This window comes from Caballeronia sp. LZ035 (genome assembly GCF_031451175.1).
Taxonomy (GTDB): domain Bacteria; phylum Pseudomonadota; class Gammaproteobacteria; order Burkholderiales; family Burkholderiaceae; genus Caballeronia.
In genome coordinates, this window is the sequence record NZ_JARUXS010000002.1 from 371265 (window position 1) to 601950 (window position 230686).

The window sequence follows — 230686 nt, forward strand, 5'->3', positions numbered from 1 at the left end:
CGGCATGACCTTCGGTGACCTGCTGCACGGCGAGGCGCAACGAATCGAGCATGAAGCGGCCGCTCGCCTCGCTGATGACACCCGGCTCGAACACCGTGTCGCTGCCGGCCCACGGCAGGATCGTGAGCCAGTCGCTGGCCTGGGGGACCGGCACATTCGCGGCGGCGGCGCCTCGGACGAGGGCGTCGCGATTGCCGATCAGCGTGACGTGGGCACGTTGGCGCGTGGCGGGATCCGCCAGCAGACGCGCGATGATCTCCGCGCCGATACCGGCGGGGTCGCCGATGCTGAGCGCGATGCGTACGGGAATGGAAGTCATGAAGCTCCGGCGATGACGGTGGGAACGCTCCGCTTCTTGCGAGCGGAAAGTCCTTACGTTAAGGACAAACACGCGCCCACGCCATCGCTCATTGGCTTACGCAGGTTTCGCCTTTTGCGAAACCGGCTGCGCCAGCAGGTCCAGCACGGCGAGGGTGGAGGAGGACAGTTCATCGGCCGGAAGATGGCACAGCAGCATCTGGCGCACGGGCCACGCGCCTTCTATCGGCAGGATGCGAAAGCGCTTGCCGCCGGCCAGCACGCGCGCCACGCCCAGCGGCATCACGCCAATGCCGACGCCCGCCGCGACCATCGCCGTCATGCTGTCGAAGCTGCCGACGCGAATGCGCATGTGCAAGCTGCGGTCCATCTGGCTCGCGAGACGGCTGAGCGCGATCGAGATGGCCGAGCCTGCTGTGAGGCCGATCACGTCGTAGTCGAGCAGTTCGGCGGCGCGGACTTCGGTGTGCGCGGCGAGCGCGTGGTCGGCGGTGGTCAGTACGACCAGCCGGTCCTCGCGATAGGGCCGGGTCGGCAGATCGAGCCGTCCGAGCGAAGCCTCGTAGATGCCGATATCGACGGTCCCGCGCGTGAGCGCCTGCATCACGCCGTGGCTGTTGGCTTCCTGCAAGTCGATGTCGATACCCGGATGCGCCGCGTGGCAGCGCTGCACGTCTTCAGCGAGGAACTGCAATACCGCCGAGGTACACGCCGCGATCTTCACGACGCCGCGCGCGCCTTGCCGGAACGCGGCGGCGTCCTCGTGCATGCGCTCGGCGGTGTGAATCATGCTGCGCGCATGAGCCAGCAACGCACGGCCCGCGTCGGTCAGGGTCATGCCATGCGGACGGCGCTCGAACAGCGCGACGCCGAGTTGCGTCTCCATCTCGCTGATGCGTCGCGATGCGGCGGCGGGCGCCAGCGCAAGGCGTTCGGCGGCCTTGGTGATCGCGCCCAGTTCCGCGGTGGCCTCGAACAGGCGCAGCGTCTTCAGGTCGAACTGGATGCGGTCGGAGCGGCGCGTCATGGCTTGCCTGATGAAAGGAACGTGCCGATTCTAGCGCGCGCACACCGCGACGCCGTCAGCCGATTATTCACACTTCGTGCAGAATCACTTCACCGTTATGCGGTCGAAGCGCGGACGCGCGGCGACTAGAATGGCCACCATCGACCTGTCAAGGAGACGAGCAGCATGAGCAAGTCCTATCGCATCGCCGTGATTCCGGGAGACGGCATCGGCGTGGAAGTGATGCCCGAAGCGCTGCGCGCCCTCGATGCCGTGAGCAAACGCTTCGGCATCGCGCTGGAATACGAGCACATCGAATGGGCCAGTTGCGATTACTACGAAGCCCACGGCCAGATGATGCCCGACGACTGGAAGCCGCAACTGCAAGCCTGCGACGCCATTCTCTTCGGCGCGGTGGGCTGGCCCGCGAAGGTGCCGGATCATATCTCGCTGTGGGGCTCGCTGCTCAAGTTCCGCCGCGAGTTCGACCAGTACATCAACCTGCGTCCCGCGCGCCTGTTCGAAGGCGTGCCCTCGCCACTGGCGAAGCGCAAGGCAGGCGACATCGACTTCATGATCGTGCGGGAAAACACCGAGGGCGAGTATTCGTCGGTGGGCGGCGTGATGTACGAAGGCACGGAACGCGAGTTCGTGTCGCAGACCTCCATCTTCACGCGCAAGGGCTCGGAACGCGTGCTCAAGTTCGCCTTCGATCTGGCGCAGAGCCGCGCGAAGAAGATCACGGTGGCCACCAAGAGCAACGGCATCTCGATCAGCATGCCATGGTGGGACGCGCGCGCCGCCGAAGTGGCCGCGCAGTATCCGTACGTGACGTGGGACAAGCAGCACATCGACATCCTGTGCGCGCGCTTCGTGCTCAGTCCGGACCGCTTCGACGTGGTCGTCGCCACGAATCTGTTCGGCGACATTCTCTCGGACCTGGGTCCGGCCTGTACGGGGACCATCGGCATCGCGCCTTCGGCGAACATGAATCCGGAACGCGATTTCCCGTCGCTGTTCGAACCGGTGCACGGCTCCGCGCCGGATATCGCGGGCAAGGGCATCGCCAATCCGATCGCGATGATCTGGTCCGCCGCGATGATGCTCGAGTTTCTCGGAGAACAGCAGGCGCACGACGCGATCCTCGCTGCCATCACCGACGTGCTGAAGGACGGCCCGCATACCGGCGATCTCGGCGGCCAGGCCAGCACGAGCGAAGTGGGCGGCGCGGTGCTTGCGCGCCTCGGCTGAAGCGGATCATCGACAACGGGGACACGGCATGACTCAGACCGATGCAAGCGGCGACGGCGAAGTCCGTCTCGTCATCGAGGGCGCGGCGGCGCACGTGGTGTTCGACCGCGTGACGGCGCACAACGCGATGACCTGGCACATGTACGAGCAGCTCGAAGCGATCTGCGAACGGCTTGCCGCATCACGCGAAGTGCGCGTGGTGACGTTTCGCGGCGCGGGCGGTAAGGCCTTCGTCGCGGGCACCGACATTCGCCAGTTCGGCGCGTTCGAAAGCGGCGAGGACGGCGTGAACTACGAGCATCGCATCGAGCGCATTCTCGGCGGCATCGATGCGTTGCCGATGCCGACGCTCGCCATCGTCGATGGCTGGTGCGTGGGCGGCGGGCTGGCGATTGCCGCGTGTTGCGACCTGCGCATCGCGACGCCCGGCGCGAAGTTCGGCGTGCCCATTGCGCGTACCTTGGGCAACTGCCTCGCGATCGGCAATACGGCGCGGCTCGTCGCGGAGTTCGGCATCGGGCGGGCCAAGCGCATGCTCGTGCTGGGCGACATGCTGAACGTGGAAGAGGCGCTGTCCGCAGGGTTTGTCTTTGAATGCTGCGAGCCGGATCAACTCGATGCGCGTGCCGCTGTGCATGTGGATCGACTGGCTCGCAACGCGCCGGTCACCATGCGCGTGACCAAGCAATCCATCTCGCGGATGCTCGCCGCACTGCCGTTGCAAGGCGACGATCTGGTGCGCGAGTGTTATGGCAGCCGCGACTTTCATGAAGGCGTTGCGGCATTCACGGAGAAGCGCCCGCCGGTCTGGGTCGGCGAGTGACGCTGCTTTGATTCACCCCTTCGTGCCGCGCGTCGGCTTTTCGATCACTGTATCGAGCCGCGCGCGCGACAGCCGCTGCGCGGCCGCGCCACGGTCGCCACTCCAGAAGCTGCGATCCACTTGCTGGATGCGCACGGCAGTGCGCTGCATGTGCGCGTGAGCCGCGTGGCGCGCGGCGTCGGGATCGCGCGCCTCGATAGCAGCGGCGATGGCTTCGTGTTCCGCGCGTACGTCGTCGGCGAGATCGGCGCGGCGCGCTTCGTTGGTTCGCGTGATGCGGATGGCGTCCTGGAGCGCGTGCGTCAGCATCGACAGGAGTTCAGTGAAATAGGGGTTGCCCGCCGCGCGCGAAATGGCCAGATGGAATTCGAGGTCCGCCTCGACGCCGTCGCCGCCTTCGGCCACGGCGCGGTCGATAGCCTTGAGCGCGCGCCGGATCACGCTCATCTGCGCCACGGTGCGTCGCTCGGCGGCCAGCGCCGCCATCTCCGCCTCGATGCCGCGCCGCAACTCGATGATGCGCACCACGCCCGCCGCCGGATTCACTTCGTCGCGCGCGAGGCGGAACACCTGCGCGGCCTTCGGATCGAGCACGATGGTGCCGCTGCCCTGGCGCGTGTCCACGAGGCCCTCGGACTTGAGTCGCGAGATGGCCTCGCGCACCACCGTACGGCTCACACCGTACTGCTCGGTCATGAATTTTTCGGTGGGCAGCCTTGCATTCACCGGGTAATAGCCGCTGCGGATCTGATCCACCAGCAGCCGCGTCACGCGGTCGGCGAGGGTGGACTCGTCGTTGTTCATCCTGGCGTCTTGCATGATCGGAAGCGATGAGTTCGGGTCATTCGATCATAGCATCGCCGAGAAATTCGCTTGACAAATGTGTCGTATAAATTTGTACTATGACTTGAGCGATGCGAGTCAGCCGCGTCGCATGCATCGGCAAACATAAATCAGGAGATGGCATGAAGCAGATTGGCGTGATCGGGGTGGGCATGATGGGACTCGGCATCGCGAGCAATATCCAGAAGCATGGTTATGCGCTGAGCGTGCTGGAGCATCCGGGCAACCAGCCGCTCGATGCGCTGTGCGCGGCCGGTGCGCGCTCCACGGCTGATCCGAAGGCACTGGCCGCATCCGTGGACGTGCTGATCCTGTGCGTCACCGGCACGCCGCAAGTGGAAGACGTGTTGTTCAATCATGGCGTGCTGGAAGCGTTGCGCTCGGGGACGGTGGTCATCGACTGTTCTACCGCGATTCCCGAATCGACCGTGCGCATTGCGGCGGCGGTGCAGGACGCCGGCGCGCGCTTCCTCGATGCGCCGATGACGCGCACGCCAAAGGAGGCCGCCGAAGGCCGCATCAATCTGATCGTCGGCGGCGAGCGTGCCGTGTTCGACGAATGCCTGCCTCTCTTGCAGACGTTTGCGGAGAACATCGTGTATGCGGGCGAGGCGTCGTCCGGGCATCGCCTCAAGCTGCTGCATAACTTCGTCTCGCTGGGCTTCTCGGCCGTGCTGGCCGAAGCCGCCGCCTGCGCGAACCGGGCGGGCGTGTCCCCTGATGTGCTCATCAGCGTGCTGGCGGCGGGCGGTGGCGACGGCGTCGTGTTCAAGCGGCTGCGGCCTTTCATCGAATCGGCGGACAGTTCCGGCTTCCGTTTCTCGATGTCGAATGCGCTGAAGGACATGAGCTATTACGTCGCGATGACGGGTGAAGTCGGCGCGGCGCATACGGCGGCAAGCGCGGTGCGCGAGGTCTATCAACAGGCCGTGACCGAAGGCGGCGAACACACGCCGGTGCCGGAACTGATCGCGCTGCTCGCGGGCCACGTCGAGCAGGCCGCGTGATGCAGGCAGCGGATGCGCCGCGCAATGCACTGGGCTTCGACTTGCCGATCCTCGACGCGCACCATCATTTCTTCGATCTCACCGACGGCCACTATCCGTGGCTGACCGACGCGTACAACCCGGACTTCTTCCTGGGCGATTACCGCGCGATCTGCCGTGACTTCCTGCCTGCGGACTATCGCGCGGCGACGGCGGGCTTCGACGTGATCGGCACGGTGCACATGGAAGCCGAGCGCGCCCGCAGCGAGCAGACCCGCGAGAACGATTTCCTCGCGCGGTTGAAGGCGCGTGAAGGCTTGCCGTGCGCGGCGGTCGCGCATGTGTACTTTATCCAGGACGATTGCGAAGCGGTGCTCGCGGCGCATGCCGCGCATCCGCTCGTGCGCGGCGTGCGTTCGAAGCCGGTGACGGCGCCGGATGCTGCTTCGAGCGTGCGCGGCCAGCCCGGCACGATGCAGGACGACGCCTGGCTGCGCGGCCTCGCATTGCTCGAACGCTTCGGTCTGTCGTGGGACTTGCGCGTGCCGTTCTGGCATCTGGAGGAAGCGGCTGAAGTGGTGCGCGGCATTCCGGGGACCACGGTCGTGCTGAATCATCTCGGCTTGCCGCTGGATCGATCGGACGCGGGGCTGACGGTATGGCGGCGCGGCATGCAGGCGCTCGCCGATTGCCCGAACGTTGTTCTCAAGGTTTCCGAACTCGGGCTGAAGGGCGGCGTATGGGACAGCGCCAGCAACCGGCGCGTGGTGCGCGAAGCCGTGGAGATGTTCGGCTATGGGCGCGCGATGTTCGCGAGCAACCTGCCGGTAGGCGGTCTCTCCGCAAGCTTCACGCAGATGATCGCCGATGTAACCGCCGCGCTGCCCGACGCCACCGACACGCAACTGCGCGCGCTGTTTGCAGGCACCTGCCAGCGCGTGTATCGAGTGGACGTGCCATGAAATAAGCCTTTCCCAACGCATGATCATAAAGAAAACCCAGGAGACGAACATGCAGGCAATCGATGAGAACCGGCTCTTCCGGAAGATATCCACGCGGATACTTCCGGTCCTGATGCTGGCGTTTTTCTTTTCCTATGTGAACCGCGTCAACGTGGGCTTCGCCAAGTTGCAGATGGCGAGCGACCTGCATTTCAGCGACGCGGTTTATGGCTTCGGCGCGGGCATTTTCTTCATCGGCTATTTCCTGCTGGAAGTGCCGAGCAACATCATCTTGCACAAGGTCGGCGCGCGCCGCTGGATCTCGCGCATCATGCTGACCTGGGGCCTGCTCTCGTGCGCGACCATCTTCGTCCGCACGCCGATGCAGTTCTACGTCATGCGCTTCCTGCTCGGTCTCGCCGAAGCGGGCTTCATTCCTGGCGCCATCTATTACATGAGCCAGTGGTATCCGGGTGCGCGGCGCAGCCGGGCGTGGGGCGTGTTCTATGTGGCGCTCGCATCGTCGGGGCTGTTCGGCAGTCTCGTGTCCGGCGCGATCCTGCATTACATGAGCGACCTCGGCGGCCTGCGGGGCTGGCAATGGCTGATCCTCTGCGAAGGCATTCCGACCGTGCTGCTCGGTGTCTATATCTGGTTCCGCATGAACGACAGCATCGCGAGCGCAACCTGGCTCTCGGACGATGAAAAGCGGCATCTGCAAACCGTGCTCGCGAGCGAGAACCGTCACAAGCTGGAGACCGGCTTCGGCGCGCTGCTGGCAAGCGGGCGCATGTGGGCGCTGATCGCCATTTACTTCGGCTTCACGATGGGCCTCTATGCCATCAGCTTCTGGATGCCGACACTCGTGCAGCGCATGGGCGTGAAGGATGCGTTGAGCATCGGTTTGCTGACGGCGATTCCGAGCGCCTGTGCGATCGTCGCAATGGTGCTGATGGGCCTCAGTTCGAGCCGCCGCAACGACTTGCGCTGGCACCTGACCATCGCCTATGTCACGGCTGCGGTGGGCTTTGCGCTGTGTGTCGTGTGGCAGCGTCAGCCGGCGCTCGGCGTGTTCGCGCTGTGCGTCGCCAACATGGGCGTGTACTCGATTCCCGCGCTATTCTGGGGCCTGCCCACCGCGCTGCTGACCGGTGTCACGGCCGCCGCGGGCATCGCGCTCATCAATGCCATCGCGAATCTGGCGGGCTTCGTCGCGCCTTATCTCATCGGCTATCTGAACACGGTGACGGGCCGCACCGACGTGGCGCTGATCGTCGTCGGCGCGTGCCTTGCGCTCGGCGCGGCGCTGGTGCTGATCGTCACGCGCGAACGCCGGCTCGCCGCAGGCGGCGTGGACCGGCGCGCAGCCTGAAGCAAACAAGTCAAGCGAATCGACCTGAAAGGAGACAGACATGGCAGGACCTCTGAGCGGAATGCGCGTGATCGAACTGGCGCACATCATGTCGGGACCGGTGTGCGGCATGATGCTCGCCGACATGGGCGCGGAAGTCATCAAGGTGGAAAAGATTCCGCATGGCGACGACTCGCGGCGCTTCTCGCCGATGCTCGATAACGGCGAATCCGCATCGTTCATGATCGTGAATCGCAACAAGCGGGGCATCGGCCTCAATCTCAAGACCGAAGGCGCGCGCGATGTGCTGCGCAAGCTGCTGGAAAGCGCGGATGTCGTGACGGAGAACTATCGCGAAGGCACGATGGAGAAGTTCGGTCTCGGCTACGACACGCTGAAGCAGATCAATCCGGGTCTCATCTATTGCTGCATCTCGGGCTTCGGACGCACCGGTCCTTGGGCGAGCAAGGGCGGCTTCGATCTGATCGCGCAAGGCATGAGCGGCATGATGAGCCTCACCGGCGAGGAAGGCCGGCCGCCGGTCAAGGCGGGCTCGCCGGTCGCGGACATCAACGCGGGCATCCTCGCCGCGCTCGGCATCTCGGCGGCCTACACGCACAAGCTGAAGACGGGCGAAGGACAGATCGTCGATACCTCGCTGTTCGAAGCGGCGTTGCAGCAGATGTACTGGCCTGCCGCAAGCTGGTTCGCGCAAGGCACCTTGCCGAAGAAGATGGGCTCGGCCAACACGACGAGCGCGCCGTATCAGGTGTTTGCATCGAAGGACGGCTGGATCAACATCGGTGCGGCGAACCAGAGCAACTATGAGCGTCTGCTGTCGGTGCTCGACATGCCGCAGCTCGCCGCCGACCCGCGCTTCGCCGACAACGCCGGGCGCATGGCCAATCGCGACGAACTGGTGCGCCTGTTGACCGAGCGTCTGATGACGCGCACGACCGACGAATGGATTCGCGCGTTCGATGAAGTGGGCCTGCCCGCCGGTCCGGTGCTCGATGTCTCGCAGGCGCTGGAACATCCGCAGGCGCAGGCGCGCGGCATGGTAGTGGAGTCGCACCATCCGCTCGCGGGCGACGTGAAAGGCATTGGCCTGCCGATCCGTTTCTCGAACGGCAATGCGTCGCAATCGGGACTGGCGGCGCCCTTGCTCGGCCAGCACACGCGTGAAGTGCTGCGCGAGATCGGTTATGCCGACGCACAGATCGACGCGATGCACGAATCCGGCACCGTGTTCGCGCGGGCCGAATGAAGTCGGCTGAAACTGAACACGGCACTTATCTCAAGGACATTCAATGTTTCTCGAACTGACGCGACCGGAGCTCGTGCGCACGGGCAATCTGATCGACGGTAAATGGAGCGGGGCGGCCGAAGGCGGACGCTATCCGGTCATCAATCCCGCGAATGGCGATCGCTTTGCAGAAGTCCCCGACAGCACCGCAGCCGATGCACACGCCGCCACCGATGCCGCCGCCCACGCGTTGCCCGCCTGGCGCGCGACCTTGCCGCGCGAGCGCGCGGCCATCCTGCGCCGCTGGCACGGGCTGATCCTCGCAAACCTGGAAGATCTCGCGCGCATCATGTCCACCGAGCAGGGCAAGCCGCTGGCTGAAGCGCGCGGCGAAGTGCGCTACGGGGCGTCGTATATCGAATGGTTCGCGGAGGAAGGCCCGCGCGTCTACGGCGACCTCATTCCGCAGCAGCAGCGCGGCAAGCGCATGAGCGCGGTGAAGGAACCCATCGGTATTGTCGCGGCGATCACGCCATGGAACTTTCCGCTCGCGATGATCGCCCGCAAGATCGCGCCCGCGCTCGCCGTGGGCTGCACGGTGGTTGCAAAGCCCGCCGAGGACACGCCGCTTACCGCATTGGCGCTCGCGCAACTGGCGCTCGAAGCCGGCGTGCCCAATGGCGTGCTCAACATGATCGCGGCTTCGCGCGAACACGGCGTTGCAGCGGTGGCCGACTGGCTCGCCGATGCACGCGTGCGCAAGATCACCTTTACCGGCTCGACGGCGGTGGGCAAGCATCTCGCGCGGGCGTCGGCGGATACGTTGAAGAAGCTGTCGCTGGAACTGGGCGGCAACGCACCGTTCATCGTGTTCGATGACGCCGATCTCGATGCCGCCATCGAAGGGCTCATGGCCTCGAAGTTCCGCAATGGTGGCCAGACCTGCGTGTGTCCGAATCGCGTGTACGTGCAGTCGGGAGTCTACGAAGCGTTTGCGCGCAAGCTGGGCGAGCGCGTGGCGGCGCTGAAAGTCGGCCCCGCTACCGACGATGCCGCGCAGATCGGCCCGATGATCAATGCGCGCGCGGTCGAGAAGATTGCGCGGCACGTGGACGACGCGCTCTCGCACGGCGCGCGCGTGCTGACCGGCGGTCGCAGGCTCGATGCGCTCGGTCCGAACTACTATGCGCCGACCGTGCTGCTCGATGCCCGCGACGGCATGGCGGTGTGCTGCGAGGAGACCTTCGGGCCGGTCGTGCCGCTGTTTCGCTTCGAGCGCGAGGAAGACGTGATCCGCGCGGCGAACGACACGCCTTATGGTCTCGCCGCTTACTTTTACACGCGCGATGCGCGGCGCATTCATCGCGTGGCCGGACAACTGGAAGCGGGCGTGGTCGGTGCGAACGAAGGCGCGGTGTCGAGCGAGGCGGCGCCGTTCGGCGGCGTGAAGGAATCGGGTTATGGCCGTGAAGGCTCGCGCTATGGGCTGGACGACTATCTCTCCGTGAAGTACGTGTGCGAGGGCGGGCTCGATTGAACCGTCATGTCGATCTGAACGATCTGCGGGTCTTCCATGTTGTCGCGCAGAAGGCGAGCTTTGCCGCTGCGGCCGACTTTCTGTCGGTGTCGCCTGCGTATGTCAGCAAGCGCATCCAGTTGCTCGAAAGCGCGCTGGATGTGCCCTTGCTGTTTCGCTCGACGCGGCGCGTCGCATTGACCGAAGCAGGCGAGCGTCTTTACCGGCGCGCGCAGCAACTGCTCGACGATGCGGATCAACTGATCGACGACGTCTCCGGCGTCAAGCACGCGCCGCGCGGCATGCTGCGCATTTCGAGCAGCTTCGGCTTCGGACGGCGCGTGGTCGCGCCGGTGCTGGCGCGCTTCATCGAGACGCATCCGCAACTCAACGTGCGGCTCGACCTGTTCGACCGCATCGTCGATGTGGCGGCCGAAGGGTATGACCTCGACATCCGCGTGGGCAACGACATCGCGCCGCATCTCATCGCGCGGCATCTCGCGATGAATCACCGCATCCTGTGCGCGTCACCGGACTATCTGCGCGCCCGTGGCACGCCGGACAGCATCGAAGCATTGCAGGCGCACGAATGCCTGTGCATCAAGGAGCGCGATCATCCGTTCGGCGTGTGGCGTTTCGCCGTGGACGGCGCGGACGTGCGCGTGAAGGTCAGCGGCGCGCTTGCATCGAACGATGGCGAAGCGGCCGTCCAATGGGCGCTGGCGGGTCGCGGCATCATGCTGCGCTCGATCTGGAACGTCCGTTCGTACCTCGACGATGGCCGGCTCATCCAGGTGCTGCCCGAGGTCACGCAGCCCGCCGATATCTTCGCCGTGTATCCGGCGCGGCTCGCGACGTCGGCGCGGGTGAAGGCGTGCGTCGAGTTTCTCGAGTCGGAGTTCGAGCGCGGCGCGTGGTCGCCGCGCGGGTGATGCACGCAGTATTTCTTCAGGCTTTCCTCTCTCGTCGATTGTTGCGCTCGCAACAACATCACGGTCCCCTCCGCGACGCTACTGGCGTCTGCCTCTCCTGACTACACTTCGTCGCACAGCTGATCGGCACGCAAGCGCAGCGTGCCAATAGTGTCGCTCCGTGCGGCCTTTCCCCATCGATAGAAGGAGTAGCGAACATGAGCCAGACCACCCGCAATGTGCAGCCGGTCATCACGAGTCCGGGCAAGCAGGCTTCGGGAGAACTCGTGCCGTCGCGTTACGCGGTCCGTATCGGCGACGTGGATGTGGTGCTCATCAGCGACGGCGTCCTGCCGCTGCCGACGTCCACCATGTCCACCAACGTGAGCGAGGCGGATCGCAACGCCTGGTTCGACAGCCGCTTCCTGCAGCGCGACCGCTTCGACTGGGCGCTGAACATCGCGCTCGTGCGCAGCGGCGAGCAACTGATCCTGATCGATTCGGGCGTCGGCGACGGCTTCGAATACTTCACGCGCGCCGGGCAGTCCGTGATGCGCCTCGAATCGGCCGGCATCGATCTCAAAGCGCTCACCGATATCGTGATTACGCACATGCACATGGATCACGTCGGCGGCCTGAACGTCGATGGCATCAAGGGAAAGCTGCGTCCCGACGTGCGCATTCACGTCGCGGCCGAGGAGGTCGAGTTCTGGAAGAACCCCGACTTCAGCAAGACGGTGATGCCGGAAACGGTGCCGCCGGCGCTGCGCGCGGCGGCGGAGAAATTCGTGAAGCTCTACAGCGAAAACCTGGTTCGCTTCGACCGAACCACGAACGTCGCGCCGGGCGTCTCGGCGCGCGTGACGGGCGGACATACGCCGGGTCATTGCGTCGTGGACATCGCATCGAAGGGCGAGAGGCTGACCTTCGTCGGCGATGCGATTTTCGAAGTCAACTTCGATCATCCGCATTGGCAGAATGGCTTCGAGCACGACCCGGAAAAGGCGGCGGAAGTGCGTGTGGCGCTGCTCGACGAAGCCGCCCAGACCGGCGCGCTGCTTGCCGCTGCGCACGTTGCCTTCCCGTCGATCGGTCACGTTGCGAGGCACAAGGAAGGCTTCCGCTTCGTGCCGGTGCTGTGGGATTACTGAGCCGAATGGGTCCTGATTTCGCACGTTGCTTCAGCCCATTCAGTCCTGTCGCATCCGCAACCTCACGCATTTTGATTTTTGATTGCGGTTGACAAGCAAAAATTCAGCGCCTTAGACTTGGGCTCATCCTCGCGGCCCGACAAAGATGTCCGCCCGGGGACCCGGCACAGAAGCCCCCTGACGAACCGACCGTTCGTCAGGGGGCTTTTTTTTGTCCGAATTTCCCTGTTCAAGCGCCTACTTCTGGAGAACCCGCATGTTGCTGAAGCCGTCGGGCTGGATGCGTCTCGCCCTTACCGCAGGACTTGCACTGACCTCGCTCGCATCGAGCGCCGCCGATCCCGTGAAGATCGGCTTGCTGGAAGACGCTTCGGGAAACTTCGCATTGGCCACCATCCCGAAGATCCACGCCACCCAACTCGCCGTTGAAGAGATCAACGCGAAGGGCGGCATCCTGGGTCGGCCGGTGACGCTGATCGCCTACGACACGCAGTCGGACAACACCAAGTTCCAGGAACTCGCGCGGCGTCTCGTGCAGACGGACAAGCCCGATGTGATCTTCGGCGCGTTCTCCAGCGCGTCGCGCGAAGCCATCCGTCCGATCATGGACCGCGCGCACCAGCTCTATTGGTACGACAACCAGTATGAAGGCGGCGTCTGCGATACCAACACCTTCGTGACCGGCGCGGTGCCCGAGCAGCAGTTCTCCACGCTCATTCCATGGATGATGCAGAAGTACGGCAAGAAGGTGTACACCATCGCCGCCGACTACAACTTCGGGCAGATCTCGGCGGAATGGGTGCGCAACATCGTGAAGGAGAACGGCGGCACGATGGTGGGCGAGGAATTCATCCCGCTGTCCGTGTCGCAGTTCGGCCAGACGATCCAGAACATCCAGAAGGCCAAGCCGGACTTCGTGGTGACGCTGCTGGTCGGCGCGAACCAGGCGTCGTATTACGAGCAGCAGGCGTCGGCGCATCTGAACCTGCCGATGGCCAGCTCGGTCAACGTCGGCCAGGCCTACGAGCACAAGCGCTTCAAACCGCCGGCACTGAAGGACATGTATGTGACGGCGAACTATGTCGAGGAAGTGGATTCGCCGGCAAGCAATGACTTCAAGAAGCGCTTCCACGCCAAGTTCCCGAACGAACCGTACATCAACCAGGAAGCCGCCAACGCCTACGACGCCATCTATCTCTACAAGGCGGCTGTAGAAAAGGCCAAGACGACGAACCAGGATGCGGTGCGCCATGCGCTCGAGAGCGGCGACATCTGCACGACAGGCGCGCAAGGCAAGGTCTGCATCGACCCGAAGAGCCATCACGCGAGCCATACCATCTATCTGGTGCATGTGAAGGAAGACCACAGCGTCGAGATTCCGAAGGTATGGGACGACGTGCAGCCGTACTGGCTCGGCAAGGTCGGCTGCGATCTGCCGAACAAGCCGGATCATCGCCAGTACACGCCGTCGAACCTGCCCAAGAAGTCCTGATCCGAAAGCCGGCGCGCGCTGCCTGGGGGCCGCGCGCGCGGGTCTTCCTGAACGTGGAGCATGCATGGCCACTTTGACAACGCTTTACTCGCTCGTCTACCAGTTCGGCGACAACTTCGCCTATCTGGTGCTCGCGGCGCTCGGTCTCGCAGTGATCTTCGGCATGATGGGCGTGATCAATCTCGCGCACGGCGAGTTCATCATGTGCGGCGCCTACGTCACCATCATCGCGGCGAAGCGCGGCCTGCCGCTGCCACTCGCGATGTTGCTCGGCGCGCTGGCGGCGGCGCTTGCCGGCGTGATCGTCGAGCGGCTCGTGATCCGTCATCTCTATGACCGCCTGTTCGATTCCGTCGTCGCCACCTGGGCCATCAGCCTCATCGTGCAGCAGACCATGCTGCTCGTCGCGGGGCCGTCGATGGAAGGCATCGCGACGCCGTTCGGTTCCTTTTCGCTCGGCGAATATTCGTTCTCGACGTATCGCGCCGTGCTGCCGCTCATCGCCCTCGCGATTCTCTTCGGGCTCTATCTGCTGTTCTTCAAGACCAACTACGGTGTGTGTGCCCGCGCGACCATTCAGAACGCGAGCATCGCGCAATGCCTCGGCCTGCGCACGGACCGGCTCTATACGCTGACCTTCGCGCTCGGCGCGGGGCTCGCGGGCCTGACCGGCGCGCTATACGCCCCGACCATGACGGCGGTGCCCACCATGGGCAGCAATTTCATCGTGCAGGCTTTCGTCTCGGTGGTCGTGGGCGGCGCGAACGTGATCGCCGGAACGACACCAGCGGCAGGCGTCCTCGCCATCATCCAGACGGCGCTCACGGCCTCTTATGGACAATTGTTCGGGCAGATCGGGCTGCTGTTAACGGTGATCGTCGTGATCCGGCTGATGCCGCAAGGCCTCGGCAATCTCTTTACCCGCCTGCGCTAGGAGGCCTGCATGAAGCAAACCGGAATGGCTTCCAACGGTGCGCCCGGCGCCTGCGCGCGGATCCTGCGCGTGCTTCCGTGGCTCGTTGCGCTGTGCCTGCCACTCGTTGTCGATGCAACGACCAGCGGCAATCTCGCGTATTGCCTGCTGTGGGCCTTCAGCGCCATGGGGCTGGCCGCGATGTGGGGCTACGGCGGCATCCTGTCGTTCGGGCAGACCGCGTTCTTCGGGCTGTCCGGCTATAGCTACGGCATCTTCACGCTGAACTACGGCGATTACTGGTTTCAGTCGTGGCTCGGTCTCGGCGCGGGCCTCGTGGTCAGCGTGCTGGCGGCCGCGCTGATCGGCTACATGATCTTCTATGGCCGCATCAAGGGCGTGTTCATCGGCATCGTCACGCTGTCGATCACGCTCGTGCTCGAAACCTTCATGGCGCAGACCGCGGGTCCACAATGGGCGATCGGCGAGGCGCGGCTCAATGGCTATAACGGCATGGGCGGCATGACGCCGTTGACGATTCCCTGGCCGGGCGGCCCGATGACGCTGGAGAACGCCAGCTTCTATTACCTCGTGCTGATCCTGCTGATCGTGGTGTACGCCGTCATGCGCAAGCTGCTCGACGGACCGTTCGGCCTTACGCTCATCGCCATTCGCGAGAACCCGCAGCGCGCGGAGATGCTGGGCGTCGACATCCGCCGCCATCAGTGGCTCGTGTTCGTGCTCGGCTGCACGATGGGCGGCCTGTCGGGCGCGTTATACACGATCTGGGGCTCCTACATCACCCCGTCGACGATGGGCCTGACCGCCGCCGCCATGCCGGTGATCTGGGTGGCGACGTCGGGACGCAAGACCATCGGCGGGACGATTCTCGGCACCGCGCTGCTGGTCTGGCTCTCGCAGAATCTCGCCGTGTACGGCAGCCAGTACGCGCTGATCCTGCTCGGCGCGATCCTGCTGATCGTCGTGCTGGCCGCGCCCGAAGGCCTGCTGCCCTTCGTCACGCGGCAACTCGGACGGCTCGCCGGCCGCGCGGGCGGCGGCGCGCGCCACGGCGGCCCCTGTCTCAAGCGCGAGGAGGGCAAGTCATGACCACGCTGCTGGAAACACGCGGACTCAAGAAGCATTTCGGCGGCGCGCACGTCATCAACGGTATCGACTTCAGCATCGACGCAGGCGAGATACGCTGCGTGATCGGGCCGAACGGCGCGGGCAAGAGTACCTTCTTCAAACTCATCACGGGGGAGCATCGGCCATCGGAAGGCAGCGTGATGTTTCTCGGCGAGGACATGAGCCATGTGCTGCCGCACGAACGCATCCGCCTGGGCATGAGCATCAAGTTCCAGATTCCCGGCGTGTTCCCCGATCTCAGCGTGCGCCAGCATCTGCAACTGTCGCTGCATCGTGCGCGCGACGACCGGCCTGAAAGCCTCGACGACCTGCTCCAGCGCTTCATGCTGGAGCACGAGGAACACGTGCTCGCGCGCAACCTGTCGCATGGCAAGAAGCAGTGGCTCGAAATTGCGATGGCTGTCTCGCTGCGGCCGAAGCTGCTGTTTCTCGATGAACCCGTGGCTGGCATGTCGGTCGAGGAAACCCATGCAACGGGTGAGCTCATCAAGCGGCTGTCGGCGGCCGGGCTCACGATGATGGTGGTCGAGCACGACATGACCTTCGTCAAGCAGATCGCGTCGCGCGTCACGGTGCTGCACGGCGGCAGCGTGCTGGCCGACGGCCCGCTCGACGAGATCCTTGCGCGCGACGATGTCGCCGAAGTGTATCTGGGGAAAAAGAAATGAGCGCGTTGCTCGAAGTGTCGGGCGTGGAAGCAGGATATGGCGGCGGACGCGTGCTCAACGGCGTGTCTTTCAGCATCGGGCGAGGCGAGGTGCTGGCGCTGATCGGCCGCAACGGCGTCGGCAAGACGACGCTGATGCGTGCGCTCATCGGGCTGGTTCCGCTCGATGCCGGAGAGATCACCCTCGACGGCACGGCAATCGGCCACGAGAAGCCCTACGTGAGGGCGCAGCAGGGCATGGGCTATGTGCCGCAGGGCCGCGAGATCTTCGGCGCGCTGACGGTCGCGGAGAACCTTCAGGTCGGCGCGCAGGCGAACCGGGCGAAGGCCGCGCAGATGCGCGAGCGGGTGGTCGACTATTTTCCGATCCTGAAGCAGCGCTACGCGCAGAAGGCGGGCACGATGAGCGGCGGCGAACAGCAGCAGCTCGCCATCGCCCGGGCGCTGATCAGCGCGCCGAAGGTGGTGTTGCTCGACGAGCCGTCCGAGGGCATCCAGCCTTCCATCGTCGATCTGATCGGCGAGACCTTGCAGCAGATCGCGCATGAAACAGGCATCGGCGTGGTGCTGGTCGAGCAGGACATGGGCATGGTCGAGCGCATCGCGACACGCTGCTGCGTGATGGACAAGGGCCGTATCGTCGAGACATTGAGTCCCGCGCAACTCGGGGACGAACAACTCATTCGCCAGTATCTGGCACTGTGACGGAGAGCGAGACATGAAATGGCTTGAGGACTCGATCATGATGAAGCGCGGCGCAGGCGCGGGCCGCGAACCGGTGGAGCATCATCTCACCGAGCAGATGCAGAAGACCTTTCACTACACCATCGGTCCGTACTCGGAGCCGGTGCTGCACGTGAAGCCGGGCGACCGCATCGTGGTGGAAACGCGCGATGCCTTCGAAGGCAAGATCAAGGAGGAGACGGACAAGCCGTCGCAGGTCTTGCAAGTGCCGTTCCTCAATCCGCAGAACGGGCCAATCATGATCGAGGGCGCGGAGAAGGGCGACGTCGTTGCGGTGTACATCGAGAAGATGGCGCCGCGCGGTCCGGACCCGCACGGCTTCTGCTGCATGATTCCGAACTTCGGCGGCCTGACGGGCACCGACTACACCGCGCTGCTCAACGAGCCGTTGCCGGAAGTGGTGCGCAAGATCAAGATCGACGAGGAGAACGTGTACTGGAGCAAGCGCAACACCTTGCCGTACAAACCGCATATCGGCACGCTGAGTCTTTCCCCGGAAATTGATTCGATCAACTCGCTCACGCCTGATAATCACGGCGGCAACATGGATGTGCCGGACATGGGGCCGGGCAGCATCACCTATCTGCCGGTGCGCTCGCCGGGCGGACGCCTGTTCATCGGCGATGCACATGCCTGTCAGGGCGATGGCGAAGTGTGCGGCACCGCCGTCGAGTATCAGAGCACGACCACCGTGCGCGTGGATCTCATCAAGGGCTGGCGGATCGACTGGCCGAGGCTCGAGAATGAAGATGCGCTGATGAGCATCGGCAGCGCGCGGCCGCTGGAGGATGCCACGCGCATTGCCTATCGCGAACTCGTGCTGTGGATGGCCGCAGACTACGGCTTCGACAAGTGGGATGCGTACATGATGCTGAGTCAGGTGGGCCGCGTGCGCCTGGGCAATTTTGTCGATCCAAAATACACGGTTGGCGCGATGGTCGCGAAGCACTATCTGAAGTAACGTATCAGTCGGAAGCAGCGGTACAAGACGGCACCAGACGACCCAGGCGCGAGGCCACGGCTTCGCGCAAACAAGAGAGCGTGTCAAGAAATGGCTTTGTCCGATCCCATTCGAGTGGGCCTGTTGTGCTCGACCAGCGGTTCGACCGCGCTGCTCGAGCAGTCCCAATGGCGAGGCGCCTGTCTCGCCGTCGACGAGATCAATGCGCGCGGCGGTATTGGCGGACGCGAACTCGTTGCGCTGCACTACGACCCCGGCTCCGACCCGGCCGCGTTTCGCGAACTGGCGGAGCGGCTGATTTTGAAGGACGGCGTCAACACCATCTTCGGCGGCTATACGTCCACGAGCCGCAAGGCCATGCTGCCGGTCGTCGAAAAGCACAATCGTCTGCTGATCTATGCGCAGATGTACGAGGGCTTCGAGTACTCGGACAACATCATCTATAGCGGCGCGTCGCCGAATCAGAACGGCGTGCAGCTCGCGGACTTCATGACCGAGACTTTTGGCGCGCGCGTGTATTTCGTCGGGTCGAGCTATGTCTATCCGTACGAATGCAATCGCACGATGCAGGAGCTGCTGCTCCAGCATCCCGAAGGCGCGATCCTCGGCGAACGCTATCTGCCGCTCGATGCCACGCGCGAGCAGTTCGAGCAGGTCATCGCCGACATCCGCCGCAAGTCGCCGGACTGGATCTTCTGCACGGTGATCGGCGAGACCGTGCCGTATCTGTACGACGCCTACGCGCACGCCGACTTCGACCCGGCCCGCATGCCCATCGGCAGCCTCAATACCTCGGAGACGGAAATCCGCGCGATGGAGCCCGGCAGCGCCGCCGGTCACATCACGGCCGCGCCTTACTTCCAGAGCATCGACACGGTGGAGAATCATCGTGCGGTCGCGCTGCATCAGTCGCGCTACGGCGCGCAGACGCCCACCGACATGAACTGGGAAGCCGCCTACTATCAGATGCACATGTTCGCGGAAGCATTCGCGCGCGCAGGCTCCGACAAGCTCGCGAGCATCATGCCGCAGTTGCTCGGTTCCGAGTTCAATGCGCCGCAAGGCCGTGTGCGCATCGATCCGGTGAATCATCACATGGCGCTGTATCCGCGCGTTGGCCGCGCGTCTGCTGACGGCCAGTTCACCATCCTGCGCGAATCGAAGTTCGCCGTCGGCCCCGATCCCTACATGACGCGTCAGACGCTCGGGGACTGGGTCACGAAGCTGAGCACACGGGACTCCTGACGTGAGCACGCGCCCGGACCGAGGCCAGCGGAGCCTCACCAGTTCGATCCTCGAGCGCCATGCGCGGGTGCTCGTCTTCCATCCGGACGACAACGACGGCCAGACGCTCGCGAATCACCTGCGGCGCATGGGCTTTCAGGTGGAGCGCTGCTGGCCGCCGCTCGACACCTTGCCCGAACGCGTCGATCTCGTGTTCCGCGCGCTGCTGCCGGAAGAACGCGCGCCATGCGGCGAGTGGTCCGGACCGGATGCGCCGCCCGTCATCTGCGTGGTGGCCTACGAGAATCCGACCTTCATCGACCAGGCCATCAAGCTCGGCGCGGACGGCATCGTCACGACGCCGGTGCGCGCGTCAGGGCTGCTCTCCACGGTGGTGATGGCGCTGTATCACTCGAAGCGCTCGCGTCAGCATGCGCAACGCATTGCGAAACTCGAACAGAAATTGCTCGACAGCCGGCATCTGCAGGAAGCCAAGAACATCTTGATGATCATGCATCGCGTGAGCGAACGCGAGGCCTACGACATGCTGCGCGCGCAGGCAATGGAGAAGCGCGTGACCATCGACGACATCTGCCACTCCGTCATCCAGGCGGGCGAAGTGTTGCAGATTGCGCGCGGCATGAGTTCCGGGGACGGTAGCGAGAAAGCGTGAGCGTGCCGTCGCCACGTCTGACCGACATGCACAGGAGCGGCGAACATGGACCTGCAACTGAAGGGCTTGAGGGCGATCGTGACCGGCGGCACCAAGGGCATCGGGCTGGCGATTGCGCGGACATTGGCGGCGGAAGGCGCGGACGTTGCCATTTGCGCGCGCGATGCGGCCGCTGTCGAAACCACCGCGCAGGCGCTGGCCGAACTGGGCGGCGCGCGTGCATCGGGCGCGGCTGTCGATGTGGCGGATGGCGCCGCGCTCAAGGCGTGGGTCGCGCGCGTTGGAGCGGACTGGGGCGGGCTGGATATCGTCGTGGCGAATGTGAGCGCGCTTGCTATTGGCAACGACATCGAATCGTGGCGCAAGGAGTTCGAGACGGATCTGCTGGGCACCGTGAATCTCGTCGATGCCGCGATGCCGTTTCTCGAAGCGAGCCAGGCGGCTTCCATTGTCGCGATATCGAGCGTGTCGGGGCGCGAGATCGACTTCGCGGCCGGACCCTACGGCGTCTTCAAGGCCGCGCTGATTCACTACATGCAAGGGCTGGCGAATCAGCTTGCGGCGAAGGGCATTCGCGCGAATACGGTATCGCCGGGCAATGTGTATTTCGAAGGCGGCGTGTGGGACTGGATCGAGCATAACGACGCCGCGCTGTTCGAACGCGCGCTCGCTTTGAATCCGACCGGACGCATGGCCCGGCCGCAGGAGATTGCCAACGCGGTGGCGTTCATTGCGAGTCCGGCGGCGAGCTTCGTGAGCGGGGCGAATTTCGTCGTCGATGGCGCGCTCACGCGTGGCGTGCAGCTTTGAGCGTCGAGTGTTTGAACACTACTTCAACAGGAGCCACGAATGCAACGAGGCAGTGCGATGGATATCGATCTGGACGCGCTCACGGTCGAAACCGTGCAGGCGGGTTTCAAGGCCGGCACGTTCACGGCGGAACAACTGGCGCAGGCCTGCTTCGCGCGGATCGAGCGCGATAACGGACGCTACAACGCGCTGATTTTCCTGAACCCCGCCGCACTCGACGATGCGCGAGAGATCGACCGGCGGCGCGCTGATGGAGAAGCGCTGGGGCCGCTCGCCGGTGTGCCGGTCGTCATCAAGGATCCGATGGACATGGTCGGCTTTCCGACCACGGCAGGCTGGACGAAGCTATACAGCAAGCACGGCGGCGTGGACCTGATGCCCGCACGCGATGCGCCGGTCGTCGCACGCATGCGCCGCGCGGGCGCGATCCTGCTCGGCAAGACCAACGTGCCCATCCTGAGCCACACAGGCACGCATGCCAACGATAGCTGGGCAGGCCCGACCCTCAACGTGCCGATGCCCGACCGCGCACCCGGCGGCAGCAGCGCGGGAACGGCATCGGCGGTGGCATCGGGCATGGCGGTGCTCGGGCTCGCCGAAGAGACTGGCGGCTCGATCCAGAACCCGGCGTCGGCGCAAGACCTCGTCGGCATCAAGCCGACCATCGGGCTGGTGCCGAATGCAGGCGTCGTGCCCCTGTCGGGCAATCGCGATGTGGTAGGGCCGATTGCCCGCACCGTGCGCGACGCGGCGCTGTGCCTCGATGCGCTCGCAGGCTATTCGAGCGAAGACCCGAAGACGTTGGCCAGTGTCGGCCATCAGCCTGAAGGAGGATATGCAGCGGCGCTTGCCACGGACGCGTTGAAGGGCAAGCGCATCGGCCTGTACGGACCGGGCTGGCGCACGCAAGCGCTCTCCGACGAAGCCGCCACGCTCTATGAACGCGTGCAGCGCGAACTGGTTGAACTGGGCGCGGTGCTGATCGATGATCCGTTCGCCGGTTCGGGCTTCGCGGATCTGCGCAAGCCGACGCCGCCGCTCGAACATTTCGATGCGCGTGGACTCGAATCCATTCCCTACGATCTGGAGAAGTATCTGCAACGCTTGGGCAAGGACGCGGCGCTCAAGACGTTCGCGGAATTCGCCGAAGCGACGCGGGATGACGATGCGTTCGGCCCAAATGGCGTGTTGCGCTATCTGCATAGTCTGGCGGATTTCCGCACTGCGCTGGCCGATCCGTCGCTGCCGCCCGAGATGCCGGAGTTCGTCGCACTGAAGGCGCGCTATCTGACGATCTTCGACAGCGTGATGAGCCAGCATCATCTCGATGCGCTCGTATTTCCGCAAATGCGCGGCGAGCTTCCGTCGCTGCACGGCAAGGAAGTGATTCAGGAAACGACCGTCGGCGAGATCAATATCGCGGGCTTGCCGGGCATTGCGGTGCCGGCTGGATACTACGAATCCGGCTCGCCGTTCGGTCTGATCTTCGTCGGACGCCAATGGGACGAGGGCGCGCTGCTCGGCTATGCCTACGCGTATGAATGCGGCACGCGGCACAGGAAGGCGCCGCGACTAATCTGACCTGATCCCGGACCGGCGCGCGGGCGCCGGTCGTTCAAAAACCGCCACTAGGTCGGCCTTCTTCGGGTAAACCGCAAGGCCCCGATAAATTCTTGGATATAGTTGGCATACGGAGTATATTTCGATCCAGAGAAATCGAGACTTTGTGGAGGCAGACATCATGCAATTTCATCTCAACGGTTTTCGCACGGATGACCCGAGCATCGAGCCCGCTGCCGAAGGCGCGCCGCATGTTGCGATGCCTGATGCGATGGATGTGCTCATCGTCGGCAGCGGTCCGGCTGGACTCGTGCTCGCAGCCCAGCTGGCGCAGTTTCCGTCGATCAATACGCGCATCGTCGAACGTCGTGCGGGACCGTTGCTGATGGGACAGGCGGACGGCGTCGCGTGCCGCACCGTGGAAATGTTCCATGCCTTCGGTCTCAGCGAGCGTCTGCTGCGCGAAGCGTACTGGGTCAATGAAACGGTTTTCTGGCGTCCGGATGCCGATGACCGGGGCGCCATTCGTCGTACCGGACGCGTTCAGGATACCGAAACCGGCATGTCCGAGTTTCCGCACGTGATCGTGAACCAGGCGCGCTTGCAGGCTTATCTGCTCGATCTGATGCATCGTTCCGCGCAACGCCTCGAACCGGATTACGCGCTCGAAGTCGTCGATGTCACGCGCGACGACACGCATGACCATCCCCTCACCGTCACGCTGAAGCGCACGGAAGGGGAGCATGCCGGTGCAGAGGTGAAGGTCCGCGCGCGCTACGTCGTGGGTTGCGATGGCGCGCGAAGCCGTGTGCGTGCGGCCATCGGCCAGACGCTCAACGGCGACGCTGCCAATCATGCATGGGGCGTGATGGACGCGCTGGCGGTGACCGACTTCCCCGACATTCGCCTCAAGGCCGCGATTCAATCGGCGAGCAAGGGCAATCTGTTGCTCATCCCGCGCGAGGGCGGCTATCTCGTGCGTTTCTATGTCGATCTCGGCGAGGTGACGCCGGAGAACCGCGACGGCATCCGGCAGATCAAGGTGGAGCGCATCATCGAGACGGCGCAGCGCATCCTGCATCCCTATACCCTCGATGTGAAGGAGGTCGCGTGGTTCTCGGTGTATGAAGTGGGCCAGCGTCTGACCGAGCGCTTCGACGATGCGTTGACACCCGATGGCTCAGTGCGCGAACCACGCGTGTTCATCGCGGGGGATGCCTGTCATACGCATAGCGCGAAGGCGGGGCAGGGCATGAACGTGTCGATGCAGGATGGTTTCAATCTCGGCTGGAAGCTGGGCGCAGTTCTTCAAGGCCGTAGCGATGCCAGCCTGCTGCGCACCTATTCCGACGAACGTCAACCGGTCGCGCAGGAGTTGATCGACTTCGACAAGGAATGGTCCGCGATGATGGCCGCGCCGCCGAAAGATCCGGCGCATCCGGAAGCGGGCGGCGTGGATCCGGCGGAGTTGCAGGCGTATTTCGTGCGTGCAGGCCGCTATACGGCGGGCGTTGCCACGCATTACCGGCCGGGGCCGCTGACGGGCGAGGCGACGCATCAAGCGCTGGCGCGCGGCTTCACGATCGGCACGCGCTTTCATTCGGCGCCGGTGATCCGCATCGCCGATGCCAGGCCGATGCAGCTCGGTCACGCGGCGCTCGCCGATGGCCGCTGGCGTCTGTACGCGTTCGCGGATGCGAGCGGCCAGGCGTTCGATGCGCTCTGTGAGCATCTGGCTGCATGGCTGCGTGACGTCACGCCACCGGATGCCGACATCGACAGCGTCATCGATCTGCGCGCGGTGTTGCAGACTCCGCATCGCGACGTGCGCTTGCAGGAACTGCATGCGGTGCTGTTGCCACGCAAGGGCCGCTACGGTCTGGTGGATTACGAAAAGGTATTTACGCGCGACGAGTCGGCTGATATCTTCGACGCGCGCGGCATCGATCGCGAACGGGGTGCGCTCATCGTGGTCCGTCCGGATCAATACGTCGCGCATGTGCTGCCGCTCGATGCGTTCGACGAACTGAACGCCTTCCTGCGCCCTCTCTTCCGAACCCGTTCCACTGCGTAACCCTGTCGAACCGTGCCTGCTCAAACTCATTTTCCCGCCGCACTTTCCCGATTCACCGGTAGTCTGGTGCGGCGCGCGCAGCAGCGGCATCTGGCGGTCTGGCAGAGCGAGGTGTCGGCGGAAATCACGAGCGTGCAGTATGCCGCGCTTGAAATCCTGCAACGGACGCCGGGTGTGAACCAGCGTCAGCTTGGCGATGAACTCGATGTGGACCGCTCGACCATCGCGGAACTGGTGGCGCGCATGGCGCGCAATGAGCTGATCGAGCGTTCCGACGATCCCGTCGACAAGCGCAGCTACGTGCTGTCGCTCACGCCTGCCGGGAAGAAGCAGCTTGCGACGCTGCGGCCTCGCGTGGAGCAGGTGGAGCGCATCCTGACCGCAAGGCTGACAGCAGCGGAGGGCCGCGAGTTGCGGCGCCTGCTGCTGGCCTTGCTGCCGGACGAGGCTTGACGCTTTAGTCCGCGCCCTCGAACGGCACGCGCACATTCCCTTCCATCAGCACGCGCGCGCTGCGGCTCATGATGGCCTTGGTGACTTGCCACGCGCCTTCCACCTGCACCGCCTCCGCGCCGACCCGCAGCGTGCCCGACGGATGCCCGAACCGCACTGACTGACGCTCCCCGCCGCCCGCCGCGAGATTGACGAGCGTGCCGGGAATCGCCGCCGCCGTGCCGATGGCCACCGCCGCCGTGCCCATCATCGCGTGATGCAGCTTGCCCATCGACATCGCGCGCACCAGCACGTCCACATCGTCCACACCCACTGGCTTGCCGCTCGATGCCGTATACGCCGCCGGCCGAGCGACGAACGCGACCTTCGGCGTGTGCTGGCGCGTGGCGATTTCATCGAGATTCTTGATGAGCCCCATGCGCAGCGCACCATGCGCACGGATGGTCTCGAAGCGCTTCAAGGCCGCTTCATCGCCGTTGATGGCGTCCTGCAACTCGGTGCCGCTGTAGCCGATGGCATCGGCGTTCAGGAAGATGGTCGGAATGCCCGCGTTGATCATCGTGGCCTTCAGGGTGCCGATGCCCGGCACATCGAGATTGTCCACCACGTTGCCGGTCGGGAACATCGCGCCGCCCGCGCCTTCTTCTTCCGCGGCCGGATCGAGGAATTCGAGCTGCACTTCCGCCGCCGGAAAGGTTACGCCATCGAGTTCGAAGTCGCCGGTTTCCTGCACGGCGCCGCTCGTCATCGGCACATGCGCGATGATGGTCTTGCCGATGTTCGCCTGCCAGATGCGCACGATGGCGATGCCATTGTCCGGCACGCGTTCCGGATCGACCAGCCCGCCGCCAATGGCAAACGGACCCACCGCCGCCGAAAGATTCCCGCAGTTGCCGCTCCAGTCGACGAAGGCTTTATCGATCGACACCTGACCGAACAGGTAATCGACATCGTGACCGGGCCGTGTGCTCTTCGACACGATCACCGTCTTGCTCGTGCTCGACGTCGCGCCGCCCATGCCGTCGATCTGCTTGCCGTACGGGTCGGGGCTGCCGATCACGCGCAAGAACAGCGTGTCGCGCGCCGCGCCGGGCACGCGTGCGGCCTCGGGCAGATCGTTCAGGCGAAAGAAGACGCCCTTGCTGGTGCCGCCGCGCATGTAGGTCGCGGGGATCCTGATTTGAGGTGCGTGTGCCATGTGAATCGAATCCTTTAGAAGAATTGACGGCGCGTCAGGCGGCAGCCTTCGACGATTCCAGGAAATCCTGTGCAAAGCGTTGCAGAACGCCGCCCGCTTCGTAGATGGACACCTCTTCGGCGGTATCGAGCCGGCACGTGACGGGCACTTCCACGCGTTCGCCGTTCCTGCGCTGGATCACGAGCATGAGGTCGGCGCGCGGCGTGCGTGCGCCGATCACGTCGTAGGTCTCGGTGCCGTCGAGCGCGAGCGTCACGCGGTTCACGCCCGGCTTGAATTCGAGCGGCAACACGCCCATGCCGATCAGGTTCGTGCGATGGATCCGCTCGAAGCCTTCCGCGACGATCGCCTCGACGCCCGCGAGCCGCACGCCTTTCGCAGCCCAGTCGCGCGACGAGCCTTGTCCGTAGTCCGCGCCCGCAACGATGATGAGCGGCTGCTTGCGCTCCATGTAGGTCTCGATGGCTTCCCACATGCGCGTGACCTTGCCTTCGGGTTCGATGCGCGCAAGCGAGCCTTTCTTGACCTGCCCATCGACCACGGCCATTTCGTTGATGAGCGTCGGATTGGCGAAGGTCGCGCGCTGGGCCGTCAGATGATCGCCGCGATGCGTCGCGTACGAATTGAAGTCTTCTTCGGGCAGGCCCATCTTCGTCAGATATTCACCGGCGGCGCTGTTCGCGAGAATGGCGTTGGACGGCGAGAGATGATCGGTCGTGATGTTGTCGCCGAGCACGGCGAGCGGCCGCATGCCGCGCAACGTGCGCTCGCCCGCGAGCGCGCCTTCCCAGTACGGCGGACGGCGGATATACGTGCTCTGGCCGCGCCAGTCGTACAGCGGGTTGATGGCGTCGCCGCTTGCCTGCGTCAAAGCGAACATCGGCTCGTACACGCGGCGGAAATGCTCGGGCTTCACGCTCTGCGCAACGATCGCATCGATCTCCGCATCGTCGGGCCAGATGTCCTTCAGATACACAGGCTGACCGTTCGCGCCAGTGCCGAGCGCATCCTTCTCGATGTCGAAGTGAATCGTGCCGGCAATCGCATACGCAACGACGAGCGGCGGCGAAGCCAGGAACGCCTGCTTCGCGTAAGGGTGAATGCGGCCGTCGAAGTTGCGATTGCCGGAGAGCACGGCGGTGGTGTACAGCTCGCGCTCGACGATCTCCTGCTGGATCACGGGGTCCAGCGCGCCCGACATGCCGTTGCAGGTCGTGCACGCAAACGCGACGATGCCGAAGCCGAGCTTTTCGAGTTCGGGCAGCAGCGCAGCATCCTGCAAGTAGAGTTCGACGGCCTTCGAGCCCGGCGCCAGCGACGACTTCACCCACGGCTTGCGCGTGAGGCCTTGCGCATTGGCGTTGCGTGCAAGCAGTGCCGCCGCGATCACGTTGCGCGGGTTGCTGGTATTCGTGCAACTGGTGATGGCCGCGATGATGACCGCGCCGTCCGGCATCTTGCCGGGCGTCTCTTCCCACTTGCCGGCGATGCCGCGCGCGGCGAGTTGCGACGTAGGCAGGCGCTTGTGCGGATTCGACGGCCCCGCCATGTTGCGTTCCACGCTCGACAGATCGAAGCGCAGGATGCGCTCGTAGCGCGCGTTCGTGAGCGTATCCGCCCACAGGCCAGCGGTCTTCGCGTAGGTCTCGACGAGGCGAATCTGTTCTTCTTCGCGGCCGGTGAGGCGCAGATAGTCGATGGTCTGCTGGTCGATGTAGAACATCGCGGCGGTCGCGCCGTACTCCGGCGCCATGTTCGAGATGGTCGCGCGGTCGCCTAGCGTCAGGCTCGCCGCGCCTGCGCCATAGAACTCCAGATACGCGCCGACAACCTTTTCCTTGCGCAGGAATTCGGTCAGCGCGAGCACGATGTCCGTCGCCGTGATGCCCGGCTGCCGCTTGCCGCTCAGTTCCACGCCGACGATATCCGGCAGACGCATCCACGAGGCGCGGCCCAGCATGACGTTCTCCGCTTCCAGACCGCCGACGCCAATCGCAACGACGCCCAACGCATCGACGTGCGGCGTGTGGCTGTCGGTGCCGACGAGCGTATCGGGGAACGCGACGCCGTTGATCGCATGAATGACCGGCGACATGCGCTCCAGATTGATCTGATGCATGATGCCGTTGCCCGGCGGAATCACCTCGACGTTCTCGAAGGCCTGCTTCGTCCAGTCGATGAAGTGGAAGCGGTCTTCATTCCTGCGGTCCTCGATCGCGCGGTTCTTCTGGAACGCATCGGGATCGAAGCCGCCGCATTCGACGGCCAGCGAATGATCGACGATCAGCTGCACCGGCACCACGGGATTCACCTTGGCGGGATCGCCGCCCTGTTCGGCGATGGCGTCGCGCAAACCGGCCAGATCGACCAGCGCCGTCTGGCCCAGGATGTCGTGACACACCACGCGCGCCGGATACCACGGGAAATCGCGCTCGGTCTTGCGCTCGATCAATTGCAGCAGCGAGGCGTCGAGCATGGCCGGATCGCAGCGCCGCACCAGATTCTCGGCCAGCACGCGCGATGTGTAGGGCAGGGTGTCGTAGGCGCCGGGCGAGAGGGCGTCGACGGCAGCGCGTGCATCGAAGAAATCGCACGGTGTGCCGGGAAGGGGTTTGCGGTTTGCAGTATTCATGGCCGTGTCTCGCTCATCGCATGGTCTGGTGTCAATCGCCATGCTGCAAGGGTATTGTCGGGGGTCGAACGTTGACTACGATATCAAAAAAGGCCTTGCTGCCGTGTAAGGCGGCAAGGCCTGCGCGTCACACGCGCTTCACTTGCGCTCGCGGAGCGGCGTGAACTTCAGGTTGTCCGGTCCCGTGTAATTTGCGCTCGGCCGGATGATCTTGTTGTCGATACGTTGTTCGATGATGTGCGCGCTCCATCCCGAGGTGCGCGAGATGACGAACAGCGGGGTGAACATGGCCGTGGGCACGCCCATCATGTGATAAGAAACGGCGCTGAACCAGTCGAGATTGGGGAACATCTTCTTCGCGTCCCACATCACCGTTTCGAGCCGCTCGGCGATGCTGAAAAGCTTCGTGTCGCCCGCTTCCTTCGAGAGCTTCTTCGCGACTTCCTTGATGACCTTGTTGCGCGGATCCGAGATCGTATAGACCGGATGCCCGAAGCCGATTACCACTTCCTTCTTCTCGACGCGTTGCTTGATGTCGGCTTCGGCTTCGTCGGCATCGAGATAGCGCGACTGGATCTCGAACGCCACTTCGTTGGCGCCGCCGTGCTTCGGGCCACGCAATGCGCCGATGCCGCCCGCAATCGCCGAATACATGTCCGAGCCCGTGCCCGCGATCACGCGCGCCGTGAAGGTCGACGCATTGAATTCATGCTCGGCGTAGAGATTGAGCGACACATGCATCGCATCGACCCATGACTTCGACGGCTCCACGCCATGCAGCAAATGCAGGAAGTGCCCGCCGATGGAATCGTCATCGGTTTCAACTTCGATGCGCTTGCCGTTGTGCGAGTAGTGATACCAGTAGAGCAGCATCGAGCCGAGCGAGGCCATCAGCTTGTCAGCGATGTCTTTTGCGCCCGGCACGTTGTGATCGTCCTTCTCGGGCAGGATGGTGCCGAGCACGGAGACGCCGGTGCGCATGACGTCCATCGGATGCGCTGAAGCGGGAATCCATTCGAGCGCGGCCTTCAGGTTAGCGGGCAGGCCGCGCATGGCCTTGAGCTTTGTCTTGTAGGCCTTCAGTTCAGCGGCGTTCGGCAGCTTGCCGTGCACCAGCAGATAAGCGATCTCTTCGAACTCGGACGTATTGGCGAGATCGAGAATGTCATAACCGCGATAGTGCAGATCGTTGCCGGTGCGGCCGACCGTGCACAACGCGGTATTGCCTGCCGTCACGCCGGACAGCGCAACGGACTTCTTCGGCTTGAAACCACCGGCTGCGGTGCTGTTGTCTGCTTCGCTCATTGTTCGTCTCCTGGGTGCGTTATTTCTGGGCGGAAAACAGCTGGTCGAGCTTGTCTTCGTAAGCGTGATAGCCAAGATACTGATACAGGTCCGCGCGCGACTGCATGGTGTCGACGGCGGCCTTTTGCGTGCCGTCGCGCCGCACGGTCTCGTAGAAGTTCAGCGCTGCCGCGTTCATCGCGCGATACGCACCGCAGCAGTACAGCGCGATATCGACATTCGCGTCCTTCAGTTCATCGACGGTGAAGAAGGGCGTCGAACCGAACTCGGTCAGGTTCGCGAGAATCGGCACCTTCACCGCCGCCTTGAAGCGCCGGTAGTCATCGAGCGTCTTCATCGCTTCCGGAAAGATCATGTCCGCGCCGGCTTCCACATAAGCGACCGCGCGCTCGATGGCGGCATCGATGCCTTCAACGGCGGCCGCATCCGTACGTGCCATGATGACGAAGGAGGCGTCGGTGCGGGCATCGACGGCCGCCTTGACGCGATCCACCATCTCGCCCTTCGAGACGACTTCCTTGCCCGGACGATGGCCGCAGCGCTTCTGTCCGACCTGATCCTCCATGTGCACGGCCGCCACGCCCGCCTTGATGAACGAGCGGACCGTGCGCGCGATGTTGAACGCGCCGCCCCAGCCCGTATCGATATCGACCATCAGCGGCAGCGATGATGCATCCGTGATGCGGCGCGCATCGGTCAGCACGTCTTCCATGGTGCTGATGCCCAGGTCCGGCATGCCGAGCGAGTTCGCGGCGACGCCGCCGCCCGACAGATACAGCGCCTTGAAGCCGACGGCCTCGGCCATCTTCGCCGCATAGGCGGTAATGGCGCCGACGACCTGCAAGGGGGATTCTTCCCGGACCGCCTGACGGAAGCGCGCGCCGGCGGTGTGTTCGAGTGGGGAGGTTGAATTCACGTTGATGTCTCCATAGAAGGCTCCGTTTGTTTGCAAAATCCCTGCCATGTGAGGTGAAACGTATAAGCCGTTGATTTGGCTGAAGTTGGCTCACCGCATCGCGCGTTTGTTGATTTCAAAAATGAAATTCAGATTTCGAAATGGGTATGCGTGCGTTAGGCTATGGGTTTCCGTCCATGCCGGTGACAGCAACACCATGAAACCCGAAACCGCCTCACGCCCTCGCATCTGGGCGGTCGGCATCAGCCGGCTGCGCGACCTGTTCATGGACGTCGGCGAGGAGTACGCCGACCGCGCCGATCTCGACGCCATCCCGCTCGGCTACGAAGACGCCGTCACGCGCATCGAGTCCGAAACCGGCGAGCGGCCCGATGTCGTCGTCGCGGGCGGCTCGAACGGCGCGTATCTGAAGACGCGCGTGTCCGTGCCGGTGGTGATCGTCAGCCCGACCGGCTTCGACGTGATGCAGGCGCTCGCCAAGGCGCGCCGCGAGGATGCCCGCATGGCGCTCGTCACGCACGGCGAGACGCCGCCCGAGATTCGCCGCTTTCTCGCCGCGTATGCCATCGACGTGGCGTGCGAGTCGTATCGCTCGGCGCAGGACGCCGAACATCTCGTGCTCGATCTGCGTGACCGTGGCATCGACGTTGTCGTGGGCCCGGGCCTCGTGACCGATCTCGCCGCCCGCGCCGGCATGCAGTCGGTGTTTCTGTACTCGCGCACGTCGGTTGCCTCGGCGCTGGAGACCGCGCTGGAAGTCGCGCAGGCCATGCGTCGCGAAGCAGGGCGGCGCGCGCGGCTCGACAACCTGCTGCAACATCTGCGCGATGGCGTCGTCGCGGTGGATGCCGAAGGTCGTATCGAAGCCATCAATCGCCGCCTGCTGGATGCGCTCGGCCTGCCCGATGCCGCCCGCGTCGCCGGCCGCGCGCTGCTTGAAGTCGCGCCCGCGCTCGACGGCATCCTGCCCGCGGACGGCGAGGACGTCGTCGGCCACGTGCGCGGCGTCAGCTACGCGATCCATCGCGGCCCGCTGGGCGCGGACGGCGCCACCGGCGGCACGCTCTTCACGTTCCAGGAATCGCGCGCCGTCGAGCGGCTGGACCGGACGCTGCGCGCGCGGCAAGGCGCGCAGGCGTTCGTCGCGCGCTACCGGCTGGACGCGATCGTCGGCGAGTCGGACGCAATGCAGCGCGTGAAGGCGCTGGTGCGCAAATACGCCACGTCCGACGCCACGCTGCTGATCCTCGGCGAAAGCGGCACCGGCAAGGAAATGGTCGCGCAGAGCATGCATCAGATGAGCCGCCGCAAGGACTTTCCTTTCGTCGCGATCAACTGCGGCGCGTTTCCGGAAGCCTTGCTCGAAAGCGAACTGTTCGGCTACGAGGAAGGCGCGTTCACCGGCGCGCGCAAGGGCGGCCGGGCGGGGCTGATCGAAGCGGCGCATCGCGGCACGCTGTTCCTCGATGAAATCGGCGAGATGCCGTCTTCGCTGCAAAGCCGGCTGCTGCGCGTGTTGCAGGAGCGGGAAGTCGTGCGGCTGGGCTCGACCGAACCGACGCGCGTGGATATCCGCGTGATCGCCGCGACGCATCGGCCGCTGGCGCAGGCCGTGCAGGACGGCGCGTTCCGTGCCGATCTGTTTTATCGCATCAACATCCTGAGCATCGCATTGCCGCCGCTGCGCGCGCGTCAGGGCGATATCGCGCCGCTCGCCGTCGAACTGCTCGCGCAGGCGGCGGACCGCGATGAAGCGCTCGGCAGGCGGCTGCCGGATCGCGAGGCGGTGGGGAAAGTGCTTGCGCCGTTGCAGGCGGCGCTGGGCGCCTACCGTTGGCCGGGCAACGTGCGGGAACTGCAGAACGTGATCGAACGCGTCGCGGTGGAGATGGCGCATCTGCCGGCCCGGAGCGGGCGCGAGCCGAAGCTGTCGCTGGACGATTTCGCGGCCCTCGCGCCCGAAGTCTTCGATACGGAGCAGGACGCCACCCCCGGTCTGCGCCAGATGAGCCGCACGGCGGAGGCGGATCAGGTCCGCGCGACGCTGAACGAATATGGCGGCGATCGCGATGCGGCGTGCCGGGCGCTCGGCATCAGCAAGACCACGCTGTGGCGCAAGCTGAATGACAAACGCTGACGGGCGCGGGCGTCGGGAAACTACGTAGAAATCGCCCGCCCGGCGGAAAGCTTTCAGAAGGGCATGGTTTTTTATACTTCCTGACATGGCAGGCGATTGTTTCGGCAAGCGCCTTGAAGCTGTTCAGGAGACTCTCTCGATGCCGTTCCGTGCAGGATCGCTTGTCCGTCTGGCTTGCCTGCTGCTCGCGCTGTGCGCAGCGCAGACGACGCGCGCCGAGCCCATCCGGCTGATGACGGGCGGCGTCGCCAAGCTGATCTATCTGCCGGTCATGCTCGCCGACCGGCTCGGCTATTTCCGTCGCGAAGGACTCGATGTGCGCGTGCTGTCGTCGCCTGCGGGCATCGACACGTCCACTGAACTCGTCGCGGGCGCCATTCAGGGCGCGGTCGGTTTCTACGACCATACGATCGGGCTGCAAAGCCGGGGCATGGACGTGCAATCGGTGATCGTGCTGGGGCGGTCGGCGGGGCTGATCGAACTGACGCGCACCGCGAGCACCATGCGGACGATGGCCGATGCCAAAGGCCGCAAGCTTGGCGTGACCGGTTTCGGCTCATCGACGGATTTTCTGACGCGCTATCTGGCGGCGCGCGCGGGCGTGCCGTCCGGCGCTTATACCGTGGTGCCGCTCGCGACCGAAGCGGCGTTCGAGCGGGCGCTCGTGTCGGGTGAAGTCGATGCCGCCATGACCGAGGAACCGACCGCCACGCGTCTCTTGTCGCGTGGCGTGGCGCGGCCGCTGGTGGACTTGCGCAGCGTCGCCGACTCGCGCGCGCAGTTGGGCGGCTCTTATGTGGGCGCGTGTCTCTATATGCGCCGCGAATGGATCGATGCTCATCCGGACGAGACAGCACGTCTGGTGCGCGCGATGCTGGCCGCGCTGCGCTTCATCCAGACGCACAGTGAGCAGGACATCGCGGCCGCGATGCCGGCGGCGCTGAAGGGCGACGACCCGGCCATCTACCGGCAGGCGCTGACGGTCATGAAACCGGCTTTCTCGCCCGACGGACGCATGCCCGCCGACGCCCCCGCGACCGTCCTCGCGATCCTGGCCGAAGCCGATGCCGAAGTGTCGGCGCGGCACGTCGATCTCGCGCGCACATGGACCGACCGGTTCGTCGCCGCCGCGCAGCAACGCGATTCCCAATAACAACGGAGACACGCTCATGCGAGCGATTCAGATTCACGAATACGGCGGCCCGGAGGTTCTGCGGCGCGTCGAGATCGAGGTGCCGAAGCCGGGGCCGGGTGAAGTGCTGGTGCGCGTCGTCGCGGCGGGCATCAACTTCATGGACGTCCATACGCGCCAGGGCAAGTATCGCGATTCACGCACGTATCCCGTGCGCCTGCCGTGTACGCTCGGCATGGAAGGCGCGGGCGAAGTGGTCGAATGCGGCGCGGGCGTCGCGTCGTGCTGTCCGGGCGACCGCGTGGCGTGGTGCATCGCGTGGGGCGCGTATGCGGACTACGCGGTGATTCCGGCAGCACGCCTCGCGCGCCTGCCGGACGGCATCGCCTACGACGTGGCCGCCGCCGCGATCTTCCAGGGTTCCACCGCGCACTATCTGCTCGACGATGTCGCGCAACTCGAAGCCGGCATGACCTGTCTCGTGCATGCGGCGTCCGGCGGCATCGGACAGTTGCTCGTGCAACTGGCGAAGCGGCGCGGCGTGCAGGTGTTCGCGACCACCAGCACCGCCGACAAGGCCGCCATCGCCCACGAACGCGGCGCCGATCACGTGCTGCTCTACGAGAACGGCGGCTTCGCGGACCGGGTGCGCAAACTGACCGATGGACGCGGCGTCGACGTAGTGTTCGATGCCGTCGGCAAGACGACCTTGCGCGACAGCTTCCGTGCGACGCGCGTGCGCGGTCTGGTCGTGAACTACGGCTCGGTGACGGGTCCGATGCGCGATCTCGATCCTTATGAACTCGGCGAGGCGGGTTCGCTGTTCCTGACGCGTCCGCGCCTGGCCGACCATCTCGCCGATGCCGCCACCGTGCAGCGCCGCGCCGACGATGTCTTCGCCGCCATCCAGCAGGGCGCGCTGCGTGTGGAGATCAATGGCCGCTACACGCTGGACGACGTCGAGCAGGCGCATGCGGCGCTCGAAGAACGGCGTCAGTCCGGCAAGGCCGTGATGGCCATCGCCTAGGCTTCAACACTTCCCAATTCTTCCGACGACGCCCAGGCGTCGCCGGTGCTCCAACTCGTCCTTTCGCTATCCGAGGATGCTGATGAAAACCGATATTCCGAATCGCTCCGAATCGCCGTTCCGCTCCGTGTTTCGCGTGGTCAGCGGCAACTTCCTGGAGATGTACGACTTCACCGTCTACGCCTATTACGCGAGCGCCATCGCGCATACCTTCTTTCCCGCCGAGAACGAATTCGTCTCGCTGCTGCTCGCGCTCTCGGTGTTCGGCGCGGGCTTCGTGATGCGGCCGATCGGTGCGCTCGTGCTCGGCGCCTACGTGGACCGGCACGGACGCCGCAAAGGCCTGATCCTGTCGCTCTGGCTGATGGCCGTCGGCACCGCGTGCGTGGCGCTCGTGCCGGGCTATGCGGCCATCGGCATCGCGGCGCCGGTGGTCGTCTTGTTCGGGCGCCTGCTGCAAGGCTTCTCGGCGGGCGTGGAACTGGGCGGCGTCTCGGTGTATCTCGCCGAGATCGCGACACCCGGACGGCGCGGCTTCTTCTGCTCGTGGCAGTCGGGCAGCCAGCAGGTCGCGGTGATCTTCGCGGCATCGCTCGGCGTGCTGCTCAACCAGACCCTGCCCCCCGCCGACGTCAACGCCTGGGGCTGGCGCATTCCGTTCCTGATCGGCTGCCTGATCGTGCCGTTCCTGTTCCTGATCCGCCGCACGCTGCGCGAGACCGATGAATTCGCGGCCCGCAAGCATCATCCGTCGATGCGCGAGATCATGAAGTCGATGGTGCAGAACGCCGGGCTGATTCTCGGCGGCATGGGGCTGGTGATCATGACCACGGCGTCGTTCTACCTGATCACCACCTACACGCCGACCTTCGGCAAGAACGTGCTGCATCTGTCGTCGATGGATTCGCTCATCGTCACCGTGTGCGTGGGCGTCTCGAACCTGATCTGGCTGCCGGTGTCGGGCGCAATGTCAGACCGTTTCGGGCGCCGTCCCATCCTGCTGCTCTTTACCGTGCTGACCATCCTCACGGCCTATCCGGCGATGCAATGGCTGGTCGCGGCGCCTTCGTTCGAGCGCCTGCTGGCGGTGGAACTGTGGCTCTCGGTGCTGTATGCGTGGTACAACGGTGCGATGGTGGTCGCGCTCACCGAGCTGATGCCCGCGCACGTGCGCACGACCGGTTTCTCGATGGCCTATAGCCTCGCCACGCTGGTGGGCGGTTTCACACCGGCCATCTCGACCTCGCTGATTCACTTCACCGGCGACAAGGCCGCACCCGGCGCGTGGATGGCCGTGGCGGCCGTGTGCGGCGCGGTGGCGACACTGGTGCTGTATCGCTCGCGCGAGGCCCGCAATGGCTACAGGTGGCATGGCGTGACCGAGCAATGAAACTGCTGCTGATCGAAGACAATCATCAACTGGCGCACTGGCTCGCGAGAACCCTGACCGACGAGGGCTTTCTCGTCGAGCATGCGCCGGACGGCGAAGCGGCCGAGGCGTCGCTCGCCGGCACGCGCTACGACGTCGTGCTGCTGGACCTCAATCTGCCGGGAATGTCGGGCAAGGCGGTGCTGCGGCGCATGCGCGACGGCGCCAACGACACGCCCGTGCTGGTGCTGACGGCGACCGGCGATATCGGCGAGAAGGTCATCTGCCTGAGCGACGGCGCGGATGACTACGTCGTCAAGCCCTTTGACGACCGCGAACTGGTTGCGCGCATCAAGGCGCTGGCGCGGCGTCACGCGCCGGTGCGTTCGAACCGCCTGCGCTGCGGCACGCTGCTGTACGACATGGACCGCCGCCAGTTCTTCGTGGACGACGACGCGCTCTCGCTCACGCCGCGCGAGCACGCGGTGCTCGAAGCGTTGATCCTGCAGGCGGGGCGCACGGTATCGAAGGCCGTGCTGGCGGAAGCGGTGGACGACCGCGATGCGCCGCCGAGCGGCGACGCCATCGAAATCTATATTTCGCGGCTCAGGAAGAAGATCGAGAAGAGCACGGCGGCGATCATCACGCTGCGCGGGCTCGGCTATCTGCTGGAACATGAAGAGCCGCACGCGTAGCCTGCGCACGCGGCTGCTGCTCTGGCTCATCGTGCCGATGACGGCCTTCGGCCTGATCGCGGCCTGGGTCACGCATGCGAACGCGCGCCGCACCGCCGACCTTCTGCAGGACGCGGCGCTGCTGGCCGCCGCCCGCGTGCTCGCCGCCGATGTGCGCTGGAGCGGCGACGACCTGGTGGCATCGGTGTCGCCGAGCACGATCCAGATCGTCGGCACGCCGCAGGGCGATCAGGTGTTCTATCGCGTGCAGATTGCGGGCGGCGCGGTGATCGCGGGCACGTCCGACTTTCCGGGCCTGCCGCGCGCCGGCCTGCCGCAGTGGTACGACGCGCGCGTGGCCGGACTGCCGGTGCGCGCCGTGTCGCTGACGCGGCCGATGTTCGACGCGGGCCGCACCGTCGACGTGCTCGTCTCCGTGGGACGCACGCAGGCGGCGCGCGACGCGCTCGTCGCCTCGCTGTGGAAGCCGCAGCTCGCCTATATCCTTGGCAGCATCGCCGTGGCGATGGCGCTGATCTGCGCCGGTCTCGCGCTGGAACTGCGGCCGCTCGAACGGCTCGCCGCCGCGCTCACCGCGCATCCCCGGCAGGGCCGCAACCGTATCGACGCCACCGATCTGCACGCCGAGTTGCAGCCGCTGGTCGCGGCCTTCAATACATCGCTCGACGTTATCGAACAGCAGAGCGCGACGCAGCGGCGCTTCATCGCCGACGCCGCGCATCAGATTCGCACGCCGCTCACGCTGCTCGGCTCGCAGCTTCAGTACGCGCGCCGTCAGCATAATCTCGACGAAGTGCGCGAGACGCTCGCGGCCATGCATCACAGCAATCGCGCGATGGTCGCGCTCATCAACCAGTTGCTGATGCTGGCGCAGGCCGAGTCGGCCGATTACACCCGTTTCGAGCGTGAATCCGTCGATCTGAAGGAAGTCATCGCGCGCGCGGTGGAGAAGCTGGCGCTGGCGGCGAGCCGCCGTGAAATAGAACTGGCCGTGTCCTTCGAGGACGCCGCGCTCGTCGTCAAAGGCAGCGAGCCGTTGCTGTCGGCGGCGCTGTCGAATCTCGTCGATAACGCGATCCGCTATTCGCCCGACGGCACGCGCGTCACGGTCGAGGCGCGGCGCGTGGACGAAGCGGTTCAGGTTTGCGTGCTCGATGAAGGCCCCGGCATTCCAGTGGCCTTGCGCGAGCGGGTGTTCGAGCCGTTTTTCCGGGCGTCGGAGGAAGAGGGCAGCGGACTCGGGCTTGCGATCGCGCGGGAAATCGTGCGCGCGCATGGCGGGACGATCGAGATCGGCGAGGCCTCGCCTGAGCGGGGCGCGAAGTTCACGGTCATCCTGCGGGGGTGACTAGCCGCGTCCGCCGCCGGAAACGCGCGAGCGCCGGGCCGAATGAACAAGATGACGGGCGGGCATGCGGCGGGACTCTATGTGGTGGCGGCGACGCTCGTGTTGTCCGCGATCATCACGCTCTTGCTGGCACGCAGGCAGGGCGGGCCTGACATGCATGCCGCGGGCACGGCGTCGGGTTCGACGCCGCGTTGATCGACTCGTCAGCCGATGTCCCGAAGCAGCGCCGCGAGGCGTTGTGTCTCGGCTTCGGACAAGGCCTTGAGCGGCGCGCGCGGAATGCCCGCATCGAAGCCCTGGGTTCTCAGACCCGCCTTGATCGTCGTCGGCAGGCCGCCCTTGAGAATGAACTCCAGCACCGGCAGTTGCTTGTAGAACACCTTGCGGGCCTTATCGAGTGCGCCGTTCGCAACCGCCTCGTACAAGTCGAGCGTGAGTTGCGGAATCAGGTTCGGCGCGGCCGTGCACCAGCCCGCCGCACCCGCGCACAAGGCTTCCAGCGCCAGTGGATTGCTGCCGTTGTAGAACGGCAGTTCACCGTTCGACGCGCGATACAACGCGTGCATGCGCTGAATGTCTCCGGTGCTTTCCTTCACCATCGTCACGTTGTCGATCTCGCGCACCAGCCGCATGATGATCTGCGGCGTCAGGTCGATGCCGCTCGTCGCCGGGTTGTTGTACACCATGATCGGCAGACTGATCGCACCGGCGATGGCCGCGTAGTGATCGAAGATCTCCTGCTCGTTGAGCTTCCAGTAGGAGATGGGCAGGACCATCACCGCATCCGCGCCCGCACGCTCGGCAAAGCGCGCGCGCCGCACGGCGTTCGCCGTGGTGAGATCCGAAATGCCCACGACCACCGGCACGCGCTTGTTCACCGCGCGCAGCGAGCTATCGGCGGCTGCGTCCCACTCGGCGTCGCTGAGATACGCACTTTCGCCGGTGCTGCCGAGCGGCGCGATCGCATGGACGCCGTCCTTGATGAGACGCTCGATGCCCTGTTCGAGCGCGGGGATATCGAGCGCGCCGTCCCGCTCGGAGAAGGGCGTGACCGGATAGGCAATGATGCCCTTGAACAACGTCGATGCCATGCTGATTTCCTCTTGAAGTGAATGTTGACGTGCCTGCCCGAGTGGAGGCGGCGTCAGTCGAGTGCGTCGCCGTGCGTGCGCAGCGCGCGGCGGGCGTAGTAGGCGAACGTGACGGCATCGCGTTTGGGCGTGCTGATCCAGTCATGCGCTTCGCGGCCGAGTTCGGCGGGAATGGGCTTGATCTCGCCCGCCGCCATGGCCGCGAGTTGCAGGCGTGCCGCGCGCTCCATCAACAGCGCGAGTCCGCAGGCTTCCTCGACGGTCTTGCCGGTCACGAGCATGCCGTGATGCGACAGCAGCACCGCGCGCTTCGCGCCCAGCGCAGCCGAGATGATTTCGCCTTCCTCGTTGCCCACGGGCACGCCGGGCCAGTCCTTGAGAAACGCGCAATCTTCGTAAAGCGGGCACATGTCCATGTGCGACACCTGCAAGGGCACTTCGAGCATCGACAGCGCGGCAACGTACAGCGGATGCGTATGGATGATGCAATTCACATCCGGCCGCGCACGATAGACCCACGTGTGAAAGCGATTGGCCGGATTCGGAATGCCGGCGCCGTCCAGGGTGTTGAGGTCCTGGTCGACGAGCAGCAGATTCGACGCGGTGATCTCGTCGAAACCCTGCCCCAGCGGCTGCGTGAAATAGGTTCCGGGAGCTTCGGCGCGCGCGGTGATCTGTCCGGCGAGGCCGGAGTCGTGGCCGCCGTCGAACAGGATGCGGCACGTCAGCGCCAGCTTTTCGCGAACGGACCAGGTGCCTTCGCTCAAGGTGTTCAGCCGCTCGTGCGAGCGGGACACCAGCTCGGCCTTCGAGAGGCCCAAGGTGTTGGGAGCAGTCATGGATTCCTCGGGTAGCATACGGACTTGAAGTCGCGACACGGTGTCGCGTATGACTCATGGTGTAGTATATGACACATCGTGTCATTTGCAACCCGTATTCCGAGGATTTTTTGCGTGTCCGTGTTTCGCTTGAAGATCCTGCGCAGACAGATGAACCTGAGTCTGCAAGACCTGGCCGACCAGACGGAGCTGACCAAGAGCTATCTGTCGAAGGTGGAGCGTGGGTTGAGCGTGCCGTCGGTGGCGGTGGCGCTGAAGCTCGCGAAGGCGCTGCATGTCGAAGTGGATCAATTGTTCGACGATGCACCCGCCGACGAAGCCATCACCGTCGTGCGTGTGTCGGACCGCGTGCCGATGGGCAAGGCCGATGCAAACGCCGGGTCCGCATATGAAGTGCTCGCCGCGCGCGCGGGTCACAAGCGGATGCTGCCGTTCGTGATCCGGCCGTCGAAGGACTTCGCCGTGACGGAGTTCAAGGAGCACGAAGGCGAGGAGTTCCTCTTCGTGCATCGCGGCAAGATAGAGATGGAGTTCGCCACGCACAAGGTCGAGCTCGCGACGGGCGACTCCATTTACTTCAATGCGCAGATTCCGCACCGGATTCGCTCGGTGGGTGCGGCGGTGGCCGAAGTGCTGCTGATCGTGGCCACCGATCTTTAAGGGTCCGCCTGCGACCTACACCCCGAAGATGAGCGATCGATGCGCGGCGACGCCCGCCGCCACGCCGGCCGCCGAGGCGAACGTCGCGTTGGCCCACTCCGTGGCTGCATCGCCTGCGGCGAAGACGCCCGGAACGCTCGTCTGCTTCGCATCGTCGACGGCAACAAACGGCCCCAGCGCGCCTTCCTTCAGCGCGCATCCGAGTTGCTGCGCGAGCGGGCTTGCCTGATGCGTTCGAGGGGCCGCGAAGAGCGCGTCGATCCCGACGACGCGGCCATCGGCGAGACGCAGTCCTGTCATGTCCGGCGCATTGCCCAGCACCTCGACCACGCGCGACCGTTCTATCCGCACATGGCGTGCGGCAAGCAATGCCGCCTCGTCAGACGTCGGTTCGACGATGCCTTGCGTGAACCATGTCGTAGGCCCCCAGTCGGGAATCAGCATCGCCTGGTGAATCGAAAGCGGATGCGTCGCGAGCACACCCAGCCGCTTGTCCGCGACTTCGTATCCGTGGCAATACGGGCAATGCAGCACCGATTTCCCCCAGCGTGCTTCGAGTCCCGGTAGGGCAGGCAGTTCGTCGCGAACACCCGTGGCCAGGATCAGACGGTCCGCGCTCGACACCGCGCCATCCGCTCGTGTCACCACGAAACGGCCGGCCTCGCGGTCGGCGGTGAGGGCTTCGCTCATCGCAAGCTGCGCAATCGGATAGGCCAGCAACTGTGCCGTTGCGTCGTGGATGATGTCGGCCGGCGTTCTGCCATCCTGTCCGAAGAAGCCATGCGAATGCGGCGCGAAGCGGTTACGCGGCCGTCCTCCGTCCAGCACGAGGACGCGCCGTCGCGCTCGCGCCAGCTGCATCGCCGCCGAGAGTCCCGCAAAGCTTCCACCGATCACGATCACGTCGAAGTGCGTTTCCATCTTCTGTCCTCTCAAGTAACTTGACGAGTTTCATGATAGCGGCATGCTACACTTTCACGCAACTCCTGAAGTTTCTTGAGATGATCTTTTCGACATGAGAACCGATAGCCGCCTGTCACGCGTCCTGCATGCATTGATTCACCTGAAACAGGCGGAGGGTCCGTTGACCTCCGAAGCACTCGGTGAAATGCTCGGCACGAATGCGGTGGTCGTCAGACGCCTGTTCGGCGGGCTGCGTGATAGCGGTCTGGTTGCATCGGAGAAGGGACACGGCGGAGGATGGGCGCTGGCGCAACCGCTCGAAAAGATCACGCTGCTGGACGTGTATCGGGCGGTGGGCGAGCCGCCTCTTTTCTCCGATCTGGTTTCCGAAGACCATCCGGAATGTCTGGTCGAGCAGGCCGTGAATGCGCATCTCTCGGCCACCTTGCGCGACGCGGAGGCGGTCATGCTCGCAAGATTCGAAAAGCTCACGCTTGCAATGCTGATGCGCGGCGTCAAGCTTCCTGTGTTGCGCGGGAAGGCTTCTCGCAAGCGGTCATAGCTTCCTGGTGTGCGTTCAAAGCGTCATCACCATTTCATGCCACGCCATGCCGCCGTGATCCGAACTCGACGGCCTGACATAGCGATAGCCCAGTCTTTCGTATAGCGCGACGTGACGGTCCTTGCACATGAGATGGATCGTCTTTTTTCCCATCGCGGTCATGTGTGCAACGAACGTGCGCATCATCAGCGAGGCATGGCCGTGTCCCTGGCATGCCGGGTCGATCACCACGGACATGATTACCACGTTCGGCGCGGCGGGATCGTGGCCGATCAGTTCCTTGAATGCCTCATCGGACATGACGACATCATGGGCACAGCCGCCATTGATGAAGCCGATGACGCGTCCATCCTGTTCCATGACGATGAACCCCTGTGGATACTGCCCGATGCGCGTGGCGATTTTCTCGCGCGTCGCGGCTTCGTCGCCTTCATAGGCGGAGGTTTCTATTTCATAACAGCGATCGATGTCGGTTGGCGTGGCCTGGCGGAAGGAAGGTGTGTTCATAGGCGAATGGGGATATAGGAAGAGCATTCGCAACGTATCACTTGTAACTCTTTCCTCCTTTAAAGCCCCAGGATCGAGTACCGGTAAATCACGATGAGAATGTAATAGTTCAGTAACCTCGCAGTAACAATCCGAACGTTTCTTTATAGTCATCAAACTGTCATCAGCGTGCAATTGAGGCGATCTTTTGTCATCTCATTGCTTTCAATAACAAGGACGGTTTGAATAATGATGCTGGAAATGTTACCGGACACACAGACCAAAGCGCGCAATCATCGATTGGCGGCAACAGCTACTTCAATGCTCTTGTCGGTTCTTCTCGCAGCGTGCGGGGGCGGAGGCGGCAGCGATGGTTCGTCCACACCCGCAACCAGCGCAAGCGGATCACCGACGACTTCAGCGAGCGAAACGCCCGAAGCATCGGTACCGGCTCAAGGCGGAAGCACTGCGCCGGATAACCAGCAGGCGAACGGCTCCGGATCATCGGCACCGCCCGCCGATAACGGCGCTTCGACGCCGGCAGCCGCCGATCCTGGCGCATCCGTCCCTGCCACCGCCGATAACGGCGCATCCGCTCCGGCCACCGCAGATAACGCCGCGTCCGCTCCGGCCGCTATCGGCAACACCTTGCTGCCTGCGAAAGTAAGCATCACGACGGACGGCGGCGCACCCATTACCGACAAGGTCAATTACGTAGGCGCGACGCTCAGCATCGCGCAGACCGACAGCAACATCACTTATTCGGGAAGGGCAACGATTCGCGGACGCGGACACAGCACATGGGACATGCCGAAGAAGCCGTACAAGATCAAGCTCGATGAGAAGGCTGGTTTGCTCGGCTTGCCCAAGGACAAGAACTGGGTGCTGCTGGCGAACTACTCCGACAAGACCTTGTTGCGCAATCGCGCCGCCTTCGAGCTGGGCAAGCGACTCGGCATGGACTGGACGCCGCGCGATCTGCCTGTCGAAGTGACGCTGAACGGCGAATACCTGGGTGTCTACGATCTGGTTGAATCGGTGCGCGTGGACAAGAACCGCGTCAACATCGCCGACACCGATGACACCGTAGCCCCCGAGAACACCGGCTTCATTCTGGAGATCAACGAGCGTCTGGATGGCGACTCGTGCTGGACCACGACGCATGGCGTGCCGCTTTGCATCGATACACCGTCGCCTGCGTCGGATGCACAGGCGGCGTACATCAGGCAGTACGTGCAGGCCGCGGAGGATGCGTTGTTCTCGGATTCCGCTTCCGGCTATGAAAAGTACTTCGACGTCGCCTCGGTGATCAACTGGTATCTCGTGAATGAGCTGTTCAAGAACCAGGATGCGCAAGGCTATGCGAGCATTTATCTCTACAAGGATGTGGGCGGCAAGTTGAAATATGGTCCGCTCTGGGATTTCGATATCGGCGCCGGCAACGTCAATTATTCGGGCGCGCAATATCCACTCGGCTGGTGGATCGCGGACAACAAGTGGATCTCGCGCATGAAGAGTGTGGATCCCACCTTCGAGACGCGCGTGCGGGCCAAATGGGTGGAAACGAAGGCCGCGCAGATCGATACCTTGCCCGCGTATTTCGACACGAGCGCGGCTGCGCTGGTATCGAGCGGAGGCGAGCCGCGCAACTTCCAGCGCTGGCCTATTCTCGACCAATCAGTGTGGCCGAATCCGGTCGTGACGGGTTCTTATCAAGGCGAGATCGACTACGTGAAGAACTGGCTCCAGCAACGCACGACCTGGCTGGACGAGAATCTTTGACATGGCATGCGGACCCGAGCGGCAGGCGCGCTCGGGTTTGCCCCTAGATCGCGATAAACAAATGGAATTGCTTCGCGAGGAATATTGATTGGATTTCTAACGGTCGCGGACCTATTGTGCGTCAGTCCAATGCCGCAATGCGCGCGTGCGGATCGATAAAACGGCCTCGCCGATTAGAACAAAACATCCAGGAGACTTTCCCATGGAGCAATCCTCCACGGCGCCGCGCGTGCCGGAGTCGGACGCCGGCGGCGTCCATCACCTCGCTTCCGGCGATCAGGCCTCACCCCGGATAAAGCGCATTCAACGTACCGCGCTGGCGCTGCTGCTGCTGAGCGGGGTCATCAATTACATCGATCGCGCCACGCTGTCCATCGCCAATCCGCTGATTCGCCAGGATTTGGGATTGTCCGTTGCTGAAATGGGCTTGCTGCTTTCAGCGTTTCTGTGGGCCTATGCGTTTGCACAATTGCCGGCAGGCGCACTGGTCGATCGCTTCGGCGCGCGCGTCATGCTGGCGGTCAGTCTGGCGACGTGGTCAGTGGCGCAGGCGTTCGGCGGGGTCGTGACCAGCTTCGGACAGTTCTTCGCTGCGCGCATGGTGCTCGGCGTCGGCGAGGCGCCGCAGTTTCCGACGAGCGCCAAGGTCGTGCGCGACTGGTTCGGCAAGAAGGAGCGCGGCGCCGCGACCGGCATCTGGAACAGCTCATCGACGCTCGGCACGGCGATCTCCGCGCCGCTCCTCACCGTGGTCATGCTGACCGTGGGATGGCGCTGGATGTTCGGCATCATGGGGATCGCCGGTCTCGTGGTGGCGCTGTGCTTCTATCTCGTGCACCGCGATCCGCGACAAGTGGACCTGACCCATAGCGAGCGCGCCTATCTGACCGACGTCGAAGGGGAATCCCAGACGCGTCCGACCTGGAGCGACTGGCGCCGCCTGTTCGAGTTCAGCACCACATGGGGCATGCTGCTCGGGTTCTTCGGCACCATCTACGTGCTGTGGCTGTACAACGCGTGGCTGCCGACTTACCTGCAAATGGAGTTTCACCTGACCATCTCCAAATCCGGATGGGTCGCGGCGGTGCCTTATCTGTTCGGCGTGGTGGGCAGTCTGTCCGGCGGGAAGATCTGCGACGTGCTCGCGCGCCGGGGCGTCTCCGCAATCAACAGCCGCAAGTACCCGATGGCGGCTTCGCTGGTCGGCGTCGCGGTGTTCACGGTCCTGACCGGTCTCACGCACAACGCGACGCTGGCGGTGGTCTACATCTCGATCTCGATGTTGCTGCTGTACGTGTCGAGCAGCGCGGCCTGGGCGACGGCATCGGTGGCGGCGCCCGCCAACTGCACCGCGTCCATCGGCGCCATGCAGAACTTCGGCGGCTACTTCGGCGGCGCGCTGGCGCCCGTGGTCACGGGCTTCATCGTGCAGCAGTCGCACTCGTTCCAGCCCGCGTTGTTCGTCGGCGCAGGCGTGGCGGCGGTTGCTGTCATCGGCTACTGGGTGCTGGTTCGCGGACCGATTCCTCCGGCCGCGCTCAGCCAGAACGCATAACGTGAGAGCAACAAGCGAGAGCCCTGGGCTCTCGCTTGGCCTTTACTCGGAAACGACTTCCGGAAGCCGAATGTCGTAGCGCTGCGCACAGGCTGAAAGCGCCGGTGCGATGGTCGGATGCAATGCCACCCCGCCGCGCAGTTGTTCGCGCTTGAGGGCAAGCCCACGATCGCCCGGCATGCGCACGCTCGCCGTGCCCGGGCGTGGCGGGTTATCCCGGCACGCTTCGCCAATCCAGTCCATCTGCCGCGCGAACGCGGCGGGGCCACCGAACGCCGCCGGATCATACAGCGACAGGAAGACGGTGGCGCCCCAGCCATCGGCGGGATCGGCCCGGCCGTGACCTGCCAGACCCCCCGTCATTGCCTCGATCAGCAGCGCGAGCCCAAAGCCCTTGTGTCCGTACGTCATGCCGCCGACCGGGAGGATGGAGCCGGGCGGATCGGCGGACAGTACGCCCGGATCGCCGCTCGGATGCCCTTCGGCATCGAGAAAACATGCCTCCTCGAAGACTTGCCCGGCCTTGTGCTGGCGCGCGGTCATGCCGTTCGTCACGGTCGATGCCGAGATGTCGATCAGGAACGGCGTGCCGGAAGTGGGAATGCCCGCCGCAATCGGATTGGGCGTGAAGACCGCGCGCGTGCCGCCGTGAGGGGCGACACTTTGCACGGCCGGATCGGAACTGCTGAGCACGATCAGGAAGCCTTCGGCCGTGGCCTTCTCCAGATAACTTGCCAGGCACGCGATGTGATGGCTGCGCCGGATCACCAGCGTCGCGCTGCCGTGTTCGCGCGCCTTCGGCACCAGTGCATCGATCCCGCTCAGCACCAGCCAGGGGCCGGGAAGACGCCGGCCATCCCATAGCAGGCTGGCGCCGCGTTCCGATATGACCTCGGGTTCGCCGGAGCAGGTCATCGTGCCGCGCTCGATTTCGCCGACATAGCCCGGCAGCAAGGCGAGACCATGCGTGTCGTGTCCCATCAGGTCGCCATCCAGCAGCGTATGCGCGACCGCTTGCGCCTTGACCTCGTCCATTCCGGCCTTGACGAGCAGACGCCGTGCGAAGTCCTGCAAGGCATCGGCGCGATATCGGACTCGTGCATTCATCTTGAGTGTGTCCGTGAGAGTGATTGAAGCGATTGTTCGGAGACTGCCGCTCGGATTGATTGCGGGAAGCCGGTCTGGATTGTCCTTTGGCCTTTCGATAAAGGTCCAATCGCGAATTGCGTAAAATCAATTCCATCTGGTTATGAGTCGGCGTTCCTCTCCCTAGGTTTTACCCTTATCTTATGCCGCAAGAATCCATGCTGTCCGCTGCGCAAGTGCTGCCCAAGCTGCGCTTCAGGCATCTCCAGTTGCTGGAACTGCTCGGACGCACGCGCAATCTGCGCATCGCGGCCGAGCAGATGCATATCACCCAGCCGGCCGCGACCAAGATCCTCGGTGATCTGGAGGCGCTGTTCGGCGCGCCGCTGTTCGACCGGCTGCCGCGCGAGATGCGTCCTACCGATCTTGGTTTGCTCTCGGTGCGCTATGCCACCACGACGCTGTCCAATCTCGGCAAGTTCTCGAACGAGTTTGCGACGCTGAAGAACGGCGGCTATGGTCATCTCACGGTGGGCTTCATTCCGGCGTCCGCCGCTCAACTCGTGACGGCTGCGATCAAGGAGATTCAGCGCAGGCGGCCGAGACTCATCATCAGGCTGGTCGAGCAGAGCAGCGATCAACTCGCGACATGGCTCGAGGAAAGGCGGCTCGACGTCATGATCGGGCGGCCGACCGAGCCGCGCCATCAGGCGCTTTTCCATGTAGTCGATCTGCTGGCCGAGCCGGCGCGCGTGGTGGTCGGGCGGCATCATCCGTTGCTGAAGCGGCGGCGTATGGAGATTGCCGATCTGGGCGAATGGCCGTGGATTCTCTACCCGCAAGGCACCGCCATGCGGCTGCTGTTCGAAGAGACATTCGCGGCAACGGGCTTGCTGCCGCCGGTGGGCATCGTGGAAACGCCGTCGATCTTCTCGACGCTGGAACTGCTGCAAGCCACCGACATGATCTCCCTTCAACCCCAGGCGGCGATGGACAAGTATGTGAAGCACGGGCTGCTGGGCTATCTCGACGTGCCGATACGACGCACGATGTCGAACTACAGCGTGTTGACGCGAAAGGAAGAAACCAGCTCTCAGGCGGCGGAGGAATTCGTGGCCATCGTGCTGGGCATCGCGGCGCAGTGCTAGTTCGCTCAATCCCGCACGCCTTCCTTCAGCAACTCGATGAGCCGCGCCGCAATCGGCGAAAGCACGCTGCCGCGCCGCGTGACAATGCCGAAGGTCTGCGACGGCGAACGCAGCGCAATCGGCAGGATGCTCAGCATCTTGTGGCGCGCGAACATCCCGGCGATATCGGTAGGCAGGAGTGACGCGAGATCGCGTCCCTGATTGAGCAGCGCGACCGTGACGAACGTGGAGGCGGTCGAGACCGTATTCGGCGGCATGTCGATGCCGGCCAGATCCATCTCGCGCTCCAGCAGTTCGCGCAGCGGCATCTTGCTCGGGTAGGTGACCCATCGGCAATGCGCGAGGTCGTGCATGTCGAGCGCCTTGCGCGAACGGGGCGCTGACCGGTAGCCCACCACGACCGACAAGGGCTCGTCGGCGAGCTTCACATAGCGGTATTTCGCCGGTTGCGCGCTGACCGCCGAGCGTCCGATGACCAGATCGAGCCGTCCTTCGTCGAGTTGCGTCAACATGCGCGCGCTCGTGTCCTCGACGATTTCAATTGTCACGTCCGGCCGTTCCGCGTGCAGCGCATCGAGTGCCGGCACGACGTGCGCCGGTATTGCACCCATGATCGCGCCGATGGAAAGCCGTCCGCCGCGCCCCGCCTTGATATCGGTAAGGTCGTGGCACAGCTGCGTCAGGTCCGTGGTCAGCAGCCTGGCATAGTCGATCACGCGCCGGCCGTACGCGTTCGGAATCATGCCGGAGGCGGAGCGTTCGAAGAGCGCCGCATCGAGCATGGTTTCGAGTTCATGCAGCGCCTTGCTTGCCGCCGATTGCGTGATGGACAGCACGACGGCCGCCTTGTGCAGCGACTTGTGATCGTCGAGCGCGATCAAGAGTTGCAGTTGCTTCATGCGCAACCTCGACAGCAGCATTTGGACGGTCTTCATCGGCGAGTAGAAAAAGTGATCGGGGGATGGAAACAATTCAATATACAGGTGCCGAACCGCGCCCGTATATTGAGCCCCGGAGACAATCACCAGAGACCCGCCAGACGGGCCAGCTCAATGCACGATACCCACGCATCTTCCAGCGGCGCGATCACTGAAGCCGCTGCACGCCCCCTTGCCATCCGCCTGCATCGTGATGACGACGTCGTCATCGCCCGGGAACAGCTCATTGGCGGCACCCGTCTTCCTGCCGAGAACATCGCCGTATCCGGACTGATTCCGCCGGGCCACAAGGTGGCAACGCGCAGCATCGCGGCGGGCGAGGCGGTAAAGCGCTATGGCCAGATCATCGGCTTTGCGAGCCGCGCAATCGAGGCGGGCGAACACGTTCATATCCATAACCTCGCGATGGGCGAATTCGATCGCGATTACGCTTTCTGCGCCGACGCCCGCCCGACGCCTCGCGCCGCTGCGCCTGCGACCTTCGACGGTATCGTGCGCGAAGATGGCCGCATCGCCACGCGCAACTACATCGGCATCTTGACCTCGGTGAACTGCTCCGCGACGGTAGCGCGGGCCATCGCCGATCACTTCCGCCGCGACACGCATCCTGATGCGCTCGCGGCCTTCCCGAACGTCGACGGCGTCGTGGCGCTCACGCACGGCGTGGGCTGCGCGGTGGACCCGGAAGGCGAAGGGCTCGCGCTCTTGCAGCGCACGCTCGGCGGTTACGCGGTGCATCCGAACTTCGCGGGCGTGCTCGTGATCGGGCTGGGCTGCGAGACGAACCAGATTGCGCGCCTCCTGGAGACGCAGGGGCTCGTTGAGGCGCCTTCGTTGCAGACCTTCAATATCCAGGAGACGGGCGGCACGGCGAAGACGATCGCGCACGGCATCGAGCGCGTGCAGGCGATGCTGGCGGTGGCGAATCGCGTAAAGCGTCAACCGGTGCCGGCGTCGCATCTCGTCGTCGGGCTGCAATGCGGCGGCTCGGATGGTTACTCGGGCATCTCGGGCAACCCGGCGCTGGGCGCGGCAGTCGATCTGCTGGTCGCGAACGGCGGCACGGCCATACTCTCGGAGACGCCCGAGATCTACGGCGCGGAACATCTGCTGACGCGCCGCGCGGTGAGTCGCGAAGTGGGCGAGAAGCTGGTCGCGCGCATTCACTGGTGGGAAGACTATTGCGCGCGCAACCGCGCGGCGATGAACAACAATCCTTCGGCGGGCAACAAGGCGGGCGGCCTGACGACGGTGCTCGAAAAGTCCCTCGGCGGCATTGCGAAAGCGGGCGAGTCGAATCTCGTCGAAGTGTATGAATACGCCGAACGCGTCGATGCGAAAGGCCTCGTATTCATGGATACGCCGGGCTACGACCCGATCTCCGCGACAGGACAGGTAGCGGGCGGCGCCAACCTGATCTGCTTCACGACGGGGCGCGGCTCGGCATACGGCTGCGCGCCGACGCCCTCGCTCAAGATCGCCACCAACGACGCGCTGTGGAACCGCCAGGCGGAAGACATCGACCTGAACTGCGGTCCGATTCTGAGCGGCGAGAAGAGCATCGAACAGATGGGCGCAGAACTGTTCCAGATGATGCTCGACGCTGCTTCCGGCAAGCGCACGCGCAGCGAGATTCACGGCTATGGGCAGAACGAATTCGTGCCCTGGCAAATCGGCGCGATCACGTAAGCGCTTTTCACTTCACTCTTACACGTCAACAGCATGTCAAACGATAGCCACTATCGCGGCGTCTTTCCGGTCGTCCCGACAATCTTCAACGACGCAGGCGCACTCGACCTCGAAGGCCAGAAGCGCTGCATCGACTTCATGATCGATGCGGGTTCGAACGGCCTGTGCATTCTCGCGAACTTCTCCGAGCAGTTCGCCCTGACCGACGCTGAACGCGACGCCGTCATGCACGCAGTGCTTGAACACGTTGCGGGCCGCGTGCCGGTCATCGTCACGACGACGCACTTCAGCAGCGAAGTCTGCGCGCAACGCAGCCGCGCCGCTGAAGACGCGGGCGCGTCGATGGTGATGATCATGCCGCCGTATCATGGCGCGACGATCCGCGTGACCGAGAAGGGCATCTACGACTTCTTCAGCAAGGTGTCGAGCGCCATTCGCATTCCGATCATGATCCAGGATGCGCCCGTCGCGGGCACGCCATTGTCCGCGCCGTTTCTTGCACGCATGGCGCGTGAAATCGAGCACGTGTCGTACTTCAAGATCGAGACCGCGCAGGCCGCGGCGAAGCTCCGCGAGCTTATCGAACTGGGCGGCGACAGCGTGATCGGTCCGTGGGACGGCGAGGAAGCCATCACGCTGATGCCCGATCTCGATGCCGGTGCGACCGGCTCCATGACCGGCGGCGGTTATCCGGACGGCATTCGCAAGATCGTCGATGCGCATTTCCGCGGCGATCGCGAAACGGCGGCCGCGCTCTATCAGCAATGGCTCCCGCTCATCAATTACGAAAACCGCCAATGCGGGCTGGCTGCCTGCAAGATCCTGATGAAGGAAGGCGGCGTCATCGGCTCGGATGCCGTGCGTCATCCGCTCGCACCCGTGCATCCGAAGATTCGTGAAGGCCTGCTCGAAGTCGCGCGCCGTCTGGATCCGATCGTGCTGCGCTGGGGCCGTTGACCGTCTCTCGCCCGTAGGGGCACACCACTACGCCTTACTTTACAAAAACAAACAGGAGACAGGACATGGACATGTCCGGTGTACAAACCGCCCGAATGACGAGCGTGCGATGGAAGATCTTTCTTCTTCTGCTGCTGCTCGTGTCGATCAACTATATCGATCGCGCGGCGCTGTCCGTCGCGATGCCGGCCATCGCCACGGAATTCGATCTCTCGCCCGAGCGGCAAGGCCTCATTCTCAGCTCGTTCTTCTGGACGTATCTGTTCATGCAGGTGCCTTCGGGCATGCTCGCCGACCGCCTCAAGCCGCGCGCGCTGATCGCAGCGGCGACCATCGGCTGGGGCGCGTTCCAGGCGCTCGGCGCCCTCTGCACGGGCTGGTTCCCGCTGCTGTTGACGCGTCTGGGTCTCGGCATCACGGAAGCCCCGATCTATCCGGGCGGCGGCAAGCTCAACGCGCTCTGGCTCACGCAGAACGAGAAGACGCGTGGCGCATCCATCGTCGATGCAGGCAGTGCGCTCGGCTCGGGCGTGGGCGCGGTGGTGGTCGCCGCGCTGATGACGTGGTTCGGTTCGTGGCGCGCGGCGTTCGTCGTGGCGGGTGTCGGTACGATTCTGTGCGGCATCTGGGCGTGGTGGTACATCCGCAATACGCCGCGCGAGCATCCGTCCATCAGTCAAGCGGAAATCGACTATATCGAACGCGCGCACGCTGAAGAGGACGCACGCGAGCCGAAGACCGCGGCAGGCGGCTCGATGCTGCGCTTCTTCACGTTCCGTTCGGTGTGGGGCATGTGCGCGAGCCATACGTGCACGAACCTGATCTTCTTCGGGCTGATGACCTGGCTGCCGACCTATCTCTACAAGGCGCACGGCTTCGACCTGAAGTCGCTTGGCGGCGCGACCTTCATCATCTTCTTCGCGGGCTTTGTCGGCGAAGTGATCGCCGGATCGCTCGCGGACAAGTGGAAAGCGGCAGGCGGCAGCTCCAATCTGGTGTATCGCAGCATGATGATGGTCGGCGCGTTCGCGGTGGCCGTGTCCATGCTCGGCGTCGCCAACGTGCGCTCACCGTTCGCCGTGGTCAGCCTGCTGAGCGTCGCGCTGTTCTTCCTGCGCTGGTGCGGCGGCTGCAACTGGGCGACGCCCGCGATGCTCGCGACCCGTGCGCGCACCGGTACGCTGAATGGCATTATGAATTTTGTCGGCAATATCGCGGGCATCTTCGTGCCGATCTTCATCGGCTATATCGTGCAGACGACGGGTTCGTACTTCCTCGCGTTGATGTTCTTCGTCGCCGTCGCGGTGTTCCAGATGCTCGTGGTGCTGGCGATCGACTATCAGAAGAAGCTGCCGGTGTGAGGACAGACGAGAACATGCAGCGTCGTCTTTATGCCGGAAACGACCCGCGCCGCGCGCACAGCATCGAGGATTTGCGCGCGATGGCGGCGCAGCGCGTGCCGAACTTCTGCTTCGAATATGTGGAAGGCGGCGCGGAAGAGGAAGCCACGTTGCGGCGCAATCGCGACGTGTTCGCGGAGATCGCGTTCAGGCCGCGCTCGCTCGTGGATGTCTCGAAGCGCGACATCGGCATCGACCTGTTCGGGAAGCGCAGCGCGGCGCCCTTCATGATCGCGCCGACGGGGTTCAGCGGCCTGTTGTCACACGAAGGCGATATCGCGCTTGCGAGCGCGGCGGCTGCGGCGGGCATTCCGTTCATCTTGAGCAATGCATCGACGGTGCCGCTCGAACGTGTGATCGAGCGCGCGGGCGGGCGCGTGTGGATGCAGGTCTACATGTATCGCACGCGTGACTTCGTGGCGAAGCTTGCGGAGCGCGCGCATCACGCGGGCGTCGAAGCGCTCGTGGTGACAACCGACAGCGCGATCTATGGCAAGCGCGAATGGGATCTGCGCAACTATGCGCGGCCGCTGAAGCTCGACCTGCGCAACACGCTCGATGTACTTGCGCATCCGCGCTGGATGATGGACGTGCTTTGGCCGCACGGCATGCCGCGCTTCGCCAATCTAGGCGATCTGCTGCCGCCGGGGCAGGACAGCGTGCGCGGTGCGGCTTCGGCGCTGGCGAAGGAACTGGACCCTTCGTTGTCGTGGGAGGACATTCGCTGGCTGCGTGATCGCTGGCCGGGGCGGCTCATCGTGAAAGGGCTGTTGCATCCGGACGATGCGGTGCGCGCGGCGTCGCTGGGCGCGGATGGCATCGTGCTGTCGAATCATGGCGGGCGCCAGCTCGACGGCGCTGTCTCCGCCATGGACGTGTTGCCCGACGTCGTCGATGCAGTGAAAGGGCGCCTCGCCGTGATGCTCGACGGCGGCTTCCGGCGCGGCGGCGATATCGTCAAGGCCATGGCGTACGGCGCGGACGCGGTGCTCGTTGGCCGCGCGACCACCTACGGACTGGCGGCTGGCGGCCGTGCGGGCGTGGATCGCGCCATCGAGATCCTGATGACGGAAGTCGATCGCGTTGTCGGGTTGCTGGGCTGCGGCAGCGTCGGCGCGCTGGATCGGCAGTATGTGAAATGGAGCCTGCGTGCAGCGGCGCTCGAACAGGCACATGAAATGGAGTTGCAATGAACCTGACCGGACAAGAAGCGACACCGGCCGCGCGTATCGAGCGCGTCGGCATGGTGGGATTGGGACTGATGGGCAGCGCCATTGCGGCCCAGGTGCTTGGCAAGGGGTTCATGCTGTCGGCGCTCGCGCATCGCAGCCGCACGGCGATCGATGCGCTCGTCGCTCAAGGCGCAACCGAAAGCGATAGCGCGGCCGAGCTTGCGCGCAATGCCGATGTCGTGATCATTTGCGTAACCGGCACGCCGCAAGTGCGCGACGTCGTATTTCGTGAGGACGGTCTGCTTGCGGGCGCGCATGAAGGGTTGATCGTCATCGACAGCAGCACGTGCGATCCCGAGTTCGCGAAGGAAGCGGCGGAGGCGTTCGCGAAGAAAGGCGCGCAGTTTCTGGATGCGCCGGTGAACCGCACGCCGAAGGAAGCGCGCGAAGGGCGGCTGAATGTTCTCGTCGGCGGGGAGGCGGATGTGCTCGACCGCGTGCGTCCGTTGATGGCCGCGTATGCGGAGACCGTGCATCATCTCGGCGCACATGGCGCGGGTTACTGCGCGAAGCTGGTTCATAACTTCATTGCGCAAGCCAATGGCGCGATTCTCGCGGAAGCGTTCGGCACGGCGGCAAAGGCCGGTCTCGACCTGCATGAATTTGCGGCCGTGTGCCGTCTGAGCGGGGCGCACAGCAAGACCTTCGATCGTATCGTGCCGTATCTGCTGGAAGGCGATGATAGTGGTCAGCAGTTCGCCATCCGCAATGCCGCGAAGGATATGCGCTCGTATGCGCAGCTTGCGTCGGCGCAATCGTCGACGGCGGTGATCGCCGAAGCGGTGCGGCAGATGTATGTGCTGGCGACCAATCTCGGGCATGGGGATGCTTACGTGCCGCGCATGTTCGATGTGTTGCGGGAGCTGAATGGGTTGCGGTAGGGCGTGATGAGCGCGTTGTACAGGTTGTCTCGCCATTTGTTTTGAGACAAGCTTTGAGGCATCATCCCGTCGTGGGCAGCTTAGCAATGCCCGACATGACCCCTCTTCGCATTACCCGATCCTGAATGCAGTAACGGACGGATCGGGCATTGGATGTGGCCTGGACAGGATGGGTACTGGCCTGCACGCCTCCTGTTCAAGCTCGGCTCCCGCGTTCGGCATGACCGAACAACAACGCTGCGCGTTCTCGACCTTGGCTTGGTCAAAGAAAATGCAGCGTGTTTTGTGAATGTCCAGGTATGAACAGACTTGTCGTCGTTTCCGGTTGTTCGGGTGGTGGTAAGTCCACTTTGCTGGCCGAACTGAAGCGGCGCGGCTATTCCGTTGTCGAAGAGCCTGGCAGACGGATCGTGAGCGCGGAGATATGCGCCAACGGCACAGCGCTACCCTGGACTGATCCCGTTGCCTTTTTGCGTCGCGCCGTTGCGATGGCGCTTGAAGACCGCGCCTCGATCGAATCAGGCGGCAAACCGGATCGCTGGGTCTTTTTCGATCGAGGTTTGATCGACGCCGTCGTAGGTCTGGAGTACCTGACCAGCGAGCCGCCGCTGGCAGATCTTGGGCAAATGCATCGCTATCATCAACGCGTGTTCCTGACGCCACCGTGGCCTGAGATTTATGTTCAGGACGCGGAGCGAAGGCACAGTCTGAACGATGCGACACAGGAATACTCTCGACTTCTCGACGCATACCCAGCGCTCGGCTATGAGGTTTGCGTGCTTCCGAAGGTCGGCGTGGCAGAGCGCGCGGACTTCCTGCTAGATGCACTCCTCATATAGCCGTTTCGAAGCGCGACATGGGTATAAGGATCAACGTGATTGAATCCCCGCGCTTACTTCTCACACCCTTTTCTCCTGCCAATGCCGACGAAGCGTATCAGTGCATCACGCCCTCATTGACGCGTTACATGGCATGGGAGCCACCGGAAAACCAGGATGAATTCGCTAAGGTCTGGCAAAGGTGGATACACGCTCGCACCAACGAGACGGATCTGGTCTTTGCGGTTCGAGAGAAAAAAGGCAGTCGCTTTCTGGGAATAGTTGGCCTGCACGATTTGCAGACATTGGTACCGGAACTCGGCATATGGATTCGTGAAGATTGCCACGGAAACGGATTCGGGCGGGAAGCGATGACTTGCCTTTATGTATGGGTAAGTGCGAATTACGATCATTCAAGTTTCAGCTATCCGGTCGCTGAGCAAAACCATGCGAGCCGTCGCATCGCTGAATCACTGGGTGGTGTCGTGACGGATACTTGCGCGACGCCGAAGTATCGATCCGTCTTGTATTCGATTCAACGCCATGATCCTGAGGTTCAGATCAGGCGCTCGGCTGGGCCGGTCTCTGACCGACGAGATTGACATGATGCACGAGAACAAGAAGCTACTGATCGAGACCAAGCGTTTGCGACTACGTTCATGGACACAGTCGGACAAACCGGCATTCAGGAAGATGAATGCGGATACGCGCGTGATGGAGCATTATCCCGCGCCCTTGAGTCATGCCGAGAGCGATGCGTTGTTTGACCGAATCTGCGCGCATCATGAGAAGCATGGGTTTGGCTTCCATGTTGTCGAGCTATCGGCTACGTCAACCTTCGTTGGTTTCACGGGCCTTGCGATTCCACAGTGGGACGCCGCCTTCTCACCATGCATTGAAGTAGGCTGGCGTCTCGCCCGCGAACACTGGGGATACGGTTATGCGACCGAGGCTGCGAGGGCCGAATTGGCTTTCGGCTTTGACGCACTGGGTATTGAAGAGATCGTAGCTTTTACTGCGGCCATCAACGTTCGCTCGCAACGGGTGATGCATCGATTGGGTATGCAGCATTGCAAGGATGAGAACTTCCATCATCCGGCCGTGCCCAGCCAGCATCCGTTGGCCCCGCATGTCCTGTACCGGCTCCCACGCGACACGTGGATAAGACAGTATCGCGACGCCGAATCGGTCTGACCGGCCAAGTCACGCGAAGCACCAGGCGCGGCGCCCCAACAAGGGTTGCGCATTGCATCGGTACGCCCTAAGCGAAATCGCTCCAATTCAGTCCAACACATTCGTTCGAACGGAAAAGAACAAGCCGAAGAAAAGGAGTGAAATCAAGACTCCGGACGACAAGAAAAGACAGTCGTTCATTTCATCGGAGCAAGCATGGCCAAGATCTTATGCGTTCTATATCCGGACCCCGTGACCGGATATCCACCCAAGTACGTTCGCGATCAGATTCCCCTCATCACCCACTATCCCAACGGACAACTTGCGCCCACGCCCGTCGGGCCGCTCGGCTTCAAACCGGGTGAACTGGTCGGATGCGTGTCTGGTGAACTGGGTCTGCGCGGATACCTCGAACAGAACGGCCATCAGCTGGTGGTAACGAGCGACAAGGATGGCGCGGACTCCACTTTCGACAAACATCTGGTCGACGCCGATATCGTGATCTCGCAACCGTTCTGGCCGGCCTATTTGACGGCCGAACGCATTGCCCGCGCAAAGAAGCTGAAACTGGCGCTGACGGCGGGCATCGGCTCGGATCATGTCGATCTGAAGGCCGCCGCAGCGCATAACATCACCGTGGCCGAAGAGACGTTCTCGAACAGCATCAGTGTGGCCGAGCATGTCGTGATGATGGTGCTGGCGCTGGTGCGCAACTACCTTCCTGCCCACCAGCTTGCGGTCAACGGCGGCTGGAACATTGCGGACTGCGTGAGCCGCAGTTACGACCTGGAGGGCATGCATTTCGGCACACTGGGCGCGGGGCGGATCGGACTGGCGGTATTGCGTCGCCTGAAGCCCTTCGACGTCAAGCTTCACTACTATCAGCGCCACCGTCTCTCGCCGGAAGTCGAACAGGAGCTCGGATTGACCTATCACGATGCGCCCGAAGACCTGGTCCGTGTGTGCGACATCGTCAATCTGCAAATGCCGCTGTATCCGTCTACCGAAGGCTTCTTCAACGAGAACATGTTGAAGCAGGCCAGGCGCGGGATGTATCTCATCAATACCGCACGGGGCGCGTTGTGTGACCGTGACGCGATTGTCAACGCGCTTCAGTCGGGGCACCTCGCCGGTTATGCGGGAGATGTCTGGTATCCGCAGCCCGCGCCGGTGGATCATCCCTGGCGCTCGATGCCCTACAACGGCATGACGCCTCATATGTCCGGCAGTTCGCTCGCAGGGCAGGCGCGCTATGCGGCCGGAACACTGGAAATCCTCCAGTGCTTCCTGGAAGGGAAGCCGATCCGGCCGGAGTATCTCATTGTCGATGGAGGCAACCTCGCCGGCACGGGTGCGCGCTCCTATGCGCTGAGCTAGCCCGACACGCCCTCGCAAGCCGAGCCTGACCTACCCTGAAGGAGCCTTCAGATGAACGACCGCGTTGGTACGACAACAAGTGCAGGAACCCGCTCCGCGAGCGATGTGAACACGCTCACCCTCGGCCCGAACGGTCCGATCATGCTGCATGACGTTCACTACATCGAGCAGACGGCGCACTTCAATCGTGAAAAGGTTCCGGAGCGTCAGCCGCACGCGAAGGGCGCGGGCGCATTCGGCGAGTTTCACACGACGAAAGACGTGAGCGCCTATACATCCGCTGCGCTCTTTCAACCGGGCGTACGCACCGAAATGCTCGCTCGCATTTCAACGGTAGCAGGCGAGGCGGGCAGCCCGGACACCTGGCGCGACGTGCGCGGCTTCGCGCTCAAGTTCTATACGAGCGAGGGAAACTACGACATCGTCGGGAATAACACGCCGGTCTTCTTCGTGCGCGACCCCTTCAAGTTTCCGCACTTCATCCGTAGCCAGAAGCGCTTGCCGGACTCCGGGCTGCGTGACAATCACATGCAATGGGACTTCTGGACTAGCAATCCGGAAAGCGCGCATCAGGTGGTCTATCTCATGGGCGATCGCGGCATCCCGCGCAGCTTGCGGGAATTGAACGGATACAGCTCGCATACTTACATGTGGATCAACTCATCCGGAGAGAAGTTTTGGGTGAAGTATCACTTCCTGTCCAATCAGGGCGTGGCCTGCTTCACGGGTGAGGAGGGCGCCAGAATGGCCGGGACTGATTCGGACCACCATCGCCGCGACCTGTTCGACGCCATCGCACGCGGCGACTTTCCCGTCTGGACGCTGCACGTTCAGGTGATGCCCTATGCCGATGCCAGACGCTACCGGTTCAACCCCTTCGACCTGACGAAGGTCTGGTCGCACGCTGACTATCCGTTGATCGAGGTCGGAACCATGACCTTGAATCGAAACCCCGCCAATTATTTCGCCGACATCGAGCAGGCCGCGTTTTCTCCGGGCGCCACGGTGCCCGGCATCGGGCTCTCTCCCGACAAGATGCTGCTGGGCCGCTCGTTTGCCTACAACGACGCACAGCGCAACCGCATTGGAACGAACTATTACCAGTTGCCGGTGAATCGCCCGAAGGTGCCGGTGCAAAGCTATCTCTTCGACGGGCAGATGGCTTTCGAGAACAGTGGCAATGCGCTGACGTACGCGCCCAACAACGGCGGGCGCGCCTGGTCCGATACGACAGGTCCGGTGCCTGACGGATGGGAGGCTGACGGAGAAATGGTGCGCAGCGCTTATTCCCTGCATGCCGAAGACGATGATCTCACCCAGGCCCGCCATCTTCTCCTCAAGGTCTTCGATGACGCACAACGTGAGCGGCTCGTGCAGACCGTGTCGGAAGCCTTGCTTGCAGGCGTCAGAAGTCCGGTTCTGGAGAAGGCGTTCGAGTTCTGGAAGAGGATCGATGAAACCACCGGGCGACGCATAGCCGAGCGGGTTCAGGCCAGCCGTTAGCCGCAGGACCCACGCCGTCGGACTCAGCATTCCGGCGGCGTCACACCCGCTCAGCCAATGATCGAAAAGTCGTCCAGATACCGGTCGGACAGCGTGAGCCCCAGACCGGGCGTCGTATCGGACAGTTGCAGGAAACCTTGCTCCGGTTGCGGCTCACCGTCGAAGATGTAGTAGAACAGTTCGTTGCCGACCTCGACATCATGGACCGGGAAGAACTCGGACATGGGGCTCGCCGTGCTGGACAGGGTCAGGTGGTAGTTATGCATCTGTCCCGCGTGGGGAATCACCGGAACGGACCACGCTTCCGCCATCGCATTGATTTTTTGAGCAGCCGTGATCCCGCCTACCCGATTGGTGTCGTACTGGATCACATCCACCGCGTGGCGTTCGAGCAAGTCCTTGAATCCATAGCTGGTGAATTCGTGTTCGCCTCCGGACACCGGCACGATGTTCATCTTCTTCAGTTCCCGATAGCCTTCGATATCGTCGCCAATCACAGGCTCCTCGATCCAGCGCGGATTGAAGGGCGCGAGACGCGGCAGCATGCGGCGCGCATATTCCAGCGTCCAGCCCATGTAGCACTCGACCATGATGTCGATGTCATCGCCCGCGAGTTCGCGCAGCAGCCGCAGCTGTTCGATGTTCTTCGCCATTCCCTTCGGCCCGTCCTTCGGTCCATAGCCGAAGCGCATCTTCATGGCGGTGAAGCCCTGGTCGAGATAACTCTGTGCCTCGCCGAGAAAGGCATCGCGGTCGTCGTTGTTGTACAGCTTCGAGGCATAACACCAGATCTTCTCCTTGGTGCGTCCGCCAAGCAATTTGAACACCGGCTTGCCCACGGCCTTTCCCATGATGTCCCAGATGGCGATGTCCATGGCGGAAATCGCGGCCATGCCGATGCCCTTGCGGCCCCATGCAAGCGTGCGCCGGTACATCTTCTGCCAGATATATTCGTTGTCGAACGGATCTTCGCCTATCGCGATAGGGGCGAGATATTCGTCGACGATCTGCTTGGCAATGCGCGGCGCCAGCGCGCAGTTGCCGATGCCGATGGTGCCGTCATCGCATTCGATCTCGACGACCAGCCAGCCGTGAAAGCGGAATGAGCCCATCGCGTCGCCGCGTTCGTACAGCGTGTCCACCGCATTGGTACAGAAATGGGCTTGCGGCGGAACGACCTTGCCTTTCCATTCGAAGACGCGTGCGCGAACGTGTTTGATTTTCATGAAGCTGTCCCCTTGAAGATGCCTTTGCTTGAAAGAATCGCACCAGGGTGCGACTGCGCGAAGCGTTCTGTGAAGATGTGATTCGCCGAACTATTGTGCGAAACTACGCGATAACCGACCACTGAATAAATCGTATCGGGCTATTCGTTGAGGTTATTGATCGATGATCGCGCTTTCCTCTGCTATCCGTAAGCGGCTTCGCCTGCGGCACCTGCAACTCATGCTCGCTCTTTCATCCACCGGTTCGCTGCGCCGTGCCGCGGACGAACTCGCGATGACCCAGCCCGCCGCGACCAAGGCGCTGCGGGAACTGGAAGACGCGGTGGGCGCGCAGCTCTTCGTGCGGCATGCGCGCGGCATGAATGCCACGGTGTATGGCGAAGCGGTCATGCGTTATGCGCGGGTCGTCTTCGAGGACCTCGACGAACTGCGCGAGGAACTCGCGGCCATCGAAGCAGGCGATGTCGGCAAGGTGCGGATCGGCGCGGTCATGGCGCCCGCGCCGGAACTGCTTACGCGTGCCATCGTGTCATTAAAGGAAGCGCATCCGCGCTTGCAGATCACCATTCAGATCGATACCAGCGACGTCCTCATTCAGGCATTGCAACAAGATCAGCTCGACGTGATGATCGGTCGCATTCCGGACGGCGTGCCCGCGCTGGACCTGAGCTTCGAAACCCTGTCCGAAGAAGCGCTCGCGCTCGTGGTGCGTCCCGGTCATCCGGCACGCAAGTCCGCACGGCCGAAGCTCGCTTCGCTGGCGACCTATCCCTGGATCGTCCAGCCGCATCCGAGTCCCATGCGGCAGATCATCGACCAGACGTTCCGCGAGTCGCGCGTCGGCATGCCGGTCAGCATGGTGGAAACCTCGTCGATCCTCACCACGCTCTCGCTGCTGCGCGACGCCGACATGCTCGCGGTGCTGCCCAGTTCGGTCGCGCTGTATTACGAAGCGCTCGGACTGCTCGCGCCGCTCTCCACGCCGTTGCGTGGCCGGCTCGCGCCATACGGCCTGATCCTGCGGAAGAACCGCCGGGTCAGGCCGGCCACGCAGCTTGCCATCGACGCGATCCGCGCCGTCGCATGACGTCTCGCGACGCCTTCAGAGCGAGACCGTCTGCTTGACCACGGCCATGTTCTCCTGCAGGTTGTCCTTCGTGATGACGATCACCGGGACCACGATGCTCTTCTCCGGGGTCTTGCCATTGACGGCTTGAACGAGCGCAGCGGCGGCTTTCTCGCCCATCAGATTGGGCTGCTGCATGCCGAATGCGGCAAGGCGCCCGTCGTTGAGCATGGCGATGAAGTCCTCGACGCCATCGAACGCGCCCAGCACGATGTCATCGCCTTTGCGTGCGGATTGAATCGCCTTCGCGCTGCCAAGAGCCGCGACGTCCACTTGCACGAACAGGCAGTGCATGCCGGGGTGCGCCGTGATCATGTCCTGCGTGTACTTGAACGATTCCTCGCTGGTATAGCGTTGCAACTGGTTGAGACCCAGCTCGGACACGCCTGCTTCCTTCATCGCGCGGCGGAAACCGGCGGAGCGCAACTGGCCGTTCTTTCTTGCCAGCGACACGGTGATCATGCCGTAGCCGCCCGAGGTCCAGCCCTTGGCCTTCAGCACGGCCGCGACTTTCTGCCCGGTTTCATAGGCGCCTTTCTCGTTGTCGGAGCTGATGAAGCTGGCATACGTGCCGCCGTTGGTGCCGATATCGGCGATCACGACCGGCACGTGAGCCCGCGCGGCGAGCGCGAGAACGCTGGGTGCCGTCGAGGAATCCGTCGGCGAAAGCACGATGCCGGCCACGCCCTTCGAGATCGCGTCCTGTGCGTTCTTCAACTGGGCGGACGCATCGTTACGCGAGTCGAGCGTGAGGACCGTGCCGCCCTCTTTGGTGATGCCGGTCTCCACGCCTTTCGCGATATGCCGCCAGAACGGCAGGTCGAGTCCGGGCGTGATGTACGCAAAGGTCTTGCCCTTGACGCTGGCATCCTGTGCATGAGCGGACAGGGCCGAGAGGCCGAACGCGGCCACGCACAGGACTCGCTTGATGAATGAGAGGGGCATCGTGTGTCTCCTGCTTTCGCATTGTTGTCGATGGAAAAGGGGTACAGCGGAAAGCGCGTTCAGCGTGTCTGCTTGCCGAAGCGGCTGCTCAAAAGCCTTTCGCCCAGCACCGCGACGATGATCACCGCCCCCACTGCGCTGCCTTGCCAGTAGGGGCCGACATTGAGCAGGTTCAGGCCGTTGTGGATCAGCACGAGAATGAGCACGCCGAAGAAGGTGCCGATCATCGAGCCGCGACCGCCGAACAGACTGGCGCCGCCGATCACGACGGCCGCGATCGAATCCAGTTCCAGGCCGGTGCCTCCCACCGGGTCGATGGACATGAGACGCGAGGCGAGCATGACCGCCGCGACCGACGCGAACACGCCGGCCAGCACATACACGAGCACGTTGTAGAAGTCGACGCGCAATCCCGCGGCACGCGCCGCCTCGCGATTGCTGCCGATGGCGTAGATGGTGCGGCCGCCTTTGGTGAAGGTGAGGTAATACCAGGCGACGGCGAACAGCACGATAAGCAGGATGAAGTTCACCGGCAGGCCGAACACCATCGCGGCAGATGGTGTCGCGAGCGCGTCGGGCAGCGTCGAGATGGAGTTGCCGTTGGTGAGCACGAACGCGACGGAGCGGCCAATCGACATCATGCCCAGCGTGACGATGAACGGCGCGATGCGGCCGCGCGTGACGAGCAGGCCGTTGATCAATCCAAGCAGTCCGCCGCCGGCGATGGCGAGCAAAATCGCGGGAATCACCGGCAGGCCGAGCGACGTAATGGCGAGGCCGAGAAAGATGCCGCCCACGCCGGTAATCGAACCGACCGACAGGTCGATACCGCCCACCAGCACCACGAAGGTCTGTCCGATCGCTGCGATGCCGGTCACGACCGCCTGATCCATCAGGTTGAGTACATTGCCAAGCGAGAGGAAGTGCGGCGAGACGATGCCGAGCACCACGCACAGCAGCACGAACAGCAGCATCATGCGCACTTCGAGCTGAAACTTGCCGAGCGTGCTGCGCCACGTGTGTGCTGCCTGAGTCACCATGACGTCTCCCTTGTCATCGGGCTTGATGATCGTCTTACTGTTCATGCGTTGCCTCCTCGCGGCCTGCGGAATCCGTCTTCAGCCGGATGTGAGCGATATCGTGCTTGCGCAGCGCTTCGGTGATCGCCGTTGCACAGTGGTCGAGTCTTGCATCGCCGGGCGAGGGCATGCTGATGCCGATCTCGCCGAACGCGTGGCCCGATGCATTCGTGAGCCGATGCTTGACCGAGGTGAAGGCCGCGTCGCGGACCACGACGCCGTCCGCCACATCGGGCGCGAGCAGCGCGCGTACGGCGGTTTCCTCGACCAATGGAAAGCGGTCAGGCGCAATGCCGAGTGCCAGCGGGCGCGGCTCGGCAAGATCCAGGCAGAACGCACGGCCGCCTTCCACCTGGACCCAGAACGCGCTGGCATCGACCGCTTTCGATACGTCTTCCAGCACGCGCTTCATCCGGCGCGCCGAAGAACGCGGCATCGAGAGCATGGTGAGGATAGTCGGGTCGAGCACGTTGGCCGGCACTTCGGCGACCGAGACGCCGTCGCTCATCACGACGATCCGGTCGCACAGGCCGAGCGCTTCCTCGAAGTCCGACGACACGACGATCACGCCCACGCCGCTCGCCGCTACCTTGCGAATGATCCGGTACAGCGTGCTGCGCGCGCCGATATCGACGCCGCGCGTAGGTTCGTCGAGCAGCAGCACCGAAGGATTCAGCATCAGCCAACGTGCAAGAAGCACCTTCTGTTGCTGGCCGCCGCTCAACGCGAGTATCGGAACGTCGCGCGTGTGCGCGGGCATGTCCAGTTCCTTCAACAATGCATCGACGCGAGCGCGTTGCTTGCCGTAGTCGGTGTGCACGGTCTTGCTGCGTCCGAGATGGGCGAGCAGCAAGTTCTCTTCCACGGTGAGATCGGGCACGATGCCCTGTCGGCGGCGATCTTCGCCGATCATGCCCAGCCCTGCGCGGATGGCATCGACCGGCGAATGCACCGTCAGCGGCTGGCCGTTCAGCAACACTTCGCCGCCCTGCATCTTGCTCAGGCCGAAGATGGCTTCGAGCGCTTCGGAGCGTCCTGCGCCCACGAGGCCCGCGAGACCCAGTATCTCCCCGCGATGCAGCGTGAACGACAGATCGTGCACGCGCGGCGCGGCCGCGAGATGGCGCACGGTCAGTATGGGCTGGAGGCTGCGGTCCGACGTGGCCGTGGCCAGCGCGCGGTCGTAGACGTTCTGGATGTCGCGCCCCACCATCAACTGCACGAGATCGCGCGAGGTGATCGAATGAGTGGGAATGCCGGCGGCAACGGTGCCGCCATCGCGCATCACGGTGATCAGGTCCGTGATCTCGAGAATCTCCTCCAGCCGGTGCGACACGAAGACCAGCGACTTGTCCCGTGCGCGCAGCAGGCGCATGACCGCGAACAACTGCTCGACTTCGAGCGGGGAGAACGAGGCAGTCGGCTCGTCGAAGATGATCAGCTCGGAGTCGTTGTACAGCGCCTTGCAAATTTCGATGATCTGCCGCTGCGCAATCGAGTGGTTGCCTGCGCGTGCGCCGAGCAGCGCGCGCGGTTGCTCGATGAAGTCGAGCGCGGCGGCGGCCTTGCGTTCCATTGCGCGCCAGTCGGCCCGGCCGCGTGCGCCAAACTCAGCCAGCGCAATGTTCTCCAGCACCGTCATGTCCGGCGCGATACTGGTCTCCTGCATCACGATCGAGATGCCGGCCGCGAGTGCCTGACGCGGCGATGTAAAGGCCGCTTCGCGGCCGTTGAAAAGATAGCGCCCGGAAGACTTGGCGATATGCCCCGCCACCACGCGCGACAGCGTGGACTTGCCCGCGCCGTTGACGCCGATCAGCGCATGCACTTCGCCGCGCCGCAGTGTGAGGCTGCAGCCGCTGAGCGCCTTGACGACGCCGAATTGCTTCGTGATGTCCGTGAGTTCGGCGAGCGTGGCGCGATCGGCTTCGGTCGATGGCATCACGCCGCCTCCAGCACGAGATGAGTGATGCCGTATCCGTCGATGTCGACTCGCGTGTCGCGGTGTGACTCGCTCCCGATGGTGCATGACAGAGGCTCGGCGCCGAGATTGGCGATCCACACGTGACGCTCGCCATTGTTCGAAAGCGCGAGCGCCGACACGCGTCCGGCAAGGCCGCCAAAGTCGATATCGAGCAGGGGGCAACGCGCGAACGCCGTAAGCCCGGCGAGCAAGTGTCCGAGCGGCGAGAGCCGGATGCCATCGGCGTCCGCGATTGTCACGCCGCGCGGACCCGTCAGTTCCGAGAGCGCGATGCGAGCCGCGCCATGCGTCGCGAACGCGGCGATATAGCCGAGCGCCCACGCGGCTGCGAAGGGTTCGAACTGGCGAACGTCGTCGTGGGTCAGGGCGATTCTGGCACGCGCGGGATTCGGCGCAGTGCCCGCACCATACGGATTCATGCGCGCGCCGATGCTCGATGGCCCGACCCAGAACGGTACGTCGGCGAACAAGGCTTGCGTGGTGCGCGCAATGTGCGGCAGGCAGGCGAGGGTCTGCATCACGGAGATGTCGTCGGCCGCGTGCACGATGGGGCACGTCGTGAAGCTGATGAAATCCAGTGCCGCCGTATCCGGCCGCTTGCGGTTGAGTTCTGTGAAGAACGCGAGCGTACCGCCGCCGATCAAGGCCGTCTCGAACAACGCCTGCGCGGCTGCATACAGTTCGCCGAGCGGTGGGCATGCCGGCCATTCGGAACCGGGCAGGACGCCTTTGAGATCCACCGCGGGCGTCAGCATGATGGCTTCGGGCACGAAGCGTGCAGCGTCCGCCGATGCCCGGACACGCGCGAGCTCCAGGCGCGGTTCATCGTCGCAGGGAAGGACGAGTTCGAGCACGACCGGGATGCCTTCAGCATCGTTCAATGCGGCCAGCCGGGAGAACGTGCGCTCGATCTCCGGATCGTCGGCGCGGACTTGTGCAACGACATAGGCGGGTTCGACGAGCTGCGTCTGATGGGCGGGCGCGGACGGGTCGATGCCCAGGCCGAGCAGCGGCAGGTGCGCGCCACTCACGCCGCCTACCGCAATACGTGTGGACGCATTCGCCGCCGCTGCGTTCCTGCCGATGCTTCGAGCGTCGAGCCTGAACGACTGCGTCAGCACTTCGCCCTTGGCCAGCGTATAAGGCCACGGAAGCCCGATGGGGCGACTGTAGGTCTTGAACGACGCGTCGGACCAGTTGCGCTGGTCTTCCATCTCGAACACGTCGCCCTCCAGCACGAGATCCACCGATACCGCATCCATCACGTCATGCCGCAAGCCATTGAACGACATGAACGGCTGATAGGGGTCGATCAACTCGGGGAACCTGCCTGCGCGCGTGCCGCCATCGGAAGCAGTGACGGTGACCGGACTGCCGGCAAGCGACAGCGGATGCAGGACCACGATGCCGGTGCGGTTCGTCGCGACGGTCTCCTGCACGGTGACATCGACCTTGAAGATGAGCTGACCGCTGGATCGGCCGTCGATCTGAAGCTTCACAGCCAGTTCGCCGCCATTGGGGCCGGCAGTGCCCTCTATCTCGACATGAAAGCACTCGTCGCTCGCGGCGACCTGATTCGAGTGCGCATGAAGTTCAAACGTCTGCCAGCTCTCGTCGCGCATGGCGAAGTACACGGCCCGGACGATCTCGTGGCCTTCGAAACGAATATCGCGCAGGCCGTTGGCTTCGAGGCGCATCGACAGCGCGCCTGCCTGTAATTCGCGTTGGAGCGGAGGAGTTTCGCGATCGGATATCACGGCCATGTCCCCTGGTCGTCCGTTCTGATGTCGGGCTTTCGCGGCTTGCCCGATGCTTTATGTTCACGAGTGCGGGATGCTGCTGGTGCGCCGGGAGCAATCCGTCTCCTCTGGATCCACGCCCGGTCACGCTGTAGAACCGCAGTGTGCAAAAAATGGCGATAACGCACCATTGAATAAATGGCATAGGGCGATCACCCAGAGTTATAGATCGCGTGACGCCCACGTGGCGGTGCCGGTGTCAATGGGTGGATATGCTCAAGGGCGTAGAATCCACCGACCCTGCTGACCTGGAGACATCATGCGTGCCGTGCTGAGTGTGCTATGCGCCTTCTGGCTTTTCTCTTCCTTCAACGGTGCGGCACAGGCCGACATCATCGCTTCATGGCAATCGACGCAGATGCCAGCGCCGCCGCCGTTGAAGCCATTCACCGTGACCGATCCTTCTCACACTGCCTTGTTGCTGCTGGATTTCGATACCAGCACCTGCAACAGCAAGGAGCGTCCGACCTGTGAGGCCTCGTTGCCCAATGTCGACGATCTGCTCAAGAAGGCACGCCGCGCGAATCTGATGATCGTCTATAGCCTGACGAGCACGGGCACGATGGCGGGGGTGCCGCCGGTCATCGCGGCTATCGGCGGCGAAACGGTGGTGCAGTCGGGCGTGGACAAGTTCTTCGGAACGGATCTGGAAGCGGCGCTGAAGGCCAAGGGAATACAGACCGTGATCGTGACCGGCACCATGGCGCACGGCGCGGTGCTGTACACCGCCAGCGAAGCCGCGCTGCGTGGATTCAAGGTCGTCGTGCCGACCGATGGCATGTCGAGCAAGGACCCGTTCGGCGAGTTGTCGGCAGCGTGGGTGCTCGCCAATGCGCCGGCCGGCGTGAGCAGGAACGTCACGCTCAGCCGGTCGGGCATGATCGGGTTCGGGCAGTAGGGCGTCTCGGCCCTTTCAGCGGTCCAATAGCTCCGCTAATGCAGTCAGGCTCGGAGCGAATGCGTCGAACCAGGCTTCATCGCGTGTATCCGTGTTGCTGGCAGGACCGAACTCCAGCGGCCGGGGAATGAAAGCCACACGAAAACCAAACGCCTTCGCCGCCTCGAGGTCGTACTTGTGGCAGGCCACCATCAGGATCTCGTCGGCGGCGAGACCGAGCGATTTCTGCGCGAGCGCGTACACCTTCGGATCGGGCTTGGAAGAGCGCACCAGCTCGGCGGTCAATACACAATCGAACGGCAGGTCGTGTTGCTTGACAATGTGGATCAGGGACGACATCGAACCGTTGGACAACGTCGAAAGCGTGTATCGATCGCGCAATTGCATCAGGCCCGGCCGCGTGTCCGGCCAGGGCTTCAGCCTGCTCCACGCCGCACTCAGTTCAGTGCGTTCCTGCGGCGTCAAGGCATCTTCCCACGATGAGGCTTGCAGAGCCGTGTCCAGGGTTTCCCGGTAGATCTGATCCGTCGAGCGCCAGCTCGCCGTTCCGTCGATAACCTGATCCAGTTGCACGCGATACGCGTGGCGCCAATGCTCCAGCAAGCCGGACCACCTGGCGGCCGTGGCGTGCTTCGCCGATGACTTCGTTCCAGCCTCGACGATCGTGCTGTAGAAATCCAGCAGCGTACCCTGCATGTCGAATGCGATGGCCTTGATGCTGCGTGGATCGAGCTTTGAATAAGCATGGGTCGCCTGGGATGATGCGCTGCTCGTGTTCATGCTTTCCTCTCTGCGGGTCGTCTGCTAGTTTCAATCAGTGTTCACAGCGTAGCGGCCATTATTTAAGCTGGATTTACGCAGACGATTCAGAGCACGGGATCCGAATAATTTTCAACTCATTCGTGCCAATCAGCATAGGGAGCGTTATCAGAAGCGGTTGGTATGCCATGGGTCATCGTGGTTGATCTGATCTTTTGAACCCCGAGGTGAATGATGAGCGTGACGAGCACGAATATCGAAGTAGGCGAAGAAATGGTCGCGGGATTTGCGAAGAAGGGCCTCAAGCAATTGAAGCCCGCGACGCAGCGAGACCGGGGCGACGGCCCCTTTCACCGGCTCGTGCTGCGCGGCGCGACCGTGATCGACGGGACCGGCGCACCGCCGTTCGGTCCGGCGGATATCGTGATCGAAGACGGCAGGATCAGTGAGATCGCCGTGGTCGGCGTCCCTCACAAGCCGCTGAAACAGGAAGGACGTCCGGCGCCCGGGGACAGGGAAATCGATTGCACCGGCAAATACGTGACGCCGGGCTTCATCGACAGTCATGCGCATATCGGTACGCCCTTTCACGCCGAGAACGGCGAGATGCTTCCCGCCGACTACATCTACAAGCTCTGGCTTGCGCATGGCGTCACGTCGGTGCGTGAGACCGGGTGCATGAACGGGCTCGCCTGGACACGCGAGCAAAAGGCGGCAGCCGAAGCAAACCGGATCGCCGCTCCGCATCTGTATCCCTATGTGTATTTTCCGGCCGTCAACGACTATCTGAAGACGATCTATAGCCCCGAGCAGGGCCGTGAATGGTTGCGGGCAGCGCGCGACAAGGGCGCGGAAGGCGTGAAGTTCTTCGGTGCACCGCCCGCGATCATGCAGGCGGCACTCGACGAATGCCGCAAGCTTGGCCTGCGAGCCTGTTGCCATCATGCGCAGTCATCGGTTGGCAGCATGAATGCGTTGAGAACGGCGCGCTGGGGCCTGACGAGCACCGAGCATTCCTACGGCATTCCTGAAGCCCTGTTCGATGGACGCTCGCTACAGGCTATCGCCGACGACTACAACTACAACGACGAGTATCTGCGCTTTTCCACGGCGGGCCAGACCTTCCTTCAGGCGGCGCAACCCGGCTCGCAGAAGTGGAACGATGTGCTCAACGCGTTTCTCGAGGCGGGGCATACGTTCGTGCCGACCCTGAACGTCTATGACGGCAATCGCGATGTCATGCGCGCACGCCGGGCGGACTGGCACGACGCTTACACGGACCAGACGACCTGGAAGTACTTCCAGCCCCAACGCGGCGGACACGGTGCGTACTTTTACCGCTGGTCCGTGAAGAACGAAGTGGAGTGGCGTGAGAGCTACCGCATCCTGATGCACTTCCTGAACGACTACAAGAACCGCGGCGGGCGTGTTTGTCCCGGAAGCGATTCGGGTTTCATGTACCAGATCTACGGATTCGGCTATATCCGCGAACTGGAGTTGCTTCAGGAAGCGGGTTTCCTGCCTTCCGAGGTATTGCGTGCAGGGACTTCGCATGCCGCGGACCTGCTGGGCATCGGCGAGGAGGCGGGCGTGCTCGAAGTAGGACGGCGCGGCGACGTGCTTGTGCATCGCGAGAATCCTCTAGCGGATTTCAAACTGCTTTACGGAACCGGTGCGATGCGCCTCAACGACGAACTCGGCACGGTGGAACAGAAGCGTGCGCTGGAACTGACCATCAAGTCCGGTGTGGTCTTCGATGTCGATGAACTGCTCCACGACGTTCGCGAGATGGTCGCGACGACCTGGCCCAACGGCACGACGCCGTTCCACACGGCGACGGAGCAAGCGAAATGAACGGACGCGGAACTCAATTCGTGGTGCTCGCCGGCATGCTCGGCAGCGGCAAGACGACCTTGCTCGAAGCGCTGCTCGCGGATGACGATGCGGCGGCCATGACTGCCGTGATCGTCAACGAAGTCGGGGCGATCAATATCGATGGTGCGGTGCTGTCGGAGTCGGCGCGCGGCATTCCCATGGCGACGCTCAGCAACGGTTGCGTGTGCTGCTCATTGACCGATGACCTCGTGACGACAATCGAAGACCTCGTCGAAACGCGTGCGAGAAATGGACACGCGTCGTTCGAACGTATCGTGCTGGAGTGCAGCGGCTTGTCGCGTCCCGGACAAGTGATGCGTTCGTTGAGTCCGCTTGCTTCGATGGGGCTGCGCATCCATATCGTCGCGACCTATGATTGCAGCCGCCCGCCGCTCGGCACCGACGATTTCGACAGCGTGTCAGCGCAGCTGGGCGCCGCGCATACGATCGTGCTGACGAAGACGGATTTGATCGGCACGGAACAACGGCGACTCGAACGGGACCATGCCCAACGGTTGAATCCGCTGGCGCGTGTCGTCGATGCCGATACCGCATCGATGCGAGCCCGGGAAGCCTTTCGCGAAGTACAGGGCGCCAGTGCGTTCGACTGGACCGCGCCGGGATTCCACAGCACCGCGCCGCGCGCCTTGCTGCATCCGCGCGTGCGGGTCTTTTGTGCGCGCTTTCGTCGCGCAACGGAATGGCAACAGACCCTGGACTGGATCGAGGACGTTTCGGGCGCGCTCGGGGAACGCCTGCTGAGGATGAAGGCCATCGTCCCCGGTCCTTCTGGCGAAGATCGCGTGCTGTTGCAAAGCGTGGGCACGACCTTCTCTCAGCCGCGTCGTCTCGAGGGGGCTTCCGATATGGCCGCCATCTTCATCGTCAGGGACTGCGGGATCGGCGAATTCGACGCATTCGGCATGAACGGATCGATTCGCTGGACTTCGCTGCAAAGCTGACAACGGACCTTCCACCATGTCGATGTTGAACGAATTTTCCAAGTCGGTGCTGCTGATCGTCACGACGCTCTTTCCGATCATCAATCCGCCCGCGGTTGCGTTGATCGTATTGAGCATGGTGCGGGGCGCCAGCGACCGGGATCTCGCGGAGCTTGCGCGCCGGATCGCCATCAACGGCTTCGTGATTCTGCTCGCTTCTCTGTCGGTGGGCGCGTACGTGCTGTCGTTCTTCGGTATCTCGGAGAACGTGTTGCGTGTCGCGGGGGGCGTCGTCATTGCCATGGCAGGCTGGGGCCTGTTGCAGGCGCCCACCGAGGACAGCACGGCGGAGGAGGTCGCGCCGGCCGCCGACCGGACGGCATCGCTGCGCACCAAGGCGTTCTATCCACTGACCTTGCCCATTACCGTCGGACCCGGATCCATTGCGGTGGCTATCGCACTGGGCACCGGATCGCCGCACGCGGGTCTGCAACCGATCCACCTGGCTGGGGTCGGCGTGGCCCTGGTACTGCTATGCGTGAGCATTTTCCTGTGCGTGCGCTATTGCGGGCGACTGGAAAAGCTGCTGGGAAAAGTGGGCACGCAGATCGCGATGCGGCTCTTCGCGTTTGTCCTGTTCTGCATTGGCGTGCAGCTATTGTGGATTGGCGCGTCCGGATTGATCGAAAGCCTGAAGCTGCATTGACGTCCTGCGCGCAAGCAGGCGAGAGGATCATTCCTGGCTAATTGTCGCTGCGTACAGTGAATCTACGTCATTCGACCAAGGAAAAGATCATGCTCGCGCCACTGAAACAAACGGGATCCGCGCTCTTTCAAACCGATAACTTTCGATGCATTCCGGCGTACCTGAAAGACGCGATTCTCGAGCCTTACAAGGCGGAATGCGTGTATATCGAACGGGCTTACCGGGATATCTCGTCCGATCATGAACTGGTCGCGTTTGCCGAAGTGTGCGTTCCAGAAACGTTCTATGGATCGCAGACGGGTCACTTCAACGCGGTGGAATCACTACTCTGTCTGAACCAGATCGCGTTTCTCACGATAGCCGACTTCGTTACCGATGATGCACCTCATGCTTTTCGCGAGGCGATCGGCACGGCGGATCTTCAGAGCTTCAAGGAGAATGTGCTGACGCGCACGTTTATCACGTCCGTGAAAACGCAGTTCAGACGCACGCTCGATGGAAGGAACGTCGTGATGCGCTTCTCGTTCACGAAAATGCGCAAGCATGCCGGGATGGTGTTCATGGCATCGGAGTTCGAATTCACCGATACGGAAAGCGCGCCGAACAAGCCGCCTGCCTTCTTCGGCCAGGCGACCTTCGCCATTCCGGTGATGTGACGATGAACCTGGCGCTATGCCTCGCCGAGGTCATGCGCCGTCAGCAGGACGCGGGAGCCGCGCAGCACGCGGCTCTTCTTGTCGGCGGCTTCCAGGATGCGCTTGAGTCCGCGCTCGAACACCGACAGCAAGGTTCGCTCGTCCGATGTCCTGCGCTGCAGGAAGTGTCGCTCCAATGCGTCGCGCGTGACCGCGCACGTAATGGCCTTGCCTCGCGACCGCAGCGTGAAAGTGATGAGGCGCCCCTCGGCAAAGAACCGCGGGCCACCTTCCAGTGCAAGCATTGCATCCTCGACGTTACATTCAACTGCGACGTGCTCAAACCGTGCGCAGAAGGATCGGTGTCATGCGCTCCAATGAGCTATTGACGATGGCGCAGGTTAGCAAGAACAAAAAGCCCGCGCCACGCAGAAAAAAATTAATCCACCGATACGCATCGGGAATGCAGTGACGCACTCAGGCCGCGCGCTCATCCAGCGTGAATGCAGCCGCGGCTTCCGCCAGCATCCGGGCCTGATGTTCAAGCGAACTCGCGGCAGCCGACGCCTGCTCCACCAGCGCGGCATTCTGTTGCGTCGCGCTGTCCATGTCGGTGACGGCGATGCTGACCTGGCTCAGCCCGTGGCTCTGCTCCTGCGTGGCGGCGGAAATCTCGGCCATGATCGCGTGGGTTCGCGACACGGCGTCGATCAGTTGACTCATCGTATCGCCGGCTTCCGAAACCAGCTTCGCCCCGCCGTCGATGCTGGCAGTCGAGTTGGCAATCAGCTCGCGAATTTCCTTCGCCGCGCCCGACGAGCGCTGCGCCAGCGTGCGAACTTCGCCCGCCACGACCGCGAAACCGCGGCCCTGATCGCCGGCCCGCGCGGCTTCCACGGCGGCGTTGAGCGCCAGGATATTGGTCTGGAACGCGATACCTTCGATGATGGACGTGATCTCGGCCACCGCCGTCGAATTGCGGCTGATTTCGCCCATGGTGGTCACCACGCGCGAAACGACGTCATGGCCTCGCCGGGCAATGTCGGAGGCCGACGCGGACAGTTCGCTTGCACGATCGACGCTGTCGGCGTTCTGGCGCACCGTGGTCGAGAGCTGCTCGGCGCTGGTCGCGGTTTCCTGAAGCGACGAAGCCTGCGATTCGGTGCGTGCGGAAAGGTCCGCATTGCCTGCCGCGATCTCCCGCGTGGCCGTGGCAATCGCGGCGCTGCCTGCGCGCAGCGTGCCGACCGTCTTGCGCAGGCTCGACTGCATTTCCGAGAGCCCGTGGAGCATGTTCCCCATCTCGTCATGGGACTTCACGGTGATCTGGCTGCTCAGGTTGCCGCGTGCGATCAGTTCGAAGTGGGCGATGGCATCGTTGACGGGCGAGAGAATCGCCTTGCGCAGGAAATGCCATCCGCCGACCGCGGCGCAGACACCGGCCACGATCGCCGCGATGCTGCTCCACAAGAGCCACTGATAGCGCTGTTCGGTCTCTGCGTACTGACTCGCGGATTGTTCGAACTGGTACTTCTTGAGCGCATTGGCGGCTTCCTGCATGCTCGTATAGATCTTGCCGACGCTGAACATCAGTTTGAGAATCTCGTCGCGATCAGCACGCTGCGTGGCTTCCCGAAAGCGTCCGAGTTCCGCTTCGGTGGCCTCGTACTGACGCGTGACGCTGGAGGCGAGCCGGTCTTCCTCTTCATCGCGCGGTAGCGAAAGATATTTGTTCCACGCTGCTGCGGCCGCGACCTGTACCTCCTTTTCCTTTTCATACATGTTTCGGGCGTCTTCCGAACCGGGGTCGATAGCGGCGCGGTCGAGCGACGTGCGTTGCCGGCCGACCATGATGGTCATTTCACCGACCGCGATCGACTTCGGCAGCTGTTCCGAGTAAGTGCGTCGATTCGCGTTGTTGCTTGTGATCATTCCAGTGAGGCCGAGCGCGCCAACGACGATCAGAAGAAGGGCCAGGAAAGACATGGCTGCTACAAGACGAGCATTGATTGAGATGCGGGTGCGCTGCATGGTCGAGAGGTGAGGGATTGTTATTGGAAGTATTGGGAGAATGAAGCGGCGGTCGGTCAGGAACGGCAGACCGACGCGTAGGGGATAACGGCAGATTTAAGCGAATGCTTTAGAGGAGGGGGCTTGAAATTCTGATGCTTCCGCTATGAGTCATCGACCCGCGCCTTCATCGGCACGTCTGCCGCTCGTAAAGCGCCCACTTCCCCTCGCGCGCGAGCAAAGCCACATCGCACTCGCCATTGGCGAAGTAGTCGGCGGGCAAGGGCTGCGCCGAGCGCACGAAGATATAGCGATACAAGCGGCCGTTGTCCAGCTTCCAGTTAAACGAGCCAGGGAAACGATCGAGCTGTGACGCATGAACGGGAAATTCCGCCGGCCTGAAGCGCACGATCTGCGGCACGAACTGAGCGAAGTTCGGATCGACGAAGCCGTGTTTCTCCGCCTGATACCACAGCGCCTGATGCTGATACGCGAAGGGGCTCCAGTACGCATCGCTGGCCCCGTCCATCACCAGATTGAGCGCGCGCTGATTCGGCTCGGTTCGGGACAGCAGTTGTTCCAGCGGCGCGATCTCCACCGCGAAACGATGCAGCCGGACCGCCTGATTCGCGAGGAACATCCAGCAGCCGGCGATGATGACGAGTTGCATGCCGAAGCCGCGCATGCCGCGCTTCACGCCGGCAACAGGCTTCGGTGCGACGAACATCAGCGCATAAGCGGGCAGCAGAAAGAGCGCGAAGCGCTGATAGAGATACGCCGTGCCGAGCGCGAGGTTCGGCACGGCGAGCCAGATGAACACCATGACGATCATCGGCACCAGCACGGCGCGATCGGGATTGATACGGTCCCGCCAGAGCCACGGCGCGATGCCCATCAGCACGAAGAGCGGCAGATAGATAGCGCTCCACTTCGTGAGCCCCCACACCATCATCGGGAACATCAGCGGACGTTTGCCGCCGGTGTCCGACCAGCCCCAGTCGATCTTCGCGGCATTGTCGATCGTGTGGCCCAGAACCGGATCGTTGGCGTGACTCCAGAGCGTGTAGACGATGCACAGCACGCCGAGCGGCACGAACGCCGCGAGCGCCAGCAGCTTGCCCCTGATCCGGCGCGGCTTGACGAGCGCGAAGCCCGCACCGATTCCGCAGGCGAACAGGAAGACGAGACCGTGACAGAAGAACAGCGCCACGCCCGCGGCGAACACGCCGACGCCGCGACTGAACGAAGGGTGCGTGGCGGAACGATGCGCGAGCCACATGAACAGCATGCCCACGGGCGCGGCCACCAGAAACGTATAGAAGCCCCATGCAAAGGCGAAGCCGAAGAAGCCGGGAATGAAGAGCACATCGAGCCGCGGATCGCCGTTCAGGTGCCTGCGAAAGCCGACGCACGATGCAACGAAGCCGACATACGCGATCATCAGCACAAGCTTGAGGGCCGCTGAGATCGACATCACGTAGGTGAGCGGCAGCGCCAGTCCATAGCCGATCAGATAGGGCGTGAACAGGTTGATGCGCACGAGGCCTTGCCACGCCGATGCATGATCGATCAGGTCACGCAGCAGCATCACCTGAGCGGCGTGTTGCGGCAGATCCACGAGCGGCGGACGGGGCGCAATCCAGAACAGCACGGCGCCGCCGACCAGCGTCACGATGAACAACGCTCGCGGCATCCAGTCGAGGAATGAACCGCTGCGCGTCACCGACGCACTCGCGGACGACCCAAGCATATTCATATGGTTCGTTCGATGATGAAGCGCGGACGATGCTTCGTCTCCGCATAGGTCTTCGAGATATACCCGCCGATGACGCCCAGGAACAGCAGTTGAATGCCGCCGAGAAAATACATCGGCACCACGGTGGACGCCCAGCCGGGCACGGCCAGATTGGTGAAGAGACGCGCATACGCAGCCCAGGCGCCGAAGCACAGCGAGCCGAGCGCGAGGAGTGCGCCAATCCGCGTGCTCCACTGCAAGGGCACGGCGGAAAACGAGGTGATGCCGTCGAACGCAAAGGCGAGCATTTTTGCAAGCGGATATTTGCTCGTGCCCGCGAAGCGTGCGGCGCGCTCATATTCCACGATCGCTGTCCTGAAGCCCAGCAGCGGAATGATGCCGCGCAGGAAGAGATTGACCTCCTGAAACTCCTTGAGGGCATCTAGCGTCTTGCGGCTCATCAGGCGGAAGTCCGCGTGACCCGGCAGGATATCGACGCCGAGCGCCTTCAGCATCTTGTAGTAGTTCCGCGCGGTGAAGCGCTTGAAGAAGGTATCGCTTGCCCGTTTGTGCCGCACGCCGAAGACGATCTCCGCACCCTTTCGATACTCTTCCAGCATCCGCGGAATGGCTTCGATGTCGTCCTGGAGGTCGGCATCGAGACTGACGAGCACGTCGCCTTCCGCCACCAGCAGGCCCGCAAGCAGTGCGTTTTGATGTCCGCGATTGCGCGACAGCTTGATGCCTCGGCACCGCGTGTTGGAGGCATGCATGGTCTCGATGATCGACCAGGTCCGGTCACGTGAACCGTCGTCTACAAAGGTGATCCTGCTCTCGTCACTGACCACGGACGCGGTAATGAGCCGCTCCAGAAGCGCAAGCAGACGCGAGCATGTTTCCGTGATGACTTCCTCTTCGTTGTAGCAGGGTACGATGAGATTCAACGTCGTCATAGGCGGAACCCCTGATGCCCAAGGCGTTGGGCGACGTGCAAGGCAAGTGGATTTCCCCGTGATTGCAAGGGACGGACGCGGCGATGCAGCCTTTGATGTCGAAGCGGCACGCGCGATGCAGACGAATGCGGGACATGAATGTCACGTACATACTAAGCGCAGTGCGAAATCAAACACAAGAATTTCATGACTCGATCAGTGTCTTATCTTGTGAACGATTTTGTAAGCCAAGTACATCTGATGAATCGTCATGGCCGCATTGCGCTACAGTAGCGACAACCCGGTATTCAAGCAGATGAATGATTCAAAGGGAGAGCGCACACGCATGGACAAGGCCGAATTCGATAGCTTTGCAGACGAATATCTCGCGCTACATACGAAAAATATTTCAGCATCCGGAGAAGGCCCGGCGTTTTTTGCCGAGTACAAGATTCGCGATATCGCTGAAGAAATGGCACGTCGCAACGCCGTGCCCGCGCGCATGCTCGACTTCGGCGCGGGCGTGGGCACGTCGGTGCCGTGGGTGCGCCAGTACATGCCTGCCGCGCAACTGACGTGTGCAGACGTATCGGAGCGTTCTCTCGAACTGGCAAGAAGCCGTTTCGCGGGTGATGCAAGATTCGTTCATTTCGACGGACGCACGCTCCCGTTCGAGCCCGGCGAATTCGACCTGGCCTATGCCATGTGCGTGTTTCACCACATCGATCATGCCGAGCATGTGAGTCTGCTGCGCGAATTGCATCGCGTGGTGGGTACGCGCGGCACGCTCGTGATATTCGAACACAACCCTTATAATCCGCTGACCGTGCGCGCGGTCAATACCTGTGAATTCGATGTCAACGCCAGGCTGATTACCGCGTCCAACATGCAACGCGCATGCCGTGAAGCTGGTTTTACCGGTGTTCAAGTGCGCTACCGTATCTTTTTCCCGCACGCACTCGCGGCGTTGCGTCCGCTGGAAAAATATCTGACTCAGGTTCCGCTCGGTGCGCAGTATGCCGTGTATGCAACCGGCGCCTGAGATGCCGATGCTCACCATTCTGACCGCTCATCAATGATTGCGAATGCAACTTCCAGTCGCAATGTCCGCTTGCAGTTCCTGAAGTATCTGCTGGTCGGCGGCCTGAACACCGCGCTCGCGGCTGCGGTCATCCTCGGCGTACAAGCAGTGGGCGCAAGGCCGGTGATCGCCAACCTGATCGGGTACGGCGTCGGCGTCGTGGTCAGTTTCGCGCTCAACAGCACGTTCACTTTCCAGACGGCCGCCACGCGCCATGCGGCCATGCGTTTTCTCGTCGTGGTGCTCGTTTCGTATCTCGCGAATCTGGGCGTCGTCCTGCTCGTCTTGCACATCACGCGCGCGCCGACCATGGCGCAGTTGAGCGGCATCCCGGTCTATGTGATCGTGGGATTCATCGGCAACAAATATTGGGCCTTGCGCGCAGTGCCCGCGCATAGGTAGGCGGGCCCGCTACTTGTCGGCATGCAGCACGCACGAATCCTGAACGTGCTTCGCATACCGCCGCGCGATCATGCCGGATTCACCGGCTTCTTCCAGCTTGCGCTTCGCATAATCGCGCGTGGTGTCGAGCAGACGATACTGCACACTGTCGCCGCGCACTTCGGCTGAGAGCATCGACTTCGTGACCAGACTCGCCACGGCGCCCACGATGCCAGCCGAGGTGACGCCTTCGTCGGATATGACAGCGCTCGCCGATGACAGCGTGAACTCCCCAGGAAAGACCGAGATACGCCGCAGCGCGAGACGCTCGATATCCGGCAGCAACTGATGGCTCCATTCGAGCGTGGCGAGGAAGCTCTTGTGCCGCTCAGGCGCCGTGCGACGTCCCTGTGCGAGCGTGAAGAAGCGGTCGTCGAGCAGGTTGAGCACCTCAGCCGCGCCGAACGCATTCAACAGCGTGGCAGCCAGTTCGATGGCCAGCGGAATGCCATCCAGCCGCTTGCAGATGCGGCCGATCGTCGACGCCTCTTCCGCGCTGACCGTGAAGTCGCCGCGTGCGGCAAACGCGCGCTCCAGAAACAGTTCGACAGCAGGATAGCGCAGCGCTTCGTCGGGAAGGAGCCGCGCGGGATCGGCGGGACACTCGAGCGGTTCGAGCCGGTAGACGTGTTCGCCCATCGCCTGCAACGGTTCACGGCTGGTCGCGAGAACCCGCGTTTGTGCAGCGCTTGCGCTGATGCGTTCGGCGAGGATGGCCGCGGCCTCGATGACATGTTCGCAGCCATCGAGCACCACGAGTTGCGGGCGGCTGCGTGAACGGAAATGAGCGGCGAGCGCGGCGAGCGGAGCATCGCCATGCGGTGTCAGCCCCAGGGCCTGAACGACGGCGCGCGGCACCAGACGCGGGTCGACGAGGCCGGTCAGATCGACGAAACACACATCGTGCTCGGCGGCTTGCGCGGTAGCATGCGCGACCGCCAGCGCGACGGTCGTCTTGCCGATGCCGCCCGTGCCCGCCACGGTCAGCACGCGTACGCGCTGCAAGCGTTCAAGCAGATCGGCGATGACCGCCGCCCGTCCGATGGGGCGCACCAGCGCGGCCGGAAGGTTGTGCGTCACGGCATGCGGCGCACGCGATCCGTCCGCGGCATCGGCAAGCGTTTCGCGCGTGACGGGCGCCACGAACCGATAACCTTGCCCGACGACCGTGGTGACGAAGCGCGAATGCACGGGCTCGTCGCCGAGCGCCTTGCGCAGCGCCGCGATATGCACCTTGAGATTGCTTTCCTCGACCACGACGCGAGGCCAGGCCCGCGCAAGCAACTCCTGCTTCGTGATGAGTTTGCCGTGTCCCTCGACAAGCATCGTCAACAGATCCAGTACGCGGCTGCCCACCGGCACGCGCGCTTCGCCGTCGAGCAAGGCTTGCTGCGACGGAATCAGCCGGAACGAGCCGAAGCGGTAGGCAACGGCCGCTTCATCGGGCGGGCTGATGGGGCCGCTTATCACGCCCGGGGCGCGGACTGCAGTCTGTGCATGCATGATGCGTCGTTCCAGTAGGCCGCGGGATACGTACCGCGGAAGTGGGTTGCGTCCATGAGGGACCTCACTGTTCTGTCTTCGTGCGCCGCGTTTCCTGCGGCTGCGGGGGTTGATCGGCTGCGCGTTCAGACCGGACGGGTCGAACCTCGCAAGATGACTTCGCAACGCAGACTCGTCGTGCTGTATGGCGTTTCACGCGCCGTCCGCAGCCTTCTGTCGAGTACGTCGGCAATGGCTTGCGCCACGCCGTTGATGGGCTGCGCCACCACGGTGATGCCGGGCTCATACAGTCCGAAGAGCGGCGGGTCGTCGAACGAAACGAGCGACACACGCTCCGGCACGCGGACCTTCGAATCCTTCAGGCAACGCAATACCCCGAGCGCCATCACGTAGTTGCCGCAGAAGATCGCCGTGGGCGGTTCGGGCAGCGACAACAGGCGGGCGGTCGCATCCGTGCCGCCCTGGATCGACCAGTGACCCGAAATCACGTAACGCTTGTCGACGGTCAGGCCGCGCTCGGCCAGTGCATCGCAATAGCCCAGATAGCGTTCGTTGGCGGCGGTGTCGATCAGTTCGCCTGTCACGATGCCCACGCGCCGGTGGCCGATATCGAGCAGATGCCGCACCAGGTTCGTCGAGGCTTCGCGGTTGTTGACGAACACGCGGTCCGCCGGAAGCCCGGCGAGGTCGTTGTCGTACAGGACCAGCGGCAGGCCGGTCGAGATCAACTGGTCGACACGCTCGAACAGATGCTCGACGCCCGACATTACCAGCGCATCGATGCGTTGCGCCGACAGATAATCGAGGCCGTCTTCCATCAGGCGCGTGTCGCCGCCATGGCAGTAGATCAGCAGCGCACGTCCGTCGCGACGCAGCGCGCGCGACAGATGTTCGAGCATGGCGCCATGGAATTCATCGAACGAAGGTGCAAGCAGTCCGACGACGTGCGTGACATCGGTTTTCATTGCGACGGCTGCCGCGTTTCTTTTGAAGTTCAATGCACGGATCGCTTCCTCGATCTGCTCGCGGTTCGCGCGGCGGACGGAAAAGCCATTCAGATAGCGCGATACGGTCCCCACCGCGACTTTCGCGCGGCGCGCCACGTCCACGATGGTCGCGGAACGGGGTTTGACGGCTTCGTTCGAGTTGTCGTTTTTCATGAGTCGCCGCTGTGCCGTGAGGTGTCCGTCATTCGGTTTCGAAGACCACCGCCGCGTGGATCCGCAAGCGGGGCAGCGTGATCTGCACGGCGCCTTCCGCGTCGCAGGTCCAGTCGAGCGGCTCACCGGAGAGGGCGTCGTAGCAGCGCGTCGGCGGGCGCGGAAGACGCACGCAAGCCGATACCGGTCCAATGGCCGCAATGTCCTCGATGATCTCCATCATGCGGGTGCCGCCCCCTTCGATCGGCATGGCCTGGCCGCGCACTTGCGCCGGGCCGTGAAGCAGGTGCAGCACGTATCGCTTGCTGCGCGCCTGATACGTGAGTGCGAGCCGCCCCGACGACGGCAGGTCGGTGGTCACGGTCGCACGCGGCAGCAAGCGCTCGATCAACGCTTCCACGATGTATCGATAGACCGGTTGCCCCACCGCCCGGTACAGCCTGAAGACCGGATGAGCGAGATAGGCACGGCCTCGATGGATCGATGCAGCCACGCCGGACGGTGCCGCATGCACGTCGTCGGGCGCGTGCATGTGCGAGCAAAAACGTTCGGCCGTGCGGTTGAAGTAGGGCGGACGGATCACGCCGAGCACCTCGGCGCCTTGCGCGCGAACGTGCAATGCATCGTCATAGAAGACGACCGGGCTCGCCGGAATGCGCGCGTCGAGACCATCGTTCATTGCAACGTAGGTGGGCTTGAAACCCGTGCTCCCGGCTTCGACGCACAGACCGAAATCGAGGGCAAACGCATCGTCTTCATTCTGACCAGAACGCCATGACGCCAGCACGGTGCCGCCATCCGCGAGAAAGGCTTTGAGTCGCTGTGCAAGCGCGCCATCCACCGGAATCTCGTCAGGCAGGATGATCAGGCGGTAGTCCTCGAAGCGGGCATGCCGATCGATGACATCGAACGGTCGATGCGTTTCGAGCAGCATCTGCACCGCCCCCTCGTCGCTGGGATGCGCGCGGTTTGCGCCGGGCCGCATGTGTTCTGCCGAGAGAATCGCGATCTCGGAGACCTGTACTGCACCCTTCAGGAACGGTTCGAGCTTCTCAATGCGCGCATACGCCGGCGCGATGCGTTCGTAGGTGCTGTGATCGATCGCGCCGCTCGGGTGCAACGCGTCGCCGACGAGGCACTTCGAACCCAGCGCGGCCATCTGCGTGCATTCGTAGTCGAGCGCGTCCGGATGCTTGAAGCCGCCGAATTCACCCCAGCCCGCGTGGAATTTGCCGGTGTGCGCGACGTATTCGAGGCCGAGTGTCGCGGCATGACGCGCGCTCGCGGGGAAATGGGTGTAGCCCCAGCCCCCGGTCGGCAGGCTCTCCAGTTCGAGATGCGTGTAGTGCCGGTAACGTCGGGCATCGCCCTTGGAGATGTGCCCCGCGTTGTAGAACACGCGCAGGCGCGGGAACTCGGCGAACAGCGCGTCGCTGGTCTCGGCGCGAAACTGCGCGAGCACGGCTTCGTCGTTCAACAAACGGTCGCCGGCACGGGCGGAATCGAGCCCGCTCGACTCCATGCGCGCGATGCAGTTCGCGCAACAGCAGTCGCTTGCCATGACGATGTCGAAGAACAGACCCGGCGGGTCATAGCGAGAGACCACTTCACGCGCCTGATCGAGAATCCGCTGGCGCAACGGTGCGTGGCTCAGGCAAAGGGTCTGCCAGTGCGAGGCGGGTGGCGCGGCATCGGGCGCGCGCCGCACGCGCCACTCGGGATGTTCGCGGGCCGTCTGCTCGTCCCACTGCACGGTGAGATAGACCGGGCTTTCGATGTCGGCTTCTTTCAGTGCAGCGATCATCTCGCCCAGCAGATCGGGCCGGACGAGGTTCGGGTGGACACGGCCCACGCGCGTCGGATAGTAAGACCAGCCGTGATGGCACTTCGCGAACACCGTGATCGAATCGACGTTCGCCTGCTTGAGCGTGGCGATGAAGTCGGCGGCATCGAATGCTTCGCCGACACGCGGAATGTGCTCCGACGTGTGAAAGTCCAGATGGATGTGCCGGTAGCGAAGGGGATGAACGTCGCGTCGCACGAGAGGGCTCATGGCGTCATTCCTTGCTGCCGCTGCGGCTCAGGGCGCCGCCTGCGAACTGCCGTTGAAACAGGATGAACATCATGAGCGGCACGATGGCCGTGATGAGGGCGGCCGTCGCGCGCAGGTTCCAGCTGGCGTCATACGTGCCGGCGATGCGTGCGAACGCCACCGGCAATGGGATTTGCGAGCGCAGATACAGCAGCGGCAGCAGCAACGCGTTCCAGGTCCACAGGAACTGCAGGATGCCGACCGCACTGATCGCCGGAAGCAGGTTGGGCAGCACGACCCGCCAGAACACCGCCACCGGGCCGCAGCCATCGATGCGCGCAGCCTCGATGAGTTCACGCGGAAAGTCTTCGAGGAAGTGCTTCACCACGACAATCGACCACGCGAAGGAAAGGCCGACATACGGAATCGCCACGGCAAGCACATGGTCGATCAAGCCCCACTCGCGCCATAGCCGGAACAGCGGCAGGACGATCATCTGTTGCGGCAGCACGAACGTGGCGACGATCAGAAGCAGGATCGTGCGCCGCAGCGGAAAGCGCAGGAAGTGGAAGGCATACGCGGCGGGTGGCGTGAGCAGCATGGTGGCGAGCGTGGCGCTGCCGGCCAGCTTGAACGTCACCCAGAAAGCGTTCAGCAGCGGGAATTGCGACCAGATGTCCCGCCAGGAAGCGAGCGTCAGCGTGAACGGTCCAGTGGTCCACCAGCCGAGCGCGGCCTCCTGCACCGGACGAAGCGACGTGACGACCACGCCGACGACCGGCACGATCCAGATGCATGCCACCAGACTGACAAACATCGTGGCCCCGCGCGAGGAACGGGTCATGGTGCCTCCGCCGCGCGTCGGACGATGTACGGGATCGACACGAGCAGCACCGCGGCCAGCAGGACAAGCGTGGCGGCCGCGCCATAGCCGAGCTTGAACTGCGTCATCGACTCGCGATACATGAAGAAGCCGAGCGTTTCCGTGGAACGGACCGGTCCGCCGTTCGTCATCACGAACAACATGTCGAAGGCGCGCAGGCTGCCGATCAGCGTGATGAACGTCGAGACTCTGACGCCTGGCATCGAAAGAGGCATGACGATGTGCCGGATCAGCGCAATGCCCCTGGCGCCGTCCATGCGGGCCGCCTCGATGATCTGCGCGGGAATCGCTTGCGTGGCGGCGAAGCACAGCATCAGCGGCAAGCCAGCCTGTGCCCACGAATACGCGATCACGAGCGCGGCGAGCGCGGTCGATGGGTCGCCAAGCCACGCATGCGCGAAGCGTCCGAGGCCGATGCCTTCCAGCCCCGCGTTGAGCAGGCCGCCCGAATCCGGCCGGAAGATGCCGAGCCAGATGAAACCCGTCACGGTCTCGGAGAGGCCGTAGGCCGCGAAGATCATCACGCGTGGAATGCGCGTCGCCTTCGGGGCGAGCGAGCAGGCCATCGCGAGGCCCCAGCCGGCGCCGACTGACAACAACGTTGTCGATGCCGTCCAGATCAGCGTGGTCCGCCATGCTCGCTGGAAGTGGCTGTCCTGGAACAGGGCCTCGTAGTTGCCGAAGCCGATGTAATGTCCCGCGCCGAGGCCTTTCATGTCGGTGAAGCTGAGGCGGATCGTGTCGATCAATGGATAGGCCACGGCCAGGCCAAAGAGGATCACGACAGGCGCGATGAGCAGGCAGGCGGCGCGCGTGTCGCTCCATCGCGAGGCATGGATGCGCGAGCGGCGGCGTTGGCCGGCGTCCTGCGCGCACGGTCGGCACAGGGCCGACGCGTTCGCCGCGACACCCGTGAGTTGCGCCAGACGATGTTCGTGTTCGTTCATCGAGGCTCGTGATCCTGAGGTTCACTGCCTGCGCCACCGGGCGCGGGCATCATCGATACGACGACTGGGCCTTCTGTTCGATTGCGGCGAGCACCTTGTCGATGGTGGCGTCGCTCGGGTCCTGCAGGAAGATCTGGAGTTGCACGCGATACTCGTCGACCAGGTCGCCCGGCAAGAGATCGCCGAGTACGAACTGACTTTTCGAGGCCTTCACAGCATTCGACGACACCGTGGCCACTGGGCTTAGCTGCGCCGTATCCGCCTTGGCGGAAGGCGAAGCCAGCCCGCTTTTCGCTTCGATAGCCGCGGCTTCCGGGCCTGTGATCCAGCGCATGAATGCATCGGCGGCAGCGGGGTTCGAACCGGACTTCAGCGCGACGAATTCCTTCGTGTCGATGCTCGCTGTGTCGTCATGACCGAGTCCGAGCGCGGGGAACTGGAACATCGCATAGTCCACGCCTTCCTTCAGGCCGTAGTCGCTCTTCGCCCGGCTGTTCACCCACATGCCGATCAATTCATAACCGTGCGAGCCGGACTTGAGCACCTCGTTGGCAGCGCCGTCCCATTCGGTCGCGAGCATTCGATCGGGCGGGTCGCAACATCCGGCGCGCAGCATGTCGGCATACAGGCGCAGCGTCGTGCGAACGACGGGATCGGTCCAGCGGATCCGGTGCGCCGCGAGTTTCGATGCCGCGTCCACGCCGCCCACGCGCAGCAGCAAGGTCTCGAACCATTCGGCATGCGCCCAGGTTTTCGCGGGCATGGAAATGGGCGTGATGCCGGCCGCGCGCAACTTGCCGAAGCTGTCGAGGAAGGTGCGCCACGTCTTTGGCGGTTCCACGATGCCGGCCTTCTTCAGCCCGTCCGTCCGATAGAAGATGCCGCTGCGGTCGCCGAACGTGAAAGTGACGCCGTAGGTGACGCCCTTGTATTGCCCGAGGCGCCGCCATGGTTCGCTCAGATCGACGGTGTTCCATTGCGCGTCGAGCGGGCGGAGCATGCCTGCATCGGCCAGCTCGGCGCGAAACGCGGGCCAGGTGTTGACGAGCAGGTCGGCTTTCTCGCCGCCGAGCAGCGCCGTGCGGATGGCGCCGCGCGGGTCGCCCTGCACCGTGAGATTGATTTCGCGAATCCTGATGTCGGGATGGCTGCGCTGGAAGGCGCTTTCCATTGCATGCATGACTTCGCCTTCCGAGCCCGACAACCAGCTGATGATCACGAGCTCGCCGCTCTGCGCCGACGCGAGCGAAGGAGCAAGGATGGTTGTCATTGCAACGACTAAAACGAACGCCGACAAGACGCTAGGCATTGCCCTGCTCCAGAGCCGGAGAAGTGGCTCGATAACAGTTTCAGTTTAATTGAAACGTTATCAACTTACTTGGAGGGTGGCAAGAATTGGTTTCGTGCTTATAAGGCATTCGTCTTATCAAGGTAATCGTATGAATGTTTTCCGTAGCACGGCGGCAAGATTAGCGCGTTTTCATGTCACTATTAGATTCACTTAATTCGGGCGCTTATTTTTGCTCGATAGCGTCATTACATTAGTATTTTCTTGCAGTCAGACGCTCAAGTTCCTTTATGGGACAACACAACACCTACGCCGGGGCAATGAAGCTATCTGCCAAGGCGGCCACATTCCGCCCTTTGATGACAGCGAGAAAGCCATGAAAAATTCGTTTCTCAGGAAGTTGTGTGTGCTGCTGTTCGTTCTGGCGACATTCATTCCACCGGTCGCCGCCTGGTCAAAAACGGTCGTGATTGGTGGGAAGAATTTCACCGAGCAGCAATTGATGGCGGAACTCACCGCGCAATTGCTCGAAGCCAAGGGCTTTTCTGTAGACAAGAAAGTCGGCATGGGCAGCATGGTGCTGCGTCAGGCGCAAGAGAATGGCCAGATCGATGTGTACTGGGAGTACGTCGGCACTGCACTGAACAACTACGACAAGTTCACCGACAAGCTCAGTGCGCCCGACATGTATCGAAAGGTCAGCGAACTCGATGCGCCGAAGGGCCTCGTCTGGCTCGAACCATCGAAGGTCGACAACGTCTACGCGTTCGCGATGAATCAGGACGAGGCGAAGAAGCTGGGCATCACTTCGATCAGCGATCTCGCCAAGATAGTGCGCGGTGGCCAGACCATGGTCTTCGCCTGCAATTCCGAGTTCTACGGCCGCGCGGATGGATTGCGTCCGCTGGAAAAGACCTACGACTTCAGCTTCGGTCCCAGTGAGATCAAGCGGATGGATTCGGGCCTCACGTATCAGGCGCTGAAGGACCGGCAAGTCAACGTCGCGCTCGTGTTCACGACGGACGGCCGCATTCCCGCGTTCAACTTTGTCGTATTGAAGGACGACAAGGGGTTCATCCAGCCGAACACACTGGCGCCGGTGGTGCGCAAGGCAACGCTCGACGCCAATCCGACACTCGCGCCCGCTCTGAACGCACTAGCCGCCAAGCTCGACACGCCCACGATGATTCGTCTCAACGCGAGCGTCGATCTCGAGAAGAAGTCGTTGCAAGATGTCGCCCGCGCCTTCCTGCAGCAATCCGGACTGCTTTGATCACATGGACACAGCGCCACATTCCATGAAGGCATCTACCGCTGGCTTCATTCACGAACTGACTTTCGATGATCTGCCCGATCACGTGGTGGAACAGGGCAAGCTGTGCCTGCTCGACTTGTTCGGCGTCGCGATGATGGGCCGGCGCACGGCCTTCTCGCGGATCGCAAGCGATCATGCCGTTGAATTTTTCGCCGCTGGCAGACTGCGGTCCCGTCTGCTGTTCGACGGGCGCACGGCGAGTCCACTCGGCGCGGGGCTGGCTGGCGCGATGACGATCGACAGCTGCGACGGCCACGACGGCCATGCGGAGACCAAGGGCCACGTGGGCGTGACCGTGATAGCCGCGCTGCTCGCGCTTGCCGATTTGCAGCGCGACATGAGCGGTCGCGAATTCCTGACCTGTATCGCGCTGGGTTACGAAGTCGGCACACGGGCAGGCATCGCGCTGCATGCGAGCGCGTGCGATTACCACACGTCGGGCGCCTGGAACGCGCTCGCGGCGGCGGCGCTCGCTGCGCGGCGGCTCGGGCTCGATGCGAACCAGACGCGCGAAGCGCTCGGCATTGCGGAGTATCACGGGCCACGCAGCCAGATGATGCGTTGCGTCGATCATCCGACGATGGTGCGGGACGGCTCGGGCTGGGGCTGCATGGCGGGGCTGAGCGCGGGCTTCCTGGCGCAGCAGGGTTTTACCGGTGCGCCTGCCCTCACGGTGGAGCAGGAAGCATCGCGCGTGTACTGGAACGATCTCGGCGAGCGCTGGCGCATCATGGAGCAGTACTTCAAGCCGCAGCCGGTGTGCCGTTGGGCGCACCCGGCAATCGACGCGGCGCAGCGGCTCAGGCAGGAACACGGCTTTGCAGTTGGCGAGATACGCGCGGTGCGCATCCAGACGTTCCACAACGCGATCCGTCTCGATCATCCTGAACCCAGGACCACTGAAGTGTCGCAATACAGCTTGCCATTCCCGGTGGCGGTCGCGCTGAAATACGGCGCCGTTACCCTCGACGCGCTTCAGGGCGCGGGCCTCGAAGATCCCGACGTGCTGCGTGTCAGCCGTCTGATTCGCGCGGAAGAACATGCTGGATTCAATGCGCTGTTCCCCAGGCAGCGCTATGCGAACGTGACCGTCGAACTGAACGATGGGCGACGCTTTGATTCAGGTCCGACGCAGGCGCTGGGCGATCCCGATCTGCCGTTCGGCGCTGCGGCGCTGCGCGAGAAGTTTCGACGCTTTGCCGAAACGGCCTGCGACGCAAAACACACGCGCGCGCTGGAGTCGCGGGTCGATAACCTGGCAGACAGCGGCGAGACGGTAGCGCCGCTGCTCGAACTGGTACTCGACACGATTCGCGTCATGCCCGTCGAACGATGAGAGCCAATCCGTGAGCGATTCATCCCGACTCGATATCCGGGCCCTGCGTGTCTTCGACGCGGTCGCCTCGAGCGGAAGTATTTCGGCAGCGGCCAGCGCGCTGGGCGTCACGCAGTCCGCTGTGTCGCAGGCGGTCGGGCAGATCGAAGAGATTCTCGGCACGAAGGTACTGGACCGCAGCCGGCGTCCGGTGCTGCTCACGCCTGCCGGCATCGCGCTGCGGCGGCACGCCCGAACGGTCGTCGAAGAGATGGAGCGGCTGCTTGCGGTGGTCCGTGAAGCGGACCTGACGGGCCGGCCGGAGATTCGCATCGGCATGATCGATTCATACGCGGCCACCGTGGGACCGGCGGTGGTCAAGCACACGATTGCACAGGGCAATCAGGTCGTCCTGCGTGCCGGGTTCGCCGACAGTCTTTCGCTCGCGCTGCTGCAACGGCAACTCGATCTGATCGTCACCTCCGATCCCATGGACGATATGGATAACCTGGTGCGGCGGCCATTGTTCGTGGAGCCGTCGCTGCTCGTCGTGCATGCAGCGCGGCGCGAGCAGTATCGCTCGGCCGATCTTCAGACGCTTGCGCGCGAGTTGCCGTTTGTTCGCTTCAGCAAACGATCGCATTATGGCGCGGTGACGGAGCGGTATCTGCGGCGCTGCGGTGTAAGCGCTGATCGCCATCTGGAGATCGACGCCGCCGACGTACTGCTCGCGATGGTCGCGGCCGACCTGGGATGGTCGATCTGTCCGGCCCTCGCATTGTTGCAGGGTCGGGCGCACTTGCAGGACATCGCGGCCATCCCGGTTGCCGATCCCCCGCTGGTGCGCACGATCTTCCAGGTCTCGCGTGCGGGCGAATACGAAGACACTGCGGAATTCCTCTACCAGACCAGCCGGCGCGTGCTTGAGAAAGGTGTGTTCGCCGAGATACGGGCGCGGCTTCCCGAAGTCGGGGCGAAGCTGCATCTCAGTTAGCGGCGGGGCGTGGCTTTGCATCCTGGACGCGCCTGTATGCGTGCGGGTAACACTACTGACCCGATAGCGGCGGCGACAGACGCCGAAGCGTGTCTTCGAACGCGCTGGCGATGGCGGATGGCGCGCGGCCAGCGCTGCGCATCGCATAGATCGGCATGGTCACGGTGGGCGTGAACGGCCGGAAGACAATTGCGCGGTTCTTCGCGAGCCGCGCCGTTTCGGCATCGACGAGGCCGATGCCCAGACCGTTCTCGACCAGTGCGCACAAGCCCAGTCCCAGCCCGATCTCCAGCGTGGACTTTGCCGCGACCTGATGCTCGCGCAGGGCGAGATCGAGTCCGGCGCGAATCTCGTCGCCCGACGACGACAGCAGGATCAGCGCTTCGCCGGCGAGGTCGGCGACCTTCACGCGCTTCCTCGCGCACAGTCGATGTCCCTTCGGCAGCACGCACACGGTCGCGAGATCGAACAGCTTGCGGCGCAGCACGGAATGTTCGCCGGTCTTCGACTGCGCGATGCCGATGTCGATGCGTCCTTCCGCCACCATCTGCAGCGTGCGCGACGAATCGTGCGACTGGATCGTCAGCGATGCCTCCGGATAATCCCGCATGAAAGAAGCCGTCACGGCGGGAATCCAGTCTGACGCCAGCGCCGGAATCGCGCTCACGATGAGGCGCGTGTGCTTCATGCTGGTCAGCCCGCTGGCGAAGCGCGTGAGGCTTTCGATGCTGTCGTAGGCACGCTGCACTTCCGCGTAGAGGGCATGTGCCTCGAGCGTGGCGACGAGGCCGCGGCCCGTGCGCTCGAACAGGCGCAGGCGCAGGTCGCGTTCGAGCGCATGCAGGGATTTGCTGATGGAGGGTTGCGACACGTACAGCCGCGCGGCTGCCTGCGTAATCGAGCCGGTCTCCATGATGACCTTGAACACTTCGGTCTGGCGGAAGTTCATCGCGACATAGCCTCAGGTTATGGACCTACGAGCAATATGAATTTGACGACCGCATTATGACTTTCCAATATTGGCGTGCGGATTCGACCCATTGCACACCAACGTGGAGAACGCAGTGAAGCGATACCTGACGTCCTGTTTGCTCGCACTCGTAGTCATCTCGTCCCTTGCCGCGCACGATGCCCACGCGGCGCCGGCCAACACGTTGCGGGTCGCGCTCGGCACCGGCGCCACCACGTTCGATCCCGCCTTCAACGACCTTCCCGCCGGCGACACCGTGGACCGGCTCGTCTTCAACGGTCTGTTCCGCTTCGACGACCAGGACATCGTGCAGAAGGATCTGGCCGAGCAGTACACGTATTCGGACGACGGACTGACGCTCACGGTCGTCATTGCCCGTGGGCGAGTGTTCAGCAACGGCCGCCCGCTGGACGCGGCCGCCGTCGCGGCTTCCTTCGAACGCTTGCTGTCGCCGGCAACCGGCTCGATCTATCGCGGCCTCTATGGCGCGCTGGGCAAGGTGGAGGCCACATCGAGCAATACCGTGGTGTTTCACCTCGCGCAAAAGAACGGTCACATCCTCACGTTGCTGGCGAGTTCGCCCGCCAAGATCGTCGATGTCAAACAGGTCGCGGAAGCGGGCACGGAATTCGGCCGCAAGCCGGTCGGCAGCGGGCCGTATCTCGTCGACCGGTTCATCGGCGGCGAATCGTACCGGCTCGTGCGCAACCCGAAATACAACGGGCCTGCGCCCGCAACACTGGACGCGATCGAGTTCGTGATCGCGCCGGAAGACGGTTCGCGCATGGCGCTGTTGCAGACCGGCGACGTGCAGATCGCCGAACGCGTACCCGCCGAGTCGATGGACTCGATCAGGAATCTGCCGGATGCCACCGTGGTGACGGGTCCGGACATGTTCTCGCTCAACCTGGAGATGGTGCTGCGCGGGCCGCTCGCCGACAAGCGCGTGCGCGAGGCGCTGAACCTCGCGGTCGATCGCGCGGGCATCATCAAGGGTCTGCTGCGCGGGCTCGCGACACCGTCGGTGGGCATGCCCGGGCCCGGCACGCAGGACGCGCTCCGCACCACCTTCGCGCCGATTCCTTTCGACCCGAAGAAGGCGCAGGCGCTGCTCGCGGAGGCAGGCATCAAGCCCGGCCAGCTTGCGTTGACGCTGACCTGTCCGAACGGACGCTATGTGAAGGATGCGCAGATCTGCCAGGCGCTCGCGGGCTCGTTTTCGGCGATCGGCGTCAAGGTCAAGGCGAACGTGATCGACCGGGCGAGCTGGACGGTCATCGTGAATTCGCCGGTCGACGCGCGCAAGGACAACTTCGCGATGGTCGGGCGCGGCACGGCGGGCATGGACTACACGCTGTACCGCCTGTTCCACACGGGCGTGGACAGCAACCGGAGCGGCTTCAGCAACCCGCAAGTCGACAAGTTGCTGGAAGAAGGGCGCCAGTCGACCGACCCGGCTCAGCAAAAAGACCTCTACGGCCAGATTCAGAAAATCATCTGGGACGAGCGGCCGTACGTGTTCCTCTGGTATCCGATGCAGGCCTACGGCATCAGCAAAAAAGTGCAGGGCTTCGTCATGCGGCCCGACGAGACCATGAGTTTCGAGCGCGCCGCACTCAAGTGAGCGTGGCTGTTTCCTGACCGGAGATGTTCATGAGATCGCTTGCCCGTCTCGGGACCTCGCTGATGACGCTCGTTGCGGTCTCGGTGCTGGTGTTCGCGTTTGCCAATCTGATGCCGGGTGACCCGGCGCGCATCCTGGCCGGCTCGATGGCATCCACGCGCGACGTCGAGGCCATTCGCGAGCAACTGGGCCTGAACAAGCCGCCGCTCGCGCGCTACGTGCATTTCGTCGCCGGGCTCTACGAGCCTGCTTACGCGATGTCGTATCAGACGCGGCGTCCGGTTGCCGTGGAGATTCGCGAGCGCCTGCCGAACACGTTGATCATCGCAGCGGGCGGCCTGGTCGTCGGGCTGTTGTTCGGTATCGGCGCGGGCGTGCTCAGCGCGCTCAACCGCGGCTCGATGCTGGATGTCGCCATCACCGTGGTCACATTAGCCGGCATTTCAATGCCGATCTACTGGCTCGCGCTGCTGTGCATCTGGCTCTTCGCGGTGTCGCTCGGCTGGCTGCCGGCAGCGGGCGCGTCGACCCCCGCGCATTTCATCCTGCCGATACTCGTAGTGGCGACGCGTCCAGCCGCGATGTTCAGCCAGCTGGTCTCCACGAGCCTGTCCGAAGTGATGTCGCGCGACTATCTGGACCTTGCCCGCTCCAAGGGCCTGTCGGCCTCGCGCGTGATGGTGCGTCACGCGCTGCGCAATTCGCTGGTCGCGGCCGTGAGCGTGGCGGGCGTGCAGTTCGGCGCGATGCTCGGCGGCGCGGTCGTCACCGAGACCGTGTTCGGCATTCCAGGCGTGGGACGTCTGCTGGTGGACGCGGTATCGGCCGCCGACTATCCGGTGATCGAATATTCGATCCTGATGTTCGCGGTGTTTTTCCTCGTGATCAACCTTCTCACCGACGGCATCACGAAATGGCTCGACCCTCGCACCCGCTGACATGGACACCCCAACACAAGGAGCGCGCAACATGGCGAACGTGACCGGTCTGTCGGGCGCGGTGACGAACCCGCCTCGCGCCAGGATGCGCCTGAGGCTGCTGCGGCAGATCCTGTCACAGCCGAAGGGCGTGATCGGCGTCGCCCTGGCGCTCGGCTTCGTGCTGCTGGCGCTGCTGGGACCTTCGCTCGCGCCGTTCGATCCGCTCGCGCAGAGTTTCTCGGATACCTTGCAGCCGCCCTCCGCCACACACTGGTTCGGCACCGATCAGCTCGGTCGCGACATCTTCAGCCGCGTGCTGACCGGCGCGTCGATTTCGCTTGCGATCGGCATGGGCGGCGTGGCGCTCGCGCTGGTGTGCGGCGTGCCGCTCGGCATCATCGCCGCCTGTCAGCGCGGCAAGACCGATACGGTGATCATGCGCGGCATCGACGTGATGCTGAGCTTTCCCGACATCATCTTCGCGCTCGCCATCGTGGCGCTGCTGGGCGCGGATACGAAGAACGTGATCGTCGCGGTGGGTCTCGTGTCCATTCCGGTCTATGCGCGAACCGTGCGCGCGGTGACCTTGAGCGTGCTCGCCGAACCGTATATGGAAGGCGCGCGCGCGCTCGGCTGCGGGCCCTTGCGGCTGATCCTGCGCCACGTGCTGCCGAATATCAGCGGCGCCGTGCTGACGCTGTCCAGCCTCTTGTTCGCCTCGACGCTGCTGACGGCGTCAGGACTCGGCTTCATCGGACTGGGGGTGCAGGCGCCCGCGCCGGAGTGGGGCGCCATGCTCGGCGACAGCCGCTCCTATCTGCAATCGCAGCCGTGGATGGCGGCCTTTCCCGGCGTGTTCCTCGCACTGGCCGCGCTCGCGTTCAATCTGCTGGGTGAGGCCTTGCGCGTCGTGTTCGATCCGACCGCGCGCCATGCGCCCAGGAAGTCCTCGGTACGCACGCTGGCTGAACGACTGCGCACGCGTGCAGGGAAGGACGCGGACGCGCTGGCGAACCCGCCGCAAGCAGCGCACTTGCGCGAGCATGCCGCGCCTGTCCAGGTAAGCGATCTGAGCGTCGATTTCGTGGCGGGCCGCATGCGCCGCCGCGTCATCCGCTCGGTCGATCTCACCGCGCAACGCGGCCGCACGCTTGCGGTCGTCGGTGAATCGGGCTCGGGCAAGAGCACGTTGCTGCGCACGCTGGGCACCTTGCTGCCGATGGATCGCGCGCGCATTGCGCAAGGCGTCGTGTCGATAGCCGGACAGGACGTGGCCCGGCTCTCCAACGAAGCGTTGCTCGAACTCAGGCGTGCTGCCATCGGTTATGTGTTTCAGGACGCGGGCAGCGCGCTCAACCCGGTGCTCACGATCGGCGCGCAACTCGCCGAGGCGGTCCGTCTGGGCACGAACCTGTCACGCGATGCCGTGCGGCTGCGTTGCATCGAGTTGCTCGCTGAGGTCGGCATCTCGGCGCCGGAGAGCCGGCTGCGCATGTATCCCCATCAGTTTTCGGGCGGCATGAAGCAGCGCATCGTGATTGCGATCGCACTGGCGCAACGTCCGCAGATCCTGCTCGCCGACGAGCCCACCAGCGCGCTCGACGTCACCATCCAGCGTCAGATCCTCGATTTGCTGCGCAAGCTGACCGGCGCGTCGTGCATGACGACGGTCATCGTCACGCACGATCTGGGCATGGTGGCGCGCCATGCCGACGACGTCGCGGTGATGTATGCCGGAGAGATCGTCGAGCGAGGTACGGTGAGCCGCGTGTTCGCGGGTCCGCTGCATCCCTATACCGTGGCGCTGCGGCGCTCCACGCTCGCGCTCGACGGCACCCGGGGCCGTTTGCTGAACGCAATCGAAGGCGAGCCGCCGTCGCTCGATGCGCCCGGCGTCGGCTGTCCGTTTCAGCCGCGCTGCACGCGCAGCAAGGCGCGCAGCGAATGCAGGACGGCGCGCCCGCTGCCCCGGCCGGTCGACGGCGTCATCGTCGCCTGTCATTTCGCCGAGGAAACCGCATGAACGCTCCGCATGATCCGGTATTGCGCGTCGTCGATGTCAAGCTGCACTTTCCGGTGCAAGCCAGGCTCTTTCGCGGCAAGGACGCAGCCATGGTGCGCGCGGTGGACGGCATCAGCTTCGAGGTGCCGCGCGGCAGTTGTTTCGCGGTGGTCGGCGAATCCGGGTCCGGGAAAAGCTCGCTCGCACGCCTTCTGGTCGGGCTGGTCGCGCCGACATCGGGCGAAGTCTGGCTGGACGGCGCACCGCTCTCGAAACGCACGCGCGGCGAGTTGCGACGCATGCGGCGCCGCGTGCAGATGGTCCTGCAAGACCCGCACGCGTCGCTCGATCCACGCATGACCGTCGAGCAGATCCTGAAAGAGGCGCTCGTGGTCCACGCGCTCGGCGACGGCGCCAGCGACCGGTCAGCCAGGATTGCACGGGTGCTGAACCGCGTGGGGCTGGGCGCCTCGTTTGCCGGGCGCTTTCCTCACGAACTCTCGGGCGGTCAGCGGCAGCGCGTCGCGATTGCGCGGGCGATCATCTGCGAGCCCGACGTGCTGATCCTCGACGAGCCGGTGAGCGCGCTCGACGTCTCCGTGCAGGCGCAGGTGGTCAACCTGCTGATGTCCTTGCAGCGCGAACTCGGTCTGACGTATCTCATCATCACGCACGACCTGAGTCTCGTCGGTCATATGGCCGACGCCGTGGGCGTGATGTATCTCGGGCGCTTCGTCGAGCAGGGCGAGGCCGCGCAGGTATGCCGCACCCCGCAGCATCCGTACACCAGGAGCCTGTTTGCCTCCGTGTATGGCAGCGTCGGCGGCCAGCCATGCGACGGCCCGCTGGAAGGCACGGTGCCGAGCCCGCTGGCGCTGCCGGGCGGATGCACCTTCCACACGCGTTGCCCCGCGGCGCGCAGGCTCGCGCAACGTGGCGGCGACGTCGTCACGCCCGACGGCGACGGCCCCGCCGTTCCGGCCATCTGCGCACACCACACGCCCGAGCTCAGACGGGTCGCGACGGAACACACCGTCGTGACGTGTCATTTCGCGGGCGCGGAATCCATCGAGCACGTCTGAATTCAACAGCGAGGAAAGGTCGAAAGCAATGTCAAATACAGTCAATGGCGTAGCCGATATCGTGATCGTCGGCGGAGGGATTTATGGTGCGAGTCTCGCGTACGAGCTTGCCGTCGCCGGCAAGAAGGTGACGCTGCTCGAAGGCGCGGAAATCGCCAGCGGCGCATCGGGCGGTCCGGGCGAGCGGGGTGTGCGGGCCAATAATCGCGACCTGCGCGAATTGCCGATTGTCGCGAAGGCAATCGATCTGTGGCAGGACTTCCAGAACCGCTTTGAAGGCGGCGTGGGCTATCGGCGTCTGGGCGGCCTTCAAGTCTACGACCTGCCGTACGGCCAGCGCGAACACGAGGTCTTCGGCCAGATGGAGGCGCGCGCGGCGGTTCAGAACGCCATGGGCGTGCCTACCGAGATCCTGTCGCGCGAAGCGACGCTCGACAAGGAACCGGAGTTGTTCAAGGGCGTGCGCCATGCGCTCTATTGCCCGAAAGACGGCGTCGGCGATCACACTTATGCCACGCGCCAGTTCGCGAAGGAAGCGGCGAAGGCAGGCGCGCTGATCCGCAGCAAGGCGTTCGTAACCGGGATCGTTCACGAAGGCCGCAGTGCGACCGGCGTCAAGCTCGATAGCGGGGAAATCGTGCGGGTGGGCGAGCAACTGGTGATCCTGTCGAATGCGGGCGCCCTGTCGTTGCTCAAGCCGATTTTCGGGGCGAACGAGATCATGCCGGTGTGGAACATTCATCCGCAGATGATGTATGTGACGAACCCTCACGGCAAGAAGGTGAACCATCTGCTGTCCCACGCGCACCGGCGTCTCGCGATCAAGCAGATTCCGGACGGCACCCTGATGCTGTCGGGCGGCGTGTCGGTGCGCTATACCCAACCGGACCTGTGGCACGGCTCGCTGAGTTCGACGGCCATCAACCTGACGGATTCGATCTCCACGCTGCCGTTTCTCGACGATTCGTCGTTCGTCAAAGTGGATGCGTCGCGCACCGATACCGTCGCGCTCGACGGCGTGCCGATCATCGACAGGCCGCACGCGCTGGGCAACACGATCTACGGCTTTGCCTGGAGCGGACACGGCTTCGCGATCTCGCTCGGCTTCACGCATTACTTCAGGGAGTGGCTGCTGACCGGCGAGAAGCCGGCCGCGCTCGACGCGTTCAGCCCGGCGCGCTTCATCAGATAAACGGGAAGGCAGCAGGATGGACTGCTCGCACAACATGCTTGGAAATCAGGATACCGCATGAATGACACATTGGATGTGAACCGTCCGGGCAAGCACACGTACAGCCTGGCAGAACGTGCTCTCGGTAGCCGGGACAGCGGCGACGACACCCTCACCTGCATCACGAACGGCGCGGGGCCATCCGTCGTGGTATGCGGCGGCATTCATGGCGACGAATACGAGCCTCAGATCGTATTGCGCCGCCTGATTGCATCGCTCGATGCCACGGATGTCGCAGGCCGCCTGATCATCGTCCCGTCGCTGAATTTTCCGGCGGCGCACGACGGCCGGCGCGTGTCCGTGAAAGACGGGCTGAACATGAACCGCACGTTTCCGGGAGATCGGAACGGTTCGGTGACGCAGCGGCTCTCTGCCTTCCTGAATGACGCGCTGTTTCCGCACTGTGACCTGCTGGTCGACGTGCATGCGGGCGGGAGCGGCTGCATCGTCGTGCCGATGGTATTCGGCTGGACGGCCGGGCAATGCAGCATGACAGAGCGTGATCTGGACGGCCTGATGGAGACATGGGGCTATCCATACGTGCAGCATGTGCCGGTCGTCGACACGACGTCATGCGGCGCGGCGCTGATTGCGAACATACCCTCGATCGAGATCGAAGGCGGCGGGGGGAGCCTCTCGGCGTCCGAGCTGGAGTTGATGCTGGCGGGCCTGCGACGCGGGCTGCGCGCGTATGGCGTCTTGAAAGCGGCGGCGGATGCGGATGCGGTGAAGCCCGCACCCGCCATCCATCTCGACGTGACCGATGACAACCAGTATTTCGCGCCGGTGGCAGGCGTCATCGAGCATACGGTGGCGCTGCGTGACTTCGTCGACGCCGGGCAGGTGGTCGCGCTCATGCATTCGGTCGACGGCGCCTATGCCACGCGAGAGGTCGTCGCGCGCCGTCCCGGCCATGTGCTGCGGCAGAGCACGCTGGGATTCGTCGGGCAGGGCGCGCTGGTCGGCAATACGGGGACGCCGCGCCGTCAGGCATGACGCAGCGGAGGCGGGGCTGCGGCGGGTCGCCATCCCGCCATCCCGCTGTCGCGTGGGCATGCGGGCTGGACTGGAGATGCGCTTCGCCTCCGCTACGGACGGAGGCGAAAGCGTGCTTCGAGAGAAGCTTCTACGGTGTGCTCCGCGCTCTCACAGTCCTTCCTGAGCCGCATGCATGGACGGGACATCGTTCGCCGGGACGCGGGTTGTCGTCATGACGTCCTCGGTGCCGTGAGCGGTCATCGCCGCGGCTTCCGCATGCAGGAAACGAATCAGGGGTTCGAGAAGCGGATGCGGCTCGTGCGGGTTCCGCCGCACCACGAAGCGCCACGACGCCTGCTTCGCGCCGCCATGCAGGAGCGGGACAAGACGGCCGCTGCGCAACTCGAAATCGATCAGCGGGGCGCGGCCCAGCGCAATGCCCGCACCGCCCACGGCCGCGCCGATCACCTGGCTGAAGCTGCTGTAGCGGACGATCTTCGACTCGAAATCGACCGGCAAGGTGAACGCGGAGGTCCAGTTGCGCCAGTCGATCTCCGGGCTTGCCTCGTGCATCTCCTGCAGCAGGCGGCAGCGGCACACCGCCTTCGACGCGAACGGGTACATCTCGGGGCTGCACACCGGAAACACCGTTTCGCGCAGCAGCACGTCGTCGTCCGGTTTCAGGCTGCCTTCATGCACGTGGACGATGGCCAGATCCACGCCGGTGCGCACGAAGTCCGGTTCGCCATCGAGCACGACCGCGTTGATCGGGTAGTGCGGATGCATGGACGAGAAATCCGCAAGACGCCGCGCTAGCCACATCGAGGAGAACGGCGCATTCGCCGACACGGTCAGTTGCCGCGCTGCGCCGCGAATATCGTCGCAGGCATCGCTGATGAGCGAGAGCGCGCTGCTGGCGGCAGGCAAGAGCCGCGCGCCCGCAGGCGTGACACGGATACCGCCCAGACCGGTGCTGCGTTCGAGCAGCCGCGCGCCCAGCGCTTCCTCCAGCGCGCGAATCTGATGACTGACCGCGCTGGTCGACACGTTCAACTCCGCCGCCGCACGTGCGAAACCCCCGAGCCGGACGGCTGCTTCGAAAGCGCGCAGGGTGTTGAGCGGAGGAAGACGGGTCATGGGGGTAGTGTAAGTTATTCAACACCCCCATGAGAAATGATCTTTTGCCGCGCGCATGCGCCGCGCGTAAGGTGTCGCAACGTTGTCGGACAGGGGAGAGAACGATGTATTTCGATGCGCGGCTGTGGGCCATGATGGCGGGTTTGCGCTGGCGGGTAGCAGCGGCCATCGGGCTGGGCTTGCTCGCGATGGGCGTGGGCATCCTGCGCTTCGTGTTTCTCGGGCGCGTGCTGGCGCTGGTATTCGCGGGCGCGCCGGTGCGCAGCCTGGCGCTCGCGGTCGGCGCGGCCGCGCTCTGCGTGCTGCTGCGCGCGTGGCTGGAACACTGCCGCGCGACGCTCGCGCAGCGCACGGCCGGCGAGCTTCAGGCCCGGCTGCGTGAGCGGCTGTTCGACCAGATCGCGGCGCTCGGGCCGGCCTGGTTCGGCGCGGAACGCACGGGCGGCGTGATGCTCGCGGTCGTCGACGGCGTGGAGCAGTTGCAGACCTTCTTCGGCGCCTATCTGCCGCAACTCGCGATCGCGGCCTGCGCGCCGGTGATGATCTTCGCGGTGCTGGCGTGGTGGGACGTGCCGACGGCCTCCGTACTGCTGGTTGCCGCGCTCGTCACGCTCGCCCTGCCGCAACTCATTCATCGCGCCGACAAGCGCGCGGCGCTCGCGCGTGCCGGAGCCTTCAAGGCATTCGGCGAAGAATTCCTCGATGCCGTGCAAGGCTTGCCGACACTCAAGGCTTTCGGCCAGAGCGGCGCGTTCGGCGAGAAGCTTGCCCGCAAGGCCAGGGCGCTGTCCGACAGCACGTTCTGGGTGCTCGCGCTGGGACTGCTGACGCGGCTGTTCACGGACCTGGGCATTGGCCTCGGCGCGGCGGCGGCCATCGGTCTCGGCGCATGGCGCGTGCAGCATGGCGCGATGAGCCTGGAGGCGCTGCTCATCGTGCTGATGGCGGGTAGCGAGATCTTTCGGCCACTGCGCGATCTGCGCGGCGTGTTGCATCAGGGGATGATCGGACAGTCGGCGGCGAATGCCATTCACGCCTTGCTCGATGCGCGCAATGCGCAACCAACGGCCCATGCCGCGCCGCTCGTCGACGGTCTCAAGCCCGAGATCGCGTTCGACGGTGTGACCTTCTCTTATCCGGGTCGCCGCGTGGATGCCCACGCGGGGCTGACGTTCACGATCGGCGAGGGCGAGAAGGTGGCGATCGTCGGCCCGAGCGGCGCGGGCAAGTCGACGGTCGTGCGCCTGCTGTTGCGGCAGCACGATGCGGCGCACGGCGCGATCCGCATCGGCGGCCATGACGTGCGTTCGCTCGACGCCGGGCAGGTGCGCTCGATGATCGCGGTGGTCGCACAGGACGCGACGCTGTTCGACGGCACCATCGCGGACAATCTGCGCCTCGGCCGCCCCGACGCGAGCGATGCCGACATGTTCGAAGCCGCGCGCGCCGCGAACGCCCACGACTTCATCTCGGCGTTGCCGGCGGGTTACGCGACCCGGATCGGCGAACGTGGACTGATGCTGTCGGGCGGACAGCGCCAGCGCATCGCGATCGCGCGTGCGCTGCTGCGCGACGCGCCGATCCTCGTGCTGGACGAGGCGCTTTCCTCGGTGGATGCGGAAAACGAAGCGCTGATCCAGCAGGCGCTCGACCGGCTCACGCGTGGCCGCACGACGCTGATTCTCGCGCACCGGCTTTCCAGCGTGATCGGCGCGGACCGGATTCTCGTGCTCGACCATGGCCGTGTCGCCGAAGCGGGGACGCACGCCACGCTGATCCGGCAGGACGGGCCGTATCGCCGGCTGATGCAGCCGCAGATGGAAGCCGCGGGCGAAGCGGGCGATGCGGGTGTTTTGGCGGCCCCTGCGAAAACCGCCGCCCATGCCGCGTCCGGCCTGCCGGTGCGCGCCCTCGACGAAGACGCCGCGAAGATCGGCTGGCCCGAAACCCTGCACACCCTGCTGCGTTTCGTCGCGCCGTGGAAACCGAAGGTCGCGCTGACCGTGCTGTGCGGCGTGGGCCGGGTGCTGGGCTTCATCGGCGTGGGGATCGTGGGCGCGATGGTGGTGGCGGAGGTGTCGACCGGGCAGCCGTTCTTTTCGATGCTCGTCGCGCTCGCGATTCTCGCGCCGCTCGCCGCGGCGTTGCATTGGCTGGAATCCTGGTTTGCGCACGACATGGCGTACCGGCTGCTCGCTGAAATGCGCATCGCACTCTATGCGTGGCTGGAGCGGCTCGCGCCCGCCGGGCTGCTGCGCCGCCGCTCCGGCGATCTGGTGGCGCTCGCGACCCAGGACGTCGAGACCATCGAGTATTTCTACGCGCATACGCTCGCGCCGGCGTTCGTCGCCGTGCTGGTGCCGCTCGGCGTACTGGCGCTGCTTGCCGCCATAGCGTGGCCGCTTGCCGTGATCCTGCTGCCGTTCCTGCTGTGGGCGGGACTGGCGCCGGTGCTGGCGCGGCGCGATATCGACACGCTCGGCACCGAGGCCCGCGAAGCCCTCGGACAGCTGGGCGCGCATCTGACGGAGACGATTCAGGGGCTCGCGGAACTGACGGCATTCCAGGCGCTCGGGCAACGGCGCGCGGCCTTCAGCGCCGACGTCGATGCGTATCGACGCAAGCGCGCCCGACTGCTCGCCGACCTGTCGGTGCAAAGTGCTGCGCTGGAAGCCGCGAGCGGCCTCGGCGGGCTTGCGGTCGCGGCGCTCGGCGGCTGGCTGTGCCTGCGTGGCTGGTTTCCGCACGAGACCTTGCCGCTGCTGGTGCTCGTGGCGGTCGCCGCGTTCATGCCGGTCGGCGAGATTGGCCAGGTGGCGCGTCAACTCGCGGACACCATTGCTTCGACACGACGCTTGCGCGCCATCGAGAAAGAGCCGGCGGCCGTGACCGACGGTCATCTCGGCATGCCCGCCGACGCCACCGTGCGCTTCGAGCACACGCGCTTCACGTATCCCGGCCGCTCGGTGCCGGCCATCGACGGCATGAGCTTCGACGTGTCGCCGGGCAGCACGATTGCGCTCGTCGGCGCATCGGGCGCGGGCAAGTCGACGGTGGCGAATCTGTTGTTGCGCTTCTGGGATCCGCAAGAGGGCGCCATCACGCTGGGCGGAACCGACCTGCGCGCGCTCAGGCTCGATGACTTGCGACAGCACATTGCGCTGGTCGCGCAGGATACGTATCTGTTCAACGACACGCTCGAAGCGAATATTCGCCTCGCGGGCAACGATGCCTCGGACGCGGATGTGCGGCGCGCGTTGCAGCGTGCGGCGCTGGGGGACTTCGTCGAGCGTTTGCCGGAAGGACTGGCGACGCGCGTCGGCGAGCGCGGCGTGCAGCTATCCGGCGGACAGCGTCAGCGCATTGCCATCGCGCGAGCCTTCCTGAAAGATGCGCCGATCCTGATTCTCGATGAAGCGACATCGCACCTCGACACCGTCAGCGAGCAGCAGATTCGCGCGGCCCTGGAGGAGTTGATGGTGCAGCGTACGTCCATTGTCATCGCGCACCGGCTCTCGACCATCCGGAATGCGGATGCCATTCTGGTGATCGAGAGCGGTCGGGTGATCGAAGCCGGAAGGCACGATCAGCTGCTTGCGCGGCAAGGGGCGTATGCCCGCCTGATCGCGCATCAGGCGAGCGCGGTGGCGTTGTGAAGCGCCTCCCAAGCGGGCCTTACTGCGTGTTCATCCGATAGCACTGCGGCGTGCCGCCGGCCGACGGACGCTGATAAATCCACTGGTGCGCGTGACTTCCCGCGCGGCCGAGCGTCGAGCTCAAGGTGACGGCCTTGCCGAAGGCGCCGTTGCCGGTGCTGTGCGCTTCGATCACGAGCGATGCGAGCGCCGGATCCGAGCGCGCGGCATCGGCGTCGATGATACGGCGCACGTGCGACAGATTCTGCCCGTACCAGTCGCCTTTCGAGCTTGCCGTCACCGCGACGAACGGCCGATAAGCAGGGCCGGCATAGTGGCTGTCGAGGATCATCCACGGGTTCTTGTCGTCGCCGGGGCCGGTGCCGAGTTCGGCTGGCGGGTAGGGCAGGTATGAAGCGAGATCGCCGCCGAGACGCGAATCCGCCGAGCCCAGACGCGCCGGGTCGAAACGCCAGCCTTCCGGACCATTGCGCAGATCGTTGAAGCGCTTGCCGGTCCACGTGACGACATGCGAGACAGTCGCTGCGCCCGCCACGTTCGACAGCGGGCTGCCGGACGGCACCGTGGAAGTTGCCGTGATGTACAGCAGATCGCCCGGTTTCAGGTAAGCGAGCATGCTCGTCACGTTGTCGTGATTGATGTCGAGCAGCACGCCTGGTTGCTCCTGTGACGAGGTGGACACCGGATCCGCGCCGGTCGAGCAGGCCTGCGTGCCGATGCCGCTCTCCAGGTTGCCGCCTGCGTGCGTGATGCCCGAGAAGTTGTACACCCACGAGGTGAAGTCCGAGCAGTCGACACCTTGCCAGTTGGTGTCGTCGTGCTTCAGCGGCGTCAGGCTTTGCGACCGGTCGCGGTTGCGATACGCGGTGCAGGTCATGCCTGAACTGCTGCCACCCGACGTGCTGCCGGGAGACGAGTTGCGGAACTTGAGCGGCGGCGTCCAGCCCGGGACGTGATGGTGGCAGTAGTTGAGCCCCTGATCGACCCAGTAATTCTCGACGGCCATCAGCAATTCACGCTGGAATGTGCCGACGTCGCTGCTGCACGAGGTCGTGGTGATCGCGCCATAGGTGGCCGCGCGCGGTCCCCATGATCCGCCGTTCGCGAAGTCTTTCCAGTTGGCGGCGGTCACGCCGTGCGTGTTGTTGCCCGTCTGCGCCTGGACTTCATCCTGGCGTGTCCTGAACAGCGCGCCATGCTGCGCGAGCAAGATGTCGCGGTCGTTGCACGCCGCGCCGCTGACGGCGATCGCGTCGGGCTTGCCAGGCAGCACGTTTCGCAATGCCGCGAGCGACGCAATGCCCGAGCGGTTGCGCGCGCCCTTGACGTAGTCGGCGGCGCCGGCGGTGATCGCGCAATTGCCGCTGGCGGGCGCGGCGAGGGTGCCGTCGGCGGCAGTGTCACCCGCGCCGGCGTGGCAATCCGTGAGGGTTTCGCCATTGTCCGACTGCGCGACGATGTTCATCGTGCTGGCCGCGATGGATAGGCCCGCCGACGTGCGGCTTTGCGATTCCGCGCCGAGCGCGAGCGCCATCTTTGCGCCGTCGGTGATGTCCGTCGAGGCGCCGGGTTGCACGAAGACAGGCGCAGTCTGTTGCACGTCGATGTCGCCGGCGAAGGCGTTCACGCGCGCGATCGCGGCGGCGATATTGTCGGCGCTGAGGCCGCCCGCCGCGCGCGCATCAGCAACGATCGCATTCGAGTACGCTGACACGATCATCTGCGAGGGCGCATTCAGGTAGACCGCGTCGATTTCACTCGTCATGGTCGCGTTCGAGCCGGTCGCTTCTTCCTGATAGGTGCCACCCCTCACGCGCACCAGCAGCGGATAGCGCAGTGTCGGTCTGAGGACGAAGGTGCCGTCTGAAGCGGTGGTCGCGCTGGCAATCGGGCGGTCGGACGGCGTGCCGTCGGCGGACAGTTCATGGATCGTCACCATGGCATTCGCGACCGGGCCCATGTATACGCCGCCGGAAGTCGTTGGGCCGGAGCCGCCGCCGCATGCGGCGAGAGACAGGGAAAAGGCCGTGAGCGCGGCGCCGCTGATGAGAGTGGGTTTCAAGATCGAAAGCCGGTTGAACGTGGGAGAGCAGAGGCACGACGTGCAGAACAATGAACGGGCTGTTTTTACCGCACGCGCGGCATTTTCTTTCCATTGTCTGACGCCTGCTTTCGTTTACGGAGACGCGCCTCGCAACTTGAAGGGTGATTAACCCTGTCGGGCTTTCCCGGATGGGCGGGCGGAACCGCGCATGGTCGGGGAATGTCCTGCGTCGAAGACAAAGCGATAACTTGCTTCATCGATCATGGATGCGGACCGCGGCGAGCCACGGAATCTTTGCTATAACTGAATACGCATCCGCTGCTGTCGGCCGATCCTGCAGCGTATGGTCCGCTCCCTGTCCCGCTGGAGCGTCGAACGTTTTCCTTCGAAGATGTGATCTGAATCATTGCTGCCGGAGCGCCCATCCCGTGTTCACGCTTGATCACGGGAACGGCTGAGCTGCCCTTCAACTCTTGTGTGAAAAGGCCTTGTGATGAATATCGATCGAAGCGATACGGCGGTGGTCTTCATCGACCCGCAGAACGACGTCTTGAGTCCTTCCGGGAAAAACTGGGGGGCCGTAGGCGCAAGCGTCACGGAGAACAAGACCGTTGAAAATATGCTGAAGATATTCGCAGCGGCGAAAGCTTCAAACTTCAATGTCTTCATCTCGCCGCATTACTTCTATCCGACCGATCGTGCGTGGAACTTCAACGGTCCGCTGGAAGCAGACGAGTTCGCGACCGGTACGTTTTCACGCGAAGGCGCGTTGAATCTCTCGGGTTTTCAGGGGTCCGGCGCGGACTGGGTGGATGAATTCAAACCCTATATCGATGACGGCCGCACCGTGGTCGTGAGTCCCCACAAAGTCTTCGGGCCGCAAACCAACGACCTCGTGCTGCAACTGCGCAAGCGCAACATGCGCCGCGTGATCCTCGGCGGCATGCTCGCCAACATGTGTGTCGAGGCGCATTTGCGAGATCTGCTCGAACAGGGTTTCGAGGTGTGCGTGGTCAGCGACGCGACTGCGGGGCCTCGCCATCCCGTGCGGGGAGATGGCTATAAGGCGGCGATGATCAACTACGCGTTTCTCGCCCACGAGGTGGCGCCCACTGCCGAGGTCATCGCGAGAATGACTTGATCTACTTCGAATAGGTCGTGAACACCTGGTCCGCGGCGGCTGGCAATTTTGCGTGGCACGCAAAGCAGCTATTGATGATCTTCAGGCTGGGATTGGCCTTGCCATTCTCGAACTGCCCATAGCCCCAGCCGCCCGTACTCGCGTAACGCTTCGAGTCCTTGACCTCGACCTGAACGTTGGTGGGTGCGCCTGCGACAAAGGACTGTTCGTGGCCGAAGATGGCATTGTTTCGATCCGATGCAACATACTCGTAGGCGAGCCGCACGATGATGGAGCCGTCCGGGAAGGGCAGCTTTCCCTCCTTCAGTGCTTTCATCGCAATGTCGTTGCCGAGGATGCCGCGAATGTCGTTGTTGGTGCCGGCTTCGTGCGCAACGCTGATGAATTGCCAGTCACGATAGCCCGGAGGCAGCGCGACGCCGAACACCGGCGAGGTGCTCTCCTGAGCCGTGCCCGATAGCGGAAATAAAGCGGAGAGCGAGGTCGATATCAACGCCAGCACGATCAGGGGTCGAGTCATCACGAGGGTTCTCCGAATCGAGGGCGCACCGTTCGAGCCGGTTCGAAGCTAGCCCTGCGATCCATCCTTGTCAAGGTCAGGCGCCGGTTGCGACTCATGCTGCAGCGCCGACCATCACAGGTCGCAATTCAAGAAATGTGACCGCTCGGTACGCCCGGTCGGCTATCATGCCTGTCCTCTCCGAAGCAACCTCCTATGATTTCCGTCCGTAATGTCACGCTCCGCCGCGGCGTGAATGTCGTCCTCGACCGCGCATCCGTCACTTTTACTCCTGGCGAGAAGATCGGTCTTGTAGGCCGCAATGGCGCCGGTAAGTCGTCCTTCTTCGGTCTTCTCAACGGCACGCTGCATGAAGACGGCGGCGAGTTTTCCATTCCGGCTGCGTGGAAGATGGGCCAGGTTGCGCAGGACATGCCGGAGACCGAGCAGAGCGCGACCGACTTCGTCATTGAAGGCGACACGCTGTTGCTGGCCGCGCAGGCCGAAGTCACCGCCGCCGAAGCCGACGACGACGGCATGCGCATGGCGCACGCCTACATGGCCTTGCATGACGCGGGTGCGCATGATGCCCCTGCACGGGCCCAGGCGCTGATCCTGGGCCTGGGCTTCACGGCTGCGCAGCTTGCACTGCCGGTCAACAGCTTCTCCGGCGGCTGGCGCATGCGGCTGCAACTGGCACGCGCGCTCATGTGTCCGTCCGACCTGCTGCTGCTGGACGAGCCGACCAATCACCTGGATCTCGACGCGCTGGTGTGGCTGGAAGCATGGCTCAAGCGCTATCAGGGCACCCTGGTCGTGATCAGCCACGATCGCGAATTCCTCGACGCGGTGACTCAGGTGACGGTGCACGTCGACAATGCGAAACTCGTGCGCTACGGCGGCAATTACAGCAAGTTCGAAGACATGCGCGCCGAGCAGCTCGAGTTGCAGCAGGCCGCCATGGCGAAGCAGGTGGAGAAGATCGCTCACCTGCAAAAGTTCATCGACCGCTTCAAGGCCAAGGCCTCGAAGGCGAAACAGGCGCAGAGCCGCGTCAAGGCGCTTGAACGCATGGAGAAGATTGCCCCCGTGCTCGCCGACGCCGAGTTCACGTTCGAATTCAAGGAACCGCTCAACGTCCCGAATCCGTTGCTGTCGATGTCGGAGGCGAGCTTCGGTTATCCCGCGGCGGACGGCACATCGCCAACGATCATCGTGCGCGGCATCAATCGCTCCGTGCTGGCCGGACAACGCATCGGCATTCTCGGCGCCAACGGGCAGGGCAAGTCCACCCTGGTGAAGACGCTGGCGCACGAACTGACGCCGATCGCCGGCGAGATCAGCGAAGGCAAGGGCTTGAACATCGGCTACTTTGCGCAGCAGGAACTGGACGTACTGCGCCCGCTCGACACGCCGATGGAGCACATGATCCGTCTTGCCAAGGACACGCCGCCGCAACTGCGTGCCCCGGGTCAGAGCGGCACCGAACAATCGCTCCGCACTTTCCTCGGCACCTTCAACTTCAGTGGTGACACGGTGCATCAGGCAGTCGGCACGATGAGCGGCGGCGAAAAGGCCCGGCTCGTGCTGTGCATGATCGTGTGGCAGCGTCCCAACTTGCTGCTGCTCGACGAGCCGACCAACCACCTCGACCTCGCCACGCGCGAAGCCTTGGGCATGGCGCTCAACGAATTCGAAGGGACGGTGATGCTGGTCAGTCACGATCGATCGCTGCTGCGCGCCGTCTGTGACGAGTTCTGGCTCGTCACCAAGGGCGGCGTCGAGCCTTTCGACGGCGATCTCGACGACTATCAGCAGTTCCTGCGCGAAGAAGCACGGCGGATGCGGGAGGAGGCCGCCTGAGCGTGACAGACTGCCTCTCAGGCAGGAACGTCGCGCACGACTTCGATCAGATCGGCGCCGTTCATCTCATAGAAGAAGCCGTATAGCTGAACGTGCCTGGGTACGGCGGGGCTGTCTCGCAGCAACTTCACATCGTGCTTGAGCGAGTCCTCGAAGTTCATGATCGCGAGACTGTCGTGATCGAAGAGGGTCGAGATGTCGGCGTGATGACACGTGTTGAATTTGCCGATCAGTTGGTCGGGCCTGAAGCCTGTCGCGCCGCAAAAGGAGTGATGCACCACGACGACTTTCTGGACGTTGAAGAGATAGTCCATGGTCGCGACGGATTGCAGCGCCGACGCGGCGCGTCCCGCCGCGCAGTACACCGCGAACAGCGTGCGCGTGTGACCGACCCGGTTGCCCTGTTCGTCCAGGATGTTCTGTCCGGGATAAACCTCGTCGCCGAAATGCTCGGCCACGATCTGCGGGACTTCGCTCGCACGCGGGTCGAAGCAGCAGATCACCATCGTTTTCATCGGAATGGCCTGATTGAAGCCTTTGAAATCGTCCTGATCGAACCAGGGCTGGGTCCTGAATTCGTATTCGCTGTACGGGGCTGCCATGCTGCTGCTCCTGAATGTGATGTGCGCGTTGCGCTGGAAAGCGTGACGGCTAGCTTTCGAAGGGTGCGTGATCGATCAGATCGCACACGTTGGGGCAGTCGAAGCCATGCACATGGCGCCGTGCGACATCCGCGAGTCCCGTGCCTATGGCTGTGTGAGGTTTTTTGCGGGCGACTTCGGCAAGCGCCTGCTGGAACGCCAGCTTGAAGCCATCGCGGGGATACAGTTGCAGCACGTCATCCACGAAAGACGGCGTGATGTCCTCCAGGAACATGCCGAATACATCGACATGCGCGCCGAGGTAGATCAAGGCGATTTCCGGCTGCTTGCGTTCGGCGATGCCGCCGCTGGAATGCAAGGCGATACCGTCCCAGACGAGATCCGCCTTCGCTTTCGGATAACCGGTTGCGAGCAGGATCCGGCTGGCGGCGTCAGCGCCATCGACTTCGAAGCGTTGATCCGCGCCATGGGCTTCAGTCAGACCCAGGTCGTGATACAGCGACGCGAGGTACACCACTTCGCGGTCGTACTTCAAACCGCGTTTATGTCCAAGAAACTCCGCAAACCACCAGGTGCGGTGGACATGTGCCATCATCGCCTTCGAATGGAGCCGCTCGACGAGCGCCCTGGCGTGGCGTGTGTGTGCTGAATCCGGAGCGGTGAATGCGCCGATCGTGACGGGTTCTTCCATTGCATCCTCAACAAGATAATCTCGACGCTTTGCGTGCCCGTCATTCTGTCGTGCTCCGGGTAGTTCTCTCAATTACCCGGCGGGTAATCGAGGCGCAATCAATTGCAGAGTGAGATCAAGATGGTCGAAGCGAATCCGGCATCCAGAAATACCCGTCTGGGCACGGGCGAGTTGCTCCGCTACTGGCGCGATGTGCGTCGATGCACGCAGCTAAGCCTGTCGCTGATGAGCGGAGTGTCGCAGCGGCATATCAGCTTTATCGAAAGCGGCCGGAGTTCACCGGGTCGGCAAACGCTTCTGGATCTCGCTGAATCGCTCGATATTCCCTTGAGGGATCGCAACGGCCTGTTGCTCTCGGCGGGTTTTGCGCCGATGTACACAGAGGGCACGTGGGAGGACGAGGACATGATGGGCGTGACGACGGCGCTGAAGCGCATGCTGCATTACGCGGAACCGTATCCGGCTGTGGTCATGGACCGGTACTGGAACGTGCTCATGACCAACGATGCGTTACCGCGCCTGTTCAACTGTTTCACGGATTTCTCGGCGTGGGGAGAGCCGCATAACATACTGCACGCTATCTTCGATCCTGCCCGGCTGCGGCCGCACATCGCGGGATGGAATGATCTTGCGATCAGCCTGATTCAGCGCGTGTATCGCGAGGCGGTTGGGCGGCATGTGGATGAGCAGACACTCGAGTTGATCGAGAGTTTGCTTGCCTATCCCGGCGTGCCTGCGGAATGGAAGAATCCAAGAGGTCTCGAGTCGGTGATGACGTCGCCCGTCGTGCCGCTTGCACTGACCAAAGATGGTCAGACACTGCGCTTCTTTTCGATGGTCACCACGGTTGGAACACCGCAAACCGTCGCCGGGCAGGAGTTAAGGCTGGAGTGCATGCTGCCGGTCGATGCTGAAACTGAACGGCTCCATCAGGAGTTGAGCGCTCGTGGGTGAGCGCTGAAGGTTTCCTTCCGCCAGCGCTTTCATGGACTTCCTGTGTTCGCGTCGGTTTGCTGGCACTGCCCCTCCCCGGGGCGGGGGGCTTCGCTCTCGGCCTTCGCGTGGTTGCTTGTGGTTGCCATGCACTTCCATGGACTTCCTGTTATCACGTCGGTCTGCTTGCACTGCCCCTCCCCGGGGCGGGGGTAACTTTCTTTGCGGCTGCAAAGAAAGTCACCAAAGAAAGCAGCTTTTCTTCCCGCCCAAGGACCACTTGGCAGCGCGACACAGAAACACCAGACTGGCACGGCACTAGCGAGTGCCCTCATAGGCCTAACCGGGCTTGGATCGCGGACCCACCGTGACATCGCACCATCGAACTGACTGGTGCAGCCCCTCCACGCTCCGGCGCAGCGCTGCGCGCCGCCGACCGGTCAATCAGGTAGGGTCGCGCTTCGACTGCGGACGGTCAGCACCAACAGAACCCATGCTTCTGTCGATGCGCCGTCTTTAGCTAGCCCAACGTCAATGTTTCAGGCAGGTGTCCGCATTCTTCCACGTACACGTGTCAAGCCCGGTGTGCACGATCGGCTTGACCGTCTTGCCCTCCGCAAGGTCGCGCATCACCATCGCCGCCTGATAACCCATCTCCTCCGGACGCTGTCCCACCAGCACATTCACCTTGTGATCCTTCAGCGCCTGCAGTTCAGGCGCAAGCGTATCGGCGGACACGATCACAAACTTGCCGCTCTGGATCTTGTCCATGATCGGCGCAACCACTTGCGAATACGCCTGCGGCGCAAACAGCGGCCAGCCACCTTCCAGCACGAACGCATCAAGACCGCTGGCGTTCGCCGTCAGCGTGTCCTGCATCATCTGGTTCGCTTTCGCCGCATCGTCATTCACATAAAGCGGGCAAGCACTGATCTCGTTCCAGCCATTCTCGCCCGCAAGCTTCGCAACGCCTTTCTTGCCAGCCAACGCATCGCGCGTCCCCTGTGCCCGTTGATTGATGTTCTCAGCAGCCGGGTTGCCCATCACCAGGCAGATTTTTCCGCCCTTCGGCATCAGCGTTTTCAGTTGTTCGCCGAGCTTCACCCCCAAGTCATAGTTGTCCGTGCCGACATAGCTCTTGCGCAACGACTGGTCCTTCGGCAGCAAATCCGCATCCGCAGTAATGATCGGAATCTTGGTGCCGCGCCGGCGGATCACTTCGGCAATCGCGGGCGCATTCGAAGGCGAGATCGCAATCGCAGCCACGCCCTTCGTCAACAAGTCGTCAATGATCTGCACTTCCGCACTTTCGTCGGCGGCCGTCGCAGGACCCGTGTAGTAGCACGTGTAGCCCTGCTTCTTGAGCTCCTTGTTGGCCCGCTCGCAGCCTTGATGCATGAGGTCGAAGTAAGGGTTGTCCAGCCCCTTCACCACCAGGGCCAGCGTCTTGTCCGCCGCATAGACGGGTGAGGCCAGCATCGCAAGGCCGCTGAGCGCAGCAAGGTACATCCATGCTTTCTTCATTTTCGTGTTCATTTTCGTCTCCAGTAAGACACCGGTCTGGCGGCGCCCATGTCTGCCCCGCACGATTGCCTTCCCGCACACGCGCACCAGCGCTCGCGCAGCCGGTGCACCCAAAGTCTGTCAGTCTGTCTGCCTATCGCCGCCGAGCCGGTTGAAGAGCACGGCGACGATGATGAAGGATCCAACCACCGTTCCCTGCCAGAACGAGTCGACACCAAGCAGGATCAGGCTGTTGCGGATGACCTCGATCAACGCCGCACCGACGACCGTGCCGAATGCGCTCCCCATGCCGCCCATCAGATTCGTGCCGCCGATCACGGTGGCGGCAATCACGCGCAGTTCGTCGCCCGTGCCGAGACCCGTCGTCACCGCGCCGAGCCAGCCGACCTCGAGGATCGCAGCGACGCCCGCCATCAGGCCGGCCAGCACGTACACGGAGCAGATCACACGGCGCACCGGAACGCCAGTCAGATTCGCCGCGTGGCGATTGCCACCGACGGCGAAGACGTAACGGCCCCATCGGGTCCAGCCGAAGGCAAACCAGAACAGCAGCGCGAGCACGACGAGAAACCAGACCGGATTGGCAACACCGAGCGTCGATCCGCCGCCGAGCGCAAGCAGCTTGCTGCCATCGGGACCGAAATCGAAGATGGTGCGGCTGCCTGAAATGACGAGTGCGAGACTGCGGCCGACACTCAGCATGCCCAGCGTCACAACGAAGGGCTGCATGTTCAGATAGGCAATCAGGACGCCGTTCACCAGGCCGACGAGGCCCGCGGTCAGCAGGCCCATGCCGATGCCGGCCCAGAGCGGATAGCCGGCGTTCATGACGACCGACAGCACGACGCCGCTGAGGCCGATGGTCGAACCGACCGAGATGTCGATGCCGCCCGTGACGATCACCGCCATCATGCCCAGCGCGACGATGGCGACGAACGCGAAGTTGCGGGTGACGTTGAACAGGTTTTGCGACGTGGCGAAGGTCGAGGTCGCCAGCGACAGAACGATGCAGGCGACCACCGTCGCGAGCACCACCCAGAACACCTGGCTTGCGAGCATGCCGGACCAGCGCGTATGCGTCCTCGCTGACTGCGGATCATCGAGCACGACCGGCAACGGGTTCGGCCTCTGTTGGGCATCCTTCAAGTCAGGTCTCCAGGCGGTGAAGAGTCAGGCGACGGCGATGGCTCCGGTAATGAGACCGGTCACTTCTTCCGGCGACGTGTTTGCCGTCGTCTTGTCGGACACCTTGCGGCCGCGCCGCATGACGACCACGCGCTGCGCGACGGCGAACACGTCCGGCATGCGGTGGCTGATCAGAATGACTGCGATGCGATGCTCGGACAGCCGGTGGATGAGGTCGAGTACCTCGGCCACCTGACGCACGCTGATTGCAGCGGTCGGTTCATCCATGATGACGAGCCGCGCTTCCGACAGACGCGTGCGCGCGATCGCCACGGCCTGGCGTTGACCACCGGACATCTGCCGCACGAGATCGCGGGGGCGCGTTTCGGATTTCAATTCGCGAAAGAGTTCGCCGGCCCGCCGGTACATGGTGGCGTGATCAAGGACACGGAAAGGCCAGAAGCCGATGCGCGGTTCCCGGCCCAGGAAGACATTGGCGGCGGCCGTCAGGTTGTCGCACAGCGCCAGGTCCTGATAGACGACCTCGATGCCCTGGGCGCGCGCATCGACGGGCTTGCTGAAATGCACGGGCTTGCCGCCCATGCGGATCTCGCCGTGCGATGGCGGGAAATTCCCCGCGATGATTTTCACGAGTGTCGATTTGCCGGCCCCGTTGTCGCCCATCAGACCCACCACCTCGCCCGGCTCCAGGCTGAAGGTCACGTCGGTCAAGGCCTGTATCGCGCCGAAGTGCTTCGAAACCTCCTTGAGTTCGAGAAGACTCATGGACGGACGGGCTCGCTGTGGAGTCGTCCTTGCTTCTGCGCGGGCGACGGTTGGATTCGCTGACTAATTTTTTAGAGCATGGCGCCCCTTTTAGCAAGGCACTTTCACTCAGCGCTTTCCCGAGGCCCGGCAGCCTTGCAAAGGCGGTGTGGCCTGACTCGCACCTTACAGGCCTGACGCCAGCAGCGCGAGCCTTACAGTCTCCTCAACGCGGCGCAAGCGCCTGCGCCGATTGCAGCAGATCGTCCAGCATCGACTGACGGCGTTCGGGATCCGTGTCGCGGCCCGTCATGAAGCACAGCGCGGCGATCGGCACGCCCGCGCGGTCGCGCACGGGCGCGGCCATGCAGAGCCGGAATGCATTGGACAGGCCTTCCGTGCAGCAATAGCCCAGCGCTTTCGCGTGCTGCACATCATGCATGAATTCATCGAAATCGATGCGCACGCCGATATCCGAGCTGATGTTGAACGGCCGTGCTCAGCTCACTGCCTCACCAAAAAGCCGATCAATCCTTATACGCCCGGTACGGCGAGATCGCCCTGAGCGTAACGCCAAGCAAGAGGATCGTGTCGATGAGCGAGTTCGGCCAAGATCGGCCTCTCTCCCTCGAAGAAGAGGGGCGTTCAGCGACTGACCGCGTCGACGACGGACGTTCGCTGACGCTCGATCCGTTCCCTGCCCATTTTTACAGAGACTCGTTTCGGACGAATTTTGCGCGAACGTTGCCGTCAATCCTCGCTTTGGCAAGCAGCGCTTGAATTTCCTGGCTATAGCGTTCCCTCACCACGCCTTCCCATCTCAAGCAGATGGCCAAACCAGCACCGACGAATGGCAACATCGAACGCACGGTGTTCAAGAGGCTGTCTTCCGTTACGACGATCAACGTTTCAAGACGCTGCGGACGCGTCCATTCAAGCGTGTTGGAGTGCGGCACGGTGCGCACGACGACGACGACCTCCTTCGTGGAAGTATCCATTGGGGAGCGTGCTGGGAGAATCGCGCGAAGCCGCTCGTCATCCATAAACAGAAGCTTATGCCTTTCACTCCACTCGACTAGCGCAGGTGCGATCTGGGCCCTTGCCATCAGATGGAAGCCAAGCATCCGCAAGGCAAAGAAAAATAGGTGGGGAGGCACGGACGTTTCAGAGAACATCTGATCAGCCGCATTCATGTTCATCGCTTGAACAATGAAGGTGGTCCAGTCTTCCAAGGGGACGGACACGGGATTGCGTTGGAAGTAGCGCCCCGGCCCGAACCCGGCCGCCGCGCAGCAGACAAGCTCGAACAGTGCAGGCCGATCGTTGTCGCTCAGTGGCTCGCCATTGGCGCCAATGACAAAGTTCTGCCATGCACGCTGAATGAGGCTTGGCCAAGCAGGATTGTTGACGAGCCGTCGTCTGCCTAGCTTGCGACAGATGCGACAGTATCGCTTCATATAGTCGAGAGGGTCGTCCGCGCTTACCGCAGGCGGCGCCGCGAGTACGCTCAGGTTTCCAAACCGCGCGACAAGGTCTGCCTGAAAGGTGCCAAGTCGAAGCGCCACAGCCGTCGATTTGCCATCGCGGAATTTCAGGCCGGTTGAGAGTGCCAGAAGGCCGCGGTGAACGTCAATCGTCTCGGACGTATGGTCAAGAGTACGGACGTTGGCGACAGAATCCTCGACGCGGCACTCTTCTAGACCGGCCGCAATTCCCTGCGCCGTGCAGATCAAGGGGAACCATTCTTGGACGTTTGCCTTGAAGGTTTGCAAATCATTGAGATCGTTGGATAACTCTTCCACACTTAAGCCAGTGTAGTTTGTCTGCTTCAGGTGATTGATGGCCCGTTGGACATGGTTCCATCCAGGCGTGCTGGGCAGTAACCCGAGGCGATCGGAGAGCACTTGATAGACGTCGCCGCTCCCGGAATCGGAGCCAATCACGTATGGAAAGAGCGCGCGCCCGTGCGTTTCGAGGTATTCGATGAAAGGTTCTGCGGATACCCCAATCTGCTGGACCTGTTTGGCCTGAGCGTCAGGTGTCGACTGAGTGCTCCCGGCCTGTCCGCCTGTTGTATTCTCGATCCCTGAACCAAAACCAGGTATCGCCCTGTCAGGCGAGTCGGTGATGGGGGGCGGCGGTGCGTTCCGGAAACGATAGGTGTGCTCTGCCGAATTTCTTTCGAGTACAGCATTGCGGCCATGGCGCACAGACTGAAGCACCTCGCTTGTCGGAACGACAACACCAGGTGGCGCCTTCGCCGCGTCGACCCAACCCGTCATGAAGTCAGGATGTGGCGACACCAAGTCCTGAGCGAGTATGCGAACGAAGTCGAGCAACGCTGACTTATCATGGTCCATCAAGGGATCGTGCACAAACCCGCCGATCTTCGCAGGGTCTCGACTTCGCTTCGCCACCTCTTTCAGGTTCATTCGGGAACGAAGATCTGCGAAGAACGCGTACTTCCCGACATCACCGAGATCGAGATCATCGATGCCGGTCCGCCAGCGGCGCGATATGTAATAGAGTGCGTCGAACAACGTGAGCCGCATCTTGGGCCGCAGCGCCAGCCAATTTACAACGGCAGGGCGAGTCATCGTGTACTCGATTGCCACTTGGAAGGTTAGATCGACAGTATAGGATTCCGAGCTACGCAAATCCCCGTGAAAGACGATTGCACGGTCACTAGTGCGCAACTTGGCAAGCTCGCGGCTCAGTTCAAGCACGTGCATGTCTGAACGGTGACGCAAAATCCACTTAAGCAGTTCGGCGTCGATTTGCGCGGAGATATCACCGGACGTATCGAAAAGCCGGGTCATGTACACGTCAAGATCACTTGGCAATTGAAAGACGAAAAGCGAATGCGAAAAATACGAGTAGGTTTTGCTGTAGGCTTGTTCGCGTTCTCCCATCGACAGGAATTCCAGATAGCTGCGGTCAGTCAGAAAGCAGGAAAACACGTTCTCTGTCATCAGTTTCTTGAGATAACGAACGATAGCTTCCATCCGCCACGATAGTTCACCCAATTTGTCCAGTTCATCGATAATCAGAATCGGCGCGAGTCCTGCGCTCGTCAACCTGCGCAGCAGCGTAGGAAGTACACGGTCGAGTGTTTCAGACTTGAGATTAGGGATGAAGGTCAAGTCCAGTTCACGTTCGTGACGCTTCATCGTGGTCGAGGAATATTTAAGCGCCCACGCCGCGCCCAGCGACGTGATGATGCCGAGCAGGACAGCGGTCCATGCGTCCCGCAAGCCGACCGCGGCGCCCCCGCCCACCACCGCGCCGGACAGGACAGCCGCGAGCGGCTTCAGCACTTCGCTGCCCTCCCAGCCGCTCTGCGCCTGGCTGCGGGTTTCGCTCGTCTCGCCTGACGATTCGCGCTTGCGTTCGCTCAACTCGCCTGACACGCGCTGGTGCGCTGTGCAAATGCCATTAAGCGCCACGAGTTCACGTGCGCCCTGATCGGGAGGCGAGGTGTCACCGCCGGGCTGACCTGGCGCCCGCAACACGCCTGATCTGAGTGCGCCAATACATGCGTAGAACTGCCGCAAGCGCACTGCGGGCGGATTTTCCATTAACTCAATCTCGAACTGCGCTGCCAGTTCGAGCCAGTCGGCCTGTTCGTGCAGCAGGATCATGTCGGCATCATCGGCCTGCACGGGTTCTTGCGTACCGTCCTTGAGCATTGTCTGCACGTAGCGTCGGTAGCTGCTAGCGTATTCTTCCATGACTGAGCGATGCAGGCACAGGACCACCTGCTCGAGCGAACGCCTTGCACGAGCTTCGAGGGTGTCGGGTTTGTCGTCTGGATCAGCTTTTCTTTCCGGCTCCTTTTTCGCAAACGCGTCAATTACCATTCTTGCGACCTGTTCGGCTGTTGAGGCAGGAGAGGTGGGAGAGGCGGAGTCCGCAGCCATCGGTGCCGTCGAATCTGCATTCGCAGCGCCGTCGTCGGCGAGTTCATTGATGTCGAGAAATAGGCTCGGCCCGTGCAGGAAGACCGGCAAAGGACGAAGACGCGTCTTCCCCGCGTTAGCGTTGCTGATCGCTTCATCGATGACATCCGCGACCATGGTTGTCTTTCCTGCGCCGCGATGTCCTGCGATGAGAAACGAACAGCCGCGTATCTGTCCTTCGCAGTAACGCATGAGTTCGTACTCGAGGATCCGGCGCGCGGGCGACTGAGCTGGTCGTGTGGATGCCATGTTCGCCGGATTGAGAGGGTCGATCACGACGTGCATCCGAATCGGCATCACGCGCCTCGCTTACTTGTCGGTCTTGCCTGCCGTGGCGCCAGACGCGGGTTGCGTTTTCGTCGCCGCTGGTATGCCAGCATCCGGTTTCTTCAGACCGAACACGGCCTCTATGGTTGTAAGAGCAAGAAGTCCAGCCAGCACAGCCAGCACCGTCCCCAGCAGAAGCCGCACGAGTCCTGGAGAGAGATACCAACCGGTCGACGCGCCGCCGAAACCGCCCCAATGCCGGCGCAGGCCGAAGAGCGCTTTCGGATCGCCGAGTGTTCGGCCGATACACCACAGTGCGACGACGGCGAATCCGAGGGCCACGAGCATTACAACGACAGTTACGCCAATGCGCAGCCCCCAATCGGCGATGACGACAGCGGTGCAATTCGCGCACTCGCTGGAAGCGGACACAGCCGCCGATGCCCCCGAGGACGCAGCGGACCCATCGGCATTCGCGGCGCGCGCCAAGTTCACGAACCAAAAAACCAGCGCCGCTAGGGCGGTAAAAAGTGGGCGAGTTTCGAAGTGCGGGTTCGAATGTGGATCTTCGAGGGGAAGCACAGCAGCAATTCCTCCCGCGTCATGGCCTCTGGAAGCCGTGTGCCAGTATCGGCGCGCCGAAGCACGTTGACGATCCTGCTGCTCATTTACGCCCGACTGAACTGTTCTGAGTGTAGTCGGTGTGCGCACGCTTTCAAGCTGATCTCGCCGGACGCCGCCTGCGCTCATCCACATGGCGCGGCGCGCGACGGCATAAGAGTTCGTCGAGTGGTGGCGAGCGTACGGATGATCGATCGCGAGCGCTTAGTGCGATTCAGTAGCTGCCACTTCGAGAATCCAGACAAGCCACTCGCGCTCCAGGTGCCGTAGTGTGTGCGTTCGCGGTTTCTCCGGTTCTCGTGCCAGAACTTCGTTGCAAGGCACGTCGGGCCTCTCTTTGGATTCAGCGAGATCGGCGCGCATGTACCTTGCTGACAAGCCCGTACACGAAGGATGTGCGCTCCCTCATCCAATAAATCGTCGTCCTGGTGCCCGTTCAAAAGCGGACAGCGGCTTGAGCGCTGGTGGTTCGGGCAAGGCGTCGACCTATCCGCAATTGCTGCTCCCGTCACGTCCGCGGGCATGACGGAGACGTCCGTGTAGAGCCATTGCACGCCAGACGTTGCGATGTTTGCAGCGGGACGATTGCAATCGGATTGGACCGTGTCTCAGTTTGATGAGGTGCGTCAGTCGACGTAATGATGTTTCAGCCACGAGCTCTCGGCGTCTGCAGAAGGAAGCAGCCATTCAAACGGCTCTTCCGGGCGTGAACAACTCACCGTGAACAAGTCCGCCTGAGCGAGCTTTCACCGTTAGCGTGCTGTGCAACAACTGAGCGGCGTCCCATGTGCGCAAGTTCACCCCAGGCCGTCGCTTGCCACGCAGCGAAGCTCGCTACTCTCGTGATTTGTTCGCGAGTTGGAAAGTGCGTCACGCATCGCCCGATGGCTCGCCGCACCCTCGACCGCCGCGCTCGCGCATGAATGCCTGATTTCTTCTCGCCACCCCTGAAAGGCTTGCTCTCTCGCATCGTCTGCTTTTATTGACACAGTTGACAGGTCTTAAACGCGGCAATATCCTTGTTATACGTTCAACAAAAATGTAGCCGAGATGATGGGAAATCGCCGGAAAGGCGGCAACCGGTCATGCGGCGTAACAGGAGCGGAAAAAGATGAGCAACGAATCCGGCGCATCGATCCAGATGCTTGAGGCCTTCGCAACTGCGTGGAACGCCCACGATGCCGACGCATTGATGAGCTTCATGACCGACGACTGCGTGTTCGACACCTCGGCGGGACCGCATGCGTTCGGCCAACGCCATGAAGGACGCGACGCGGTCCGCCGTAGCTACGCGGCCATCTGGGAAACCTTTCCCGATGCGCGTTGGAACGATGCGCGGCATTTCGTCGATGGCGACCGCGGTGTTTCCTACTGGACCTTCACCGGCACGAAAGCCGACGGAACCCGCGTCGAGGCACGCGGATGCGATCTGTTCCAGTTCAAGGGCGGGCGCATCCGGGTCAAGGACTCGTATCGCAAGAACGTCGTTCAGGGATGAGGCGGGTCATCGAATGAACGACGAACTTGCTTTCTTGTCTGCTACCGATCTGGTGGACGCGTATCGCCGGAAGCATCTGTCGCCGGTCGAGGTGACGCGGGCCGCGCTTGCGCGTATCGAGCGGCTCAATCCGCGCATCAACGCGATCTACTGGCTGACCGCGGAAGAAGCGCTCGATACGGCCCGCGCCTCGGAAGCAAGATGGCTGCGCGGCGCACCGCTCGGTCCGCTGGACGGCATTCCCACGACAGTGAAGGATGCGCTGCCCGTCGCCGGCATGCCGGGCTATCGCGGATCGGCTTGCGTGGCCGATGAAGGCATCTATCCGTCGTTCGAGGCCCCGGCCGTCGCGCGGATGCGTGAGTCCGGCGCCATCCTGCTCGGCAAGAACACTATGTGCGACTACGGGATCATCGCGGGGAGCGTCAGTTCCCGCTTCGGCGTCACGCGCAATCCGTGGAACCTGTCGAGATCAGCGGGCGCATCGAGTTCTGGCGCCGCGGCGGCTGTGGCAGCGGGCCTGCATCCGCTCGCCCTCGGCACCGACATCGTCGGCTCCATCCGGCTGCCGGCTTCCTTTTGCGGACTCGTCGGACTGAAGCCCTCGTATGGTCGGGTTCCCTATTACCCGCCGGTTAGCCCAGCGCTCGTTGCCGGACCCCTGGCACGGAGCGTGGCGGACGTCGCGCTCATGCTCGATTGCATCGCCCGGCCCGACGCGCGCGACTTCACCGCGTTGCCGCCGGCGGGACAGTCTTATCGTGAAGCGTCGACGCAACCGCCCGATCACGTCCGCATCCATCTCGTGACCGATCTGGGCTTCGGCCTGCGTCCCTATGCCGAAGTGGTGGAGGCGGTCCGGGCAGCGGCCCGGCGGCTGGAGCATGCGGGCATCGCCTCGATCGAGGAACGGCCCGCGCGCTTTGCGCATGAACAGGTCGAGGCCGCGGAGCAGTTCTATCGCGCGCGCTGTTTTGCGGAATTGAACAAGCACGCACCCGAGCGGCAGCCGCTGTCTCCCTTGTTGTACGAATGGACGCGCGCCAGCGCCGGCGAGTCCGCCGAGTCCGTGATAGACGCGATGCAGGCGCTCCTGGCGCTGCGCGAGCAGACCATGGCGCTGCTGGATGATGCCGACTTCCTGATCCTGCCCGCCACGCCGACCGCTGCATTCGCGGCGGAGCGCGCCGCGCCCGACGAGACACGGTTGTTCGATCCCTGGTGCAACACCTTTCTGTTCAACCTCACGGAACAACCGGCCATATCAGTTCCGTGCGGCAAGACCCTGGACGGCCTTCCGATCGGCATGCAGATCGTCGGCAGGCGTTATGACGATATCGGCGTGCTGCGGCTTGCCAGACTTTTCGAGGATCTCACGGGCCCGTTCGAAGCCTGCCCGGAGCTCTGAACACCACGATGACACGCACCGCCATGAGTCTGCGAAGGAGAGTAAATGATGGGCAATGAACACCTCACCGCGCCGAGCATCCAGGACGATTTTCGCGCCTGCTTCCAGCGTCACATGACCACCGTCACCATCGTGACGTCGCAGTTCGGCGGCTTGCGCGCGGGCCTGGCGGCCACCGCCGTGTGTTCGTTGTCGGACTCGCCGCCTTCCATGCTGATCTCGATCAACCACAACGCACGCGCCTGTGAACTGATCCGTGCAAGCGGCGCGTTCTCGGTGAACATGCTCGCCGATTCGCAACTGGACGTCGCCACGGTTTTCTCGCGCTCGGCCAAGAGCGCCGACGAAGCCGAGCAGAAGTTCATCAACGGCGGCGTGTGGGAAGAGCAGGATGGCCTGCCATGGTTGAGCGGCGCGCTGGCGAACGTGTCCTGCAGCGTGCTGAAGGAAGTGCCCGTTGCGTCGCACTCGGTGTTCATCGGCGAAGTGCAGGGCATCCGGCTGCTTTCGAACGGTAATCCGCTCCTGTACGGATTCCGCGAATTCCACGGCAAAGGCCTGCCCCTGCAACGGGCCGTCTCCGCTTCCGTGGCCCGCTAGCCGCGCCTCTAACGCATTCACGCGCCATCTCACGACATCTCATGAATCCCGAACTCGGACCGGAAGCGCAATTCTTCGCTTTTCTGAAGCAGGGAAAGTTCATGCTGCAGCGACATCGCACCAGCCACGACCATGTGTTCTATCCGCGCGCGCTGCATGCCCGCGGCACGATGGACGACCTCGAATGGGTCGAGGCGTCCGGTGACGGCGTGGTCTATTCCTGCACGCACATGCGTCGCCCCTCTGAACGCGGCGGCGACTACACGATTGCGCTGATCGATCTGGCCGAGGGTCCGCGCATCTTGTCGCGGCTCGTCGATGTCGAGCCGGAGCGCGTTTCCGTCGCCATGCCGGTTCGGGCAACCATCCTCGCGCGTTCGTGGTCGAGTGCCGAGCCCGACTGTCCTGTCGTGGCGTTCACACCCCTCGCACCGCTCGCACCGTCACAAGGAGACCGCTCGTGATCGATTCCTTGCGCGGCAGTACGGCCATCGTGGGCACGGGCCATTCGGCGCTCGGCAAAGTGCCGGGCTGGAGTTCGCTCGAACTGATGGCCCAGGCCACCCGCGCGGCGCTCGACGATGCCGGCATCACGCTGGATGAAATCGATGGCGTATGCGCGAGCACGCTCTATCACTTCCTGCCTTCGTTGTCCGCCGCGGAATATCTCGGCATCCGGCCGAAGTGGTCGGGTTCGGAATCCGTCGGCGGTTCATCGTTCATGTCGGATGTGCTGCAGGCGACGCTCGCGATCAACGCCGGCTTGTGCGAGACGGTGCTCATCGCATACGGCAGCAACGCCCGCTCGAGCGGCAACCTGAACGGTCTGATCGAGACACCGCGCTTCGAAGCGCTCTACGAACTCCCAGTGCCGATGGCCGGCTACGCCATGGCGACAGCACGGCACATGCACCAGTACGGCACGACGCGCGAGCAACTGGCCGACGTGGCGGTCTCGGCGCGGCGCTGGGCGCAGCTGAATCCCGAGGCCACCTCGCGCGCGGATCTCTCGCGGGAAACGGTGCTCGCGGCGCCGATGATCTGCGATCCGCTGACGCGCTACGACTGCTGTCTCGTGTCGGACGGCGGGGCGGCGGTCATCCTGATGTCGGCGGAACGGGCGCGGGCGCGCGGCATGAAGTCCGCCTATGTGCTGGGTGTGGCGGGTGCGCACTGGCATCGCGAGATCTCGCAGATGCCGGACCTGACCATCACGGCCGCCACGGAAAGCGGCGCACGCGCCTATGCGATGGCGGGCATCACGCCGCAAGAGGTGGATGTGGTCGAGCTGTACGACGCATTCACCATCAACACCATCCTGTTCCTGGAAGACCTGGGCTTTTGCCGCAAAGGCGAGGGCGGCGCGTTCGTCGAGGGCGGGCGGATCGGACCGAGCGGGTCATTGCCCGTCAACACGAACGGCGGCGGCCTGTCCTGCGTTCATCCGGGCATGTACGGCCTGTTCTGTCTGATCGAGGCGGCGCGGCAGGTACGAGGCGATGCGCGGGGCTTTCAGGTCGAAGGCGCCGAGATCGCGATTGCACATGGTAACGGGGGCACCTTGTCGCATCAGTGCACGACGATCCTCGGCGCCGGGACCACCGTCTGACTTCGAAATGCAACACGGAGACTGAAAAATGAAATTCACATTGCTGGCCATCCCCTTCATGCGGCAGCGGGGCGAGCAAGTCGCGCTCGCGGGACGTGATCCGCAGCGCTTCCAGCACATGATGCACGCGGTGCGCGATCAGATGGTGTTCGCCGAGGAACTCGGCTACGACGGCTTTTGCATGACCGAACATCACTTCCAGGTGGAAGGCGTCGAGGCCACGACCAATCCGTTGATGTGGAATCTCTTCGTCGCGCAGCACACGAAGAAAATGCGCGTCGGCCAGTTGGGCATGAACCTGACGGCCATGAATCCGATCAAGGTCGCGGAAGATATCGCGATGCTCGACCAGATGACCGGCGGCCGTGCCTTCGCGGGCTTCTCGCGCGGCAATACCGCGCGCTGGACCGCAACGATGGGACAGCACCTCAACATCCTCTCGGCGGAATCCGACCGGTCGGAAGCGGACCAGCGCAATCGCCGGGCGCTGTACGAGAACTGGAAGATCGTGAAGTCCTTGTGGATGGACGATCTGACCTCGTTCCAGGGCGAGTTCTGGAAAGTCCCGGAGCCGGTGCCGTGGGAATTCAATCCGACGCGCGACTGGGGCGCGGATGCGGTCGATGGCGAAGGCATCCTGCGCAAGGTCGGGATTACCCCGCGTCCCTTGCAGACGCCGTATCCGCCTGTCTATGCGCCGTTCAGCTATTCGGTCGAAACCGCGCGCTTCTGGGGAGCGGAGGGCGGAAAGATGGTGTCGTTCGTGCGGCCCGAGAAAGAGGAGTTCATGCCGATCGTGCTCGACGCCTGTCTGGAAGCCGCGCACACGGCCGGGCGCAACAGCGCGCCGCGCGACGTGCTGGCGATCGGCGGACATCTGGTCATGGGCCGCACCGAAGCCGAAGAGCGCGCATTGAAGGAGGGTTTCATCGAACTCTTCAACTATGCCTACGATGCGCCTCCCTACCATGTGCCGATGGGCCGCGTGTGGACGGGTTCGCCTCAGGCCGTGCTCGACGACGTCATGCGTCTGCATGAAAAGTACGGAGTAGACGAGTTTTTTGTCTGGCATCACATTAACTACTTCGGCGACGAGCTCGAACGCGGCTCCTTGCAGGCCTTCGCGGACGCAGTCATCGCAAAGGTTCCGAAAGACTGACCGACAGCGGCACACGAAACTCCGCTTGCGGCATCCCGGTCGGAGTCGTCAACCCGGCGCGCATGACGCATGCGCGGCCACGCATTCAAGCCTTGGGAGCAATCGATGAATACGTTCGGGCAACTTGTCCAACGGCACGCGCGGGTGCGCGGCAGTGCGCCTGCTTACGTCGATCACCGACGTCGCACGACCTGGCAGGACATCCATCTGAACAGCGATGCACTCGGGCGCTACATGCGTGAGCTGGGTGTGTCGTCGGGCGATCGCGTGGGCATTGTGTCGCCCGATTGCGTCGAAGTCGCCGAGGTCTTCTATGCGTGCGCGAAGATCGGCGCATTGCGCGTGGGACTCAACGGCCGTCTTGCCGCACGGGAACTCGCGCAGCTGGTCGATGACTCGGCGCCGGCCGTGTTGTTCGTCCATGCCCGCTACGGCGCGATGGTCGAAGCCGCGCTTCTCGAGAGCGCGCAGAAGCCGGTCGTCATCGGCATGCACGACGGCCATCCGTTCCTGCTCGACTACACCGAATGCCTCACGCAGGCCGCGGGCAGCGACCCGCTGCCGCAGACGCCCAACGATCATCTGATGATCTGCTACACGACCGGCTCGACGGGCTTGCCGAAGGGCGCCGTGTACCAGCACGAGGCGATGCTGCGCTCGACCCAGGCCATCGCGCTCGCGGAGGGTGCCAACCATGACGATGTCTGGCTGCATGCCATGCCCGCGAGCGGCGTACCCATCATGCATCTGTTGCGCAATGTCGTGCACGGTTCCAAGACGGTCATCGTCGGGGACTGGGATCCGGCGGCGGCGCTCGCGCTGATCCAGCAGGAGAAGACCACCATCACCGTGCTCGTGCCGACGATGCTCGCTTCACTGGTGACGTCGGGACGGGCGTCCGATTTCGACCTGAGCTCGATGCGTCAATGGGGTTACGGCGCTTCGCCCCTGCCGCCCTCGATGGTCCGCGAAGCCGCGCGCGTGCTGGGCGGCAAGCTGCTCCAGATGTACGGGACCACCGAGCTGATGGGCATGTCGATGATGCTGTTTCCGTCCGAGCACGAGCTGGCGATCCGGGAACGTCCGGGCCTGCTTTCATCGGCGGGGCGGCCCTTGCCGTACGTGGATGTGCGTATCGTCGATGACGAGATGCGCGACGTTCCGGCCGGCGAAGTAGGCGAACTGCTGATCCGGACCGAGTTCGTGACCTCGGGCTACTGGAACGCGCCCGAGAAATACGCCGAAGCGGTGAAGGACGGCTGGCTGTGCACGGGCGACATCGCCCGGCAGGATGAAGACGGCTACCTCTATCTGAGCGACCGTGCCAAGTTCCGCATCAAGACCGGCGGCTACAACGTGTTTCCGACCGAGATCGAAAACGTGATCGCCGAGCACGAAGCCGTTCGTGAAGTCTGCGTCGTGGGCTTGCCCGATGAGAAGTGGGGCGACCGCATTCACGCCGTCGTCTCGGTGCGCGCTGGATTCAGCCTCACGCCCGACGACGTGCGCGCGTTCTGCCGCGACAAGATTGCCAGCTTCAAGATACCCAAAACGGTCGAGATCTGGGACGAGATTCCGAAAGGACCGACCGGCAAGATCCAGAAGCGCTCCGTCATCGATTCCTACCTGCAGGCGAGTTGAGCCCGTCTGACTTCGGACGGAGGCGCACCCGCGCGTGATCCGTCCGGATGCCCGGATTGCCGGCATTCCGCACGTCGTTATCTTGCTGAACGTATAACAAGTAACGACGCGTTTCTTTCCGCTTCATTGCAACGGTGCGCGCTGACGCGCAGACGTGACCCTTGCTTCGAGTCGCCCAACTGGAGACTGTCCAATGACCCGACGGACCCGACGGACCCGCCATGCCGCAGAGAGCAGCACGCAGTTCATCGATGAAATGAATGACGCGCAGACGGCCCGCCGTCGCGTGCTGAAAGCAGCCACGGCCGGGCTCGTGCTCTCGACGTCGGGCGCGTTGATCCGCAGTGCGGCAGCGCAGAGCCGGACGCTGAATATCGCGTCCTACGGCGGCAGTTATGGCGATGCATTGAAAAAGGCGTGGCTCGAACCGTTCGAAAGGGAGACGGGCATCAAGGTGAATCTCGGTGTCAACGCGAGCCTGTCGCTGGCGAAGCTGCAAACCATGAATCCGAATGGCGCCGAGTGGGACATTGTTGACTTGACGGGCCCGGAGTTCAGCATCGCGACCCGTCAGGACATGCTTCTGCCGATGGACCCGAAGCAGGTCGATACGAGCCGGCTGCTGCCCGAGTACGTCAAGACCCATGGCTTTGGCTACGCGGCGTATGTGTGGGGCATGGCCTGGGATCGTCGCAAGATCCCGGACGCTTCGGCGCCGAAGTCATGGGCCGATTTCTGGAACACGCAAAAGTATCCCGGCAAGCGTTCGCTGATCACCGTGAACACGAACGGGCACGCGCTCGAAGCCGCGTTGCAGGCGGACGGCGTGCCGCCGTCGAGGCTCTATCCGCTCGACATTCAACGCGCCTTCAAGAGCCTCGACAAGCTCGGCCGGAACAACATCGTGTGGGCTTCCACCAATCAGGAGCCGGTGCAGCGGCTCACGTCGGGCGAGTGCGTGCTCGCCGGCATGTACGTGGGGCGCTCGATCATGGCGAACCGCTCGGGCGCGAACATCGGCTTCACGCTCGACGGCGCGGCGGTCGCGGGAGACTTTCTTGGCGTGATCCGCAATGCCCGCAACAAGCCCGAAGCCTTCGCGCTGCTCAACTACATCGCGACCCATCCCGAACGCGCGGCGGATTTCACGGCCATCACGTCCTATCCGGTGCCGATCAGGGGCATCGAGGCGCTGCTGCCGGCCAGTGCGGCGGATGTCAAGGCCGTGCTGCCGAGCAATCCTGACGTGCGCGCCAAGGTGTTCTACGAGGAAGACGATTACTGGGCCAGCAATCTGCCCCAGGTTGCCGCGGCCTTCAAGGCGTGGCAGCTGTCGTAGCGAGTGACACGAACCGACCAAGGGAATCTGGCCATGCCTCGACGTTTCAACCTCACCCAGTCACTGATGCTGACGCCGGTCCTGATCCTCTACGGACTGGCCGCAGCTACGCCCATCCTCATGATTGCCCAGTTGAGTTTCAAGAAAGGCCTGGGCACGTTCGGCGACCTGTTCGCTTCGCCGATTTTCCTGCGCATCGCGCAGAACACGCTGGTGATTTCGCTCGAGACGACGCTTGTCGCCGTGCTGCTCGCCTATGCCATCGCGGCGCTGCTGGCTCAGTCGGGCGAGCGTGCGCGGGCGTGGATCATGGCGGCCATCCTGCTGCCGTTCTGGACGGCCGCGCTGATCAAGAACTTCGCGTGGTCCGCGCTACTTCAGGACAACGGCGTCATCAACCTCGCGCTTATACACCTCGGGATCGTCTCACATCCGCTGCCGCTGCTGCATACGCGGCTGGCGGTCGTCATCGGCATGGTGCATTACGTCATTCCTTATGCGGTGTTTCCCATCTACAGCTCGATGCTCGCGATCGATCCGCGCCTGTACCGCGCCGCCAAGAGCCTCGGTGCGCCGGGCTGGCGAACGGTGGTTTCCGTCACCCTGCCTCTGACCCGGCCGGGCCTGTATGCAGGCGGCCTGCTGGTGTTCATCATCTGCCTGGGCTTCTACATCACGCCGGTGCTGCTCGGCAGCCCGCGCGAAATGATGGTCGCGAACCTGGTCGATTTCTACACGCATCAGATCATCGACTTTCCGATGGCTTCCGCGCTGGCCCTGGTGATTCTGATTGCGACGGCGTTCCTTATCGCGCTCTATCACTCCATTCCGAAGGAAGGTCAGTATGGAAAAATTTGAACTGCACGCGCCGGGCTTCAAGGCGCCGCGCATCGGGCTCTCGGGCCATGCGCTGCTGGTGATCGCGTGCCTGCCGATCTTCGTCTTCCTGCTGGGCCCGATCCTCATCATCGTGCCGATGTCGATGACGAGCGGCGAGATCCTCATGTTTCCGCCGGACGGATGGTCCGGGCATGCGTTCGCGGATCTGCTGCGCGATTCGCAATGGGTCGCTTCGGCACTGACGTCGTTCAAGGTGGCGCTGCTCGCCACTGTGATCGCCGTGACGGCCGGCACCGGCGGAGCGCTCGCGTTGCATCGCAACGATGTGCCTGCAAGGAGCTTCTTCTCTACGCTGATCATGCTGCCCTTGCTCGTGCCGGTGGTCGTGCTCGCGCTCGCGGATTATCTGTTCTCGTCGACGCTGAACCTCGGTTCGAGTTGGGTGTCGATTGCGTTCGCGCACAGTGTGGTTGTCACGCCGTATGTGTTCGTCTCGGTGCAGACCTCGCTGGCCGGACTCGACCCCGCGCTGCATCGGGCAGCGCGCAGTCTCGGCGGCACGACAACCGCGCTGCTGGTGGATGTCTACTGGCCCGTCATTCGCACGGGCATGGTCGGCGGCGCGATCTTCGCCTTCATCGGCTCCTTCGACGAAGTAGTCATTGCGCTGTTTCTGTCCGGGCCGAATGCCGTGACCTTGCCCGTGCAGATGTTCACCGCGCTGCAATTCGATCTGACGCCGAAGATCGCGGCCGTGTCCACCGTCTTGCTGGCCATCAGTTTCGTCGCGTTGATCGTCAACGGCTACCAGAGCCTCGCTCGGCCGAAGACAGTGCTGCGCTAACGCCCGATCTCTTCACTCTCGTTTCCGGATTCAGTCATGTCTCGATCAGAAATGCCACAGGTCAAACGCGTCACCCTGGAAAATGTCTCGAAGGCGTACGGCAGTTTCAAGGCGGTGAAGGATGTGTCGCTCGCCATCGAACCGGGTGAGTTTGTCACGTTGCTCGGGCCGAGCGGCTCGGGCAAGACATCGACGTTGATGATGGTCGCCGGATTCGAGTCGCCCAGTTCGGGTGCGATCAAGGTGGACGGCGTCGATGTCGTGCGACGGGCGCCGAAGGATCGCAACTTCGGCATCGTGTTCCAGGGCTATGCGCTGTTTCCGCATCTCAGTGCGCGCCAGAACGTCGAATTTCCGCTGCGCATGCGGGGCGTCGAGAAGTCGCAGCGGCGCGCGATGGCGCTCGAAATGCTCGAGAAGGTCGGTCTCGCGGGCCTCGAGGAAAGGCGTCCGCGCGAACTGTCCGGCGGACAGCAACAGCGGGTGGCCTTGGCGCGCGCGCTGGTGTTCCAGCCGGATGCCTTGCTGCTCGACGAGCCGCTCGGTGCACTCGACAAGTCGATGCGCGAGCGCATGCAGTACGAGATCAAGAGCCTGCAGCGCAAGCTCGGCATATCGGTCCTGTTCGTGACGCACGACCAGGAAGAAGCGATGACTATGTCCGATCGCATCGCGGTGATGAACCATGGTCAGATCGTGCAGATAGGAACGCCGCGCGAGCTCTATGCGTCGCCTCGCACGCCGTTCGTCGCGAGCTTCTTTGGCGAGACGAACCTGCTGTCGTGCGTCGCGGACACGGCCGGAACTGACGCCGTGACAGTGACGCTCGCGTCGGGGTTCAGTTTCCCGGCAGCGTCCGATGTCGAGCGGGCGCAACTGAGCCGCAACCCGGAGACCTTCGTTTCGATTCGCCCTGAAAAGATCAGCGTGCTCGCCGCTGATGAACGCGCCGAGATCATGGTCGATGCCGTCGTGCGCGAAGTCGCGTTCCTCGGCAAGTTCGTGCGGGTCTGCACGGTGGCATCAGGTGTCGAGATCACGTCGATCATCGGCAACGCGCCCGAGCGCATCAGCAGGCTTGCGGAGGGCGCGGCCGTCCGGCTCGGCTGGTCGAGGGAAGACGCGAAAGTGCTCGGCGTGGATGTCGAACCGGGCGACATGCAAGTGGCGGGAAGCGGTCGCGAGACGCACGACATGAGCGTGCAGTTGCGCGAAGCGGTCTAGAACACAATCAGGGCGAGGAAATCATGAGAGGGCGTCGATCGAACATGGTGTTGAGTGGGTTTCTCGCGCCGGGCGGCTACGACGCGCGTGCCTGGCGCTTGCCGACGAGCCGGTCGGGAGAGATCGGTACGGTGGGCATCGTGAAGGCCATTGCGCAGCGCTACGAAGCGGCGAAGCTCGATGCCGTGTTCGTCGCGGATATTCCGGGCGCGGACTTCCTGCTGGACGGCGATCTCGCGCTGGGCAGCCCGTATGAATCCATCTCGACGATGGGTGCGCTCGCTGCGGTGACGGAGCGGATCGGGATCATCGGCACGCTTTCGACGACCTTCAATCAGCCGTTCACGATCGCGCGTCAGCTCGCCGCGCTCGATCTGCTGAGCGGAGGACGGGTGGGCTGGAACATCGTGACCTCCACGTTCGGCGCGGACGCGCATGGCATCGCGCTGCCGGCGAAGGCGGACCGCTACCGGCGCGCGGCCGAGTTCGTCTGCCTCGTGCGCGAGCTCTGGTCTGCCTGGAGCGATGACGCCGTCATCAACGACAAAACGAGCGGGCACTGGCTGCGGCGGGACAAGGTGAAGCCGCTCGATTTCGCAGGTGAGTTCTTCAGGGCAAAAGGCGCGCTGAACATACCGCGTTCCCCGCAAGGCCATCCGGTATTGGTCCAGGCGGGTCAATCCGCCGAAGGCCTGAACTTCGGCGCCGAATTCGCCGACATCATCTATACGACTCAGCCGGACAAGGACCAGGCCATCCAGTACTACCGCGAGCAAAAGGAACGTGTGGTGCGGTTCGGCCGGGACCCGGATCACGTGAAGGTCCTGCCGGGTCTCATTCCCTACGTTGGCCGCACGGATGCCGAAGCGCGCGATCTGTTCGAATCGATCATTGCGTTCATGGATTTCCAGGACTTGCGCGAGCGTTTCCGCGCGATGTTCTCGGTGTCTCTCGATGGCATTGCTCTCGATCAACCGGTGCCCGCGGAACGCTTCGACGTGTGGCGGACGCATCCGTCGGGGCCGCGGATTCTCGCCTACAGGACGGTTGCCAGCCAGCCCGGCAGTACGCTGCGCGATCTGCTGATCAACTTCAGCAGCGCCATGGGGCATCTGCTGATCTGCGGGTCTGCGGAAGCGGTGGCGGAGCAGATGATCGCGTGGTTCGAGGCCCGCGCTTGCGATGGCTTCAGCCTCAATGCGCCGACCTTCCCGGATTCGGTCGATGCCATCTGCACGCACCTTGTCCCGGCGCTGCAGGAGAAGGGCTATGCGCGGCGCGCTTATGAAGCGGACACCTTGCGGGGCCATCTGCATCTGCCCCGCCCCAAGGCGTGGGACGGGGACGCCTGAGCCGGCTGGAGAAACCTACTTTTGCCGTCCTGCACCGTCAGCATGGACGGTGCGTCGGGGCCATAGCCGTTATGGTCGGATGCCGACATCGTGACGAGACCATTCGTCGTCGCCACGTTTCGAAGGCCTTCCAGCGCATCGCGCAATGCACTCCGGAATTCCGGCGTACCCGGCCGCGCAGTCTTGCCTGCGAGCGGAATCGCGGCGTTGAGTTCGAGATACGCGTCCCAAGCATAACCGGCGAATGCGTTCACCTTGTCCGTACCGAACTTGCCTTTCCACAGGGCGGTCAGCGCCATGGCCGGCTGCTTTGGGGGATGCGAGTCCGGCAGTTCGGCCGCCACGGTCACCGGCGCGCCGGCGACCAGCGTGCCGTTGACGGCCCTGCCGCCCACGCGGATAAAATCCTCGTTGAGCACGCCGGTCGTCTGATAGACCGGGCCCTTGTAGCCTTTGTCGCGAAGCTCGATCTGCGGTGTCGCGGAGGGCGTGCCGGACGCGGCGATCAGGACCGCATCGGGCTTCGCTGCAATGACCTTGAGCACCTGTGCGACCACCGATGGATCGCGCGAAGAAAAGCGCTCCTGCGCCACGAGCGCGATGCCGGCCGGGCCCGTCGCAGCCTTCAGTTCCTTCAGCCAGCTTTCCCCATAACCGTCGTCCGCGCCGATGAAGGCAACCGTCCTGATGTGCTTGCGCTGCATGTCACGCACGGTGGCGTTCGCGGTTGTCTTGTCGTTGTACGGGGTCTTGAAGACCCAGCGCCGGTTGGGGTTCATCGGCTCGATGATGCTGGAGCCGGCGCCCAGGCTGATCATCGGCGTCTTCGATGCACCGGCAACTTCGATGTTGGCGAGCGTTGCGGGCGTGGTCGATGAACCGATGATCACATCGACGTGATCCTGCGTGGTGAAGCGCAGGACGTTCTTGCGAGCCGTGGTCGCGTCCGACGCGTCGTCGAGCACGATGTACTCGACGTCATAGGCGCCGATCTTCGCCGGCATCAGCAGGAGAGTCTGCTTTTCCGGAATGCCCAGAGAAGCGGCGGGGCCGGTGGAGCTCACCGTGACGCCGACCTTGACCTGAGCCAGGCAAGCCTGCGTGAAAATCAGGAGGGACGCGCTTACGCAGGTCTTGAGGTTCATCGTGTGCCTCTTTGGGTCAGGGAAGCCTCGACGCGTTGCAGCGTGTCCAGGGTCTGGTGACAGGCGTGTGCGGCTTCACGTCCCTTGACCTTGAAGTGTTCGAGGAAGAAGGCATGGTGCACATCGCTCTCATGAAAGCGCTGCGGCGTGAGCACGGCGGAAATGACCGGCGTGCCGGTCTGTAACTGAAGCTGCATGAGGCTGTCGATCACGGCGGTCGACACGAATTCATGCCGGTAGATTCCACCATCGACGATCAACCCCGCCGCGACGACGGCATCGAATTCCTCGCTCGCTATCAGTCGTTTGAGACAGAGCGGTATCTCGAAGACGCCGGGGACTTCGAAGCAGTGCAGGTCATCGGCCCGATAGCCCAGTTCAAGCATGGTCGAGAGGAAGGCCGCCTTGCAGTTGTCGACGATGTCGCGATGCCAGCAAGCCTGAACGAAAGCGATGCGGCGACGTCGTGAAGTGATCGATGAGGTGTGCGTCATGCCTGTCAGACCGTGTGATTGAGGCTTGAGTGGGAACGAGAAACGCTTTTCCGTCAGATGAGCTGCCACTGCTTGAACGCCGCAGCGACTTGAGGCAGGTTATCCACCCACCATTTCGTGTCCTTGAAATGCACCTTGGCGCGGACCATCGGATCGTCGAGCAGGACCGCCTTGACGTCGGCTGCGTTCGGCGGCAAGAGCGACGCAAGGTCTTTGATCGGCACCGGATAAGATGTAATGGCAGTGAATTCGGCCGCGCGCTCCGGATGCGTTGCAATGTAATTGAGCAGCGCGAAGGCTTCGGGCTTGTTGCGAGCATTGCGGATCACGCCGAGATAGTCCATGCCGACATTCGATTGCGTCAATGAAAACCCGATCTGCGCGCCGGCGCGATTGGCCATGATGGCCCGCCCGACGTACATGCCCGCCAGCGCGCATTCGCCGGAGGTCAGGCGCTGAACCGGCTCCTGATTGCCATTGGCCCACACGATATTCTCGCGTCCGAGTTTGTCGAAACTGCGAAAGGCGCGCTGCACGTCGAGCGGATAGAGCTTCGATTCCGGTACGCCGTCCGCCAGCAGCGCAGCCTCCATGGACGCGCCGTCGTTGTTCACGGCCAGCAGGGAGCGCTTGCCGGGGTAGCGCTTCGTGTCCCAGAACTCCACCCATGACCTGGGCGCGCTCGCGTCCGGGATCTTGCGACGGTCCCACGCCATGCCCCAGATATAGAGTGCATAGCAGAAACCGTGGCTGGCGACATAGTCCGGCAGCATCCTGCTCGTGTCGACGAGTTTCGGATCGAGCGGAGCAAGGACGTTCTGCGCCTGTGCAATGCTGTATTCGGTTGCCGTGAGATCGACGATGTCCCACTCCGCGCCGTTCGGATTCATGGTCTGCAACTTCGCGAGCGACAGGCTTGCATTGACGCCGAGATTGACCTTGATGCCGGTCTCGCGCTCGAACGGATCGAGCCATGCCTTTCTCAGCGCATCGTTGTAGCTGCCGCCGTAGGACGCGATATTGAGCGTCTTCTGTTGTGCCGACGCACGCGGCGCCAGACTCGACAAACCGGACAGCAGCGTGCCGGCGCTTGCGGCTTTCAAAATCTTGCGCCGCATCGACGATGCCGCTTCAGACAGTGGAACCCGTCTGGACCTTGCGTTCATAAGACATCCTCCTGTGCGACGAAAAAGCGGTCCGGTTCGTATCCGCCGCCTCGCCGGTTGTTGACAGTCTTTTTGTCCGTGTTAGTCTTGTTATACGTTCAACAAAAAAATAACGCAAGCGATGCGGTGCGTGTCGATCACCGAGGCTAACCCGGAGCGAATTGATGAAGACAGAGATGAAGATAGGCGTGTTGATCCAGCCCTACGGCAATCATCCGGCAGCGTGGCTGGTGGCCGATGCTCCGGATGGAGCCGAGAACGATATCGGTCATTACATCGACGTGGCCCGGACGGCGGAATCCGGTGCGCTGGACTTCGTTTTCTTCGCGGACGTTCCGGCGATCCGCAATGGCAACCTCCATGCGATCAGCAAGTGGCCGCTGTACGCCAACCAGTTCGAGCCGGTCACGTTGCTGGCGGCGCTCTCGGCGGCCACGAACCGCATTGGCCTGGCGGCCACGGTGTCGACCAGCTTTTACGAGCCCTACAATCTGGCGCGCCAGTTCGCCTCGATCGATCATCTGAGCCGCGGCCGCGCGGCATGGAATGTCGTGACGACCTCGCAGGAGGCCGCGGCGCTGAACTTCGGCGGCGACGCGCGCGCCGGTCACGCGGCACGCTACGAAAGGGCGAAGGAATTCATCGACGTGGTGAAGGGTCTGTGGGATAGCTGGGATGACGATGCGTTCGTGTATGACCGCGCGACCTCGACGTTCTTCGATCCGGCCAGGCTGCGTCGCCTCGATCACGCAGGCAAGCATTTCTCGGTACGCGGCCCGCTGAACATCGCGAGGCCGCCGCAAGGTTATCCGGTCATCGTCCAGGCGGGTGGTTCGGAGGCCGGCAAGGCGCTGGCAGCCGAGACGGCCGAACTGGTCTTCTCGTCCGAAGCCGAGCTCGAACGCGCACAACGCTTCTATGCCGACCTGAAAGGGCGCCTCGAGGCCTTCGGGCGTTCGCGTGACGACCTGAAGATCGTGAGCGCGCTGAATCCCATCGTGGGCCGCACGCGAGGCGAGGCGGAGGAAAAGCTCGCGCGCTTGCAGGAGAAGCTGCATCCCGATGTCGGACGGGAGATTCTTGCGATCGACCTGGACAACATCGATCTTTCGGACCTGTCCGTCGATGCCCCTTTGCCGCTCGACCGCATTCCTGCATCGACAGAAGGCGGCAAGAGTTATCTCGAGTACATTCGCGCGATGTCCGAAGAGGGCACGCTCACGCTGCGCACACTCTACGAAAAATATGCGGTGGCGCGCGGCGGCAAGTTCATCGTGGGCACGGCGGAGGAGATTGCCGACGAGATGCAGGAATGGTTCGAGCAGGGCGCGTGTGACGGCTTCATGCTGGGCATGTCGTCGCTGCCGGACGGTCTTCAGGACTTCGTCACGCTGGTCATTCCGGAGTTGCGCCGGCGTGGTCTTTTCAGGGCCGGCTACAGCGGCTCGACGCTGCGCGAACATCTGGGTCTTCCGCGTCCGCGCGTCCAGCAGCGGCGCGGTGCGGCCTGAGGCATCTGCTAATATCTAACGCTGCCTGGAACATGGGCCGCGCAGCCTGTGCGCCGTCCAGTAGTGGGAGAAATCGAATGAGTGTCAAACCCGCGGAAGGTACGCGCTCGCGCGACCCCGAGGCGCGCAAGCGCAAGTTGATCGACGCGGCCATCGTGTCGATCGGCGAGATTGGCTACAACGACGTCACCGTCGATACCATCAGTGAGACTGCGGGCATCTCGCGTGGCTTGATTGGCCACTACTTCAAGGGCAAGGATCAGTTGCTGCTGGAAGCGGTGAAGACGGTCGCCGCGGAGATCGGCGCGAGTACTCGCAAGGCGGTATCGGCGGCGGGTGAAGACGCCGTCGCGCGCCTTTATGCCACGGCGCGTGCGAGCTTCAGCAAGCCGGCCTTCACCGAGGCCCATGCCTGCGTGTGGGCAGCACTGGCCGGCAACGCGGGCTGGTCGCCCGAACTGACGCAGCTCTATCACGAGCTATGGACGGGGTATCGCGAGGCGCTCGCACGCTTGTTCGAGCGCGCCGCGCAGACACGCGGCATCGAACTCGACGCGAGGCTGGCTGCGCTCACGTTCACGCATCTGATCGAAGGTCTATGGGTGGGCTGGGTTGCCGATTCCACTGAGATCAGCCGGCAGCGCGCCGAGTCGGCCTGCCTGACTTACCTCGACGCCATCTTCAGGCAGCCGTAACGCCGGACGGGGTGAAGCCGCAAGCTGGCAACCGTCAGGCCAGCGCGCGGCGCTTGCGCGGGGCCGGTGCTGCGCTTGCGGGCGATTGCGTCTTCGCATCGAGGATCAGATCGACGTAGTGATGACAGCAATGCTCGGCATCGTTCGCATTGATGCTGCTGCGATTGGCGGCCAGTCCGATCCACAGTCCTTCCACCAGCTGTGAAAAAGCGAGCGCGACATGCGACGCATTGATGGCGACGTCGCGCGCTTCCGCTGCGCGCGTGAAGAGGCGGCCTACGCCGGAGCGGTAGTCCACCCAGATTTCGCGATAGATCTTCGCCAGTTGCTCGGACCAGCGTGCCGAACTCGCGAGCGATACCCAGACGGCGATCTTTTCGTCCGTGAGTCCGGGCGGCGTGAAGCTGGCGTGGATCAGCGCATGCAGCATCTGGGCGGGGTCCGGCTTGGCGGCATTGGCAGCGTCGCGGATGGCGCTTCCCAGCTCGGTGGCGACGGTCTTGACGGCCTCGAGCAGCAGCTCTTCCTTGTTGGTGAAGTAATGGCCGATCAGGCCTCGCGAGAAGCCGGCTTCCGCGCAGATCGAGGCCACGGTGACGGTGGCATAGCCATTTCGTGCAATGTCGCGTATTGCCGCTTCGATCAGGTCGCGCCGCCGTTCGATGGCGATCCGCGAAGGTCCGCGCTTCTTGCGGGCAGACGAAAGAGGTGTCGCCATGGGTGCTGGTCTCCCGTTCAGATCATTTCACGACTCGACGATCACGTATTGTAAGTCAGCCTCGAACGGCTCACGACACGCGATGCCGCGCCGGCTCCGCGAGACCCAGCTGGTCGCGTAGCGTCGGACCGGAATACTCAGTGCGGAACAGCTTGCGCTCCTGCAGCACGGGCAACACATGACGGGCGAAGTCCTCCAGACCCCCGGGCAGATGCGAAACGCGGACCATGAAGCCGTCCGCCGCGCCCTCGTTGAACCATTGCTCCATCCGGTTGGCAATGGTTTCGCCCGAGCCGGCTATCGCATTCATGCCGCCTCGCGAAGCGGCGCAGGCCAGATACAGCTGCCTCACGGTCAGCCCCTGTTCGCGGATGGCCCAGACCATGTTGTCGAAGTAGGACTTGGTGGCATTGCTGGAAGGCGGCAGCACCGATTCGGGAATGGGTTCGTCGAGCGGCAGATCGCGCAAGTCGATGCCGCCCAGGTCCACGGACAGAATCTCGCGGCCAACAGCCGGATGAATCATCGACTGGAGCAAGTCCAGCTTTTCCTGGCCTTCGGCGTCGCTGGCCCCGATGAAAGGATTGAGCGCACAGAGAATCTTCAGCTCTTCCGGACGGCGGCCGTACTTGCCCATGCGGCCCTTGAGATCGGCATAGAACGCCTTTGCCTTGTCGATATTGCGGTCCACGCTGAAGACGACGTCGGCGGTGCGGGCCGCCATTTCCATGCCGGCCTCCGAGCCTCCGGCATTGATTAAGATGGGCCGGCCCTGCGGGCTGCGCGGTACGTCGAGCGGGCCGCGCACCTGATAAAACTCGCCCTTGTGATCCAGCACGCGACGCTTCGACGGATCGAAGAAGCGGCCGTTTGCCCGGTCGCGGATGAAGGCGTCCTGGTCCCAGCTATCCCACAGGCCCAGCACCACATCGACGAATTCGTTCGCCCGCGCATATCGGCGCGCGTGATCTTCATGATCCCTGCGACTGAAGTTGAGCGCGGCAAGCGGCGCGGACGACGTGACCACGTTCCAGCCCGCGCGTCCGCCGCTCAGATGATCGAGCGTGGCGAACAGGCGGGCGACGTTATAGGGCTCGTAGAAGCTCGTCGAGGCCGTGCTGGCAAGGCCGATGTGCTTCGTGACGGCCGCGAGCGCGGACATCAGCGTGACCGGTTCGAGATCCGCAATATGGCCTGGATAGCGCGTAATGGCGTCGATATCGCCGTCGCGGCTGGCAGGTGAATCGGCGCGAAAGATGAAGTCGAGTTTTGCCTGTTCAGCGATCCTGGCGAGATTGATCCAGAACGGAAGGTCCACTTCGCCACCGAGCGGCGTGCCTGGATGCAGCCACGCAGCCGGATGAATGCCGACGTGGGACAGCAGGGCGCCAATATGCATGACTCGGGGCTTCATTTCGACTCCGGGAAAAGGGGTGGACCGCGTCGCGGCGACGCGGCGATGAGGATAAAAGGTAGCTCAATATATGTTGGATGTCCAACAAAATTTATGAACAAGGAAGGGGAGGCGCGGAATCGGAGGCTCGCGATGGCCTCGAGCGGAGTGCAGCCTTGATCGGGATCCGGTGCTTACGGGTATTGGAGAATGTTGATGATGGTGCCGTCGGGATCGCGGATCATCGTCGCACGCAAACCATCCTCGGACAGGTCCTTCATCTTCCATTCGAAGATCGCGCCTTCCCGCTCGAGGTGCGATGTCACGGCTTCGAGGTCGGACGTACGGAATACGACCGCCTTTGCACCCGTCTTGTCGATATGCGGGCCAGGGACAATAGCGGCATCGGGGTTGCGAACGGTCGTTGCGCGCGAAAGCAGTTCGATTCGCATGTCGCTGCGTTCGAGGATCTGGAAGTGCGCGTTCAAGGAGTCGATGTAGGTCGAGTACCCGCGACGGAACCCGAAGAGACGGCCGTACCAATCCGCGGAACGATCGATGTCGGTCACGGAAATGGCGACGTTGTCGAATTCGACGAGTCGTTGTGCTTGCGCATCCACTCCAATGTCATCCACCATGCGACCTTGCTCCTTTTGAGTCGGATCTTGGCTCAGTGCCCGACAATGCCGATGCGTTGCGAGTGCGTGGGGTATTCGTCGCCTTCGCCTTGCTGCCTGATGTCTTGACCGAGGTCCTGCCGGTGTCCATCGTTTCCGCGCCGTTGCGCACCAGTTCACGAATGCCGGCGGCCGCAAAGCGCACGAGATCGGAGTAATGAGCCGTCGACTTCTTCGCGCGGTCGCGCGCACCCAGGCGCTTTGCGCGGCCATTGAGCGCGTGCGCCTGTTGCCGTGCTCCGACTGAGAACAGATAGGCCCATACCGCCTGCTCGCGCGCGATACCGGGCAACACCGTATGCAGTGCATCGATGAACCGTTCCGCGATCGGGTCGTAGTAGGTTTCGCGAATGCGCCGTGAACGCTCATCGCTGCCGAGGCTGACGGAAGCGACCAATTGCACATACAGCGCAAGGTTTGCAGCCTCTTCCCCCTGAAAAATATCCGACAGCGGCGTGAAGGCGATAGTCAGCACGTCCTCGACCGTCACGGTCTGCTCGCTCGCGAACAGCGTGTCGAGGAGCTTGCCGCGATGCAGATTGATGGCCGACGAGCGGCGCTCGAAGACGGCCTCGTAGAGCTTGTCCTTGGTCGCGTAGTGATAATGCACGAGCGCCTGGGCGACTCCGGCTTCATCGGCGATGTTGCGCATGCTCGCGCCGGCATAGCCGTGCTCGCCAAACACCCGCTCGGCCGCATTCAGGATCGCCGACAGGCGCGAGCCCGATCCGCGGTCGGACTCTTGAGCCGGACTGGCGACTTTCGCGGGCTTGTCTCGTTGTGCACTCATTCCGGGGCGACCTCTTCAGGCTATTTGATCGATCAGTCAGTATACCGTGAAGCTTGCGTGGCCCGACAGGGGCAGAGTCGGGCCACCGCGTGCCGTCAGCCGAGAAACTCCGGCTCCGGCAGTCCCTTCACGCCGGGCCGCACCGCCAGCACATTGCCCGCGAGCGGCTGTTGCGCCAGTTCCTTCTCGCTCATCCGGCGGCGCGCCGTGGTGATAAATAAGGTATCCAGATCCGGTCCGCCGAAGCACAGGCTGCTCACGCGCCGCACCGGCAGATTGACGACCATGTCGATCCGTCCGCGCGGGTCGTAGCGCGTCACGCACCAGCCATCCATGTTCGCGCTCCAGAAGCAGCCATCGGCATCGACGGTCGATCCGTCGCAGATGCCGCGCCCGAGCGGCACGTCTGCGAATTTCCGGCGGTTGTAGATGGCGCCGTCGACCGAATCGTAGTCAAACACGTCGATCTGGCAACTGAAGGAATCGGTCATGTACATCAGCCGGTTGTCCGGGCTGAAGCTGATGCCGTTGATGCAGGTGATGCCCTCCATGATCAGCTTCGGCTGCAGGTCCGGGTCGAGCCGGAACAGGCGACCGCGCGGCGTATAGGCGGCGGCCTCCACGGTTCCGGACCAGTAGCGGCCGTGCCGGTCGCACTTGCCGTCATTGAAACGGTTCTTCGGCCGCTCGGCGTCGGGGCGCGCGATCTCGGTCAGCTCGCCCGTTTCAGGGGAGAAGAAATAGAACCCGGACCGCATGCCCACCAGCAGGCCGCCTTTGGCGCGCAGCCCGATGCTGCCGATCTCTTCCTGCATCGGCCAGCTTTTCTTGACGCCGCTCGAAATGTCGAGGCGATGGATGACCTGGCCAATGCCGTCGACCCACCAGAGCAATTGCGTTTTCTCGTCCCAGATGATCGATTCGCCGAGTACGTCGGGCGTGGAATCGACTACGTCGATGACCGAACCCACCATGTCGATAGGTCTCGTGATACTGCTGACAGTCATGTTGCCTCCTTGATATTCGGTGTGAATGGCGATGCAGCTGCGCAGCGCCGCCTCAGGCAGCCGGTTCCTTCATGCGGGCGATGCCTTCGAGCGCGAGTCCATAGCCCAGTACGTCATGCAGGCGCGCCTTCAGTTCCTGGTTCAGGCAAGTGCGCGTATAGCGTCTCACGAGACGCGGCTGCTTGAGCATCAGCTGGGCGAGTTCGCGGGCGCGCGGCAGAAGATCGGCGGCCGGCATGACCTCGTTCACGAGACCCATCTCCCGTGCCTCGCTTGCACTGATGTTCTGACCCGTGAGCAGAAAGTAATGACCGCGCGCGCGGCCCATCAACAGCGGCATGATCAGGTGCATGCCGTCGCCGGGCACCATGCCACCCTGAAAGTGCGCGGTGTCCTGGATGGTTGCCGTATCGGATGCAAGAACGATATCGCCCAGCAACGGAATCTCCGCATGCCGTACGGCGGGCCCGTTCAGGATGCTGATCACCGGCGCTTCGATATTGAGCAGATTGATGAGCAGATGCTTCGCTTCCCAGTAGATCGGATCGTAGATCGTGGGCGTCATCGAATTGCGGTTCTGATGCATGCCGGGGGCGATCGCGGGGCCGCTGAATGCGTCGCCGGTGCCGGTCATGATCACCACGTCGTTCTCACGATCGCGGCCCACGTCGAGAAATGCCTGCTCGAACTCGCGATGCGCGGTCAGGTTCCATACGAGCGGGCCACCGTGCGTGTGGAAGTGCATTTCCAGCACGCCGTCAGTGCGCGTCATGCGGATAGTCTCAAACTTGTCTGCGTAGTCGTTGAATTGGGTCACGGCTTGGTCCTCGAACGTTGGGATGTGGCGTCGATGCTTGCCGGGGTGTCGTTGGCGATACCCGAGAAGACTCTTCAGGCGCACATCCTATTCCTGACTGATCGATCAGTCAACAAGGGAAATACCGGGCGAAATCATCGTTGACCGCGCGTTGGCTCGTCCGCTACTGTGCTGACTGTTCGATCGATCAGTTTTTCAGGATTTCGATCAGAACGATCCAGCGCCTTCGGGCGCGTCCCGACAAGAGCACACGCCGCCGGACATCGCGCGCCGGCAGGACCAGGAGACACTTGATGAATCGCTATCCGTCGTTTGCATCCCATTCGGTCCTTTTTTACTGAGAGGGCCATCATGTCGAGAAAAATCGCTCTCCATGCAGACATGCCTGCTGAAACGAAGGTCCCGGATGACGCGAACCGTGCGCTCTATCTCAAGGTAGCGCTGAGGCTCGTGCCGCTGCTGATCGTGTGTTACGTGGTTGCCTATCTCGACCGGATCAATGTCGGCTTCGCCAAACTGCAGATGCAGGATGCGCTGGGCTTCAGTGATGCGGTGTATGGTCTGGGCGCCGGGATTTTCTTCATCGGCTACGTCCTGTTCGAGGTGCCGAGCAACCTCTTGCTGCAACGCATTGGCGCGCGCAAGACCATCACGCGCATTATGGTCCTGTGGGGCATCACCGGCTGCGCGATGGCGACGGTCTCGAGCCCCACGGCGTTCTATCTTCTGCGCTTCCTGCTCGGCGTATTCGAAGCGGGCTTTTTCCCGGGCGTGGTCTACTACCTTAGCCAATGGTTCCCGCGTCATCGCCGCGGGCAGATCCTCGGCCTCTTCATGACTGGGTTTCCGATCGCTGGAATGATTGGCGGTCCGGTATCGGGATGGGCGATGTCGCATCTCGGCGGCGTCGCGGGGCTCGCGGGCTGGCAGTGGCTCTATATCGTCGAAGCGGCGCCGGCGGTGCTGCTCGGTATCGTCACGTGGTTCACGCTCTCGGATGACATCGGACGCGCAAAATGGCTGACGGAGCCCGAGCGCGACACCTTGCGCCGCGCGTTGCGCGTCGATGGCCAGGACCTGGGTGCCCAACACGCCGGGAAGTTGCGACAGGTGATCAGCGATCCCAAGGTGTACCTCATGAGCTTCGCCTATTTCACCTTTATTTGCGGCACGTATGCGCTGAGCTTCTGGTTGCCGACGGTGCTGAAGAGCGCAGGCGCGACGAGCGTGGAGCGTATCGGCTGGCTGTCGGCGATTCCGTATGGCATTGCGGCCGTTGGCATGGTGCTGATCTGCCGCCACTCGGACCGGAACCTGGAGCGTCGCTGGCACGGTGCGCTCGCTGCGTTGACAGGCGCGATCGCGCTTTCGCTGCTGCCGCTTCTGGAGCATGATCTGACTACCACCATCGTGCTGCTGACAATCGCATCGACGACGGTGTTCGTGACGATTCCTTTGCTCTGGTCGCTGGCGTCGGATTACTTTGCGGGATCATCCGCTGCTGCTGCGGCGATCGCCTTCGTCAACAGTCTCGGCTTGCTCGGCGGTTTTGCGAGCCCCTTCGCGATGGGCTGGCTCAAGACGCTGAGCGGCTCCTTGAACAGCGGCCTCTATCTGATGACGACTTTGCTTGCGCTCGGAGCATGCGGGATGCTCGCGATGCGCGGTACACGCCGCATCCACGAATAAGCAATCAATCAGCGGCAGGGCATGTGACAGACATGGAACAGAACTTTAAGGATGCATCGCCGGGAAGCTTGCTCGGGGAAAACGTAGCGCGTCTCGACGGCGCGCGCTTCGTATCGGGACGCGTGGACTACAGCAGCGATCTCATTCCGTCAGGTGCGCTGCATCTCGCCATACTGCGCAGCGCGCACGCGTGCGCCACGATTGCTTCCATCGACCTGTCGGAGGCCCTCGCCATGCCGGGCGTCGTGGCGGGACTGACCGGCGAGGAGGCGGCGCGCATGAGCGATGCGATGCCGCCGGCGATGGACCTGCCCGCAAAGGGCGCGCGCGGTCCGCTGCAGAGTCGCTGCCTGGCGCTTGGCCATGCGACTTATTTCGGCCAGCCCGTGGCGGCGCTCGTCGCGACCACGGTGCATGACGCGCAGGCGGCCCTCGCGAAGATCCGCGTGAAGTACGACGTGCACGCGCCGACCACGAACGCACGCGATGCGTTGGGTGATGATGCGCCGATCGTCCAGCCCGGCTGGGACACCAATCTGCTGGTGCGCGATCGCATTCGCTCCGGTGACGCCGATGCCGCGTTCGCGCGGGCAGCGCATATCGTGCGTGGCGAAATGACGATCGGATCATCGACCAGTGCGCCGATGGAAACCTTGTGCTACATCGCGCAATGGGATGCACGCGCCGAGCGCTATGCGTTGACAGGCACGTTCCAGAATCCCCATACGAGCCGATGGTTGCTGGCTACCGCGTTGCGCGTGAAGGAGTCTCAGGTGCGCGTGATTGCGCCACGCATCGGCGGCACGTTCGGTTTGAAAATGGCGGGGCATCCGGAAGAAGTCCTGGTCGCTTTGTTCAGCCGTCTCACGCGGCGTCCGGTCGCGTGGGTCGAGGAACGGCGCGAAACGCTGCTTGCCGGCTCGCGTTCGCAGCATCACAGCTTCGAGATTGCCGCCGACAGGGAGGGCAGGCTGACCGGCTGGCGCGATCGGATCCTTGTCGACGTGGGCATCATGGGAGCGGGTCATAGCTGGGCGATGGCACTCGTCACGCCGGCTGTGTTTCCGACGGTCTATACGATCGAGCATTGCGACGTCGAGTGCTCGCTCGCCATCACCAATCAGCCTCCCTGGCAAGCCATTCGCGGTTACGGCAAGGAGATCGGCAATCTCGTGCTGGAGCGCGCCATCGATCTGCTGGCGCGTCAGACCGGCATCGATCCGGTCGAGTTGCGGCGGCGCAATCTGGTCGCGCGCGAAGCGTTGCCGCGTCTGCTGCCGTCCGGCCTGAACGTGGACAGCGGCGATTATCCGGGCGGTCTCGCGCAGTTGCTGACGATGTTCGATTACCCGGCCTGGCGAAAGCGCGCCGATGCGTCGCGCGCATCGGAAGGGCGGATCGGCGTTGGCATCGCGTTTGAACTCACACCGGAAGGCGGCGCTCGTCCGGGCAACTTCCCTAACGGCTACGAGACCTCGACGGTGCGCATGATGCCATCGGGTGATGTGCAGGTATTGACGGGTGTGACGTCGCCCGGCAGCGGCAGTGATACGGGCATCGCGCAGATGGTCGCGGGCGAACTCGGTTTGCGCGCCGAACAGGTAAGCGTCATCGAGGGCGACACGGACGTCACGCCGCTCGGCACCGGCAACGCGAGCAGCCGTGCGCTCATGTACGGCGGCACGGCGGCCTATCTCGCCGCGCGGGAATTACGCGGCCGGCTTGCACAATGCGCGGCCAACATGCTGGGCGGAGCACCGCAGGACATCGTGCTGCGCGACGGCCACGCGTGGCGCGAGCCCGACGGCAAGAGGATCGCGGTGGCCGAGCTGGCGCTGGGCGCACATCTTCGACCGTTCACGGTGGCCGCCGGAGTGACACTGCCGCTCGAGGTGACGTGCAGCTTCGCACCGAAGAACGTGCGTGTGGAGCCCGATGCACAGGGCCGTATCGCCACCTATCCGACCTTCTCATACTCGGTGCATGCCGTGGCACTCGAACTCGACATGGCGACCGGCAACAGCAAGCTGCTGGACTACGCTGTGGTGCACGATTGCGGTGCAATGATCAACCCGGCGTTGGTCGAGGGGCAGTTGAGAGGGGCGATCGTCATGGGCATCGGGGTTGCATTGTGGGAGCAGATCAAGTTCGACAGCGGGCATCGCATGATCACGGATCGTTTCAAAAGCTATCTGTTGCCGCGTGCGAACGACCTGCCGCCGATTCGCGTCGGACATCGGGTTACGCTGAATCCATTTCATCCGCTGGGCATGAAGGGCGCAGGGGAATCGGGACTGGGCGGCGCGCTTGCGGCTGTCAGCAATGCCGTGGCGGATGCCCTGGGCGATGACGCGTGCTTGCGGCACGTGCCTGCAACGCCCGCGCACGTAATGGCTGCACTGCGGGAGTCGCGGGCGTGATCGGTCATCGTTTCGAATTTCACCGGCCTCGCGATCTTGACGAAGCCGCGGCCTTGATGAACGCGTATCGTGATCAGGCGGCCGTGCTCGGTGGCGGCACGATGCTGGTGCCGTCGATGTCGGCCAATCTCGTTCGACCCGCGCATCTGATCAGTCTGGCTTCGCTGGGTCTTGACGAAGTGGTGCTGGACGACGGCTATCTGCGTATCGGCGCAATGACGACCTATGCACAGCTGCTCGCCTCGCCGCAGGTCAGCCACCACGCGCCGCTTCTCGCGGCGATGGCGGCACAGATAACCGGCGGCGCGTCAATCCTCAATCAGGGCACACTGGGAGGAGCGGCGAGCTTTGCCAATCCCTCGTCGGATGCGCCGGGCTGCCTTGCCGCGATGGAAGCGATGTTCGAATTGTGCTCGTCGAGAGGCACGCGCCGCGTTCCCGCGCAGGACTTTTTCGTCGATGCATTCCGCACCGCGCGACGCGAAGACGAATTCCTGATGAACATTCTCCTGCCGCGCGACGCGACACTCGTGGCCTGCCGGTACCAGAAGTACAAGGCGAGCGCGAGTTCCTGGCCCATCGTCACGGTTGCGTGCTCGCTGCATCGCGGCGAACAAGTCAGCGTGCGGCTCGCGGTTGGCGGGGCGGGTTGCCGGCCGGCCTACAACAGCTTCGCGATCGATCCCGCGGCATGGGTGCCCGAGGTCTTTATCGACCAGGCGGCAGCGAACGCACTGAAATGCGTTGGCGAAGGCTGGAGCGATGAACTCGCCGATGCGGAGTATCGCCGCGCTATCGTGCCGGGCGTCGTGAAGCGGCATCTGCGCGATTTGCTCACGGAAACGAAGATATGGAAAAGATGATCCAGGTCCGGCTGACGCTCAACGGCGAGCCGCGCTCGGTGTGCGCGGATTCACGACTGCTGCTTGTCGAATTGATCCGTGACGTCATGGATGCGAAGGGCACGCGTGTTGGCTGCCTTACCGGCGACTGTGGCGCGTGCACGGTGTTGCTCGACGGCGAAGCAAGGAAGTCCTGCCTTGTCCTTGCAGCGGCCATATCGGATAACGATGTACGGACAATCGAGGGCGTGGACGGAGTGGAACGGCTGCAGGAGGCCTTTATTGCCGAGAATGGCTTCCAGTGCGGCTTCTGCACAAGCGGCATGCTGATTGCGGCGGTGGACTTGCTGAAGCGCAATCCTTTGCCGACTCCCGATGAAATACGCCGTGGCATCAGCGGCAATTTGTGTCGATGCACGGGTTACGAAAGTATCGTCAATGCGATTTACCGCGCGGCGCATGGCGAACCTCCTGCTGGCGAGGCTCCGCATACGCGTGACGAGATTCGCTGCGAATGAGTCGCGGTTTCAGGCATTCCATCTCAACGCGGCGCAAGCGCCTGCGCCGATTGCAGCAGATCGTCCAGCATCGACTGACGGCGTTCGGGATCCGTGTCGCGGCCCGTCATGAAGCACAGCGCGGCGATCGGCACGCCTGCGCGGTCGCGCACGGGCGCAGCCATGCAGAGCCGGAACGCATTGGACAGGCCTTCCGTGCAGCAATAGCCCAGCGCTTTCGCGTGCTGCACATCGCACATGAATTGATCGAAATCGATGCGCACGCCGTTGTCGAGCACGAAGTCGTCTGCGGGAATCAGCGCGCGGATGGCGTCGGCGTTCATATGGCCGAGCAACAGGCGGCCGGTCGCGGTCCACGGAATCGGCACGCGCACGCCGATATCCGAACTGATGTTGAACGGCCGCGCACTGTTCTCCGATAACACCACCGAGTACTTGTTCCCTTCGAGCATGCACAACTGCGTGGTCTCGTCGTACTTGCGCACCAGCGCCAGAATGGACTGATGCGCGCGGCTGATGAGGTCGTTGTGGGTCGCGTAGTCCGAGCCGTAGTAATGCATCTCGCGGCCGAAGAACACACTGCCATCCGCCGATGTCTCGAGCCAGCCCACTTCGGCGAGAATGGCGACGAGTTCGTAGATGCTCGAACGCGGTGAGCCGGTCGCTTCGATCAACTCGCGCATCGTCATGGGCCGCTGCGCGTGATGCAGCTTCCTGAAGATATCGATGACACGGTCCACGCCCCGCGCGCGCGACGATTCCGTTGCTGCCATTCGCTCAGCCTTCAATGGTCGAGCACACGGCTGAGAAACTGCCGCGTGCGTTCGTTCGCCGGGTTGACGAAGATGTGCTCCGGGTCGCCTTGCTCTGCAATCACGCCCTTGTCCATGAACACGACGCGGTCCGCCGTCTTGCGCGCAAATCCCATTTCGTGGGTGACGACGACCATCGTCATGCCGTCTCGGGCCAGGCCGCGCATCACTTCCGTGACTTCGCCGACGAGTTCGGGATCGAGTGCGGAGGTGGCTTCATCGAAGAACATGATGCCGGGTTCGACTGCAAGCGCCCGCGCAATCGCGACACGCTGCTGCTGTCCGCCCGACAACTGGATCGGATAGTGCGATGCACGGTCCGCGAGGCCCACGCGGTCGAGCGTTTCCATGGCGCGGGTGCGGGCATCGGCGGGCGACATGCCGCGCGCCTTGATCAGCGCGAGGGTGACATTGCCGAGCGCCGTCTTGTGCGGAAACAGGTTGAACTGCTGAAACACCATGCCGACATGGCCGCGAATTTCGCGTGCGCGCTTCGGATCGTGCAGGGGCACGTCGTTGACCCACACGTGGCCGGAGTCCGTCGTCTCCAGTCCGGCCATGATGCGCAACACCGTGCTCTTGCCTGAACCGGATGCGCCGATCAGCACGAGCACTTCGCCTGCGCGCACGTCGAGATTGATATCGTTGAGAACACGCGTCGCGCCGAATGCCTTGCTCACGCCCGACAGCGAAATGACGGGTTTGCTCTGGATGGAATCGCTCAAGTCAGTCTCCGGCGGTCATGATGGCGCACCCATTGCGAAAGCGGGAAGCACACGACGAAATAGATCAGCGCGACGAGGCCGTAGATCTCCACCGGCTTGCCGATGCGGTCCACGATAGCCTGGCCGCCGTGCATCAGTTCGGACATGCCGATCATGCTGACGATCGACGTATCCTTGATGAGGGACAGGTACTGCCCGACGAGCGGCGGCAACACGATGCGCCCGGTCTGCGGCAGCACCACCGAGGTGAAGGCCTGCATGCGCGACAGACCGAGAATCTGCGAGACTTCCCACTGTCCCTTGGGCACTGACTCGATACCCGAGCGAAAGACTTCCGCGATATACGCGCCCTGATACACGCTGAGGCCGATCACGCCCGCCGCGAAGACATCGATGGCATAACCGAAGTACGAGACGCCGAAGTAGATGAACATCAGCGTAATCAGTACCGGCGTACCGCGAAACAACTCGGTATAGAGTTTCGCGATTCGGTCCGTGCCCAACGGCCCGAACGTCCGCAACACGGCGGCGAGCAGGCCGATGAGCGTGCTTCCGACAATCGCCGCGAGCGACAGGAGCAGCGTCGTCACGAGACCTTGCAGCAGGATCGACAGACTGTTTTTCAGCAGTTCGAGTGACATGACTCAGTCCCTTATGCCCGATTCGCACGACGCAGCTTGAAGCCGCTTCTGCGCGCACTTGGCCTCACGATGAGCGGCGGATGAAACATGCGTGCGCCGAGTTGACTGGCGATCCACGACAGCACATTGCTCAGCACCAGATACGCGACGAGTACCACGGCGAAGGTCTGCACATACAAGAGCGTGCGCGAATTGATGACGGTGGCCGTGCCGGTGAGTTCGGGCAAGGCAATGGCCGACAGCAGCGAAGTACCGAGCAACAACTGGATCAGATAATTGACGATGGTTGGATACACGGCACGCGTTGCCTGCGGCAACACGATCTCCTTGAAGATCTGCCCGCGTTCCAGCCCGAGAATGCCGGCCGCTTCAATCTGCCCGCGCGGCACCGACTGCATGCCCGCGCGAAACACTTCCGACAGATACGCGCCCACGTTCACGCCCAGCGCGATAACGCCGGCCCAATAGGCATCGAGTGCAATGCCCATCGACGGCAAGCCGAAGAACACAATGAAAATCTGCAGCAGCACCGGCGTATTGCGGATGGCTTCGACGTAAGCCCGCGCGATGAGCCGCACGATGGACGACGGCGACATGCTCGCGAGCGCCGCGATCAGACCGAGCGCGAGCGCCAGCACGAACGACAGCAAGGTGACCTGCAAGGTCAGCCAGCCGGCCTTGAGGAACTCGGGGACATAGCCCCAGAGCGTCATCCATTGATAGCTCATCTGCGCCTCCGCTTCAGAACTGCGGATTGAGCGGATATTTCGGATCGACGCCGAACCATTTCTTGTACAACTGCGCGTTCAGCTTCGATGCATTGATGTTGAACAGGAACAGGTTCAGATAGTTGAGCCACGCCTGGTCACCCGCCTTCACGCCAAACGCGTTGTACTCGAGCGGCACGAGTGCTTCGTTGGTCACGGCCAGTTCCGGATCGAGCTTCGCCTGATACGCAAGGAAGTTGTTGTCCTCGATCATGGCATCGGCCTGACCCTGCTTGACGGCGAGAATGGCCGCCTGTGAACTGTCGTATTCCTGAATCTTGACGGGAATGCCCATCGAGCGGACTTCGTCGCCGTTGGTCGAGCCCTTGACCGTGGCGATGGTGCGCCCGCTCATGTCCTTCGCCGACTGAATGCCGCTGCTCTTCTTCACGAGCATCGCTTCGCTGGCGACCACATACGGCGAGGTGAACTCGACGACCTTCGCGCGTTCGAGGTTGCGCGTGAAGTTGCAGAACACGACATCGACCTTGGCGGTTTGCAGATTCGGGATGCGGTTCGCGCTGGTCGTGTTCACGACCTCGAGCTTCACGCCCATTTGCTTCGCGAGTTCCTTGGCGAGGTCGACGTCATAGCCATCGGGATTGCCGTCCTTGTCGTAGAAGCCGAACGGCGCGAACGTGAGGCAATCGCCGACGCGCAGCGTGCCGCGCTGAAGCACGGCTTGTAGCGTCGATGCAGGCGCTGCCGCCGATGCACCCTGCTCGGGCGTCGCCACTTTCGTGCAGGCGGAGAGCGCGAGCAATGCGCCTACGGCGGTTGCGACAAACAGCGAGGCGGCCTTGGTGCGCTTGATGTCCTGGATGGCAAGCTTCATGTTCAGATCCTGGTCGAGGGGGTGGTCTGAAAAAATGCTTCCGGCCTGGCTTGTGTGAGCGGAATTGCGTTGAAGCACTCGGTTGTCCGGTATATCGGACAGTGATCTGGCGAGCCGGATTGATGCCAGAGTGTTGGACGTTAAAAAGGACGATGCAAGCAGCCTGAACCCTTATTGATTTCGAAATATTGTTGAGCTAGCGATGCTGGCCTGCGGACGATTTCGCCTAAGCCCGCTCCGTAAAGTGCTGCATCACGACGGCGGCCAGTTCCTGTAGCTCCGACTTCTCGTCGAAGCGCTCCTCGCGCCTTGACCTGAGAAAGAATCGAGCCTTCGGAAGGGACGGAAGAGCAGGCTTTGCCAGCGTCCGAAGTCCGGGGCGCGCGGCTGCGGAGGCATTGAGGCAACCCACGCCGAGCCCGGCTTCCAGTGCGGCGGTGAGGCCCTCGACGCCAGACGCGATATGACTCACATAGAAGGGGATGCCCTTCTTCTGGAGGCTGTCCACCGCCAGCCGATGCAGGGAGCAGAACTCGGGCAGAAGGACGAGCGGCACGGGGCGCCCGCGAGGCAGATCCGGACGATCGGCGGCGGTCACCCATTGCAGCGGCTCGACACCGAGCTCGGTGCTGTCATTCGAGCGGCGGGACTTCGCGCCGGTCAGGCTCATCAGTAACGCAAGATCGATTTCGCCTCGCTCATACGCGGCCTGAATATCGGAAGTCATGCCCACCAGGCTGCGCAGCCGGATCCGGGGGCAGTCCGTCACCGCGCGCGCAAGCAGTTGCCCGAGATCCGCACTGCGGAAGTACCCCGTAACGCCGATCCCCACTTCAATGTCCTCGGGAATCTCATGCATGTCTCGCCACGCAGCCTCCGACAAGCCGACGATTCTCCTCGCATGGCGCAGCAGTTGAACGCCTGCGGCGGTAGGCGTGACGCCGCTCTTGGCGCGCAGCAGCAGCGTCTGGCCCGCTCGGGCTTCCAGCTTGGCCAGTTGCTCGCTCAAGGCCGATTGCGAAAGACTGCGGGCGGGAGCCGCCGCCGTGATGCTCTTCGCGTCCACCGCGGCAATAAAAGATTTCAGCTGCTCGACGTCGAATGCGTGCATGTCATCCCCCGGATTATCCGATGGATATTAGCTTATCTTCCCGCTTTTCGGGACCGTCTGCGACGCGCATCATTGACACATCAATCACAGACAGGAGCAAACCATGCCTCACATCACTATCCAGCTCTCAGGACACCGTGACCGCGATTTGGGCAACCGGGCAGCGGTAGCGGTCAGCCAGTTGACAGCGGACATCCTCGGCAAGAAGCCGTCCGACATGGCCGTGACGCTCGACTACATCGCCGACGAGGATTGGCTGGTCGGCGGCAAGAGCCTGGCTGAACTGTCGGCGGCATCGTACTTTGTCGAAGTGAGCATCACGGACGAGACGAATACCAAGGCGGAAAAGGCCGAGTTCATCCGCCAGGTGCACGAAGCGATGCGCGGCTTGAGAGCGGCTGTCCATGAAGTCTCTTACGTGTATCTGATCGACGCGCGCGCCACCGCGTATGGATTCGGCGGACGGACGCAAGAGTGGCGGCACCAGAAGGCAGGTGTCTAGGCGAACTTTCAAGGGGAAAGCCATGCTCGGAGACTTCCTGGAAACGATCGGCTCGCTGGGTGTGTTGGCCAGCGTCATGGTTCACTACAAAGTCTCCGTCAGCAGTCGGGGTGAGGCGCTAGCGGAAGAAGCGGGAGTGTGTGTCGGCGGCTCGGACGCGAGATGCGCCGGTGCGGGGACTTCGTCGAAGCACAATCGCCGCGACTGCGCTTCCGACGGATGATCGGGTTGGTCATTCGATCGGGCAATCGGAAAGGCGAGAACGAGAATCTCGAACCATCAAAGCAATCTGATGCGCTCTGGCGATCGACTGGAGCGGTTCATTCTCGAGAACTCAGGCCTATCGCGCGCGAACAGAGGTTACTCGCCTACCGGATTTTCATCGATAAGACCGATCTCATTTGGAGCAAAACACGCCGCCAAATATCGAGATAAGCAAATGATGGACAAAGCACTCGAGGCAGGATATTTTCCTCACACCTGATGATATGGACGTCGGCCGGCGTGAGTATCGCTCTGCGAGTTATTGAGACAAAGACTATTTATTAATAGTCACTCCGCCACGCGGACACTGATAACAACGCATTTCAGTTAGAGAAAAAATCGCGGAGTTTTAATCAAGATGAAATGGGCAATTGGATGTTTGGCGGGCGCATGCCTGATCTCGGGCTTGCACGCAGAGAGCGCCTCGCAAATGCCCGCGAGCCCGCCTGGCGCCGCGCCTCATTGGAGCTACGACGGGTCGAAAGGCCCCTCGCATTGGGCCGAGATCGACAAGGCGTTTCAGGCGTGTGAGAGTGGGAAGTCAGAATCGCCCGTCAACATCAACACGACGACAAAGGCGCCCCCGAACACGCCGAGAATTCAATTCTTCTACGAAGCGATGCCCGTGCATCTTCTCAATACGGGCCATGCCATTCAGTTCGGGGCTCAACCGAGTAAGGACTCGGTTACGCTTGCTGGCAGGCGCTATCAATTAATTCAGTTCCACTTTCATTCGCCCGGCGAAGAGCGTTTTGCCGGGCGTGCTTCGCCCATGGACATGCATCTCGTCCATGCAGATGCTGACGGCAAGCTGCTTGTCGTGGCAGTGCAGTTCATCGTCGGGCCCCGTCCGAACCCCGTGCTCGGAGCCCTGCTGCAAGACATGCCTCAACATGCCGGCGGCGAGACGATGGATAAAGCGGTCATGATCAATCCGTCCGGCCTGCTTCCAGAACCGACCTCGGGCTATTACACCTATTCGGGTTCGCTTACGACACCGCCTTGCAGTGAAGGCGTCACCTGGATCGAGCTCAAGGAGCCGGTGAGAATCAGCGCAGCACAGTTGAAGGCGATGCGTCGATTTTATTACCACAATCAGCGCCCCATACAGCCGCTGAATGGACGTGAAGTTATCGAAGTCGATTGAGGCAAAGCCCGTGTTGATCCAGAGATCCACGCGGACGCTGTGCGAGGTCGTCACGAGCCTGTCGGGAATCAATCCATCGGCGTGAAGAGACAGCGTCCCAAGATGCAACCGTCATCCACATCAAAACGGATCAGTGACTGATCATCCACGGCCGCCCCGCGGGTCGGCCCTTCACACCGCTCCCGTTCGACTTGCCGCAGCCGCAATTCGGACCATGCCGATGCCCTGCTGTGGCCGAACTCTTCGGTGCATGCGCACTGCGTTCGTTGGTGGCGAACGCATCGCGGCGCGCCTGCGGCATCAACGACAGCATGACGCCACCGGCCACGTCGCGACTCATGCTGGCGCCACAGCGCGGACAGGGATGCGGCGCATCGCGATCCGCGATGCGGCGCATCGCATCAACCGGTCCGCATGACGTACACAAGTATTGATAAAGAGGCATGGGATCGAACTCCTGCGCGATGCATACGGCGCATGCATCGCGCTCATCGACGGATTGAGCTTCAGGCCTTGTCCTGCGACAGCGGCAGATCAGCACCGCCCTTGACGTGCTTCGTCGGACCATCGGCGTTCGGCCGGATATCGAAGTCAAAGATCTGTGTCGGCAGCCATAGCGTGGCGCAGGCATTCGGAATGTCGACCACGCCGCTGATATGCCCCTGCACGGGCGCAGTGCCGAGAATCGAATACGCCTGCGCGCGCGTGTAGCCGAACTTGGTCAGATATTCGATCGCGTTCAGACACGCCTGCCGGTACGCGATATGCACATCGAGGTAATGCTGCTTGCCGGCTTCGTCGACGGATATGCCTTCAAAAATGAGGTAATCGTCATAGCGCGGCGTGATCGGGCTGGGCTTGAAGATCGGGTTCTTGATCCCGTACTTCGCCATGCCGTCCTTGATGACGCTCACGCGCATGTGCACCCAGCCGGCCATTTCAATCGCGCCGCAGAAGGTGATCTCGCCGTCTCCCTGACTGAAGTGGAGATCGCCGACCGACAGACCCGCGCCATCCACATACACCGGGAAAAAGATCTTCGAGCCGCGCGACAGGTCCTTGATATCGCAATTGCCGCCGTGTTCGCGCGGCGGCACCGTGCGCGCGCCTTCTGCCGCCGCTTTCTCGCGGCCATTGCCGCTGAGCTTGCCCATGTGCGCGGTGGCCGCGAACGGCGGATTCGCCAGCGGCGGCACGCGATCCGGCTGCGTCTTGATGAAGTCCACTTCGCGCTTGTTCCATTCCGCGAGCAACTTCGGATCAGGCAGACAGCCGATCAGCCCCGGATGAATCAAGCCGGCGAACGAGACATTGGGCACATGGCGTGAACTCGTGAACAAGCCATGAAAATCCCAGATCGATTTTTGCGCGAGCGGGAAGTGATCGGTCAGGAAGCCGCCGCCGTTCTTCTTCGAGAAGAAGCCGTTGAAGCCCCACTGACTGTCCTGCTTGGTGCCGATGTCGAGCAGGTCGACCACCAGCAGGTCGCCGGGCGCGGCGCCATGCACGCCGACCGGACCCGACAGGAAGTGCACGATGGAGAGGTCGATATCGCGCACGTCGTCGGCGGAATCGTTGTTCTGGATGAAGCCGCCGGTCCAGTCGTAGGTTTCGAGGATGAAGTCGTCGCCGGGCTTGACCCATGTGGCCATTGGAATGTCGGGATGCCAGCGGTTGTGAACCTGCTCGTTGTCGAATGCTGACTGTTTGAGGTCGACCTTGATGAGCGTTTCAGCCATGACACATGTCTCCTGGTTCGATCACACCGGCGCATGCACCGGCGCATGGACAGCGGTTCAACAGCAGGGCTAGCTCAACGTGCCGTTGAGCAGCAGGTAACCGGGCAGCCAGCCCGTGACGATCCCGGCGATGATGGTGACCGCGCCGGTCAGCTTGACGATCGGCCGCTGCAGGGCCAGCAGCACGAAGAAGAGCAGCCACAGGAACGCCCAGCCGAACCAGCACAGCGCGAACCACACGGACCACGTCGAGTTCGCGTGCGTGATCGAGTCGATCCCCACGGGAATGATCGTGAGCGCGACAAACAGGCTGAACCAGCCGAGCCCGCGTCCATCCGCGCCGTTGTAGCGGTTGATGGCCACCCAGAAATACGTGAAGGTGAACAGCAGCGTCAGCGCGGCGGCCTTGATCGATGCGGCATTGGCTCCCGCGCCGAACGCGAGCTTGAGCGAGGCAAGCAGGGTGATGCCGCCCGCGAAGACGTTGATGACCCAGATCTCGCGGTCGCCGATCCGTCCCAGCAGCCAGAGGCCGTTCAGGAAGAGCACTGCGCCGACGTAGAGCAGACATAAACCCAGCATGGCAATCTCCTGTCGCGCGGCGATACGGGAAATGAGGATGCAATCGGATGGAATCGGACTTGCGCCGATAGCCGTTGATCCGGCATGCCAAATGGTAGAAAGAGGGCGCGCGACGCGAATCCCCCGCGATGGGGATTTTGATTCGCCCAAACGGGTCAGGCGGGGTCAGGCGCGCTCACCCATTTGGGTGAGTCCGCTGAAGAAAGGAAGTCAGGAAGACAGGCAGACGCGCCCGTGCAGATGGACGAGTTCCATCTGACTGTGCGTGTCGGTTTTCTGGAAGATCTGCTTGAGATGACTGCGGGCGGTATTCTCGGAAATATGCAGCGCGAGCGCGGCATTCGCGATGGAATGTCCCGTCACGATCAACGCGTTCATGCGTGCCTGTGCAGGACTCAGCCCGAACTGACGCACGAACGCGCAGTCCGTGTGGTCGTCTTCGGCACAGGCATTGAGCGCCGTCACGATAGCCAGATGACGCGTCTCGCCGAGTTCGGCGCGGAACACGGGGCCCGCGCCGCGAATCGCGACCACCGCCGGCGCGGCGGATCCCGGTGCGGACAGCGACAGCACATGCGCGGCCTGCGCGTCATCGAACGTGCGGGCGCGGGTGGCGCTCACGATCGCGTCCTGCAACGCGCGGTCGTCCGCGCTGACCGCGGCGACCAGCCGTCCATGTTCGATGCGCAAGCCGGCCGCGCCCTCGCACGCGCGCTTCGCGCCGTCACTGCCGAACACGAGTTGCGCGTGTTCGTCGACCAGCATGGCCGCGCGCGCCTGGGCATTCACCATGCTCGTCAGCGCACGATTCATGTCCTCGGTTTCGCGCCGCCGCCAGCGAATATCCAGCGCCAGCGTCAGATGCGGCAACAGCGCCGCGAAGGCATGGCGTTCTCGCGTGCCGAAGCGCGGCTCCTCGGGTCCGCGATGCAGATCGAGGGTGTAGACCAGCGCATTGCGCCGCGCAATCACGCCGCACAGCCGGTGAAACAGACCGTGCGGCAGCAGCATGCCGCGATAGAAATCCGTCTTGACCAGCTCGCGATTGGAGAGCAATTCATCGCCGGACAGCACGCGGCCTTCGCGATAGGCATCGCTTGAAAGAAACCACGGATTGTTCGCTGAATGATCGGCCAATGCCTCGCACAGACGCGGGTCGGGCGGCGCGGCATACAGCGCGCGCGCTTCGCGCGTGGCGAAGCTGTGTTGCGCGAGCGCGGCCCAGCGCACCTGAAACTGCGCCCGGATGCGCGCCAGCACGCCCGACCAGGCCTCGTCGGAGTCGCCTGCGGCGTGAACGTGATAGATGAGATCGTCGCTTGCGACCGGTGCAACGACGCTGGGCATCAGCGGCGTCATGGCGACTCCGTTGCGCAGAGTGAAGGTTGCGGGAGCCTCGCAGTACGGCTCGGTTCGAGCTTCGTCAGTCTTGGCAGTCTTGCCTGCAAGGTCAATCGGAACAAACCCGGCAGGCCCGTTGCAGCTGGCTTGCGGCAAGGCTTCTTTAAGCGAATAATCGAGCGCGTCAGGCACGGGCCTGATCGGCCGGCGAACCGTCATGCGAATCAAACGCGACTATCAATCCTGGGTGGCGAACGAAACACTGGAAGATTACGCGTTGCGCTATGCCGCAAGTTCGTATCGCAAGTGGTCGCCCGCGTTGCTCGCCAACACGGCGCTCGGCGGCATTTCGTTTCTCGCGCTCGAAGCCATCGGCGCGAGCATCACGCTCAGTTTCGGCTTTCACAACGCGTTCCCCGCCATTCTCGTGGTCTGTGCGCTGATCTTCCTGGTGAGCGTACCCATCGCCTTCTATTCGAGCGAAGCCAATGTCGATATCGACCTGCTCACGCGCGGCGCGGGCTTCGGCTATGTCGGCTCGACCATCACGTCGCTGATCTACGCATCGTTCACCTTCATCTTCTTCGCGCTCGAAGCTGCGATCCTGGCGCAGGCGCTCGAACTGGCCGTGGGCATGAACATCGTGATCGGCTATCTGCTGTCATCCTTGCTGATCATTCCGCTGGTGTTCTTCGGCGTCACGCTCATCAATCAGCTGCAACGCTGGACGCAGCCGCTCTGGGCCGTGCTGCTCATCGCGCCTTTCGTCTTCGTGCTGGTTCAGGATCCGGGCGTGCTGCATCGATGGGCTGCGTTTCCGGGCGTCAATGCGGCGTCGCATGGCGGGGGCATCGATTTGCTGCTGTTCGGTTCGGCGGCGGGCGTGCTGTTTTCGCTGATGGGGCAGATCGGCGAGCAGGTCGATTATCTGCGCTTCCTGCCCGATCGCACCGAGAAGAACCGCGCATCGTGGTGGTCGGCGATGCTGGCGGCCGGTCCCGGATGGATCGTGGTCGGCGGACTCAAGCTGTTGGCGGGCAGTCTGCTCGCCGTGCTCGCGTTGCAGGACGGTGTGTCGCCCGTCGATGCCGTCGTGCCCGTGCATCTGTACGTGACCGCGTACCGGCATGTGTTCGACAGCCCCGCGCTCGCGCTGGCGGTCGCTGTGGTGTTCGTCGTGATCTCGCAGGTGAAGATCAACGTGACCAATGCGTATGCCGGCTCGCTGGCATGGTCGAACGTGTTTGCGCGGCTCACGCACTATCATCCGGGACGCGTGGTGTGGCTGGTCTTCAACGTGATGATCGCGCTGCTGCTCACCTTGCTCGGCATCTTCAAGACGCTCGAAACCGTGCTGAGCGTGTATTCGAATCTCGTGATCGCGTGGCTCGGCGCGCTGGTCGCCGATCTCGTCGTGCTCAAGCCGCTTGGGGTCAGTCCGCGGCGCATCGAGTTCAAGCGCGCGCACTTGTATCAGGTGAACCCGGTGGGCTGCGGCGCGATGCTGATTGCCTCGGTGGTGTCGACCTGCGCGTTCGCGGGCCTGTTCGGCGATGTTGCGCGCGCGTATTCCGCCTTCATCGCGCTGCTGCTGGCGTTTGCGAGCGCCATCGTCATTGCGTATGCCACGGGCGGACGCTACTACATCGCCCGCGCCGATGTTCGCTATGCCGAGGTGCCGCGCAACGAACTCGTGCGCTGCTGTATCTGCGAACGTGACTACGAAGCCGCCGACATGGCGTGGTGTCCGTTCAATCAAGGCTCGATCTGCTCGCTGTGCTGCGGGCTCGACACGCATTGCCGCGACCGCTGCAAGCATCCGGCTGCGGGTGTCGCGCCCACTATATCCGTCGACACACCCGGACCCGGCACGCTCGCGCCGCATTTCGGGCGACGCATCGGCCGCTTCTTCGGACTTTTCGTGATCGCGTCGACGGCGACCGGCGCGGTCTTCCTGCTCTCGTTCCGCCTGATCGACATTGCCGGCGAATTCGCACGCGTGCAGATTGAGGGCGTGCTGCTGCACACGTATGCGGCCACGCTGCCCTTGCTTGCCTTCGGCGCGTGGTGGATCGTGCTGTCGCAGGAAAGTCGCGAGCTTGCGCAGGCCGATCTGCTGCAGTCGTTACACAATCTCGAAGCCACGCGCAAGCATCTGGTCGAATCGGAGAAGATGGCGTCGCTCGGCGGTCTGGTGGCGGGCGTCGCGCATGAGATCAATACGCCGGTCGGCATCGTGGTGAGCGCGGCGTCGTATCTGCGTGACCGGACGGAGAGCGTCGGCGCGAGTCTTGCGCGCCAGGAACTGACCGCCGACGCGCTCGACGCCTTTCTGCGCGATGCAGGTCAATCCACGCGCCTCATGCTGTCGAACGCGGATCGTGCGGCGCGCCTCGTGCAGAGCTTCAAACAGATTGCAGTCGATCAGGTGAGCGAGGCGCGGCGCCACTTCGATCTCGGCGACTATATCCGCGAGACCGTGGTGAGCGTGGAGCCGAAAATGCGCGGCACGCGGGTGTCGCTGCGCGTGGAATGTCGCGCGGGGATCGTGATGGATTCGTTCCCCGGACCGCTCGCGCAAGTGCTGACCAATCTGATCGTCAATTCACTCACGCATGCCTTCGCGCCGGGTGAGACGGGACATATCGTCATTTCGGCGCGGCGCAGGGACGATGAGATTGTCATCGAACATGAGGACGATGGCTGCGGCATTCCCGATGCGCTGCACGAGCGCATTTTCGAACCGTTCTTCACGACGCGGCGCGGCGCGGGCGGCAGCGGCCTTGGCTTGCATCTGGCCTATGCGCTGGTGGCGCGCGCGCTCGGCGGCACGCTTGAAGTACGCAACGCAGTGCCACGCGGCGCGGTCTTCGTGCTGACCTTGCCGCGCGTGGTGCGCGTGCCGGACAGCGCGGCGCCGGGCCTGACCGGAGGCACGTCATGAGCGCGTCGACCTGGTTGCGCCGCGCGCCGCCACCGGCCCAGACGCCGGATGGCGGACCGCTTGCGCCACCGTGGCGCGTGCTGCTGGTGGACGATGCGCCCGAAGTGCATGAAGTCACGCGTCTCGTGCTCGCGGACACGGCGTTCTCGGGCAAGAGCATCGCGTTGTCGAGCGTGCATTCGGCGGCCGAAGCACGCGCGTGGCTGGCCGCGCATCCGGGCACCGCGCTGATCCTGCTCGATGTCGTGATGGAGGCCGACGACGCCGGCCTGCAACTCGTGCGTCACATCCGCGAGGTGCTGCGCGACCGCGACGTGCAGATTGTCCTGCGCACCGGCCAGCCCGGCATGGCGCCCGAACGCGATGTGATCGCGCGCTACGACATCAACGGTTACTACCTGAAGACCGAATTGACCGCGCAGAAGCTGACGTCGATCGTCGTGACCGGCCTGCGCGCCTACGAAACGATCCGCACCTTGCGCGAGGCCAATGCGCATCGCGAAACGCCGCATGCGGTGGACGGCGCGCGGCGCGAGCGTATCGGCGCTGAACTCGGAGAGGCGCTGCGCCAGGGCGCGGTCACGGTGCGGGCGTTGCCGCAAGTCGAACTGAACTCGGGCGTGGTGCGCGCCGTCGAGCTGAAGTGCGAATGGATGACGAGCGAAGGGCCGCTCGACACCGCGGGCATCGCGGCGATGATCGACGATGATGCGCTTCTTGGATCGCTCGATGCATGGATGCTTGAACGCGCGTGTGCGTTGGCGCGGTCCTATCGCGATGCAAACAAGGCGCCCGCGCCGCGCGTGTCGCTTCCGCTGGTCTCGATGCGGCACGACGACAGTCTCACGCAAGCCTTCGCTACGTGCGTGAGTGCAGCGGGCATCGACGGCCGTGCGCTCGATCTGCAAGTCAGCAGCGAGACGCTTGCTGCGCGCCGCGTCGCTGCACGCGCGTTGCAGGCGATGGGCGTGTCGATCACGCTGACGGATCTCGGCCTCGACCGCATCGCGCTCGCCGACTTGCAGGCGCTGCAACCGGATCGCATCAAGATTCACGCGCGCTTCGTGAGGGACGTGACGCGTGACAGCGAGCGTGCGGTCGTGGCGCGGGCGATCGTTGCGCTGGCGCATACGCTGGGTGTTGTCGCGATTGCGGAAGGTGTGTCGAGCAGCGATGATCTGCAGTTCTTCCGCTGGGAAGGATGCGATCTCGGGCAGGGTGACGCGCTCGACGAGGGTTCGAAGCAATAACGACAACAAAGAGGACGTCAGCAATTGGGACAGGCATATTCGAACTGGTTTGTGCGGGCGCGGCTGAAGACGCGCCAATTGCTTCTGCTGGCCGCGATGGAGGAAGAGGGCAATGTCCGGCGCGCGGCCGATGTGCTCGGCATGACGCAGCCGGCCGCGTCGCGCTTGCTGAAGGAACTCGAGGACGTGCTGGAGGTGCGGCTGTTCGATCGCACGCCGCACGGCATGCAGGCGACGCTCTATGGCGAAGTGATGATCCGGCATGCGCGCATGGTGCTGTCGAACCTCAACAAGGCGCAAGAGGAAATCGCCGCGTTGCGGGCCGGTCTGGTCGGTCAGGTCCGTCTCGGCGTGATTGCGGCGGCAGCGGCCAGAATGGTGCCGCTCGCCATTGGCCGCGTGAAGGCGGCGTATCCTCAACTCCAGATCTGGCTTCAGGTCGAGACGTCGGATGTGATGCTGCCGCTGGTCGCGCAGGGGCAGCTCGACATCATGATCGGCCGCGTGCTCGAACAGCACGGACAGCTTCAGCATGCCGTGCACTATGCGCCGATCGCCGATGAGCCGCTCTGCGTCGTCGTGCGGCCGGGGCATCCGCTGGAAGAGGCATCGGACCTGACGTTGCGCGGCATCGTCGATGCCGAATGGGTGCTGCATCCGCCCGGCAGCGTGCTGCGGCACCGGATCGACATGGCGTTCGCGGAGCTGGGATTGAACGCGCCGCAGAACGTCGTCAATACGAACAACTTCCTGGCGATCTCCAGCCTGTTGCTGCAGAGCGATATGCTGGCTGTGGTGCCCGATGAAGTCGCACGTCAGTATGAACGGTTTGGAACGCTGAAACGTCTTGCCATCGACCTGCCTTGCAGAATGGATACGTTTGGCATCATCACGCGTGGCACGCCCTCGCTGTCGCCGGCCGAGACTGTCGTTCTTCAGGCATTGCGCGACGCTGCCGCCGAAGTCTATGGCGTCCCCGCGGAAGCGCCCTTCGCGTGACCTTCCCCGCGTTTTCCCGTATATCAAGCCTGGTATCGAGAACGTCGAATAAGTGATTGGACCGCTATGGGTGGCCGAGGCTAACCTTGCGCAGGGCTCACCCAGGGCCCGCGACCCCGGACTTCGAGCCGCGGCATAGATGATCCATCAGGAGACGACAATGAAACAGACCCGGCGCACGGTCCTTGGCGCAATGCTTGGTTCGGTCCTGTTAATCGCTGCGAGCGTGAATGCCCACGCCGAGGACAAACCCATCACGCTCGGTTTCGCACAGGTCGGCGCGGAAAGCGCGTGGCGCACCGCCAATACGGTGTCGGTGAAAGCGGCGGCGAAAGACGCAGGCATCAACCTGAAGTTTTCCGATGCCCAGCAAAAGCAGGAGAACCAGATCAAGGCGATTCGCTCGTATATCGCGCAGAAAGTCGATGTCATCGCGTTCTCTCCGGTCGTCGAATCCGGCTGGGAGCCCATTCTGATCGAAGCGAAGAACGCGAAGATTCCCGTGATCCTGACGGACCGCAATATCGATGTCAAAGACAAGTCGCTCTATGTGACGATGATCGGTTCCGACTTCCTCGAAGAGGGTCGTCGCGGCGGCAAGTGGCTGGAGGAACGTTACAAGAACGACAAGGGGCCGATCAACATCGTCGAATTGCAGGGCACGGTGGGATCCGCGCCGGCCAATGACCGCCGCGCGGGCTTGCTCGAAGTCATCAAGAACGATCCGAAGTTCAAGGTCATCGCTTCGCAGAGCGGCGACTTCACGCTCGCCGGCGGCAAGCAGGTGATGGAAGCCTTCGCGAAGACCTACGGCAAGCAGATCAACGTCGTCTATGCGCATAACGACGACATGGCGCTCGGCGCGATCCAGGCGATGGAAGAAGCCGGCATGAAGCCGGGCAAGGACGTGACCGTAGTGTCCTTCGATGCAACCAAGGGCGGTTTCGAAGCCATGGTGGCGGGCAAGATCAACGTCGACGTGGAATGCAGTCCCTTGCTCGGGCCGCAGTTGATGAGCGCGGTGAAGGAGGTGGTGGCGGGCAAGCAGTTGCCGAAGCGCATCGTGACCGAGGAGACGATCTTCCCGATGAGTGTCGCCGCCCAGACGCTGCCGCAGCGGAAATACTGAGCGTTCAAACTGTCGTGCAGGTCCATCGCGCCTGATGAGTTCAGGGCGATGGACGACCGGATTCCTCTTTCGGCGAGACACATGACCGACGCTCCCGTGGTCGAAACGATCGGCCTGTCCAAGTCTTTTCCCGGCGTGCGCGCATTGCATCAGGTTGACTTCCGTTTGTACGCGGGCGAGATCCATACCCTGATGGGACAGAACGGCGCGGGCAAATCGACGCTGATCAACGTGCTGACGGGCGTCCACGAGCACGACGCGGGCGAGATCCGCCTCGGTGGCTGCCCCGTGCATTTCTCCGCGCCGCTCGAGGCCGAAGCGGCCGGCATCCAGACGCTGTATCAGGAAGTCAATCTCTGTCCTAACTTGTCGGTGGCGGAAAACATGTTTGCGGGGCGTCAGCCGAAGCGGCATGGCGTCATCGACTGGAAGACGATTCACGAGCGGGCGCACACGGCGCTCGCGAATCTGAACGTGTCGGTGGATGTGACTCAATCGCTCGACACGTATCCGATCGCCGTGCAGCAGATGGTGGCCATTGCGCGGGCGTTATCGGTCGACGCGCGCGTGCTCATTCTCGACGAACCCACGTCCAGTCTCGACGACGGTGAAGTCACGCGGCTCTTCGACGTGCTGCGCAGACTGCGCGACGCGGGCCTCGCAATACTTTTCGTCACGCACTTTCTCGAACAGACCTACGCGATATCCGACCGCATCACGGTCATGCGCAATGGCGAGCGCGAAGGCGAATATCTCGCGAAGGAGTTGCCCGTCGAACGGCTGGTCTCGAAGATGGTGGGACACGAGCGCATGACCGAGCGTCTGCAACGCGCCGCGACCGAACCTGCGGTTCAGCAGACCATGGCTGCGCCGTTTCTCGAGATGCGCGGCGCGGGACGGCGCGGCTTGATGAATCCCGTCGATATCGAGGTACAGCCCGGCCAGATACTCGGGCTGGCGGGTCTGCTCGGTTCGGGCCGTACCGAAACCGCGCGTCTGCTGTTCGGCGCGGAACGTCCGGATGCGGGCGCGATGCACATCGGCGGCAAGCCGGTGAGGCTGCATTCCCCGCGCGATGCGGTGCATCACGGCATCGGCTACTGTCCGGAAGACCGCAAGAAGGAGGGCATCGTCGCCGATCTCTCGATACGCGAGAACATCATCCTCGCGGTGCAGGCGCGGCGCGGCCTGTGGCGCTGCATCGGCCGGGCGAAGCAGCGCGAGATCGCCGATGAATACATCGAGCGGCTTGGCATCAAGGCGCGCGATGCTGAACAGCCCATCGGCCTGCTGTCGGGCGGCAATCAGCAGAAAGTGCTGCTCGCGCGCTGGCTCGCGACCGACCCGAAGATGCTGATTCTCGATGAACCGACGCGCGGCATCGACGTGGCCGCGAAGTTCGAGATCATGGATCGCGTGCTTGCGCTCTGCGCGAAGGGACTCTCCATTCTGTTCATCTCGTCGGAAGTGAGTGAGGTGGTGCGCGTGAGTCACCGGATCGCGGTGCTGCGCGACCGCCGCAAGGTCGCTGAAGTGGCGGGTCATACGGCGTCGGAAGACGAGGTGTACCGGCTCATTGCGGGAGGAACGGAATGAACAGGATCAGGACGATATTCCAGCATCCGCTTGTGTGGCCTTGCGTGACGCTGATCGCACTCTGTCTGCTCGATCTGACGCACAACGCGCACTTCCTTTCCATTACTTTGCTCGACGGACACCTGTTCGGCGCGCCCATCGACATCCTGAATCGCGCGGCGCCGCTGGTGCTCGTGTCGCTTGGCATGACGCTCGTGATTGCCACGCGCGGCATCGACATCTCGGTGGGCGCGATTGTCGCGATCGCGGGCGCGACGGCCGCCATGATCCTCGCCGACGATCCGTCGCGCGTGACGCTCGCCATCGTGGCGGCGCTGTTGGTCGGCGTGCTCGCGGGCATGTGGAACGGCTTGCTGGTGGCGTTCATCGGCATGCAGCCGATCATCGCGACGCTCATCCTGATGGTGGCCGGGCGCGGCGTCGCGCAGCTGCTGACGGGCGGTCAGATCATCCCGATCGGCGCGAAAGGATATCTGCTTGTGGGAGGCGGTTATCTGGCGAGCGTGCCTTGTTCTGTGTGGGTTGCATCGGGTGCGCTCGTGCTGACCGCGTTGCTGGTCAATCGCACGGCGCTCGGGTTGTTCATCCGGGCGATCGGCGTCAATCCGGTCGCCACGCGGCTGGCGGGTTTGCGTTCTAGCATAATCGTGTTCGGCGTCTACGCGTTCTCCGGTCTGACGGCGGCGCTGGCGGGCGTGCTCGCCAGTTCGAACGTGCGCAGTGCCGACGGCAACAACGCGGGCCTCCTGCTCGAACTCGATGCGATCCTGGCGGTCACGCTCGGCGGGACCTCGTTGCTTGGCGGGCGTTTCAGCCTTGCCGGCACGGTGCTCGGCGCGCTGATCATCCAGACGCTCACCTACACGACCTATTCGATCGGCGTGCCGCCTGAAGCGACGCTCGTCGTGAAGGCGGCGGTCGTGCTGGTGGTCAGCGTGATCCAGTCGGCGACCGCGCGCGCCGTGTTGCTTCGGCAGTTGAAGCGGGTCTTGCCTGCCGTATCGAAAGCGCCGCTCGCGGAGGCCTCCAAATGAAGCGTTTTTTTGACCGCGTGACTGACCCGCGCATCTTGCCGATCGTCGTCACGGTCGTCCTGTTCGCGGCGCTGTTCGGCTTTGGTTCGGTGATGTACACCGGCTTCTTCTCGCTACAGGTGTTGCTTGGATTGTTGATCGACAACGCCTTTCTTTTGATTGTCGCGATCGGCATGACGTTTGTCATTGTGTCGGGCGGCATTGACTTGTCGGTGGGCTCGGTCGTTGCGTTGACAACTATCTTGTGCGCCGTGTGCGCCGAAAAGCTGCATTGGCCGGTGTGGATCATCGTGCCGCTGGTGCTTGGGGCGGGCACGCTGTACGGCGCGGCGATGGGCGCGCTCATTCATTTCTTCCGGCTGCAGCCTTTCATCGTCACGCTGGCGGGCATGTTTCTCGCGCGCGGCGCGTGCTTTCTCATCACGACGCAATCCATCACCATCAACGATCCGACGTTTCATGCCCTGTCGGGCTTTCATCTCGATGTGGGCGGGGCGTCGCTCACGGCGGGCGCGCTGATCGCCGTTGCGACGTTGTTCGCGGCGATCTTCGTCGCGCACTTCACGCGCTTCGGACGCAACGTGTACGCGGTGGGCGGCAATGAACGCTCCGCGTTGCTGATGGGCTTGCCGGTCGCGCGCACGAAGGTCGGTGTGTATGCGCTGAGCGGGTTCTGCTCCGCGCTCGGCGGCGTGGTGTTCACGCTGTATGTGCTGTCGGGATATGGACTGCAAGGGCAGGGCATGGAACTGGACGCGATTGCCGCGACGGTGATTGGCGGCACGCTGTTGACGGGCGGCGTGGGCTATGTGATCGGCTCGGTGTTCGGCGTGGGCATACTCGGCACGATCCAGACCTTGATCACGTTTGACGGCACGCTGAGCTCGTGGTGGACGCGCATTGTGATCGGCGCCTTGCTGTGCGCCTTCTGCCTGCTGCAGAGAGTAATCGAGCGGCATGCGGCCCGTCGCAAATCGGGCGGTACGACGTTGGGCGAGGGGCTGAAGCCGGGCAAGACGCGTCGGCCGTTGCCGCCGGATGCAACGAGCGAGGCCGAGCCGCTCGCGATGGCGCCACGGACCTGAACGGCCTCGACACTTTCGGGAAGATCGACCATGTCTGACAAGAAACGCGTGCTCCGTTCCGCTCAATGGTTCGGCAGCGCCGACAAGAACGGCTTCATGTACCGAAGCTGGATGAAGAACCAGGGCATTCCGGATCACGAATTCGACGGCAGGCCGGTCGTGGGGATCTGCAATACGTGGTCGGAACTCACGCCGTGCAATGCGCATTTCCGCAAGATTGCGGAGCATGTGAAGCGTGGGGTGTACGAGGCGGGCGGTTTTCCGGTTGAGTTTCCGGTGTTCTCGAATGGCGAATCGAACCTGCGCCCGACCGCGATGCTCACGCGCAACCTCGCCGCGATGGACGTGGAAGAAGCCATTCGCGGCAATCCGATCGATGCGGTCGTGCTGCTCACGGGTTGCGACAAGACCACGCCGGCGCTGCTGATGGGTGCGGCCAGTTGCGACGTTCCGGCGATCGTCGTGACGGGCGGCCCGATGCTCAACGGCAAGCTCGATGGCAAGAACATTGGCTCGGGCACGGCGGTGTGGCAACTGCATGAGTCGTTGAAGGCGGGCGAGATCGACCTGCATCAGTTCTTGTCGGCGGAGGCGGGCATGTCGCGCTCGGCGGGCACTTGCAACACGATGGGCACTGCGTCGACGATGGCGTGCATGGCCGAGGCGCTTGGGACCTCGCTGCCGCACAACGCAGCGATTCCGGCGGTTGATGCGCGCCGTTACGTGCTTGCGCACGTGTCGGGCATCCGCATCGTGAAGATGGCGCTGGAAGGCCTCACGCTCTCGAAGATTCTGACGCGCGCGGCCTTCGAGAACGCGATCCGGGTGAACGCGGCGATTGGTGGCTCGACGAACGCGGTGATTCATTTGAAGGCGATTGCGGGGCGCATTGGCGTGCCGCTGGAACTGGAGGACTGGACGCGGATTGGCCGGGACACGCCGACGATTGTGGATCTGATGCCGTCGGGGCGTTTTCTGATGGAGGAGTTTTATTACGCGGGCGGATTGCCGGCTGTGCTGCGGCGGTTGGGCGAGGCGGGACTGCTGCCGCATCCGGATGCGCTGACGGTGAATGGCAGGACGTTGTGGGACAACGTGAAGACTGCGCCGAATACGAACGACGAGGTGATCCGCACGCTTGACAATGCGTTGATCGACGATGGCGGCATTCGTGTGCTGCGAGGCAATCTGGCGCCGCGTGGTGCGGTGTTGAAGCCATCGGCGGCGAGTCCGGAGTTGCTGAAGCATCGCGGCCGCGCGGTTGTGTTTGAGAACCTGGAACATTTCAAGGAGCGCATTGTTGATGAATCGCTGGATGTGACGAGGGATTCTGTGTTGGTGCTGAAGAATTGTGGTCCGAGGGGATATCCTGGCATGGCGGAGGTGGGCAACATGGGATTGCCGCCGAAGTTGCTGCGTGACGGCGTGAAGGACATGGTGCGGATTTCCGACGCGCGGATGAGCGGCACGGCGTATGGCACGGTGGTGTTGCACGTGGCGCCGGAGGCGGCGGCGGGCGGGCCGCTAGCTGCTGTGCGTGACGGTGACTGGATCGAACTGGATTGTGATGCGGGCACGTTGCATCTTGACGTTGGCGAAGAAGAGCTGGCGCGCCGCATGAGGGATCATCGGCCGCCGCGTGTGCATGGGGATGGCGGCTACGCGCGGCTTTATGTTGATCATGTATTGCAGGCGGATGAGGGCTGCGACCTTGATTTCCTTGTGGGTTGCCGGGGCGCTGCGGTGCCGCGGCATTCGCATTGACAGGTTTCTGAGTCTGGCAAAAAAGGAGTCTTGACGCGGACTCGGACGGCCGGGACAAACTTGCGAAGGCACGTGGGCTCGATGGTTTTCCCTTGCAGACCTTGCGGCGGCGCGTAGCGCTGAGCTGGGGCTTTAAGCACCTGTACTAGTTTGTTGATGTCCACGGGTTTCCCTTGCGGACCTTGCGGCAGCGCGTAGCGCTGAGCCGGAGCATGCAAGGGCTGCACCAGTGTGTTCAATGGCGCGATGTCACGGTGGGTCCGCGATCCAAGCCCGGTGAGGCCTATGAGGGCACTCGCTACTGCCGGGCCAGAAACAAGGTTCTGTGCTGCGCCCGTGTGATGACTTTGGGCGGGAAGAAAAGCTGCTTTCTTTGGTGACTTTCTTTGCAGCCGCAAAGAAAGTTACCCCCGCCCCGGGGAGGGGCAGCCCCAATACCCCGACGCGCCCAAGGGCAATCCACGAAAGAGGGTGCCGCAGCGAACCTGTGCCCTACGCAAACCTTAATGCGCAAGAATCCCCATAGCCTGTTTCTTGAGCTCGAGAAAATGCGGATCAAAGGCGGCTTGCGGCGTACGAGGCCGCTCGAGCTCGATCGGCACATCCAACGCGACCCTCCCCGGCCGGGAAGACAACACCACCAACCGCGTCCCGAGCAGAATCGCCTCATCGATATCATGCGTAATGAACACGATAGTGCAATGCAGCTGATCCCAAAGCGAGGTCAAGAACGTCTGCATGGCGCTGCGCGTTTGCGCATCGAGGGCGCCGAAGGGCTCGTCCATCAGCAGGACCTTGGGTTTCATGACGAGCGCACGAGCGATGGCGACCCGCTGCTGCATCCCGCCGGATAGTTCATACGGCTTATGCCGAGCGAAGTTCTCGAGCCCGATGGTCCGCAGGATGTCGGCGGAGGCCTTCCGCCGCTCGGCCTTGGAAACCGAGTGAAGCGAGAGACCGAACTCAATATTCTCCTCGACGTTGAGCCAGGGAAACAACCCTGCCTGCTGAAACACGACAACACGATCTTCGCCGGGCTGATCCTTGATTTCGCCGTCGATATGAATGCTGCCGCGAGAAGGCGAAGTCAGACCTGCGAGAAGATGCAGCAAAGTCGTCTTGCCGCAGCCAGAAGAACCGAGCACGGTGACGAACTCGCCGCCTTGAAACTGCAGATTGATGTTCTCGAGGGCGGAGGTTCCGCCGAAGGTCTTGTAGAGCGAATCGATGAGGATAGTCAAGTCCGTCTCCTGCCTGGCGAGTAAGTTGTCAGCGGCACGCTAGAGCGTGCCCAATCCAGCACCTTCAATGCGCCAGCGATTGCGAATACTGCGGCGCGACGTTGATCTCGAAGCTCGACGGCACCGTCTGGATACGGCCGATCGAATTCAGCACCTTGGCGGTATTCACGAGCGTCTCATACGTCGCCGAAGTCTTCACGCCGGCCCCCGAGCCCATGACATTCGGCGTGGTCTGATCGGCGCCGGAAAAAAGCTCGTAGCCGGCCAGCTCGCTCTTCGCGACATCCACGCTGACGCCGGTCTGGCGAGCCATCTCGGCGATGGCCTTGTCCGGGTCCTTCTTCGTGATCTGATAACCCTCGTCGAGCGCGGCGACGAAGCCGCGCACGAGATCCGGATGAGCCTTCGCCCAGTCCGCGTTGGCAATGCAGACGTTGTAGCTGGATGAGCTGCGCGGCAGATCGCCGTCGGTCTTGATCGCCTTGCCGCCGGCCGCGCGCAACGCGCTGAACACGGGATCCCAGACGATGGCTGCGTCGATCGAGTTCGTCACCCACGAGGTGCGCATCTGCGGCGGCGCCATGTTGATCTGGGTCACGGACGTATAGGGCACGTGTGCCTCGGCGAGGAAGGTCGCCAGTTCGAAGGAGGCCTGCGAGCCTGCGACGATCGCGATCTTCTTGCCCTGCAAACCGGCGACGTCGCGGATGCCGCTGTCGGACTTGACCACGATGCCGGCCGCATTCGTGTACCGTTCCTGGTTGTACACGATGGTCATCGGCAAGCCCTGCGCGATCGCCGTGACGAGCGGCGGAACGCCCAGACCGCACATGAACGAGAGGCTGTTCGACGCCAGCGCGCTCATGGCCGCCGGTCCCGAGCTGAAGAGCTTGTACTCGACATCCGCATTCATGTGACGTTCGAACAGATGCTCCGCCATCGACACCATGTAGGGGTCGGCGCCGTTGTCCTCGTAGCCGATGATGACCTGCGGCTTGCCCTCTGCACCGGCGGCGGCGGCGAACAGCACACTGCCGATCAACAGGGCGGCGGTCACGGCTTGATTCGGGCGTTTCGTTTTCATGTCTGGTCTCCGTTGAGGGTGTGGGTTTTCAGTCGTGCCCGCGCCACGGCACGATCCAGTTTTCGAGCTGGCGAATCACGAGTTCCATGGCGTAGCCGATCACCCCGATCACGATGATGCCCACGATGACAACGGCCACCTGCAGCGCCTGCCCGGCGAACTGCACGAGCCAGCCGAGCCCGCTGCTGGCAGCGATCAGTTCGGCGGCGACGAGGCAGGTCCAGGCCACGCCGATCCCGACACGCATCGAGGTGAAGATCTCGGGCATCGCTGAAGGCAGAACGATCCTGCGGAAGATTTGCGCGTTGGTGGCGCCCAGGGTGCGAGCCACGGAAATGCGCAGCGGCGGCGTGCTTTTGACGCCCGACATGGTGCCGATGATGATGACCGGGATGGTGCCGACGAGAATCAGAATGGCCTTCGGCAATTCGCCGATGCCGAACCACACCACCAGAAGCGGGATATAGGCGAGCGGCGGCACGGGACGGATGAACTGCAGCAGCGGGTCGATGATGTCAAAAACGATTTTGCTGCGGGACATCAAAAGCCCGATGGGCACGCCGATCGCGACCGCGCCGACGAAGCCGATAAGGATGCGAAAGCAGCTGATCAGAATGTCGCCGATCAGCGACTGGCCGCCGTAGCCGTTGCGCAGAATGTCGACGAACGCCTGCCAGACCGCCACCGGCGAAGGCAGCGCGAACGCGGGGAAGACGCCGGCCATCGATATGGCCTGCCACAGCAGGACCGCGATGATCAGCACGGCGCTGGTCAACCAATAGGAATTCAGGCGTGGGCGCAGGCGACGACGCTGTTTGACCTCCGGCGTGCGCGGCGCCGTGGCAGGCTCGATCGTCTTGCCGTGGTCGGGTAGGGCTCTCACTCTCACTGCCGTCTCCTCAGTTTCAGAATCGAATGTCCGGGACGCAGCGTGCGCGTCGACATGCCGTCGGTCGCGCACACTGGTGAATCACGCGGGCCGCCAGGGGCTCAAGCATCCCGCAAAAGGAAAGCCATTCAAGAACAAGAAAGCAGAGAGCGGGTGTGATTCCCGGAACGGTACGCCAAAGTGCTGCTGGCCAAAAATAGACTCGGCGGCGGCTTGCACCTTTTTGAGGCTTTCTCGGGGAACTCGATTGCAAACTCGCTGGTTTGATCAAGCATCTTCAAACAATAATCGAGCCGGTAGTGCCAGGCTGGAGGATCTGATAGGTCCAGCCAGGGCGGGGTCTGGGAGCGGGGCGCGCGAACGTCAGTCGGCTTGAGCGCCTGCTGGTACCGGCGGATTCGTCCGGTTGGCGGCCTGTGACAGCCCGATCGAGCCATTCCCATCCCGCTTGCCCCTAGCTGGAGTTCCGGCGAGTTCGTGCTGCATAACGATCCGTTAGAATGGCCGCGCGCGGCGCCCCTGTCCGCGAACGCGGAGAAGGATGGATGTTGACGCCTGCTTCCGTCACGTCACTCACAGCAACGCGTACTGATAGGCGCCTCACCGTTTCGCTACCTTGAGTCACGACTTTCCGGGTTGATCGATTGCGGGATCGCCCGGATTTCATCCTGCACGCTCGATATCGAAGCACTCGATCAGGGGCTCAGCAATCGCGCCGGAATCATGAGATCGCGCGCCCGGAATGACGAGTCCCGAACCCGCATTTCCAGTAAAGCAAGCCATTGGGTCTGCGCGGCAAGCACGAGGCGCAGGTGCTTCCGTGTGCCACCGCCCGCCATACAGTCGCGCACCCTCCCGGCAAAACTGCTCGCGCATTTCAACCCGGTATCGCCCGTACGAGGTGCTTACAAAAGTTTTCGCTTTACCCGCCGTTAATAGCAATCTGTCAGTCAAATTAAAAGAATGAGCACAGATGAGCACCAGCATGTCCGCCCAGACCCTGGCTTCCAGGGCGATTGCGCCGATCATCGCCTTAACCCTGGTCGCAACTTCGCTGCTGGCCGGATGCGGCGGTGGCGACGGACAGCCGGATCCGCTCGCGACCTACAAGAGCCAACCTATTGCCTGGGCCCCGTGCAACGCGGAACAGACCGATGGAATACCCGCGCTCACCGTGAGCGCGCTAGGTTCCGACCTGAGTTGCGCGGAACTCAGGGTACCGATCGACTACGCGCACCCCACTGCCGGTGACCTCACCATCGGCGTGATGCGCGTGGCTGCGGCCGCACCGAAGGAGCGCGTCGGCGCCATTCTCTTCAACCCCGGCGGACCGGGCGGTGACGGCTATCAGTTCGGGGCGCTCAAGGCGAGTCTGGCGCGCCTCGTCAATCCGGCGAATGGCGGTTACCACGGTCTCTATGACATGTCGCGCAAATTCGATTTCGTCGGCTTCTCGCCGCGCGGGGTCGGCCGGAGTACCCGGCTCGAGTGCTCGATGTCCGCCTCTTTCCAGCACCTCGACTGGCTGCCGAACCATCTGACGCAGGAGAACATCGACCGCGCGCTGTACAACGACCGGCTCTATGCCGAAGCGTGTCGGTCAGTGCCGCTCGCGCCGTTCATCAACACCGACGCCACCGCCCGCGACATGGACGTCCTGCGTGCCGCGCTCGGCGACGCCAGGCTCAACTACATCGGCTATTCCTACGGCACGCTGCTCGGTGCGTGGTATGCGGCCTTGTTTCCGCAACAGACGGGACACATGGTGCTCGACAGTTCCGTGGACTACGACATGCCGTTGCCGCTGCAGTCGCAGGCCGTCGCGCAGCAGAAACTCTACGACGACACCCTTTCGCTCTACGCCTTCACCAAGGTCGATCAGGTCGCGCTGCCCAATACGCTGGCGGGCATCCGCTCGATTTTCACCGACGCGCCCGACTGGTCGCGTTACTTCCTCGCGTACCACCTGTATCAGGTGATGCCGTACCACAGCGCCGTCGACGGTGTGATCGTCGTCATGGCGGCGGCCCATGCGATCACACAGACGAGTGCACTGCACCTGACGCCCGATGACTACTTCGAGGCCTTGTCCCAGCGCGTCTACTTCCCCTACGACAAGCACTTCGACGAGGCCGCGAGAAAGATCGCAACCGATTCAACCTCCGAGTACTACGAGTCCGTGACGGGCGACCACTCGCACATCTCGGCGCCGACGGACTGGGTCAATGCGACGGTGCGCTGTTCGGACGCACCGGTGTCGACGAACCCGGCGTACTGGGTCAGCCGCGCGCAGGTCATCACGCGTGAAGCGCCGATCGCCCGCAGTTCCGACCTGGAAAATCCGTGCATCTACTGGGGGCCGGTCACGGTTGCCAAGCCCGCGCTGTCGAACGCAGCGAAGTCGGCCCCGCCGATTCTCATGTTGCAGGCCGAGAACGACATGCTGACGCCGCTGGCCGGCGCGCAGGCCACGCTTTCCGCCTTGCCTTCCGCGAGCATGATCCTCGTGAACGGCGAGTACACGCATGGCTTGTTTCCGTACGGAACCGCCTGCGTCGATACGAACGTTGCCAACTACTTCTTGACCGGCGCGATGCCGCCACGCAACACCGCTTGTGCAGGTTATCTGCTGCCGGGCGCGGTGGCGGACGCATCGGATACCTCGGACATCGCGGGTGCCTCGGCCAGACGTGCTTTGGGCAATTCGTTCACCGATCCCGAGCAGGCCCAGGACATTCTCGAGCGTACCCGCGCAATCATGCGGACGCATGGTTGAGCACTCTGCTGCAATCCCTTTCATTCACAAAGACATGATCCGAACTCGTACTCAACGCGCCGTGGCGGGCCTGATGGCCGTCGCCATGGTGCTGCTGTCCGCTTGCGGCGGCCACGACGATACACCCGTGGCGCAAGACACCACCGTGCTCGTCTATATGATCGGCTCCAATCTGGAGTCGGGCGCCGATACCCCGAACGAAGGCGGCGCGGGCTCGCTCAATGTGAGCGAGATGCTGCTCGCGCAGGCGCCCGCCAACGCGAATATCGTCATCGAGACGGGCGGTGCCGCGCAGAGCTACCGGGTGGGCCCGGTGCCTGACTGGCGTAACGTACGTCGCTACAGCGTGGCAAACCAGAAGCTGACGGAACTCGCCAATCTCGGCGCCGTCGACATGGGTCAGCCCGAAACGCTCACCGACTTCATCACCTGGGCGAAGCAGAAGTACCCGGCGAAGAAGTATCGTCTGGTGCTGTGGGATCACGGCGGCGGCTGGACCGGTTATGGCGACGACGAAAACAGCGAACACGGGTTCACCCTCGCGCAACTCACGCAGTCCATCCAGGCAGCGGTCGCGGCGACCAACATTCACTTCGACGTGATCGGCTTCGATGCGTGTCTGATGGCGACCGTCGAAGTGGCGAACGCGCTGGCGCCTTACGCGGACTATCTGCTTGCCTCGGAAGAAAACGAGCCGGGCCCGGGCTGGAACTGGCAGGCACTGGTTCAGAACGCAACGGCGGACCCGAAGACCTTCGGGCAAGTTGTCGCCGATGCGTTCATCCTCAAGCAGGCGCAGGCACAGGAGCCGGCGGACGCATCCTCGACGCTCTCGCTCGTTGACCTCTCGAAGATCGGTGCGGTGCGCTCCGCGCTGGACACGCTTGCACAGCAGCTGTCTTCCGCGGTCACGGATGCGCAGAGCTGGCTCGTGGTGGCGCAGTCGCGTCTGGCTTCCACGTCGTTCGGCGGCGCGGACGAAACGGACATCGTCAATCTCGCTGCCCATCTGAGCGCAGGCGGCGTGGCCGCGCAGGCTGCGAACGCGCTTTCCGAGGCGACGGCCTCCGCCGTCGTCTACAAGAACAATGGACGCAATTTCAAGGACGCAGGCGGTCTGAGCGTGTACTTCCCGGCCAGCGCGCTGGACACCCGGACCCCGGCGAACTATGCCGCGATTTCGTTCGACGCCGGCTATCAATCCATGGTCGCATCGTTCTCGAAGAACGGTCTCGGATTTCCGGGTTCGGTCAGCATCGACACGACGGGCACCACGAACGCGCAATTCATGTTGAAGGTCACCAGCCCGTTCGGCATCCGCTCGCTGGACCGCGCGCTCCTCACGGTACCGCAGGCAGACGGCATGGCCATGATGGCGGGCACGGTACCCATCGGCATCGTGCCGACGGGTAGAGCGTCCAGCGTCATGACTGTCACGCGCACCGGCACGTGGATGACCTTGAACGGCTATCCTGTGGTGTTCATCGACAAACTCGGCAACGGTGACGACGACAAGACCGACCACCGTCGCTTCTACAACGTGCCCATCGAGGTGGATGGCGTGGCGGTCGCGCTGCGCGTGACCTTCGACGACGACGGCAATATCGTCCCGCTTGGCATCACCGACGGCAATGTGGACACGAGCCGCCTTCAGCCGCTCCCCGACGCGGGCAGCGAGATTCGCACGCTCGGCATCGAGTACGACACGGTGCATGGCAAGCTTGGCGGCCTGACGCCGAGCTCGCCTGTGTTCCAGGGCGGCAACTTCGTGTTCTCGACGACCACCGTGGCCGGAACGTACAACGAAGGCGTGTTCATCACGAGCATTCGCGGCGATTACACGCTTTCCGCGCTGTTCCCGCGTTCCTGATCCAACGCTGACCTGACGACAAATCGCCCGCTGCACGTGTGCAGCGGGCGATTCGTTTTGCAGCGTGGCGCGCTTACGCGCTGTGCCGTATGACGTGCGAGAAGTCGTCGCCTATCGAGGCATCGTTCGGCCGCGTGATGAGACTGCGACGCTTGAGTTCTTCGAAGGAACAGGCGTGGCCCAGCAGTCCGAGGCGATAGCTGTAGTCGTCTGCGTGTCCGCTCAGCAATACCTTCCAGCTGTAGCGCATGTGCGGCGCGATGGTGCGCGCGTGACGAAGGATGTTGGTGGTGCAGTTGTTGAAGAGCGTGTGGTAATGCTCGGGGTGCTCGTTGAGCTGGTTCACACGCAGCAGATAATCCTTGAACAAGGCGCGCGCGGTGTCCGGCGACACGTCGGCGCGATAAAGGTTGACGCGCTCGCGCCGCACGTCGGTACGCACGCCGATCAGATCGCGCTCGTCCGCCACCACGTAGATCAGATCATAGTTGCGGAAGAAACCTTTCCAGGTCGAGTAATGCTGGCCGATCCGCCGTCGGGTCTCGATCGAGATGGACAGATAGCGTCCGTCGTCGAAGCCGAAGCTCACGAAGACATGAGCAATCGAATCGTGCGCCCAGCGCGAAACCACCAGGTCCACGCTGTGCAGGCGGGCGAGGTCGTAGTCGGCATCGAAGTAGGAGGGCGTGTAGTCGTCTCGCGCGCGATATGTGAAATGGCGGACATTGCGGATGCGAACGATATCGTCACGCCAGATGGCGGAGGCGGTGCGCGCGTATTCTTCCACCCAGGCCGCTTCGTGTTTCACGCATGGCTCCACGACAGGTTCGCCACGAACAGCAGTTGCGCCAGCAGATTCAGCGCGACGAAACTCGCATGATAGATCTGATTGCGCGTGCGTATCGCAAAGAGGCAGCCGACCGCGAACGCGGCCGTCTTGACCCAGTACATGTCGCCGAGACTGGCGACGTGCAGTTCGCCCTTGATGAACGAATCGCCGATGTCGATCACGCTTTCAGCAAAGGCGAGGCCGAAGAACCAGGCGCGCCTCGACATGAAATAGTCGCGGTAATCGGCGTAGTCGCGCAAGCTGTCGGGGAACAGCATGGCGCACATCAGATAAATGATGAACGCGTAGAAGATCAGGTAGATATAAATGCCGAAAGTCCACACGGGAATTTCGCGCAGGTTGAATTCCCACCACCAGAACTGCAGGATGTTGAGAATCAACGAGGCGACCCATGCCATGTGGATCGGATAGATGTTCTTCTGCGAAGGATGCTGAATGGCGGCGCTGAGGCCCTTGAGCATGTGCGTCAGCCCGAGACTGACGATCATGCCCATCACGATCCGCACATGGGTGAACTTTTCCATGACGCGTGCCGGAGGCTAGCTGCGGCGCGCGCGGCGCGCCTGCCTCAGGCTGAGGGCCGCGAGTGCAAACCAGCCGATTGCCGGCGGATGAGTGACGACCCGCAACGCGCGTGCGTAGTCGAGCACGAGGCCGGGCGTCCATGCCATCGTATGCGCGCGGTGCCGGAGCTGCGCGGCGATCCATAATTCGGGCGTCGCCACGAGGCGAACCGCGTCCATCCAGCCGCCTTCGCGCCCGGCCGTGCCTTCGCGCGCCGCCGCGCGGGCTTCGGCCACCGTGCTCGACCCGGTGCGATGGGTGAGGTTGTAGATCTCGGTCGCCTTGTAGGTCCGGGCGAAGGCATCGAGGCGCGCGGCGTCGAAGCGGCGGAAGGTGATACGCGCCGTCGATTCACACCAGCTGGCAGCCTCTTCGGGATAGTTCGGCAGAAAACGTCCGGCCACGTTGTTCGATGCATCCGCGCGCAGCAGGCGGGCGAATTCCTCGGGCGAGCGGTCGATCTCCGCTGCGGGATAGAGACTCAGATAAAGCGCTCCCGCTTCGAGGGCGGCGTGGCCGGTCGAGATGACGCCATGCACATCCACCGCCGCGATATAGCGATCAACCACCGGACGGCTCAGCGCCTTGTTCTTGGCGGAGCCAACGGGCGTCCAGACGTGCACGATCATGGGTGAATCATGGGCTGCTTCGGGAACGGAGGCCAGCGCTGCTTCAGCCTTCGCGGCCTTGCGCAGACGCAGATACAGCCAGATCATCCGGCAGCCGCTCACGGCCATCCACATGCCGATGCAATAGGGCACCGTGCCGCGATAATGCGTCGGATACGGTTGAAAGAAAATGATCGCCAGCACGATGCTCGCGACGCCGAGCGCCATCGTGGAGCGCCAGTGGCGATATCGTACGACCCATGCCGCCGCAATCAGCAAGGCGCCTTCGAGCGCGAAGCCCGCACCGAAGATCATGGCGAGCAGAAAGTCGGAATAGCTGTGGCGCACGATCACCAATACGCCGATGAGCACGCCGATCAGACCTTTGACATAGCGAAAGCGCGTCTGAAGCGACAAGCCGCTCTTCGCCAGCACGATGGCAGCCAGGCCTTCTGCAGCCAGAAGCACACCGAAGCCTTGCAGCGGAAACCACAAGGCGCCGTCGAGCGCATCGGCGGTGACGAACGCGCCGATGCCGAGCCAGATCGCTCCCAGTACGAGCAGCTTGGGCAGATGCCGGCTGATATAGCGCGCGCCGAGCAGATGGAGCAGGAGTTGGATCATTTTGCGGCGCCTTCCGTGATCATGGAGGATTCGGCTTCGTGCGCGTCGGCCATGTCGCGACGCAGGCAGAGTTGCAGCGCTTCGATGGCGCGGGCATGGCGCAGCCGGGCGGCGCGCTGGCGTTTCGGATCACGGCCCGCCGCTTCGCTCTGCTGTTCCGCGCGGGCGCGGCGCTCGTCTTCGAGCAGCGAGGCGACGACCGCATCGCCGCGGCGGCTTTCATCGAGCAGTCGCACGAAGGCATGAACGTTTTCGATCGAGATCGAACGCGCCTTCTCGCCGATGGCGAGCGCGCGATTCCAGATGGACACGACGATGGCCGCGACCCAGACGAGCACGTTGGCGGGCACGATCCACGCCGGCAGCGGCAGGGCCTGTTCCGCGCCGTGCAGCCAGTTCGAGGCGCCGGCCGTGCCCGGTCCGCCGTTCGCGGACGACACCGCGCTTTCCAGCGCGTGATGCCGCGCCACTTCGATATCGACGCCTTTCGAGGCGAGCAACAAAGCCACGACGAACAGGATGATGCCGGCCACGAAGATGTTCTGCCGGTGCTCGCCTTCGTAGATCGAGCCGATCGCCTCGCGCAATGAATCGAGCATCAGAACGGACGCGACGATGGGCAGTTCCGCGCTGCCAAGGAAGTTCACGATGCCGTGATTGCCTCCCACCTGCGCATGCAGCATGGTCAGTACGGCGGTGACGAACACAGTAAGCACGACGCCGCCAATGGCATCGGCCAACACGGCCTTTTTCATGATGTGTAGAGCTTCCGGGTTTGAGCGATGAGGCCGGCGTCGTCGTGTCGAACGTTGCGGCCGCTACGAATCAGCTAACGGAAGATCGCGGCAGAACTTGAGCCCGCCGTTCCCGCTTCAGGCGGCTTGCCGTGAGCCCGCTCTGGCGTCTACGTTGCGGCGATTCCAGCGTGCCAGTGCCTTGGATGCGATGGGATAGGCCACGCCGCTGGCCACCGCATTCGCTTCCATCTCGCGCAGGAAGGCGGCCGTTTCCAGCGCCACCAGTTCGCGCTCGTTGTCGGAGGTGACGATATGGTAGGAGTCGTCGAGCCATACCGCGCGTGTTGTCGGTGCGCTGATCCGGTCCAGCACGCGCAGTGCGTTATGCGGGCTGGTGGTGTCGTCGTCGATGGCCTGCACGACGAGCGTTGCGGTGCTTACCGCTTCAATGCCCGCAGCCGCCGATGACATCAGACGCCCGCCTTCATGAATGGCCGTCAGCGAAAGCGACGGCGGACCGATCTCGCTCAGCGCATCGCGCGCGACGGCGCGCGCGACCTTGGCGCGCAGCGCCTCGTTGCGCAGGCCGAAAGGCGCCGACTCGCGATAGCGGTAATGTCGCCGCAGCGGCGTGTAATACATCAGGTTGATCAGATCGAGATACCACGGAATCGCCCAGCCGTCGAAGGCGAGCGAGACCGAGAGCAAGGCCAGTGAACGCGCGCGCGGACGATCCTGTGCGATCCGCAGCGCGAGGGTCGCGCCCATCGAGAGCCCGCCGATCGACACGTGGCGATAGCGCGCGGCGAGCAGGTCGAACTCGCGCAGTGCCGCTTCGATCCACTCCTCCATGTTGCCCTCGGACGAGTCGACGCTATAGCCGTTCAGCATGGGAATGCGGACGGTGAATCCCTTGTCGTTGAGGAAGCGCGCCAGGTAGCGCAATTCGAGCGGGGAACTCGACATGCCGTGGAACAGCAGGACCGCGTGCTCGTCTCCCGGCAGATGGATGGAACAGCGACGCCAGTCGTCGCTGGACGCTCCCGCCGATAGTTGAGCCGAGTGCGCGTGCTCCGGATCAGGGAGGGCCGCGTCCCGCTCCGGTCGCGGTGTTTCCCCGATGGCCCGATCCGCCAGGGAACGCGCGTTGTCGTGGCGAAGGAGGATCTCGTAGCGCGATCGCGCAACCGATCCGACAAGGCGCATGCCGTATCGGGCGCGCTGCAATGCCTCGATCATCAGAATCAGCGCAAGGGCGACGATCCCTGCACGCAGCGTGACGAACAGTTCGCTGGCATCGCTGCGCGGCACGACAAGCATTCCGCCGATGCCAAGGGCCAGCGCGAATGTCCAGATCGCAGGGGCCAGCCCGATCGCACATTCGATGAACACGGCAGCGGCGAACAGCGGCATGGCCGCGATCACGGAACCGGGCGATAACAGATAAATGGCCGCGCTCGCGCCGGCTGCGACGAGCAAGGCAGTCAGTGCGGCAAGCCGGCGTTTCTGGCCGTACGGAACCCAGCCGCGCAGATTCTGGATCTTCATGGTGATTGGTCGAAGCGGAGCATTCGCACGCCCGGCGTGTCGTTTCAGTCCTTGAGCAACTGATAATGGATCGGGTTGTCGTCGCATTGACCCGCGCCGCACTCGAGCACCGTGGAAAGAAGGTTGGCCGCGACCAGCAGCGCGAAGAGCACGTACATCGCGCGCGATGCCTTGCCGTTCCCGGATGCCTCGTGAATAGCCTGCCGTTCGCCGGCCGCGTCTTTCGCAAGGAACATCAGCGCGACATAGCACACGACACCGAGCGTCGCGATCAGCGACCACGTGTAGAAATGCAGGCCAAAAAGGGTCGAGCCGAAGCCCGCGTCACCGGGCGGCAAATGAAGCGAGACTTGCCGGATCGAGATGATTCCGGTAACGAGACTGCCGACGAGAATCATCGCGTAGTGCGCGCCGCGCTCGCCGACGCGCAAGTTGAACAAAAAACCCATGCCGATCGCGATGAAGCCAGCCCGTTGCAGGAGACACAGCGGACAGGGCAGCTCACCGTGCGCGAACTGATAGTAGAACGCGATCGCCAGTATCAGCGATATGCCAAGCAGGCCGAGCATGTTGAGCTTCCCTACGATCGATTCGAGGGGCGTGTCGGAGGTATCCATCGTCGCGTCAGAAAGAGAAGTTGAGCGGGTCGGTCGCGTGATGGAAGAACCATGCGATCGTCACCACGAGCGTGACGGTCCAGATTGCGTAGCTCCAGACCACGCGCGAGCGAAGACGGGAAACGCCCAGCAACACGCAGTTCGCGAGTGCCAGCAGAAAGGGCAGAAACATATACATGAGCGTGCGTTCCTCGATCGACCGGCTTGCGCGCGGTTGCGTCAGTTGACGATGGTCACCGGGATCTCGAGCGGTCCGCCTCGCGTGGAGGGCGCTGCGGCGGCGGGCATCGTGTTGAAGCGAATGTAGTCCGTCGAGCCGACCGTGGCGTTGTCGCTCGCCTTCACCGTGACGCGCTTGTAACCTGCGTATCTCGAACCCTTGCCTGCGGAAGTGACCAGCCACGACGGTGCATCGACGAGTTGCCAGCCCAGGCGGTAAGGCGTGGAGGCGTCGCCGGCGTAGACATCGACGGTGGTCGACTGTCCAGGCTTCAGCAGCAGCGGGGTGGGATTCTCCGCATCGATGGACTGATAGGTGCCGTTGTTCGCCAGCAGTCTCACATCGAAAACCGGTGGCGAGGCCGTGATCGTGTAGGGCTTCTCGTTGCGATAACCATAGAGCGACGCCGAATTGAACAGCACGGCCATCGGGAATGCGCCGGCTCGCTGGTAGAAGCCGAAGTTGCCGGACATTTCCTTCACCGTGACGCGCACGTCGTCGGGTTTGGCTTGAGGGCTGCCGTCGTTGGGAATGCGGAACAGGCCCCAGGCCGTCATCTGGACGCCGTTCACGGTGGTCGGATCGGCATCGAAAAGATCGCCGCCGTAGCTGAATCCGACCGAGGTCGCGTGCGAAAGCGAGAACTTGAGCTGTCCGTCCGACGACGAGTTGATGATGTTGACGGCGCTATAGGAATAGCTCGTCGCCACTTCGCTCGATACGCTGGCTTCCGGTCCCTTGTCGCCGACCTTCAGTCCCGCGCCCACTTTCTCCGAGCGCGACTTGTTGCGAACCAGGGTCGACGGCCATGAACCTTCGATGATGCCGGCCACGGAGCTATCGTTGCGTAGCACCGTGAGATCGAAGGCGAGGGTGTGGTCGTTGTTGAAGAAGCCGCAATAGCTGGAATCGCAGGCGCCTTTCACACGCGGATTGGCCGCCCATACCGCGCGCACGAGATAGTAGTCGTCGTTCAGATAGGAGTTGAGCCGGAAGACCGACAGGTTGAGCGTCACGTTGCCTGTGGCCTGGTCCGCGAAGTACGTGTTGGTGCGCGTGTTCAACTGGAGTGTCTGACGACTCGAACCGATCAGGGTCCATGCGTTGTCGTCCGGCAAGGCGAAGCCGGGCACCTGCGAGTCCTTCGCGACTGCGCGCAGCTGGGACTTCGCGGTGGCGACGGCGGTCATGCTCGCTCCGTTTCCGTTGGTCTGAGCCGCGCGCAACGTGGCAAGGCAGTCGTCGACCTGGGCATCGAGCTGGTCGGTGCTGCCTGCGTACGCGCATTCGGTCGGGGCGTTGCTGTCATCGGTCGAGCGGGCGAGTACGAAGCGTTGCGTGACCGCGTCGCCGCTCGACGTTCGCGGTGCGGACGATGCCGGCACCGAGTTGATCACCAGGCTGTCGGAGGCGGGATCGACGGCTTGCACGCCGTCGAGCGCGGCGAAGGTCGGCGCCTGGTCCGCCGGACTCCAGGGGTCGATTTCGGCATCGGCAACGATGGCGTAGCCGGCGTTGTAGTGGGCGATGACGGAGCACATATCGGCGCTGCGTGAGTCGACCTGGAAGATCGGATAGCCCGTTACATCGGCCACCGCGGCGGTCGACTGGCAACTGGCTGGCGCATTGATCATGGCCGAATTGACCGAAGCCGGCGTATGGTCAGTGCCGCCGCAGCCGGATAGCGCCGCGCTGGCGACGAAAAGGCCGATCCCGGCATGCGCGAGGACTTTGCGTTGCAACAGATCGATCAAGCGTGCGTCCGATTCCATTTTTGTTCTTCTTCCACGAATAGCATTGAATGGATTCAATAACGGCAAGCTTTCAGAAATCTGATGCAATTACTTAAAAGTTTTTCATTTGAAAGGTGTGGTGTCGGGAATGGCCGGATATTCGAGGCTGGCGATTGATACGGTGGAATGCGCGATTGAGCGTGCCAGTGACAGCGGCTTGGCGGAGGGTTGAATGGCCAGCAAGCTTGTCTCGATGTTCCGACGCTTAAGGCAAAAGCCGAGTCGCCGTTTGCCCGCTTTGTTTCAGAGCAGGTTCGGGGGTCGCTGGCCCTCGTTGGGGGCGCGCTCAGCTTGACCGCGCGTGTCCGCCGCCGACGGACTGGGCGCGGGAGGGGAAGGTCGATGCAACCCTTGCGGGACGTAAAAAAGCCCGTGAGCATAGTGCGACGCCCACGCACGAACCGGCGCTACAGAATAGCCTTCTTGTGCCGTTACCATTTGAATGGAAACGTCGACCCAGCCCCACATGAGCGCGTACGAGCTTCGTCTGATTGACGCAGAGCTTGCGCACTTGCGGATTGTTGTTTTTCTCGATCTGGCCCACGCATGTCCCGTTTTTCCGCCGCACTACTGGCGTCAACGGGTCACGCACATCCTGACCTCTCGACATCTGATGCCTGGTCAGTTGAACGCGATCTCAACCCTCTTTGCGAAGATCGATTCTCGAGTCGACAGTGTTAGCCTCGCCGCGTAGTCAATCGGTACGTGGATAAGGATTGATCGCTGCTCGCCCGGTGACCTCCAGATGTACTAATGCGGCGCCTTTGATGTGGCGGCGTCCTGGGCGCCCTTTCTCGCGGGCGGCTGCCTGGCTTTTGCCGACGACATGGTGGGTCTGATGAATGTCGATTCATTCGCCGGCGCGCACGCCGGACGGACTCTCTGTGTGCGACGGTGTGAGTGACGCCCCTTGAAGTCGGCGGCGATCTTGACGCCGTTCGGGATGATCGGGCTTTATGAACCCTGCGGCGTGATTGCCTCTGTGCTTGCGCTCCGGGTAGACACTGGCTGATCGCCCCGACGGGTGCCGAACGAAACAGAGAGGTGAGGCACGACCGGCTCGCGATGGTCATTCCACCGGAGCCGCAAGCGCGGCGCCCGGTGAAACCTTACTTCTGCGGCGCGCCGTCCCATGCAGGCAGCGTTGCACCGTGATAGACCTTCAGGATCGTCGAGGCGACATCGGCTTGCTGATAGCTGTCCACGATTGTTTTCACCCACGGCGCCCGTGCGTCCTTCGCGTTCACGGCGATGAAATTGCGATACGGATTGCCCGGCACGCTCTCCTGTGCAATGCGCTCCTGCGGAATCCTGATACCGGCCTTGATGGCCCAGTCGGTGTTGACCACGGCGGCATCGAGGTCGCCAATGGCGCGCCCCACGATGCCTGCATCGAGCTCCTTGATCTGCACATGCTTGGGATTGCTGGCGATATCGCGCGCGGTCGGCAGCGGGCCGACCTTGTCGCGCAGCTTGATGACGCCATTGGCCTGCAAAAGCAGAAGGGCGCGGCCTTCGTTGCTCGGGTCGTTCGGCACGCCGATGGCCGCGTTCTGCGGCAGGTCCGCCACTGATTTCACCTTGCGCGAATAGAGTCCGATCGGCTGCACATAGGTGAACCCGACCGGCACGATGTCGTAGTGGCGCGCCTGAATCTGTGCATCGAGATACGGCTTGTGCTGGAACGAATTGGCGTCGAGGTCGTGCTGCGCGAGGGCCTCGTTGGGCTGGGTGTAGTCCGAGAAGGTCGTGATCTTCACCGTGATGCCTTGCCTCGCCGCATTGGCTGCGACCGCGCGCCAGACGTCCTCGTCCTCGCCCGACATGATGCCGACTCGAACGGTCTGGCTCGCTGCCTGCACCGGCTGCACACAGGCCACGCCCCAGGCAAGAAGGATCGAAAGCAATGCGGACTTCATCGGCGTGGTGGTCTTCATATGCAGGCGTGGTCAGTTGGAAGAGAGGTGATGCTAGTGCGGTGCGCGCAGGGTCGCAAATAACTTCGAACGCTATGGATATCTCGCGTTGCTTGCATCGCGTGCAGAGGACGCTATCGGCGTTCGTGCTTTCCTTTCCATGCGCGCGCTGCTAAGCGTGTGACAAATGCGCGTTTGGGGACGCCCGTGGCGAACACTAGAATCGCTGGTTTTCACGTTCCGCCAGCCGCTCCGCCATGCCTCGCCACATCCGCCTGAATGCCTTCATGATGAATTGCGTCGGACATCTTGCGCCCGGTCAGTGGACGGCGCCCGACGACCGTTCGGTCGGCTATCTCGACACTGACTACTGGGTCGATCTGGCGCAAGTGCTCGAGCGAGGCCTGTTCGACGGTCTGTTCCTGGGCGACGTCACCGGCATCTACGACGTGTTCGGCGATAGCCCCGCGGCGGCGCTGCGTACCGCCGCGCAAGTGCCGATGAACGATCCGGTCCCGCTGATCCCGCTGATGGCGCATGCGACGCGACATCTCGGCTTCGGCGTCACGGTTTCCGTGGCTTACGAGTCGCCGTATCTGCTCGCGCGGCGCTTCACGACGCTCGATCATCTGACTCGTGGCCGGGTCGCCTGGAACGTGGTGACGTCCTATCTGCAGAGCGGCGCGCGCAGTCTCGGTCAGACGGAACTGCGCGCCCACGATGAACGCTACGATCGCGCTGACGAGTTCCTGGAGGTTTGCTATCGGCTTTGGGAAGGAAGCTGGCAGGAGGGCGCGGTCACGCGCGACCGGCAGCGCGGTGTGTACGCCGATCCCGAACGGGTGCGCCCGATCGTGCATAAAGGCCGCTACTTCGAAAGCGAAGGGATCTTCCAATGCGAACCGTCGCCGCAGCGCACGCCACTGTTGTTTCAGGCCGGCGGATCGGCGCGCGGCACACGTTTCGCGGCACGCCACGCCGAGTGCATCTTTCTCGGCGCGCCGACGCGCAATGGCCTGCGCTCCTCGGCCCGCGCCATGCGTGCGGAACTGGAGCAGGCAGGACGCGCACCGGACAGCGCTCAGCTTTTCGCCATGCTCACCGTGATCGTCGACGAGACAGCCCAGCGGGCGCAGGAACGCTACGAAGCGTACAGGCAACGGGCGAGCCATGACGGGGCGCTTGCGTTGCTCTCGGGCTGGACGGGAATCGACCTGTCACGCTATCGGCCAGACGACACCCTGAGCTATGTCGATACGGACGCCGGCCAGTCGGCGCTCGCGTCCTTCAGCAAGCTCGACCCCGAGCGCGAATGGACTGTGCGCGACGCCGTGGAGTTCGTGGCGATCGGCGGAAGAGGCGCCGTGGTGGTCGGCGATGCCGCGCAAGTCGCGGACGAACTGCAGTCGCTCATGGAAGACACGGGCATCGATGGTTTCAATCTCGCGTGGGTGGAGTCGCCGCGCACCTTCCACGATGTCGTCCAGTATCTCGTGCCTGAGCTTCAGCGGCGTGGGGCTTACAAGACCGCCTATGCCGAAGGCACGCTGCGCGAGAAGCTGCTGGGCGAGGGCCCTTATCTGCAAGCGCCGCATGTGGGCGCAAGCTTCCGCTGAGGCTGCAAGAATTCCTGGACGGCCAAGGCACGCCGAGCGACATACTCGGCCATGAATGTCGCAGCGACGCTTACAGCGACAACATCGTCGTCGTTAGCATCGCCGCAATCTCGATTGTGCCTCGCAGAACGGCGACGCATACCTGGATGCCCGACTGCTGTCCCCTCTGACCGACTGATCGAGCATGCCGAAAATTCCGCGCTTCTCATCGTTTTCCGCCATCCGGTCGCGCGCTTCCGTGAAGCCCGACCCACAAGCGCCCGCTTCGCCGCGACGCCGGATGCTGGGCGGTCTCGCGCTGTCGGCAGTCGTGACGCCGCACGCGCATGCCGCCTCCGCACTTTTGCAGCCGCTCAGCGTCGAGCCGTGGACACGTGTACCCGGCGCACCGATTCTCGACCCGCCCTATGGTCAACCGTCACCGCACGAGTCCGGCGTCGTGCGTCGTGCGGCGCGTGCGTGGCCGGTGCCGGGCGCGGCTTCGTCGCTGACGCCCCTGGCCGATCTGCACGGCTCGATCACTCCGAACGGGCTCGTCTATGAGCGCCATCATGCCGGCGTGCCGGATATCGATCCGGATCGGCACCGGCTGGTGATCCATGGTCTCGTGCGTGAGCCCAAGCTGTTCACGATGGACGACGTGCTGCGGCTGCCTTCCGAATCTCGCGTGCACTTCCTGGAATGTTCGGGCAACACCGCGAGCGAATGGAAAGGGCCGAGCGGCTTGCCTGTGCAACTCACGCACGGTTTGTTGTCGTGCTGCGAGTGGACCGGCGTCCGGCTTTCGACGTTGATCGAGGCCGCTGGCGGCTTCGCTACGAACGATGGCCAGGAACCCCGCTGGATCCTCGCGGAGGGCTCGGATGCGGCGGCGATGACGCGCAGCCTGCCACTCGATCGCGTGCTCGATCATGCGCTCGTCGTGTACGCGCAAAACGGCGAGCGTCTGCGGCCGGAGAACGGCTATCCGCTGCGGCTTCTGGTCCCCGGCTTCGAAGGCAATACCCATGTCAAGTGGCTGCGCAGGCTGAAGCTCGTCGATGCCCCGCTCGAAACGCGCGAGGAGACGTCAAAGTACACGAACTTGCTGGCCGACGGCCGCGCCCGCCAGTTCGTGTTCGAGATGGACGCGAAATCGGTCATCACACGGCCCTCGCCCGGGCACACGCTGACGATTCATGGCTATTACCCGATCGTAGGGCTGGCCTGGTCGGGACGCGGCGCTATCCGAGGAGTCGACGTGTCCGTCGATGGCGGGCGATCATGGCAACCGGCGCGGCTCGATGGCCCGGTGCGTGATCGTGCGCTCACCCGTTTTCATTCCGGATGGGTGTGGAACGGTGAACCGGCCACGATCCTCTCGCGGGCGACGGATTCGACCGGGTATGTCCAGCCAACACGCGAAGCGCTGGTTGCCGCGCGCGGCTTGAACTCGAACTACCACTACAACGGCATCCAGCAATGGCGCATCGGCGCCGATGGCAGCGTGAAAAATGCATAGCGACGCCGTTCCAAACCTGCGTTCCCTGCGCCCTTTGATTGTGGGTCTGACGGTACTCTCTCTGGCGGCCTGCTCGGGTCCGTCCCGAGACGGACGTGCTTCGCATGGCACGGCCGCAGATGCGACGCCGCGCGCCGCCATCAGCGCCATCGGCACGCCCGTGAGCGCCGCGGACATCGCCGCATGGGACATCGATGTCGCACCTGACGGTCACGGCCTGCCTGTGGGCAGCGGCGACGTGGCGACCGGTGCACGGATCTTCGCGGCGAAGTGCGCCGCGTGCCATGGTGCGAAAGGCGAGGGCGTGCTCGGCGACCAGCTGGTCGGCGGGCGCGGCACGCTCACGAGTGCGAAGCCGGTGCGCACGGTCGGCAGCTACTGGCCGTACGCGACGACACTCTTCGATTACATCCGCCGCGCAATGCCGTATGACGCGCCGCAATCGTTGAGCGCGGACGAGGTGTATGCGCTGAGCGCGTGGATCCTGAATCAGAACGGCGTCGTTCCCGACGACACGCTTCTCGATGCCCGTTCGCTGGCTGCCATCCGCATGCCCAATCGCGATGGATTCGTTCCAGACCCGCGGCCGGGACATCTTTGAACGGGATGCCGGCGGCTTACGCGTGCCCGCCGTTGTGCCCGAACGCCGGTGGTTCATGAGGCCGGGCGCAATCGAGCGAGTTTCCGCGAGTTGAAGTAACTTGACCCGCTACCTCACTCCCTCCTTCATCCCCGCGATGCCACACTCCCGACAACTCCATCTCGGCGCGTTCATGCGTCCGGTCAGCCTGCACACCGGCGCATGGCGCTATCCCGGCGCGTATCCCGATGCCAACTTCAACTTCCGGCATCTGAAACAGTTCGTCCAGAAGCTCGAGCACGCCTGCTTCGATGCCTTCTTCATGGCCGATCATCTCGCCGTGCTCAACATGTCCGTGGACGCGCTCAAGCGCAGCCATACCGCGACATCGTTCGAGCCGTTCACGCTGCTGTCCGCGCTCGCGTCGGTGACGGAACGCATCGGGCTGGTCGCGACGGCGTCGACCACCTTCGACGAGCCGTATCACATCGCACGGCGTTTCGCGTCGCTCGATCATCTGAGTGAAGGGCGCGCGGGCTGGAATCTCGTCACCACGTCGAATCCGGATGCGGCACGAAACTTCGGCCGCGAGGAGCACATGGAGCACGACGAACGCTATCGACGCGCGCGCGAGTTCTACGACGTCGTGACGGGTCTGTGGGACAGCTGGGCCGACGACGCATTCGTCCGCGACACCGAAAGCGGCCTCTTCTTCGATCCGGACAAGCTGCACGTGCTCGATCATAAGGGGCCGTATCTGTCGGTGCGCGGGCCGTTGAACATCGCGCGGCCGGTGCAGGGCTGGCCAGTGGTGGTGCAGGCGGGGTCGTCGGACGCGGGCAGGCAGCTTGCCGCCGAGACTGCCGATGCGGTCTTCACGGCGCAGCCGAATCTCGCGGCGGCCAGGCGCTTCTATGCCGATGTCAAAGGCCGCATGGAACGCGCCGGCCGCGCGCGCGAGCATCTGAAGATCTTGCCTGGCGCGTTCGTTGTCGTAGGCGATTCGCGTGACGAAGCGCAGGAGAAGCGCGCCTTGCTCGACACCTTCGTGCACGACGACAGCGGCTTCGCTTCATTGTCGATTGCGCTCGGCCACGATGTCTCGTCGTTCGATCCCGATGGCCCGCTGCCCGAGATTCCCGAGACCAACGCAAGCAGAAGCGCACGCGAACGCGTGATCGAGATGGCGCGCACGGAAGGGCTGACGGTTCGGCAACTGGCGCAGCGCGTCGGCGGCTATTCCGGCTTGCAGATGGTGGGAACCGCGCAGGAGATCGCCGACGAGATGGAGCAATGGCTCGTCGAGGAGGGCAGCGACGGATTCAACGTCATGTTCCCGTCTCTGCCCGAAGGCCTCGATGATTTCGTCAGGAAGGTGGTGCCCGAGCTGCAACGGCGCGGTCTCTTTCGGCGCGCATACGAGGGCACGACCCTGCGGGAGCATCTTGGCTTGCCGAGGCCGGGCAACCGCTTCTTCGAGCGCCGCTGATGCGCACGGCCACGCTCAGAACGCGCGGTCTTCCACGAGATGCGTCCTCACGACCTCGAGCCTGCCGTGCCCTTGCCAGGTGAGTTGGACATCCCAACACGCGTCTGCCTGTGATGCAAAGGGTTAACCCCGGTATAAAGTTTATGTTTCTGTAAGCTATCTTTTGTACGACATAAGCAATTCGAACCTGAGAGAGCAGCACCGCCACATTGAATGGAACGGTGCCAATACGACAGAGCCCACAGGGCCAATTCGAGGAACAACCCGCTGTATCGAGGTGTCGATCAGCGGGTTATTTTTGCAGGCGTAAAGATGTCAAGCTTGACCGGACAGGAAGAAATGACGCTCGTCGAACGACAGATCGCGGAATGCTGGCGGTTATCGGATCAATGCCATGAGCGCTTGCTCGCAGCACGCGAAGACGGCATGCACCTCGAGCGAACCGAGCGAGAATTTCAACTTCTTCACGCGCGTCGCGCCGAACTGGAGCAAAGGCGTACGCAGCTTCTCAATCAATGTGCAGCCCTGCGGGCGAGGAGTGAGCCGGGCTGAATCGGCTGCGACTCAAACACGGTGCCTCGCCGGAACCGCGTCTTGCAAAATCTGGTCTCGGACCACTCGCGCAAGAGATGGTGGTTACTGATTGGACAGCGACAAGGTTTCCTCATTCTCCCCATGCCGGTTGCGTAGCGTCTGGATCGTCTGAGCGAGTTCCAACGGCATCGTGCGCTTCCTGCCGATTCGTCCCTACGTGCCGTCATCGCCGGGCCGTTCGCCCTCGCCTGCGCGACCAGCCGCGGTCACCGCATCGACCTCGATGCATCCGCCATTCGGTTTGCCTCCATAAGATGTCAGTGCAGCAACTGACACGACTGGACGCCTCATCGTCGCGATGCCACACGTCAGGATCGACACCCCTGGCCTCTCAGGCATCCAGGCCGAAAGAGAAGGACCCCAAGCACCGTAAAGTATGAGAAATGCCCGCATAATGGCGTTGCCGTCCGCGTAGCGGGCGTGTCACACCAGCAGGAGCAGCATGCGCTTATCAACCATCACGAACTGGGCCTATGCGGTGACCGTGACCCTCACGCTCGCCTCGGGCGCTGCCATGCTGGCGGCATCGTCGGCCCAGGAGACAGAGCGGGCAGCCGTCGCGCAACGCTATGCGCTCGACCAGGCGACCTCCAACCTCGACGTGGAAGTCAACACACTCAGTGCGCTTGCCCGGCAGTACGTGGTGAGCGGACATCCCACCGACCTCGCCGCCTATCAACATGAACTGTCGTCGCTTGGCGCGGTCGAGGAGCGCACGCGTCATATCGCCGATGCCGGTGCGCGCGCCGATGAACTCGATGCGCTGCACGACGCCCTGCGTCTGGCCGACGGGATGCGCGACATCGAACGGGCTGCGCTCGCCGCTGCCTCGGCCGGCGACCGGAACAAGGCGATCGACATCGCTTTTTCCACGGAATTCGGACGTGAGCTCGAACGCATACGTCAGGACGTCGAGCGCTTTCAGTATCGTCTCGATCAACGGACCGACCTCGCGGTGCAACGCGCCGAAGAAGTAGCAAGAGCGTGGCGGCTCGTGGCGGAGTCGATGCTGGTCGTGACCGGACTCGTGTTTCTCTTCGTGCTGTACTTCATTTTCCGCCGGCGTGTGCTGCATCCGGTCGTCAAGCTGAGCGACGTGGTGAACCGGCTGGCCGCTCAGGACTTCGCGGTGGAACCGCCGCGCTATGACCGGATCGACGAGATCGGCGACATGGCGCAGGCATTGCGCGTGTTTCGCGAAAACGGCCTGGTGCGCCAGCGTCTGGAGCGTGAGCGAGAGGCCGATCGCGCCATGCGTGACGCGCTGTCGCGCATGACTCAGCGGCTGCATGGCTGCAACGACACCCAAGACCTGATCGGGGTCGTCGAGCGGTTCACACCCGAACTTCTGCCGCAGACGAGCGGCCGGCTGTATTTGCTGGACGCGGATCGAAATGTGATGGTGGCCGCCTGTTCCTGGAAAGACCCCCAACATTCAGCAACCGAATTCCCGGCGGATGCATGCTGGGGCATTCGTCGGGGCAGCCTGCATCGTCCGGTGGGCCATCAGCTCGACGTACCGTGTGCGCATTTGCAGCTTCGAGGCGACGTCATTCCCGATTCATGCTGCCTGCCGCTTGCAGGGCAGCACGGTGCGCTCGGCATGCTTTATCTCGAACACGAGAAGGGTGCGCAGCAAGAGAGTTCGTTCGACGAGTACCTGCGCATGCTTGCGGAGAACGTGGGGCTGGCGCTGGACAATCTGCATCTGCGCGATACGCTGCGCGAACTCGCAATGGCCGATTCCCTGACCGGTTTGCGCAATCGGCGGCAGCTGGATCTCTGGCTCCGCGATGAACTCACGGAGCCTGCGCGGGCAGGTCTGGAGTTGTCGTGCGCGATGATCGACATCGATTACTTCAAGCGTTTCAACGACGACCACGGGCACGACGCAGGGGACGCCGTCTTGCGCGCCGTAGGTCGCGTGCTGCGGCAGACGGCCCGTGATGCGGACCTCGTGTTTCGCTACGGGGGAGAGGAGTTCGTGGTTCTGATGGTGGGCCTCGGTCCCGAAGAGGCGGTGCTTCGGGCCGAAGCGCTTCGCGCGAGCATTGCTGCGCTGGCCGTCGATCACGATGGCCAGGCGCTGGGTCCTGTTACGGCATCGATCGGGGTAGCGAGCGCGCCCGAAGAATGTTCGAGGGCAGCGCTGATGCAGGTTGCCGACGAAGCACTCTTCGAAGCAAAGCGCAAAGGCAGGAACCGGGTTGAAAGGGCGGTACGGGCGCGTCGGTTCAGTGCGCGAGTCTGACGGCTGCGGCGCCGGCCTCAGTCTGCGGTCCGTCGTTCAACTCGAGATCAGCACGACCGTCTGGCTCGGCACCAGCACCGCGCTGATCGCGTTGTTCTGATTGTGCGAGGTCGGCGTGGTCAGCCGCACGGCGAGATTGCCGCCGATGAGCACCTGCGTGCTGCCTGCGTCGAAGCGTGCCGGCTCCATGATGAGCCCCGACATCACGCGGCCCTTATCACCGTTGGTAAAGCGGTATCTCGGGTCCCATGTTGAGGGCGGGTGCGTCGCAGACGAGCACAGTCTCGGCGGGCGTCGGCGTCAGGCTGCCCACGATCGGCGGGATGGTCTGCTCGTTCAAACAGACTTCACAGGTGCGCGTGAGCGTGAGCCGCCACGCGCGCGGCACCACCTTGATTCTGACCTTCGAGGGTCAGGTAGCAGGTCATCGGCATGATCAATCTCCAGTGAGTGTTGGGGTTGACGGCCGGACGGGCTATCGTGCGCTTGCCATTTTCGGTGTCGTTGAGCGCATGAGTACGGATTAAGGTCGTGCGGTTGCGGCTTCGTTGCGGGACCGTCGCGGCGTGTCACATCCGAAACACGGCCGAAATGACCATTCGGGGTTTGCTGGCGGGCGTGGGCTGTGTGCTGATGGCGGCTGCGGCGTGCGCCCTTGCCGCGAACAGGATCTCCGGGAGCCCGGCGCTTCTCTCGCTGAGCGTCGTGTCCGCCGGCGGCGAGGCGGGTCTCGGTGCGTTCTTTTCACCATGCCGGATGACCAGAGTGACGGACACTGGTGACTGCAATCGGCGAGTTATCGACTTGGCGTGCCTTGAGCGCGACCGCATTCGTGATCTGCTGGAAGTACATGATTCGCCGCTCCAGAACGCATCGACCGATTGCAAGGCAGAGATCGTCAACTGCCCCGATAAGTCCCGAACGTCCACGGCGAGCAAAGCAGCGGCACGTGATAATGCTCGGCCGCTTCGGCCACGGTAAACCGCACGGGCACGATATCCGCGAACACGTCCGGTGTCTTGAAGTAATCCGCCACGTGAAAGCGCAGTTCGAAGTCGCCCGCACGCGCCTTGTCCGCGGGCAGGATCGGCGTGTCGGTGCGGCCGTCGCGATTCGTCTGCATGCGGGCGATGAGCGCCGGCGGTTGCATCGCCATGTCGTAGAGTTCGATCTGCATGCCGGCCGCGGGTTTGCCGAGCGCGACGTCGAGTACGTGAGTCGTGATGCCTGCTGCCATGATGCGGTTCTCCTTGCGTCTCGCGCCGCGTCAGCTGCCGCGATAGTAGTTGTAGCTCCAGGGTCCGAACAGCACGGGCAAGTGAATGCGCTGGCTTGCGTCGGTCACGCGAAAGCGCACCGGAATCTTCGACAGGAACAAAGGCTGCGACAGCCTGGCCTTGCGCGCGGCGAAGTAGTCGTCCGCGTGCAACAGCAATTCATAGGTACCCGCGCGGTATTCGTCGCCGATCAAAAGCGGCGGTTCGCTTCGACCGCTTGGCGCGAGCGCGATGGTCTTGAGCAACTGCGGCTTGCCGCTTTCCACGCGGAACAACTCGACACGCATGCCCGCTGCGGGCGTACCGTGCCACGTATCCAGCGCGTGCATGGTGAGCCGCGGGCTCAGGCCGTCCTGCTGAACAGGACCACCGGTCTGATTGGGCGCTGTCTGCGCCTGCGCGCCGAGCGGGCTTGCCGCCATCAACACACTGCCGCCGAGCGCGACCGCGAAGCGCCGCCGTCCTGCGTCGAAAGTCGAATCGTCTTGCATGATCGATCAAGCCTCCTGTTTGTTCTTGTCGCGCAGGGTGCGGATGAAGAGGATCACCAGCACGGCCGCCATGATTTCGATGAGCGCCACCAGATACAGTCCCGCCGACACCTTGCCGGTCGCGTTCTTGATGAGGCCCATCACATAGGGCGCGCCGAAGCCCGCGAGATTCGACACCGAGTTGATCAGCGCCACGCCGACGGCCGCTGCGCTCCCCGCAAGATAGCGGTTCGGCAATTGCCAGAACACGGGAATCGCGCTCATGGTGCCGATCAGCGATGCGGTCATGGCGAGCAGCGCGATCATCGGCGGGAGGGCGTTCATGCTCATCAGCACCGCGAGCAGCACCATCGCGATGCCGCCCACGAGCGCCGCGCCGCTGAAGTGCCAGCGCACTTCGTTGCTGCGGTCCGAGTGCGCGCCGTTGACGATCATGCCGACCGCGCCGCACAGATACGCGACCGCTGCGATCCAGCCCACCGCCATCGGCGTATTGATGCCGAGGTCCTTGATGATGGTCGGAATCCAGAAGGTCAGCGTGGAATTGGCGCACAGCAGGCAGAAGAAAATTGCAATCAGCAGCCACACCTTGCGGTTCGTGAAGAGCTCGCGCACCGAGTGGCCGCGTTCGCCCATTGCCGCGTTATCGCGCTCGAGTGCGTCCTGCACGACGCGCTTTTCCGCGTCGCTGAGCCAGCGCGCCTGCTCGGGTTTGTCCGTCATGTAGAAGAACGCGAAGATCCCGGCGAGCACCGAAGGAATGCCTTCGATGACGAACAGCCATTGCCAGCCGTGCATGCCATTCATGCCGTTCATCGACGTCATGATCCAGCCGGCGAGCGGGCCGCCGAGCACGCCCGCGATGGCGGAAGCCGACATGAAGGTGCCGAACGCGCGTGCGCGCCGCTGCGACGGATACCAGTAGGTCAGGTACAGGATCACGCCGGGATAGAAACCGGCTTCGAATGCGCCGAGCAGGAAGCGCAGGATATAGAACTGCGTGGGCGTCGAGACGGTTGTCTGCAGCATGCAGATCACGCCCCAGCAGATCGTGATGCGCATGATGGTCTTCTTGGCGCCGATCTTCTGCAGGAGCATGTTCGACGGCACTTCGAACAGGAAGTAGCCGAGAAAGAAGATGCCTGCGCCCAGACCGTACACCGCTTCGCTGAAATGCAGCGTGTCCAGCATCTGCAGCTTGGCGAAGCCGATATTCACGCGATCCAGCCACGCGAGCACCCACAACACGCCGAGAAACGGCAGCAGGCGCCACGATACCTTGCGATAGACGCTGGCTTCCGCGCTTTCCGCAACGGCCTCGAAGACCGGCATCTCTTGCTTGATGAGCGACATGGTTTCTCCTTTCCAGTCGGTTTGCGCTGCACGGTTCTGGCGCATTGCCCGGGACGTTTGCCCGAAGCGTCGGCTGATCGTGCGGCGTGATGGATGCAGTATGGAAATCGCCAAAAGAAACGCCTACGCGGGCAGACCGATTTAGCCTATAGCAATCAAAATATGGGCCGCGCAACCTTGTGCGGCGGGGCTCCGCGCAAGATGACGGAGTGCGGCTGCCTGCTCATGGATTACCCTAGCGCGCCGCTTGACCGCTCTGGCGCAGGCAAAATACACGATCACTCATGCTTTTCCTCGCTGCAGGGGGCACCATGAACCGCGCCGACGACCCGTTCGACACTTATCTGCTGCGCGTGCTGTGCGCGCTGATCGCCGAACGCAGCGTGTCGCGCACCGCCATCCGCATGAACCAGTCGCAGCCCGCCATCAGCGCGGCGCTGAAGCGTTTGCGCGCGATCTTCAACGATCCGCTGCTCACGCGCGAAAAGAACGTCATGGTGCCCACCGAACGCGCGCTGCAACTCGCGCAGAGCGCGCAAGCGGCGTTGAGCGCGCTCGACAACCTGCTCGTATCCGACGACCATTTCGATCCCGCGACGACCGAACAAAGCTTCACCGTCGGCATGCCGGACTATCTTGCGCCGCCTTTTTTCGCCCAGGTGGTGCGCGAATTCCGGCGTGTTGCACCACGCGCGCGCATTGCTGCCATGCCGCTGTCGGCGTCGTTCAACTATGAGGAGGCGTTGTCGGAAGGCTCGGCGGATATCGTCATCGGCAATTGGCCGAACCCGCCGGAGCATCTGCACCTGTCCGTCCTGCTGGAAGACGATGTGGTATGCGTCGTCGCGCAGGACAGCGTCCATGCGAAAGCAGGCAAGTTCGATGCCGAGGACTATCTGAGCGCGTCGCACATCGTGCCGGCGCCGTACTCGCGCGACCAGCGCGGCGTGGTGGAAACCGGACTGAGCACGATGCGCGTGCATCGCGACAACCGCGTGACCTGTCCGTACTTCAATCTCGCGCCGAGCCTGATTCCCGGCACCGACCTGATCCTGACGACCGGGCGTCACTTCGCCAATTACCACGCGCAGCATTTGCCGCTCGCCGTGCTCAAGCCGCCGATCGAGTTTCCATTCATGCGCTTCTATCAGCTATGGCATCCGTCGCGGCATCGGTCGGCCTCGCATGTGTGGCTGCGCGGCCTGCTCACGACGGCGGCGCAGACCTTGCGCGATCTGCGCGACATGCATCGCGGCTAGCGTATTTGCATTTGTTATGCGGTTCATAGGACGGCGCTCGTCGCCGCCGCGGCGCGCGCTTCCTATACTCGACGCGACAGTCAAGCACAGGAGACGCAAGCCCATGTCATCGTCGATCAACCTACGCGCCGTCGACGCACTCGATCGCGACGCATTCGTGCAGGCCTTCGGAAGCGTGTTCGAACATTTTCCGCAGGCCGCCGTCGGTGCGTATGAGCAGCGCCCGTTTGCATCGGTCTCGGCCTTGCATGAAGCGATGATGAACGTGGTCCGTCATCTCGACGTGGATGCGCAGCGCGCCTTTCTGAACCGGCACCCGCTGTTGTCGGGCGCCAATGTTCGCGCCGGCACCATGACCGCGGATTCGGATGCCGAGCAGAAAAGCGCCGGCCTAGGCGAGCTGACGAGCGAGGAGGACGCGTTGCTCGACCGGCTCAATGCCGTCTATCTGGCGCGACACGGTTTTCCGTTCATCGTGTGCGTGCGGCATTACACGCGTGAAGGCATTTTCAGTGCTTTCGAGCGACGCATTGCGCGTAGCACCCGTGACGAACTGGATGAAGCGTTGGCTCAGATCGCAGCGATCACGCATGCGCGATTGAACGCGCGGCTGAGTTGAAGAATCGAAGCGCGCCGAAGCGCAACATTGCAGGCAGCGTGCCAAGATTCGCGAGACTTGGCGAGATCCAATGGCAAGACCCCAGGGCTCCTGGCGCTCGCATTCGTCGCGTCGATGTTTGAATGGTTCAGCCGACTCGCAAACGAAGACGCTTCTCGTCCCGTTGGCGGACGATGCCGGATTTCAACGGAAGCTTGCACGAAGGAGACGATTGCCGGCGAAGCAGCGTGTCAAGGAAGCGCGGCGCGGACGAACCGTGCAGGCTGCGTCCGGCGAATCCGGGCAATCCGGTCGAGCGCGAGTCAAGCTCCGTCAATGCAGCCTGGCTCGCGTTTCACAGGACCAATCAGAAGTTGAATTCGGCCGAGAGAAGCAGCGTTCGAGGCGCGGCGTTGGTCACGTAGGTTCCCTGCTGGATCCAGTAGCGGCTGCCGAACAGGTTCTCGACGTTGGCGCGCAAGACCACGTCCTTGCCGATGACACGCATGCCATAGCGCAAACCGATGTCATAGCGCGTCCAGGAAGGCAAACGCAGGGCGTCGCTCGAATCGTAGTACTGTGCGCCGGTGTGGATGATGCGGCCATTGACGCTCAGTCCCGGAACCCACGGCAAATCGTAGTCCGCGCCCAGGTTGAAGGCGAACTTCGGTACCCCGCCGGGATCGTTGCCGTCCTGCGTGCCGCCTGCGGTGCCCGAAACCTTCGGATCGTAGAACGTCGCACTCGCCATCATGCGCAGCCCACGAAACACTTCGCCGTATGCCGAAAGCTCGAGACCGCGGACACGCGTTTTGCCGTTATAGCCATAGTAGTTCGTGACGGGATCCGTCACCCCGTTCGGCTGCGAGATCTGGAACACCGCAGCCGACGTCATCACGCGACCCCAGTCGGCCTTCACGCCTGCTTCGTACTGACTGGACTTGTACGGAGGAAAGGCCTGCCCGGCATTGACGGTCCCGAACGGCGCAGTGCCGCCGTTCGTGAGGCCGGACGTGTAATTGCCGTAGATCGAGATGTTCGACAGCGGCTTCACCACGATGCCTGCCAACGGAGTGATCGCCTGTTGATCGATCGAGCTCTGCTGTGCGCCGGTCGTCGGATCGTAGTTATCCTGCCCGATGGTCTGACGGCGGAAGCCCCCCGTGATCAGCAGCCGGTCATCGAAGAACGACATCGTATCGATGACTTGCTGGCTATTCAGTCGCGTCTGGCTGCTGCGCTGCATGTCGCCGCGCGGTACGTCGACAGGCGCCAGCGCGGCGGGCGCGTAAAGGCTCGAAGACACCAGCGGCGAACTCAGCGCATAGAAGTAGCCGATCTCCTGATTCAGGCTCGTCACACCGGTGACGAGCGTGTGCTTCACACCAAAGGTGTCGAAGTGGAAGCGGAAGCCAGCGTCGACCGATTTGGTGCGGGTGTATTGATCGTAGTAGCCATTCGTGACATCGAACGCGCCGGCTGCCGTCATGCCGCTCGCAAACGGGAAGTTCTGCGCCGACGTGCCATAGTGTTCGCCCGCCGCGCCATACACGGTCACGAACTTGTTGATGTCATATTCGGCGCGCGTCATGACGGCCGTGTCGCGCAGCTTGAGCCGGGTGCCCGGATAGAAGTTGTTGTAGCCTGACGGCGCATCCGGAACGGCGGTCGCCGTGCCAAAGCCAATCTGGCCGCGTGGCTCGTCGGTGTTCTCGGAAACGTTGTAGGCATCGAACGACCAGCGGAACTGCTTGCTGCGGTAATCCAGGCCGAGCGCGCTGTCCCCTTGAAGCTGGTTGCCATACGCAATACCCGTTTGCCCGTCCTTGATCTGGCCGTTGAAACGAATGCCGAACTGGCCTTCGTCACCAAAGCGCCGGCCGATGTCCGCCATCGCGCCGAACTGTCCTTTCGACTGATACAGCGCGGTCAGACGCGTGAGCGGGGTATCTTCCGCACGTTTGCTGATGATGTTGATTGCGCCGCCGACACTGCCACCCGGTCCGAGCCCATACATCAGCGTTCCCGGACCTTGCAGCACTTCGATGCGCTCGAGCAGATTGACCGGCACCCGCGCTGCCGACACCATGCCGTACAGGCCGTTGAGTGCGACATCGGTTGCCTGCACGTCAAAGCCGCGAATATTGAACACGTCGCCGAAGCCGCCGGCGCTTTGCTCTGCGCGAACGGAGGCGTTGTTCACCACGACATCGGCAATCGTGCGCGCCTGAGTGTCCTGAATGAACTGTTCGGTGTAATTGGTCGTGTTGAAAGGCTGATCCATCACGTTCGACGTGCCCAGCACGCCGATGCTGCCGCCGCGCGCGACCTGGCCTCCCGCGTACGGCGCTGGAAGATCGCCAGTTTGTGTCGTCCCCTTGACCACGATCGCCGGCAAGGCGGTCGACGGCTGAGAGGCATTGTTCGACGCGTCGCCGGAGGTGTCCGAGCGCACGCCTGAACCGGCGTCCGGCGTCGTCACGCTTTGCGCGTACGCGTTGACCTGGGACGCGGCGAGACCCACCACGCCGACGAAAACGTGCTGGATGGCCTGCGACAGACTGGTGCGCTTACCCGCGGATGCTTGCCGTACGTGATGCGACATGGTGCTTTTTTCTCTTTTCCAGATAGTGACTTGATGGCGCTCGATAAAAACGCAAATGAGAACCGTTCGCAGGTCGAGATTCTAGATAGGCGGCGGGGTTTGAGGAACACATTCTTTTTCATTCCGCCTTGCTTTGTTGTTGCAAGGCGACGCAAAGCTCTTCGGCAAAAACTACTTATCAGCGACGCAATCGTTTGCGACTGGTGTTGAAGGCTTTGCGCTGGACGCGAATGAAGAGGGTCGGTGGAAGACCGGTCAATGCAAGGCGGAATGTCTGCTGCTGCGGAATTCACCGTCCGTTGCACGCCGCGCTTTCGAGTGAAAGCGCGGGAATTGAAGAAGCCGTCGCTTGTGCCGGCCCGGGCAAACTCGTTGATACTTCGCTCATCGCGCGCAAGGTAGTTCACGAATGCCTCGTGACATGCGCCAGCCGCGTTTATCTGACCCGACTCAGTGCGGAGAAAACAAGGCCGATGGTCTTGGAGAAAAGCGGCCGCCCTCGGGATTGGAAAGACCCACCTTTCGACGGTGAAGCCAAGCTGGCGTCTGGCGAGTGGGTCAGCGTCCCCGGTGGCTGGATAGCCGGAGAGAACCGGCGTTCATTCACCGCATCCACACGATGCCGTGCGAAAGTCCTCTTGTATCTGCCCTGGTGATCGACGAACAAGAGGCACGCACGCCGTCATTTCACTAGAAGGCGCATCAGTGATTGGCCAGCTGTCGTCTTGAGTTCCCGGCAGTCTATCGTTCCATCCTTGTCGGGGTTGGCAGCGTTGAAACGCCGCTCAACGACTTTCAAAAACTCCGTCTTGTCGAGTGTGCCATCTCGATCCGGATCAGCCTTTTTCAACTCATTTGCAGACAAGCGGCCCTTCAGTTCGTTCCGATCCAGTGTGCCGTCCTTGTCAGGATCAAGCTGGTCGAAAAGTGACGATGCGGCAGCCTGCGCCTCTTTCAAATCGATGGTGCCGTCATTGTCCGGATCGAGCGCGGCAAGCTCGGGACACGACTTGGAATGGGTCTGCGCGATGACAGGCGAGGTGCAAACGGTCGATGCAGTCATGATAGCCACTGCCAGTGCAAAGCTCATTCGAGACATGGTTTCCTCACACGTAAGTAACGAACTGCGTATGAATCTTTGTGGCCGCTATAACTTTTTTCAGAGTCTTGAATATAGCAAAGTCGAAGGATCAAACTTGGGGCTGTTCTGCAAGCGTGCGGCGAGCATTCTTGCAAACGAAGGCTAAGGAAACCGTGAAGCTGTGACGCGACGTAGACATGATCAAACCGGCATTCTCCACTGCACGTTCAGCAAGTGTTCTCGCATGCGTGATCCTGCAGTTGCGCCGTCGCGTTCCATCATCGCGCTGACGATGGCCTGATGCTGCAAGGCGAAGTGCCGGCGCGTCTCCTGATCCGCGGTCTTTTCACGCAGGTTCGGCTTCATGCGCATGCTGTTCACCACATCCATCAGCGCGATGATCGAGGGGTTGCGCGTGGCCTGCGCGATCAGCAAATGGAATCGATGATCCCATTGCTGCCACTCGTCGTCATCGTTCGCCATCGCATTGCGGCGCGCGCATTTCTCCAACTCCGCGAGATCCTCGGGACTTGCCTTGCGCGCAGCCAGCTCGACAAAAGCGGGCTCGAGCACAAGCCTCATTTCAGCGATATCCGCCGGACTCGCGCCCGCGCGCAGGCTACGTAGCGACGCCGTGAACCTGAGGGGGCGCGCGCCGAGATAGGTGCCTCGACCGACCCCGCGCCACACGCGCCCAGCCGCTTCCAGCGATGCCAACGCAGCTCGCAGGTCGCGCCGGCTGACCGCAAGCGCTTCAGCGAGCTTGCGCTCCGGCGGCAATACGTCGCCATCTTTCAGGCCACTTTGCGCGACGTAGTCGAGCAGGAGGTCGAGTGCGGGCTTTTGCATGGTGGACAAATATGAACCAATGAATATTGGTTCAATCCTAGCACGGTGCTCGACGAATCGGGGAATTGCGGGTTTTTATTGGGTGAAGTACGCTAAAAATAGTTGAAGTATTAATCAAGAGACTGAACCAATCCATATTGGTTCTGGATAACGGAATCTTCCAATGGCCTTCACGACGCGACCTGAACTCATCGGCACCTTCGGCATGGCGGCATCGACCCACTGGCTTGCGAGCGCCTCCGCGATGGCGGTGCTGGAAAAAGGCGGGAATGCCTTCGACGCCGCCGCCGCCGCCGGTTTCGTGCTCCAGATCGTCGAGCCTCACCTGAACGGACCCGGCGGCGAGTTGCCGGCCATCTTCTACAGCGCGAAGGAGGACCGCGTGCGCGTGTTGTGCGGTCAGGGCGTGACGCCCGCCGCCATGACCATCGAGCGCATGAGGGAACTGGGTCTCACCGTGATGCCCGGCACCGGCCTGTTGCCGGCGGTCGTACCGGGTGCGTTCGGCGGCTGGATGACGATGCTGCGTGACTACGGCCAGTTGCCGCTCGAAGACGTACTGAGCTATGCGATCGGCTATGCGGAAAACGGCTATCCGGTGCTGCCGCGCATGGCGTCTTCGATCCTTGCGATTCAGGACTTCTTCAAGAGCGAATGGCATACCTCCGCCGAGCAATGGCTGCGCGACGGTGAAGCGCCGAGGCCGAATCATTTGTTCGCGAACCCGGCCATTGCCAGCACGTACAAGCGCATTCTTCGTGAAGCCGGCACCCGGCGTGATCGTGCCGAACAGTGTGAGCGGGCGCGGATGGCGTTCTATCGTGGCTTCGTCGCGGACACGATCGACCAGTATTTCCGTTCGACCGATGTGCTCGATACCTCGGGTCAGCGCAATCGGGGCCTGCTCGATGCATCCGATCTCGCGCGCTGGGAAGCGACCTACGAAGACGCGGTCTCATACGACTATGCCGGCTTCACGGTGCACAAGACCGGGCCGTGGGGGCAGGGCCCGATGTTCCTGCAACAGCTCGCGCTGCTGAAGGGTTTCGATCTCGCGAACATGGACCCGCTCGGCCCGGACTTCGTGCATACGGTGATCGAATGCGCGAAGCTCGCCTTCGCCGATCGCGACGTGTTCTATGGCGACCCGAACTTCGCGGACATTCCCATGGATACGCTGCTGAGCGACGCCTACAACGACGCGCGGCGCCGTCAGGTCGATCCGCAGCACGCCTCGTTCGAGTTCCGTCCCGGCAATCTGCTCGACAGCGAGCTGCGTGCCGCGAAAATTCTCGCCAGCGCGGGCCGTCAGCAGCCGGGCGGCTTCGGTCAGGGCGAACCGACCTTCGCGCCGTTGCCCGAATTGCGCGGCGACACGGTGCATCTGGATGTCGTGGACCGCTGGGGCAACATGGTGTCGGCCACGCCGTCGGGCGGCTGGCTCCAAGCCTCGCCGGCGGTGCCGGGGCTGGGCTTCAACGTCACCACGCGCGGTCAGATGTTCTGGATGGAAGAGGGTCTGCCTTCATCGCTCGGGCCGGGACGCCGCCCGCGCACGACGCTCTCGCCCACGCTCGTCACGCGCGAGGGCAAGCCGTACGCCGCGCTCGGCACGCCGGGTGGCGATCAGCAGGATCAATGGTCGCTGCAACTGTTCCTGCGACACGCGCACTTCGCGATGAACCTTCAGGCCGCCGTCGATGCGCCGTCGTTCCAGACCGCGCATTTCCCCGGTTCGTTTTATCCGCGCGAGATCCAGTTGGGGAAGATGTCTGCCGAGGCCAGTTTCCCGCAAGCGACGCTCGACGCGCTCCGGGCGCGCGGCCACGATCTCACGGTGGCCGAGCCGTGGTCGCTCGGGCGCGTGTGCGCGGTGGGCATCCGCAACGGGCTCATGCGCGGCGCGGCTACACCGCGTCAGATGCAGGCTTACGCCATCGGGCGCTGACCTTTAACGGGAAACCCACATCATGTCCGCTGTCGCCGCCCGCCTCGAACGGCTGCCTTTATCCGGCTTTCACCGCAAGCTCCTGATCATCGGCGGCATGGGTTATCTATTCGACGGACTCGATTCGTCGTCGCTCGCGTTTCTGCTTCCCGTCGTCAGCAAGCTGTGGAATCTGACCAGCGCGCAGACCGGGCTGGTCGCGAGCAGCACCTACATCGGCTACTTCTTCGGCGCGTTCCTGTCGGGCGTGCTCGCGGATGTGATCGGCCGCCGCCGCATCATGATGAGCGCGCTCGCCATCTATTGCGTGGCCTCGCTCGCGAGCGCAACCGCCCAGGACTGGCATACGTTCTTCGCGCTGCGCATTGTCGCGGGCTTCGGTTCGGGCGCCGAGACGGTGGTGATCGCACCGTTCCTTGCGGAGTTCGTGCCGCGCCGCTATCGCGGCATGTTCTGCGGCGCGCTGGTCGGTTTCATGTCGTTCGGTTATCTCACTTCGTCGATTCTCGGCTATACCGTCGTGCGCAACTTTCCGGACGGCTGGCGCTATCTTGCCGTCATCACCTCGCTGCCCGTGGTGATGCTGCTGTGGTGGCGACGCACGCTGCCCGAATCGCCGCGCTGGATGGAAAGCCAGGGCCGCACAGCCGAGGCCGGCAGTGTGGTGGATGAAATCGAAACCTGGTATGCGCAGCGTGGGATCCCGCTCGCGCCGCTCTCGTCGGTTGGCGCGATTCCCTCCGCCGCGACGAGCAGCGGCAGCGCCTGGCGCAACGTGAAGTCGTTGTGGTCGAAGCGTCTTGCGGGCACCACCGCCGTGAGCTGGCTCATGTGGTTCGCGGTGGCCTTCGCGTATTACTCGTTCTTCTCGTGGATTCCCAGCCTGCTGGTCAAGGAAGGACTCACGATGACGAAGAGCTTTGGCTTCTCCATCGCCATCTACGGCGCCCAGATACCGGGGTATTTCTCGGCGGCGTGGCTCAATGAAAAGATCGGCCGCAAGGGCGTGGTCGCGTCGTACATGACGCTTGGCGGCATCGCGGCGATCATGCTGTCGCTGTCGCATACCGGGCCGCAGATCATCGCGGCGGGCATCGCGCTGTCGTTCTTCATGAACGGCGCGTTCGCGGGCGTGTACGCCTATACGCCGGAGATCTTCCCGACTTCGGTCCGGACCACCGGCACGGGTTCGTCGTCGTCGTTCGGGCGCATCGGGTCGGTCAGCGCGCCGATTCTGGTGGGCGTCGTGTATCCCGCGTTCGGCTTCTTCGGCGTATTCGCGATGACCACGGCGGTGCTGCTCGCGGGCGCATGTGTTGTGTTCTTTCTGGGCATCGAAACGCGCAACCGGTCGCTCGAAGACATCGAGATCAACGGCGACGTCGACAACGAGGCACGCGAACGTCTCGCGCGCAGCTAGCAAGTTCCTTTAAAAGACTCTACCCTCATGCGCTCTGTTCAGTCACATGATCTGCAACGCCTTGCGCTCGCGATGCGCAAGCCCGCTCAACCGTACACGCTGTTCGAAGCGGTGGAGGCGGTCGCCGCTGAAACCATCGGCTTTCGCCTGCTTACGATCATGGCTTACGACGCAAGCCGCCACGAAGTGCAACGCCTGCATACCAACATGCCCGACGTCTATCCGGCCGGTGGCCGCAAAAAGAAGCAGGGCACCGCGTGGGCGACGCGGGTGCTGCATGAATTGAAACCGTTCCGCGGCGAAACCGCGCAGGATATCCGCAACGCCTTCGACGATCATTCGGTGATGGCCGACATGGGCCTCGGATCGATCCTCAACATTCCGATCGCTTATGACGGCGTATGCGTGGGCACGATGAACCTCACGCATGTCGAACACTGGTACACGAGCGATCACGAAGACGTGGGCCTGCTGCTCGGCGCGTTCCTCGCGCCTGCGCTGATCGCGCATGCCGCGCCGTGTACGCAAGAGGACGCGCGCGCATGAACAGCGCAACGCTGGACCGGCGCCGCTGGCTGGTGGTTTTCGCGCTCGGCTATCTTGCGCTGCTGGTGGACGGCGCGGACGTGATGATGTATGGCCTCACGCTCACGCGCATCAAGAGTGAATTCGGACTGAGCAACGTCGAGGCGGGCGCGCTCGGCAGTCTGACGCTGGTCGGCATGGCCGTGGGCGGCATACTCGGCGGGTGGGCCAGCGACACGCTTGGCCGCGTGCGCGTGGTGGTGTGGGCGCTCGCGCTGTTCTCGCTCGGCGCGGGCCTGCTCGGGTTCACACACGGCTTCTGGCAGTTCGCCGCGGTGCGCTTTGTCAGTTCGCTGGGCATCGGCTGCATGGTGCTGGTGAGCACGCTCGTTGCGGAGTATGTGCCGACCGAGCGCCGCTCGTTGATACTCGGCATGCTGCAGACGGGGGTGTCGGCGGGGTATATCGTCGTCATCGCGCTGAGCAACTGGATCTTGCCGCACTACGGGTGGCGCATGCTGTTCTATGTCGCGACGATCCCCGTCTTGTTGGCCCTGGCGATTCACTGGTTCGTTCCCGAACCGCCCGGCTGGCGCGCGAGCGTGTCCATGCAAGGCACGGCGCGTGAACGCCGGACGTGGCGCGATAACCGCTACGCCGTGATCTTCTCGGATCGCGAAGCACGCAAGATGTTTGTCCTCTGGGCGCTCGCATCCGTGTTTGCGCTGTCGGGCTTCTACGGCCTCAACAACTGGCTGCCCACGTATCTGGAGAAGGAACTGCATGTGCGCTTCGGCTCGATGGCCGGCTACATGATCGGCACCTATGTGGTGGCATTCATCGGCAAGATCTTCGCGGGCTGGCTCGGCGATGTCTGGAGCCGGCGCGGCATGTATGTGATCGGCTGCATCGGTGCAGCGCTGTTTCTGCCCGTGATCATCTTTTTCCACACGCGCGAGAACATCATGGTGCTCATGCTGTTCTTCGGCTTCCTGTACGGCGTGCCGCTCGGCACGATGGGCGCGTTCATGTCCGAGAGCTTCGCCACGCGCATTCGCGGGACGGCGGTAGGCGGCTCGTATAACGTCGGGCGCTTCTGCTCGGGCGCGGCGCCGGTCCTGATCGGTTATGTCGCGACCCAATTCTCGTTCGGCATGGGCTTTCTGCTGGTGGGCGCCGTCTTCTTCCTGAGCGGCGTGTGCACGCTGTTCATTCCCGACCGGCTCTACGATACGAGCGCGCGCGATCCCGCCGACATGGCGCCGCGCGATCAGGACAAACCGTTGACCGAGGGACGGTCAATCGATCTGGTTCAGCCGGCAAAGCGCTGAGACGCTGTGTTTCCGCGCCCCTGGCTGATGAACAGTGCGGACGCCATTCTCCTGGCAGAGATGCTCAAGCCACCGCGTCCCGCAACACATCGAGTGCGGCGTCGCATGCTCCGCGCAACTGTTCGCGCATCAGGTCCTGCACATCGGGCGAGCGCGCGACGATGGCGTCGCGGATCTTCGTCGCCATCTCGAACGATGCCCGCATGCGTCCACCCCGCGCCATGGCGATGCGACGCAAGCGCCGCACCGGTCCGATCAGTCCGGCGTGATTGTCCTGCAGGGTGCGGTTGTCGGCGATGGTCATGACGATCGCGTAATAGCGGTCGAGCGCATCGACGTAAGCCGAAGGGTCGTCGGCATCGACGCTCGCTTGCATGGCTGAGATGACATCGTCGAGTTGCGCCGTACCGAGTGGCGTGATGCGCTCCGACGCAAGCTGTACGGCCAGACATTCGAGCGCCGCGCGCACCGTGTAGATTTCCTCGACATCACGCACGGTCACGGCACGGACGTAGGCGCCGACACGCGGCACGATGTTCACCAGACCTTCGCGCTCCAGTTGCGCAAACGCCTCACGCATGGGCGTGCGGCTGACATCCAGCTGTTTCGCGACCTGCACCTCGGAGAGCCGGCTTCCCGGCGTCAACACCCCTTCGACGATCGCTTCGCGCAATGCGGGAACGACGACGCCTTCACTCAACGAATCGCCCGAGGCTTCCACTGCGCGCAGTCGTGCGTGATAACGCTCGGCAATGTCCTCCAGAGTCGGCGTTCGCTTCGCGGCACGGGTTGCCCCTTGCGTTGCCCCTTGCTTGCGAGCAGTTTTTGCGGCGGCCATTGACACCTCCATCACTTTGTGAATACGCTGTATACAGATTATACACAAGGGGACACCATGGATCGCGATTCGTTGCCGCAACCCGTCTTGATCGACAGATCAGACGGCGTATTGAGTTTCACGCTGAACCGTCCGGATTGCGGCAACGAGATTTCAGCCGCGATGTTCGATGCGATGTCCGCCGCGTTGCGTGCGGAAGCACTGGAGCCGACTGCGCGCGTGCTGCACATCAGGGCCATCGGCGATGCCTTCTGCGTCGGGCGCGAGCGCGCCGGCACGGACGTGGTGTCGATTCGTCGCGAGGTCGCGCGGCTCATCGAGATGAAGCGGCTCGTGCGCAACACGTCGCTCATTTCAATCGCGCAGGTGCAGGGCGATGCGATGGGCTTCGGCCTGGGTCTCGCGATGCTGTGCGACTTCACGCTGGTTGCATCGGACGCAGCGCTGGCCTTTCCGGAAATGCGCAAGGGCCTGCCGCCCGCGGCGATCATGGCTTATGCGGGCGACTACGCATTACCCAAAGTGCTGTTTCCCATGGTGCTGTTCGGCGATGCGATCACGCCGGCCGAAGCCTTGCAGGCAGGCCTCATCACGCGCATCTGCGAACGCGACGCGCTGCAGGCACAAGCCGATGCATTGACCCGGCGCATCCTCGCGCTGGACGACACGGGCGCACGCCACTGCAAGGCATTTTTCCAGGCGGCGCAGGCAAGCAGCGTCGAAGAAAACTTCCGCGCCGCGACCGACATGCTGACCGTCAGCTCCCTGCGGCTGATGCAAGGCCGCTGAGCCGGAACGACGAGACGACAAGGAGGAGACAACCATGTACGTCAACGCAGGCCCGAGACTGGATCGTTTGCCGATGTCGCCGTTTCATCGCCGCATCATGTGGCTGATCGGCATTGGCATGTTCTTCGACGGCTTCGATATCTATGTCGCATCGACCGTGCTCGGCGCGACCCTGCAATCCGGATTCTCGACGCTCGCGCAGAACGCGCTGTTCGTGTCGCTGACCTTTCTTGGCATGATGCTCGGCTCGCTCGGCACCGGCTTTCTCGGCGATCGTTTCGGGCGGCGCTTCACGTACCAGGCGAATCTCGCGATCTTCGGAATCGCATCGCTCGGCGCGGCGCTCGCGCCGAACATGGGCGTGCTGATCGCGTGCCGCTTCGTGATGGGCCTCGGTCTGGGCGCGGAGAACGTCGTCGGTTATTCGACGCTGACCGAGTTCGTGCCGCCGGCCAGGCGCGGCAAGCTGCAAGGATTGATGGCCGTGTTCGTCGTGTCGGGTCTGCCGGTGGCCGGCTTGATTGGCTTGTTGCTGATTCCGTCGCTGGGTTGGCGCGCGATGTTCGTCCTCGGCGGTCTTGGCGCGCTCGGCGTCTGGTACGCGCGCAAATCATTGCCCGAGTCGCCGCGCTGGCTCGAATCGGTGGGACGCCATGACGAAGCCGAAGCGATCATGACGCGCATCGAAGCCGAAGTGACGCAGGCGCGCGGCGGCGAACCCTTGCCGCAGCCGGTCATTGCGAAAACGTCGAACGCGGCGCCGATGTCGTTCGGCTCGCTTTTCACGGGCACGATGCTGCCGCGCATGATCGTCGGCTGCGTGACGCTCGTCGTCATCAATACGCTGCTGTATGGCTTCGTCACCTGGCTGCCGACGTTCTTCGTGCATCAGGGCATGAGTATCGCGAAGTCGTTCGGCTTTGCGCTCGTGATGTCGCTCGGTGCGCCGATCGGCAGCGGGATTGGCGCGTTGACGGCGGATGCGTGGGGACGCAAGCCGACCATCATCGGCGCGTCGTTTGCGGCCATCGTGTTCGGTGCGATCTATCCGTTCGTCTCCAGCCCGATGCTGCTGCCCATCATCGGTTTGCTGCTCACCATTCCGATCTACGTGCTCGTCGCGCTGCTGTTCGCCGTCTATGTGCCAGAACTCTTTCCGACGCCCGTGCGGCTGCGCGCCTCTGGCATCTGCAACACGCTCGGACGCGGCGCGACCATCGTCACGCCGTTCATCGTGGTGGCGCTCTTCGCGCAGCACGGCATCGTCGGCGTCCTGGCGATGATGATCGGCCTGCTTGCCATCCAGATTGTCGTCGTGGCGTGGCTCGGCGTGGAGCCGACCGGCGAACGCCTCGAAGATTTGCAACCCGATGCCCCCGATACCCACGATGCTCGCCACGCGCATGCATCGCCTTTGAAATGACCGAATACAAGGAAATCGCATGGACACAGTGAATCTCGATCATCTCGACGCGCAGCTTTTCATCGACGGCGCATGGACCGATGCCGAAACCGGCCGCACGATGGATATCGTCAATCCCGCAACGGGCGGCGTGATCGGCGCGTTGGCCGCCGCGACGGCGGGCGACGTGGATCGCGCCGTGCAGGCCGGTCACCGCGCCTTCGATGCCGGCGCATGGCGCGACATGCCGATCCAGCAGCGCGCACGCATCCTGAATCGCTTCGCCGATCTGTTCGAAGCTGACCTCGAACAGTTCTACAAACTGGAGACGCTCAACAACGGCCGGCCGATCTCCGAGACGCGTGCGCAGATTTCGCGCTTGCCGCAGTTCTATCGCTACTTCGCGGCGCTGGCGCTCACGCGTCGCAGCGATGTGATTCCGATCGAAGGCCCGTATCTCTGCTATACGCAACGCGTGCCGCTCGGCGTGGTCGCGCTGATGACGTCGTTCAATCATCCGCTGATGATTCTGTCGAAGAGTCTCGCCCCCGCGCTCGCGACGGGGAATAGCGTCGTCATCAAGGCATCGGAACAGACGCCGTTGACAACCGTGCGTCTGGTACGCCTGCTCGACGAGGCCGGTGTCCCGAAGGGCGTCGTCAATGTGATCAATGGGGAAGGGCGCGAAGCAGGCGCAGCGCTCGCAAGCCATCCGCTGATTCGCAAGGTCGTGTTCACGGGCGGCACGGAAGTGGGGCGTTCGATCGGTGAAGCGGCCGCACGCAATTTCGCGCTGACCACGCTCGAACTCGGTGGCAAGGGCGCGGTGATTCTGTTCGATGACTTCGACATGGAACGCGCGGTGAATGGCGCGGCTTTCGCGGCCTTCATCGGCGCGGGGCAGACGTGCGTGTGCGGCGCGCGGATTCTGGTGCAGAGATCGATGTACGCCGAATTCCTCGAACGCTTCCGGGCGAAGGCTGCGCGTATTCGCGTCGGCGATCCGACCGATGCGAAGACCCAGCTCGGCCCGGTGATTTCAGAGCGCTCGCGTCAACGCATTCTCGCCATGCTGGAACGGGCAACGCAGTCGGGCGCCAAGGTTCTTGCTGGCGGCGGCGTGCCGCAGGATCTGGGCTCGGGCTACTTCATCGAGCCGACCGTGATCTACGACGTGACGCCCGAATCGGAGATCGGACAGGAAGAGGTGTTCGGACCGGTCACCGTCGTGATGCCGTTCGACGATGAAGCCGACGCCCTCCGCATTGCCAACGCCACGCAGTTCGGCCTCGCGGCATCCGTGTGGACGCAGGACGTGGCGCGGGCGCATCGCGTGGCGTCGAAGCTGGAGTTCGGCATGGTGTGGGTGAACGACCATCACCGGCTCGATCCGGCGTCGCCCTGGGGCGGCTTCAAGAACAGCGGCGTCGGGCGCGAGACCGGCATCGAATCTTTCGACCAGTTCAGCGAGCCGCGCGCCGTCACGGTCAATACGAGCGGCAAGACAGTGGACTGGTACGCGGACGATGGCGAGTTGAAGCGCCTCAACTGATCCTCCTGCGCAGCCGCCGGGCGGCAACGCGCGTCGTCCCTTCAGCCGGACGTGCCGCCCGTGCAGCACTCGTCGGAGACCGGTACAGCGGCTCTGCGTGCCTGGATGCCGACATCCACCGCGGCCTGTCATGCGACTTCTTGCCTGGCGGGCTGTGATGAAGACCCCGCGCTGCTGCTTCCAGCATCGCGCTTGACGATGGTGCCTTTCCGAAAAAGCACGTACAACGCGGTACGTCTGGCGCATGATGCTCTCACTATTTTGATCGCTGCACGAAGGCACGCCTTCGCGAACGGCGCATTGACGGAGTGAGACGAAGCCATGCAACTCGAATCGGCAGCGGGTGGTCCGCGCACGCTCTACGACAAGATCTGGGACAGTCACCGCGTCATGTCGCGCGACGACGGGCAGGACCTGTTGTTCATCGACCGGCATTTCATCCACGACGTCACCGCGCAGTCCTTCGACCTGTTGCGTCAGCGCGGACTCAAGCCACGCTCGCCTGAACGCATCTTCGGCACGGCGGACCACTACGTGTCGAGCGTCGCCAACGACATCTCCGCGGTAGCCGACCCGGAGCGGCGCGCCATGATCCAGGCCTTGCAGCGTGACGCCGCCGAATCCAGCATTACGCTGTTCAACGTGGACGATCCCCGCCGCGGCATCGTCCACGTGGTCGGGCCCGAGCAGGGCTTGAGCTTGCCGGGCATGACCGTCGTCTGCGCCGACAGCCACACCTCGACCCACGGAGCGCTGGGCGCGCTCGCGTTCGGCATCGGCGCGACGGAGGTGACCCACGTGCTCGCGACGCAGTGCCTGTGGCAGCGCAAATCGAGCAACATGCGCGTCACCCTGGATGGCATGCCGGGTCCGGGCGTATCCGCCAAGGACCTGATTCTCGCCGTGATCGCGCGAATCGGCGTGGCGGGCGCCGTGGGTCACGTCATCGAGTACACGGGGTCCGCGATCGCCGGGCTGTCGATGGAAGGCCGCTTGACGCTCTGCAACATGACGATCGAAGCGGGCGGACGCGCAGGCATGATCGCGCCGGATGAGACGACCTTCGCGTACCTCGCCGGGCGTCCCTACGCGCCGACGGGCGATCAGTGGGATCGCGCGGTGCAGCAGTGGCGAACCCTCGTCACCGACGCCGACGCAACCTTCGACCGCGAAGTGCATCTCGACGTGGCCGGCATCGCCCCCATGGTGACCTGGGGCACCACGCCTGAATATGCATGCGGCATCGACGGACGCGCCCCCGATCCCGCGTTGCAGCCCGACCCGGATTTACGCGCGGCCATGTCGAAGGCGCTCGATTACATGGGCCTGCCGCCGCATGCAGCGCTGGAGGGCGTGGCGATCGACAGGGTCTTCATCGGCTCGTGCACGAACGGGCGCATCGAGGATCTGCGCAGCGCGGCGGAGGTGGCGCGCGGCCGCCACGTTGCATCGGGCGTCGAGGCCTGGGTGGTGCCGGGTTCGCATGAGGTGCGGGCGCAAGCCGAAGCGGAAGGACTCGACCGCCTGTTCAAGGAAGCCGGCTTCCAGTGGCGTTTCCCCGGCTGTTCAATGTGTCTGGCGACCAACGGCGACATTGCCGCGCCCGGGCAGCGCTGCGCGTCGACCTCGAACCGGAATTTCGTGGGGCGTCAGGGCCCGGGGGTCCGCACGCATTTGATGAGTCCGGCGATGGCGGCCGCTGCCGCCGTCACGGGGAGTCTGATCGATGTGCGCCGCCTTCTGGGAGCATGAAGATGGAAAGCCTGATTCACTTCGACGCGCTCGCCGCGCCGATCGTCGCCATCAATTGCGATACCGATCAGATTCTGCCCGCGCGATTCCTGCAAAAACCGCGCTCCGACGATTTCGGCCAGTTCCTGTTTCGTGAACACCGCTTCCGCCCGGATGGCACGACTCGACCTGAATTCGTGCTGAACCAGTCGTCGTTTCACGAAGCGCGCATCCTCGTTGCGAATCACAACTTCGGTTGCGGTTCATCGCGTGAGCATGCGGTCTGGGCCTTGTATGACTACGGCATTCGGGCGGTCATTGCGCCGAGCTTCGGCGATATCTTTTTTATCAACTGCCTGAAGAACGGGCTGCTTCCGATCGTGCTGCCGGAACAGATCGTCCTTCCTCTGCTCGAGAGCCTCTCCGGCGAACCCGCTCGCCGCATTTCAATCGATGTGCCTGCACAGACCGTGACCTTGCCCGATGGCGCCGCGCATGGATTCGAGCTGGAGCCCTTCGCCAAGGCGTGTCTGCTGCAGGGCATGGACGAGATCGATTTCACGCTGTCCCATCAAGACCGTATCGATGCATTCGAACGCAGCCGTGCCGACGCGTTCTGAAGGCGCGACTTTCCCAAACAACGCTGGAGGAGTTCAGATGAAGATTGCAGTCATGCCCGGTGATGGTATCGGTCCGGAAGTCGTCGCACAGGCGCTCAAGGTGTTGAAGGTCGTGGCGCCGCACGCCGAGCTTCAGGAGGCGCCCGTCGGCGAGGCCGGGATTCAGGCGCACGGCGTGCCGCTTCCGCCAAGCACGCTCGACCTGGCGCGCAAGGCCGACGCCATTCTGTTCGGCGCGGTCGGGGTGGCCGACGAGGCCGGGATTCCCCGTGATCGTCGCCCTGGAACCGGCCTGCTGCAACTGCGTGAAGCGCTCACCTTGTATGCGAACTTCCGTCCGGCCTATATGTTTCCCGAGCTGATCGGTGCATCGACGCTGCGGCCGGAGGTGGTGGACGGGCTGGATATCGTGATCGTGCGTGAATTGAACGGCGACGCCTACTTCGGTCAACCGCGCGGTTTCGAAACGAACGCTGCCGGCGAGCGGGTGGGTTTCAATACGATGCGCTATTCGGAATCGGAAGTGGAGCGCGTTGCGCATGCGGCCTTTGGGGCTGCGCGTCGTCGTCACCGCAAGCTCTGTTCGGTGGACAAGGCCAACGTGCTGGAGGCAAGCCAGGTGTGGCGCGAAACGGTCACACGCGTCGGGCGCGACTATCCGGATGTCGAACTGAGCCATCTCTTCGTGGACGCGGCGGCCATGATGCTGATGCGCCGGCCCAAGGCGTTCGACGTGATCGTTACAGGCAATCTGTTCGGCGATATTCTGTCGGACGCCGCGGCCATGTTGACGGGATCGATCGGCATGCTGCCCTCGGCTTCGCTTGGCCATGGCCGCAAAGGGCTATACGAACCGGTACACGGCTCGGCGCCGGACATCGCGGGCAAGGATGTCGCCAATCCCCTCGCCGCCATCTTGTCGCTTGCGATGATGCTGCGCGAAAGCTTCGAGATGGACGACGCTGCCGGGCGCGTCGAACAAGCGGTGCGCGCGGTGCTGTCCGCGGGCTATCGCACTGCGGACATCCAGCAGGAAGGGACTCGACGCGTCGGCACCCGGGACATGGGCGACGCGGTGGTGGAAGCATTGCGAAAAGACGTCGTTCAGGGCGGATGACGCCGAGGGCTGGCCGGCATCGCTTGCACCTGGCGGGCGCGTGATGCCGGTCCTTCCCAGGCAGTCGTTCGTACCCACATTCCCGGAAAGGGAGGAGACAACCATGAAGCTGAAGCTTGCCGTTGCCTTGTTCGCCGCGCTGGAAATCGCCTGTGCATCGCCTGCGGCCGTGGCCAAGGACGCGCCGGAAAAACCGGAATTGCACATTGCTGCGGCGTCCACGGGCATCACGTATCTCCCCATGCTCGTCGCCAAGCAGCGCGGTTACTTCAAGGACGAAGGGCTGGACGTCACGATCGCCGCGTTCTCCGGCGGCTCGAAGACGCTCGAAGCCTTGCTGGGAGGCAGCTCCGACATGGTGGCGGGCGCTTATTCGAACACGATCACCATGGCCACGAAGGGGCAACATCTGGTCGTGGTGGCCGCGCAGGTCATCTGCCCGGGCTGGATCTTCGGTGTCTCGCAGAAGCATCAGGCCGATGTCAAGTCGCCCAAGGATTTGAAGGGCATGCGCATCGGCGTGAGCGCGCCGGGTTCCAGCACGCATATGGCCGTGAACTACATCTTGCACAAGGCGGGGCTGCAGCCCTCCGACGTATCGATCATCGGCGTCGGACAGGCGGCCGGCGCGGTCGCGGCGATGCAGGCGGGCCAGATCGATGCACTGATCGTCAACGACCCGAGCGCGACGATCCTGACGAAGGACGGCAGCATGAGACCGCTCGAGAACATGCGCACGGCCGACGGCAACGTGAAGGTATTCGGCTCGGACTATCCGGAGTCGAGCGTGTTCGCGACGAAGGACTTCATCGACAAGAATCCCAGGACGGTGCAGGCAGTCGCCAATGCGATCGTGCGGGCGGAGAAGTGGATCGCCAAGGCTACGCCGCAGCAAGTGGCTGAGAACGTTCCGCCGCAATACCTGGGCGACAACAAGGCGCTGTATGCCGAAGCCTTCACGAACAGCCGCCGTTGCATCGCGCAGAACGGTGAGATCACCCCGAAGGGCGCGGAGACCGTGCATCAGGTGCTGGCCGCCTTCGACCCGGCGGTGGCAGCAGCCAAGATCGATCTCGCCACGACCTATGACAACCGCTTCGTGAAGAAGGCCGCGGAGGTTCAGCCGTGAGCACCGCAGCGTACAGCATCCCGCTGCAAAGCGGACGCGCGCCGGTGCGTGAAGCGCTGCGCTTCGACAATGTCACCTGCACCTTCGCGGGCAACGGCAAGAAGGCGCAGACCTACACCGCGGTCTCCGAGGGCAACCTGACGATCGGCGACGGCGAGTTCGTGTCCATCGTCGGCCCTACCGGGTGCGGCAAATCCACCTTGCTGAATGTGGCCGCCGGCCTTACCCGGCCCTCGTCGGGCAGTCTGAGCGTGTTCGGCAAGAAGCTCACGCACGGGCTGAACACCGAGGCGGCCTATCTGTTCCAGGTCGACGCGCTCATGCCGTGGAAGACGGCCGAAGACAACATCGCCATCGGACTGATCTTTCGCGGCATGCCGCGTGACAAAGCCCTGAATGTCGCCCGCGGTTGGCTCGAACGCGTGGGCCTGCATGGGCACGGGAAGAAGTACCCGCACCAGATGTCCGGCGGGATGCGCAAGCGCGCCGGACTCGCACAGGCGCTGGCGCTCGATCCCCGCATCATCCTGATGGACGAGCCGTTCAGCGCGCTCGATATCCAGACCCGCCACCTGATGGAAAACGAGCTGCTGCGCCTCTGGTCGAACGACCGCAAGTCCGTCATGTTCGTGACTCACGATCTGGAGGAAGCGATCTCGCTATCCGACCGGGTCATCGTGCTGTCGGCGGGACCGGGTACACGACCGATTGCCGAGTTCGAGATCGACCTCGAGCGGCCGCGGGAAATGTCGGAGATCCGGATGACGCAGCGTTTCCTTCAACTGCACACCCAGATCTGGGACGTGCTTCGAGGCGAGGTCCTGAAAAGCTATGCGCGCAATCGAGTTTAATCCAGACAATCGCTTCACCGTCCTGGTGACCCGGCTGGCGATCCTCTTCGGCGTCCTGTTCCTGTGGTGGCTCGGTACCGACCAGAAGTGGCTGTCGACATTCTTCTTCGGCGATCCGGTGGGCGTGGCGCGGCGAATCGTGGAATGGTTCGTGACGGGTTCCGTGTTCCGTCACTTGTACACGACCTTGCTCGAGACCTTGCTGGCATTTGCCATCGGCACGGTTCTGGGACTGGGCTGCGGTCTTTGGCTTGCACTCAGCCCGTTTCTCGCCGTGGTGTGCGATCCGTTCATCAAGGCAATGAACTCGATGCCGCGTTTGATCTTCGCGCCGATCTTCGCGCTCTGGTTCGGCCTGGGGATCTGGTCGAAGGTCGCGCTGGGCGTGACGCTGGTCTTCTTCGTGGTCTTCTTCAATGTGTTTCAAGGGGTGCGCGAAGTGAGTCCGACCGTCTTGTCCAATAGCCGGATGCTGGGCGCGAACTCGCGTCAATTGATGAGGCACGTGTATTTGCCGTCGGCGACGAGCTGGGTGTTTTCGAGCTTGCATAACGCCATCGGCATCGCGTTTGTCGGCAGCGTGGTGGGTGAATATCTCGGTTCCGAGAAAGGCGTCGGTTATCTGATCCTGCTGGCCGAAGGCGTGTTCGATATCAACTCGGTCATCGCCGGCATTCTGGTGCTGACGGTGTTCGCGCTGGTGCTCGATACGGCGGTATCGATGATCGAAGCCTATCTGCTGCGCTGGCGGCCTGTCGCCGGGCAAACCGTTGCCGCAAGCGCCTGAGCGGCGTCAACGCAAGCGCCGTTTCAACCTTGGGGAATTCAATTGCAGACGAATCAAATCAATCTGACGGACCGTGTAGCGGTCGTGACCGGCGGCGCGCAAGGCATTGGTCTGGAAGTGGGCCGCAGGCTGCTCGAATCGGGCGCCAGGCTGGTGATATGGGATGTGAACCCTGCCGGCATCGAGCAGGCTCGTGCGCAACTGGCGGACTACGACGTCCATGTTGAACGCGTCGATATCGCCGACCATGCGAACGTTCAGGCGGCTGTCGCGAGCACGCTCGATCGCGTGGGGCGCATCGATATTCTTGTCAACAACGCGGCCATTGTCGGCCCGAACGCGCCCTTGATCGACTATCCGGTCGATGTCTGGAAACAGGTGATGGATATCGACGTCAACGGGACGTTTCATTGCTGCCGCGCCGTGGTGCCGGAGATGATCCGCCAGAACTATGGGCGCATCGTCAATCTTGCGTCGGTCGCCGGAAAGGAAGGCAATCCGAATGCCGCGGCCTATAGCTCGGCCAAGGCAGCGGTCATCGCCATGACCAAATCGCTGGGCAAGGAACTGGCGCGTCACGACATCGCGGTGAACTGCGTCACGCCTGCCGTCGCGCGCACGCCGGGCGCGATGGAGCAGGCGCCGGAGCATATCGAGTACATGTTGGGGAAGATCCCGCGTGGCCGTTTCCTCGAACTCAATGAAGCCGCAGCCATGATTGCCTGGCTTGTCAGCGAGGAGAATTCCTTCACCACCGGAGCAGTCTTCGACCTCTCGGGCGGACGCGCCACCTATTGAACATTGAAGCGAGCAATCAACCATGAAGCTGTTGCGTTACGGTTTGCCGGGCCAGGAGAAGCCAGGCCTCCTCGATGCCGAGGGAAGCATTCGAGACTTGTCGCAGCATGTTGCCGATATTGCGGGCGATGTTCTGCTACCCGACAGCCTGTTGCGGCTGCGGGCATTGGATGTCGCGTCGCTGCCGCGCGTGGCAGGCACGCCGCGATTGGGCGCCTGCGTGAGCGGAACGGGCAAGTTCATCTGCATCGGTTTGAACTACTCGGATCACGCGGCGGAAACCGGCGCGACGGTCCCGCCGGAACCCATCATCTTCATGAAGGCGACCAGCGCGATCGTCGGCCCGGACGACACGATCGAGATTCCGCGCAATGCGTTGAAGACAGACTGGGAAGTGGAGTTGGGCGTGGTGATCGGCAAGACCGCCAAGTACGTCAGTGAAGCAGATGCCATGAACCATGTCGCGGGCTACTGCGTCATCAACGATGTGTCCGAGCGTGCGTTCCAGGCCGAGCGTCAAGGGCAATGGACCAAGGGTAAATCGGCCGATACCTTCGGCCCGACCGGTCCATGGCTCGTGACCGCGGACGAAGTCCCCGACCCGCAGTCGTTGCCGATGTGGCTCGAGGTCAATGGTCATCGCTATCAGAACGGCAGTACGGCCACCATGGTGTATGGCGTGCGTTACCTCGTGTCTTACCTGTCGCAGTTCGTGTCGCTGCAACCCGGCGACATCATCTCGACAGGAACGCCGCCTGGCGTCGGCTTGGGGCAAAAGCCACCGGTGTATCTGAAGCAAGGCGATGTCGTGACGCTCGGCATCGAAGGGCTCGGCCAGCAGCGTCAGAACGTCGTACAGGGCTGAAACGCTTCAGGCCATCGGTCCACCACGGGTATTCAAGGGAGAAGAGCCGCTGTGACAGCGCTTCGTCGTCAAGTTCTCATCGGCATGGCCGCCTGGGCGTTCGTCTCGAATGCATGGGCCGCCAGTACCGCGCCTGTTCCGGAGAAGCCCAGGCTTCATCTGGCTGCGGCAGGCGTCGGCTTTCCTTACTTGCCGTTCGTGATTGCGGACAGCCGGGGATACTTCAAACGAGCCGGCCTGGATGTCGAGATCGGCGTGTTCAGCGGCGGCGCGAAAGCTTTGCAGGCCTTGCTGGGCGGAAGCGCCGACATCGTGGCCGGGGCGTACTCCAATACGATCACCATGGCGGCCAAAGGGCAGAAGCTGGTGTCCTTCGTGACGCTGGCCTCATGTCCCGGTTGGGTCTTTGGCACGACGCGCGCAAGCCACGGCAAGGTCAAATCGTATGCTGACCTCAAGGGCATGCGCATCGGCGTGAGTTCGCCTGGCTCGAGTTTCCACATGGGCGTGAACTACTTGCTGAGCAAGTCCGGTGTCAAGCCGGGCGACGTGTCGATCATCGGCGTGGGCTCGTCCGCTGGCGCCATTGCCGCCGCGCGCAGCGGACAGATCGATGCCTTGATGAGCAACGACCCCGTCGCCACCGTTCTGCAGGGCAGTGGCGACCTGTTCCCGCTTGCCGTGATGCGGGACCCGGCCGGCACGCGCGCCACCCTGGGCGGCGACTATCCGGAAGCCGCCATTTACACGACCCGGGATTTTCTGGTCAAGTATCCGAACACGGTCCAGGCCGTCACGAATGCCATTCTCGAAGCTGAGCGCTGGATGGCGCAGGCCACGCCGGAGCAGGTCGCCGCCGCAGTCCCGCCGCAATATGCGCTCGCCGACAAGGAAGTGTTCGCGCAGGCCTATGCCAACATGCAAAGCTGCATTTCGCGGGACGGCCTGATGACGGACGCTGCAGCGCGCACGGTCCACGATGTACTGACCGCCTTCGATCCGGACATCGGCCGGGCCCCGATCGACCTCAAGGCGACGTACGACAATCGTTTCGTCGAGAACGCCGGCAAGCGCTGAACGGAGAAGAAGAGCATGGAGAGCGAGATCCGCATCCTGGCAGAAGGCCTGATGTTTCCGGAAGGACCGGTTGCGATGCCCGACGGATCGGTCGTGCTGGTCGAGATCGAGCGCGAGACCATCAGCCGCGTATCGGCCGACGGTACAGTGAGCGTGCTCGCGCACACAGGTGGCGGGCCGAACGGTCTGGCCGTCGGGCCGGATGGTGCCTTCTACGTCTGCAACAACGGAGGCTTTCTGTTTCGTACCGTTGCCGGTCTGAACCGTACCCGCGCCGGCATCCATCCGAGCTATACGAGCGGCCGGATCGAACGCTTCGACCCGCGTACCGGCTCGCTCACCACGCTCTACGACCGCTGTGGCGATCACCCGCTGTGCGGGCCCAACGACATCGTGTTCGATCACGCGGGCGGTTTTTACTTCTCCGATTTCGGCAAGAACCGGCTGCGCGATCGCGATCATGCAGGCTTGTACTATGCGCGCGCCGACGGGTCGGCGATCGTCGAAGTCGCCTATCCGCTGACGACCGCGAACGGCGTGGGACTCTCGCCGGATGACCGCGTCGTCTATGTCGCGGAAACCGAAACGGCGCGCTTGTGGGCCTTCGATCTGGAGGAACCGGGCAGGGCACGCAAGCATCCCTATCCATCGCCGCATGGCGGACGTCTGGTGTGCGGGCTGCCCGGCTACCAGCGCTTCGATAGCCTGGCGGTGGATGGGGAAGGAAACATCTGCGTGGCGACGCTCGTCACGGGTTGCATCACCGTGGTCGCTCCGTCCGGCGAGGTGATACGGCAAGTCATGGTGCCGGACGGGATGGTGACGAACATCTGTTTCGGCGGCCCCGATATGAAGACAGCCTATGTCACGATGTCCGGCACCGGGCGACTGGGTACGCTGTCGTGGCCGCAAGCCGGGTTGAAGCTTGCCTATTCATGATGGCCGGCCTGCTGCTGCTGCTGCGCGCTCGCGAGCAAGTGCGTCAGAAAAAGTTGCACGGGTGCGGGAAGGGATTCGGCCTCGCGCACGCAGATTTTCCAGTGCCGCTCGGCCCAGGGTTCGTCCAGCCGCACGGCCACCAGTGGCGCCGAGCTGACATAGCGTTCGGCGTGATGCTCGGGCACGAGGCCCACGCCCAGGCGCGCTTCAACCATGCTGCGCACCGGCTCGAAGCCGTTGACGCGAATCGACAGCTTGAGCGGATGATCGAGATCGGCCGCTGCGCGCAACACCAGCGAATTCAGATAGCTTCCTTCCTGGGGCCCGACGAGCGGGTATTGAGCCACCTCGCGGAACTTGACGCGGCCGGCGCGGCTCAGCGGATGATCGGGCGGCATGATGACCACCAGCCGGTCGCTTCGATAGGGATGAACCTGTAGTCCGGCAGCGACGGTGGTACCCCCGAACACGCCGATGTCGGCCGTGTTTTCGGACACGGCGCGCACGACCGCCGGACTCAGGCTCTCTTGCAGGTCGATGCGCAGGCCCGGATGCTGGTCCAGAAAGACGCGGATATCCTTGGCGATGTATTGAACGATGGTCGAGAGGCTGGCATGCAGCCGGATCTGGCCGCGCACGCCTTCCGCATGGTCGAGCAGTTCGCTCTCCATGTGCTGGATGTCGAGCAGAAGCGTGCGGGCATGTTGCAGCAGCGCGGCGGCCGCGACCGTCAGTTCCAGCCCCTTGTTGCTGCGCACGAACAAGGCTGTTTTAAGGATGTCCTCGAGTTGCGACATGCGTTTGCTGAGCGCCGACGCCGCAATGTTCTCGAATTCCGCTGCACGTGCAATGCTGCCGTGCTCGCAGACGGCGACGAAAAGCTTCAGCGATTGAAGGTCGAAACGCAACGGTGTCTCCGGGAACGCGATCTATGGTCGCGATGCTTTCATATGAAGCGAGGATAGCCACGGAGTCAGCCGCAAGTCAATTGGCGGTCATCGCCCGGACGGAAAGCCGGGGAGGCCGGACCCCGCATGAACAGGACCGGCTAGGCCTTCTTCGCCATGCACAATTCGATGAACCGCTGAACCGGCTGCGTCAAGGTCGCTCCGCGTCGCGTGGCAATGCCATAGGGTGCGCCACGCCGCTCCACCTTGATCGGCAGCACCGCCATCATGCCGTGTTCCTCGAAGTACTGTGCGACCTTGAGCGGCATGAGCGCAATGGTCCCGGGCCCCGAACGCAGCAACGACAGCGTGGCGAATGTCGACGACGTCTCGATCGCGTAGCGCGGGAACGGCACGCCCGCATCGTCGAACAATTGCTCGAGGAGCGAGCGCATCGGCAAGGCGGCTTGCGGCACGATCCACGGGTTGCCGGCGAGCTCGGCCAGCTTCACTTTCTTCGCGCGCGCGAGGGCATCTCCGCCGTCGACCACGAAGCACACTTCCTCTATTTCGAGCGGAAGAAAGTCGTAAGCGTCGGGATGCACGCTGATGCTCGGCCGACCGATGACGGCATCGAGCACGCGCTGGTCGAGCATCGACAACAGCCGCGAACTGTTGTCCTCCCACACCTCTACCGAGATGTCCGGCTGGACTTCGCGCATGGATCGCAGAATGGGCGTGAGCCACTCCGGCATCGATCCCATCACCGCGCCGATCGCCAGGGTGCCGCCGCCGCCGCGCAGGATGGCGGCGAGTTCATCGCGCAATGCGCCTATCTCGGAGCGCACTGCGCGCGCGTGACGAATCACGCAGCGGCCCAGTTCGTTCGGCACGATACCGCGCGGCGAACGAGCGAACAGCCCGGCGCCGAACATGGCCTCGATTTCGCGCAGGGACTTGGTCGTCGCGGGCTGCGACAGCGAAACCTGGTGCGCTGCCTTGCGCAGCGAACCGTGGTCGTCGAGCGCAATCAACAGCGCGACATGATTGCCGCGCAGGCGCCTCAATATCGCGTCGATACTGGTTATCACGGATATAACTCCATCGTCTCACCTGATCCGAAGGTTTCATTATCTGGCCGCGTCGATGTCTCTCTACACTGGGCTTGTCAATGTTCTTCAGCGCGCGCGCTCATGGCGGCGCGCTCGATCATGCCAAAACACAGGCGGTATGAGCAAGCAGATCAGAAGAGCACCCCATTACCTGGAGAGAGGCAAATTGAAAAGAATCGGTATCGACGTCGGCGGCACGTTCACGGACGTCGTCATGGTGGACGATGACACAGGACGCATCTGGTCGACCAAGGTGCCCACGACACCCAGAGACCGCGT

203 protein-coding genes and 1 pseudogene (2 of these 204 only partly in view) are annotated in these 230686 nt (G+C 63.3%); 121 read left to right on the forward strand and 83 right to left on the reverse strand.

Going from position 1 to position 230686, the window contains the following annotated elements:
• Together QCE88_RS17285 and QCE88_RS17290 are read right to left on the reverse strand one after the other, a co-directional pair.
• Positions 1-319: the 5' portion of a 4-hydroxythreonine-4-phosphate dehydrogenase PdxA gene (locus QCE88_RS17285; RefSeq protein ID WP_309904303.1), read on the reverse strand. The gene continues 662 nt to the left of window position 1, outside the view; only the first 319 of its 981 coding nucleotides appear in the window; the start codon lies at positions 317-319; its stop codon lies beyond the left edge, outside the window.
• A 96-nt stretch (positions 320-415) separates the two neighbouring features.
• On the reverse strand, positions 416-1345 hold the full coding sequence (locus tag QCE88_RS17290) for a LysR family transcriptional regulator (RefSeq protein ID WP_309904304.1): 930 nt from the start codon (positions 1343-1345) through the stop codon (positions 416-418).
• A gap of 165 nt (positions 1346-1510) precedes the next feature.
• On the opposite strand from QCE88_RS17290, the gene QCE88_RS17295 reads away from it, so the two are divergent.
• Positions 1511-2575 carry a tartrate dehydrogenase gene (locus QCE88_RS17295; RefSeq protein WP_309904305.1) on the forward strand — a complete coding sequence of 355 codons (1065 nt, stop codon included), beginning with the start codon at positions 1511-1513 and terminating at the stop codon, positions 2573-2575.
• 28 nt (positions 2576-2603) lie between these two features.
• Positions 2604-3398, forward strand: a complete 795-nt coding sequence (locus QCE88_RS17300; protein WP_309904306.1) for an enoyl-CoA hydratase/isomerase family protein — start codon at positions 2604-2606, stop codon at positions 3396-3398.
• Between the two features lie 12 nt (positions 3399-3410).
• On the opposite strand, the gene QCE88_RS17305 is transcribed toward QCE88_RS17300, so the two are convergent.
• Positions 3411-4217, reverse strand: coding sequence for an FCD domain-containing protein (locus QCE88_RS17305; protein WP_309904307.1), 807 nt, complete (start codon positions 4215-4217; stop codon positions 3411-3413).
• Between the two features lie 146 nt (positions 4218-4363).
• On the opposite strand from QCE88_RS17305, the gene QCE88_RS17310 reads away from it, so the two are divergent.
• The 19 genes from QCE88_RS17310 to QCE88_RS17400 all read left to right on the forward strand — a co-directional run bounded on the left by QCE88_RS17310 (position 4364) and on the right by QCE88_RS17400 (position 25063).
• Positions 4364-5248 carry an NAD(P)-dependent oxidoreductase gene (locus tag QCE88_RS17310; protein ID WP_309904308.1) on the forward strand — a complete coding sequence of 295 codons (885 nt, stop codon included), beginning with the start codon at positions 4364-4366 and terminating at the stop codon, positions 5246-5248.
• Positions 5248-6189 carry an amidohydrolase family protein gene (locus QCE88_RS17315; protein WP_309906482.1) on the forward strand — a complete coding sequence of 314 codons (942 nt, stop codon included), beginning with the start codon at positions 5248-5250 and terminating at the stop codon, positions 6187-6189. Before QCE88_RS17310 ends, QCE88_RS17315 begins: the two co-directional genes overlap by 1 nt.
• Before the next feature lie 49 nt (positions 6190-6238).
• Positions 6239-7540, forward strand: a complete 1302-nt coding sequence (locus tag QCE88_RS17320) for an MFS transporter (protein ID WP_309904309.1) — start codon at positions 6239-6241, stop codon at positions 7538-7540.
• Between the two features lie 40 nt (positions 7541-7580).
• Positions 7581-8786 (forward strand): CaiB/BaiF CoA-transferase family protein, encoded by a 1206-nt coding sequence (locus QCE88_RS17325; RefSeq protein WP_309904310.1) that lies wholly within the window; start codon positions 7581-7583, stop codon positions 8784-8786.
• Positions 8787-8829: 43 nt separating this feature from the next.
• Positions 8830-10302 (forward strand): NAD-dependent succinate-semialdehyde dehydrogenase, encoded by a 1473-nt coding sequence (locus tag QCE88_RS17330; protein ID WP_309904312.1) that lies wholly within the window; start codon positions 8830-8832, stop codon positions 10300-10302.
• Complete coding sequence (locus tag QCE88_RS17335) at positions 10299-11213, forward strand: LysR substrate-binding domain-containing protein (protein ID WP_309904315.1); 915 nt, start codon at positions 10299-10301, stop codon at positions 11211-11213. Before QCE88_RS17330 ends, QCE88_RS17335 begins: the two co-directional genes overlap by 4 nt.
• A 197-nt stretch (positions 11214-11410) precedes the next feature.
• Positions 11411-12343 (forward strand): MBL fold metallo-hydrolase, encoded by a 933-nt coding sequence (locus QCE88_RS17340; RefSeq protein WP_309904317.1) that lies wholly within the window; start codon positions 11411-11413, stop codon positions 12341-12343.
• Between the two features lie 256 nt (positions 12344-12599).
• Entirely contained in the window at positions 12600-13835 is a 1236-nt protein-coding gene (locus tag QCE88_RS17345; protein WP_309834307.1) for an urea ABC transporter substrate-binding protein, read from the forward strand.
• A gap of 64 nt (positions 13836-13899) precedes the next feature.
• On the forward strand, positions 13900-14769 hold the full coding sequence (locus tag QCE88_RS17350) for an ABC transporter permease subunit (protein WP_309834309.1): 870 nt from the start codon (positions 13900-13902) through the stop codon (positions 14767-14769).
• Between the two features lie 9 nt (positions 14770-14778).
• Positions 14779-15858, forward strand: a complete 1080-nt coding sequence (locus QCE88_RS17355; protein WP_409018156.1) for an ABC transporter permease subunit — start codon at positions 14779-14781, stop codon at positions 15856-15858.
• A complete protein-coding gene (locus QCE88_RS17360; protein ID WP_309834311.1) occupies positions 15855-16565 on the forward strand; it encodes an ABC transporter ATP-binding protein in 711 nt (236 codons plus the stop codon). The genes QCE88_RS17355 and QCE88_RS17360 overlap by 4 nt, the downstream gene beginning before the upstream one ends.
• Entirely contained in the window at positions 16562-17269 is a 708-nt protein-coding gene (locus QCE88_RS17365) for an ABC transporter ATP-binding protein (protein ID WP_309904319.1), read from the forward strand. The genes QCE88_RS17360 and QCE88_RS17365 overlap by 4 nt, the downstream gene beginning before the upstream one ends.
• Before the next feature lie 13 nt (positions 17270-17282).
• Positions 17283-18269 (forward strand): acetamidase/formamidase family protein, encoded by a 987-nt coding sequence (locus tag QCE88_RS17370; RefSeq protein ID WP_309834314.1) that lies wholly within the window; start codon positions 17283-17285, stop codon positions 18267-18269.
• Positions 18270-18359: 90 nt separating this feature from the next.
• The gene (locus QCE88_RS17375; RefSeq protein WP_309904322.1) at positions 18360-19514 is read left to right on the forward strand and encodes a transporter substrate-binding domain-containing protein; all 1155 of its coding nucleotides are present in this window, start codon (positions 18360-18362) and stop codon (positions 19512-19514) included.
• Position 19515: 1 nt separating this feature from the next.
• Complete coding sequence (locus QCE88_RS17380; protein WP_309904323.1) at positions 19516-20166, forward strand: ANTAR domain-containing protein; 651 nt, start codon at positions 19516-19518, stop codon at positions 20164-20166.
• Positions 20167-20211: 45 nt separating this feature from the next.
• On the forward strand, positions 20212-20976 hold the full coding sequence (locus QCE88_RS17385) for an SDR family oxidoreductase (protein WP_309904326.1): 765 nt from the start codon (positions 20212-20214) through the stop codon (positions 20974-20976).
• A 39-nt stretch (positions 20977-21015) separates the two neighbouring features.
• A complete protein-coding gene (locus QCE88_RS17390) occupies positions 21016-22557 on the forward strand; it encodes an amidase (protein ID WP_309904328.1) in 1542 nt (513 codons plus the stop codon).
• Between the two features lie 160 nt (positions 22558-22717).
• On the forward strand, positions 22718-24610 hold the full coding sequence (locus tag QCE88_RS17395; RefSeq protein WP_309904330.1) for an FAD-binding monooxygenase: 1893 nt from the start codon (positions 22718-22720) through the stop codon (positions 24608-24610).
• Positions 24611-24622: 12 nt separating this feature from the next.
• Complete coding sequence (locus QCE88_RS17400) at positions 24623-25063, forward strand: MarR family transcriptional regulator (RefSeq protein ID WP_309904332.1); 441 nt, start codon at positions 24623-24625, stop codon at positions 25061-25063.
• A gap of 4 nt (positions 25064-25067) precedes the next feature.
• On the opposite strand, the gene prpF is transcribed toward QCE88_RS17400, so the two are convergent.
• From prpF to prpB, 4 genes are all read right to left on the reverse strand, one after another.
• Positions 25068-26261: a 2-methylaconitate cis-trans isomerase PrpF gene (prpF, locus tag QCE88_RS17405; RefSeq protein WP_309904334.1), complete on the reverse strand. Its 1194-nt coding sequence runs from the start codon at positions 26259-26261 to the stop codon at positions 25068-25070.
• Positions 26262-26295: 34 nt separating this feature from the next.
• On the reverse strand, positions 26296-28893 hold the full coding sequence (gene acnD / locus QCE88_RS17410; RefSeq protein WP_309904336.1) for a Fe/S-dependent 2-methylisocitrate dehydratase AcnD: 2598 nt from the start codon (positions 28891-28893) through the stop codon (positions 26296-26298).
• Positions 28894-29031: 138 nt separating this feature from the next.
• Positions 29032-30198, reverse strand: coding sequence for a 2-methylcitrate synthase (gene prpC / locus QCE88_RS17415; protein WP_309904338.1), 1167 nt, complete (start codon positions 30196-30198; stop codon positions 29032-29034).
• 19 nt (positions 30199-30217) lie between these two features.
• Positions 30218-31114 (reverse strand): methylisocitrate lyase, encoded by an 897-nt coding sequence (prpB, locus tag QCE88_RS17420; protein ID WP_309904340.1) that lies wholly within the window; start codon positions 31112-31114, stop codon positions 30218-30220.
• Positions 31115-31310: 196 nt separating this feature from the next.
• On the opposite strand from prpB, the gene prpR reads away from it, so the two are divergent.
• The 7 genes from prpR to QCE88_RS17455 all read left to right on the forward strand — a co-directional run bounded on the left by prpR (position 31311) and on the right by QCE88_RS17455 (position 39017).
• Positions 31311-33251: a propionate catabolism operon regulatory protein PrpR gene (gene prpR, locus QCE88_RS17425; protein ID WP_309904341.1), complete on the forward strand. Its 1941-nt coding sequence runs from the start codon at positions 31311-31313 to the stop codon at positions 33249-33251.
• A gap of 139 nt (positions 33252-33390) precedes the next feature.
• Positions 33391-34404, forward strand: coding sequence for an ABC transporter substrate-binding protein (locus QCE88_RS17430; RefSeq protein WP_309904344.1), 1014 nt, complete (start codon positions 33391-33393; stop codon positions 34402-34404).
• Positions 34405-34420: 16 nt separating this feature from the next.
• Positions 34421-35410, forward strand: coding sequence for a quinone oxidoreductase (locus tag QCE88_RS17435; RefSeq protein ID WP_309904345.1), 990 nt, complete (start codon positions 34421-34423; stop codon positions 35408-35410).
• 82 nt (positions 35411-35492) lie between these two features.
• A complete protein-coding gene (locus tag QCE88_RS17440) occupies positions 35493-36800 on the forward strand; it encodes an MFS transporter (protein WP_309904347.1) in 1308 nt (435 codons plus the stop codon).
• Positions 36797-37474 (forward strand): response regulator transcription factor, encoded by a 678-nt coding sequence (locus QCE88_RS17445; protein WP_309812846.1) that lies wholly within the window; start codon positions 36797-36799, stop codon positions 37472-37474. Before QCE88_RS17440 ends, QCE88_RS17445 begins: the two co-directional genes overlap by 4 nt.
• The gene (locus QCE88_RS17450; protein ID WP_309904349.1) at positions 37455-38822 is read left to right on the forward strand and encodes a sensor histidine kinase; all 1368 of its coding nucleotides are present in this window, start codon (positions 37455-37457) and stop codon (positions 38820-38822) included. The genes QCE88_RS17445 and QCE88_RS17450 overlap by 20 nt, the downstream gene beginning before the upstream one ends.
• Positions 38823-38864: 42 nt before the next feature.
• Positions 38865-39017 carry a hypothetical protein gene (locus QCE88_RS17455; RefSeq protein ID WP_309904351.1) on the forward strand — a complete coding sequence of 51 codons (153 nt, stop codon included), beginning with the start codon at positions 38865-38867 and terminating at the stop codon, positions 39015-39017.
• A gap of 8 nt (positions 39018-39025) precedes the next feature.
• On the opposite strand, the gene QCE88_RS17460 is transcribed toward QCE88_RS17455, so the two are convergent.
• Both QCE88_RS17460 and QCE88_RS17465 read right to left on the reverse strand, forming a co-directional pair.
• Positions 39026-39913: a dihydrodipicolinate synthase family protein gene (locus QCE88_RS17460; protein WP_309904353.1), complete on the reverse strand. Its 888-nt coding sequence runs from the start codon at positions 39911-39913 to the stop codon at positions 39026-39028.
• Positions 39914-39966: 53 nt separating this feature from the next.
• On the reverse strand, positions 39967-40752 hold the full coding sequence (locus tag QCE88_RS17465) for an aldolase (RefSeq protein WP_309904355.1): 786 nt from the start codon (positions 40750-40752) through the stop codon (positions 39967-39969).
• Positions 40753-40902: 150 nt separating this feature from the next.
• Here QCE88_RS17465 and QCE88_RS17470 point away from each other — a divergent pair, with 150 nt between their 5' ends.
• Complete coding sequence (locus QCE88_RS17470; protein ID WP_309906484.1) at positions 40903-41412, forward strand: XRE family transcriptional regulator; 510 nt, start codon at positions 40903-40905, stop codon at positions 41410-41412.
• Positions 41413-41427: 15 nt separating this feature from the next.
• On the opposite strand, the gene QCE88_RS17475 is transcribed toward QCE88_RS17470, so the two are convergent.
• On the reverse strand, positions 41428-42333 hold the full coding sequence (locus tag QCE88_RS17475; RefSeq protein WP_309904357.1) for an NAD(P)/FAD-dependent oxidoreductase: 906 nt from the start codon (positions 42331-42333) through the stop codon (positions 41428-41430).
• A 94-nt stretch (positions 42334-42427) separates the two neighbouring features.
• Here QCE88_RS17475 and QCE88_RS17480 point away from each other — a divergent pair, with 94 nt between their 5' ends.
• The gene (locus QCE88_RS17480) at positions 42428-42877 is read left to right on the forward strand and encodes an Rrf2 family transcriptional regulator (RefSeq protein ID WP_309904358.1); all 450 of its coding nucleotides are present in this window, start codon (positions 42428-42430) and stop codon (positions 42875-42877) included.
• A 15-nt stretch (positions 42878-42892) separates the two neighbouring features.
• Here the strand turns inward: QCE88_RS17480 and QCE88_RS17485 are convergent, their stop codons facing one another.
• Positions 42893-43384, reverse strand: a complete 492-nt coding sequence (locus QCE88_RS17485; protein ID WP_309904361.1) for a GNAT family N-acetyltransferase — start codon at positions 43382-43384, stop codon at positions 42893-42895.
• Between the two features lie 627 nt (positions 43385-44011).
• Here QCE88_RS17485 and QCE88_RS17490 point away from each other — a divergent pair.
• Positions 44012-45145, forward strand: a complete 1134-nt coding sequence (locus QCE88_RS17490) for a CotH kinase family protein (RefSeq protein ID WP_309904363.1) — start codon at positions 44012-44014, stop codon at positions 45143-45145.
• A 202-nt stretch (positions 45146-45347) separates the two neighbouring features.
• Positions 45348-46700, forward strand: coding sequence for an MFS transporter (locus tag QCE88_RS17495; RefSeq protein WP_309904365.1), 1353 nt, complete (start codon positions 45348-45350; stop codon positions 46698-46700).
• Positions 46701-46742: 42 nt separating this feature from the next.
• Here the strand turns inward: QCE88_RS17495 and QCE88_RS17500 are convergent, their stop codons facing one another.
• Complete coding sequence (locus QCE88_RS17500; protein ID WP_309904367.1) at positions 46743-47807, reverse strand: Ldh family oxidoreductase; 1065 nt, start codon at positions 47805-47807, stop codon at positions 46743-46745.
• Positions 47808-47989: 182 nt separating this feature from the next.
• Here QCE88_RS17500 and QCE88_RS17505 point away from each other — a divergent pair, with 182 nt between their 5' ends.
• Complete coding sequence (locus QCE88_RS17505; protein WP_309904369.1) at positions 47990-48934, forward strand: LysR family transcriptional regulator; 945 nt, start codon at positions 47990-47992, stop codon at positions 48932-48934.
• Between the two features lie 5 nt (positions 48935-48939).
• Here the strand turns inward: QCE88_RS17505 and QCE88_RS17510 are convergent, their stop codons facing one another.
• Positions 48940-49833 carry a LysR substrate-binding domain-containing protein gene (locus QCE88_RS17510; RefSeq protein WP_409018158.1) on the reverse strand — a complete coding sequence of 298 codons (894 nt, stop codon included), beginning with the start codon at positions 49831-49833 and terminating at the stop codon, positions 48940-48942.
• A 153-nt stretch (positions 49834-49986) separates the two neighbouring features.
• On the opposite strand from QCE88_RS17510, the gene QCE88_RS17515 reads away from it, so the two are divergent.
• The 10 genes from QCE88_RS17515 to QCE88_RS17560 all read left to right on the forward strand — a co-directional run bounded on the left by QCE88_RS17515 (position 49987) and on the right by QCE88_RS17560 (position 60902).
• Positions 49987-51561, forward strand: a complete 1575-nt coding sequence (locus tag QCE88_RS17515) for an altronate dehydratase family protein (protein WP_309904374.1) — start codon at positions 49987-49989, stop codon at positions 51559-51561.
• Positions 51562-51594: 33 nt separating this feature from the next.
• Entirely contained in the window at positions 51595-52518 is a 924-nt protein-coding gene (locus QCE88_RS17520) for a dihydrodipicolinate synthase family protein (protein ID WP_309904376.1), read from the forward strand.
• A 71-nt stretch (positions 52519-52589) separates the two neighbouring features.
• The gene (locus QCE88_RS17525) at positions 52590-53879 is read left to right on the forward strand and encodes an MFS transporter (protein WP_309904378.1); all 1290 of its coding nucleotides are present in this window, start codon (positions 52590-52592) and stop codon (positions 53877-53879) included.
• Between the two features lie 14 nt (positions 53880-53893).
• Positions 53894-55111, forward strand: a complete 1218-nt coding sequence (locus tag QCE88_RS17530) for an alpha-hydroxy acid oxidase (RefSeq protein WP_309904381.1) — start codon at positions 53894-53896, stop codon at positions 55109-55111.
• Positions 55108-56031, forward strand: coding sequence for an NAD(P)-dependent oxidoreductase (locus QCE88_RS17535; protein ID WP_309904383.1), 924 nt, complete (start codon positions 55108-55110; stop codon positions 56029-56031). Before QCE88_RS17530 ends, QCE88_RS17535 begins: the two co-directional genes overlap by 4 nt.
• A gap of 299 nt (positions 56032-56330) precedes the next feature.
• A complete protein-coding gene (locus tag QCE88_RS17540; protein ID WP_309904385.1) occupies positions 56331-56870 on the forward strand; it encodes an AAA family ATPase in 540 nt (179 codons plus the stop codon).
• A gap of 35 nt (positions 56871-56905) precedes the next feature.
• Positions 56906-57451, forward strand: a complete 546-nt coding sequence (locus tag QCE88_RS17545) for a GNAT family N-acetyltransferase (RefSeq protein WP_309904387.1) — start codon at positions 56906-56908, stop codon at positions 57449-57451.
• Between the two features lies 1 nt (position 57452).
• Entirely contained in the window at positions 57453-58043 is a 591-nt protein-coding gene (locus QCE88_RS17550; protein WP_309904389.1) for a GNAT family N-acetyltransferase, read from the forward strand.
• A 195-nt stretch (positions 58044-58238) separates the two neighbouring features.
• On the forward strand, positions 58239-59399 hold the full coding sequence (locus QCE88_RS17555) for an NAD-dependent formate dehydrogenase (protein ID WP_309904391.1): 1161 nt from the start codon (positions 58239-58241) through the stop codon (positions 59397-59399).
• Positions 59400-59450: 51 nt separating this feature from the next.
• Positions 59451-60902 carry a catalase gene (locus QCE88_RS17560; RefSeq protein ID WP_309904393.1) on the forward strand — a complete coding sequence of 484 codons (1452 nt, stop codon included), beginning with the start codon at positions 59451-59453 and terminating at the stop codon, positions 60900-60902.
• Between the two features lie 50 nt (positions 60903-60952).
• Here QCE88_RS17560 and QCE88_RS17565 read toward each other — a convergent pair whose 3' ends face one another.
• On the reverse strand, positions 60953-62128 hold the full coding sequence (locus QCE88_RS17565; RefSeq protein WP_309904395.1) for an L-rhamnonate dehydratase: 1176 nt from the start codon (positions 62126-62128) through the stop codon (positions 60953-60955).
• 163 nt (positions 62129-62291) lie between these two features.
• On the opposite strand from QCE88_RS17565, the gene QCE88_RS17570 reads away from it, so the two are divergent.
• Entirely contained in the window at positions 62292-63215 is a 924-nt protein-coding gene (locus QCE88_RS17570; protein WP_309904396.1) for a LysR family transcriptional regulator, read from the forward strand.
• A gap of 15 nt (positions 63216-63230) precedes the next feature.
• Here the strand turns inward: QCE88_RS17570 and QCE88_RS17575 are convergent, their stop codons facing one another.
• From QCE88_RS17575 to QCE88_RS17590, 4 genes are read right to left on the reverse strand one after another with little or no spacing between them, the layout of a single operon-like run.
• Positions 63231-64199 carry a substrate-binding domain-containing protein gene (locus tag QCE88_RS17575; RefSeq protein WP_309904398.1) on the reverse strand — a complete coding sequence of 323 codons (969 nt, stop codon included), beginning with the start codon at positions 64197-64199 and terminating at the stop codon, positions 63231-63233.
• Between the two features lie 59 nt (positions 64200-64258).
• Complete coding sequence (locus QCE88_RS17580) at positions 64259-65284, reverse strand: ABC transporter permease (protein WP_309904400.1); 1026 nt, start codon at positions 65282-65284, stop codon at positions 64259-64261.
• Positions 65274-67220 carry a sugar ABC transporter ATP-binding protein gene (locus QCE88_RS17585; RefSeq protein ID WP_309904402.1) on the reverse strand — a complete coding sequence of 649 codons (1947 nt, stop codon included), beginning with the start codon at positions 67218-67220 and terminating at the stop codon, positions 65274-65276. The genes QCE88_RS17580 and QCE88_RS17585 overlap by 11 nt, the downstream gene beginning before the upstream one ends.
• Positions 67220-69025: a hypothetical protein gene (locus QCE88_RS17590; protein ID WP_309904404.1), complete on the reverse strand. Its 1806-nt coding sequence runs from the start codon at positions 69023-69025 to the stop codon at positions 67220-67222. Before QCE88_RS17590 ends, QCE88_RS17585 begins: the two co-directional genes overlap by 1 nt.
• Positions 69026-69320: 295 nt before the next feature.
• Here QCE88_RS17590 and QCE88_RS17595 point away from each other — a divergent pair, with 295 nt between their 5' ends.
• Positions 69321-69959, forward strand: a complete 639-nt coding sequence (locus QCE88_RS17595; protein WP_309904406.1) for a cysteine hydrolase — start codon at positions 69321-69323, stop codon at positions 69957-69959.
• 15 nt (positions 69960-69974) lie between these two features.
• Here the strand turns inward: QCE88_RS17595 and QCE88_RS17600 are convergent, their stop codons facing one another.
• Positions 69975-70739: a haloacid dehalogenase type II gene (locus tag QCE88_RS17600; RefSeq protein WP_309904408.1), complete on the reverse strand. Its 765-nt coding sequence runs from the start codon at positions 70737-70739 to the stop codon at positions 69975-69977.
• 213 nt (positions 70740-70952) lie between these two features.
• On the opposite strand from QCE88_RS17600, the gene QCE88_RS17605 reads away from it, so the two are divergent.
• From QCE88_RS17605 to QCE88_RS17620, 4 genes are all read left to right on the forward strand, one after another.
• Positions 70953-72572: an amidohydrolase gene (locus QCE88_RS17605; RefSeq protein WP_409018159.1), complete on the forward strand. Its 1620-nt coding sequence runs from the start codon at positions 70953-70955 to the stop codon at positions 72570-72572.
• A complete protein-coding gene (locus QCE88_RS17610) occupies positions 72569-73555 on the forward strand; it encodes a GTP-binding protein (RefSeq protein WP_309904412.1) in 987 nt (328 codons plus the stop codon). The genes QCE88_RS17605 and QCE88_RS17610 overlap by 4 nt, the downstream gene beginning before the upstream one ends.
• A gap of 16 nt (positions 73556-73571) precedes the next feature.
• A complete protein-coding gene (locus QCE88_RS17615; protein ID WP_309904413.1) occupies positions 73572-74240 on the forward strand; it encodes a MarC family protein in 669 nt (222 codons plus the stop codon).
• Positions 74241-74329: 89 nt separating this feature from the next.
• Positions 74330-74896 carry an FcoT family thioesterase gene (locus QCE88_RS17620; RefSeq protein ID WP_309904414.1) on the forward strand — a complete coding sequence of 189 codons (567 nt, stop codon included), beginning with the start codon at positions 74330-74332 and terminating at the stop codon, positions 74894-74896.
• A 14-nt stretch (positions 74897-74910) separates the two neighbouring features.
• Here the strand turns inward: QCE88_RS17620 and QCE88_RS17625 are convergent, their stop codons facing one another.
• The 4 genes from QCE88_RS17625 to QCE88_RS17640 form a co-directional block, all read right to left on the reverse strand.
• Positions 74911-75180: a DUF1488 family protein gene (locus QCE88_RS17625; RefSeq protein ID WP_309904415.1), complete on the reverse strand. Its 270-nt coding sequence runs from the start codon at positions 75178-75180 to the stop codon at positions 74911-74913.
• A 172-nt stretch (positions 75181-75352) separates the two neighbouring features.
• Positions 75353-76906: a methyl-accepting chemotaxis protein gene (locus QCE88_RS17630; protein ID WP_309904418.1), complete on the reverse strand. Its 1554-nt coding sequence runs from the start codon at positions 76904-76906 to the stop codon at positions 75353-75355.
• 166 nt (positions 76907-77072) lie between these two features.
• On the reverse strand, positions 77073-78641 hold the full coding sequence (locus QCE88_RS17635) for a hypothetical protein (protein WP_309904420.1): 1569 nt from the start codon (positions 78639-78641) through the stop codon (positions 77073-77075).
• The gene (locus QCE88_RS17640; RefSeq protein ID WP_309904423.1) at positions 78638-79573 is read right to left on the reverse strand and encodes a glycosyltransferase family 2 protein; all 936 of its coding nucleotides are present in this window, start codon (positions 79571-79573) and stop codon (positions 78638-78640) included. The genes QCE88_RS17635 and QCE88_RS17640 overlap by 4 nt, the downstream gene beginning before the upstream one ends.
• Positions 79574-79823: 250 nt before the next feature.
• On the opposite strand from QCE88_RS17640, the gene QCE88_RS17645 reads away from it, so the two are divergent.
• On the forward strand, positions 79824-80594 hold the full coding sequence (locus QCE88_RS17645; protein WP_309904424.1) for a class I SAM-dependent methyltransferase: 771 nt from the start codon (positions 79824-79826) through the stop codon (positions 80592-80594).
• 69 nt (positions 80595-80663) lie between these two features.
• Positions 80664-81035, forward strand: a complete 372-nt coding sequence (locus QCE88_RS17650; protein WP_309904425.1) for a GtrA family protein — start codon at positions 80664-80666, stop codon at positions 81033-81035.
• 9 nt (positions 81036-81044) lie between these two features.
• On the opposite strand, the gene QCE88_RS17655 is transcribed toward QCE88_RS17650, so the two are convergent.
• The 6 genes from QCE88_RS17655 to QCE88_RS17680 all read right to left on the reverse strand — a co-directional run bounded on the left by QCE88_RS17655 (position 81045) and on the right by QCE88_RS17680 (position 88908).
• Entirely contained in the window at positions 81045-82577 is a 1533-nt protein-coding gene (locus QCE88_RS17655) for a winged helix-turn-helix domain-containing protein (RefSeq protein ID WP_309904426.1), read from the reverse strand.
• Positions 82578-82702: 125 nt separating this feature from the next.
• Positions 82703-83737 (reverse strand): LacI family DNA-binding transcriptional regulator, encoded by a 1035-nt coding sequence (locus tag QCE88_RS17660; protein ID WP_309904428.1) that lies wholly within the window; start codon positions 83735-83737, stop codon positions 82703-82705.
• 28 nt (positions 83738-83765) lie between these two features.
• Positions 83766-85790, reverse strand: coding sequence for a beta-galactosidase trimerization domain-containing protein (locus QCE88_RS17665; RefSeq protein ID WP_309904430.1), 2025 nt, complete (start codon positions 85788-85790; stop codon positions 83766-83768).
• Positions 85791-85794: 4 nt separating this feature from the next.
• A complete protein-coding gene (locus QCE88_RS17670; protein ID WP_309904432.1) occupies positions 85795-86613 on the reverse strand; it encodes a carbohydrate ABC transporter permease in 819 nt (272 codons plus the stop codon).
• Positions 86610-87599, reverse strand: coding sequence for a sugar ABC transporter permease (locus QCE88_RS17675; protein WP_309904434.1), 990 nt, complete (start codon positions 87597-87599; stop codon positions 86610-86612). The genes QCE88_RS17670 and QCE88_RS17675 overlap by 4 nt, the downstream gene beginning before the upstream one ends.
• Positions 87600-87648: 49 nt before the next feature.
• Entirely contained in the window at positions 87649-88908 is a 1260-nt protein-coding gene (locus tag QCE88_RS17680) for an ABC transporter substrate-binding protein (RefSeq protein ID WP_309904436.1), read from the reverse strand.
• A 355-nt stretch (positions 88909-89263) separates the two neighbouring features.
• Between QCE88_RS17680 and QCE88_RS17685 the strand changes: the two genes are divergently transcribed.
• The 3 genes from QCE88_RS17685 to QCE88_RS17695 are packed head-to-tail and all read left to right on the forward strand — an operon-like array spanning position 89264 to position 92511.
• Positions 89264-90160: a glycine betaine ABC transporter substrate-binding protein gene (locus QCE88_RS17685; protein WP_309904438.1), complete on the forward strand. Its 897-nt coding sequence runs from the start codon at positions 89264-89266 to the stop codon at positions 90158-90160.
• 25 nt (positions 90161-90185) lie between these two features.
• Entirely contained in the window at positions 90186-91538 is a 1353-nt protein-coding gene (locus QCE88_RS17690; protein ID WP_309904440.1) for an MmgE/PrpD family protein, read from the forward strand.
• 10 nt (positions 91539-91548) lie between these two features.
• On the forward strand, positions 91549-92511 hold the full coding sequence (locus QCE88_RS17695; RefSeq protein WP_309904442.1) for a LysR family transcriptional regulator: 963 nt from the start codon (positions 91549-91551) through the stop codon (positions 92509-92511).
• 52 nt (positions 92512-92563) lie between these two features.
• Here the strand turns inward: QCE88_RS17695 and QCE88_RS17700 are convergent, their stop codons facing one another.
• Positions 92564-93460: a LysR substrate-binding domain-containing protein gene (locus QCE88_RS17700; protein ID WP_309904445.1), complete on the reverse strand. Its 897-nt coding sequence runs from the start codon at positions 93458-93460 to the stop codon at positions 92564-92566.
• Positions 93461-93575: 115 nt separating this feature from the next.
• On the opposite strand from QCE88_RS17700, the gene QCE88_RS17705 reads away from it, so the two are divergent.
• The 6 genes from QCE88_RS17705 to QCE88_RS17730 are packed head-to-tail and all read left to right on the forward strand — an operon-like array spanning position 93576 to position 101336.
• A complete protein-coding gene (locus tag QCE88_RS17705) occupies positions 93576-95105 on the forward strand; it encodes an ABC transporter substrate-binding protein (RefSeq protein ID WP_309904447.1) in 1530 nt (509 codons plus the stop codon).
• 29 nt (positions 95106-95134) lie between these two features.
• On the forward strand, positions 95135-96043 hold the full coding sequence (locus QCE88_RS17710; RefSeq protein ID WP_309904449.1) for an ABC transporter permease: 909 nt from the start codon (positions 95135-95137) through the stop codon (positions 96041-96043).
• A gap of 31 nt (positions 96044-96074) precedes the next feature.
• Positions 96075-98048, forward strand: coding sequence for a dipeptide/oligopeptide/nickel ABC transporter permease/ATP-binding protein (locus QCE88_RS17715; RefSeq protein ID WP_309904451.1), 1974 nt, complete (start codon positions 96075-96077; stop codon positions 98046-98048).
• Positions 98045-99109, forward strand: coding sequence for an oligopeptide/dipeptide ABC transporter ATP-binding protein (locus tag QCE88_RS17720; protein ID WP_309904453.1), 1065 nt, complete (start codon positions 98045-98047; stop codon positions 99107-99109). The genes QCE88_RS17715 and QCE88_RS17720 overlap by 4 nt, the downstream gene beginning before the upstream one ends.
• Before the next feature lie 28 nt (positions 99110-99137).
• Positions 99138-100301, forward strand: a complete 1164-nt coding sequence (locus QCE88_RS17725; RefSeq protein ID WP_309904455.1) for an FAD-binding oxidoreductase — start codon at positions 99138-99140, stop codon at positions 100299-100301.
• A 57-nt stretch (positions 100302-100358) separates the two neighbouring features.
• Entirely contained in the window at positions 100359-101336 is a 978-nt protein-coding gene (locus tag QCE88_RS17730) for a succinylglutamate desuccinylase/aspartoacylase family protein (protein ID WP_309904457.1), read from the forward strand.
• A 150-nt stretch (positions 101337-101486) separates the two neighbouring features.
• Here QCE88_RS17730 and QCE88_RS17735 read toward each other — a convergent pair whose 3' ends face one another.
• The gene (locus tag QCE88_RS17735; RefSeq protein WP_309904459.1) at positions 101487-102455 is read right to left on the reverse strand and encodes a LysR family transcriptional regulator; all 969 of its coding nucleotides are present in this window, start codon (positions 102453-102455) and stop codon (positions 101487-101489) included.
• A 104-nt stretch (positions 102456-102559) separates the two neighbouring features.
• On the opposite strand from QCE88_RS17735, the gene QCE88_RS17740 reads away from it, so the two are divergent.
• Positions 102560-106111 carry an ABC transporter ATP-binding protein gene (locus tag QCE88_RS17740; protein ID WP_309904462.1) on the forward strand — a complete coding sequence of 1184 codons (3552 nt, stop codon included), beginning with the start codon at positions 102560-102562 and terminating at the stop codon, positions 106109-106111.
• A 19-nt stretch (positions 106112-106130) separates the two neighbouring features.
• On the opposite strand, the gene QCE88_RS17745 is transcribed toward QCE88_RS17740, so the two are convergent.
• The gene (locus QCE88_RS17745; RefSeq protein WP_409018186.1) at positions 106131-108071 is read right to left on the reverse strand and encodes a hypothetical protein; all 1941 of its coding nucleotides are present in this window, start codon (positions 108069-108071) and stop codon (positions 106131-106133) included.
• Here QCE88_RS17745 and QCE88_RS17750 point away from each other — a divergent pair.
• Together QCE88_RS17750 and QCE88_RS17755 are read left to right on the forward strand one after the other, a co-directional pair.
• On the forward strand, positions 108049-108324 hold the full coding sequence (locus QCE88_RS17750; RefSeq protein ID WP_309904466.1) for a hypothetical protein: 276 nt from the start codon (positions 108049-108051) through the stop codon (positions 108322-108324). The genes QCE88_RS17745 and QCE88_RS17750 overlap by 23 nt on opposite strands.
• 324 nt (positions 108325-108648) lie before the next feature.
• Positions 108649-109296 carry an isochorismatase family protein gene (locus QCE88_RS17755; RefSeq protein ID WP_309904468.1) on the forward strand — a complete coding sequence of 216 codons (648 nt, stop codon included), beginning with the start codon at positions 108649-108651 and terminating at the stop codon, positions 109294-109296.
• Position 109297: 1 nt separating this feature from the next.
• Here the strand turns inward: QCE88_RS17755 and QCE88_RS17760 are convergent, their stop codons facing one another.
• Positions 109298-109816, reverse strand: coding sequence for a cytochrome P460 family protein (locus QCE88_RS17760; protein WP_309906486.1), 519 nt, complete (start codon positions 109814-109816; stop codon positions 109298-109300).
• 195 nt (positions 109817-110011) lie between these two features.
• On the opposite strand from QCE88_RS17760, the gene QCE88_RS17765 reads away from it, so the two are divergent.
• Complete coding sequence (locus tag QCE88_RS17765) at positions 110012-111658, forward strand: ATP-binding cassette domain-containing protein (RefSeq protein ID WP_309904470.1); 1647 nt, start codon at positions 110012-110014, stop codon at positions 111656-111658.
• Positions 111659-111675: 17 nt separating this feature from the next.
• Here the strand turns inward: QCE88_RS17765 and QCE88_RS17770 are convergent, their stop codons facing one another.
• Together QCE88_RS17770 and QCE88_RS17775 are read right to left on the reverse strand one after the other, a co-directional pair.
• The gene (locus tag QCE88_RS17770; RefSeq protein ID WP_309904471.1) at positions 111676-112260 is read right to left on the reverse strand and encodes a carbonic anhydrase; all 585 of its coding nucleotides are present in this window, start codon (positions 112258-112260) and stop codon (positions 111676-111678) included.
• 49 nt (positions 112261-112309) lie between these two features.
• Positions 112310-112951 (reverse strand): HD domain-containing protein, encoded by a 642-nt coding sequence (locus QCE88_RS17775; RefSeq protein ID WP_309904472.1) that lies wholly within the window; start codon positions 112949-112951, stop codon positions 112310-112312.
• 120 nt (positions 112952-113071) lie between these two features.
• On the opposite strand from QCE88_RS17775, the gene QCE88_RS17780 reads away from it, so the two are divergent.
• A complete protein-coding gene (locus QCE88_RS17780) occupies positions 113072-113905 on the forward strand; it encodes a helix-turn-helix transcriptional regulator (RefSeq protein ID WP_309906489.1) in 834 nt (277 codons plus the stop codon).
• Positions 113906-114415: 510 nt separating this feature from the next.
• On the opposite strand, the gene QCE88_RS17785 is transcribed toward QCE88_RS17780, so the two are convergent.
• The 6 genes and pseudogenes from QCE88_RS17785 to QCE88_RS17810 all read right to left on the reverse strand — a co-directional run bounded on the left by QCE88_RS17785 (position 114416) and on the right by QCE88_RS17810 (position 122106).
• Positions 114416-115420, reverse strand: coding sequence for a sugar-binding protein (locus tag QCE88_RS17785; RefSeq protein WP_309904474.1), 1005 nt, complete (start codon positions 115418-115420; stop codon positions 114416-114418).
• A gap of 108 nt (positions 115421-115528) precedes the next feature.
• On the reverse strand, positions 115529-116554 hold the full coding sequence (locus tag QCE88_RS17790) for an ABC transporter permease (RefSeq protein WP_309904475.1): 1026 nt from the start codon (positions 116552-116554) through the stop codon (positions 115529-115531).
• 24 nt (positions 116555-116578) lie between these two features.
• Positions 116579-117256 (reverse strand): ATP-binding cassette domain-containing protein, encoded by a 678-nt coding sequence (locus tag QCE88_RS17795; protein ID WP_309906491.1) that lies wholly within the window; start codon positions 117254-117256, stop codon positions 116579-116581.
• A gap of 268 nt (positions 117257-117524) precedes the next feature.
• Positions 117525-117797 (reverse strand): annotated as a pseudogene (locus QCE88_RS17800) (IclR family transcriptional regulator); the annotation flags it as partial.
• Between the two features lie 208 nt (positions 117798-118005).
• A complete protein-coding gene (locus QCE88_RS17805; RefSeq protein ID WP_309904477.1) occupies positions 118006-121533 on the reverse strand; it encodes a hypothetical protein in 3528 nt (1175 codons plus the stop codon).
• A 33-nt stretch (positions 121534-121566) separates the two neighbouring features.
• Positions 121567-122106: a hypothetical protein gene (locus QCE88_RS17810; protein ID WP_309904479.1), complete on the reverse strand. Its 540-nt coding sequence runs from the start codon at positions 122104-122106 to the stop codon at positions 121567-121569.
• Between the two features lie 1150 nt (positions 122107-123256).
• On the opposite strand from QCE88_RS17810, the gene QCE88_RS17815 reads away from it, so the two are divergent.
• The 12 genes from QCE88_RS17815 to QCE88_RS17870 all read left to right on the forward strand — a co-directional run bounded on the left by QCE88_RS17815 (position 123257) and on the right by QCE88_RS17870 (position 135659).
• Positions 123257-123643 carry a nuclear transport factor 2 family protein gene (locus tag QCE88_RS17815; RefSeq protein WP_309904481.1) on the forward strand — a complete coding sequence of 129 codons (387 nt, stop codon included), beginning with the start codon at positions 123257-123259 and terminating at the stop codon, positions 123641-123643.
• Between the two features lie 34 nt (positions 123644-123677).
• Complete coding sequence (locus tag QCE88_RS17820) at positions 123678-125051, forward strand: amidase (RefSeq protein ID WP_309904483.1); 1374 nt, start codon at positions 123678-123680, stop codon at positions 125049-125051.
• A gap of 45 nt (positions 125052-125096) precedes the next feature.
• Entirely contained in the window at positions 125097-125651 is a 555-nt protein-coding gene (locus tag QCE88_RS17825; RefSeq protein WP_309904486.1) for a flavin reductase family protein, read from the forward strand.
• Positions 125652-125692: 41 nt separating this feature from the next.
• Positions 125693-126115: an OB-fold domain-containing protein gene (locus QCE88_RS17830; RefSeq protein WP_309904488.1), complete on the forward strand. Its 423-nt coding sequence runs from the start codon at positions 125693-125695 to the stop codon at positions 126113-126115.
• Complete coding sequence (locus tag QCE88_RS17835; protein WP_309904491.1) at positions 126112-127260, forward strand: acetyl-CoA acetyltransferase; 1149 nt, start codon at positions 126112-126114, stop codon at positions 127258-127260. The genes QCE88_RS17830 and QCE88_RS17835 overlap by 4 nt, the downstream gene beginning before the upstream one ends.
• 28 nt (positions 127261-127288) lie before the next feature.
• Entirely contained in the window at positions 127289-128419 is a 1131-nt protein-coding gene (locus QCE88_RS17840; protein ID WP_309904494.1) for an LLM class flavin-dependent oxidoreductase, read from the forward strand.
• A 105-nt stretch (positions 128420-128524) separates the two neighbouring features.
• Positions 128525-130060 (forward strand): AMP-binding protein, encoded by a 1536-nt coding sequence (locus QCE88_RS17845; protein WP_309904496.1) that lies wholly within the window; start codon positions 128525-128527, stop codon positions 130058-130060.
• A 193-nt stretch (positions 130061-130253) separates the two neighbouring features.
• Positions 130254-131399: an extracellular solute-binding protein gene (locus QCE88_RS17850; RefSeq protein WP_309904498.1), complete on the forward strand. Its 1146-nt coding sequence runs from the start codon at positions 130254-130256 to the stop codon at positions 131397-131399.
• A 33-nt stretch (positions 131400-131432) separates the two neighbouring features.
• Complete coding sequence (locus tag QCE88_RS17855) at positions 131433-132257, forward strand: ABC transporter permease (protein ID WP_309904501.1); 825 nt, start codon at positions 131433-131435, stop codon at positions 132255-132257.
• Positions 132244-133083 (forward strand): ABC transporter permease, encoded by an 840-nt coding sequence (locus QCE88_RS17860; protein ID WP_309904503.1) that lies wholly within the window; start codon positions 132244-132246, stop codon positions 133081-133083. The genes QCE88_RS17855 and QCE88_RS17860 overlap by 14 nt, the downstream gene beginning before the upstream one ends.
• A gap of 36 nt (positions 133084-133119) precedes the next feature.
• Positions 133120-134307: an ABC transporter ATP-binding protein gene (locus tag QCE88_RS17865; RefSeq protein WP_309904505.1), complete on the forward strand. Its 1188-nt coding sequence runs from the start codon at positions 133120-133122 to the stop codon at positions 134305-134307.
• 23 nt (positions 134308-134330) lie between these two features.
• A complete protein-coding gene (locus QCE88_RS17870) occupies positions 134331-135659 on the forward strand; it encodes an NtaA/DmoA family FMN-dependent monooxygenase (protein WP_309904506.1) in 1329 nt (442 codons plus the stop codon).
• Here QCE88_RS17870 and QCE88_RS17875 read toward each other — a convergent pair.
• The 3 genes from QCE88_RS17875 to QCE88_RS17885 are packed head-to-tail and all read right to left on the reverse strand — an operon-like array spanning position 135590 to position 138416.
• Positions 135590-136804, reverse strand: coding sequence for an ABC transporter substrate-binding protein (locus tag QCE88_RS17875; RefSeq protein WP_309904508.1), 1215 nt, complete (start codon positions 136802-136804; stop codon positions 135590-135592). The genes QCE88_RS17870 and QCE88_RS17875 overlap by 70 nt on opposite strands.
• Positions 136801-137298 carry a 6,7-dimethyl-8-ribityllumazine synthase gene (locus QCE88_RS17880; protein ID WP_309904510.1) on the reverse strand — a complete coding sequence of 166 codons (498 nt, stop codon included), beginning with the start codon at positions 137296-137298 and terminating at the stop codon, positions 136801-136803. The genes QCE88_RS17875 and QCE88_RS17880 overlap by 4 nt, the downstream gene beginning before the upstream one ends.
• A 53-nt stretch (positions 137299-137351) precedes the next feature.
• Positions 137352-138416, reverse strand: a complete 1065-nt coding sequence (locus QCE88_RS17885) for an extracellular solute-binding protein (protein ID WP_309904512.1) — start codon at positions 138414-138416, stop codon at positions 137352-137354.
• A gap of 212 nt (positions 138417-138628) precedes the next feature.
• Here QCE88_RS17885 and QCE88_RS17890 point away from each other — a divergent pair, with 212 nt between their 5' ends.
• Together QCE88_RS17890 and QCE88_RS17895 are read left to right on the forward strand one after the other, a co-directional pair.
• Positions 138629-139975, forward strand: a complete 1347-nt coding sequence (locus QCE88_RS17890; RefSeq protein WP_309904514.1) for an LLM class flavin-dependent oxidoreductase — start codon at positions 138629-138631, stop codon at positions 139973-139975.
• Positions 139976-140052: 77 nt separating this feature from the next.
• The gene (locus QCE88_RS17895; RefSeq protein WP_309904516.1) at positions 140053-140670 is read left to right on the forward strand and encodes a TetR family transcriptional regulator C-terminal domain-containing protein; all 618 of its coding nucleotides are present in this window, start codon (positions 140053-140055) and stop codon (positions 140668-140670) included.
• 34 nt (positions 140671-140704) lie between these two features.
• Here the strand turns inward: QCE88_RS17895 and QCE88_RS17900 are convergent, their stop codons facing one another.
• The 6 genes from QCE88_RS17900 to QCE88_RS17925 all read right to left on the reverse strand — a co-directional run bounded on the left by QCE88_RS17900 (position 140705) and on the right by QCE88_RS17925 (position 146027).
• Complete coding sequence (locus tag QCE88_RS17900) at positions 140705-141388, reverse strand: TetR family transcriptional regulator C-terminal domain-containing protein (protein WP_309904518.1); 684 nt, start codon at positions 141386-141388, stop codon at positions 140705-140707.
• A gap of 70 nt (positions 141389-141458) precedes the next feature.
• Entirely contained in the window at positions 141459-142802 is a 1344-nt protein-coding gene (locus QCE88_RS17905) for an LLM class flavin-dependent oxidoreductase (RefSeq protein WP_309904520.1), read from the reverse strand.
• A gap of 173 nt (positions 142803-142975) precedes the next feature.
• Positions 142976-143419: a VOC family protein gene (locus QCE88_RS17910; protein WP_309904521.1), complete on the reverse strand. Its 444-nt coding sequence runs from the start codon at positions 143417-143419 to the stop codon at positions 142976-142978.
• A complete protein-coding gene (locus QCE88_RS17915) occupies positions 143409-144248 on the reverse strand; it encodes a TetR/AcrR family transcriptional regulator (RefSeq protein ID WP_309904523.1) in 840 nt (279 codons plus the stop codon). Before QCE88_RS17915 ends, QCE88_RS17910 begins: the two co-directional genes overlap by 11 nt.
• Before the next feature lie 95 nt (positions 144249-144343).
• Entirely contained in the window at positions 144344-145255 is a 912-nt protein-coding gene (locus tag QCE88_RS17920; protein ID WP_309904525.1) for an SMP-30/gluconolactonase/LRE family protein, read from the reverse strand.
• Between the two features lie 52 nt (positions 145256-145307).
• Positions 145308-146027: an enoyl-CoA hydratase/isomerase family protein gene (locus QCE88_RS17925; protein WP_309904526.1), complete on the reverse strand. Its 720-nt coding sequence runs from the start codon at positions 146025-146027 to the stop codon at positions 145308-145310.
• Positions 146028-146423: 396 nt separating this feature from the next.
• Here QCE88_RS17925 and QCE88_RS17930 point away from each other — a divergent pair, with 396 nt between their 5' ends.
• From QCE88_RS17930 to QCE88_RS17945, 4 genes are read left to right on the forward strand one after another with little or no spacing between them, the layout of a single operon-like run.
• Positions 146424-147761, forward strand: coding sequence for an MFS transporter (locus QCE88_RS17930; protein WP_309904528.1), 1338 nt, complete (start codon positions 146424-146426; stop codon positions 147759-147761).
• Positions 147762-147793: 32 nt separating this feature from the next.
• The gene (locus QCE88_RS17935; RefSeq protein WP_309904531.1) at positions 147794-150181 is read left to right on the forward strand and encodes a xanthine dehydrogenase family protein molybdopterin-binding subunit; all 2388 of its coding nucleotides are present in this window, start codon (positions 147794-147796) and stop codon (positions 150179-150181) included.
• The gene (locus tag QCE88_RS17940) at positions 150178-151044 is read left to right on the forward strand and encodes an FAD binding domain-containing protein (RefSeq protein WP_309904533.1); all 867 of its coding nucleotides are present in this window, start codon (positions 150178-150180) and stop codon (positions 151042-151044) included. Before QCE88_RS17935 ends, QCE88_RS17940 begins: the two co-directional genes overlap by 4 nt.
• A complete protein-coding gene (locus QCE88_RS17945) occupies positions 151032-151541 on the forward strand; it encodes a 2Fe-2S iron-sulfur cluster-binding protein (RefSeq protein WP_309904535.1) in 510 nt (169 codons plus the stop codon). Before QCE88_RS17940 ends, QCE88_RS17945 begins: the two co-directional genes overlap by 13 nt.
• 23 nt (positions 151542-151564) lie before the next feature.
• Here QCE88_RS17945 and QCE88_RS17950 read toward each other — a convergent pair whose 3' ends face one another.
• The 6 genes from QCE88_RS17950 to QCE88_RS17975 form a co-directional block, all read right to left on the reverse strand.
• The gene (locus QCE88_RS17950) at positions 151565-152314 is read right to left on the reverse strand and encodes an IclR family transcriptional regulator (RefSeq protein ID WP_309904537.1); all 750 of its coding nucleotides are present in this window, start codon (positions 152312-152314) and stop codon (positions 151565-151567) included.
• 11 nt (positions 152315-152325) lie between these two features.
• Complete coding sequence (locus QCE88_RS17955) at positions 152326-153078, reverse strand: amino acid ABC transporter ATP-binding protein (protein WP_309834427.1); 753 nt, start codon at positions 153076-153078, stop codon at positions 152326-152328.
• The gene (locus QCE88_RS17960) at positions 153075-153719 is read right to left on the reverse strand and encodes an amino acid ABC transporter permease (RefSeq protein ID WP_309904539.1); all 645 of its coding nucleotides are present in this window, start codon (positions 153717-153719) and stop codon (positions 153075-153077) included. The genes QCE88_RS17955 and QCE88_RS17960 overlap by 4 nt, the downstream gene beginning before the upstream one ends.
• Positions 153720-153730: 11 nt before the next feature.
• On the reverse strand, positions 153731-154447 hold the full coding sequence (locus QCE88_RS17965; protein WP_309904542.1) for an amino acid ABC transporter permease: 717 nt from the start codon (positions 154445-154447) through the stop codon (positions 153731-153733).
• 13 nt (positions 154448-154460) lie between these two features.
• Positions 154461-155321 (reverse strand): transporter substrate-binding domain-containing protein, encoded by an 861-nt coding sequence (locus tag QCE88_RS17970; protein WP_309904544.1) that lies wholly within the window; start codon positions 155319-155321, stop codon positions 154461-154463.
• A gap of 226 nt (positions 155322-155547) precedes the next feature.
• On the reverse strand, positions 155548-156432 hold the full coding sequence (locus QCE88_RS17975; protein WP_309904546.1) for a LysR family transcriptional regulator: 885 nt from the start codon (positions 156430-156432) through the stop codon (positions 155548-155550).
• A gap of 103 nt (positions 156433-156535) precedes the next feature.
• Between QCE88_RS17975 and QCE88_RS17980 the strand changes: the two genes are divergently transcribed.
• Positions 156536-156934: a 4-oxalocrotonate tautomerase family protein gene (locus tag QCE88_RS17980; protein WP_309904548.1), complete on the forward strand. Its 399-nt coding sequence runs from the start codon at positions 156536-156538 to the stop codon at positions 156932-156934.
• A 622-nt stretch (positions 156935-157556) separates the two neighbouring features.
• Positions 157557-158345, forward strand: a complete 789-nt coding sequence (locus QCE88_RS17985; protein WP_309904550.1) for a carbonic anhydrase family protein — start codon at positions 157557-157559, stop codon at positions 158343-158345.
• A gap of 130 nt (positions 158346-158475) precedes the next feature.
• Here the strand turns inward: QCE88_RS17985 and QCE88_RS17990 are convergent, their stop codons facing one another.
• From QCE88_RS17990 to QCE88_RS18005, 4 genes are all read right to left on the reverse strand, one after another.
• Positions 158476-158790, reverse strand: coding sequence for a zinc ribbon domain-containing protein (locus tag QCE88_RS17990; protein ID WP_309904552.1), 315 nt, complete (start codon positions 158788-158790; stop codon positions 158476-158478).
• 61 nt (positions 158791-158851) lie between these two features.
• Positions 158852-160084, reverse strand: a complete 1233-nt coding sequence (gene fmdA, locus QCE88_RS17995) for a formamidase (protein WP_309904555.1) — start codon at positions 160082-160084, stop codon at positions 158852-158854.
• Positions 160085-160153: 69 nt separating this feature from the next.
• Positions 160154-160666, reverse strand: a complete 513-nt coding sequence (locus QCE88_RS18000) for an AmiS/UreI family transporter (protein ID WP_309904557.1) — start codon at positions 160664-160666, stop codon at positions 160154-160156.
• A gap of 210 nt (positions 160667-160876) precedes the next feature.
• Positions 160877-162025 carry a helix-turn-helix transcriptional regulator gene (locus QCE88_RS18005; protein ID WP_309904559.1) on the reverse strand — a complete coding sequence of 383 codons (1149 nt, stop codon included), beginning with the start codon at positions 162023-162025 and terminating at the stop codon, positions 160877-160879.
• A gap of 199 nt (positions 162026-162224) precedes the next feature.
• Here QCE88_RS18005 and QCE88_RS18010 point away from each other — a divergent pair, with 199 nt between their 5' ends.
• The 8 genes from QCE88_RS18010 (at position 162225) to QCE88_RS18045 (ending at position 173808) form a co-directional block, all read left to right on the forward strand.
• Positions 162225-164951, forward strand: a complete 2727-nt coding sequence (locus QCE88_RS18010) for an ATP-binding protein (RefSeq protein WP_309904561.1) — start codon at positions 162225-162227, stop codon at positions 164949-164951.
• A complete protein-coding gene (locus QCE88_RS18015) occupies positions 164948-166201 on the forward strand; it encodes an EAL domain-containing protein (protein ID WP_309904563.1) in 1254 nt (417 codons plus the stop codon). Before QCE88_RS18010 ends, QCE88_RS18015 begins: the two co-directional genes overlap by 4 nt.
• 24 nt (positions 166202-166225) lie before the next feature.
• On the forward strand, positions 166226-167200 hold the full coding sequence (locus tag QCE88_RS18020; RefSeq protein ID WP_309904566.1) for a LysR family transcriptional regulator: 975 nt from the start codon (positions 166226-166228) through the stop codon (positions 167198-167200).
• Positions 167201-167393: 193 nt separating this feature from the next.
• Positions 167394-168329 (forward strand): ABC transporter substrate-binding protein, encoded by a 936-nt coding sequence (locus QCE88_RS18025; protein WP_409018187.1) that lies wholly within the window; start codon positions 167394-167396, stop codon positions 168327-168329.
• Between the two features lie 81 nt (positions 168330-168410).
• The gene (locus tag QCE88_RS18030; protein ID WP_309904570.1) at positions 168411-169925 is read left to right on the forward strand and encodes a sugar ABC transporter ATP-binding protein; all 1515 of its coding nucleotides are present in this window, start codon (positions 168411-168413) and stop codon (positions 169923-169925) included.
• Positions 169922-170959, forward strand: a complete 1038-nt coding sequence (locus tag QCE88_RS18035) for an ABC transporter permease (RefSeq protein WP_309904573.1) — start codon at positions 169922-169924, stop codon at positions 170957-170959. The genes QCE88_RS18030 and QCE88_RS18035 overlap by 4 nt, the downstream gene beginning before the upstream one ends.
• The gene (yjfF, locus tag QCE88_RS18040; protein WP_309904575.1) at positions 170956-172044 is read left to right on the forward strand and encodes a galactofuranose ABC transporter, permease protein YjfF; all 1089 of its coding nucleotides are present in this window, start codon (positions 170956-170958) and stop codon (positions 172042-172044) included. Before QCE88_RS18035 ends, yjfF begins: the two co-directional genes overlap by 4 nt.
• A gap of 30 nt (positions 172045-172074) precedes the next feature.
• Entirely contained in the window at positions 172075-173808 is a 1734-nt protein-coding gene (locus QCE88_RS18045) for an IlvD/Edd family dehydratase (RefSeq protein ID WP_309904578.1), read from the forward strand.
• 503 nt (positions 173809-174311) lie between these two features.
• On the opposite strand, the gene QCE88_RS18050 is transcribed toward QCE88_RS18045, so the two are convergent.
• The 3 genes from QCE88_RS18050 to QCE88_RS18060 form a co-directional block, all read right to left on the reverse strand.
• Entirely contained in the window at positions 174312-175049 is a 738-nt protein-coding gene (locus QCE88_RS18050; protein ID WP_309904580.1) for an ABC transporter ATP-binding protein, read from the reverse strand.
• A 64-nt stretch (positions 175050-175113) separates the two neighbouring features.
• Positions 175114-176133, reverse strand: a complete 1020-nt coding sequence (locus tag QCE88_RS18055; RefSeq protein WP_309904582.1) for an ABC transporter substrate-binding protein — start codon at positions 176131-176133, stop codon at positions 175114-175116.
• A 28-nt stretch (positions 176134-176161) separates the two neighbouring features.
• Positions 176162-177022, reverse strand: coding sequence for an ABC transporter permease (locus QCE88_RS18060; RefSeq protein WP_309904584.1), 861 nt, complete (start codon positions 177020-177022; stop codon positions 176162-176164).
• Positions 177023-178007: 985 nt separating this feature from the next.
• Between QCE88_RS18060 and QCE88_RS18065 the strand changes: the two genes are divergently transcribed.
• Entirely contained in the window at positions 178008-179798 is a 1791-nt protein-coding gene (locus tag QCE88_RS18065) for an alpha/beta hydrolase (RefSeq protein ID WP_309904586.1), read from the forward strand.
• 34 nt (positions 179799-179832) lie between these two features.
• On the forward strand, positions 179833-181668 hold the full coding sequence (locus QCE88_RS18070) for a clostripain-related cysteine peptidase (protein WP_309904588.1): 1836 nt from the start codon (positions 179833-179835) through the stop codon (positions 181666-181668).
• Between the two features lie 73 nt (positions 181669-181741).
• Here the strand turns inward: QCE88_RS18070 and QCE88_RS18075 are convergent, their stop codons facing one another.
• From QCE88_RS18075 to QCE88_RS18115, 9 genes are all read right to left on the reverse strand, one after another.
• Entirely contained in the window at positions 181742-182476 is a 735-nt protein-coding gene (locus QCE88_RS18075) for a DUF4105 domain-containing protein (protein WP_309904590.1), read from the reverse strand.
• A complete protein-coding gene (locus QCE88_RS18080) occupies positions 182473-183042 on the reverse strand; it encodes a hypothetical protein (protein WP_309904592.1) in 570 nt (189 codons plus the stop codon). The genes QCE88_RS18075 and QCE88_RS18080 overlap by 4 nt, the downstream gene beginning before the upstream one ends.
• A 15-nt stretch (positions 183043-183057) precedes the next feature.
• Entirely contained in the window at positions 183058-184314 is a 1257-nt protein-coding gene (locus tag QCE88_RS18085) for an MFS transporter (protein WP_309904594.1), read from the reverse strand.
• Positions 184311-185069 (reverse strand): hypothetical protein, encoded by a 759-nt coding sequence (locus tag QCE88_RS18090; RefSeq protein ID WP_309904596.1) that lies wholly within the window; start codon positions 185067-185069, stop codon positions 184311-184313. Before QCE88_RS18090 ends, QCE88_RS18085 begins: the two co-directional genes overlap by 4 nt.
• 117 nt (positions 185070-185186) lie before the next feature.
• Positions 185187-186599, reverse strand: a complete 1413-nt coding sequence (locus tag QCE88_RS42065) for an alpha/beta hydrolase (protein ID WP_409018160.1) — start codon at positions 186597-186599, stop codon at positions 185187-185189.
• A gap of 44 nt (positions 186600-186643) precedes the next feature.
• A complete protein-coding gene (locus QCE88_RS18100; RefSeq protein ID WP_309904598.1) occupies positions 186644-187216 on the reverse strand; it encodes a disulfide bond formation protein B in 573 nt (190 codons plus the stop codon).
• A gap of 7 nt (positions 187217-187223) precedes the next feature.
• Entirely contained in the window at positions 187224-187394 is a 171-nt protein-coding gene (locus tag QCE88_RS18105) for a DUF5993 family protein (protein ID WP_309904599.1), read from the reverse strand.
• A 41-nt stretch (positions 187395-187435) separates the two neighbouring features.
• Positions 187436-189208 (reverse strand): hypothetical protein, encoded by a 1773-nt coding sequence (locus QCE88_RS18110; RefSeq protein ID WP_309904601.1) that lies wholly within the window; start codon positions 189206-189208, stop codon positions 187436-187438.
• 1130 nt (positions 189209-190338) lie between these two features.
• Positions 190339-191166, reverse strand: coding sequence for a MetQ/NlpA family lipoprotein (locus QCE88_RS18115; protein ID WP_309904603.1), 828 nt, complete (start codon positions 191164-191166; stop codon positions 190339-190341).
• A 236-nt stretch (positions 191167-191402) separates the two neighbouring features.
• Between QCE88_RS18115 and QCE88_RS18120 the strand changes: the two genes are divergently transcribed.
• The 5 genes from QCE88_RS18120 (at position 191403) to QCE88_RS18140 (ending at position 196883) form a co-directional block, all read left to right on the forward strand.
• Complete coding sequence (locus tag QCE88_RS18120; protein ID WP_309904605.1) at positions 191403-192761, forward strand: LLM class flavin-dependent oxidoreductase; 1359 nt, start codon at positions 191403-191405, stop codon at positions 192759-192761.
• A gap of 280 nt (positions 192762-193041) precedes the next feature.
• Positions 193042-194262: a sulfite dehydrogenase gene (gene soxC / locus QCE88_RS18125; protein WP_309906495.1), complete on the forward strand. Its 1221-nt coding sequence runs from the start codon at positions 193042-193044 to the stop codon at positions 194260-194262.
• A complete protein-coding gene (locus QCE88_RS18130) occupies positions 194255-194863 on the forward strand; it encodes a cytochrome c (protein ID WP_309904607.1) in 609 nt (202 codons plus the stop codon). The genes soxC and QCE88_RS18130 overlap by 8 nt, the downstream gene beginning before the upstream one ends.
• A gap of 136 nt (positions 194864-194999) precedes the next feature.
• Entirely contained in the window at positions 195000-196331 is a 1332-nt protein-coding gene (locus QCE88_RS18135; RefSeq protein ID WP_309904609.1) for an LLM class flavin-dependent oxidoreductase, read from the forward strand.
• 339 nt (positions 196332-196670) lie between these two features.
• Entirely contained in the window at positions 196671-196883 is a 213-nt protein-coding gene (locus QCE88_RS18140; protein ID WP_309904611.1) for a hypothetical protein, read from the forward strand.
• Between the two features lie 84 nt (positions 196884-196967).
• On the opposite strand, the gene QCE88_RS42070 is transcribed toward QCE88_RS18140, so the two are convergent.
• On the reverse strand, positions 196968-197054 hold the full coding sequence (locus QCE88_RS42070) for a hypothetical protein (protein ID WP_409018188.1): 87 nt from the start codon (positions 197052-197054) through the stop codon (positions 196968-196970).
• A gap of 313 nt (positions 197055-197367) precedes the next feature.
• On the opposite strand from QCE88_RS42070, the gene QCE88_RS18145 reads away from it, so the two are divergent.
• Positions 197368-199176: a sensor domain-containing diguanylate cyclase gene (locus tag QCE88_RS18145; protein WP_309904613.1), complete on the forward strand. Its 1809-nt coding sequence runs from the start codon at positions 197368-197370 to the stop codon at positions 199174-199176.
• 36 nt (positions 199177-199212) lie between these two features.
• Here the strand turns inward: QCE88_RS18145 and QCE88_RS18150 are convergent, their stop codons facing one another.
• The 4 genes from QCE88_RS18150 to QCE88_RS18165 form a co-directional block, all read right to left on the reverse strand.
• Positions 199213-199458 carry a PAAR-like domain-containing protein gene (locus tag QCE88_RS18150; protein WP_309906496.1) on the reverse strand — a complete coding sequence of 82 codons (246 nt, stop codon included), beginning with the start codon at positions 199456-199458 and terminating at the stop codon, positions 199213-199215.
• Positions 199459-200074: 616 nt separating this feature from the next.
• On the reverse strand, positions 200075-200413 hold the full coding sequence (uraH, locus tag QCE88_RS18155) for a hydroxyisourate hydrolase (protein WP_309904616.1): 339 nt from the start codon (positions 200411-200413) through the stop codon (positions 200075-200077).
• 30 nt (positions 200414-200443) lie between these two features.
• Positions 200444-200944 carry a hydroxyisourate hydrolase gene (locus QCE88_RS18160; protein WP_309904618.1) on the reverse strand — a complete coding sequence of 167 codons (501 nt, stop codon included), beginning with the start codon at positions 200942-200944 and terminating at the stop codon, positions 200444-200446.
• A 6-nt stretch (positions 200945-200950) separates the two neighbouring features.
• Positions 200951-202297: an MFS transporter gene (locus tag QCE88_RS18165; protein ID WP_309904620.1), complete on the reverse strand. Its 1347-nt coding sequence runs from the start codon at positions 202295-202297 to the stop codon at positions 200951-200953.
• 311 nt (positions 202298-202608) lie between these two features.
• Here QCE88_RS18165 and QCE88_RS18170 point away from each other — a divergent pair, with 311 nt between their 5' ends.
• The gene (locus QCE88_RS18170) at positions 202609-203556 is read left to right on the forward strand and encodes a LysR family transcriptional regulator (protein ID WP_309904622.1); all 948 of its coding nucleotides are present in this window, start codon (positions 202609-202611) and stop codon (positions 203554-203556) included.
• A gap of 103 nt (positions 203557-203659) precedes the next feature.
• A complete protein-coding gene (uraD, locus tag QCE88_RS18175; RefSeq protein ID WP_309904625.1) occupies positions 203660-204175 on the forward strand; it encodes a 2-oxo-4-hydroxy-4-carboxy-5-ureidoimidazoline decarboxylase in 516 nt (171 codons plus the stop codon).
• Between the two features lie 346 nt (positions 204176-204521).
• On the opposite strand, the gene QCE88_RS18180 is transcribed toward uraD, so the two are convergent.
• From QCE88_RS18180 to QCE88_RS18190, 3 genes are all read right to left on the reverse strand, one after another.
• Positions 204522-206759, reverse strand: coding sequence for a TonB-dependent siderophore receptor (locus QCE88_RS18180; RefSeq protein ID WP_309904628.1), 2238 nt, complete (start codon positions 206757-206759; stop codon positions 204522-204524).
• 682 nt (positions 206760-207441) lie between these two features.
• Positions 207442-207849 (reverse strand): EF-hand domain-containing protein, encoded by a 408-nt coding sequence (locus tag QCE88_RS18185; RefSeq protein WP_309904629.1) that lies wholly within the window; start codon positions 207847-207849, stop codon positions 207442-207444.
• 192 nt (positions 207850-208041) lie between these two features.
• Entirely contained in the window at positions 208042-208689 is a 648-nt protein-coding gene (locus QCE88_RS18190; RefSeq protein ID WP_309904631.1) for an FCD domain-containing protein, read from the reverse strand.
• Between the two features lie 163 nt (positions 208690-208852).
• On the opposite strand from QCE88_RS18190, the gene QCE88_RS18195 reads away from it, so the two are divergent.
• The 4 genes from QCE88_RS18195 to QCE88_RS18210 are packed head-to-tail and all read left to right on the forward strand — an operon-like array spanning position 208853 to position 213913.
• Positions 208853-210637 carry a gamma-glutamyltransferase family protein gene (locus QCE88_RS18195; protein ID WP_309904633.1) on the forward strand — a complete coding sequence of 595 codons (1785 nt, stop codon included), beginning with the start codon at positions 208853-208855 and terminating at the stop codon, positions 210635-210637.
• 22 nt (positions 210638-210659) lie between these two features.
• Positions 210660-212057 (forward strand): MFS transporter, encoded by a 1398-nt coding sequence (locus QCE88_RS18200; protein ID WP_309904635.1) that lies wholly within the window; start codon positions 210660-210662, stop codon positions 212055-212057.
• 27 nt (positions 212058-212084) lie between these two features.
• A complete protein-coding gene (locus QCE88_RS18205) occupies positions 212085-212603 on the forward strand; it encodes a GAF domain-containing protein (protein ID WP_309904638.1) in 519 nt (172 codons plus the stop codon).
• Entirely contained in the window at positions 212600-213913 is a 1314-nt protein-coding gene (locus QCE88_RS18210; protein WP_309904639.1) for an MFS transporter, read from the forward strand. The genes QCE88_RS18205 and QCE88_RS18210 overlap by 4 nt, the downstream gene beginning before the upstream one ends.
• 64 nt (positions 213914-213977) lie before the next feature.
• Here QCE88_RS18210 and QCE88_RS18215 read toward each other — a convergent pair whose 3' ends face one another.
• On the reverse strand, positions 213978-214751 hold the full coding sequence (locus QCE88_RS18215; protein WP_309904642.1) for a GntR family transcriptional regulator: 774 nt from the start codon (positions 214749-214751) through the stop codon (positions 213978-213980).
• 57 nt (positions 214752-214808) lie between these two features.
• Here QCE88_RS18215 and QCE88_RS18220 point away from each other — a divergent pair, with 57 nt between their 5' ends.
• From QCE88_RS18220 to QCE88_RS18280, 13 genes are all read left to right on the forward strand, one after another.
• Entirely contained in the window at positions 214809-215540 is a 732-nt protein-coding gene (locus tag QCE88_RS18220) for an enoyl-CoA hydratase/isomerase family protein (RefSeq protein WP_309904644.1), read from the forward strand.
• Between the two features lie 34 nt (positions 215541-215574).
• On the forward strand, positions 215575-216963 hold the full coding sequence (locus tag QCE88_RS18225) for an MFS transporter (protein WP_309904646.1): 1389 nt from the start codon (positions 215575-215577) through the stop codon (positions 216961-216963).
• A gap of 19 nt (positions 216964-216982) precedes the next feature.
• Positions 216983-218494 (forward strand): aldehyde dehydrogenase, encoded by a 1512-nt coding sequence (locus QCE88_RS18230; RefSeq protein WP_309904647.1) that lies wholly within the window; start codon positions 216983-216985, stop codon positions 218492-218494.
• 321 nt (positions 218495-218815) lie between these two features.
• Positions 218816-220246 carry a 3-isopropylmalate dehydratase large subunit gene (gene leuC / locus QCE88_RS18235; RefSeq protein ID WP_309904650.1) on the forward strand — a complete coding sequence of 477 codons (1431 nt, stop codon included), beginning with the start codon at positions 218816-218818 and terminating at the stop codon, positions 220244-220246.
• A 2-nt stretch (positions 220247-220248) separates the two neighbouring features.
• A complete protein-coding gene (gene leuD, locus QCE88_RS18240) occupies positions 220249-220845 on the forward strand; it encodes a 3-isopropylmalate dehydratase small subunit (RefSeq protein WP_309904652.1) in 597 nt (198 codons plus the stop codon).
• Positions 220846-220882: 37 nt separating this feature from the next.
• Complete coding sequence (leuB, locus tag QCE88_RS18245) at positions 220883-221962, forward strand: 3-isopropylmalate dehydrogenase (protein ID WP_309904654.1); 1080 nt, start codon at positions 220883-220885, stop codon at positions 221960-221962.
• 103 nt (positions 221963-222065) lie between these two features.
• Entirely contained in the window at positions 222066-223091 is a 1026-nt protein-coding gene (locus QCE88_RS18250; protein WP_309904656.1) for an ABC transporter substrate-binding protein, read from the forward strand.
• Positions 223092-223135: 44 nt separating this feature from the next.
• Positions 223136-223942: an ABC transporter ATP-binding protein gene (locus QCE88_RS18255; RefSeq protein WP_409018161.1), complete on the forward strand. Its 807-nt coding sequence runs from the start codon at positions 223136-223138 to the stop codon at positions 223940-223942.
• Entirely contained in the window at positions 223923-224729 is an 807-nt protein-coding gene (locus tag QCE88_RS18260) for an ABC transporter permease (protein ID WP_309904660.1), read from the forward strand. The genes QCE88_RS18255 and QCE88_RS18260 overlap by 20 nt, the downstream gene beginning before the upstream one ends.
• Positions 224730-224771: 42 nt before the next feature.
• A complete protein-coding gene (locus QCE88_RS18265; RefSeq protein WP_309904662.1) occupies positions 224772-225527 on the forward strand; it encodes an SDR family NAD(P)-dependent oxidoreductase in 756 nt (251 codons plus the stop codon).
• A gap of 22 nt (positions 225528-225549) precedes the next feature.
• Positions 225550-226392 carry a fumarylacetoacetate hydrolase family protein gene (locus QCE88_RS18270; protein ID WP_309904665.1) on the forward strand — a complete coding sequence of 281 codons (843 nt, stop codon included), beginning with the start codon at positions 225550-225552 and terminating at the stop codon, positions 226390-226392.
• A gap of 84 nt (positions 226393-226476) precedes the next feature.
• On the forward strand, positions 226477-227469 hold the full coding sequence (locus QCE88_RS18275; protein WP_409018189.1) for an ABC transporter substrate-binding protein: 993 nt from the start codon (positions 226477-226479) through the stop codon (positions 227467-227469).
• 15 nt (positions 227470-227484) lie between these two features.
• Positions 227485-228408, forward strand: coding sequence for an SMP-30/gluconolactonase/LRE family protein (locus QCE88_RS18280; RefSeq protein WP_309904669.1), 924 nt, complete (start codon positions 227485-227487; stop codon positions 228406-228408).
• On the opposite strand, the gene QCE88_RS18285 is transcribed toward QCE88_RS18280, so the two are convergent.
• A complete protein-coding gene (locus QCE88_RS18285) occupies positions 228399-229316 on the reverse strand; it encodes a LysR family transcriptional regulator (protein ID WP_309904671.1) in 918 nt (305 codons plus the stop codon). The genes QCE88_RS18280 and QCE88_RS18285 overlap by 10 nt on opposite strands.
• 140 nt (positions 229317-229456) lie before the next feature.
• On the reverse strand, positions 229457-230386 hold the full coding sequence (locus tag QCE88_RS18290) for a LysR family transcriptional regulator (protein WP_309904673.1): 930 nt from the start codon (positions 230384-230386) through the stop codon (positions 229457-229459).
• A gap of 187 nt (positions 230387-230573) precedes the next feature.
• On the opposite strand from QCE88_RS18290, the gene QCE88_RS18295 reads away from it, so the two are divergent.
• Positions 230574-230686, forward strand: partial view of a hydantoinase/oxoprolinase family protein gene (locus QCE88_RS18295; protein WP_309904675.1) — the 5' end (the start) only. The gene runs 1960 nt beyond the window's last position; the window shows 113 of its 2073 coding nt (coding positions 1-113); its start codon is at positions 230574-230576; the stop codon falls past the right edge of the window.

Excerpts from the sequence above, each read along its gene's own strand:
- uraD (WP_309904625.1), top strand. The coding sequence starts at position 203,660 with ATGTCATCGTCGATCAACCTACGCGCCGTCGACGCACTCGATCGCGAC.
- QCE88_RS17965 (WP_309904542.1), bottom strand. The coding sequence starts at position 154,447 with ATGAGCTATCAATGGATGACGCTCTGGGGCTATGTCCCCGAGTTCCTC.
- QCE88_RS17565 (WP_309904395.1), bottom strand. The coding sequence starts at position 62,128 with ATGAAAATCAAACACGTTCGCGCACGCGTCTTCGAATGGAAAGGCAAG.
- QCE88_RS17510 (WP_409018158.1), bottom strand. The coding sequence starts at position 49,833 with ATGAAGCAACTGCAACTCTTGATCGCGCTCGACGATCACAAGTCGCTG.
- QCE88_RS17520 (WP_309904376.1), top strand. The coding sequence starts at position 51,595 with ATGTCAAACGATAGCCACTATCGCGGCGTCTTTCCGGTCGTCCCGACA.
- QCE88_RS17860 (WP_309904503.1), top strand. The coding sequence starts at position 132,244 with ATGGAAAAATTTGAACTGCACGCGCCGGGCTTCAAGGCGCCGCGCATC.
- QCE88_RS17320 (WP_309904309.1), top strand. The coding sequence starts at position 6,239 with ATGCAGGCAATCGATGAGAACCGGCTCTTCCGGAAGATATCCACGCGG.
- QCE88_RS17760 (WP_309906486.1), bottom strand. The coding sequence starts at position 109,816 with ATGACTCGACCCCTGATCGTGCTGGCGTTGATATCGACCTCGCTCTCC.
- QCE88_RS18215 (WP_309904642.1), bottom strand. The coding sequence starts at position 214,751 with ATGGCCGCCGCAAAAACTGCTCGCAAGCAAGGGGCAACGCAAGGGGCA.
- QCE88_RS17895 (WP_309904516.1), top strand. The coding sequence starts at position 140,053 with ATGAGTGTCAAACCCGCGGAAGGTACGCGCTCGCGCGACCCCGAGGCG.
- QCE88_RS18110 (WP_309904601.1), bottom strand. The coding sequence starts at position 189,208 with ATGGAATCGGACGCACGCTTGATCGATCTGTTGCAACGCAAAGTCCTC.
- QCE88_RS17555 (WP_309904391.1), top strand. The coding sequence starts at position 58,239 with ATGGCCAAGATCTTATGCGTTCTATATCCGGACCCCGTGACCGGATAT.
- QCE88_RS17435 (WP_309904345.1), top strand. The coding sequence starts at position 34,421 with ATGCGAGCGATTCAGATTCACGAATACGGCGGCCCGGAGGTTCTGCGG.
- QCE88_RS18035 (WP_309904573.1), top strand. The coding sequence starts at position 169,922 with ATGAACAGGATCAGGACGATATTCCAGCATCCGCTTGTGTGGCCTTGC.
- QCE88_RS17300 (WP_309904306.1), top strand. The coding sequence starts at position 2,604 with ATGACTCAGACCGATGCAAGCGGCGACGGCGAAGTCCGTCTCGTCATC.
- QCE88_RS17665 (WP_309904430.1), bottom strand. The coding sequence starts at position 85,790 with ATGAGCCCTCTCGTGCGACGCGACGTTCATCCCCTTCGCTACCGGCAC.
- QCE88_RS17430 (WP_309904344.1), top strand. The coding sequence starts at position 33,391 with ATGCCGTTCCGTGCAGGATCGCTTGTCCGTCTGGCTTGCCTGCTGCTC.
- QCE88_RS18135 (WP_309904609.1), top strand. The coding sequence starts at position 195,000 with ATGCCACACTCCCGACAACTCCATCTCGGCGCGTTCATGCGTCCGGTC.
- QCE88_RS17525 (WP_309904378.1), top strand. The coding sequence starts at position 52,590 with ATGTCCGGTGTACAAACCGCCCGAATGACGAGCGTGCGATGGAAGATC.
- QCE88_RS17590 (WP_309904404.1), bottom strand. The coding sequence starts at position 69,025 with ATGGCCGTGATATCCGATCGCGAAACTCCTCCGCTCCAACGCGAATTA.
- QCE88_RS17595 (WP_309904406.1), top strand. The coding sequence starts at position 69,321 with ATGCGTGCCGTGCTGAGTGTGCTATGCGCCTTCTGGCTTTTCTCTTCC.
- QCE88_RS17500 (WP_309904367.1), bottom strand. The coding sequence starts at position 47,807 with ATGAATGCACGAGTCCGATATCGCGCCGATGCCTTGCAGGACTTCGCA.
- QCE88_RS18260 (WP_309904660.1), top strand. The coding sequence starts at position 223,923 with ATGCGCGCAATCGAGTTTAATCCAGACAATCGCTTCACCGTCCTGGTG.
- QCE88_RS17715 (WP_309904451.1), top strand. The coding sequence starts at position 96,075 with ATGGCGAACGTGACCGGTCTGTCGGGCGCGGTGACGAACCCGCCTCGC.
- yjfF (WP_309904575.1), top strand. The coding sequence starts at position 170,956 with ATGAAGCGTTTTTTTGACCGCGTGACTGACCCGCGCATCTTGCCGATC.
- QCE88_RS17385 (WP_309904326.1), top strand. The coding sequence starts at position 20,212 with ATGGACCTGCAACTGAAGGGCTTGAGGGCGATCGTGACCGGCGGCACC.
- QCE88_RS17975 (WP_309904546.1), bottom strand. The coding sequence starts at position 156,432 with ATGCACGCATTCGACGTCGAGCAGCTGAAATCTTTTATTGCCGCGGTG.
- QCE88_RS17560 (WP_309904393.1), top strand. The coding sequence starts at position 59,451 with ATGAACGACCGCGTTGGTACGACAACAAGTGCAGGAACCCGCTCCGCG.
- QCE88_RS17600 (WP_309904408.1), bottom strand. The coding sequence starts at position 70,739 with ATGAACACGAGCAGCGCATCATCCCAGGCGACCCATGCTTATTCAAAG.
- QCE88_RS18195 (WP_309904633.1), top strand. The coding sequence starts at position 208,853 with ATGGCCTTCACGACGCGACCTGAACTCATCGGCACCTTCGGCATGGCG.
- QCE88_RS18025 (WP_409018187.1), top strand. The coding sequence starts at position 167,394 with ATGCTTGGTTCGGTCCTGTTAATCGCTGCGAGCGTGAATGCCCACGCC.
- QCE88_RS18100 (WP_309904598.1), bottom strand. The coding sequence starts at position 187,216 with ATGGATACCTCCGACACGCCCCTCGAATCGATCGTAGGGAAGCTCAAC.
- QCE88_RS42065 (WP_409018160.1), bottom strand. The coding sequence starts at position 186,599 with ATGAAGATCCAGAATCTGCGCGGCTGGGTTCCGTACGGCCAGAAACGC.
- QCE88_RS17460 (WP_309904353.1), bottom strand. The coding sequence starts at position 39,913 with ATGGCATCGACGTTGTTCAAGGGCATCATTGCCTATCCGGTCACGCCC.
- QCE88_RS17690 (WP_309904440.1), top strand. The coding sequence starts at position 90,186 with ATGAAGGCATCTACCGCTGGCTTCATTCACGAACTGACTTTCGATGAT.
- QCE88_RS17730 (WP_309904457.1), top strand. The coding sequence starts at position 100,359 with ATGAATGACACATTGGATGTGAACCGTCCGGGCAAGCACACGTACAGC.
- QCE88_RS17485 (WP_309904361.1), bottom strand. The coding sequence starts at position 43,384 with ATGAACACACCTTCCTTCCGCCAGGCCACGCCAACCGACATCGATCGC.
- acnD (WP_309904336.1), bottom strand. The coding sequence starts at position 28,893 with ATGAATACTGCAAACCGCAAACCCCTTCCCGGCACACCGTGCGATTTC.
- QCE88_RS18120 (WP_309904605.1), top strand. The coding sequence starts at position 191,403 with ATGCCTCGCCACATCCGCCTGAATGCCTTCATGATGAATTGCGTCGGA.
- QCE88_RS17310 (WP_309904308.1), top strand. The coding sequence starts at position 4,364 with ATGAAGCAGATTGGCGTGATCGGGGTGGGCATGATGGGACTCGGCATC.
- QCE88_RS18030 (WP_309904570.1), top strand. The coding sequence starts at position 168,411 with ATGACCGACGCTCCCGTGGTCGAAACGATCGGCCTGTCCAAGTCTTTT.
- QCE88_RS17870 (WP_309904506.1), top strand. The coding sequence starts at position 134,331 with ATGAGAGGGCGTCGATCGAACATGGTGTTGAGTGGGTTTCTCGCGCCG.
- QCE88_RS17850 (WP_309904498.1), top strand. The coding sequence starts at position 130,254 with ATGACCCGACGGACCCGACGGACCCGCCATGCCGCAGAGAGCAGCACG.
- QCE88_RS17740 (WP_309904462.1), top strand. The coding sequence starts at position 102,560 with ATGTATTTCGATGCGCGGCTGTGGGCCATGATGGCGGGTTTGCGCTGG.
- QCE88_RS17570 (WP_309904396.1), top strand. The coding sequence starts at position 62,292 with ATGATCGCGCTTTCCTCTGCTATCCGTAAGCGGCTTCGCCTGCGGCAC.
- QCE88_RS17750 (WP_309904466.1), top strand. The coding sequence starts at position 108,049 with ATGGCATTCGCGACCGGGCCCATGTATACGCCGCCGGAAGTCGTTGGG.
- QCE88_RS17920 (WP_309904525.1), bottom strand. The coding sequence starts at position 145,255 with ATGACTGTCAGCAGTATCACGAGACCTATCGACATGGTGGGTTCGGTC.
- QCE88_RS17755 (WP_309904468.1), top strand. The coding sequence starts at position 108,649 with ATGAATATCGATCGAAGCGATACGGCGGTGGTCTTCATCGACCCGCAG.
- QCE88_RS18180 (WP_309904628.1), bottom strand. The coding sequence starts at position 206,759 with ATGTCGCATCACGTACGGCAAGCATCCGCGGGTAAGCGCACCAGTCTG.
- QCE88_RS17475 (WP_309904357.1), bottom strand. The coding sequence starts at position 42,333 with ATGGAAACGCACTTCGACGTGATCGTGATCGGTGGAAGCTTTGCGGGA.
- QCE88_RS17765 (WP_309904470.1), top strand. The coding sequence starts at position 110,012 with ATGATTTCCGTCCGTAATGTCACGCTCCGCCGCGGCGTGAATGTCGTC.
- QCE88_RS17840 (WP_309904494.1), top strand. The coding sequence starts at position 127,289 with ATGAAATTCACATTGCTGGCCATCCCCTTCATGCGGCAGCGGGGCGAG.
- QCE88_RS17620 (WP_309904414.1), top strand. The coding sequence starts at position 74,330 with ATGCTCGCGCCACTGAAACAAACGGGATCCGCGCTCTTTCAAACCGAT.
- QCE88_RS17710 (WP_309904449.1), top strand. The coding sequence starts at position 95,135 with ATGAGATCGCTTGCCCGTCTCGGGACCTCGCTGATGACGCTCGTTGCG.
- QCE88_RS17505 (WP_309904369.1), top strand. The coding sequence starts at position 47,990 with ATGCCGCAAGAATCCATGCTGTCCGCTGCGCAAGTGCTGCCCAAGCTG.
- QCE88_RS17950 (WP_309904537.1), bottom strand. The coding sequence starts at position 152,314 with ATGGCAGCAACGGAATCGTCGCGCGCGCGGGGCGTGGACCGTGTCATC.
- QCE88_RS17325 (WP_309904310.1), top strand. The coding sequence starts at position 7,581 with ATGGCAGGACCTCTGAGCGGAATGCGCGTGATCGAACTGGCGCACATC.
- prpC (WP_309904338.1), bottom strand. The coding sequence starts at position 30,198 with ATGAGCGAAGCAGACAACAGCACCGCAGCCGGTGGTTTCAAGCCGAAG.
- QCE88_RS17465 (WP_309904355.1), bottom strand. The coding sequence starts at position 40,752 with ATGACTGCTCCCAACACCTTGGGCCTCTCGAAGGCCGAGCTGGTGTCC.
- QCE88_RS17580 (WP_309904400.1), bottom strand. The coding sequence starts at position 65,284 with ATGAACAGTAAGACGATCATCAAGCCCGATGACAAGGGAGACGTCATG.
- QCE88_RS18070 (WP_309904588.1), top strand. The coding sequence starts at position 179,833 with ATGATCCGAACTCGTACTCAACGCGCCGTGGCGGGCCTGATGGCCGTC.
- QCE88_RS17440 (WP_309904347.1), top strand. The coding sequence starts at position 35,493 with ATGAAAACCGATATTCCGAATCGCTCCGAATCGCCGTTCCGCTCCGTG.
- QCE88_RS17470 (WP_309906484.1), top strand. The coding sequence starts at position 40,903 with ATGAACCTGAGTCTGCAAGACCTGGCCGACCAGACGGAGCTGACCAAG.
- QCE88_RS17780 (WP_309906489.1), top strand. The coding sequence starts at position 113,072 with ATGGTCGAAGCGAATCCGGCATCCAGAAATACCCGTCTGGGCACGGGC.
- QCE88_RS17935 (WP_309904531.1), top strand. The coding sequence starts at position 147,794 with ATGGAACAGAACTTTAAGGATGCATCGCCGGGAAGCTTGCTCGGGGAA.
- QCE88_RS17445 (WP_309812846.1), top strand. The coding sequence starts at position 36,797 with ATGAAACTGCTGCTGATCGAAGACAATCATCAACTGGCGCACTGGCTC.
- QCE88_RS18185 (WP_309904629.1), bottom strand. The coding sequence starts at position 207,849 with ATGAGCTTTGCACTGGCAGTGGCTATCATGACTGCATCGACCGTTTGC.
- QCE88_RS17945 (WP_309904535.1), top strand. The coding sequence starts at position 151,032 with ATGGAAAAGATGATCCAGGTCCGGCTGACGCTCAACGGCGAGCCGCGC.
- QCE88_RS17670 (WP_309904432.1), bottom strand. The coding sequence starts at position 86,613 with ATGACCCGTTCCTCGCGCGGGGCCACGATGTTTGTCAGTCTGGTGGCA.
- QCE88_RS17640 (WP_309904423.1), bottom strand. The coding sequence starts at position 79,573 with ATGACGACGTTGAATCTCATCGTACCCTGCTACAACGAAGAGGAAGTC.
- QCE88_RS17610 (WP_309904412.1), top strand. The coding sequence starts at position 72,569 with ATGAACGGACGCGGAACTCAATTCGTGGTGCTCGCCGGCATGCTCGGC.
- QCE88_RS18230 (WP_309904647.1), top strand. The coding sequence starts at position 216,983 with ATGGACACAGTGAATCTCGATCATCTCGACGCGCAGCTTTTCATCGAC.
- QCE88_RS17985 (WP_309904550.1), top strand. The coding sequence starts at position 157,557 with ATGAAATGGGCAATTGGATGTTTGGCGGGCGCATGCCTGATCTCGGGC.
- QCE88_RS18090 (WP_309904596.1), bottom strand. The coding sequence starts at position 185,069 with ATGAAAAAGGCCGTGTTGGCCGATGCCATTGGCGGCGTCGTGCTTACT.
- QCE88_RS17890 (WP_309904514.1), top strand. The coding sequence starts at position 138,629 with ATGAAGACAGAGATGAAGATAGGCGTGTTGATCCAGCCCTACGGCAAT.
- QCE88_RS17585 (WP_309904402.1), bottom strand. The coding sequence starts at position 67,220 with ATGCCATCGACCGAAGCCGATCGCGCCACGCTCGCCGAACTCACGGAC.
- QCE88_RS17355 (WP_409018156.1), top strand. The coding sequence starts at position 14,779 with ATGAAGCAAACCGGAATGGCTTCCAACGGTGCGCCCGGCGCCTGCGCG.
- QCE88_RS18160 (WP_309904618.1), bottom strand. The coding sequence starts at position 200,944 with ATGCAAGACGATTCGACTTTCGACGCAGGACGGCGGCGCTTCGCGGTC.
- QCE88_RS17720 (WP_309904453.1), top strand. The coding sequence starts at position 98,045 with ATGAACGCTCCGCATGATCCGGTATTGCGCGTCGTCGATGTCAAGCTG.
- leuB (WP_309904654.1), top strand. The coding sequence starts at position 220,883 with ATGAAGATTGCAGTCATGCCCGGTGATGGTATCGGTCCGGAAGTCGTC.
- prpF (WP_309904334.1), bottom strand. The coding sequence starts at position 26,261 with ATGGCACACGCACCTCAAATCAGGATCCCCGCGACCTACATGCGCGGC.
- QCE88_RS18115 (WP_309904603.1), bottom strand. The coding sequence starts at position 191,166 with ATGAAGACCACCACGCCGATGAAGTCCGCATTGCTTTCGATCCTTCTT.
- QCE88_RS17815 (WP_309904481.1), top strand. The coding sequence starts at position 123,257 with ATGAGCAACGAATCCGGCGCATCGATCCAGATGCTTGAGGCCTTCGCA.
- QCE88_RS18010 (WP_309904561.1), top strand. The coding sequence starts at position 162,225 with ATGCGAATCAAACGCGACTATCAATCCTGGGTGGCGAACGAAACACTG.
- uraH (WP_309904616.1), bottom strand. The coding sequence starts at position 200,413 with ATGGCAGCAGGCATCACGACTCACGTACTCGACGTCGCGCTCGGCAAA.
- QCE88_RS18275 (WP_409018189.1), top strand. The coding sequence starts at position 226,477 with ATGGCCGCCTGGGCGTTCGTCTCGAATGCATGGGCCGCCAGTACCGCG.
- QCE88_RS17575 (WP_309904398.1), bottom strand. The coding sequence starts at position 64,199 with ATGCCCCTCTCATTCATCAAGCGAGTCCTGTGCGTGGCCGCGTTCGGC.
- QCE88_RS17455 (WP_309904351.1), top strand. The coding sequence starts at position 38,865 with ATGAACAAGATGACGGGCGGGCATGCGGCGGGACTCTATGTGGTGGCG.
- QCE88_RS18065 (WP_309904586.1), top strand. The coding sequence starts at position 178,008 with ATGTCCGCCCAGACCCTGGCTTCCAGGGCGATTGCGCCGATCATCGCC.
- QCE88_RS17495 (WP_309904365.1), top strand. The coding sequence starts at position 45,348 with ATGGAGCAATCCTCCACGGCGCCGCGCGTGCCGGAGTCGGACGCCGGC.
- leuC (WP_309904650.1), top strand. The coding sequence starts at position 218,816 with ATGCAACTCGAATCGGCAGCGGGTGGTCCGCGCACGCTCTACGACAAG.
- QCE88_RS17305 (WP_309904307.1), bottom strand. The coding sequence starts at position 4,217 with ATGCAAGACGCCAGGATGAACAACGACGAGTCCACCCTCGCCGACCGC.
- QCE88_RS17925 (WP_309904526.1), bottom strand. The coding sequence starts at position 146,027 with ATGACGCGCACTGACGGCGTGCTGGAAATGCACTTCCACACGCACGGT.
- QCE88_RS18225 (WP_309904646.1), top strand. The coding sequence starts at position 215,575 with ATGTACGTCAACGCAGGCCCGAGACTGGATCGTTTGCCGATGTCGCCG.
- QCE88_RS18045 (WP_309904578.1), top strand. The coding sequence starts at position 172,075 with ATGTCTGACAAGAAACGCGTGCTCCGTTCCGCTCAATGGTTCGGCAGC.
- QCE88_RS18280 (WP_309904669.1), top strand. The coding sequence starts at position 227,485 with ATGGAGAGCGAGATCCGCATCCTGGCAGAAGGCCTGATGTTTCCGGAA.
- QCE88_RS17295 (WP_309904305.1), top strand. The coding sequence starts at position 1,511 with ATGAGCAAGTCCTATCGCATCGCCGTGATTCCGGGAGACGGCATCGGC.
- QCE88_RS17855 (WP_309904501.1), top strand. The coding sequence starts at position 131,433 with ATGCCTCGACGTTTCAACCTCACCCAGTCACTGATGCTGACGCCGGTC.
- QCE88_RS17900 (WP_309904518.1), bottom strand. The coding sequence starts at position 141,388 with ATGGCGACACCTCTTTCGTCTGCCCGCAAGAAGCGCGGACCTTCGCGG.
- QCE88_RS17370 (WP_309834314.1), top strand. The coding sequence starts at position 17,283 with ATGAAATGGCTTGAGGACTCGATCATGATGAAGCGCGGCGCAGGCGCG.
- QCE88_RS17615 (WP_309904413.1), top strand. The coding sequence starts at position 73,572 with ATGTCGATGTTGAACGAATTTTCCAAGTCGGTGCTGCTGATCGTCACG.
- QCE88_RS17350 (WP_309834309.1), top strand. The coding sequence starts at position 13,900 with ATGGCCACTTTGACAACGCTTTACTCGCTCGTCTACCAGTTCGGCGAC.
- QCE88_RS17910 (WP_309904521.1), bottom strand. The coding sequence starts at position 143,419 with ATGGTGGATGACATTGGAGTGGATGCGCAAGCACAACGACTCGTCGAA.
- QCE88_RS18270 (WP_309904665.1), top strand. The coding sequence starts at position 225,550 with ATGAAGCTGTTGCGTTACGGTTTGCCGGGCCAGGAGAAGCCAGGCCTC.
- QCE88_RS17785 (WP_309904474.1), bottom strand. The coding sequence starts at position 115,420 with ATGAACACGAAAATGAAGAAAGCATGGATGTACCTTGCTGCGCTCAGC.
- QCE88_RS18005 (WP_309904559.1), bottom strand. The coding sequence starts at position 162,025 with ATGACGCCGCTGATGCCCAGCGTCGTTGCACCGGTCGCAAGCGACGAT.
- QCE88_RS17700 (WP_309904445.1), bottom strand. The coding sequence starts at position 93,460 with ATGAACTTCCGCCAGACCGAAGTGTTCAAGGTCATCATGGAGACCGGC.
- QCE88_RS17635 (WP_309904420.1), bottom strand. The coding sequence starts at position 78,641 with ATGAATATGCTTGGGTCGTCCGCGAGTGCGTCGGTGACGCGCAGCGGT.
- QCE88_RS17315 (WP_309906482.1), top strand. The coding sequence starts at position 5,248 with ATGCAGGCAGCGGATGCGCCGCGCAATGCACTGGGCTTCGACTTGCCG.
- QCE88_RS17875 (WP_309904508.1), bottom strand. The coding sequence starts at position 136,804 with ATGAACCTCAAGACCTGCGTAAGCGCGTCCCTCCTGATTTTCACGCAG.
- QCE88_RS17980 (WP_309904548.1), top strand. The coding sequence starts at position 156,536 with ATGCCTCACATCACTATCCAGCTCTCAGGACACCGTGACCGCGATTTG.
- QCE88_RS17375 (WP_309904322.1), top strand. The coding sequence starts at position 18,360 with ATGGCTTTGTCCGATCCCATTCGAGTGGGCCTGTTGTGCTCGACCAGC.
- QCE88_RS17970 (WP_309904544.1), bottom strand. The coding sequence starts at position 155,321 with ATGAAGCTTGCCATCCAGGACATCAAGCGCACCAAGGCCGCCTCGCTG.
- QCE88_RS18140 (WP_309904611.1), top strand. The coding sequence starts at position 196,671 with ATGACGCTCGTCGAACGACAGATCGCGGAATGCTGGCGGTTATCGGAT.
- QCE88_RS17845 (WP_309904496.1), top strand. The coding sequence starts at position 128,525 with ATGAATACGTTCGGGCAACTTGTCCAACGGCACGCGCGGGTGCGCGGC.
- QCE88_RS17550 (WP_309904389.1), top strand. The coding sequence starts at position 57,453 with ATGATGCACGAGAACAAGAAGCTACTGATCGAGACCAAGCGTTTGCGA.
- QCE88_RS17930 (WP_309904528.1), top strand. The coding sequence starts at position 146,424 with ATGTCGAGAAAAATCGCTCTCCATGCAGACATGCCTGCTGAAACGAAG.
- QCE88_RS17450 (WP_309904349.1), top strand. The coding sequence starts at position 37,455 with ATGAAGAGCCGCACGCGTAGCCTGCGCACGCGGCTGCTGCTCTGGCTC.
- QCE88_RS17905 (WP_309904520.1), bottom strand. The coding sequence starts at position 142,802 with ATGAAGCCCCGAGTCATGCATATTGGCGCCCTGCTGTCCCACGTCGGC.
- QCE88_RS17360 (WP_309834311.1), top strand. The coding sequence starts at position 15,855 with ATGACCACGCTGCTGGAAACACGCGGACTCAAGAAGCATTTCGGCGGC.
- QCE88_RS17775 (WP_309904472.1), bottom strand. The coding sequence starts at position 112,951 with ATGGAAGAACCCGTCACGATCGGCGCATTCACCGCTCCGGATTCAGCA.
- QCE88_RS18105 (WP_309904599.1), bottom strand. The coding sequence starts at position 187,394 with ATGTATATGTTTCTGCCCTTTCTGCTGGCACTCGCGAACTGCGTGTTG.
- QCE88_RS18015 (WP_309904563.1), top strand. The coding sequence starts at position 164,948 with ATGAGCGCGTCGACCTGGTTGCGCCGCGCGCCGCCACCGGCCCAGACG.
- QCE88_RS17745 (WP_409018186.1), bottom strand. The coding sequence starts at position 108,071 with ATGGGCCCGGTCGCGAATGCCATGGTGACGATCCATGAACTGTCCGCC.
- QCE88_RS17515 (WP_309904374.1), top strand. The coding sequence starts at position 49,987 with ATGCACGATACCCACGCATCTTCCAGCGGCGCGATCACTGAAGCCGCT.
- QCE88_RS17645 (WP_309904424.1), top strand. The coding sequence starts at position 79,824 with ATGGCCGCATTGCGCTACAGTAGCGACAACCCGGTATTCAAGCAGATG.
- QCE88_RS17340 (WP_309904317.1), top strand. The coding sequence starts at position 11,411 with ATGAGCCAGACCACCCGCAATGTGCAGCCGGTCATCACGAGTCCGGGC.
- QCE88_RS17685 (WP_309904438.1), top strand. The coding sequence starts at position 89,264 with ATGAAAAATTCGTTTCTCAGGAAGTTGTGTGTGCTGCTGTTCGTTCTG.
- QCE88_RS17345 (WP_309834307.1), top strand. The coding sequence starts at position 12,600 with ATGTTGCTGAAGCCGTCGGGCTGGATGCGTCTCGCCCTTACCGCAGGA.
- QCE88_RS18205 (WP_309904638.1), top strand. The coding sequence starts at position 212,085 with ATGCGCTCTGTTCAGTCACATGATCTGCAACGCCTTGCGCTCGCGATG.
- QCE88_RS17330 (WP_309904312.1), top strand. The coding sequence starts at position 8,830 with ATGTTTCTCGAACTGACGCGACCGGAGCTCGTGCGCACGGGCAATCTG.
- soxC (WP_309906495.1), top strand. The coding sequence starts at position 193,042 with ATGCTGGGCGGTCTCGCGCTGTCGGCAGTCGTGACGCCGCACGCGCAT.
- QCE88_RS17880 (WP_309904510.1), bottom strand. The coding sequence starts at position 137,298 with ATGACGCACACCTCATCGATCACTTCACGACGTCGCCGCATCGCTTTC.
- QCE88_RS17825 (WP_309904486.1), top strand. The coding sequence starts at position 125,097 with ATGATGGGCAATGAACACCTCACCGCGCCGAGCATCCAGGACGATTTT.
- QCE88_RS18200 (WP_309904635.1), top strand. The coding sequence starts at position 210,660 with ATGTCCGCTGTCGCCGCCCGCCTCGAACGGCTGCCTTTATCCGGCTTT.
- fmdA (WP_309904555.1), bottom strand. The coding sequence starts at position 160,084 with ATGGCTGAAACGCTCATCAAGGTCGACCTCAAACAGTCAGCATTCGAC.
- QCE88_RS17865 (WP_309904505.1), top strand. The coding sequence starts at position 133,120 with ATGTCTCGATCAGAAATGCCACAGGTCAAACGCGTCACCCTGGAAAAT.
- QCE88_RS17290 (WP_309904304.1), bottom strand. The coding sequence starts at position 1,345 with ATGACGCGCCGCTCCGACCGCATCCAGTTCGACCTGAAGACGCTGCGC.
- QCE88_RS17990 (WP_309904552.1), bottom strand. The coding sequence starts at position 158,790 with ATGCCTCTTTATCAATACTTGTGTACGTCATGCGGACCGGTTGATGCG.
- QCE88_RS17735 (WP_309904459.1), bottom strand. The coding sequence starts at position 102,455 with ATGACCCGTCTTCCTCCGCTCAACACCCTGCGCGCTTTCGAAGCAGCC.
- QCE88_RS17630 (WP_309904418.1), bottom strand. The coding sequence starts at position 76,906 with ATGCAGCGCACCCGCATCTCAATCAATGCTCGTCTTGTAGCAGCCATG.
- QCE88_RS18145 (WP_309904613.1), top strand. The coding sequence starts at position 197,368 with ATGCGCTTATCAACCATCACGAACTGGGCCTATGCGGTGACCGTGACC.
- QCE88_RS18055 (WP_309904582.1), bottom strand. The coding sequence starts at position 176,133 with ATGAAAACGAAACGCCCGAATCAAGCCGTGACCGCCGCCCTGTTGATC.
- QCE88_RS17530 (WP_309904381.1), top strand. The coding sequence starts at position 53,894 with ATGCAGCGTCGTCTTTATGCCGGAAACGACCCGCGCCGCGCGCACAGC.
- prpR (WP_309904341.1), top strand. The coding sequence starts at position 31,311 with ATGAAACCCGAAACCGCCTCACGCCCTCGCATCTGGGCGGTCGGCATC.
- QCE88_RS18165 (WP_309904620.1), bottom strand. The coding sequence starts at position 202,297 with ATGTCGCTCATCAAGCAAGAGATGCCGGTCTTCGAGGCCGTTGCGGAA.
- QCE88_RS17625 (WP_309904415.1), bottom strand. The coding sequence starts at position 75,180 with ATGCTTGCACTGGAAGGTGGCCCGCGGTTCTTTGCCGAGGGGCGCCTC.
- leuD (WP_309904652.1), top strand. The coding sequence starts at position 220,249 with ATGGAAAGCCTGATTCACTTCGACGCGCTCGCCGCGCCGATCGTCGCC.
- QCE88_RS18190 (WP_309904631.1), bottom strand. The coding sequence starts at position 208,689 with ATGCAAAAGCCCGCACTCGACCTCCTGCTCGACTACGTCGCGCAAAGT.
- QCE88_RS17675 (WP_309904434.1), bottom strand. The coding sequence starts at position 87,599 with ATGAACGAACACGAACATCGTCTGGCGCAACTCACGGGTGTCGCGGCG.
- QCE88_RS17390 (WP_309904328.1), top strand. The coding sequence starts at position 21,016 with ATGCAACGAGGCAGTGCGATGGATATCGATCTGGACGCGCTCACGGTC.
- QCE88_RS17540 (WP_309904385.1), top strand. The coding sequence starts at position 56,331 with ATGAACAGACTTGTCGTCGTTTCCGGTTGTTCGGGTGGTGGTAAGTCC.
- QCE88_RS17535 (WP_309904383.1), top strand. The coding sequence starts at position 55,108 with ATGAACCTGACCGGACAAGAAGCGACACCGGCCGCGCGTATCGAGCGC.
- QCE88_RS17660 (WP_309904428.1), bottom strand. The coding sequence starts at position 83,737 with ATGAAAAACGACAACTCGAACGAAGCCGTCAAACCCCGTTCCGCGACC.
- QCE88_RS17960 (WP_309904539.1), bottom strand. The coding sequence starts at position 153,719 with ATGTCACTCGAACTGCTGAAAAACAGTCTGTCGATCCTGCTGCAAGGT.
- QCE88_RS17680 (WP_309904436.1), bottom strand. The coding sequence starts at position 88,908 with ATGCCTAGCGTCTTGTCGGCGTTCGTTTTAGTCGTTGCAATGACAACC.
- QCE88_RS17725 (WP_309904455.1), top strand. The coding sequence starts at position 99,138 with ATGTCAAATACAGTCAATGGCGTAGCCGATATCGTGATCGTCGGCGGA.
- QCE88_RS17365 (WP_309904319.1), top strand. The coding sequence starts at position 16,562 with ATGAGCGCGTTGCTCGAAGTGTCGGGCGTGGAAGCAGGATATGGCGGC.
- QCE88_RS18170 (WP_309904622.1), top strand. The coding sequence starts at position 202,609 with ATGAACCGCGCCGACGACCCGTTCGACACTTATCTGCTGCGCGTGCTG.
- QCE88_RS17480 (WP_309904358.1), top strand. The coding sequence starts at position 42,428 with ATGAGAACCGATAGCCGCCTGTCACGCGTCCTGCATGCATTGATTCAC.
- QCE88_RS17770 (WP_309904471.1), bottom strand. The coding sequence starts at position 112,260 with ATGGCAGCCCCGTACAGCGAATACGAATTCAGGACCCAGCCCTGGTTC.
- QCE88_RS18250 (WP_309904656.1), top strand. The coding sequence starts at position 222,066 with ATGAAGCTGAAGCTTGCCGTTGCCTTGTTCGCCGCGCTGGAAATCGCC.
- QCE88_RS17885 (WP_309904512.1), bottom strand. The coding sequence starts at position 138,416 with ATGCGGCGCAAGATTTTGAAAGCCGCAAGCGCCGGCACGCTGCTGTCC.
- QCE88_RS18220 (WP_309904644.1), top strand. The coding sequence starts at position 214,809 with ATGGATCGCGATTCGTTGCCGCAACCCGTCTTGATCGACAGATCAGAC.
- QCE88_RS18080 (WP_309904592.1), bottom strand. The coding sequence starts at position 183,042 with ATGGAAAAGTTCACCCATGTGCGGATCGTGATGGGCATGATCGTCAGT.
- QCE88_RS18085 (WP_309904594.1), bottom strand. The coding sequence starts at position 184,314 with ATGATCCAACTCCTGCTCCATCTGCTCGGCGCGCGCTATATCAGCCGG.
- QCE88_RS17655 (WP_309904426.1), bottom strand. The coding sequence starts at position 82,577 with ATGCATGCACAGACTGCAGTCCGCGCCCCGGGCGTGATAAGCGGCCCC.
- QCE88_RS17915 (WP_309904523.1), bottom strand. The coding sequence starts at position 144,248 with ATGAGTGCACAACGAGACAAGCCCGCGAAAGTCGCCAGTCCGGCTCAA.
- QCE88_RS17395 (WP_309904330.1), top strand. The coding sequence starts at position 22,718 with ATGCAATTTCATCTCAACGGTTTTCGCACGGATGACCCGAGCATCGAG.
- QCE88_RS42070 (WP_409018188.1), bottom strand. The coding sequence starts at position 197,054 with ATGCCGTTGGAACTCGCTCAGACGATCCAGACGCTACGCAACCGGCAT.
- QCE88_RS18130 (WP_309904607.1), top strand. The coding sequence starts at position 194,255 with ATGCATAGCGACGCCGTTCCAAACCTGCGTTCCCTGCGCCCTTTGATT.
- QCE88_RS18000 (WP_309904557.1), bottom strand. The coding sequence starts at position 160,666 with ATGCTGGGTTTATGTCTGCTCTACGTCGGCGCAGTGCTCTTCCTGAAC.
- QCE88_RS17605 (WP_409018159.1), top strand. The coding sequence starts at position 70,953 with ATGAGCGTGACGAGCACGAATATCGAAGTAGGCGAAGAAATGGTCGCG.
- QCE88_RS18210 (WP_309904639.1), top strand. The coding sequence starts at position 212,600 with ATGAACAGCGCAACGCTGGACCGGCGCCGCTGGCTGGTGGTTTTCGCG.
- QCE88_RS17830 (WP_309904488.1), top strand. The coding sequence starts at position 125,693 with ATGAATCCCGAACTCGGACCGGAAGCGCAATTCTTCGCTTTTCTGAAG.